A 228,974-nucleotide genomic window follows, 5' to 3' on the forward strand; every position below is an offset into this window, starting at 1 on the left:
CAGGGCCGGTGCCGACATCGGCCAGCGCCACGACCAGGTCGGCTTCACGGCGCGCCTGCTGAAAAGTGGGCAACAGTGATTGGTACCACTGTTTAAGGGAGGCTTTCTGGTCTTGGGCGTAGGGGTCGGTTACTCCGACCACGGCAATGCGCGCCCCGCCCCGCTCGAACACCCGCATGCCTTCGATGGCCAGTGCCTTGGCCTGGCTGACCGCGAGGCCGGCACCAACAGTGGTGGCCGGTGCCTGGCGATACAGGCCGGCGCAACGCTGCGGCCAGAGCACGCGTTCGTCGCTGCTGACCCGCACCTCGCTGCCCAGCAGCTGGCTGCCCTGCACACCGCTGTCGCCCTGGGTCAGGTAGGCCAGGCCGCTGCCGTTCCAGCATTGGCCGTTCTCCAGGGTCAGGCTGTTGTTCGCCCCCGCCTCGCCACGCAATTGCTCCAGCAACGCCGCCAGCACCGCATAGCCACCCAGGCGGGCATTGCCGGCCTGGGTGGCATCGAGCAAGGGGGCAAGCGCGGGATCGAACGCCAGGGCACTGGCGCCAGTCATCCAGGGTGCACGCCCCAGGTGGCTGACCGGCCCCAGCCGGGTCGCCGGTACCACGGGTGGGCCGGGCTGACGGGTGTCGAGGGTGTCGGCGAGGTAGAGTAGGTCTACCGCGGCGCTGTCGCGGCCCCGCCCCGGAAATGTGGAGCAGGCGCCGAGCAAGGGTGCCAGTGCTCCGACGCCCATCCAGCTGATGACTTCCCGCCTGCCTACACTGCTTGCCATCGACCCGCCATCCTCGCCCGTCTCCTTGTTGGGTCCCGGATATTGCGGCGCCTGGATGACAGTTTGATGGCAGATATCCGACAACGATTCCAAAAAAATCTTTGTAACGCGATGCTAAGAACGGCTTGTTTTAAAAAGCCCTTAACATTTCTGCCAACCAATCATCATCTTTGCGCTCTACAGTCGCGGTTTTCTTCAACTCAGCCAACCTAAGGACACCCTGATGAGTCGAGATACCGGCGACAACCTGGACCGCAACCCAAGCGGCAACCTGCCAATGGCCAGCGTCATGGACGCCTACCTGAGCCGTCGCAGCGTGATGCGCGGCAGCCTTGGCGCAGCGATCGCCATGATCGCCGGTACCGGTCTGACAGGCTGCTTCGACGGCGGCGGCTCCGACCACGACGATGCCACCGCGCCCGAGCCGGAAAAGCCGAAACTCAAGCTGGGCTTCCAGTCCATCCCTGGCTCGCGCACCGATGCCTGCGTGGTCGCCGCGGGCTACAGCGCCTATGTCCTGGCGCCCTGGGGCACGCCGCTGAACCGCAACGCCAACCCATGGAAAGCCGACGGCAGCAACACTTCCACCGACCAGGCCAATGCCATGGGCATGCACCATGACGGCATGCATTTCTTCCCCATCGACGGCCGCTCCGACGATGGCCTGTTGGCGATCAACTTCGAGTACATCGACGCCTCTGCCCTGCACCCCAACGGCCCGACCACCGACCTGGACGGCAAGCGCCCGGTCGAGGAAGTGCGCAAGGAGATCAATGCCCACGGCGCCGGTGTGGTGCGCCTGAGCAAGGTCAACGGCCGCTGGCAGGTGGTGGACAACGACCCGCTCAACCGCCGCTTCACCACCGCCTCGCTGATGGACATCGCCGGCCCGCTGCGTGGCACCGACCACGTCAAGACCAAGTTCTCGCCCACCGGCACCCAGTGCCGCGGCACCAACAACAACTGCGGCAACGGCTACACACCGTGGGGCACCTACCTGACCTGCGAAGAGAACTGGCCCGGCATCTTCGTCAACAAGGCCACCCGGCCAGAAGACCAGGTGCGTATCGGCGTGGCCACCGCCAACGGCCAGTACAAGTGGGAGAGCGCAGCCGGTGACAGCACCGAGGTGAACGACGAGTTCGCCCGCTTCGACATCACCCCGAGCGGTGCCAGCGCCACCGACGACTACCGCAACGAAGCCAGCACCTACGGCTACATCGTCGAGATCGACCCGTACAACAGCGCGACCCTCGCCACCAAGCGCACCGCCCTGGGGCGCTTCCGTCACGAAGGCTGCTGCCCGGGCCTGCCGGTGGCCGGCAAGCCCCTGGTCTGGTACATGGGCGACGACTCGAACAACGAGTACCTGTACAAGTTCGTCTCCGACGCCGTATGGAGCGAGGCCGATGCCAACCCGTCCGACCGCCTGGCGACCGGCGCCAAGTACATGGACAAAGGCAAGCTCTACGTGGCGCGCTTCAATGCCGACGGCACCGGCAAGTGGCTGCTGCTCGACGTGGCCACCCCGACCACCGGCGGCAGCACGCTGGGCGCGCTGTACGGCGACCTGCCCGGCATCATCCTCAACACCCGAGGTGCCGGCGACGCGGTGGGCGCCACGCCGATGGACCGCCCGGAGTGGACAGCGGTCAACCCGCTCAACGGCGACGTCTACCTGACCCTGACCAACAACAGCGCCCGCACGCCGGACAAGGTGGATGCCGCCAACCCTCGCGGGCCGAACCGCCACGGCCACATCATCCGTTGGCACGACAGCGACGATCACCTGAGCTTCACCTGGGACATCTTCGTGTTCGGCGCCAATGCCGATGGCACCGCGGACATCAACCGCTCCGGCCTTACCGAACTGAACCAGTTCGCCAGCCCCGACGGCATGAGCTTCGATAGCCGGGGCGTGCTGTGGTTCGAGACCGACAACGGTGAGAAGAGCGTGACCAGCTACACCAACGACCAGTTGCTGGCGGTCATCCCGACCGACCTGGTAGACGCCAACGGCAAGCAGGTGCCGGTCAACGCCAAGAACCAGGTGGACCTGCGCCGCTTCTTCGTCGGCCCGAACGGGTGCGAGGTGACCGGTATCGCCTTCACGCCGGACAACAAGACGTTGTTCGTCAACATCCAGCACCCGGAGAACTGGCCGTCGACCGACAAGGCGACCGACGTGACCCCGGCAGGCACCACGGTGCGGCCACGGGCTTCGACGGTGGTGATCCAGCGGAACGATGGCGGGGAGATCGGTACGGTCTGACCGACCTGCGCCGCCCCAATCGCGGGACAAGCCCGCTCCCACAGGCTCTACGCCATCCTGTGCGGGCTTGTCCCGCGATAGCGCCCGTCAGTAAAACCCCAATCCCCCTACCAGGGCACCGGCTCGCGACTGCTCACCCGCACCTGCTGCGCCGGCACCCTCGCATGCCATTGCACCACCCCCTGTGCCTGCACCTGGAACTCGCTGCGCAGGGTGCGCCCGTCCTGTTCGAATGACAGCTGCAACAGGAAGTACCCACTGTTGAGCAGCAACCCCTCGCTCAGCCGTTCGAAGGTCTCGTCGTCCACCGCCCCCAACGCCTGGCGCAGCGCCGTGGCATCCACATAACCCGACGCCGGCCTGCCGCTGACAATACGGCTGAGCAGCGAACGGGGAAAACGGCCCTCATAGATGGCATCGAGCAATGGCAGGTGCTCCAACCCCAGGGCGTTGGCATTCAAGCGCCAGCCACGGGTCTCGGGCAAGGCGCAGAGCATCGGGTAGCGCGCCTGGCGGCCGGCATCGGGCTCGAGCAGCAGGTTCAGCTCGCTCATGTCCAGCATCGGCTGGTTGGCCGCCAGCCGTGGTGGCCGCTGACGCAGGTACTGGGCGCTTTCGGCCCCTTGCAGGCGAGCATCGCTGTCAACATCGAGCCAGTCGGCCAGAGCCTGCACCAGCCGCTCGGCCGCCATGTCGTCGCCGAGCAGGTAGCGCAACTGGCGCTCGGCACGTTCGCCATCCTCACCGAGCAAGGCGTTGACGTTGAAGCAGGTGTGCTGGTCGCGCACCCGCAATCGGGCGGTGCCGGCGCCAAAGTCATAGTCCAGCGGTTGACCGCGCAAGGCCTGCCAGAACAATGGGCTGGCCCGCCATGCCGGGTCGCGCAGGGCCTGGCTGGCATAGGCCAGGCCGGCCTGCTCCATCGCCCGCACCTGCACCCGCTGCTGCAACAGCCGCACGTCGTCCACCTGATGGCGGCCATCTTCCACCAGCCAGGCCAAGCCACCGGCGAGCATCGCCAGGGCCACCAACACCATCAGCAATGCTGCCCCGCGTTGTCGCCTACCGCCCATCCTGCCCATCCCTGCGCCTGCCAAAAGCGCCAGTCAACACGGCGCGTGTTTCAGGCAGATGGCAGCACCGGCGTTCATGTGCACGTCATCTAAGGCAGGCAGGATCGTCGTTCCTTTTCATGACCTTACAGGAGTGGTCGCAATGGGTGGCATCGGAATCTGGCAATTGGTGATCGTGCTGTTGATCGTCTTCCTGCTGTTCGGCACCAAACGTCTGAAAGGCCTGGGCAGCGATGTGGGTGACGCGATCCAGGGCTTTCGCAAATCCATGGGCAGCGGCGCGGAAACGGAGCCGACCAACGCCCAGGTACAGCAACAGGCTCCGCTGACCGGCCAGGCCGCCCAGCAGCCGCAAGCGGATCGCCAGGCCTGATGTTCGAGGTAGGCTTCACCGAACTGTTGCTGGTAGGCATCGTCGCCCTGCTGGTACTGGGCCCTGAGCGTCTGCCCGTGGCGGCGCGTACCGTCGGCCGTGGCCTCGGCCAGGCGCGGCGGGCCATGCAGGCACTACGGGCGCAGGTGGAACGGGAAATCGACCTGCCGCCACTGGATAGCCAGCCCCTGCAACGCCTGGAACAGCAGATCCGCCAGGGCGTGAGCCTCGAGGCCACGCCTGCGACCACCACCCCAGCCAAGGAGCACGGCGCACGAGCACTGCCATGGAACACGAGGCGCGCATGCCCTTGACCGAACACCTGCGCGATGTGCGCAAACGCCTGGTACGCAGCCTGTTGGTGGTCGCTGTGGTGTTCGCCGGGCTGTTTCCCTTCGCCCAGACGCTCTACACCTTGATCTCCGAACCCTTGCGGCGCTTCCTGCCGCAAGGCGCCAGCATGATCGCCACCAGCGTCACTTCGCCCTTCCTGACACCGTTCAAGCTAACGGCGATGTGCGCGCTATTCGTGGCCATGCCGGTGCTGCTACACCAGGCCTGGGGCTTCATCGCGCCGGGGCTGTATCGCCGGGAGCGGCGCATCGCCCTGCCGTTGCTGGTGTCGAGCATCCTGCTGTTCTATGCCGGCATGGCGTTCGCGTTCTTCCTGGTGTTTCCGATGATGTTCGGGTTCTTTGCCAGCGTCACTCCGGACGGGGTGGCGATGATGACCGACATCAGCCAGTACCTGGATTTCATCATGGCGCTGTTCCTGGCCTTCGGCCTGGCGTTCGAGATCCCCGTGGCGACCTTCATCGTGGTCTGGGCGGGGCTTGCCGATGTGGCCACGCTGCGCCGCAGCCGGCCCTATGTGATCGTCGGGTGCTTCGTGGTGGGGATGATCCTGACGCCGCCGGACATGTTTTCACAGACCCTGCTGGCGGTGCCGATGTGGCTGCTGTTCGAGGTGGGGTTGCTGGCCTGTGCGGGGTTGCGGCGGCCTGAGGGCAGACACGATACAACGGTGCAAGACCTGCGTCTGTAGACGCGGGCTCGGTGTACGGCTGCTGCGCAGCCGATCGCGGGACAAGCTGAACTGGCCTAATGATTTTGGACACCTTCTTCGGGCGCTATGATGGCGCCCAATTGGAGGCAAAATCAGTGCGCAAGTCTTATTCGAGAGAACACAAAATCCGAGCAGCTGAAATGGTGCTGGATGCCGGCCAGTCGGTTCCTGAGGTATGCGAAATCCTCGGGATTGGCCGCACAGCTCTTCGTCGTTGGGTTGAGCAGGTAAGGCAGGAGAGAGAGGGCAAGGTGCCGGCTGGAGCCAAAGCCATCACTCCGGAGCAGCAACGTATTGAAGAGCTGGAAGCGCTGGTTCGTCAAAAGGATCGGGATATCGAAATCCTAAAAAAGGCCAGTGCTCTCCTGCTTCGGGACTCCAAAGATCGTTCTCGCTGATCAACGAGCTGAGTGAGCAATATGGTGTTGTCGACTGCTGTCGCGTGCTTGGGGTCAAACGCAGCAGTTTCTATGCATGGCGCAAACGCCAAGGGCGTGAGAATCCCGGCAGGGATGCTCTACGCTCGCGTGTAATCGATCGTTTTAAGGCGTCACGAAGCTCTGCCGGTTCACGCACGTTGATGCAGGAGCTGCGGCGTGAAGGCCATGAGATTGGGCGTTACAAAGTGCGTGCGCTTATGCGTGAAGCTGGCCTGAAATGCCGGCAGCGTAGACCGCACCGGTATCGGTCATCCGGCACGGAAGCATTGATTGCGGAAAACCAACTGAAGCGAAACTTCAAAGTTTCGACAATCAACGAGGTTTGGTGTGGCGATGTAACTTATATCCAGGTTGGCAGGCGTTGGCTGTATTTAGCCGCAGTAATCGACTTGTATGCACGCCGAGTCGTGGGCTGGGCGTTTTCAATGACTGCCGATGCCAGGCTGGCCTGTGACGCGCTGCGTATGGCGTCTGAGTCCAGGGGCAGGCCTGCGGGCGTGATGTTTCATTCAGATCAAGGCTGCCAGTACACCAGCCACAAATTCAGGTCTGTGCTTGAAGAGTGCAGCCTGAAGCAGAGCATGAGCCACCGTGGCCAATGCTGGGACAACGCCGCCATGGAGCGATTCTTTGGGGCATTGAAATCAGAATGGGTGCCACCAGGAGGCTATGAGTCCGAATCTGAAGCCAAGGCCGACATCATGGCTTATTTGGTGCGCTACAACCTCAAGCGCCTCCACAGCTACAACGGCTACGAGACCCCGGTAGCCATGGAGGAAAAGCTTAGGGCAGCGGCATGAACCTTAACCGGTGTCCAAAATTACTTGACCAGATCAAGCCCGCTCCTACAGGGACCGGTGTGGTCTAGAACTCGGCGAGGCGCCAGACCTCGTAGGCCGGCGTCTCGTACGGGTGGCTCGCCTTGAGCGCGGCGACGACCTGTGCGATCAGGTCGTCGGCCACCACCAGCTCCACCTTCCATTCCTGCACCTGCTCGACCTGGCCTGCCTGCCCGAGGAACGGCTGGCTGCCGTCCAACGGGCGGAACTGGCCCTGGCCGAGGGTTTGCCAGGCGCAGTGGTCGTAGTCACCGATGCGACCGCCGCCGGCGGCGAACACAGCGGCCTTGACCACATCCACATGGCTTGGCGGCACGAAGAAGGCGAGCTTGTACACCCTTAGTTCACCCAGACCCGCGCATTGCGGAACATGCGCATCCAGGCGCCGTCTTCCTGCCACTCATCCGGGCGCCAGGAGTTCTGCACGGCACGGAACACACGCTCAGGGTGCGGCATCATGATGGTCACGCGACCGTCGCGGCTGGTCAGGCCAGTGATGCCGCGCGGCGAGCCGTTCGGGTTGGCCGGGTAGGCCTCGGTGACCTTGCCGTGGTTGTCGACGAAGCGCAGGGCCACGCAACCGGACAGGTCCGCTTCCAGCAGGGCTTCTTCGCTGGCGAACTCGGCATGGCCTTCACCGTGGGCGATGGCGATCGGCATGTGCGAACCGGCCATGCCCTGCAGGAAGATCGAGTTGGACTTCTGCACCTCGACCATGGCCACACGCGCCTCGAACTGCTCCGAACGGTTGCGCACGAAGTGCGGCCAGTACTCGGTGCCCGGGATGAGTTCATGCAGGTTGGACATCATCTGGCAACCGTTGCACACGCCCAGGGCGAAGCTGTCGTTGCGCGCGAAGAACGCCTGGAAGGTGTCACGGGCACGGCTGTTGAACAGCGCCGACTTGGCCCAGCCCTCGCCGGCACCCAGCACGTCACCGTAGGAGAAGCCGCCGCAGGCCACCAGGCCCTTGAAGGCTTCGAGGTCGACACGGCCAGCGAGGATATCGCTCATGTGCACGTCGATGGCCGCGAAGCCGGCGCGGTCGAAGGCGGCCGCCATCTCGACCTGGCCGTTGACGCCCTGCTCGCGCAGGATCGCCACTTGCGGACGCACGCCCTTCTTGATGTACGGCGCGGCGATGTCGTCGTTGACGTCGAAGCCCAGCTTGACCGACAGGCCAGGGTTGTCTTCTTCCAGCAGGACGTCGAATTCCTGGTCGGCGCAGTCGGCGTTGTCGCGCAGGCGCTGGATCTGGTAGCTGGTCTCGGCCCACTGGCGCTGCAGCAGACGACGGTCGTCGTCGAACAGCACTTCGCCGTTCAGGCTGATGGAGACTTCGCCATTGTTGACCGGCTTGCCGATCACCGCGACGCATTCTTCGCCCAGGCCGGCGGCGCTGAACTGCGCGAGCACGTCCGGGGTGGCATCCTGGCGAACCTGGATGACCGCACCCAGCTCTTCGTTGAAGAGGATGGCCGCCACGTCGCGCTTGCTGTCGGTCAGCGGATCGAGTTGCAGATCGAGACCGCAGTGGCCGGCGAAGGCCATTTCCAGCACGGTGGTCAGCAGGCCGCCGTCGGACCGGTCGTGGTAGGCCAGCAGATGGCCATCGGCGTTCAGGCCCTGGATCACGGCGAAGAAGGCCTTGAGATCCTCGGCGTCGTCGACGTCCGGCGCCTGGGCACCGATCTTGCCGTAGGTCTGGGCCAGGATCGAGGCGCCCATGCGGTTCTTGCCACGGCCCAGGTCGACCAGGATCAGGTCGGTCTCGCCCTTGTCCATGCGCAGTTGCGGGGTCAGGGTGCCGCGAATGTCGACCACCGGGGCGAAGCCGCTGACGATCAGCGACATCGGCGCGGTGACGCTCTTCTGCACGCCATCCTCGCTCCACTGGGTCTTCATCGACATGGAGTCTTTGCCCACCGGAATGGTCAGGCCCAGTTCCGGGCACAGCTCCATGCCGACGGCCTTGACGGTGTCGTACAGACGGGCGTCTTCACCCGGGTGCCCGGCAGCGGACATCCAGTTGGCCGACAGCTTGATATCGGAAAGCTTCTCGATGCGGGCGCCGGCCAGGTTGGTGAGCACCTCACCGATGGCCATGCGGCCGGAGGCCGGGGCGTCGAGCAGGGCCAGCGGGGTGCGCTCGCCCATGGCCATGGCTTCACCGGTGTAGACGTCGAAGCTGGTGGCGGTGACCGCGCAGTCGGCCACCGGCACCTGCCACGGGCCGACCATCTGGTCACGGGCGACCAGGCCGGTGATGGTGCGGTCGCCGATGGTGATCAGGAAGCTCTTGCTGGCCACGGCCGGGTGACGCAAAACGCGCTCGACGGCCTGGTCCAGGTCCAGCTCGCTCGGGTCGAAGTCATCGCCCAGCTCGGCCTCGCGAGTGACCGAACGGTGCATGCGCGGCGGCTTGCCCAGCAGCACGTCCAGCGGCATGTCGACCGGGGTGTTGTCGAAGTGGCTGTCGGTGACGGTGAGGTGTTTTTCCTCGGTGGCTTCGCCGACCACGGCGAACGGGCAACGCTCGCGCTCGCAGATGGCCTTGAAGCGCTCGAAGTCCTCGGCGCTGACCGCCAGCACGTAGCGCTCCTGCGACTCGTTGCTCCAGATTTCGTGCGGGGCCATGCCCGGCTCGTCGTTGGGCACATTGCGCAGCTCGAAGCGGCCGCCGCGGCCACCGTCGTTGACCAGCTCGGGGAAGGCGTTGGAGATACCCCCGGCACCCACGTCATGGATGAAGGCGATCGGGTTCTTGTCGCCCAGCTGCCAGCAACGGTCGATGACCTCCTGGCAACGGCGCTCCATTTCCGGGTTTTCGCGCTGCACCGAGGCGAAGTCCAGGTCGGCCGAGCTGGCGCCGGTGGCCACCGACGAGGCGGCGCCGCCGCCCAGGCCGATCAGCATGGCTGGGCCGCCGAGCACGATCAGCTTGGCGCCGACGGTGATCTCGCCCTTCTGCACGTGGTCTTCACGGATGTTGCCCATGCCGCCGGCGAGCATGATCGGCTTGTGATAGCCACGCACTTCTTCGCCGCGCGGGGTGTTGACCGCCTGTTCGAAGGTACGGAAGTAGCCGGTCAGGGCCGGGCGGCCGAATTCATTGTTGAACGCAGCGCCGCCCAAGGGGCCTTCGACCATGATGTCGAGGGCGTCGACGATGCGGCCCGGCTTGCCATAGGCCTGCTCCCACGGCTGCTCGAAGCCCGGGATGCGCAGGTTGGAGACGGTGAAACCGGTGAGGCCGGCCTTGGGCTTGGCGCCACGGCCGGTGGCGCCTTCGTCGCGGATTTCGCCGCCGGAGCCGGTGGAGGCGCCGGAGAACGGGGCGATGGCGGTCGGGTGGTTGTGGGTCTCGACCTTCATCAGGATGTGCACCGGCTCCTGCACCGCGCCGTACTGGCGGGTCTCAGGGTTCGGGAAGAAGCGGCCGGCGACATTGCCGACGATGACCGAGGCGTTGTCCTTGTAGGCCGACAGCACGCCTTCGCTGTGCATCTGGTAGGTGTTCTTGATCATCCCGAACAGGCTTTTTTCCTGGGCCTGGCCGTCGATGTCCCAACTGGCGTTGAAGATCTTGTGGCGGCAGTGCTCGGAGTTGGCCTGGGCGAACATCATCAGCTCGATGTCGTTCGGGTTGCGCTTGAGGCCCTGGAAGGCATTGACCAGGTAGTCGATCTCGTCTTCGGCCAGGGCCAGGCCCAGGTCGATGTTGGCCTGGGCCAGGGCGGCGCGGCCACCGCCGAGGATGTCCACGGAGGTCATCGGCTTGGGCTGGGCATGGCTGAACAAGTCGGCGGCGTCTTCGAGGCGAGCCAGGACACGCTGGGTCATGCGGTCGTGTAGCTCGGCGGCGATAGCAGCCGCGTCGGCGTCGGACAGCTCGCCGGCGACGTAGTAGGCAATGCCGCGCTCCAGGCGCTGGATGCTCTGCAAGCCACAGTTATGGGCGATATCGCTGGCCTTGCTGGCCCAGGGCGAAATGGTGCCCAGGCGCGGCACCACCAGGAACAGGCGGCCGGTCGGCTCCTGGACCGGGACGCTCGGGCCGTACTTGAGCAGACGGCCCAGCACCTGCTGCTGGTCGGCGGTCAGCTCGCCATCGACATCGGCGAAGTGGGCGAATTCGGCATACAAACCAGTAACAGCGGGTACTTTCTGGCTCAGTTGCTCGAGTAACTTACCGTGGCGGAAGGCAGAAAGGGCAGGAGCGCCGCGCAGGATCAACATCGTCGGGACAGCCTCAGGAAGGGGTGTGCTTAGAGGCCGTGCATTCTAGCCTAATTCGTACGGTTTCGGCACCCGCTCTAAGCCACGGCTGCCGGGCGGCGGAACCGGACTTGCGGGTCAGAAATCGGCGGGCTTGGTGAGAGCATGCCCTACCCCAAATTCCACGCCCGATCACCTGCAGCACAGAACGCGCTACCAGACAAGCTAACCGTTGTCGAGATATGGCGGGGCCAGTCCTTTGCGTATACTGCAACCTATGTTCGCCCACACTGCTTTGCGCCAGCGCTGCGCCAGATGGCTCTTCGCAACCGGACTCTTCCTGATGCTCGGTGCCTGTGTTGAAAAACCCAGCACCCTAGAACGCGTCAAGGAAGACGGCGTGCTGCGCGTAATTACCCGCAACAGCCCGGCCACCTACTTTCAGGACCGCAACGGCGAAACCGGCTTCGAGTACGAACTTGTCAAGCGTTTCGCCGACGATCTCGGCGTGAAGCTGGAAATCGAGACAGCCGACAGCCTCGACGATCTGTTCGACCAGCTGGGCAAGCCCTCAGGCCCGGTGCTGGCCGCCGCAGGTCTGGTCAGCAGTGAGAAGCGCACCGCCCAGGCAAAGTTCTCCCATCCGTACCTCGAAGTGACCCCGCAGGTCATCTACCGCAACGGCCGCTCGCGCCCCACCAATGTGAAGGGGCTCATCGGCAAGAAAATCATGGTGCTCAAGGGCAGCAGCCATGCCGATCAGCTGGCTGAGCTGAAAAAGCAAAATCCTACGTTGGAATACGAAGAGTCTGATGCGGTCGAGGTCGTCGACCTCCTGCGCATGGTCGACGAAGGGCAAATCGACCTGACCTTGGTGGACTCCAACGAACTGGCCATGAACCAGGTCTATTTCCCCAATGTGCGCGTGGCCTTCGACCTGGGCGACTCCCGCGACCAACGCTGGGCACTGGCCCCCGGCGAAGACAACAGCCTGCTCAACGAGGTCAACGAGTTCCTCGACAAGGCACAGAAGAATGGCACCCTGCAACGCCTGAAGGAGCGCTATTACGGCCATGTCGACGTGCTCGGCTACGTTGGCGCCTATACCTTCGCCCAGCACCTGCAGCAACGTCTGCCCAAATATGAAAAGCACTTCCGCGCCTCCAGCAAGGTCGAGCAGGTGGACTGGCGCCTGCTGGCGGCGATCGGCTACCAGGAATCGATGTGGCAGCCGGAAGTCACCTCCAAGACGGGTGTGCGCGGCCTGATGATGCTGACCCAGCGCACTGCCCAGGCCATGGGCGTGTCCAACCGCCTGGACCCCAAGCAGAGCATCCAGGGTGGCGCCAAGTACTTCGTGCTGATCAAGAGCCAGCTCGACGACAGCATCAAGGAGCCTGACCGTACCTGGTTCGCCCTGGCCGCCTACAACGTCGGCAGCGGTCACCTGGAGGACGCGCGCATGCTGGCCAAGCGCGAAGGCCTGAACCCGAACAAATGGCTGGACGTGAAGAAGATGCTGCCGCGCCTGTCGCAGAAGCAGTGGTACCGCAAGACCCGCTACGGCTATGCCCGGGGTGGCGAACCCGTGCACTTCGTGGCCAACATTCGCCGCTACTACGACATCCTCACCTGGGTGACCCAACCGCAGCTCGAAGGCCAGGTGGCTGAAGGCAACCTGCATGTACCAGGGGTCAACAAGGACAAACCGGCGGAACAGTCGCCCCCGATGTAAGCCCCTCTGTAGGAGCGGCCTTGTGCCGCGAAAGGGCTGCGCAGCAGCCCCAGTTCCGGTGCAAGCGCATGAATCGCTGGGGCCGCTGCGCAGCCCTTTCGCGGCACAAGGCCGCTCTTACAGGGGCGTGCTAGCCTTTGACGCGCCGGGCCTTGAAGAACTCGCTCAGTATCTGCCCACACTCCTCAGCCAACACGCCTCCCTCGAACATCACCCGATGGTTCAGGAAACCCTGGGTAAAGAACTGCCCCTGGCTCTGCACGATCCCTGCCTTGGGCTCCAGCGCCCCATACACCACCCTGGCGATGCGCGAATGCACGATCAGCCCCGCGCACATGCTGCACGGCTCCAGGGTCACGTAGAGGGTGCTGCCCGGCAGCCGGTAGTTGCTGGCAGCCTTGGCCGCCGCGCGGATGGCCACCATCTCGGCATGGGCGCTGGGGTCGCTGTCGATGATTGGCCGGTTGAAACCCTGGCCGATCACCTGGCCGTGCTGCACCAGCACCGCGCCCACCGGCACCTCGCCCATGGCGGCACCCTGGGCGGCCAGGCCCAGAGCCAGGCGCATGAATTCCTGGTCGCGGCTGCGATCGATGATCTGCGGACGCATCAGACCACCGCGATCGCGGCCATCAGGCCGGTTTCCATGTGGTCGATCACGTGACAGTGGAACATCCAGGTGCCAGGGTTATCCGCCACCAGCGCGACCTGGGCCCGTTCGTTCTTGCCCAGCAGGTAGGTGTCGGTGAACCACGGCTCGACGATCTTGCGTCGATTGGAGGCGATCACCTTGAAGCTCATGCCATGCAGGTGGATGGGGTGTTGGTACTGAGTCATGTTCTTCAGTTCGAGAATGTAGCTCTTGCCCTTGGTCAAGGTGGCGATAGGACGGTCCGCACAGGTCTTGTCGGTGATGTCCCAGGCCTGGCCGTTGATCTGCCAGAGGCTAGGCGGCCGGCCGCTCTCGGTACCCACCGACACCTTGCCGGCCCACTCGAAATTGAAGTTGAGTTTCTCGGCGTTCTCCAGGTCCGGCTCGGCGATGGGGTTGGCAGGCAACGCCTCGGGCCAGTCGCCCGGCGCCTCGTTGCTGGCCACCGAGCGCAGGGTGCCCAGGCGCACGAAGCCGTCGCGCAGGGAAATTTCCTCGCCCGCTTCAGGGATGCGAATGGCCAGGCAGATCCGCATGCCCGGGCCGAGCCAGTAGTCGTCGTCCAGTGGCCGCGGGGTGACCGGGTTGCCATCGAGTGCGTAGATCCTGGCCTCGCAGTTGCCCTTGAGGTTGATGCGGTAGGTCCAGGTGTTGTCCAGGTTCAACAATCGCACCCGCACCACCTGCCCGGCCGGCAGCTCGGTGACCGCATCGGCCTGGCCATTGATGGTGATCAACCGTCCGGCGGTGCCGTTGCGCGCGGCCTCCCGGGGGATGCTGAAGGGCAGCCAGGCGCCCTGCTCGTCCACGTGCCAGTTCTTCAGGCTCAAGGTGCGCTCATGCCTGAACCCGGTAGGCTCGCGCTCCTCGACGATCAACGGCCCGACCAGGCCGCGCCCCAGTTCCTCGGAGCTGCTGACATGGGGGTGATACCAGTAGCTGCCGGCATCCGGCACGCGGAACTTGTAGTCGAAGAACTCGCCAGGCTTCACCGGCAACTGCGACACATAGGGCACGCCGTCCATTTCCAGCGGCAGGCGGATGCCGTGCCAATGGATGGTGGTTTCCACCGGCAGGTGGTTGATGAAGCGCACCCGCAACCAGGTGCCCTGGCGCACGCGCAGTTCGGTACCCGGCGCCGACGGGCCGAAGGCCCAGGCCTCGGTCTTGTAACCGGGTACCAGCTCGACCTCCAAGGGCGCGGCGATCAGTTCATAGTCGTGCCCGGCGTTCTCGTCCTCGACCTTACCCAGCCAGTAGCGCGCGGCGCCTCCCGCGCCCAGGCCTACCACAACCAGGCCGGTCAGGCCCTTGAGCATTTGTCGACGGGTAAAGGACATCGGTGCGGGTACCTCGTTTCTGCGCAATCAGTCTGCCAGCAGGGCTGGCATGAAGGGCGAATACGATACACCTGCAATTGAGAAAGATTAAGTGAAGAGTGCCTTTTATGGGCGCGGCCTTGTGTCGCGACGCCAGATACGACAAGGGCGCCTTGCGGCGCCCTTGTGGCTCAACTCATTCCCACTCGATGGTGGCCGGCGGCTTGCTCGACACGTCGTAGGTGACGCGCGAGATACCGTCGATTTCGTTGATGATGCGGCCGCTGACGGTCTCCAGCAGCTCGTACGGCAGGTGCGCCCAGCGCGCGGTCATGAAGTCCACGGTCTCGACGGCACGCAGGGCCACGACCCAGGCGTAGCGACGGCCATCGCCGACGACGCCGACGGATTTCACCGGCTGGAACACCACGAACGCCTGGCTGGTCTTATGGTACCAGTCAGCCTTGCGCAGTTCTTCGATGAAGATGTGGTCGGCGCGACGCAGGATGTCGGCGTATTCCTTCTTCACTTCACCGAGGATACGCACGCCCAGGCCCGGGCCCGGGAACGGGTGGCGGTAGACCATGTCGTACGGCAGGCCCAGCTCCAGGCCGATCTTGCGGACTTCGTCCTTGAACAGCTCGCGCAGCGGCTCGACCAGCTTGAGGTTCATTTCCTCCGGCAGGCCGCCGACGTTGTGGTGCGACTTGATCACGTGGGCCTTGCCGCTCTTGGCGCCGGCCGACTCGATCACGTCCGGGTAGATGGTGCCCTGGGCGAGGAACTGGATGTTCTCCAGCTTGCTGGCCTCGGCGTCGAACACGTCGATGAAGGTGCGGCCGATGATCTTGCGCTTCTTCTCTGGGTCGGTCTCGCCGGCCAGGTTGTCGAGGAACTGCTTTTCAGCGTCGGCGCGGATCACCTTGACGCCCATGTTCTCCTTGAACATGGCCATCACCTGGTCACCCTCGTGCAGGCGCAGCAGGCCGTTGTCGACGAAGACGCAGGTCAGCTGGTCGCCAATGGCACGGTGCAGCAGCGCGGCAACCACCGAGGAGTCGACACCGCCGGACAGGCCCAGCAGGACGTTGGCCGAACCGACCTGCTCGCGCACCTGGGCAATGGCGTCTTCGACGATGTTGGATGGGGTCCACAGGGCCTCGCAGCCGCAGATGTCCTGCACGAAGCGGGACAGGATGCGACCGCCCTGCTTGGTGTGGGTCACTTCCGGGTGGAACTGCACGCCGTAGTAGCCACGGGCATCGTCGAACATGCCGGCGATCGGGCAGCTCGGGGTGCTGGCCAGGATATTGAAGCTGCCCGGCATCTGGGTGACCTTGTCGCCGTGGCTCATCCACACGTCCAGGCCCAATACGCCGTCATCGTCGACATGGTCTTCGATGCCGTCGAGCAGGCGGCTCTTGCCGACCACGTCGACGCGGGCATAGCCGAACTCGCGCAGGTCGGAACCTTCGACCTTGCCGCCCAGCTGCTCGGCCATGGTCTGCATGCCGTAGCAGATACCCAGCAGCGGTACGTTCAGGTCGAAGACGGCCTGCGGCGCGCGCGGGCTGTTGGCTTCGTGAACGGACTCCGGGCCGCCGGCGAGGATGATGCCGCGCGGGTTGAAGGCACGGATCGCTTCATCGTCCATGTCGAACGGGTGCAGTTCGCAGTAGACACCGATCTCGCGCACGCGGCGGGCGATCAGCTGGGTGTACTGGGAACCGAAATCGAGGATCAGGATGCGGTGAGCGTGAATGTCGAGGGCCATGACTCAATCTCGTCAGTGGAAATCGGAAACGACGCGGGGCTGTCATGACAGCCCCGCTAACAGGTGTTGCTGGAAGCCTCAGCCTACGCGGTAGTTTGGCGCTTCCTTGGTGATCTGCACGTCATGCACGTGGGACTCGGCCATGCCGGCACCGGTGATGCGTACGAATTCCGGCTTGGTGCGCATCTCGTCGATGGTCGCGCTGCCGGTGTAGCCCATGGAGGAGCGCAGGCCGCCCATCAGCTGGTGGATGATCGCCGCCAGGGCGCCTTTGTAGGGTACGCGGCCTTCGATGCCTTCCGGAACCAGCTTCTCGGCACCGGCCGAGGAGTCCTGGAAGTAACGGTCCGAGGAGCCTTGGGCCTGCGCCATGGCGCCCAGCGAGCCCATGCCGCGATAGGCCTTGTAGGAACGGCCCTGGAACAGCTCGACCTCGCCCGGGGCCTCTTCGGTACCGGCGAACATCGAACCCATCATGACGCACGAGGCGCCCGCCACGATGGCCTTCGACAGGTCACCGGAGAAACGGATGCCACCGTCGGCGATCAGCGGCACGCCCGTGCCTTCCAATGCGGCGGCGACGTTGGCGATGGCGCTGATCTGCGGCACGCCGACACCGGCGACGATGCGGGTGGTGCAGATCGAGCCCGGGCCGATACCGACCTTGACCGCGTCGGCACCGGCCTCGGCCAGGGCCTTGGCAGCGGCGCCGGTGGCGATGTTGCCGCCAATCACCTGCACGTGCGGGTAGGTCTCTTTGACCCAGCGAACGCGGTCGATCACGCCCTTGGAGTGGCCGTGGGCGGTGTCGACCACCACCACGTCGACGCCGGCGGCAACCAGGGCGGCAACACGCTCGCCGGTGTCCTTGCCGGTGCCGACCGCGGCGCCGACGCGCAGGCGACCCTGGTCGTCCTTGCTGGCCAGCGGGTAGGCCTTGGCTTTTTCGATGTCCTTGACGGTCATCATGCCCTTGAGGTTGAACTTGTCGTCGACGATCAGGACTTTTTCCAGGCGGTGCTTGTGCAGCAGCTCGCGGACTTCGTTCTTGTCGGCGCCTTCGCGCACGGTGACCAGGCGCTCCTTGGGCGTCATCACCTCGCGCACCTTGGCGTCCAGGCGGCTTTCGAAGCGCACGTCACGGGAGGTGACGATACCGACCAGGTCGCCGTTCTCCAGCACCGGAACACCCGAGATGTTGTTCAGGCGGGTCAGGTCGAACAGGTCGCGCACGGTGGCGTCGGCGTCGATGGTGATCGGGTCTTTGACCACGCCGGCCTCGAACTTCTTGACCTTGCGGACTTCGGCAGCCTGCTGCTCGATGGTCATGTTCTTGTGGATGATGCCGATGCCGCCTTCCTGGGCCATGGCGATGGCCAGGCGCGCTTCGGTCACGGTATCCATGGCGGCGGAGACCAGCGGGATGTTCAGCTCGATGCCGCGGGTCAAACGGGTCTTGAGACTGACTTCATTGGGCAGTACCTCGGAATAGCCAGGTACAAGGAGGATATCGTCGAAGGTCAGGGCTTCTTGGCTGATACGCAGCATCGCGGGGGCTCCCGGGCGGGAAAAATGGAAGCGCGCCATTATACTCATCCATGGCGCGCCGCTCAATGCAAAATAAGGGCCTTCGGTCAGCCTTGCGGCAGTTTCACCTGCACCACCGCCACTGGCTGGTCCAGCCAGTCGGCGAAGCTGTCGAGAAAGGCCTGGGTGAACCCGGCCTCGCCCCAGTTGTTGAAGATGAAGCCCAGGTTGGAAAAGGCACACGGCTGCAGGAAAAGGAAGCCGTTGATGTCGTCCTCGAAGCCGCACAGCGGGCAGGTGAAGTTGTCCGTCACCCCGGGCATCCACTCCTCCAGGCTTTCGAACAGCGGCTCGCCGATTTCACGCCGGCATTCGGGGCAACCGGCCTCTTCGAGAAAGCCCTCGGTGGGTGTATAGATGCAGCGCTTGAGCATCACCTCCAGACCGTTGACCTGCTCGCCGAAGGGTAGCCGCTCGGGGTGCAGCGCCACCTTGCGGGCACCTTCGGCCAGGGCATGGCCCATGCGGTTGCCGGTGCGGCCACAGGTGCTGAGCGGCTCCTCGACGATCTTCTCGCGCACCAGCCAGCGCAGGATCGCCCGGGCGCGGGCTTCGTGGACCGGGACAGTGGAGAGTTTGGGAACGATGATGCTCTGGGTGTTCATGAACGAAACGGGCCTGCGGACTGCGGTAATGATGAGATTCTACCGCTCAGCCACCGAGGTAGCGACCGATCAACGTCAGCCCGCTGGCCAGCACCAGCCAGGTGATCACGCGCACGAAGGCCTCACGGGACAGCTTCGAGGTCAAGTACCGGCCTAGCCAGAGCCCGACAGCCATCACCGGCAGCAGGCACGCCGCGAGCCACAACAGGTGGGCATCGGCATACGCCCCGGCGATGACAAACAGCGACAGGCGCACCACCGTGCTGCAGCTGATCAGCGCACTCTGGGTCGCCCGCGCCTGCTCCGTGGAATCCAGCCGGGCATTGAGGTAGATCGCATAAAGAAAGCCCCCGCTGCCGAACAAGGCGCCGAACAACCCACCCACAGTGCCCATCGGCACTGCCCAGGCGCCTGCCAGCCGCGCGGGCCGCACCTTTATCGCCAAGCCATACACCGCATACCCCGTCACGAACAGCCCCATCAGCAACAAGAGAAGGTCCGACTTCAAGTGCAGCAGGAAGACCACGCCCAGGGTGCAGCCCACTGCCATGCACGGCAGCAACTTCAACAGCTCGCTGCGCGCCACCGCCCTGCGCGAGGGTAACCAGTTGCCGAACGCTGCCACGAAGTCCAGCAGCACCAGCAGCGGGATGATCTGCGACAACGGCATGAAATGAATCAGGATCGGCCCCGCCACCAAGGCGGTGCCGAAGCCGGCGATGCCAAACACAATGTAGGCGATGCCAACACCCAGCAGGATGGGCAACCAATCAAGACCGGAAAAGGGCAGCTGGACGAGCATGGACAGGCTTCCTGACAAGACGCAGACAGGTTAGCCAGCCATGAGCCATGCCGACTAATATGCTTTTTCACCATTAGCCATCTCGAAAAGGCATGCCATGACTTCCCTCCGCCAACTGCGCTACTTCGTGGAAATTGCCGAGAACGGCAGTTTCAGCGCGGCTGCCGAGCGGCTGTATGTTGCCCAATCGGCCTTGAGCCGACAGATCAAGGAGCTGGAGCAGCAGCTTGGCACGCCGCTGTTCGAACGCACCGCCCGCCAGCCACGCCTGACCGAGGCCGGGCTAGCGTTTCTCGACCGCGTCCGGCACTTGCTGGCGGACCTGGACAAGGCCGAACGCCTGGCCCAGGAGATTGGCCAAGGCTTGCGCGGTAGCCTGCGCCTGAATCACTCCAGCACCGTCCCCTTGACCGGACGGCTGCTCGAGCGTCTGGGCGGTTATCTGGAAGCCAACCCAGGGGTTTCCCTGGAGATCGCCCAGCAATCGTCGGAAGCGCAGTTGGAGGATATCGCCGAAGGACGTCTGGAGGTCGGCCTGCTTCGCCTGCCCGTATTGCGCCAGCACCAGGACGTGGAAACCCATACCTTGTTCAGCGAGCCATTGCTGCTGGCCGTGGCGGCAGGCCATCCACTGGCAAACGCCACGCAGGTGGGCCTGGACCGCTTGCGTGACGAGCGCTTTATCTCCATTCCCCACCGGCAGCGAGGGGGCTTGAGCTACCTGTCCGCTTCGTTGTGCATGGCGGCGGGGTTCTTTCCACGCGCCGCACAGGTCGTGTCGCGCAAGACCACCCAACTGCAACTGGTCCAGGCCGGTTTCGGGGTGGCACTGTTGCCGTCCTGCATGCGTGACATTGCGCCAGCCTCGGTGCACTTCGTACCGCTGGATGAGCCTTGCCAGAGCACCGTGGCCCTGGCGTGTCGACGAGATGCAGGAGACCTGGTGCGTCAGTTCATCTCGGCGATGCAAGGCGCGAGCACCAACACAGACAACCAGGCGTGATGTCCTTTATGATGCCCGCCATGATCAGAGACCCCTTCGAACGACTCGGCCTGGACCGCGAGGTCCTCACCGTCAGCCAGCTCAACGGCCGCGCGCGCGTGCTGCTCGAGGATGTGTTCCGCAGTGTCTGGGTGGAAGGCGAGATTTCCAACCTCGCCCGCCCGGCCTCCGGGCACATGTATTTCACCCTCAAGGACAGCGGCGCCCAGGTGCGTTGCGCACTGTTCCGGCAGAATGCCGCGCGTGTGCGCCAGGCCCTGCGCGACGGCCTAGCCGTGCGCGTGCGTGGCAAGGTCTCGCTGTTCGAGGGGCGTGGCGACTACCAGCTGATCCTCGACACCGTCGAGCCGGCCGGCGATGGCGCCTTGCGCCTGGCCTTCGAGGCGCTGAAGGAAAAGCTCGGTGCCGAAGGCCTGTTCAGTGCCGAACGCAAGAAGCCGCTGCCGGTCCACCCACAACGCATCGGCATCGTCACCTCGCCCACCGGCGCGGTGATCCGCGACATCATCAGTGTGTTCCGCCGCCGCGCGCCGCAGGTCGAACTGAACCTGATTCCCACCGCCGTACAGGGGCGCGAGGCCATCGGCCAGATCGTCCGTGCCCTGCGCCTGGCCGACAGCCAAGGCTACGACGCCGTGATCCTGGCCCGCGGCGGTGGTTCGCTGGAGGACCTCTGGTGCTTCAACGAGGAAGATGTGGCCCGCGCCGTGGCCGCCTGCGTGACGCCCATCGTCAGTGCGGTGGGCCATGAGACCGACGTATCGATCAGCGACTTCGTCGCCGATGTGCGCGCGCCGACGCCCTCGGCCGCCGCCGAGCTGCTGGCGCCTGACAGCAGCGGCCTGCAGCAACGCCTCGACAGCCTGCAGCGGCGCCTGCTGCTGCGCATGAAGAACCGCCTGGCCCACGACCACCTGCGCCTGGACGGCCTGGCCCGGCGCCTTCGCCACCCCGGCGAGCGTCTGCGCCAGCAGGCCCAGCGCCTGGATGACCTGGACATGCGCCTGCGCCGTGCCTTCATGCTCACCCTGAACCAGCGCCACGAACGCCTGGGCCGCCTCGACACGCGCCTGGCTGCCCAACATCCAGGCCGGGCGCTGAAGCTGCTCGGCCAGCGTCTGGACGCCCTCGCCGAGCGCCTGCCACGGGCCATGCGCGAGGTACTCAAGGACCGCCGCCAACGCTTCCAAGCCCAGCTGCAGACCTTGCAGGTGGTCAGCCCCCTGGCCACCCTCGCGCGCGGCTACAGCATCCTGCTCGATGAGCGCGGCCAGGCCATCCGCAGCGCCGCCCAGACCCACAACGGCCAACGCCTGACCGCACGCCTGAACGAAGGCGAGCTCAAGGTGCGGGTCGAGGACAACCACCAGACCCCGGTCACCCTTTCGCTACTGGACTGATACATGCCCCGCCTGCTCGCGCCCCTGCTCGCTCTTTCCCTGCTGCTGCTCGGCACCCATGCCCAGGCCAGCTACATCACCCGCCAGTTGAACAAGCCGGTGCCCGGCGGCGTGGCCGTGGTCGACCTCGGCCCCGCCGCCACCGCGCCCAGCGCACGTTTCGACGGCAAACCGGTGCTGGTGGTCCAGGAACAGGGCAACTGGCTGGCCATCGTCGGCATCCCGCTGACCCAGAAACCCGGCCCGGCCGTCGTCACCCAAGGCTCGCGCACCCTGCCCTTCACCATCGGCAGCAAGAAGTACCCCGAGCAGCACATCACCCTGAAGAACAAGCGCCAGGTCAACCCCAACCCTGCCGACCTCAAGCGCATCGACCGGGAACTGGCCGAACAGCTCAAGGCCTACCGCAGCTTCAGCCCCACCCTGCCGAGCAACCTGATCCTCGACAAACCAGTCTCAGGCCCCTTGTCGAGCAAGTTCGGCGTGCGCCGCTTCTTCAATGGCGAAGAACGCAACCCCCATGCTGGCCTGGATTTCGCCGTGCCCGCCGGCACGCCGATCAAGACCCCGGCCAATGGCAAGGTGATCCTGGTGGGCGACTATTTCTTCAATGGCCGCACCGTGTTCGTCGACCATGGCCAGGGCTTCATCAGCATGTTCTGCCACATGTCGAAGATCGACGTGAAGCCGGGCCAGGTACTGCGCCGCGGCGAGGTGGTCGGCCGCGTGGGCGCCACCGGGCGAGCGACCGGGCCGCACATGCACTGGAACGTCAGCCTCAACGACGCGCGGGTCGACCCGGCGATCTTCATTGGCGCTTTCCAGCCCTGAATACGGGGACGCAACCCTCGCCGCTCCCACAGGCTCACTGCAGGCCGTGAGCCAGCGCAACGCCTGTAGGAGCGGGCTTGCCCCGCGATTGGGCCGCCCTGGCGAACGCCGCTAGCGCCCCGTGCAAAGACCGCGCAAGTAACAAGGTACTTTCCAGATAAAACAGCGATAAAATCTCGAAACTATTGGTTTTTTGAGCTTTTCTATCAATTTTTTCTGAAGGCTTGCCATCCCTCACCCCACTGGTTAGGGTTGAGGCATGAAAACCTCCAACACCCTCATTCTGCTCCGCCAACACCGCAGCCTCTGCCTGGTCAGTGCACGACTACCAGGGTGAATCGCGTCGCCTCGCCTTTTCATCTCGTTACGTTCGGCAGGCCCGATCACGGCCGCACACTAAAGGATTGCTTCCATGACCATGCTCAAAGACCCTTCGAAGAAATACCGCGCGTTCCCGACCATCGACCTGCCTGACCGCACCTGGCCGTCGAAGACCATCACCCAGGCGCCGATCTGGTGCAGTTCCGACCTGCGTGACGGCAACCAGTCGCTGATCGAGCCAATGGACTCGGAGAAGAAGCTGCGTTTCTGGAAGACCCTGGTGCAGGTGGGCGTGAAGGAAATCGAAGCCGCGTTCCCGTCCGCCTCGCAGACCGACTTCGACTTCGTGCGCACCTTGATCGAAGATGGCCACATCCCGGACGACACCACCATCCAGGTGCTCACCCAGGCCCGTGAAGACCTCATTGCCCGTACCTTCGAGTCCCTGCGCGGGGCCAAGAAGGCCATCGTGCACCTGTACAACGCCACCTGCCCGTCGTTCCGCCGCATCGTCTTCAACCAGGACAAGCAAGGCGTGAAGGACATCGCGGCCAACGCGGCCAAGCTGTTCGTCAAGTACGCCGCCCAGCAGCCGGACACCCAGTGGACCTTCCAGTACTCGCCGGAAACCTTCAGCGCCACCGAGATGGAATTCGCCAAGGAAGTCTGCGACGCCGTGATCGAGGTGTGGAACCCAACGCCTGAGCACAAGATCATCCTCAACCTGCCAGCCACCGTCGAAGTGTCGACGCCGAACGTCTACGCCGACCAGATCGAGTGGTTCTGCCGCAACGTCAACCGCCGCGACAGCGTGATCATCAGCCTGCACACCCACAACGACCGTGGCACCGGCATCGCCGCCACCGAGCTGGGCCTGATGGCCGGCGCCGACCGCGCCGAAGGCTGCCTGTTCGGCAACGGCGAACGCACCGGCAACGTCGACCTGGTGACCTTGGCGCTGAACCTCTACACCCAGGGCATCGACCCACAACTGGACTTCTCCGACATCGACGGCGTGCGCAAGGTGGTCGAGGAATGCAACCAGCTGCCGGTACACCCGCGCCACCCGTATGTCGGTGACCTGGTCCATACCGCGTTCTCCGGCTCGCACCAGGACGCCATCCGCAAGGGCTTCGCCAAGCAGAAGGACGGCGAGCTGTGGGAAGTGCCGTACCTGCCGATCGACCCGGCCGACATCGGCCGCAGCTACGAGGCGGTGATCCGCGTCAACAGCCAGTCGGGCAAAGGCGGCATCACCTACCTGCTCGAGCAGGAATACGGCATCAGCCTGCCACGCCGCATGCAGATCGAGTTCAGCCAGGTGGTACAGGGCGAGACCGACCGCCTGGGCCTGGAAATGACCGCCCAGCAGATCTACAGCCTGTTGCACAAGGAATACCTCCAGGCCAACACGCCGTATGCGCTGGTCAGCCATCGCCTGCAGGAAGAGAACGGCCACAGCGCCGTGGAAGTGGAAGTCGCCGGTGAAGGCGAGACCACCCTGCACTGGCGCGGCAAAGGCAACGGCGCGCTGGAGGCACTGGTCGCCGGCCTGCCGATCGCGGTCGAGATCATGGACTACAACGAGCATGCCATCGGCGCCGGTACCAACGCCAAGGCCGCGGCCTACATCGAACTGCGCGTGGCCGGTGGCCGCCCGGTACACGGCGTGGGCATCGACGAGAACATCACCACTGCCAGCTTCAAGGCACTGTTCAGCGCCCTGAACCGCTCGCTGAGCCAGCAGGCTGCCAAGGCGGCGTAAGCTGTCACGCAGCGCTCGAGGCCCGCATCGTTCGATGCGGGCTTTTTTATTGGCCGGTACAGGCACTGCAAGAATTCCAGGCAAAAAAAGGGGCGCCGACCAAGCGCCCCACAAGCCGTAAAGCACACAACAAAATCAGTTGGCGTCCAACAGCGCCATTGCCTCCGCACTGCACGCTTCGATCCGCGCCCAATCGCCATTCTTCACCCAGCTGCTGTCGAGCATCCAGGTGCCGCCTACGCACATTACGTTTGGAAGGGCCATGTAATTGCGTACATTGGCCGGGTTGACGCCACCGGTGGGGCAGAAACGGATATCGCCGAACGGGCCGCCAAAGGCCTTGATCGCTGCCACGCCACCGCTGATCTCGGCGGGAAACAGTTTGAAGCGACGGTAGCCCAGGGCATAGCCCATCATGATTTCCGAGGGTGTGCTGATACCCGGCAACAGCGGGATATCGCTTTGCACGCCAGCCTCGAGGATGTCCGGGGTGATGCCCGGGGTGACGACGAACTGTGCACCGGCCGCTTCCACCGCGGCGAACATCTCGCGGTCGAGCACCGTGCCGGCACCGACGCACAGCTCCGGACGCTGCTCACGCAGCACGCGGATGGCCTTGAGGCCATGCTTGGAGCGCAAGGTCACCTCCAGGGTGCGAATGCCGCCGGCGGCCAGGGCGTCGGCCAAAGGCAGGATGTCCTCCTCACGGGCGATGGTGATCACCGGCAGGATGCGCGCCTGTTCGCAGATCGCGTCGATCCTCGCGGCTTTTTCAGCCATCGAGAGCAAAGGCTGTGGTCGTTCAAGGGTGGTCATGAAAGTGGGTCCTTGGCTCATGGGCACCAGTAGATGTCCAGGGGGTCGTGAAGAAAGGCGCGAATCGGCATTTCAGTAAAGTTTTCGCCCGCCGAGGCGGCGCGCAGGGTAGCGAGTTTGCCCTGGCTCTGCACCGCCAGCGCGGTGAAGGCGGCCTTGGCCAGCACGGCGCGGGTCATGCTCAGGCGCTGGCGCGGCACGCTCGGGGCCAGCATCGGCAGGCAGCGACGCTCGCTGGCCAGGTCCAGGCCGTCGTGCAGGTTGGGGCTGGCCGGGAACAGCGAGGCCGTATGGCCATCGTCGCCCATGCCCAGGACCAGCACATCGATTGGCGGGAGCTCGGCCAGTGCCTGGTCGGCCTGCTCAGCCGCGGCCTCGAGGTTTTCCGCATTGCGGTACAGCCCGATGAAGCGGGCCTTGGCCGCCGCGCCCTTGAACAGGTGACGCTTGAGCAGACCGGCATTGCTGTCGGCATGCTCGACCGGCACCCAGCGCTCGTCGGCCAGGCTGACCGTGACTTTTGCCCAATCCAGGGCCTCGGTGGCCAGCTTCTCGAGAAACGGTACCGGGCTACGCCCGCCCGACAGCACCACGCAGGCCTGGCCCTTGCTGGCGATGGCCTGACGCAGCCGCTCGGCCACGTCCCGGGCCAGCGAGGCCGCCAATGTATTGGAGTCCGCCAGCTGGTGTACCTTCACGGTCGCCGGCAATTGCAGGTCAGATATCGCCATACCAAGCCCTCCCATCGCGAGTGATCAGCGCGATCGAACTCATCGGCCCCCAGGAACCGGCCGCGTAGGGCTTGGGGGCGTCCCCGGCGTTCTTCCAGCCGGCGATCAGTTGGTCGCACCATGTCCAGGCGTATTCGATTTCGTCCTTGCGCACGAACAGGTTCTGGTTACCGCGCATCACTTCCAGCAACAGACGCTCGTAGGCATCCGGGATGCGCGCGCTGCGCCAGGTGTCGGAAAAATTCAACTGCAAGGGCCCGCTACGCAATTGCATGCCCTTGTCCAGCCCCTGCTCCTTGGTCATCACCCGCAAGGAAATACCTTCGTCCGGCTGCAGGCGGATGATCAGCTTGTTACCGATCTGCAAACGCTGTTCGGGAGCGAAGATGTAGTGCGGCGTCTCCTTGAAGTGGATGACGATCTGCGACAGCTTCTGCGGCATGCGCTTGCCGGTACGCAGGTAGAACGGCACGCCGGACCAGCGCCAGTTGCGGATGTCGGCACGCAGGGCGACGAAGGTCTCGGTGTCGCTCTGGGCGTTGGCGTTGTCTTCTTCCAGGTAGCCTGGCACCGGCTTGCCGTCGCTGTAGCCGGCGATGTACTGGCCACGCACCACACGGGTGGCCAGCGCTTCGCCAGTGATCGGCGCCAACGCCTTGAGCACCTTGACCTTCTCGTCGCGGATGCTGTCGGCGGACAGGTCGCTGGGCGGGTCCATGGCGATCAGGCACAGCAGCTGCAACAGGTGGTTCTGGATCATGTCGCGCAGTTGCCCGGCCTTGTCGAAGTAGCCCCAGCGGCCTTCGATGCCGACCTTCTCGGCCACGGTGATTTCCACGTGGGAGATGGAGTTCTGGTTCCACTGGGTTTCGAACAGACTGTTGGCAAAACGCAGGGCGATCAGGTTCTGTACCGTCTCCTTGCCCAGGTAATGGTCGATGCGGTAGACACGATTCTCCGGGAAGAAACGCGCCACGGCATCGTTGACCCGGCGCGAGGACTCCAGATCATGGCCGATGGGCTTTTCCAGCACCACGCGGGTGCGTTCGGCAAGGCCGGCCTTGTCCAGGTTTTCGCAGATCGCGCCATACACGGCCGCAGGCGTTGCGAAATAGGCGATCAGCGGCAGGTCCGCCGCCACCTGCCCGGCCAGGTCCTGGTAGCCCTCGGCCTGGAGGAAGTCCAGACGCAGGTAGCTCAGCCGGCCAAGGAAGCGCCCCAGTACGCCGGGCTCGATATCGCTATCGGGCACGAAGCGGCGCAGGTGGGCCTCGATGGTGGCCAGGTGCTGCTGGCCCTCGCCCGCTTCGCGAGCCAATGCCAGCAGGCGGGAATCGGGGTGCAGCAAGCCCGCCCGGTCGAGCTGGTAGAGCGCGGGAAACAGCTTGCGCAATGCCAGGTCGCCCATGGCGCCAAACAGGGCAAAGGTGCAAGGTTCTACACTGATCGCAGCCATGATGTTGGTTCTTTTCCAAAGTTGACCTAGGAATATCGCTTTCAAACGCAGTTTTCAAGGGCTAATGTAGTAAAAACTACAACATTACCGACAAATACCACAGACAAGTGGTGCGACACTGGCACCGACAGTACGATAGACACCGTGCAAACGGCCCGCTGTTCCATCAGCCGGCTGTCTTCCCGACCCAAGGACATACCATGGACCGCGTGCGAAACCTCCTGGAACAGATCCAGGGACGCCTCGACGAGCTGAACAAGGCCGAACGCAAAGTCGCCGAAGTCATCCTGCTCAACCCGCAACAAGCCACCCGCTTCAGCATCGCCGCCCTGGCCCAGGCCGCCAAGGTCAGCGAGCCGACGGTCAACCGCTTCTGCCGCTCCTTCGGCGTCAGCGGCTATCCCGAGCTCAAGCTGCAGCTGGCCCAGAGCCTGGCCAGCGGCGCCGCTTACGTCAGCCGCGCGGTGGAGGCCGACGATGATCCGGCCGCCTATACCCAGAAGATCTTCGGCAGCGCCATCGCCTCGCTGGACAGCGCCTGCCAGCAGCTCGACCCGCAACAGGTCAGCCGCGCCGTGGACATGATGATCCAGGCCCGGCAGATCCACTTCTTCGGCCTGGGCGCCTCGGCCCCGGTGGCCCTCGACGCCCAGCACAAGTTCTTCCGCTTCAACCTGGCCGTGTCGGCCCACGCCGACGTGCTGATGCAACGCATGCTGGCCTCGGTGGCCCATACGGGCGACCTGTTCGTGATCATTTCCTACACCGGGCGCACCCGCGAACTGGTCGAGGTGGCCCGCGTCGCCCGCGAGAACGGCGCCTCGGTGCTCGGCCTGACCGCCGCCGGCTCGCCCCTGGCCAAGGCCTGCAGCTTGAGCCTGCACATCCCGCTGCCCGAAGACACCGACATCTACATGCCGATGACCTCGCGGATCATCCAGCTCACCGTGCTCGACGTACTGGCCACCGGCATGACTTTGCGCCGGGGCGTGGACTTCCAGCCGCACCTGCGCAAGATCAAGGAAAGCCTCAACGCCAGCCGCTACCCCGTCGAGGACGACGAACTCAGCTGAGCCGATGCGCCTGCAGGCTCAGGTGGGCCTGCTGCCCGGGCGCCAGGCTCAGCCCCTCGCCACTGCCGCTGGCCGCTTCGACACAGACGAAACGCTGGCACTCGCGCCCGCTGACACCCACCAACGGCCGACGCCCCGGGTGCCAGACCACGGTATCGTCGCTGTCGCCGGTATCGATGCACAGTTCGCGCTGCCAGGCCGGGTCCTGCAATTGCACTCGAGGCGTGCCCGGGTAGACCTTCTGGCACCCGCCCTTGAGCTTCAGCGCGCCATCCTCGCGGCAGGCCTGGCGATTCAAACGGTCATAACCTTCGATGTCCTCGAGCCCGGACAGCGCTATCTGCGCAACGTCGCTGATCCGCCAATAGGCCAGCAGCGCATGGCTCAGCTGGCACGGCTCACTGTCCTGGTGCTCGGTGGTCAGGCTCAGCTCCATGCGCCGGCCCAACCGGGCATGCAGGTCGACCTGCCAGTCGCACAGCTGCAGGCGCCACGTGAGGGTCACGCCCTCCTCGTCCTCATGGCTGTCCATGAGCTTCCAGTCGAGCAACCGCGCCCAGCCATGGGCCGGCCACAGGTCTTCGCTCGGGTGACGCCCATACCAAGGCCAGCACACCGGCACGCCACCCCGAATGGCCCCCACCTGCGGCCATTGCTCGGCGCACCACAACCAGGGCCGTTCGCCCGTTGGCTGGAAGTGCAGGAGCTGCGCGCCCTGGCGGCTGAAAACCGCCTGGCAGCGGGGGTGGTCGATGATCAGTACATCGCGCTGCTGGTAACGCTCCCACTCGAACGTCGGCCGAGGCCTCTGCGCGCAAAAGAAGCGATGTAGCGGATGTTCGGGCATGGTTCCAAGCTCTTGTTGTTTGAGATAGCGCTATCTCGGCTCAGGCCTCGTTTCCACTGCGGACCAGTGGAAACGAGGAAGCCGGGAATGGATGGCGTAAATTTACAACAATTTTTCTCAGAATGACGACTGAATCTTCAAGCCAGCGACCAGCGCGTTATCCACCTCGTCCACGCCGCCCGGGCTCTTGATGTATTGCAAGTTGGGCCGCACGGTCAGCCAGTTGGTGACGTGGAAGCCGTAGTAGAGCTCGGCGTTGTACTCGGTGCGCTGCAGCGGCACGAAGCCTGGGTTGTCGTAGTCATCGATGCCACTGGCGGCGTTGAGCTGCTCGGCACGCTTCTTCACGTCGTCGTTGACGTGGATACGGGCGATGCCGAAGCCGATGTCATCCTTGGGCCGGGCGTCGAACGGCCCCTTGTAGACCATGCCGACCTGCTGGTAGTTGTCGATGACGTTGGTGGCCTTGTCATGCACCGTGAAGTTGGCGAACAGGCTCAGGCCCCGGTTGACATCGCCGTTGTGCGCCGTGACCTGCTGCTGGGCCACCACCCACCAGCCATGCTTGCTGGAATGGGACTTGAAGTCGTTGCCAGTGATGCCTTGAGGCTGGCCGTTGACGTCCTCGTAGACATCGTCGGCACTGGCGGTGCTGTAGTAGTAGCCCAGGCGGTACTCGCCCGGCAGGCCGTTGACCTTGGGCGACCAGACCATCTCCACCGGCAGGATGGCGCCCTTGGTGCCACTGCCGCTGAGCTTGAAGCCATTGCCGGTCTCCAGGTTCGAGGGGTTCTGTTCGAAGGCGCCCACCTGCACGAAGAATTCCGGGTTGATGTTGTACTTGACCCGCAGCGCCCACTGACTGACCGGCCAGTTGTACCAGATACCCCCCACCCAGTTGCCCACCTGGGAGCCGCAAAACGCCAGGTTCTGGAAGTCGCAGGGGAAGCTGTTGAAGTCCTCGCCTTCGCCGAAGCGGCCGAATTTTACATCCAGGGCGCCGTCGAAGTACTTCTGCTTGATCCACATCTGGGTCAGGCGCCAGGTCTGGCCACGGCCCCAGACCTCCTGCACGGAGCTGAGATGGCCGGCCCGCGGGTCGCCGATGCGGTCGTTGGACAGGTTGCGGCCGCTACGCTCGGTGATCGCCAGCTTGAACTCGGTGTCGTGCCAGCCGAGGATCTTCTCCAGGTCCAGGTGCGCGCCCAGGGCGAACTGGTCGCTGTAGCGTGCGGTCTTGTCGTCGTTGTAGCCACCATGCAGATTGCCGGCCACCTCGCCGACATAATCGAGGGTGAAGTCGTAGCCTTTTTCCAACAGCTCGGTGCGTGTCCCGCCCCAGTCGCCGGTCATCCATTTGGACTCCGCCGAGAAGGCCTCGGCCGCCTGTGCTCCATTGCTGCCGACGATGGCCAGCATGGCCAACGACCCCAGCGTCCTGATGCGTTTACGATGATCCATCCCTTGTTCCTCACTGTTCTTGTTATTGATGGTGTAGACGATTCAGCGCCCTTTGAAACGGGCCACATTGCCGGAAACCTCCGATACCGGCTCGGCATGGCCCAGGCGCTCGCCGCTTTGCGCGTCGAACAGCAGCACCCGTGCCGGGTCGAACTGCAGGTTCAAGGTATCGCCGACCCGGCAGGCGACGTCCGGCGCCAGCCGGCAGCACACCTTGACCTGATTGAGGGTGACGAACACCAGCAGGTCCGGCCCGGTGGGCTCGGTCACCTGCACCTGAGCGCGGATGCCAGGCAGGCCGGTACCCTCCCCCACGCCGATCTGCTCTGGGCGGATGCCCAGAACCACTTCACGCCCTTCCCACTCGCCCGCCATGCGCCCCAAGGGCAGCTCGCAACGCGCCTGGCCGCTGTCGAGCAACGCCAGCAGGCGCCCTTCCTGTTTCGTCAGGCGAGCGGGGATGAAGTTCATCGGCGGTGAGCCAATGAAGCTGGCGACGAATTGGTTGGCCGGGTCGTTGTAGATCTGCTGGGGCGTACCGAACTGCTGGATCACGCCATCCTTCATCACCGCGACCTTGTCGCCCAGGGTCATGGCCTCGATCTGGTCGTGGGTGACATACACGGTGGTGGTCTTCAGGCGCTGGTGCATCAGCTTGATCTCGGTGCGCATCTCCACCCGCAGCTTGGCGTCCAGGTTCGACAGCGGTTCATCGAACAGGTAGATCTTCGGCCGCCGCGCCAGCGCCCGGCCCATGGCCACCCGCTGCTGTTGGCCGCCTGAGAGCTGCCCGGGCTTGCGGCCGAGCAGGTGTTCGATCTGCAGCAGCTTGGCGACCCGCGCCACCTCTTCGTCGATGGCTGCCTGGGGCATCTTGCGAATCTTCAGGCCGAAGGCGATGTTGTCGCGCACGTTCATGGTCGGGTATAGCGCATAGGACTGGAACACCATGGCGATGTCCCGGTCCTTGGGGCTCATGGCACTGATATCGGTGCCGTCGACCAGGATCTGGCCACCGCTGATGTCCTCGAGCCCGGCGATGCAGTTCATCAAGGTCGACTTGCCGCAGCCGGAAGGCCCCACCAGGATCAGGAACTCACCCGACTCGATACCCAGGTCGATGGCCTTGAGGGTATCGGCCAGGCCACTGCCGTAGCGTTTGTTGACGTTGCGAAGTTCGAGCCGTGCCATGTGTCACCCCTTGACCGCGCCGGCGGTCAGGCCGCGCAGGAAATATTTGCCGGCCAGCACATAGACCAGCAGGGTCGGAAGCCCCGCGATCATCGCCGCCGCCATGTCGACGTTGTATTCCTTGACCCCGGTGCTGGTGTTGACCAGGTTGTTCAGGGCCACCGTGATGGGCTGGGCGTCGCCGCTGGCGAACACCACGCCGAAGAGGAAGTCGTTCCAGATCTGGGTGAACTGCCAGATCAGGCAGACCATGATGATCGGCACCGACATCGGCAGCAGGATGCGTCCGAAGATCGTGAAGAACCCCGCCCCATCCAGCCGTGCCGCCTGCACCAGGGCCTCGGGCACGCTGCAGTAGTAGTTGCGAAAGAACAGCGTGGTGAAGGCCAGGCCATAGACGATATGCATCAGCACCAAGCCCGTGGTGGTACTGGCCAGGCCCAGCTTGCCCAGGGTGAACGAGGCCGGCAGCAGGACGGTCTGGAACGGCAGGAAGCACCCGAACAGCAACAGGCCGAAGAACAACTGCGAACCGCGGAAGCGCCACATCGACAGCACATAGCCGTTGAGCGCGCCGATCAGCGTGGACAACACCACCGCCGGCACGGTGATCTTCACCGAGTTCCAGAAGTAGCCGCCCACGGCGTCCCAGGCCTTGACCCAGCCGATGCCGGTGACCACCTCCGGCCAGCTGAGCAGGTTGCCGGCACGAATATCCTCGGGGGTCTTGAAGCTGGTGAGCAGCATCACCACCAGCGGGATCAGGTACAGCGCGCAGGCGGCCAGCAAGGTGGCATGGATGGCCAGACGGCTGGGGGCGAACCAACGTGGGCTAGTCATGGCGCTTATTCCTCAGTTCCGAATACAGGTAGGGCACCAGGATCGCCAGGATGGCGCCGAGCATGAGGATCGCGCTGGCCGAGCCCATGCCCATCTGCCCACGGCTGAAGGTGAAGTTGTACATGAACATCGCCGGCAGGTCGGAGGCATAGCCAGGGCCACCTGCGGTCATGGCGGCGACCAGGTCGAAGCTCTTGATAGCGATGTGGGCAAGGATCATGAGGGCGCTGAAGAACACCGGCCGCAGGCTGGGCAGGACGATGCGCAGGTAGATCCTCGGCAGGCTGGCGCCGTCGACCTGGGCCGCCCGCACGATGGACGAGTCGACCCCGCGCAGCCCCGCCAGGAACAGCGCCATGACGAACCCGGACGCCTGCCATACCGCGGCGATCACCAGGCAGTACACCACCCGCTCGGGGTCTACCAGCCAGTCGAAGCGAAAGCCCTCCCAGCCCCAGTCGCGTAAGAGCTTGTCCAGGCCCAGGCCGGGGTTGAGCAGCCATTTCCAGGCCGTGCCGGTAACGATCATCGACAGCGCCATCGGGTAGAGGTAGATGGTGCGGATGACCCCTTCGCGGCGGATGCGCTGGTCCAGCAACACCGCCAGCAAGACACCGACCACCAGGCTGATGGCGATGAACAGCCCGCCGAATACCAGCAGATTCTTGCTGGCGACCCACCAGCGGTCGTTGTCCAGCAGCTTGAGGTACTGGGTCAGCCCGGCCCACTTGTAGTTGGGCATGAAGCTGGAGTGGGTGAAGGACAGCACGAAGGTCCAGAGGATGTAGCCGTAGAAGCCCACCAGGACGATCAGCATGCTCGGCGCCAGCACCAGTTTCGGGAGCCAGCGTTGCAGGGCGTCCAGGGGGGAGGCCCGCAGGGTTGCGGTTGCTGTGTTCATGAGTGATACCGAGTCAATGGCGGCGCTGCGCACCGCATCGCGGGGCAAGCCCGCTCTCACAGAGTGAGCGCTGCCCACAGGTCATGCGGCACCTGTGGGCGCAGGCCCGTTACTGGGCCGCCTTGATCGCCGCGCCCAACTGCTTGGCCGCCTTGGCCGGATCGGCCTTGGGGTCGTTGAGGAAGTTGGTGACCACGTCGAAGATGGCCCCCTGCACCGCCAGCGACGAGGCCATGTTGTGCGCCATGCTCGGCTGCAGGCCATCCCCCTGCTCGGCTTGCTGGAAGTCCTTCTGCGACTGCTGGGTGCAGGCATCGAACTGGCTCATGTCCATGCCCTGGCGCACCGGCAGCGAGCCCTTGGCCTGGTTGAAGGCCGTCTGGAAGGCCGGCTCCAGGGCGACCTTGGCCAGGTCGTTCTGGGCCTTGATGTCGTTGTCGTTCTTGAGCTTGAACATCGCCAGGGAGTCGATGTTGTAGGTGAAGCTGCCCTGGGTGCCGGGGAACGGCACGCATTGGTAGTCCTTGCCGGCCACCTTGTGCGCAGCGGTCCATTCGCTCTTGGCCCAGTCGCCCATGATCTGCATACCAGCCTTGCCGTTGATCACGTCGGCGGCAGCGATGTTCCAGTCTCGACCGGCGCGGTTGGCGTCCATGTAGGTGCCCAGGCGTTGCAGAGCCTTGAAGGCCTCGACCATCTGGGCGCCGGCCAGGGTGTCCTGGTCCAGCTCGACGAAGGCCTTGTGATAGCCCTGCGGCCCCAGGGTCGCCAGTACCAGGTTCTCGAACACGGTGCTGTCCTGCCAGGGCTGGCCACCATGGGCCAGGGGCTGGAAGCCTGCCGCCTTGAGCGTGTCGGCAGCGGCGAACAGTTCGTCCAGGGTGGTCGGCACCTTGGCCCCGGCCTTCTCGAACACCTGCGGGTTGATCCACAGCCAGTTGACCCGGTGGATGTTCACCGGCACGGCTACGTAATGGTCGTCGTATTTCCAGATGGGGGTGAGCTTGGCCGGCAGCAGTTGATCCCACTGGTTGGCCTGGGCCACGTCGTCGAGCTCGGTGAGCAGACCCAAGGCGCCCCACTCCTGGATATCCGGGCCCTTGATCTGCGCGGCGGCGGGTGGGTTGCCGGCGACGGCGCGGCTCTTGAGTACGGTCATGGCCGCGGCACCGCCACCGCCGGCCACGGCGTTGTCCTTCCAGGTGAAGCCGTCCTTCTCGACTTGTTGCTTGAGGGTATTCACGGCCGCGGCCTCGCCACCGGAGGTCCACCAGTGCAGGACTTCGACGGTGCCATTGTTGGCGGCGGAAACGGACAGCGGCATGAGTGAGGCGAGGGAAACGACAGCGGCGAGACGAGTGATCGCATTCATCGTGAGGGAACCTTTCTTGTTGTTATGCATAGGCAAGTCATGGTGCTTGCGCTTGCATTGGAGTCTAACCAGACGCCCATGGCGGGCAGGTAACGAAGGGATGCATGAATGTCACCAACTGGTGACATTCGGCGGCTCACTCGGCGCTGCGCGGGAGGCTCAAGGTCACCCGCAAGCCACCCTGGCGCAGGTTCAGCAGGCTCACCTCGCCACCGTGGCTGTGAGCGATGTTGCGCGCGATGCCGAGCCCCAGGCCGTAGCCCTGCTGCTGCCCGGCCAGACGGAAATGCGGCTCGAACACCTGCTCCAGGCGCTGTTCGGGAACACCAGGCCCCTGGTCGTCCACCTGCAGGACAAAGCCGGTGGCGCTATCGAGAATGCGCAGGTGCGCCCTTTCCCCATACTTGATGGCATTGTCGATCAGGTTGCCGATGCAGCGGCGCAAGGCCAACGGCTTACCCGGATACGGCGCCAGGGCACGGCCTTCGAGGGTGATGCGCCCATCACCCAGGTAGGGCTCGGCGAGGATCTCCAACACCTGGTTGAGGTCGATGGGCTCGATGTTCTCGTGGATATCCGTGTCCTTCACGCATTGCAGGGCCCCCTTGACCAGCAGCTCCAGCTCGTCGAGGTCACGGCTGAACTTGGCCTGCATCCGCTCGTCCTCGAGCAGCTCGACGCGCAGGCGCAGGCGGGTGATGGGCGTACGCAGGTCATGGGACACAGCGCTGAACAGCTGCGCACGCTCGGTCAGGTAGCGGCTGATGCGCTCACGCATGCTGTTGAACGCCCGCCCTACCTCGGCCACTTCGCTGCCGCCACCCTCCACGACCGGTGCCACGTCGGCCCCCAGGGACATCTCCCGCGCAGCCCGGGCCAGGCGTTTGAGCGGACGGCTCTGCCAATGCACCAGCAAACCGATGAACAGCAGCAGCAATGCGGTGGTCAGGGCGATGAAGCCGATCTGCTGACGCGGCAACCGCTCCGCCTCCAGGCTGGTGTAAGGCTCAGGCAGCAACGAGGCGATGTACAGCCACTCGCCTTCGCCCAGGCGAATCTGTGTCACCAACACCGGCGGGTTCAGCGGCTCCAGGGTCAGCGAGTAGTGCGCCCAGGAGCGCGGCAGCTCGTCGAGTTTCAAGCCGCTGTTGAAGATGCGCAGCTCCTGGGGGCTGACGAATTCCACCGAGATTTCCATCCGCTGGCCCAGACGCTCGTGCAGCACCTGCTCGAACACCTCGATCACCGCCCGCTTGCGCGGGGTGATCGGCAGCATCGGCATATCCAGGGGCTTGTCGTTGAGCGAGACGAAGAACCGCGTGCCCCCCATGCTGCGCAATTGGTCCAGCACCATGGGCCGATAGGCGACTGGCAATGAGCGAAAATAACTGACGCTGGCGCTCATCGAATGGGCCAGGCTACGAGCACTGGCCTGCAGGCCCTGGAGCTGGCTGGCACGCAGCTGGGAGACCCAGATCAAGCTCGACAGCCCTTGGGCCAGCAGCACCACCAGCAGCGTGAGCAGCAGCATGCGCCCCAGCAGCGAGCGTGGGAACAAGCGCCAGCGCCGCTCAGCAGGACGGGCAGACATGGGCCGCCAGCAGGTAGCCGCTGCCACGCACGGTGCGTATCAGCCGAGGCGGTTTGTCAGTGTCGCGCAGGCGCTGGCGCAGACGGCTGACTGCCATGTCGACGATACGGTCCAGCGGCATCGGCTCGCGCCCACGGGTGGCATTGCCGATGGTGTCGCGGTCGAGGATTTGCTGCGGGTGGTCGAGAAACAGCTTGAGCAAGGCGAAGTCGGCGCCAGAGAGGATCACCTCCTCGCCGTCGCGGTGGAACAGCCGATGGCTGATGGTGTCCAGGCGCCAGTCATCGAACATCAGCACAGCCTGGCTGGGCGCCGCCTGGCCGAATTCGGCGCGGCGTAGCAAGGCCTTGATCCGCGCCTGCAGCTCGCGCGGGCTGAACGGTTTGCCCAGGTAGTCGTCGGCACCCAGCTCCAGGCCAATGACCCGGTCGGCTTCGTCGGAGCTGGCGGTGAGCATGATGATCGGTACCCGTGCCAGGCGAGGATGCTGGCGCACCCAACGGCACAGGCTGAAACCGTCTTCGTCGGGCAGCATCACGTCGAGGATCACCAGGTCGCAGGGCTCACGCTCCAGCGCCTGACGAAAGCCCTGGCCATCGGCCTCGGCATGCACCTGGAAACCGGAGCGGCTCAGGTAGGTCTGCAACAGTTCGCGGATTTCCTGGTCGTCGTCGACCATCAGGATCGATTTGCCGGTGGAGCTCACGTTGGCCGTTCCTTCTATCGATAGGGGTGCCTTGCAGCCCATCGCGGTCCGACGTGTCCCGCGATGAAGCCTACGCTTGGTTCAATGATCCAACGCCTGCTGCAGTGCCACCCCGGCTCCCAGCAACCCGGAAAACTCCGCCGTCACCAGCCACACCGGCACCCCGTCGAAATACCCGCTCATGCAGCCTTTGTCGGCGAAGCTCGCAGCAAAGCCGCTGCTCAGGAACAGCTCGGCAAAACGTGGAATCACGCCGCCGACAATATAGACGCCGCCCCGCGCGCCCAGGGTCAGGACATTGTTACCAGCGACTCGCCCGAGGAAGCGGCAGAACTGCTCGACCACCGCCAAGGCCCGGGGTTCACCGCCCAGGGCGGCATCGGTGATCTGCGCCGGGGTTTTGTGTCTGGGTGTGTCGCCATCGAGCGCGCACATTGCCTGGTACAGGCGCACCAGGCCTGCGCCACTGAGCACCGTTTCAGCGCTGACATGGCCGATCTGTCCATGGATCTGCTGGTGGATCGCCGCCTCGCGTGCGTTGCCCACCGGCAAATCGACATGCCCGCCCTCCCCCGGCAAGGCCAGCCAGTGCTGGTTGTCCAGGCGCAACAGGCTGCCCACGCCCAACCCGGTACCAGGGCCGATGACCAGGGCCGGTCGGGCCGGGTCGGCCGTACCTGCGCAGACCTGGCGGTATTCACCGTCCTGCAGGCGCGTCATGCCCAGGGCCATGGCGCTGAAATCGTTGATCAACAGCAGGCGCTCGACCTGCAAGGCCTGGCAAAAGGCTCTGCGGCTCAGGCGCCAGTGGTTGTTGGTGAAGCGGAACTCGTCGCCGCTGACCGGCCCTGCCACCGCCAGGCACACCGCCGCCAGGCCGCCGCGCGCGATACCTTGCCCGGCGAGATAGGCCTCGATGGCCTGCTCGGGGTTGGTGTAGTCGGCGGTCGCCAGGACCTGCACCGCCTGCAGCTGGTTGTCGTGCCACAGGCCGAAGCGCGCATTGGTGCCTCCGATGTCGCCAACCAGCAAGGCCTTCATTTGAGCTGCTCCAATGCCGAGGTGAAGGCACTGGCGCCCTGCTCGGCCGAGCTGAACGCCACGCGCATGAAGCCGAACAGCTCGCGCCCCATGCCCAGGTCGTTGCCCTGGGGCGCCGTGGGCAGGTCACGGGTTGCCAGCTCTTCGGCCGACACCATGACCTGCAGCGTGCCTTCGACACCGTCGACCCGCACGATATCACCATCGCGCACCCGCGCCAGCGGGCCGCCATCGTAGGCCTCCGGACACACATGGATCGCCGCCGGGATCTTGCCCGAAGCGCCGGACATCCGCCCGTCGGTCACCAGTGCGACCTTGTAGCCGCGGTCCTGCAGCACGCCGAGGAACGGGGTCAGCTTGTGCAGCTCGGGCATGCCGTTGCAACGCGGGCCCTGGAAGCGCACCACGGCGACGAAGTCACGCTCCAGTTCACCGGCCTTGAAGGCATCGGCCAACGATTGCTGGTCATGGAACACCCGCGCTGGCGCTTCCACCACCTGATGCTCGGGCGCCACGGCCGAGACCTTCATGACGCCCCGCCCGAGATTGCCGTTCATCACCCGCAGACCGCCTTCGGCCGAGAATGGCCGCGCCACCGGGCGCAGGATGCTTTCGTCCAGGCTCTGGCGTGGGCCTTCACGCCAGACCAGCTTGCCCTCCTCCAGGAACGGCTCCTGGGTGTAGCGGCGCAAGCCGTGTCCGGCCACGGTATTGACGTCCTCGTGCAGCAGCCCGGCATCGAGCAGTTCGCGAATGAGGAAGGCCATGCCACCGGCGGCCTGGAAGTGGTTGATGTCGGCCTTGCCATTGGGATAGACGTGGGACAGGGTCGGCACCACTTCGGACAGGTCCGCCATGTCCTGCCAGGTCAGCTGGATGCCCGCAGCCTGGGCGATGGCCGGGATGTGCAGGGTATGGTTGGTGGAGCCCCCTGTGGAATGCAGGGCGACGATGGCGTTGACCAGGGCCTTTTCATCGACGATCTCGCCCAGCGGCATGAAGCTGCCGCTGGCCTTGGTCATGCGCGTGACCTGCTGCGCCGCCTCGGCGGTCAGGGCGTCGCGCAGCGGGGTGTAGGGGTTGACGAAGGAGGCCCCCGGCAAGTGCAGGCCCATCACTTCCATCACCAGCTGGTTGGTGTTGGCCGTGCCGTAGAAGGTACAGGTCCCGGGGCTGTGGTAGGACTTCATCTCCGACTCCAGCAGCTCCTCGCGGCTGGCCTTGCCTTCGGCGTAGCGCTGGCGCACGTCGGCCTTTTCCTTGTTGGAGATGCCCGACGGCATCGGCCCACCCGGCACGAAGATGGTCGGCAGGTGACCGAAGCGCAGGGCGCCCATCATCAGGCCGGGGACGATCTTGTCGCAGATACCCAGCATCAGCGCCGCATCGAACATGTTGTGCGACAGCGCGATGGCCGTGGACAGGGCGATCACCTCACGGCTGGCGATGGCCAGCTCCATGCCCGGCTCGCCCTGGGTGACACCGTCGCACATGGCCGGCACGCCACCGGCGAACTGCCCGACCGAGCCGATCTCGCGCAGGGCCTGCTTGATCTGTTCCGGGAAGTGCTGGTACGGCTGGTGGGCCGAGAGCATGTCGTTGTAGGCCGAGACGATGGCCACGTTGGCGGCGTTCATCAGGCGCAGGCTTTGCTTGTCCTGGGCGCCACAGCCGGCCACGCCATGGGCGAAGTTCGCACATTGCAGGCTGGCGCGCATGGGGCCGTCGCTGGCCGCGCCGCGAATCAGCTCCAGGTAGCGTTCACGGGTGGCACGGCTGCGTTCGACCAACCGTTCGGTGACCTCAAGGATGCGCGGATGCATGTACTGGACTCCAGGCTAACTGTGGGGTGGTGTCTTCGGGCATTTCCCCTCCAAACGATTGCGGCCTAGGCTCAAGGTAAGGGTGCCTGACGCGATCACGGGGTGGTCTGCCCGACCACTCGTTGTAGGTTTAACAAAATACTGCCATCAAAAAGGCTTGTTTTCTATCCTGCGAGGAATAATCTTGTAATTCCAATAACAAAACCGTTTCAGTGAAGTCCCCTTTTTGCCACAGGCTTCACCCGGACCGCCAGAGGTAATGCCATGACCCTTCGCATCGCCATCAATGGATTTGGCCGCATCGGACGCAACGTCCTGCGCGCACTCTATACCCAAGGCTACCGCCAGGACCTGCAGGTCGTCGCCATCAACGACCTGGGCGACAGTGCGATGAACGCCCACCTGCTCAAGTACGACAGCGTGCACGGCACGTTCGAGGCCAGCGTCGAAGCCGACCAGGAGAGCCTGACGGTCAACGGCGACCGCATCTCGGTCAGCGCCATCCGCAACCCGGCGGAGCTGCCGTGGAAAGCCGAGGGCGTGGATGTGGTGTTCGAATGCACTGGCCTGTTCACCGACCGGGCCAAGGCCGCCGCCCACCTGGCCGCCGGGGCACGCAAGGTGATCGTCTCGGCACCGGCCAAGGGCGCCGACGCGACGGTGGTCTACGGGGTCAACCATGACATCCTGCGGGCCTCGCACCAGGTCATTTCCAACGCCTCTTGCACCACCAACTGCCTGGCCCCGATCGCTCAGGTGCTGGAGCGCGAGTTCGGCATCGAGCAAGGGTTGATGACCACCATCCACGCCTACACCAACGACCAGGTGCTCACCGACGTGTACCACAGCGACCCTTACCGGGCGCGTTCGGCTACCCAGTCGATGATCCCGAGCAAGACCGGCGCCGCCGAAGCCGTGGGCCTGGTGCTGCCAGAGCTGGCCGGCAAGCTCACTGGCATGGCCGTGCGGGTACCGGTGATCAATGTGTCGCTGGTGGACCTGACCGTCAACCTCAAGCGCGAGGTGAGTGCCGAGCAGGTCAACCAGCTGTTCCTCGAGGCCAGCCGGCACTCTCGGGTACTGGGCTACAACGCCTTGCCGCTGGTGTCGTGCGACTTCAACCACAACCCGTTGTCGTCGATCTTCGATGCCAACCATACTCGGGCCAACGGGCGGATGCTCAAGGTACTGGCCTGGTACGACAACGAATGGGGCTTCTCCAACCGCATGCTGGATAACTGTCTGGCGTTGTGCAACGCCCGTTGACGTAACGCACTACGATGCCTAGGAGATCGCGCGCCGCCCGCGCGGCGCTCGATCTCACAGGCACCGCAGCCGTCAAGGCAAACATAAAAAATGCAGATTCGCGCCGATTGCATGTTGGACTTGACCAACAGGGCAGATGATAAGCATTATCATTCGCCTCTCGTTGGTCAGGTTTTCCCGTGAGTCAGTCCCGCTTCGATACCGTCTTCCTCACCCAGCGCCTTACCTTGCTGCGCACACTGCAGCGCATGGTCGGTAACCCCAGCACGGCCGAGGACCTGCTGCAGGAAACCTACCTGCGGGTCACCCGTGCCCTGGGCGAGCGACCGATCGAGCACCTCGAGCCCTTCGTGTTCCAGACAGCGCGCAACCTCGCCCTGGACCACCTACGTGCACGCAAGGTGCAGGCACGTACATTGGTCGACGATGTGCCCGACGACATCTTGTACAACGTCGCTGCCCCCACCACCAGCAACGAAGATGCCGCCCACGCCGAGCAGTTGCTCGAGCGCTTGAGCATCAGCCTCGGCCAATTGACCCCGCGCCAGCAACGTATCTTCATCCTCAGCCGCCTGCATGGCGCCAGCTACCTGGAAATCGCCGACCAACTGAAGGTTTCGGCCAGCACCGTGCAGAAGGAGCTCAAGCTGATCATGGCGATCTGCATGGGCGTGGCCGAGCGCCTCGAGTAACCGCCACTCGCCGGTCGGCCCGGGCAAGGCGCTTGCCATGGCTTCGCGCAGCCGTGATCATTTGCGAAAAGACCTACAGCAAGGATTCTTCGTGACAGACAGCCCAGCCCCTCGCCCATCACCTGCAGGGCCTGACGCCCGTGCCATGGACGAGGCGCTGGACTGGCTCGTGCGCCTGCAGTGCGCCAGCGACGAGGACACCCGGGCCTTCGAAGCCTGGCTGGGTGCGGCTGAGGAAAACGCCGCAGCCTATGTACGTGCCGAGGCCCTGTGGAACGGCGCTCCCTTGCGCCAGGCCGCCGCGCAACTGCACCAGGCCCAGCGCCGATCCCTGGTCGCACGTCTGCACACCCATCGCAAGCCCCTGGCTACCGCCGCGGTATTGCTGGTCGGGCTGCTCACCTTCGGCAACCTGCCGATGCGCCTGCAGGCCGACCACCTGACAGTGGTCGGCGAACGCCAGCGCCTGCAACTGGACGATGGCGCCAAGGTGCTGCTCAATACCGACTCGGCCTTCGCCAGTGACCTGCGCAACGGCCAGCAGGTCGCACGCCTGCTCAAGGGCGAGGCCTATTTCCAGGTGCCTGGCAATACCACATCGCCCCTGCACATCCAGGCCGGCCCTTTGCGCGCGCAGGCGAGCGACACCGATTTCGCCGTGCGCTACCTCGATGGCCAGGCCCAGGTCAGGGTGCAACGCGGCGATGTGGACGTGCAGGCGCCGAGCGATCAACGCATTCGCCTCAGTGCCGGCGACAGCATCAGCGTCGGGCCCCAGGGCTTCGGTGAACGCGAGCGCGCGGACCTGCGCAAGGACCTGGCCTGGATCGATGGGCGCCTGGTGTTCGAGAATTGCCCGCTGAGCCAGGTGCTCGCTGAGGTGCAGCGCTATTACCCAGGCTGGATCATCAACCGCAACGCACGCCTCGATCAGGTCGCGGTGACTGGCAACTACCGCCTCGACCAACCGCTGGAAACCCTGCGCGCCCTCGCCCACATCACGTCGGCACAACTGCATGAATACCCGGCGCTGGTGATCATCAACTGATCCACTGATTATTTTTACGCGATCAGCACCCTGCATCCGTCTCGTTATGGCCAATGCAACTGATTCTTGTTTGAAAACAAGAACAGTCATCACCTATAACAGTTCGCGCGTCAGGGAGCGCCTTCGATGTCCACAGGTCCAACTCGCCCGTCCAACCCGCCCCGCCGTATGGGGCAATTGTCCCTGCTGACCTTGGCCCTGCTCGCCAGCGGCACCTGCAGCCTGCCAGCGCTGGCTGCGGAGCCGGCCCAAGCCAGCAGCCCACGCATGGGCGACTACCGCTTCGCCATCGACCAGCAGCCTTTGGTTGCAGCAATCAATGCGTTCAGCCAGGTCACCGGCTGGCAGGTCGGCTTCAGCGCAGAGGTGGCCGAAGGTGTTTCCTCGCCAGGCGTGCAGGGCTCGCTGACGCCGCAAACAGCGCTGCGCCGCCTGCTGCAAGGTACCGGGCTCCAGTTCCGCACCATCAGCAACGGCAATGTCGTGCTGGAGCGCCAGGCGACCGGCAACACCATTGCCCTGCAACAACTGACGGTCAGCGCCACCCGCAGCGCACAGGACGTCAGCCAGGTGCCGAGCACGGTGACCGTGCAGACCCGCGAACAGCTCGACCGGCAGAACGTCAACACCATCCAGGACATGGTGCGCTACGAGCCCGGAGTATCGGTCGCCGGCACCGGCCAGCGCAGTGGCTTGAACGGCTTCAACATTCGCGGCATCGACCGCGAACGCATCCTGACCCAGGTCGACGGCGTCTCGATCCCCGACAGCTTCTTCTACGGCCCCTACGCGCAAACCCAACGCAACTATGTCGACCCCGAGATCGTCAAGCGCGTGGAAATCCTGCGCGGCCCGGCATCGGTGCTGTACGGCAGCAACGCCATCGGCGGTGCGGTGAGCTATTTCACCCTCGACCCGGACGACATCATCAAGCCCGGCAAGGACGTCGGTGCCCGCCTGAAGACCGGCTACAGCTCCGCCGATGAAAGCTGGTTGAACTCGGCCACCGTCGCCGGCCGCCAAGACGCCTTCGACGGCCTGCTGCACCTGAGCCAGCGCAACGGCCACGAGACCGAGAGCTACGGCAGGCATGGCGGCACCGGCCTGGACCGCACCGAAGCCAACCCGGTGGACGCGCGCACCACCAACGTGCTGGCCAAGCTGGGCTGGAACTACACCGACGACGCGCGCCTGGGCTTGACCTACGAGCGCTACAAGGATGACCGCGACCAGAACATGCTCAGTGCGGTAGGCGGCCCCTTCATCCCTGGCATGGGCGCGATGAACATGTACCGCGCCCGTACCGGCAACGACACCATCACCCGCGAGCGCTTCGGCATCAACCATGAGTTCGGGCTCGACAGCCTGCTGGCCGACCACGTGAAGTGGAGCCTGAACTACCAGATTGCCAAGACCGACCAAAGCACCGAGGAGATCTATGCCCCGAGAGTGCGTGAGGTACTGCGCACCCGCAGCACCACCTACAAGGATCGTCAATGGGTCTTCGATGCGCAGCTGGACAAGGCATTCAACCTGGGCGAAACCGAACACCTGCTGACCTACGGCACGACCTTCAAGCATGACAAGGTGACCGGTTCGCGCAGCGGTACCGGCACCTGCCTGTCGGTTGGCAGGGGCTGCCCGGCCCCAGGCGCGGACAGCCCGGCAGATGGCCAGGTACTGGTCAGTGATTTCCCGGACCCGACGGTCGATACCTACAGCCTGTTCGCCCAGGATGAAATCCGCTGGAACAACTGGACCTTCCTGCCCGGCGCCCGCTACGACTACACCCGCATGAAACCGAAAATGACCGACGCGTTCCTGCGTGGCCTGGAGAACGGCGACGGCAGCGCGCAGAACGTCGACGACTCGACCAAGCACTGGCATCGCCTGTCGCCCAAGCTGGGCGTCACCTATGCCTTCAACGACCATTACACCTGGTACGGCCAGTACGCCGAAGGCTTCCGCACGCCGACCGCCAAGGCCATGTACGGTCGTTTCGAAAACGCGGAGCTGGGCTACAGCGTCCAAGGCAACCCGAACCTGGAGCCTGAAAAGAGCAAGAGCTATGAAACCGGCCTGCGTGGCCACTTCGACGCGGGCAGCTTCGATGTCGCGGTGTTCTACAACAAGTACCGTGACTTCATCGACGAGGATGCGGTCAAGAGCCTGGACCTGCTGCCCACCTACCAGGCCAACAACATCAGGCATGCCACCATCAAGGGCGCCGAGGTCAAGGGCCGCCTTGACCTCGGCCACTTCGGCGCGCCGCAGGGCCTGTACACCCAAGGCTCGATCGCCTATGCCTATGGCCGCAACGACGACACCGGCCAGCCATTGAACGCCGTCAACCCGCTGACCGGCGTGTTCGGGCTGGGCTACGAGCAACCGGGCTACGGCGCACAGGTCAGCTGGACGCTGGTCAAGCGCAAGACCCGTGTCGATGACGACACCTTCTTCGCTCCGGATGGCCAGAGCACCAAGTTCCGTACCCCTGGCTACGGGGTACTGGACCTGACCGGTTTCTACAAGGTGACCGACGACCTCACGGTCAACGCCGGCCTGTACAACCTCACCGACAAGAAGTACTGGCAGTGGGACTCGGTACGCCGCTACGACGGCCAGGGCGAGGCCGCCGTGACCCAGCCGGCCAACCTCGACCGCCTGACGGCGCCAGGGCGTAACTTCGCGATCAACTTGGTGTGGGATATCTGAGCCGTTCGCCGCAGCGGCCTGGGTGTCTGTGAGATCGAGCGCCGCGCGGGCGGCGCTCGATCTCACAAACAACACCTACCCCAAGAGGTACGCCCTCCTAAACCAAACAGAATTTTTACGTCCAGCCACCACCTCGTTCGTCTTGTCACTAGAGCCCAATTTCCCAAGGACCCACCCCATGACCACCACTTCCCTGCGCTCCCAGCGCCTGAACCAGGTCACCCACGCCCCCCACAGCGAACTCGACGCCCTGGTCAAATCCCACACGCCATTCGACAGTCGCGAAAGCTTCGCCCGCTTCGTGGTTGCCCAGTACCTGTTCCAGTCCGAGCTCAAGGCCCTGTACAACGACCCGAAACTGATCGCCCTCTTCCCCGACCTGGCCGCCCGCTGCCGTGCCGAGCAAGCCCGTCTGGACCTGGCCGACCTGGATACCGAAGTGCCCGCCCCGGTGCCCGGTGCCCTGCACAACCCGAGCCTTGGCCAGGCCTTGGGCTGGATCTTCGTCTCCGAAGGCTCCAAACTGGGCGCTGCGTTCCTGATCAAGCGTGCCGTGGCCCTGGAGCTGTCCGAGCGTTTCGGTGCCCGTCACCTGGGTGAGCCGGAAGGTGGCCGCGCCGAAGGCTGGAAGCAGTTCACCCGGATCCTCGACAGCCTGGCACTGTCGCCCGAAGAGGATGCCGCCGCCGAGCGTGGCGCGGTCGAGGCCTTCGAGCGTTTCACCGAGTTGCTCAAGCACGCCTATGCCGCGGATGCCGCACTGGCCTGACACGCTTCACCCGGCCATCCGCTACGATGGCCGGGCCGTTCATTGCAGTGAGACCATGACCCGACCTGCCCGCTCGAAACTGTCCCGCCTGTTGTTCGCGCTCCTGGCCTACATCAGCCTGGGCATCGGCCTCGTGGCCATCGTTATCCCCGGCCTGCCGACCACCGAGTTCATCCTGCTCGCCGCCTGGGCCGCCACCCGCAGCTCCCCGCGCCTGAGCGCCTGGCTGGAGAGCCATCGCCTGTTCGGCCCGATCTTGTACAACTGGCGCCATGGCAAGGTGATCCAGCGCCGGGCCAAGGTCAGCGCCACCGTCAGCATGCTGCTGTGTGCCGGGTTGATGCTGATATTTCTGGAAGCGCGCTGGCCGGTGTTCCTGGCCATCGGCGGCATGACCCTGGGCAACCTGTGGATATGGTCGCGCCCGGAACGCCCCACTCCGCCCACCTCGGACGAAGGTTCACAAGCTCAGCACTCCTGAATAGAGCGCATAGGCGGCCAGGCCGGCCCCGGCCAGCACCGCCGCGAAGATCAGCTTCTCCCATCGGGTGAACAGCGCCTGCCCCTGCTCATGCTTGGCCCGGGCGAACAGGATCACCCCGGGCGCATACAGCAGCGCCGACAGCAGCAGGTACTTGAGCCCCCCGGCGTACAACAGCCAGACGGCATAGAGCAACGCGACCATGGCCACCAGCAGGTCTTTGCGTCGCAGCCCTTCCTGCCCGGCATAGCCCTCTGCGCGCAGCGCCAGCAGCACCGCATAGGCCGCCGACCAGAAGTACGGCACCAGGATCATCGAGGAGGCCAGGTAGATGAGGCTGGTGTAGGTGCCAGCCGAAAACAGGGTGATCAGCAGGAAGCCCTGGATCATGCAGTTGGTCAACCACAGCGCATTGGCCGGTACATGATTGGCGTTCTCCCGCGCCAGAAAACGCGGCATGGTCTTGTCCCTGGCTGTGGCGAAGAGGATCTCGGCGCACAGCAATGCCCACGACAGCAGTGCCCCGAGCAACGACACCGCCAGCCCGACGCTGATCAGCAACGCGCCCCAGGGCCCGACGATGTGCTCGAGCACCGATGCCAGCGACGGGTTCTGCAGGTTGGCCAGCTCAGGCTGGGTCATCACCCCCAGCGACAGCACGTTGACCAGCACCAGCAGGGCCAGCACCCCGAGGAACCCGATCACCGTGGCCTTGCCCACGTCCGAACGATGCAGGGCCCGGCCGGAATAGACGCTGGCGCCCTCGATGCCGATGAACACGAACACGGTCACCAGCATCATGTTGCGCACCTGCTCCAGCACGCTGCCGAACTTCGGGTTGCCCAGGCCCCAGATATCGCGGGTGAAGATATCGGCACGGAACGCGAAGGCTGCGATGACGATGAACATCAGCAGCGGCACCACCTTGGCGATGGTGGTCACCTGGTTGATGAACGCTGCCTCCTTGATGCCGCGCAGCACCAGGAAATGCACCGCCCACAGCAGCAGCGAGGCGCAGCCGATGGCCACGGGCGTATTGCCCTCGCCGAACACCGGGTAATAGAAGCCTAGGGTGCTGAACAGCAGCACGAAATAGCCGACGTTGCCCAGCCAGGCGCTGATCCAGTAGCCCCAGGCCGAGGAGAAGCCCATGTAGTCACCGAAACCGGCCTTGGCATAGGCATATACCCCGGAGTCGAGTTCAGGCTTGCGGTTGGCCAGGGTCTGGAACACGAATGCCAGCGCCAGCATGCCCACCGCGGTGATGCCCCAACCGATCAGCACCGCCCCGACATCGGCCCGCGCCGCCATGTTCTGCGGCAACGAAAAGATACCGCCGCCGATCATCGAGCCGACCACCAGTGCGATCAACGCACCCAGGCGCAGCTTTTGTCCCGGTTCGCTCATGAGGTCCGCTCCCTGGTCCGTTGCAATATCCGTGAAACAACCCGTGCGCTCAATATGAAAAACGAAACGTGTCCATAGTAGCCCAGGCGATCAGGACGGGAACTTTCATAACCCAGCATTCTAGGTGTCGAGCCGATATACCCTATAGGTCCATGCATCATGCCAATCCACCTTGCATTTAATAAGGAATATTCAGGAGAACTTGCAGATTAGCCAAAAGCGGCTAACGTCTATGCTCGCAGGCTAAACAGAGTGTTTGCTCTAGATGGACAGGGAGGTGCCAGCGCGCAAGGCCTGCAGCCGGGAAATCGGTACTCCCCAGGAAACGTGTGAAGGAATTTTCCTACTTCACATCACCATGAAGCTGACTTAGGTCAGCGAATGGCAAAGGCGTCGGACTTAATCTGAAGTCAACGTTCTCCTGGCATGGAGTTGTCAAATGTCTGATTCTCCCGGAAAACTCAAACTGGGTGCGCTCGTTGCACTTGTCGTCGGCTCGATGATTGGCGGCGGTATCTTTTCATTACCGCAAAACATGGCGGCCAGCGCCGGCGTCGGCGCCGTGCTGATCGGCTGGGCCATCACCGCCGTGGGTATGTTGACCCTGGCATTCGTGTTCCAGACCCTGGCCAACCGCAAGCCCGACCTCGACGGTGGGGTGTATGCCTATGCCAAAGCCGGTTTCGGTGACTACATGGGCTTCTCCTCGGCCTGGGGCTACTGGATCAGCGCCTGGCTGGGCAACGTCGGCTACTTCGTGCTGTTGTTCAGCACGCTGGGCTATTTCTTCCCGATCTTCGGCGAAGGCAATACCCCGGCCGCCGTGATCGGCGCCTCCATCCTGCTGTGGGCGGTGCATTTCCTGGTGCTGCGCGGCATCAAGGAAGCGGCGTTCATCAACCTGGTCACCACGGTGGCCAAGGTGGTGCCGCTGGCGCTGTTCGCCCTGATCTGCCTGTTCGCCTTCAAGCTCGACATCTTCACCGCCGACATCTGGGGCCAAGGCTCGCCCGACCTTGGCAGTGTGATGGACCAGGTGCGCAACATGATGCTGGTCACTGTCTGGGTATTCATCGGCATCGAGGGCGCGAGCATCTTCTCCTCGCGGGCGGAAAAACGCGCCGACGTGGGCAAGGCCACGGTCATCGGCTTCATCACCGTGCTGCTGTTCCTGGTACTGGTGAACGTGCTGTCGCTGGGCGTGATGACCCAGCCGGAGCTGGCCAAGCTGCAGAACCCGTCGATGGCCGCCGTGCTGGAACATGTGGTCGGTCACTGGGGGGCAGTGCTGATCAGCGTCGGCCTGATCATCTCGCTGCTCGGTGCCCTGCTGTCGTGGGTACTGCTGTGCGCCGAGATCATGTTCGCCGCAGCCAAAGACCACACCATGCCGGAGTTCCTGCGCCGCGAGAACGCCAACCATGTGCCGGCCAACGCCCTGTGGCTGACCAACGCCATGGTGCAGATCTTCCTGGTCATCACCTTGTTCTCCAACAGCACCTACCTGTCGCTGATCTACCTCGCCACCTCGATGATCCTGGTGCCCTACCTGTGGTCGGCGGCCTACGCGGTACTGCTGGCAGTGCGCAGCGAGACCTACGAGCAGGCCCTGGCCGAACGCAAGAAGGACCTGGTCATCGGTGGCATCGCCCTGCTGTACGCCATCTGGCTGCTGTACGCCGGCGGCGTGAAGTACCTGCTGCTCTCGGCCCTGCTCTATGCCCCCGGCGCGATCCTGTTCGCCAAGGCCAAGCGCGAGGTGGGCCAACCCATCTTCACCAGCGTGGAAAAACTGATCTTCGCAGCCGTCGTGGTTGGCGCCCTGGTGGCGGCCTACGGCCTGTACGACGGTTTCCTGACCCTTTGAATCACGTCTTCGCATTCTTGGAGGAATGAACCATGTCCACGGAAAAACAGAAGTACGGTGTCCACTCCGAAGCAGGCAAGCTGCGCAAGGTGATGGTCTGCGCCCCGGGACTGGCGCACAAGCGCCTGACCCCAAGCAACTGCGACGAGCTGCTGTTCGACGATGTGATCTGGGTCGACCAGGCCAAGCGCGACCACTTCGACTTCGTCACCAAGATGCGCGAGCGTGGCGTGGATGTGCTGGAAATGCATAACCTGCTCACCGACATCGTGCAGAACCCCGAGGCCCTGAAGTGGATCCTCGACCGCAAGATCACCCCCGACACCGTCGGGGTGGGCCTGACCAACGAAGTGCGCAGCTGGCTGGAAGGCCAGGAGCCACGTCACCTGGCCGAGTTCCTGATCGGCGGCGTGGCCGGCCAGGACCTGCCGGAGAGCGAAGGCGCCAGCGTGGTCAAGATGTACAACGACTACCTGGGCCACTCCAGCTTCATCCTGCCGCCGCTGCCCAACACCCAGTTCACCCGCGACACCACCTGCTGGATCTATGGCGGCGTGACCCTCAACCCGATGTACTGGCCGGCGCGACGCCAGGAAACCCTGCTGACCACCGCCATCTACAAGTTCCACCCCGAGTTCACCAAGGCCGACTTCCAGGTCTGGTACGGCGACCCGGACCAGGAGCACGGCCAGGCCACCCTCGAAGGCGGCGACGTCATGCCGATCGGCAAGGGCATCGTGCTGATCGGCATGGGTGAGCGCACCTCGCGCCAGGCCATCGGCCAACTGGCACAGAACCTCTTCGCCAAGGGTGCAGTGGAGAAAGTGATCGTCGCCGGGCTGCCGAAGTCCCGTGCGGCCATGCACCTGGACACTGTGTTCAGCTTCTGCGACCGCGACCTGGTCACGGTCTTCCCGGAAGTGGTGCGCGAGATCGTGCCGTTCATCATCCGCCCGGACGAAAGCAAGCCCTACGGCATGGACGTACGCCGCGAGAACAAGTCGTTCATCGAGGTGGTCGGCGAGCAGCTGGGCGTCAAGCTGCGCGTGGTCGAAACCGGCGGCAACAGCTTCGCCGCCGAGCGCGAGCAATGGGATGACGGTAACAACGTGGTGGCGCTGGAGCCAGGCGTGGTCATCGGCTACGACCGCAACACCTACACCAATACCTTGCTGCGCAAGGCCGGGATCGAGGTCATCACCATCAGTGCCGGCGAACTGGGCCGGGGCCGTGGCGGCGGCCACTGCATGACCTGCCCGATCGTGCGCGACCCCATCGACTACTAAGCCATCCCCCGGCTGCCCCCACAAGGTGGCAGCCGGGCCGACCCCGAATCCAAGGAGAACCGTCATGGCGTTCAATATCCACAACCGCAACCTGCTCAGCCTCGAACACCACACTACCCGCGAGCTGAAGTACCTGCTGGACCTGTCCCGCGATCTCAAGCGCGCCAAGTACACCGGCACCGAGCAGCAGCACCTCAAGGGCAACAACATCGCCCTGATCTTCGAGAAGACCTCGACCCGCACCCGCTGCGCCTTCGAAGTCGCCGCCTATGACCAGGGCGCCAACGTCACCTACATCGACCCCAACTCCTCGCAGATCGGCCACAAGGAAAGCATGAAGGACACCGCCCGGGTGCTCGGGCGCATGTACGATGCCATCGAATACCGTGGTTTCAAGCAAGAGATCGTCGAGGAATTGGCCAAGTTCGCCGGCGTTCCGGTGTTCAACGGCCTGACTGACGAGTACCACCCGACCCAGATGATCGCCGACGTGCTGACCATGCGCGAGCACAGCGACAAGCCGCTGCACGACATCAGCTACGCCTACCTGGGCGATGCCCGCAACAACATGGGCAACTCCCTGTTGCTGATCGGCGCCAAGCTCGGCATGGATGTGCGCATTGCCGCACCCCGGGAGCTGTGGCCCCATGACGACCTGGTACAACGCTGCAAGCAATACGCCGAGGAAAGCGGCGCGCGCATCACCCTCACCGAAGACCCGAAAGCCGCGGTCGCTGGCGTGGACTTCGTCCACACCGACGTGTGGGTCTCGATGGGCGAGCCGGTCGAAGCCTGGGGCGAACGCATCAAACTGCTGCTGCCCTACCAGGTGAATAAAGAACTGATGAAGGCCACCGGCAACCCGCGCACCAAGTTCATGCACTGCCTGCCGGCGTTCCATAACTCCGAGACCAAGGTCGGCAAGCAGATCGCCGAACAGTACCCGCACCTGGCCAACGGCATCGAAGTCACCGATGACGTGTTCGAGTCGCCGGCCTGCATCGCCTTCGAGCAGGCGGAGAACCGCATGCACACCATCAAGGCGATCCTGGTGTCGACCCTGGCTGACCTTTGACGGCCCCCCTCCTTGTAGGAGCGGGCTTGCCCCACGATCGCGCCCGACCAGGAAACCGTGTTGAACCTGCTGTCGCTATCGCGGGACAAGCCCGCTCCCACAAAGGGGGCGGTGCCTTCTCCCTCTTCGCAAAAGGACATTTTCCATGCGTATCGTTGTTGCTTTGGGCGGCAACGCCCTGCTGCGTCGCGGCGAGCCCATGACCGCCGACAACCAGCGCGCCAATATCCGTACCGCCACCGAGCAGATCGCCAAGATCCACCCGGGCAACGAACTGGTCATCGCCCACGGCAACGGCCCGCAGGTCGGCCTGCTGTCGCTCCAGGGCCTGGCCTATAAACCCGACGAGGCCTACCCGCTGGACGTGCTCGGCGCCGAGACCGAAGGCATGATCGGCTACATGATCGAACAGGAGCTGGGCAACCTGCTCGACTTCGAAGTGCCCTTCGCCACGCTGTTGACCCAGGTCGAAGTCGATGCCAACGACCCGGCCTTCAAGGACCCGACCAAGTTCATCGGCCCGGTCTACAGCAAAGAGGAGGCCGAGCGCCTGGCCAAGGAAAAGGGCTGGGTGGTCAAGGCCGATGGCGACAAGTACCGCCGCGTGGTCGCAAGCCCCAAGCCCAAGCGCATCTTCGAAATCCGCCCGATCAAGTGGCTGCTGGAAAAGAGCAGCATCGTGATCTGTGCCGGCGGCGGCGGCATTCCCACGATGTACGATGAAAACCGCAAGCTAAAGGGCATCGAGGCAGTGATCGACAAGGACCTGTGCTCGGCCCTGCTGGCCGAACAGCTGGAGGCGGACCTGCTGATCATCGCCACCGACGTCGACGCGGCCTACATCGACTGGGGCAAGCCCACGCAGAAGGCCATTGCCCAGGCCCACCCCGACGCCTTGGAAAAGCTCGGCTTCGCAGCCGGTTCCATGGGGCCGAAGGTGCAGGCCGCCTGCGACTTCGCCCGCCACACCGGCAAGGTGGCAGTGATCAGCTCGCTGGAAAACATCGAGGACATCGTCAAAGGCACCGCCGGCACCCGCGTGAGCACCGAAAAGCCGGGTATCAGCTACCGTTGAATGCAGTGGGCGGGCTCATCACAGCCCGCCGTTCCACCTTCCAGAGGAGCCTGCCATGGCCAAGTACGAGCCCGGACATGTACATATCGAGCGCACCGCGCTCAACAAGAACGACCACAGCTACGACCTCAACATCGAATACGAAGCGGCCCAGGACCCCAAGGAAGGCAGAGGCATCCAGTTCCACATGCATGGCAGCATCGAGGGCAAGGCGGTCGACGAGAAATTCTTCCTGGCCAAGGACCAGGTCCTGCCGAGCTTTCTCATGCAGCTCAGCCGCAAGGCCCAGTCGCACCTGCCGCCGCCGAAGAAGTTCGAGAACCTCGGCTCGCCGCACAAGCTCTACGACTATATGTTCGAGGACATTCGCCAGAAGCTGGACGTGAAGTCGGGCGACCCGATCAAGCCTGAGCATTTGGAGTGATTTGGGAAACCTGGGGCCGCTTTGCGACCCCTTCGCGGCACGCGGCCGCTCCTACAGAGGCGCGTACCCCCTTGTAGGAGCGGCCTCGTGCCGCGAAAGGGCCGCACAGCGGCCCGGGCGATGTTGAGGCATACTACCGCCCTCCCCCAGCCACAGCCCCATCGCCCCATGCGCATCCACGTCAGCTTCATCGACCGCGTCGGCATCACCCAGGAAGTCCTGGCCCTGCTCGGTGCCCGCAACCTCAACCTGGACGCCGTGGAGATGGTTCCGCCCAACGTCTACATCGACGCGCCGACCCTGAGCCCCGCCGTGCTGGAGGAGCTTCACGACGCGCTGTTCGAAGTCCAGGGCGTGCAATCGGTCGAAGTGGTCGACATCCTCCCCGGCCAGCGCCGCCACCTGCAGCTCGATGCGCTGCTGGCCGCGATGAGCGACCCTGTGCTGGCAGTGGACAGCGCAGGCCTGGTGCTGCTGGCCAACCCCGCGCTGATCGCCCTGTGCGGGCGCGAGTCCGCCGGCCGCTCGGTGGGCGACCTGTTCAACGACCCCGGGCTGCTCGAAGCCCTGCTGGAAAACAACTTCCACCTGCCGATGCGCGAGATGCAGCTCAACGGCCAGAGCCTGCTGCTCGATGCCACCCCGATCACCAACGCCGGCGGCCTGCTGACGCTCTACCCGCCGACGCGCATGGGCGAACGCCTCTCGGCGCTGCGTCACGACCACGCCGAAGGCTTCGACGCCCTGCTTGGCGACTCGCCGGCGATCCGCACCCTCAAGGCCCGCGCCCTGCGGGTAGCAGCCCTGGACGCGCCGCTGCTGGTGCATGGCGAGACCGGCACCGGCAAGGAGCTGGTGGCCCGTGCTTGCCATGCCATCAGCAGCCGCCATGCCGCCCCGTTCCTCGCCCTGAACTGCGCCGCCCTGCCCGAGAGCCTGGCCGAGAGCGAACTGTTCGGCTATGCCCCCGGCGCCTTCACCGGCGCGCAACGCGGTGGCAAGCCGGGGCTGATGGAGCTGGCCAACCAGGGCACGGTATTCCTCGACGAGATCGGCGAGATGTCGCCCTACCTGCAGGCCAAGCTGCTGCGCTTTCTCAGTGACGGCAGCTTCCGCCGGGTCGGCGGCGACCGTGAGGTCAAGGTCGATGTGCGCATCATCAGCGCCACTCACCGCGACCTGGAGCGCATGGTCGCCGAAGGCACCTTTCGCGAAGACCTGTTCTACCGCCTCAATGTGCTCAACCTGCAGGTGCCCCCGCTGCGCGAGCGAGGCCAGGACATCCTGTTGCTGGCGCGCTTCTTCATGCAGCAGGCCTGCACGCAGATCCAGCGCCCACCCTGCCGCCTGGCCCCGGCCACCCATTCGGCGCTGCTCGCCAACCCCTGGCCGGGCAATGTGCGCCAGTTGCAGAACGTGATCTTCCGCGCCGCGGCCATTTGCGAAGGCAGCCTGGTGGACATCGGCGACCTGGACATCGCCGGCACCTCCGTGGCGCGTGGCCAGGACGGCGAAGTGGCGAGCCTGGAGCAAGCGGTGCAGGCATTCGAGCGCGACCTGCTGCAGCGGCTGTACCTGAGCTACCCCTCGACCCGGCAATTGGCCGGGCGCCTGCAGACCTCGCACACCGCCATTGCCCAACGGCTGCGCAAATACGGTATTCCGAACAAGAATTGAATAGTGAAGAACTACGATGCGGCCAGGCTGTACCTCGTCCTGCCCATCTTCGCCGCCCTCTGATCGCGATGCGTGCCGCCCAAGCTGACAAAAATGTAACCATCGCCTCAGGCAGCTGACAGCCGTCGCTGCCTAGGCTGACACCATGAGCGAGCTGTGGCGCAAAGCCCAGCCCGACAGCCTGACCGCGCCGATGGATCGCGCAGGCTCCATTGACTCATGGGACAGACACGGCATGCATTGCAAAACCTCGAGGCGCACCTTCGTCAAGGGCCTGGCCGCAGGTGGCATCCTGGGCAGCCTGGGCCTATGGCGCAGCCCGGTCTGGGCGCTCACCAGCCCCGGGCAGCCCACGGTGCTGAGCGGTACCGAATTCGACCTGTTCATTGGCCAGACGCCAGTGAACATCACCGGCGCCCCGCGCACGGCCATGACCATCAACGGCACCCTGCCCGGCCCACTGCTGCGCTGGCGTGAAGGCGACACGGTCACCCTGCGCGTGCGCAACCGACTGCAGGAAGACACCTCGATCCATTGGCACGGCATCATCCTGCCGGCCAACATGGACGGCGTACCGGGCCTGAGCTTTCATGGCATCGCGCCGGACGGCCTGTACGAGTACCGCTTCCAGGTCAGGCAGAGCGGCACCTATTGGTACCACAGCCATTCCGGGCTGCAGGAGCAGGTGGGCGTGTACGGCCCGTTGGTGATCGACCCGAAGGAACCCGAGCCCTTCCAGTACGACCGCGACTATGTGGTGATGCTCAGCGACTGGACCGACGAGGACCCGGCTCGGGTCATGGCCAAGCTGAAGAAGCAGTCCGACTACTACAACTTCCACAAGCGCACCGTGGGCGACTTCATCAACGACGTGGGCGAGAAAGGCTGGTCGGCGACCCTGGCCGATCGCAAGATGTGGGCCGAGATGAAGATGAGCCCCACGGACCTCGCCGACGTCAGTGGGTATACCTATACCTACCTGATGAACGGCCAGGCGCCGGACGGCAACTGGACCGCCCTCTTCCAGCCGGGCGAGAAGATCCGTCTGCGCTTTATCAACGGCTCGGCCATGAGCTACTTCGATGTCCGCATTCCGGGCCTGAAGATGACCGTGGTCGCCGCCGACGGCCAGCCCGTCGAGCCGGTGAGCGTCGACGAGTTTCGCATCGCCGTCGCGGAAACCTACGATGTGCTCGTGGAGCCTGCTGCTGAGCAGGCCTACACGATCTTCGCCCAGTCCATGGACCGCACCGGTTATGCCCGCGGCACCCTGGCCGTGCAGCATGGCCTGAGCGCAGCGGTACCGGCGCTCGACCCACGCCCCCTTATCAGCATGGCCGACATGGGCATGGATCACAGCGCCATGGGCGGTATGGACCATGGCATGCAAGGCGACATGGCCGGCATGGACCACAGCCAGATGGCGGGCATGAACCCTGGCGCCGCCGGTGGCCAGATGCAGCAGCACCCGGCCTCGGAAAACAACAGTCCGCTGGTCGACATGCAGACCATGACCCCTACGCCCAAGCTGGACGACCCGGGCATCGGCCTGCGCGACAACGGCCGCAAGGTCCTGACCTACGCCGACCTGCGCAGCACCTTCATCGATCCGGACGGCCGCGAACCCGGCCGCACGGTCGAGCTGCACCTGACCGGCCACATGGAGAAGTTCTCCTGGTCATTCGACGGCATCAAGTTTTCCGACGCCGAGCCGTTGCGCCTGAAATACGGCGAACGCCTGCGCATCACCCTGGTCAACGACACCATGATGACCCACCCCATCCACCTCCATGGCATGTGGAGCGACCTCGAGGATGAGCACGGCAACTTCATGGTGCGCAAGCACACCATCGACATGCCCCCCGGCTCCAGGCGCAGCTATCGCGTCACTGCCGACGCGCTGGGCCGCTGGGCCTACCACTGCCATCTGCTGTTCCACATGGAAATGGGCATGTTCCGTGAAGTCCGTGTGGACGAATGAGAAGAGCCACGATGAACGAATCCAACCTGCGCAAGACCCTGTTCGGCAGCTTGCTGGCCTTCAGCCTGGCCGTGTTGTCGACGCCTGCGGCCCTGGCCGCTGATGCGCATGACGCGCACCAGAAAGGCTCGGCGAGCACGATGGAGAAAATGGACCATGGGCAGATGGACCACAGCAAGATGCCCATGGACCACGGCAGCATGGACCACGGCAAGATGCAGGGCATGGATCACAGTCAGATGAACCATGCCGCGCCAGGCACTTTGCCGACGACCGAAAGCCGCACCCCCATCCCGGTACTGACGGACGCCGACCGCAAGGCAGCCTTTCCTCCGCTCCCCGGCCATGGCGTCCATGACAGTGCGATCAACACCTTCTTCCTGCTCGACCAACTGGAATACCAGGACGCCGATGACGGCAGCACCCTGAGCTGGGATGCGTCGGGCTGGATCGGCGGCGATGTCGATCGCCTCTGGCTGCGCTCCGAAGGCGAACGCACCAATGGCGTGACCGAGGAAGCCGAGCTCCAGGCCCTCTGGGGCCATGCCATCGGGCCCTGGTGGGACGTGGTCACCGGTATTCGCCAGGACTTCAAGCCTGGCGCCCCGCAAACCTGGGCTGCGTTCGGGCTGCAAGGCATGGCGCTCTATGCCTTCGAGGCCGAAGCGACGGCGTTCATTGGCGAAAACGGCCAGAGCGCCCTGCGCCTGGAAGGTGACTATGACATCCTGCTCACCAATCGGCTAATCCTCCAGCCGACGGCAGAAATGAACATCTATGGCAAGAACGATCAAGCGCGAGGCGTAGGCTCCGGCCTGGCCAACACCGAAGTCGGGCTGCGCCTGCGTTATGAAATACGGCGCGAGTTCGCACCCTACATCGGCGTCACGTGGAGCCGCGCATACGGCAATACCGCCGACATACTGCGCGACGAGGGCGAGGATGTGGAAGAAGCCCGCTTCGTGGCCGGTATCCGTATGTGGTTCTGAGACCCTGACATGAAAAGAAATACCAGGCGTTGGTCGCCAGCAGCTCGGGGCACCAGCATGGCGGCGGAGAAACCCGGATGCACGATGCGCCCGGTGGCCACGGCGCCCATCATGGCACCACCCCGGTGCAGGAAGCGACCGCCCCCAACACCCACCACCATGCGGACGGCAAGCAACACGTCCACCCTTGAAGGCAGGGCAGTGCCTATCGTATCGATTTCGCTACAGCGTAACGAAATCACTCCAATGTTTTTTGGCCACCGATACGCAAGGGTTTGATCCACCATGGCTTTTCAATCGCCACCGATCTGTAGCGATTTCATTACAAACCGCTAGGGCAAACCGCCGCGTAAATCGCTGCCCGCCTTGATTTCCGGGGCCTCGCGCTGATTGGCCGCATTATTGCTAAGGGAATCGCGACCAAGAGCGCGGAACCACCGCGCCTACCTCCCCTGCTTCGAGGATTCCCCATGAGCGAGTTGCGTTTCACCGAAGATCACGAATGGCTGCGCGTCGAGGCTGACGGCAGTGTCACCGTGGGCATCACCGCCTATGCCCAGAACGCCCTGGGTGATGTGGTCTACGTGCAACTGCCAGAACTGCAGCAGTACGAAAAAGGCGCCGAAGCCTCCACCGTGGAGTCGGTGAAAGCCGCCAGCGGCGTGTACATGCCCCTGACCGGTGAAGTGGTCGCGGTCAACGAAAACCTCAACGACAGCCCTGAATTGGTCAACGAAGACCCACTGGGCGAAGGCTGGTTCTTCCGCTTCGTCCCCGCCGATGCCAGCGCCGTCGGCGAGCTGCTCGACCAGGCCGCCTACGACCGCCTGATCAACGAAAACGCCTGAGGAACCGCCAATGACCCTCAACCTCGGCACCGCCAACGAATTCATCGCCCGCCACATCGGCCCACGCAGCGCGGATGAGCAGGCCATGCTCGCCACCCTGGGCTTCGAGTCGCTCGATGCCATGACCGCCGCGGTCATCCCCGACACCATCAAGGGCACCAGCGTGCTCGGCAACGCCGACGGCCAGAGCGAGGCCGATGCCCTTGCCGACCTCAAGGCCATCGCCGGCAAGAACCAGCTGTTCAAGAACTACATCGGCCAGGGCTACTACAACACCCACACGCCGGCTCCGATCCTGCGCAACCTGCTGGAAAACCCGGCCTGGTACACCGCCTACACGCCCTACCAGCCGGAAATCTCCCAAGGCCGCCTGGAAGCGCTGCTCAACTTCCAGACCCTGATCAGCGACCTGACCGGCCTGCCGATCGCCAACGCCTCGCTGCTCGACGAAGCCACCGCCGCCGCCGAGGCCATGACCTTCTGCAAGCGCCTGTCGAAGAACAAGGCCGGTCACGCGTTCTTCGCCTCCATTCATTGCCACCCGCAGACCCTCGACGTGCTGCGCACCCGTGCCGAACCCCTGGGCATCGAAGTGGTCGTGGGCGACGAGCGTGAGCTGGGCGATCTCGGCAACTTCTTCGGCGCCCTGCTGCAATACCCGGCCAGCAATGGCGACGTATTCGACTACAGCGAGCTGGTACAGCGCTTCCACGCCAGCAACGCCCTGGTGGCGGTGGCCGCCGACCTGCTGGCCCTGACCCTGCTCACCCCGCCGGGCGAATTCGACGCCGACGTGGCCATCGGCAGCGCCCAGCGCTTCGGTGTACCGCTGGGCTTCGGCGGCCCGCACGCGGCCTATTTCGCCACCCGCGATGCGTTCAAGCGCGACATGCCCGGCCGCTTGGTCGGCGTGTCCATCGACCGCTTCGGCAAGACCGCCCTGCGCCTGGCCATGCAAACCCGCGAGCAGCACATCCGCCGCGAGAAAGCCACCAGCAACATCTGCACCGCGCAGGTGCTGCTGGCCAACATCGCCAGCATGTTCGCCGTGTACCACGGCCCGGCCGGCCTCAAGCGCATCGCCGAACGCACCCACGCCCTGACCGCCATCCTCGCCACCGGCCTGGAGCAGCTGGGCGTCAAGGTCGTTACCCGCGCGTACTTCGACACCCTGACCCTGGCCACCGGTGACGCCACCGCTCGCCTGCACGAGCAGGCCCGCGCCCAGGGCATCAACCTGCGCCAGATTGACAGCGCCCACCTGGGCCTGTCCCTGGACGAAACCTGCACCCAGGCCGATGTCGAGGCCCTGTGGCAGCTGTTCGCCGACGGCAAGGCCGTGCCGGCGTTCGCCAGCCTGGCCGCCAGCACCGCCTCGCGCCTGCCGGCCACCCTGCTGCGCCAGTCGGCGATCCTCCAGCACCCGGTGTTCAACCGCTACCACAGCGAAACCGAGCTGATGCGCTACCTGCGCCGCCTGGCCGACAAGGACCTGGCCCTGGACCGCAGCATGATCCCGCTGGGCTCGTGCACCATGAAGCTCAACGCCGCCAGCGAGATGATCCCGGTGACCTGGGCCGAGTTCGGCAACCTGCACCCGTTCGCCCCGGCCGAGCAGAGCCAGGGTTACCTGCAGATGACCCGCGAACTGGAAGCCATGCTCTGTGCCGCCACCGGCTACGACGCCGTGTCGTTGCAGCCCAACGCCGGCTCCCAGGGCGAGTACGCGGGCCTGCTGGCCATCCGCGCCTACCACCGCAGCCGCGGCGAAGGCCACCGCGACATCTGCCTGATCCCGTCCTCGGCCCACGGCACCAACCCTGCCACCGCACACATGGCCGGCATGCGCGTGGTGGTCACCGCCTGTGACGCACGTGGCAACGTCGATGTCGAAGACCTGCGCGCCAAGGCCGTCGAGCATCGTGATCGCCTGGCCGCGATCATGATCACCTACCCGTCGACCCACGGTGTGTTCGAGGAGGCGATCGGCGAGATCTGCGCGATCATCCACGACAATGGCGGCCAGGTGTACATCGACGGCGCCAACATGAACGCCATGGTCGGCCTGTGTGCCCCAGGCAAGTTCGGCGGCGATGTCTCGCACCTGAACCTGCACAAGACCTTCTGTATCCCCCACGGCGGTGGTGGCCCAGGCGTCGGCCCGATCGGCGTCAAGTCGCACCTGGCGCCGTTCCTGCCGGGCCATGCGGCCCTGGAGAACACCCAGGGCGCGGTCTGCGCCGCGCCGTTCGGCAGCGCCAGCATCCTGCCGATCACCTGGATGTACATCCGCATGATGGGCGGCGTGGGCCTCAAGCGCGCTTCGCAGATGGCTATCCTCAATGCCAACTACATCGCCCGCCGCCTGGAAGAGCACTATCCTGTCCTGTATACCGGCGGCAATGGCCTGGTGGCCCACGAGTGCATCCTCGACCTGCGTCCGCTCAAGGACAGCAGCGGCATCAGCGTCGACGACGTGGCCAAGCGCCTGATCGACTTCGGCTTCCACGCCCCGACCATGTCCTTCCCGGTGGCCGGCACCCTGATGATCGAACCGACCGAAAGCGAGTCCAAGGAGGAACTGGACCGTTTCTGCGACGCGATGATCCAGATCCGCGAGGAAATCCGCGCAGTCGAGAACGGCACCCTGGACAAGGACGACAACCCGCTGAAGAACGCCCCGCACACCGCGGCGGAGCTGGTCGGCGAATGGGCCCACGGCTATAGCCGCGAGCAGGCGGTGTACCCGCTGCCGAGCCTGGTGGAGGCCAAGTACTGGCCGCCAGTGGGCCGGGTCGACAACGTGTACGGCGACCGCAACCTGGTCTGCGCCTGCCCGTCGATCGAGAGCTACCAGGACGCCTGAGGTATCCGGTAGCCAAGGGGCCGCTTCGCGGCCCAATCGCGGGGCAAGCCCGCTCCCACAGGATAGTGTTGAACCTGAGACGTATGCCGGACCTGTGGGAGCGGGCTTGTCCCGCGATTGGGCTGCACAGCAGCCCCTACCAGTCCATCGATTCTGGAGGAAGCACCATGTCTTTAAGCGTCTTCGACCTGTTCAAGATCGGCATCGGCCCCTCCAGTTCCCATACCGTCGGCCCAATGCGCGCTGCCGCGCGCTTCGCCGAGGGGCTGCGCCGCGATGGCCTGCTCACCCGCACCGTAAGCGTCAAGGCCGAGCTGTATGGCTCGCTCGGCGCCACCGGCAAGGGCCATGGCAGCGATAAGGCCGTGCTGCTGGGCCTTGAAGGCGAGCACCCGGATACCGTCGACACCGAGGCCATCCCCGCCCGTCTGCAAGCGATCCGCGACAGCGGCCGCCTGCGCCTGTTGGGCGAGCATGAAATCGCCTTCGTCGAGAAACAGCACCTGGCGATGATCCGCAAGCCCCTGGCCTACCACCCCAACGGCATGATCTTTCGCGCCTTCGATGAAGCCGGGCTGCAAATCCGTAGCCGGGAGTACTACTCGGTGGGCGGTGGTTTCGTGGTCGACGAGGACGCTGCCGGTCACGACCGGATCGTCGAGGACACCACCGTGCTGGCCTACCCGTTTCGCACCGCCAAGGAACTGCTCGCCCACTGCAGCGAGCAGCACCTGTCGATCAGCCAGGTGATGCTGGCCAACGAAGCGGCCTGGCGGCCCGAAGCCGAGACCCGCTCGGGGCTGCTGCGCATCTGGCAGGTCATGCAGGACTGCGTCGAAGCCGGTTGCCGCCACGAAGGCATCCTGCCCGGCGGGCTCAAGGTCAAGCGACGGGCACCGGCGTTGTATCGCCAGCTCAGTCGCCACCCCGAGGCCAGCCTGCGCGATGCGCTGTCGGTGCTCGACTGGGTCAACCTCTATGCCCTGGCGGTGAACGAGGAAAACGCCTACGGCGGGCGGGTGGTCACCGCACCGACCAACGGCGCGGCAGGCATCGTCCCGGCGGTACTGCACTACTACATGCGCTTCATTCCCGGTGCCAACGAGGACGGGGTGGTGCGCTTCCTGCTCACAGCGGCTGCCATCGGCATCCTGTACAAGGAAAACGCTTCGATCTCCGGTGCCGAAGTCGGCTGCCAGGGCGAGGTGGGCGTGGCCTGCTCCATGGCGGCCGGCGCGTTGTGCGAAGTCATGGGCGGCAGCCCGCAACAAGTGGAGAACGCCGCCGAGATCGGCATGGAACACAATCTGGGCCTGACCTGCGACCCCATTGGCGGGTTGGTCCAGGTGCCTTGCATCGAGCGCAACGCCATGGGCTCGGTCAAGGCAATCAACGCGGTGCGCATGGCCCTGCGTGGCGACGGGCAACACTATGTCTCGCTCGACAAGGTCATCCGCACCATGCGCCAGACCGGCGCAGACATGAAAAGCAAATACAAGGAGACCGCCCGCGGCGGTCTGGCCGTCAACATCATCGAGTGTTGACCCGAATAACAACGAGGAATCATCGATGTCCGAAACACTGCACAAGACCCCGCTGCACGCCCTGCACCTGGAACTGGGCGCCCGCATGGTGCCGTTCGCCGGCTATGACATGCCGGTGCAGTATCCGCTGGGCGTGCTCAAGGAGCACCTGCACACCCGTGAGCAGGCGGGCCTGTTCGACGTCTCGCACATGGGCCAGATCCGCCTGCGTGGCAGCGATGCCGCGAAGGCCCTGGAAACCCTGGTGCCGGTGGACATCATCGACCTGCCGGTGGGCATGCAGCGCTACGCCATGTTCACCAACGAGCAAGGCGGCATCCTCGACGACCTGATGGTCGCCAACCTGGGCGACGACGAGCTGTTCCTGGTGGTCAACGCCGCCTGCAAGGACCAGGACCTGGCCCACCTGCAGAAACACATCGGCTCCCGCTGCGAGATCGAGCCGCTGTTCGAGGCGCGCGCCCTACTCGCCTTGCAAGGCCCGGCGGCGGTCAAGGTGCTCGAGCGCCTGGCGCCGGAAGTCGCCAGCATGACGTTCATGCAGTTCCGCCCTGTCACCCTGCTCGGCGCCGACTGCTATGTCAGCCGCTCGGGCTACACCGGTGAAGACGGTTACGAGATCTCGGTCCCGGTAGCCGATGCCGAAGCCTTGGCCCGCCGACTGTTGGCCGAGCCCGAGGTACAGCCGATCGGCCTGGGCGCACGCGACTCGCTGCGCCTGGAAGCCGGTCTTTGCCTGTACGGCCACGACATGAACACCAGCACCACGCCGGTGGAAGCCAGCCTGCTGTGGGCTATCTCCAAAGTACGCCGCGCCGACGGCGAACGTGCCGGTGGCTTCCCCGGCGCCCACGCCATCTTCGAGCAGCAACGGCAAAGTGTTGCGCGCAAGCGCGTTGGCCTGCTGCCGCAGGAACGCACCCCGGTTCGCGAAGGCGCACAGATCGTCGACGCAGACGGGCGCACGGTCGGTGAAGTCTGCAGCGGTGGTTTCGGCCCGACGCTCGGCGCACCGGTCGCCATGGGATATGTCGAGAGTGAACATGCCGCGCTCGATACAGCATTGTTTGCTGTAGTGCGTGGCAAGCAGGTGGCCTTGAAGGTCAGCAAAATGCCTTTCGTTGCGCAACGTTACTATCGTGGTTGATTGACGGTGGGCGGGTTCGTCATATTCGTTTTCGAACCTGCCCAATAACTTTTGAACATAGCGCCAGCCCAGGCGCCACGCCGTTTCCGACAATTTTGTCGGTTATAGGAAAAACCCTGAATTCCGGCGGTCCGCAGGGCTTGTTTTTGTCGACGGAGTTAGCGTAGAGTCACTGCACTGTGTTTGCATGGGTCGCAACAGTTCGTGACCTGGGCCAGTAGCTGAATCTGCTACAACCCGTTCGACGTCTCTTACTTTCCTGCAACCCAGCCCGGTACTCTTTCCTATCCGTTGATACGAAAGAAACTGTCATCAAAATTTAAGCTTCATAGGAAACAAGACAATGGCTGAGCGTCAGAACGGTACCGTCAAGTGGTTCAATGACGAGAAAGGTTACGGCTTCATCACCCCAGAAAGCGGTCCGGATCTGTTCGTGCACTTCCGTGCCATCGAAGGTAACGGCTTCAAGAGCCTGAAAGAAGGCCAGAAAGTCTCCTTCGAGGCCGTTCAAGGCCAGAAAGGCATGCAAGCCGACAAGGTTCAGGTCATCGCCTAAGCGAGATCCAGACTTCAAAAAGCCCCTGCCAAGTGCAGGGGCTTTTTTTTATCCGTAGAATACCGGCTTCGCCATCTGGAGCCGTCCTGCATGTCCAAGCCCTTGCTCACCCCTCAGGGTGATTTCCCTCCGGTCGGCCTGGGCCGACGCCTGGCCGCGATGTTCTATGACTTTCTCTTGTGCACCGCGCTGCTGATCGTCACCGCCGGCCTCTACAAGCTGGTACAGATGGCGATCATCGGCGAGGCGCGCATGCGCGAGCTGACCGATGCCGGCGCCCTGGATGGCGACCCGCTGCTGTCGACGATCCTGCTGTTCGCCCTGTTCGGCTTCTTCGCCAAGTTCTGGACCCACGGCGGCCAGACCCTGGGCATGCAGGTGTGGGGCGTACGGGTGCAGAACGCCGACGGCAGCGCCATCAGCCTGTGGCAGGCGTTGTTGCGCTTCGTGGTGGCCATCGCGTCATGGCTGTGCCTGGGCCTGGGGTTTCTCTGGGCGCTGGTCGACAAACGCAAGCGCGGCTGGCATGACATCTATTCGGAAAGCCAGCTGGTGCGGGTGCCCAAACGCAAGTGAAGCCTACCGACCTGTAGGAGCGGCCTTGCGCCGCGAAAGGGGCGCGAAGCGCCCCCAAGGATCGGCGCCCTGTCAGAATTCGTCGGGGCTGCTTTGCAGCCCTTTCGCGGCGCAAGGCCGCTCCTACGGGGATCGCGCAAGCATCGGCCGGTCGGCTTTTTTGCTTCAGTCAGGTACTACCCCGCCCGTCGCAACAACCATACGCCCGCCAGCGCACAGATCCCGGCCGGGATCACCACCGCCAGCAACGGCGGGAAGCCGAACACCTGGCTCGATGGCCCCAACAGGTCCTGGCCGATACGGAACACGAAGCCCACCAGCACACCGGTGAACACCCGCTGGCCGAGGGTCACCGAACGCAGTGGGCCGAAGATGAAGGAAATCGCCATCAGCACCAGGGCCGCAGTGACCACCGGCTGCAACACCTTGGTCCAGAACGCCAGCCAGTAACGTGCGTTGTTCAGGCCTTGCTCGGACAGGTAGTGGATGTAGTCCCACAGGCCGGTGATCGACAGCGACTCGGGCGCCAGGATCACAGTGTTGAGCAATTGCGGCGTCACCGAGACGTCCCAGCGCTCCTGGGGCGTCTTCACGACCTCGGTGTGGTCGCCACGGAAGTGGGTGGTGGCGACGTCGCTGAGGATCCAGTGGTCCTGGTTGTACTGCGCCCGGCGCGCGAAGCTCGAGGTGACGATGTGCCGCTCGGCGTCGAAGCGGTAGCGGGTCACGCCCAGCAGCAGGCCATTGGGCTGCACCGAGTTGATGTGCACGAACTCGTCGCCCTGGCGGTGCCACATGCCGCGCTTGGAACTCTGCGCATCGCCACCGCCCTGGGCCAGGGACCGGTCGGCCTGGGCCTTGTTCTCGGTGACCGGGGCCACGTACTCGCCGACCAGCAGGCCCACCAGCATGAGCACCAGCATCGGCTTCATCACCGCCCAGACAATGCGCCCGATGGACACACCGGCAGCACGCATGATGGTCAGCTCGCTGCTGCTGGCCAGGCTGCCCAGGCCGATCAGGCAGCCGATCAGCGCGGCCATCGGCAGCATCTCGTACAACCGGCGTGGCGCGGTCAGCAGCACGAAGCGGCCGGCGTCCATCACCGTGTAGGTGTTGCTCAGGTCGCCCATCTCGTCGATGAAGGCGAACAGCGAGGCCAGGCCGAGGATGATCCCCAGTACCGCCAGGATGGCCAGCAGCACGCTCTGGCCGATGTAGCGATCCAGCTTAACCATGGGCCACCTCCGAACGACGGGCGGCGAGTTTCAGACGCAGCGGCTCCCAGTACATCAGGCCCAGGCCGATCAGCAGGAACAGCCCATGCACCCACCACATGCCCAGGGCGATCGGGATCTTGCCCTTTTCCAGGGCGCCACGTACGGAAATCAGCATCGTCAGGTAGGCCATGTACAAAAGAATCGCCGGCAGCAGCTTGAGGAAACGGCCCTGGCGCGGATTGACGCGCGACAACGGCACGGCCAGCAGGGTCACCACGAAGACCAGCAGCGGCAGCGACAGGCGCCACTGCAGCTCGGCCTGCTCGCGCAGCGCCTTCTTGCCGAACAGTTCAGAGGTGGGGATGGCCTCGCGGTCGGTCACCTCCTCGCTGACTTCAGGCTTGGGCAACAGCACGCCATAGGTGTCGTACTTGATCGCGCGGTAGTCGGCCTGGCCCGGGTTGCCGTCGTAGCGGTAGCCGTTTTCCAGGATCAGGTAGCGATTGCCGTCGGCCTGCACTTCCTGGTGGCCTTTTTCGGCGACCAGCACCGAGGGTGCGCGGTCCTTGGTCTTGTCCTGGTTGAAGCGCTTCTCGGAGATGAACACACCGCTCAGGTTGATGCGATCGTCAGTCAGCTCCTCGGTGTAGGTCACCCGCGAGCCGTCGCGCAGGGTCTGGAAGCGCCCGGGCACCAGGGTATCGAACTCGGTCAGGGCATCCTGCTGGTTGATGATCTGCTGCACCTGGGCCACGCCTTGGGGCGCCAGGCTCAGGCTCAGCCAGGCCACCAGCAGAGCGACCAGCCCGGCCGGGGCCAGGGTCAGCAGCAGCAGGCGTTGCTGGCTCATGCCCGTGGCCGAGAGCACGGTCATCTCGCTTTCCAGGTAGAGCCGGCCGTAGGCCAGGAGAATGCCGAGGAACAGGCCCAGCGGCAGGATCAGCTGCAGGAAGCCCGGCAGGCGGAAGCCCATGATCAGGAACAGCACGCTCGGGTCGAGCACGCCCTGGGCGGCCTGGGCCAGGTACTTGATGAAGCGCCCGCTCATGATGATCACCAGCAGCACGGCGCTGACGGCGCTCAAGGTCACCAGGACCTCGCGGGACAGATAACGGAAGACGATCAAACCAGACACTCCTGGGTTGTCAGGGGCGCAAAGCCGTTCAAGGGCTTCGGACAGCCAAGACCTATGCCGGTTCGCCGAGGGCGAACCTCCATGTAAAGTGCGCGCATTATCCTGTGATTGGCAGTGCCTGTCACTTGGCCGCGCATGACGGCGCATGTCGGGGTTGTCATCGAGGTTGCCGCAGGCTCAAACTGGCAGCTTTTCCACTGGCACGCGAGCACGCGGCCAGGCCCGTTTCGAGCGTGTGCACGAGACCGCGCCAACTGACTGATCATTCGGGGACCCTGACATGGAACTGGTTGTAAAAAGTGTAGCCGCCGCCTCCTTGAAAACCGCCACCTTGGTACTGGCCGTGGGTGAAGGGCGCAAGCTCGGCGATATCGCCAAGGCCGTCGACCAGGCCAGCAACGGTGCCATCAGCGCCGTGCTCAAGCGTGGCGACCTCGCCGGCAAGCCCGGCCAGACCTTGCTGCTGCACAGCCTGCCAGGCCTCAAGGCCGAGCGCGTGCTGCTGGTCGGCAGTGGCAAGGAGGCCCTGGGCGATCGCGCCTGGCGCAAGCTGGTCGCCAGCGTCGCTGGCGTGCTCAAGGGCCTGAACGGCAGCGACGCGGTGCTGGCCCTGGATGATGTCGCCGTCACCGGCCGCGATGCCCACTACGGCAAGTACCGCCTGCTGGCCGAGACCCTGCTCGACGGCGAATACGTGTTCGACCGCTTCAAGAGCCAGAAGGCCGAGCCTCGCGCACTGAAGAAGATCACCCTGCTGGCCGACAAGGCCGGCCAGGGCGAAGTCGAACGCGCCGTGAAACACGCCAACGCCATCGCCGCGGGCATGGCCTTCACCCGCGACCTGGGCAACCTGCCACCGAACCTGTGCCACCCAAGCTTCCTGGCCGAGCAGGCCAAGGAGCTGGGCAAGGCGCACAAGAACCTCAAGGTCGAGGTCCTGGACGAGAAGAAGATCAAGGACCTGGGCATGGGCGCCTTCTATGCCGTGGGCCAGGGCAGCGACCAGCCACCACGCCTGATCGTGCTCAACTACCAGGGCGGCAAGAAGAGCGATAAGCCCTTCGTGCTGGTCGGCAAGGGCATCACCTTCGACACCGGCGGCATCAGCCTCAAGCCCGGTGCCGGCATGGACGAGATGAAGTACGACATGTGCGGTGCCGCCAGCGTGTTCGGCACCCTGCACGCCGTGCTGGAGCTGCAGTTGCCGATCAACCTGGTGTGCCTGCTGGCCTGCGCCGAGAACATGCCCAGCGGCGGAGCCACTCGCCCGGGTGACATCGTCACCACCATGAGCGGCCAGACCGTGGAGATCCTCAACACCGACGCCGAAGGCCGCCTGGTGCTGTGCGACACCCTGACCTACGCCGAGCGCTTCAAGCCCCAGGCAGTGATCGACATCGCCACCCTGACCGGCGCCTGCATCGTCGCCCTGGGCAGCCACACTTCGGGCCTGATGGGCAACAACGACGACCTGGTCGGCCAGTTGCTCGACGCCGGCAAGCGCGCCGACGACCGTGCCTGGCAGCTGCCGCTGTTCGACGAATACCAGGAGCAGCTGGACAGCCCGTTCGCCGACATCGCCAACATTGGCGGGCCGAAGGCCGGCACCATCACCGCCGGCTGCTTCCTGTCGCGCTTCGCCAAGGCCTACGACTGGGCGCACCTGGACGTTGCCGGCACCGCCTGGATCAGCGGCGGCAAGGACAAGGGCGCCTCGGGCCGCCCGGTCCCGTTGCTGACCCAGTACCTGCTCGACCGCGCCAACGCTTGATGCCAACAGGCCGGTGGCGCTCGCGCGCCACCGGTTGGCAGACCTGACCATGAGCAAAGTCGACTTCTACATCCTGCCCACCGACGACTTGGCGGCGCGCCTGGATTTCGCCTGCAAGCTGTGCGAGAAGGCCTGGCGCCTCGGCCACCGGGTCTACCTGCACTGCCAGGACGCCGAGCAGCGCGCCGCGCTGGACGAACGCCTGTGGCGCTTCAAGGGCGAAGCCTTCGTGCCCCACGACCTGGCCGAGGCCCATGCCGACGCCGTGGTGGCCCTGGGGCTGGGCGACGATGCCGGCACCCACCGTGACCTGCTGATCAACCTGGGGGCCGACGTGCCCGGGTTCGTCGGCCAGTTCGAACGGGTGGCCGAAATCGTCGTCGAGGCACCGGCCATCCGCCAGGCTGCCCGGGAGCGATTCCGTTTCTACCGCGAACGGGGCTATGCTCTGCAAGACCACCGCTTACAGCGACTTTGACGACGATGGACAAGCATTCCCCCCTACCTGATTCCGCGCACCTGCTCGACGACCTCGAGTCGATCCGCCAGCTGCTGGGCGACGCCGACCTGCAACCACCGCTGCTGACCGAAACGGTCGAGCAGATTCCGCTGCTGCTCGACGAACCCGCCGGCAACCCGGCGCCGCCCGCCCAACCCACCCCGGTGGCGCAAGAAGACGACCCGCAGACCCGCCGCCAGGACACCCTGCTGCACCTGGAAGCCGACCTGCGCGCCGCCGCCCAGCAGATCATGCAAGACGTGATCAACGACTTCACCCCGCACATCGAGAACGAGATCAAGCGCCGTCTGGATGCACGCATGGAACGGCTGATCAAACGCTCGGAGTAAATCCCGGGGCCGCTTGGCGGCCCTTTCGCGGCACAAGGCCGCTCCTACAGCGATCATGCTGCCTGTAGGAGCGGCCTTGTGCCGCGAAAGGGCTGCAAAGCAGCCCCTGTCCCTGTCGCCTCAACCCCCCAGCTTGGTTATACTTCCCGGCTTTCCCGAATTAATGCCATAGGGTCCCGCCGCGCATGGATAAGACCTACCAGCCGCACGCCATCGAAACTTCCTGGTACAACACCTGGGAGTCCGAGAACTATTTCGCCCCACAAGGTGCAGGCGAGTCCTACACCATCATGATCCCGCCGCCGAACGTGACCGGCAGCCTGCACATGGGCCACGGCTTCAACAACGCGATCATGGACGCCTTGATCCGCTTCCGCCGCATGCAAGGCCGCGACACCCTGTGGCAACCCGGCACCGACCACGCGGGCATCGCCACCCAGATGCTGGTGGAGCGCCAGCTCGAGGCCAAGGGCCAGAACCGTCATGACCTGGGCCGCGAAAAGTTCCTGGAGAAGGTCTGGGAGTGGAAGGAGCAGTCCGGTGGCAACATCAGCCGCCAGATCCGTCGCCTGGGCTCGTCGGTAGACTGGAGCCGCGAACGCTTCACCATGGACGACGGCCTCTCCGAGGCGGTCAAGGAAGCCTTCGTACGCCTGCATGAAGACGGCCTGATCTACCGCGGCAAGCGCCTGGTCAACTGGGACACCAAGCTGCACACCGCCATCTCCGACCTCGAAGTGGAAAACCACGACGAGAAAGGCCATTTGTGGAACCTGCGCTACCCGCTGGCCGATGGCGCCAAGACCGCCGAAGGCAAGGACCACCTGGTGGTCGCCACCACCCGTCCGGAAACCCTGCTCGGCGATGCGGCCGTTGCGGTCAACCCGAACGACGAGCGCTACCAGGCCCTGATCGGCAAGTTCGTCGAGCTGCCCCTGGTGGGCCGCCGCATCCCGATCATCGCCGACGACTACTGCGATCCGGAGTTCGGCACCGGCTGCGTGAAGATCACCCCAGCCCACGACTTCAACGACTATGAAGTCGGCAAGCGCCACAACCTGCCGCTGCTCAACATCTTCGACAAGAACGCCCTGGTGCTGGCAAGCGCCCAGGCCTTCAACCTCGACGGCAGTGTCAACGAAAGCATCGACACCACCCTGCCCGCCCAATATGCCGGCCTTGATCGTTTCGTCGCGCGCAAGCAGATCGTCGCCGACCTGGACGCCCAGGGCCTGCTGGTCAGCATCGACGACCACGCCCTGAAGGTTCCGAAGGGCGACCGCTCCGGCACCGTCATCGAGCCGTGGCTGACCGACCAGTGGTACGTCTCCACCAAGCCATTGGCCGAGCCTGCCATCGCCGCCGTGGAAGACGGTCGCATCCAGTTCGTGCCCAAGCAGTACGAGAACATGTACTTCTCCTGGATGCGTGACATCCAGGACTGGTGCATCAGCCGCCAGCTGTGGTGGGGCCACCGCATCCCGGCCTGGTACGACGAGGCCGGCCAGGTCTATGTCGGGCGCAACGAAGCCGAGGTGCGCGCCAAGCACAACCTGGGCGCCGACGTGGCCCTGCGCCAGGACGACGACGTGCTCGACACCTGGTTCAGCTCGGGCCTGTGGACCTTCTCCACCCTGGGCTGGCCAGAGCAGACCGAGTTCCTGAAGAAATTCCACTCCACCGACGTGCTGGTCACCGGCTTCGACATCATCTTCTTCTGGGTCGCCCGGATGATCATGCTGACGATGCACCTGATCAAGAACGAGGACGGCACCCCGCAGGTACCGTTCAAGACCGTCTATGTCCATGGCCTGGTGCGTGACGGCCAGGGCCAGAAGATGTCCAAGTCCAAGGGCAACGTGCTCGACCCGCTGGACATTGTCGATGGCATCACCCTCGAGGCCCTGCTGGAAAAACGCACCAGCGGCATGATGCAGCCAAAGCTTGCCGAGAAGATCGCCAAGCAGACCAAGGCCGAGTTCCCGGAAGGCATCGCCAGCTACGGCACCGACGCCCTGCGCTTCACCTTCTGCTCGCTGGCCTCCACCGGCCGCGACATCAAGTTCGACATGGGCCGCGTCGAAGGCTACCGCAATTTCTGCAACAAGATCTGGAACGCCGCCCGCTACGTGCTGGACAAGGGCGAGGACTGCGGCCAGAACGGCGAGGCCTACGAGCTGTCGCTGGCCGACCGCTGGATCATCTCGCAGCTGCAGCGCACCGAGGCCGAGGTCACCCGCCAGCTCGAGCAGTTCCGCTTCGACCTGGCCAGCCAGGCCCTGTACGAGTTCATCTGGAACCAGTACTGCGATTGGTACCTGGAGCTGTCCAAGCCGGTGCTGTGGGATGAGAATGCCCCGGTCGAGCGCGCCCGCGGTACCCGTCGCACCCTGGTACGCGTGCTGGAAGTGGCCCTGCGCCTGGCCCATCCGTTCATGCCGTTCATCACTGAAGAGATCTGGCAGCGCATCGCGCCGCTGGCCGGCATCGACGGCAAGACCATCATGCTGCAACCGTGGCCGGTGGCCAACGAGAGCCGCATCGACACCGCCGCCGAAGGCGACATCGAGTGGCTGCAACAGCTGATGGTCGGCCTGCGCAACATCCGCGCCGAGATGAACATCGGCCCTGGCAAGCCGCTGCCGCTGTTCCTCAAGAACGCCAATGCCGATGACCAGCGTCGCCTGCAGGAAAACGAGGCGCTGCTCAAGAAACTGGCCAAGGTCGAATCGTTCACCGTACTGGGCGAGCAGGACGAAGCGCCGCTGTCGGCCACCGCGCTGGTGGGCGACCTGCAGGTCCTGGTGCCGATGGCCGGTCTGATCGACAAGGATGCCGAGCTTGCGCGCCTGAACAAGGAAATCCAGCGCCTGCAAGGTGAAGTCCAGCGCGTGGGCGGCAAGCTGTCCAACGCCGCCTTCGTCGACAAGGCTCCGCCCGCCGTGATCGAGAAAGAGCGTGCCAAGCTGGCCGAGTCCGAACAGGCCCTGGCCAACCTGACCGAGCAGCATGTGCGGATTGCTGCGCTGTAATAGCCGCGGACCTCAGTGACGCCATCGCGGGACCAGCCCGCTCCTACAGGTCATCCAAGATCCTGTGGGAGCGGGCTGGTCCCGCGATGCTTTTGAGACTTCACCCATGAATCAAAAACCCACCCTGCACCCGCGCAACCGCCACAAGGGCCACTACGACTTCCCCAGCCTGATCAAGGCCCACCCGGACCTGGCCCGCTTCACCGTCACCAACCCCTACGGCAAACCCAGCATCGACTTCGCCAACCCCGAGGCCGTGCGGGTGTTCAACCGCGCCCTGCTCAAGGCCCAGTACGGCATCCAGCACTGGGACATCCCGGCCGACTACCTGTGCCCGCCGATCCCAGGCCGGGCCGACTACATCCACGTGCTGGCCGACCTGCTGGCCGAAGACTGCGGCGGCGCCATCCCCCGCGGGGCCCAGGTACACGCGCTGGACATCGGCGTTGGCGCCAACTGTATCTATCCGTTGCTCGGCTACAGCGACTATCGTTGGCGCTTCCTCGGTTCGGACATCGACCCGGTCGCCCTGGCCTCGGCCAAGGCCATCGTGCAGGCCAATGGCTTGGCCAAGGCGATCACCCTACGCCAGCAAGGTAACCCTCGACATATCCTCGACGGGCTGCTGCAAGGCGACGAGCGTTTCGATGTGACCCTGTGCAACCCGCCCTTCCATGCCTCGCGGGACGAAGCCACCCGCGGCAGCCAACGCAAGTGGAAGAACCTGGGCAAGCAGGACCCCAAGCGCAAGCTGCCTGTACTGAACTTCGGTGGGCAGAACAACGAGCTGTGGTGCGAAGGCGGCGAGATCCGCTTCGTGAGCCAGCTGGTGGCCGAAAGTGCGCAATACGGGGAGCAGGTGCTGTGGTTCAGCAGCCTGGTATCGAAGGCCAGTAACCTGCCAGGTATCGAGGCAGCGCTGAAAAAGGCGGGCGCGAAGGCGCAACGTGTCGTCGCCATGGGGCAGGGCCAGAAGCAGAGCCGCATGGTCGCCTGGAGCTTCCAGGACGATGCCGCCCGCCAGGCCTGGCATGCCCGGCGCGGGGGCAAACCACAGGCATGAAAAACCGCGCCCGGCTGGCCGGGCGCGGCTCGTTCAACGCATCAACGCATTACTTGTTGACGGCGTCGTTCAGGACCTTGGCAGGTACGAACTTGACGACTTTCTTGGCAGCGATTTCGATGGCAGCGCCGGTCGAAGGGTTGCGGCCGGTACGGGCAGGACGCTCGGAGACTTTCAGCTTGCCGATGCCTGGCAGGGTGATTTCAGCGCCGTTTTCCAGTTGGTCGGCGACGATCTGGCCCAGCTGCTCCAGGGCGTTGCGCGCGGTGGTCTTGGGCGCGTCGATGGCTTCGGCGATATCGGCAATCAGTTGGTCTTTGGTCAATGCCATGGTGGTGTTCCTTCCCTATCAAATTCAGTGATTATGCAGTGTGCCAGGTCGTAATCGGGCCAGCCCTGGGCGGCCAGGCGGGCCGCGCCAATCGCGTATGTAGATACGCAAATCGGCGTTTGGTTCGACACGGCCAAGCGATCTGCCAGCAATGCGCCACCCAAAGGGCGCAAGACCGCGCAAAGCTACCACAGGAATGGATAAATATCCGCTGCCGGCTTCGATTTAATGCAGGTTTTTCGGGGGTTTTAGCGGAAAACGCAAAAAATTGAACAAAAAACGAACAACCGGCATTTCCGCCAACATCTGGCCACTGCATCGCCCCTCCCCTGGGTTAAACTGGGCGACTTTGCAGCGCGGTCCGCTACCGCCCGAGACCTATTCGAGAGATCCATGCCAATCCGTCATTGCATCGTTCACCTGATCGACAAGAAGCCCGATGGCAGCCCGGCAGTACTGCATGCGCGCGACTCCGAACTCGCCGCCTCCGACGCCATCGAAAACCTGCTGGCCGACCTCAACGACAGCTACAACGCCAAACAGGGCAAGGCCTGGGGCTTCTTCCACGGCGAGTCCGGCGCCTACCCGCTCAGCGGCTGGCTGAAACAATACCTGGACGGAGAAAAGGACTTCACCGCCTTCAGCCGTGTCGCCGTCGAGCATCTGCAAAAGCTGATGGAGGAATCCAACCTGTCCACCGGCGGCCACATCCTCTTCGCCCATTACCAGCAAGGCATGACCGAGTACCTGGCCATCGCCTTGCTGCACCACAGCGAAGGCGTGGCGGTGAACGCCGAGCTCGACGTCACCCCGTCGCGCCACCTGGACCTCGGCCAACTGCACCTGGCGGCGCGTATCAACCTGTCGGAGTGGAAGAACAACCAGAACTCCAAACAGTACATCTCGTTCATCAAGGGCAAGAACGGCAAGAAGGTCTCGGACTACTTCCGCGACTTCATCGGTTGCCAGGAGGGCGTGGACGGCCCCGGTGAAACCCGCACGCTGCTCAAGGCCTTCAGCGACTTCGTCGAAAGCGAGGACCTGCCCGAGGACGCGGCCCGGGAAAAAACCCAGACCCTGGTCGACTACGCCACCACCCAGACCAAGCTGGGCGAGCCGGTGACCCTGGAGGAGCTGTCGAGCCTGATCGACGAGGACCGCCCGAAGGCGTTCTACGACCACATCCGCAACAAGGACTATGGCCTGTCGCCGGAGATCCCGGCGGACAAGCGCACCCTCAACCAGTTCCGCCGTTTCACCGGCCGGGCTGAAGGCCTGTCGATCAGCTTCGAGGCGCACCTGCTCGGCTCCAAGGTGGAGTACGACGAGGAAGCCGGCACCCTGATCATCAAGGGCCTGCCGACCCAGCTGGTCGACCAGCTCAAGCGCCGCAAGGATTGAGGCTGCGCCCTATCGCCGGCTTGCCGGCGATAGCTGACGCCCCCTAACCGTCTGCCCCCTTGGCGTAAGCCGCCACCAACGCCTCCTTGGCCGACTTGCGCAGCTTCTTCACCAGGCGCTCCTGGCGCAATGCCTCGGCCTTGTCCGGCCATCGCTCCACATACACCAGCGCCTGGGCCGGGCTGGTCTTGAAATAACGCGCCCCCTGCCCCTTCTGGTGTTTCAGAAAACGCCGCTGCGGGTCATCGCTGATACCGCAATACAGCGAACCATTGGCGGCACGCACCAGGTAGACGTACCACGGCTTGAGGTTGGGGGGAGGAAGTGTCTCGCTCACAGCGTCGTTCAGGGCCACCAGGAAAACTGCCAGCTTACTCGCTCATCGCGCTTGCTGAAACGCTCGAAGCCCCTTGAATGCCTGCAGGCGCACCTTGTTTTGCAACAGTGGCGACCAGCCCAATGCCAGGCCCGGAAAACCCAGTGCCTGGCGAGACCAGCGCCAGAAATCGAAACGGTCGTCATGCTGCAGGATCAGGCCATCGCGGATCACGAAGCGCGCCTGGATGTCGTTGACCACCGTGCGCCCGGTCTGGCTGAACAGGTAGCGCGCCACCCAATGGGCACTGGCGCTGTCCTGACTGGCCTGGACGTGGTCGAAGGTCAGGGAGAAGTCCTTGGCCCGTGTGGTCAGCATCCGCCACATGTCGCCGACATCCTGGCCACGCAGGGTGCCGAACACCGGATCGCTGAAGGTGATGTCTTCGCTGTAGCAAGCCACCATGGCCTCGGCGTCCAAGCGCTGGAAAGCCTGGTAGAAACGGGTGATCAATGCTTGGTTGGCGTCGCTCATGGCGCAATCCGTCGAGAAATGGAAGCCTGAACGATAATCCGTGATGCGCACGGGCGCCATGCCCCTTCGAGCCTTCGGCCTAAACCCGCTCGCTGCTCACCTGCACATGCAATGCCCGTCCAGCCCCCAGACCGAACACGATGGCCCCAATGCCCAGCGCGGCAAAGATCCACCCCACGGCAGCCCAACCGCCGGTCAGGTCATGCACCAGCCCCACCGCGAACGGCCCCATGGATGCCAAGGTGTAGCCGACCCCTTGCGCCATGCTCGACAGGTTGGCTGCGACATGGGCATCCCTGGAGCGCAGCACGATCAAGGTCAGTGCCAAGGCGAAGGTACCGCCCTGCCCCAACCCAAGCACCACCGCCCAACCCCAGAGGCCGGACAGCGGCGCGTACAGGCAACCGAACAACCCCGCCAGGGTGATCAGCATGACGATGACGATCGCCAGGCGCTGATCCTTGCCCCGGGTTGCCAACCAAGGCGCGCTGAGCGAACTGACCAGCTGCACGATCACCGAGCCGGACAGCACCAGGCCCGCTTCCGTCGGGCTCAGGCCACGGCCGATCAGGATCGAAGGCAGCCAGCCGAACACGATATAGGCCAACGACGACTGCAGGCCCATGTACAGGGTGACCTGCCAGGCCAGTGGATTGCGCCACAACCCACGCACCCGGTAGGCCACCTTGTGCTGGCCATGCCCCTGGCGCGCCTGGGGCAGCCATACCAGCATCGCCAGCAGCGCGGGAAGCAGCCAGAAGCCAAGCCCCACGGGCCAGCTGTCGGCGAAATGGCGGGTCAACGGCACGGTCGCACCGGCGGCCAGCGCCGCTCCCAGGCACAAGGCCATGGTGTAGACGCCGGTCAGGGTGCCGGCATGCCGGGGGAAGTCGCGCTTGACGATGCCCGGCAACAGCACGCCGATGATGCCGATACTCGCGCCGGCCATGACGCTCCCCAGGAATACCCCGGTCACGCCCAGGGCACTGCGCACGAGAATGCCCAACGCCAGGGTCAGCAAGATGCCGAGGATCACGCGCTCGCTGCCGAAGCGTCTGGCCAGCACCGGCGCCAACGGCGCGAACAGGCCCAGGCACAGCACCGGCAAGGTGGTCAACAAACCAGCCTGGGCGGCATTGAGCCCCAGGCTGTCGGAAACTTGCCCCAGCAGCGGGGCCAGGCTCGACAACGCCGGGCGCAGGTTCAGCGCCACCAGCACCAGCCCCAGCAGCAACAGCCATGGGCGGCGCAGGGCCACAGGCTGCTGTTGCACCTGTTCGTCGTCGGCCTCGGCGTCGATCAACAGTTCGTCGAGTTCCGTTCGCGCCTGAACCGCTTCCTTATCCAAGCGCATCGAGCAACGCCTGGTTCATCTCCGGCGTCCCGATGGTGATCCGCAAGAATTGCGCGATCCGCTCCTGCTTGAAGTGCCGGACGATCACCCCCTGCTCCCGCAACCGCGCCGCAATCCCCGCGGCATCCTGCTGCGGATGCCGGGCGAAGATGAAATTGGCCGCCGAAGGCAGTACTTCGAAACCACGGGCGCGCAGTTCAGCGACCAACGCCTCGCGGCTGTCGATCACCTTGCGGCACGTTTCATCGAAGTAGGCCTTGTCCTCGAACGCCGCCGCCGCCCCCACGATCGCCATGCGATCGAGTGGGTAGGAGTTGAAGCTGTTCTTGATCCGCTCCAGCGCCTCGATCAGGTCGGGGTGCCCCACTGCCAGGCCGACCCGCAGGCCGGCGAGGGAGCGCGACTTGGACAGCGTCTGGGTGACTAGCAGGTTGTCGTAGCGGTCCACCAGGCTGATGGCCGTTTCGCCACCGAAGTCGATGTAGGCCTCATCCACCACCACAACCGAATCAGGGTTGGCCTGCAGCAACTGCTCGACGGCCTGCAACGGCAGTAGGCAGCCGGTGGGTGCGTTAGGGTTGGGGAAGATGATCCCGGCGTTGGGCTTTTTGTAGTCCGCGATGCGGATCTGGAACTGCTCGTCCAGCGCCACCGGCTCGAACGGGATGCCGTACAGGCCGCAGTACACCGGGTAGAAGCTGTAGCTGATGTCCGGGAACAGCAGCGGACCGCGATCATGCTGGAACAGGCCGTGGAAGATGTGCGCCAGCACCTCGTCCGAGCCGTTGCCGACGAACACCTGCTGCGCCGTCACACCGTAGTACTCGGCCACCGCCTGCTTGAGGCGATCGCCGTTGGGGTCCGGGTACAGGCGCAGGTTGTCGTTCAGTTCACCTTGCATGGCCGCCAGCGCCTTGGGCGATGGGCCATAGGGGTTCTCGTTGGTGTTGAGCTTGACCAGGCGGGCCAGCTTGGGCTGCTCGCCCGGCACGTAGGGCACCAGGTCCTTGACGAAGGGGCTCCAGAATCGGCTCATGTTCAGTTCCCCTTGTTTTCGGTGAGGATGCGGTATTCGGCGCTGCGCGCGTGGGCGGTCAGCGATTCGCCACGGGCCAGGACCGACGCGGTGCGGCCCAGCTCGGAAGCGGCCTGTTCGGAGCAGAAGATGATCGACGAACGCTTCTGGAAGTCATACACCCCCAGTGGCGAAGAGAACCGTGCAGTGCCGGAAGTGGGCAGCACGTGGTTGGGGCCGGCGCAGTAGTCGCCCAGGGCTTCGCTGGTGTGGCGGCCCATGAAGATCGCGCCAGCATGGCGGATGTGCGGCAGCCAGGCCTGCGGATCGGCCACCGACAGCTCCAGGTGCTCCGGGGCGATGCGGTTGGCGACGTCCATCGCCTGCTGCATGTCGCGTACCTGGATCAACGCACCACGGCCGTTGATCGACTTTTCGATGATATCGGCACGCTCCATGGTCGGCAGCAGCTTGCCGATGCTGGCGGCGACGCGGTCCAGGAACGCCGCGTCCGGGCTGACCAGGATCGCCTGGGCGTCTTCGTCGTGCTCGGCCTGGGAGAACAGGTCCATGGCGATCCAGTCCGGGTCGGTCTGGCCGTCGCACACCACCAGAATTTCCGAAGGCCCAGCGATCATGTCGATGCCGACCTGGCCGAAGACGTGGCGCTTGGCGGTGGCCACATAGATGTTGCCCGGGCCGACGATCTTGTCCACCTGGGGCACGCTCTCGGTGCCATAGGCCAAGGCCGCGACCGCCTGGGCGCCACCGAGGGTGAAGACGCGGTCAACCCCGGCGATGCAGGCCGCGGCCAGTACCAGTTCGTTGATTTCGCCACGCGGGGTCGGCACCACCATCACCACCTCGGACACGCCGGCGACCTTCGCCGGGATGGCGTTCATCAGTACCGACGAAGGGTACGAGGCCTTGCCGCCCGGAACATACAGCCCAGCACGGTCCAGCGGCGTGACCTTCTGGCCGAGCACGGTGCCGTCGGCCTCGGTGTACTGCCAAGAGTCCTGCTTCTGCCGCTCATGGTAACTGCGCACACGGTGGGCGGCGGTCTCCAGGGCTTGGCGCTGGGCCTCGGTGATGCGGGTCAGCGCCAGTTCCAGGCGCTCGCGGCCGAGGATGAGGTCTTCGATGCCCTTGGCCTCGACGCCGTCGAAGCGCTGGGTGAACTCCACCAGAGCGGCGTCGCCGCGCTCGCGCACGGCCTTGATGATGTCGAGCACGCGTTGGTTGACCGCGTCATCGGACACGCTTTCCCAGCTCAGCAGATGATCCAGATGTCGGGCGAAATCCGGATCAGCAGCGTTGAGACGGGCAATTGCAGTGGACACGGTCATGGCGAGGGCCTCGTTTTATTGGCGAATGCTCAGGCGCCCTAGGCTACCAGTCCATCCGCGCGGGCACCCGAGAAAGTTGGCTATGACGCGGATAGACGGGCGCGACGAGAAGTCGCGCGCAAAGGTCAGCCGCGGTGTCGGGACTCGACGGCCTGGCGCAGGGTGTCGATCAGGCTCTGGATGCGGGCGTGCTGCATTTTCATGGAGGCCTTGTTGACCACCAGGCGCGAGCTGATCGTGGCGATCAGTTCCTGGGGCTCCAGGCCGTTGGCACGCAGGGTGTTGCCGGTGTCGACCACGTCGATGATCTTGTCGGCCAGGCCGATCAGCGGCGCCAGCTCCATCGAGCCGTACAGCTTGATGATATCGACCTGACGGCCCTGTTCGGCGTAGTAACGCTTGGCTACGTTGACGAACTTGGTGGCCACGCGCAGCCGGCCCTTGGGCTCCGGCGCCCCTACGGCACCTGCGGTCATCAGCTTGCAACGGGCGATCTGCAGGTCCAGGGGCTCGTAGAGGCCCTGGCCGCCGTACTCCATCAGCACGTCCTTGCCGGCCACCCCGAGGTCGGCCGCGCCATGCTCGACATAGGTCGGCACGTCGGTGGCACGCACGATCAGTAGGCGCACGTCGTCCTGGGTCGTGGGGATGATCAGCTTGCGGCTCTTGTCCGGATTCTCGGTCGGCACGATACCGGCCTCGGCCAGCAATGGCAGGGTATCGTCGAGGATTCGGCCCTTCGATAGCGCGATGGTCAACATGGGAAACGTCGGTCCTTAAGCGGCTACTGCCGGCCAGGTCATGGACCTGGCCGCATTTGATTCGTGTGTGGGAGCGGGCCTGGCCCGCTTCCACACCCAGCGCCAGTCAGATGACTAGCCCGGTACGCGGCGAATTTTCGCGCCCAGCATCTGCAGTTTTTCCTCGATGCACTCGTAACCACGGTCGATGTGGTAGATGCGATCGATCAGGGTATCGCCATCAGCGACCAGGGCCGACAGGACCAGGCTGGCCGAAGCCCGCAGGTCGGTGGCCATGACCGGTGCGCCCTTGAGTGCCTTGACCCCGGTGACGATGGCAGTGTTGCCCTCGACCTGGATCTGTGCGCCCATGCGGTGCATTTCGTAGACGTGCATGAAGCGGTTCTCGAAGATCGTCTCGATCACCGCGCCCGTGCCTTCGGCGATGGCGTTGAGCGAGATGAACTGCGCCTGCATGTCGGTCGGGAAGGCCGGGTACGGAGCGGTACGCAGGTTGACGGCCTTGGGCCGCTTGCCATGCATGTCCAGCTCGATCCAGTCTTCGCCGGCAGTGACTTCGGCACCGGCTTCCTTGAGCTTCTCCAACACCGCCTCGAGGATGGTCGGATCGGTGTCCTTGACCTTCACACGGCCACCGGTCACGGCAGCAGCGACCAGGTAGGTACCGGTCTCGATACGGTCGGGCATCACGCGATAGGTGGCCGAGTGCAGGCGCTCGACGCCATCGATGACGATGGTGTCGGTACCGGCGCCCTGGATCTTGCCGCCCATGGCGTTGATGAAGTTGGCCAAGTCGACCACTTCCGGCTCGCGCGCAGCGTTCTGCAGGACGCTGCGGCCCTTGGCCAGGGCAGCGGCCATCATGATGTTCTCTGTACCGGTCACGCTGACGGTGTCGAAGAAGAAGTGCGCGCCACGCAGGCCGCCCTCAGGAGCCTCGGCCTTGATATAGCCGCCTTCGACTTCGATCTTCGCACCCATGGCCTCCAGGCCGCGAATGTGCAGGTCGACCGGGCGCGAACCGATCGCGCAACCGCCGGGCAGGGCGACTTCGGCCTTGCCGAAACGGGCGACCATCGGGCCGAGCACCAGGATCGAGGCGCGCATGGTCTTGACCAGCTCGTAGGGTGCGACCAGGGTCTTGATGGTGCGCGGATCGATTTCCACCGAGAGCTTCTCGTCGATCACAGGCTCGATGCCCATGCGACCGAACAGCTCGATCATGGTGGTGATGTCGTGCAGGTGCGGCAGGTTGCCCACGGTGACCGGGCCGTCAGCCAGCAGGGTCGCCGAGAGAATCGGCAGGGCGGCGTTCTTCGCCCCGGAAATGCGGATCTCGCCATCGAGACGCGCGCCGCCAGTGATAATCAGTTTGTCCATTGCAATCTCGCCGCCAACGTTGGCTCAGGTGCGCTCAGCCCAGGCTGCGCTGCTGAAAAATTTCATGGTTACCGCATGGATGCTGCCATCGGCGATCCACGGATTCAGGTGAGCATAGATCGCCTGCTGGCGCTTGACCGGGCTCTGGCCGGCCAGCTCGTCGCTGATCACGTTCAACTGGAAGTTGCAGCCTTCGCCTTCAACTTCGACCCGGGTTCCCGGCAATTTCTCTTCAAGGAAGCTTTTAACTTCTACGGCCTGCATGCTCAACCTCAATCGGCGCCCAGTGCGCGCGGGTCGGCCATCATACAAAAAAGCCCCTCGCCTGCGAAGCCCATGGTGGGGCCTGCTGACCGAGGGGCCATCCCTTAACGGCGAGCCATCAGCCCGCCAGCACTTCATCGAGGTCGTAGACCTCGGCAATGTCGCGCATGTCGTCGGGCATGCCGCGCAGCTCCCAGCCCTTGCCGGCGGCCTGGGCGTCACGGATGAAGCCCAGCAGCAGCGAGAGGCCGACGCTGGTGGAGCGGGCCACGGACGAGCAGTCGAGTACCACCTTCGACTCGCGACAGGCGGCGATCAGTGCCTTGCCTTCCTTGCGCAGGGCCGGGCCACTGCGGTAGTCCAGCACACCGGCCAGGCGCAGGACGCCCGGCTCGGTCATGGTCACGCCGGTGTCGCTCATTTCACTTCCTTGTCGGGCGATTTGTCGGCAGCTTCCTTGGCCTTGGCCACTTCGCCGGCCCAGCCGTCGATGGTCTTGTCCAGGTCGTTGCCGTTGCGCTGCATGGCGTCGGCGAACTGGTCGCGGAACAGCTTGCCGATATTGATGCCGTTGACGATCACGTTGCGCACCTTCCACTCGCCACCGAGCTTGACCAGGGTGTACTGCACCGGATAGACAGCGCCGTTGTTGCCGGTGACCTTCATACCGACGCTGGTACGATCGCCTTCTTCACCCTTGGCCGGGTCGACGGTAATGCCCTGGTTGTTGTACTCGAGCAGCGCATTGCCATAGAACTGCATCAGGCTGCGCTTGAAGTTCTCCTGGAAGCGCTGCATCTGCTCAGGGGTGGCCTTGCGCGAGTACTTGACGGTCATGATGCTCTTGGAGATGCCATCGGCATCGACCACAGGGCCCAGGATGCGGTTGAGGGCATCGTAGAACGCCTGCGGGTTGCTCTTGTACTGCTCCTTGTTGGCCTTCAGGTCCGACAGCAGCTCGCTGGTGGTGCTCTGCACCACGTCACGGGCAGACTGGCCCGGCGCGGCCATGGCCAGCAGGGGGAAGGCCGCCAGGAGAACCAGCAGGCCGCGTCGCAGGATCGAAATCATGGAAACTCCTTAATTAGCGGGTTGGGCTTCTTTGGGTTCCTTGCCCACGGTATTGAGCAGGAACTTGCCAATCAGATCTTCCAGCACCAGCGCCGACTGGGTGTCATGGATAGTGGAACCATCCTTGAGCACGTCCTCTTCACCGCCCACGCTGATACCGATGTACTTCTCGCCGAGCAGCCCTGCGGTCAGGATCGAGGCAGTGGAGTCGGTCGGCAGGTTGTCGACGTTCTTGTCCAACTGCAAGGTCACCCGACCGGTATAGGAGTCGCGGTCCAGATCGATGGCTGTGACCTTGCCGATGGTCACACCGGCCATGGTCACTTTAGCTCTGACCGTCAAACCGGCGATATTGTCGAAGTACGCATAAACTTTATATGTGTCGCTGCTCGGGCTGGCGGACAGCCCGCTGACGCGCAGGGCCAGCAGCAGCAACGCCAGGATCCCGGCCAGGAGGAACAGGCCGACACCGATTTCCAGGGTGCGGTTTTGCATCAGAAATCTCCAAACATCAAGGCGGTCAGAATAAAGTCCAGACCCAGGACTGCCAACGAGGCGTAGACCACGGTCTTGGTGGTGGCACGGCTGATCCCTTCTGAGGTGGGCTCGCAGTCATACCCCTGGAATACGGCGATCCAGGTCACGACGAAGGCGAACACCAGGCTCTTGACCAGCCCGTTGAGCACGTCGTCGGTAAAGGAAACACTGTTCTGCATGTTGGCCCAGAACGAGCCTTCGTAGACCCCCAGCCAGTCCACCGCCACCCACGATCCGCCCCAGATGCCGACCACGCTGAAGATCAGCGCCAGCAGCGGCAGCGAGATGAACCCGGCCCACAGGCGCGGGGCGACGATGTACTTGAGCGGGTCGACGCCGATCATCTCCAGGCTCGAGAGCTGCTCGGTAGACTTCATGTTGCCGATCTCGGCGGTCAACGCCGAACCCGCGCGGCCTGCGAACAGCAAGGCGGTGACCACCGGCCCCAGCTCGCGCAGCAGGGTCAGGGCGATCATCTGCCCCACGGCCTGCTCGGAGCCGTACTTGGTGAGGATGCTGTAGCCCTGCAGCGACAGCACCATGCCGATGAAGATGCCGGAGACGACGATGATCGCCAGCGACAGCACGCCCACCGCATAGAGCTGCTTGACCAACAACTGGAAACTGCCGCCGATGCCGCCACGCCCGCCCAGGGCATGGACCAGGAACAGGCAGGAGCGGCCGAGCACGGCCAGGACATCGATGGCCGCGCGGCCGAACAGGCGGATACGTTCGAGTACGGATTTTCTGCGCATCACCGCGCTCCCAGCAGGTCGGCGCGATAGTCAGGCGCAGGGAAGTGGAAAGGCACCGGGCCGTCCGGGTCGCCCTTCATGAACTGGCGGATGCGCGGGTTGTCCGAGCCCATCAGCTCGTCGGGCGTGCCCTGCCCCAGCACCTGGCCATCCCCCACCACATAGATATAGTCGGCGATGCTCGCGGTCTCGGCCAGGTCGTGGGACACCACGATGCTGGTGATGCCCAGGGCATCGTTGAGCAGGCGGATCAGGCGCACGAGCACACCCATGGCGATCGGGTCCTGGCCGACGAACGGTTCGTCGTACATGAGAATCTGCGGGTCCAGCGCGATGGCGCGGGCCAACGCCACGCGGCGCTTCATGCCGCCGGACAGTTCGTCCGGCATCAGGTCGATGGCCCCGCGCAGGCCCACGGCCTGCAGCTTCATCAGGACGATGTCGCGGATCATCTCGTCCGACAGCTGGGTATGGACCCGCAGTGGGAAGGCGACGTTCTCGAACACATCGAGATCGGTGAACAGGGCGCCGCTCTGGAACAGCACGCCCATCTGCTTGCGCGCATCGAACAGGTCGCCCCGCGACAGGCTCGGCAGGTTCTGCCCAGCGACCCAGACTTCGCCGGCCGAAGGGCGCAACTGTGCGCCCATCAGGCGCAGCAGCGTGGTCTTGCCGCACCCGGAAGGCCCCATGATGCCAGTGACCTTGCCACGGGGGATGCGTATGTCCACATTGCTGAAAATGCTGCGCGAACCGCGCTTGAAGGTGACACCCTTCAACTCGACCGCGTAGGCGCTATCCACACTCATCTAGACTCCTTGCGATGCAGCCTCGTCTCAATGGACGCCTGCCCTCTTCGTGAAGGCACACGCGCCACCGGCGGGCCGAATAGCGGCGAACTATAGCACCGCTGCAACGCGCGCCCCAAGGCCATCACGCAGGCTGTTCAGGTCAACGACAGCCAGTACGACAATCGATGGATGAGCCTTTCGCACATTGCAGCTATAATCGGCGCCTTTTTATCAGACATTGCTTTTCGACATGAGCCAATCCAGCGAGCTGATCCAATCCGCCCAGCGCACCCTGCGCCTGGAACTCGAAGCCGTAGAGGGCCTGCTGCCGCGCATCGACGACAACTTCGTCAAGGCCTGCGAGCTGATCCTGGCCAGCACGGGCCGGGTCGTCGTGCTCGGCATGGGCAAGTCGGGCCACATCGGCAACAAGATCGCCGCGACCCTGGCCAGCACCGGCACGCCGGCGTTCTTCGTGCACCCGGCCGAAGCCAGCCACGGCGACATGGGCATGATCACCCGCGATGACGTCATCCTGGCCCTGTCCAACTCCGGCAGCACCGCCGAGATCGTCACCCTGTTGCCGCTGATCAAGCGCCTGGGCATCCAGATGATCAGCCTCACCGGCAACCCCGACTCGCCCCTGGCCCAGGCCGCCGAGGTCAACCTCGACGCCAGTGTCGCTCAGGAAGCCTGCCCGCTGAACTTGGCACCCACATCCTCCACCACCGCGGCTCTGGTCCTGGGCGACGCCCTGGCCATCGCACTGCTCGAGGCACGCGGCTTCACCGCCGAGGACTTCGCCTTCTCCCACCCCGGCGGTGCCCTGGGCCGTCGCCTGCTGCTGAAGGTGGAAAACGTCATGCACACCGGCGAGGCGCTGCCCATCGTGCAGCGTGGCACCCTGCTCAAGGACGCCCTGGTGGAGATGTCGCGCAAGAGCCTGGTCGGCATGACCGTGGTGCTGGAAGCCGACGGCCGCCTGGCCGGCGTGTTCACCGACGGCGACCTGCGCCGCGCCCTGGAGCGCAACATCGATGTGCACAAGACCATCATCGACCAGGTGATGACCGTGCACGGCAAGACCGCACGTGCCGAGATGCTCGCCGCCGAGGCCCTGCGCATCATGGAAGACAACAAGATCAACGCACTGGTGGTGGTCGACCAGAACGACCGCCCGACCGGCGCCCTGAACATGCACGACCTGCTGCGCGCAGGCGTGATGTGATGGAGGACAACACGATGAACCCGGATCTGCTGCAACGCGGCAAGGCCATCAAGCTGGCGGTCTTCGACGTCGACGGCGTGCTCACCGACGGGCGCCTGTACTTCCTCGAGGACGGCAGCGAGTTCAAGACCTTCAACACCCTCGACGGACATGGCATCAAGATGCTCATGGCCTCGGGCGTGACCACCGCGATCATCAGCGGGCGCAAGACCCCGGTGGTCGAACGCCGGGCGCGCAACCTCGGCATCCCGCACCTGTTCCAGGGCCGCGAGGACAAACTTGTGGTGCTCGACGGCCTGCTGGCCGAACTGGGCCTAAGCTATGAACAGGTCGCCTACCTGGGCGACGACCTGCCCGACCTGCCGGTGATCCGCCGCGTGGGCCTGGGCATGGCAGTGGCCAGCGCTGCACCGTTCGTTCGCCAGCATGCCCATGGCGTGACCCAGGCGCGCGGCGGCGAAGGCGCAGCGCGCGAATTCTGTGAATTGATCATGCAGGCCCAGGGCAACCTGGACGCTGCCAACGCCAACTACCTCTAAGGCCGCACATGTTCAGCAAGAAAGCCCGAAATATCGTGCTGCTCGGTGCGATCGCCGCACTGCTGGTGGCGGTCGGCTACTGGAACATCAGCCCCGAGAGCTTCCTCGACAAGCCCGTGGCCCAGGTCGACGAAAGCGCCATCGACTACTACGCGATCAACGCCCACAGCGTGCAGTTCATGCCAGACGGCAAGATGCAGTACGAGATGACCGCCGACAAGGTCGAGCACCTCAAGGCCAGCGAAGTCTCCCTGCTGACCAAGCCCGACCTGCACCTGTACCGCGGTACCCAGTACCCGTGGCACGTGCAGAGCGAGCGCGCCGAGGTCAACCCGGACGGTACCGAGGTCGAGCTCATCGAGAAGGTCCGCGTGGCCCGTACCGATGAAAAGCAGCGCGAAATGATCGTCACCACGTCCCGCATGACCGTGTTCCCGCAGAAGCAATATGCGCAGACCGAGCAAGCCGTTAGAATCGACGGCGCCGGTGGGACCACTACGGGCAAAGGAATGAAAGCGTATTTGAAAGACGGCAGGATGGACCTGCTGTCCAACGTAAGAGGACAGTATGAGGCTCGTTAAAACCCTCCCCTTTTTGCTCAGCCTGAGCGCGGCACTGGGAAGCGCGAGCGCCTTGGCCCTGCCCAACGATCGTGACCAGCCTATCCGCATCCAGGCCGACAACGCTCACCTGGACGACAAGCAAGGCGTAGCCACCTATACCGGCGACGTGATCATCACCCAGGGCTCGATGATGATCAAAGGCAACACCGTGACCATCACCCGCGCCGCCTCCGGCGATATCGACGTGGTCACCTCGGTGGGCAACCTGGCGTACTTCGAGCAGCAGCAGAGCGCTGCCAAGCCCGACAAGATGAAAGGCTGGGCCGTGACCATCCAGTACCAGGCGCAGAAGGACATGGTGATCCTCACCGACCGCGCCAAGGTCGAGAACGAAGGCAACACCACCGAAGGCGAGAAGATCGTCTACAACACCAAGACCCAGGTGGCTACCGCCGGTCGCGGTGGCAATGTGACCTCACCCCGTCAGCGCATCGACATGGTGATTCAGCCGAAGAAGAAGGCCGAGTAAATGGCAACCCTCAAAGCCCAGCACCTGGCCAAGAGCTACAAGGGCCGCCAGGTCGTCCGCGACGTCAGCCTGTCGATCGACAGCGGCCAGATCGTCGGCCTGCTCGGCCCCAACGGCGCCGGCAAGACCACCTGCTTCTACATGATCGTCGGCCTGGTCCGCGCCGACCAGGGCCGCGTGCTGATCGACAACCTGGACGTCAGCCACCAGCCCATGCACGGTCGCGCCCGCGCCGGCATCGGCTACCTGCCCCAGGAAGCGTCGATCTTCCGCAAACTGTCGGTGGCCGACAACATCATGGCCATCCTCGAGACCCGCAAGGACCTCGACCGCGACGGCCGCCGCAAGGAGCTGGAAAGCCTGCTGCAGGAGTTCCACATCAGCCACATCCGTGACAACCTCGGCATGAGCCTCTCCGGTGGCGAACGCCGCCGCGTCGAGATCGCACGGGCATTGGCCACCGCGCCGAAGTTCATCCTGCTGGACGAACCCTTCGCCGGTGTCGACCCGATTTCCGTGGGCGATATCAAGCAGATCATCCATCACCTCAAGGCCAAGGGCATCGGTGTGCTGATCACCGACCACAACGTCCGCGAGACGCTCGATATCTGCGAGACCGCCTACATCGTCAACGATGGACAACTGATCGCCGAAGGCGATGCCGAGACTATCCTGGCCAATGACCTGGTCAAGGAGGTCTACCTGGGCCACGAGTTCCGACTCTGAGCCCGGAGTCTGCCCGGGGCACTGCCGCAAAGGTTGCAGTGCTCTAGGCAAACGCTACAATTTCAGGCATATAACTTGCTTAAAATTGGCGCCCCGGCGCCCTTCGTGTAGTGGATGGCGCATGCGCGCCGGCGAACAAGGTATTAAGCCCCAGCCATGAAACCATCGCTCGTCCTAAAAATGGGCCAGCAACTGACGATGACACCGCAGTTGCAACAGGCCATCCGTCTGCTCCAGCTCTCTACCCTGGACCTTCAACAGGAAATTCAGGAAGCGCTGGAATCCAACCCGATGCTCGAACGTCAGGAAGACGGCGACGACTTCGACAACAGCGACCCCATGGCCGACAACGCCGAGAGCAAGCCGGTCGCCGAAGCCCAGGACAACAGCTTCCAGGAAAGCACGGCCAGCGCCGAAACCCTGGAAGAAGGCGAATGGAACGAGCGCATCCCCAACGAACTGCCCGTCGACACGGCCTGGGAAGACATCTACCAGACCAGCGCCAGCAGCCTGCCGGCCAGCGATGACGACGAGTGGGACTTCACTACCCGTACCTCCACCGGCGAGAGCCTGCAAAGCCACCTGCTGTGGCAGTTGAACCTGGCACCGATGTCCGACACCGACCGGCTCATTGCCGTGACCCTGATCGACAGCATCAACGGCCAGGGCTACCTGGAGGACAGCCTCGAGGAAATCTGCGCAGGCTTCGACCCCGAGCTGGATATCGAGCTGGATGAAGTGGAAGCCGTACTGCACCGCATCCAGCAGTTCGAGCCTGCCGGCATCGGCGCACGCAACCTCGGCGAATGCCTGCTGCTGCAGCTGCGCCAGCTGCCGGCCGACACCCCATGGATGGCCGAAGCCCAGCGCCTGGTCAGCGACTTCATCGACCTGCTCGGCAGCCGCGACTACAGCCAGCTGATGCGGCGCATGAAGCTCAAGGAAGATGAGCTGCGCCAGGTCATCGAGCTGGTACAGAGCCTCAACCCGCGCCCGGGCTCGCAGATCGAATCCAGCGAACCGGAATACGTGGTACCCGACGTCATCGTGCGCAAGGACAACGACCGCTGGCTGGTGGAGCTCAACCAGGAAGCGATCCCGCGCCTGCGGGTCAACCCGCAATACGCAGGTTTCGTCCGCCGCGCCGACACCAGCGCCGACAACACCTTCATGCGCAACCAGTTGCAGGAGGCACGCTGGTTCATCAAGAGCCTGCAGAGCCGCAACGAGACGCTGATGAAGGTCGCCACCCAGATCGTCGAGCACCAGCGCGGCTTCCTCGACCAGGGCGACGAGGCGATGAAGCCGTTGGTGCTACACGACATCGCCGAGGCGGTCGGCATGCACGAATCGACCATTTCCCGGGTCACCACGCAGAAATACATGCATACCCCGCGTGGCATCTATGAATTGAAATACTTTTTCTCGAGCCATGTGAGCACCTCCGAAGGCGGTGAATGCTCGTCTACGGCGATCCGCGCGATCATCAAGAAACTGGTTGCGGCGGAAAATCAGAAAAAGCCATTGAGTGACAGCAAGATCGCTGGTTTACTGGAGGCACAAGGCATCCAGGTAGCCCGTCGCACCGTCGCCAAGTACCGCGAGTCCCTCGGCATCGCACCGTCGAGCGAGCGCAAGCGACTGATGTAGCCCCTGGCTGTGCCATAGCGTTTCAGTGGCAGGTGCAATACCTGCCCTTTATGCACGGGCAACAAAGGAGAAGCTGTATGCAAGTCAACATCAGTGGACAGCATGTAGAAGTCACCCAACCACTGCGTGAGTACGTACTCGAGAAGCTCGCCCGGGTGGAAGGACATTTCGACAAGATCACCAATGTCACGGTGATCATGAAAGTCGAGAAACTGCAGCAGAAGGTCGAGGCCACGCTCCAGATTCCCGGCGGAGAAGTGGTTGCCAACGCCGAACACCAAGACATGTATGCAGCGATCGATGCCCTGGCTGACAAGCTCGACCGCCAACTGAAAAAACACAAGGAAAAACAGCAAAGCCTGCTGCAAGGTGCAGCCGCCCGCTGATCCCTCTCATCCATGATCCGACTTGAAACCATCCTGACCCCCGGCCGTTCCCTCGTGAACGTGCCGGGCGGCAGTAAGAAGCGCGCCCTGGAAAAGGTCGCCAACCTGATCGCCGAGCAAATTCCCGAACTGGAGATGCAGGACGTCTTCGAAAAGTTGGTTGCCCGCGAGAAACTGGGCTCCACCGGCTTCGGCAATGGCATCGCCATCCCCCACTGCCGGCTCGAAGGCTGCACGGCGCCCGTCAGCGCCCTGCTGCACCTGGATGCTCCCATCGACTACGACGCCATCGATGGCGCGCCCGTGGACCTGCTGTTCGTCCTGCTGGTACCCGAGGCGGCCACCGATGCCCACCTTGAACTGCTGCGCCAGATCGCCAGCATGCTCGATCGCAAGGAGGTCCGCGATCGCCTGCGTGCCGCCGGCAGCAGCGAGGCCCTGTACCAGGTAGTCCTAGACGCACAGAACGAGCACTGAACATGCGCCTGATCATCGTCAGCGGCCGGTCCGGCTCCGGCAAAAGTACCGCCCTCGATGTCCTGGAAGACAACGGCTACTACTGCATCGACAACCTGCCCGCCGGGTTGTTGCCGCAACTGGCCGAAAATGCACTGATCAATACCGAGCTGTTGCAACCGAAGGTGGCCGTCTCCATCGACGCGCGCAACCTGCCCAGCCACCTGACCCGTTTTCCCGACCTGCTCGAAGAGGCCCGGAGCCGGCATATCCAGTGCGACGTGCTGTACCTGGACGCCGACGAGGAGACACTGCTCAAGCGCTTCTCCGAGACCCGCCGGCGCCACCCGCTGACCAACGCCAATCGCTCCCTGGCAGAGGCGATCCGGGTCGAAAGCGAGCTGCTCGGCCCGATCTCCGATCTGGCCGACCTGAAGATCGACACCACCAACCTGAACCTCTACCAGTTGCGCGATTCGATCAAGCTGCGCCTGCTCAACCAGCCCGAGCCCGGCACCGCGTTCCTGGTCGAGTCCTTCGGTTTCAAGCGCGGCATGCCCGTGGACGCCGACCTGGTGTTCGACGTACGCTGCCTGCCCAACCCGTACTGGAAGCCGGAGTTGCGCGAGCATTCCGGGCTGGACCAGCCGGTGATCGACTACCTGGCCGCCCAGCCGGATGTCGAGGAGATGTTCCAGGATATCTCCAGCTACCTGCTCAAATGGCTGCCCCGCTTCGCCGCCAGCAACCGTGCGTATGTCACCATCGCCATCGGCTGCACCGGCGGGCACCATCGTTCCGTGTACCTGACCGAGCGCTTGGGCCAGTTGCTGCAACAATCCCTGAAAAACGTCCAGGTTCGCCACCGCGACCTCTAGCCCAAGGATATCCGCCCCACGATGCCCGCCCGCGAAATCACCATCATCAACAAGCTTGGCCTGCATGCCCGGGCGGCGGCCAAGTTCGTCGGCGTGGCCGGCCGCTTCCCCTGCCAGGTCAGGGTCGGGCGCGCGCCGGACAAGCTGGTGGATGGCAAGAGCATCATGGCGGTGATGATGCTCGCCGCAGGCAAAGGTACCCAGGTGCACCTGATGACCGAGGGCGAGCAGGACACCGAGGCCATGGATGCCCTGGTCGAATTGATCAACAACTACTTCGACGAAGGCGAGTAGCCCTCGGGGCGCACGACGTGCGCGTCGCGTAACGTTCAACCCTATCGCCAGCAAGCCGGCGCCAGGTTGTGAACATGGCCTTCAAGACATCGTCGTATCCATCACCATCATCACGCAGAACCCAACGCAAAGCCCCAGGCTGGCCAGACGGTGATGCCCATTGCTGCGCGACTCCGGAATGACCTCCTGGGTAACGACCAACAACATCGCCCCTGCCGCACAGGCCAGCCCTAACGGCAACAGCAGCTCGGCAATGTTGACCAGCCAGGCGCAGATCACCGCTGCTAGAGGTTCGACCAAGCCAGAGGCCGCACCTATCAGGAATGCCTTGAAGCGCGACATCCCCGCCCCGGCCAACACCAACGCGATCACCAACCCCTCGGGCACATCCTGTAAAGCGATACCCAGGGCCAGGCTGTCAGCCTCGGCCATGTCACCTGCGGCCGATACGCCAATAGCCATGCCTTCTGGAATGTTGTGGGCGATGATAGCGAACACGAACAACCGGATACGCGCGGGAATTGCCAGCTGACTCCCCGCTTCAACCAAGACCTCGGGCGCCCCACCAGAGGTCTTCAGGCCCACCATGAACAGGCATAAGGCACCTAACAGCAGCCCGAAGCTGACCAGAGCACCAGCCGTCCAAGGGCCGAAACCCATAACTCGGCCCGCCTCCAGCCCGGGTACGACCAGCGAAAACGCGGTCGCCGCGAGCATCACCCCCGCGCCGAAGCCCAATAACGTATCGGTCAGTGCAGCCGGCATATTACGGATCACCAACACCGGTATCGCGCCCAGTGCCGTGCCCAGGGCAGCCCAGCCGCCGCCCACCAAGGCTTGATGCATGGAGGGCTCCAGATCGAGCCAGGCGACACCCCGCGCGACCAACAATACAGCCCCCAACACCAGCAGCAGGGTACCCAATGTCAACCGGAGAAGGCGCAGCCCTCTGCCAATTACCCACATCGTCTGTTCTCGGCACATGTCAGATGTCTACGCGTGGTGAAAAAACAGACACAGCCATCCCGCCTCGACGACGCTCGTACAGCAACGATGGCACACTCATTACGTCTCGCATATGTAGTCCTTTATGGATTCACGACCGTCAGATAATCAAACCGCCACGGCCTGTGCACAACTATGAGAGGTACTAGCCAACAACCGGGCATTGGCGATCAACTTGAGTTTTTTATCTGAGGCTTTCTGCACCAGGGTAGAGTTACACAGCAGTTCAACACCCCATGAGAAGACCGAGTTACAAACACTTCCCCACGCGATGAATACTCCGATCACCGCCAACGCACAGCCACGTGGCGGTTTACCGATAGGATATTTATGAACACCTTAGCGCATCACCTGAATACCACGACCTCATCCGAACTCCATGCGGCTTCGCCTTTGTGCTGGGTAATCACATCCGACCCACAATACCCTCGCACCCTTGAGTACGGGTACGACGAAAGCAAAGAAGGAAAGCAACTGTCGTCCGCTCAGATTTCCGAGCAATATCGTAAAATCAATACATTCAGACAACACCATCCTCTGGGCTTCGATAACGTACCGGTATTCATCAATGGCGATATCACCGAGTACTATAGAGGCTATCAGGTTTCCGAGATGAACAGGCAGATAGACACGCTTGGCAGCGCAGTCTATGTAGGGCTCGGCAATCATGATTACGACAACAACGTGAACGATTGTTATAGGAACGGCTGTGCACGGGATGCCGTCACGGACATGGTCGAGCGCGCCGGGAATCTAGCGCCAGACGCCTTTGACTTCAAGAATGAAATCTGGGACAGCTACACGGGCTACAAGCTCTTCAGAGGCAGCCTGGCCTACTCGAAGACCCTAGGCGACTTCACGTTCATCCAGCTTCAGAACCACCCTGCGTATGCGGTCAGATTCGAGACAACCGAAGACCCCAAGTGGACAGTGGTGTACGACATCACAAAATCCTTGGACTGGCTGCAACAGCAATTAGTCGCTGCCCAACTCAAGCGCAAACACATCATCATCAATGTCCATCGCCCTCCTACAGACAGCAATTATTCTGCTGAGGATATAGAGCGCTTCCGACGCCTGGTCGATTTTTATAAAGTAAAAGCCATTTTCCATGGCCACACGCATGTCGCCCAAAAGGAAAGCAATTTTGGCACGGTCCCGGTCTTCAACAGCGGCGCTGCATTCATCAAAACATTCTTGGTGGCCGAAACCAATACGCGTCATGCCGAGGTATACGTCACGCGCGCCACAGATAATAAGCTCGAAAGCAAGCCTCTCGGTTCTTTCCGCATCGGCACCCCCGTCACCGCTCAACGGGTACATGCGACGTATCGGATTGCTGCCAACGAAGTGTATGTCACCCTGCACCAGACCCCGCCCCATCAGTTGGCCTGGGTACGGGCCGAATATACGTTTAATGGAAAGACACAGACCGTAAACTTCTCAACAGACCAAAACCCCGACGAAGAAATCTACCTGAACTTCGACGGGCTCAGCCATAGCACCACCTACCCCATCAAAGTAACCGGTTATACCGACAAAGGAACATCCGCCACCTATGAAGGCACGGTCACCACACCCGGTACATTCAAGCAACCTATAGATCTTTGTGCCCGTCGCTACCCCGACTGGCAAAAGGACGGGTTCAACGTACTGTGGAAGCGCCCCCCCAACGACAATTGGCAAGGCAAGGCCATGTTCGAAGTCGGGATCTTCAATGAAGACAACCTCTTGGTCGAAACCATTACTACAACGCCCGACTATAACTGCCAAGTCCCTATCAGCTTCTATAATGGCTATGACAAGAAGAAGTACTATTTGGGCGTTCGCGCATTCAACATGACCTCGCCAGGCGACAAGAGCCTGCCCACGAAAAGCCAGCTGTACTTCCTGCCCCACATGAATTGCTAAATGCCCGCCAGGGCATCTTCCGCTAGCCTGAGTGAGCTTCGGCAGGGTCGCCACCGCCCACTCGGGCTTCTTGCAGGTTTATCCGAACCGCAAACAAGCGCCAAGAGCAGAGGTATAGCTGCCCCAGGCCCTGTCACTGCTGGCAGGAGCATCAGCTCCCTGCCACGGTCATCCGCTCGATCAGCACCGAGCCACTGTGGATGTTGCTGCGGGTTTCGATATCGCTGCCGATGGCCACGATCTGCTGGAACATGTCCTTCATGTTGCCAGCGATGGTCACTTCCTGGACCGGGAACTGGATCTCGCCGTTCTCTACCCAAAAGCCCGCCGCACCGCGGGAATAGTCGCCGGTCACCATGTTCAGGCCATGGCCCATCAGTTCGGTTACCAACAAACCGCGCCCCATGCGACGGATCAAGGCTGCCTGGTCTTCCACCCCGTGGGTGACGAAGAGGTTATGCACACCGCCGGCGTTGGCGGTACTCGGCAGGCCCAGCTTGCGCCCCGAATAGGTCCCCAGCAGATAGGAAACCAGCTCGCCCTTGTCGACGAACGGCTTGGCATAGGTGGCCAGGCCATCGCCATCGAAGGCGGCACTGCCCAAGGCGCGCGGCAGGTGTGGGCGCTCGTCGAGGGTCAGCCAGGTGGGGAACAGACGCTGGCCGATGGCACCATCGAGGAACGATGACTTGCGGTACAGGTTGCCGCCGGAGATCGCCGACAGGAAGCTGCCGAACAGGCCACCGGCCAGTTCGGCAGAGAACAGCACCGGCACTTCACAGGTAGGCACCGGGCGCGCGCCCAGGCGGCTGGCTGCGCGCTGTGCGGCCCGCTGGCCGATGCTGCGCGGGTCGGCCAGCAAGTTGCCCTGGCGATTGACGTCGTACCAGTAGTCGCGCTGCATCTGCCCTTCGCCTTCGGCGATCATCACGCAACTCAAGCTATGACGCGTAGAGGCATAGCTGCCGATGAAGCCATGGCTGTTGCCATAGACCCGGCAGCCTTGGTGAGTGTTCAGGGTCGTGCCGTCGGCATTGAGGATGCGCGGGTCAGCATCGAAAGCCGCTGCCTCGCAGGCCAATGCCATCTCGACGGCCTTTTCCGGCTCCAGGGCCCAGTCATGATAAAGATCGAGGTCCGGGATCTCGCGGGCCATCAACGCCGCGTCGGCCAAGCCAGCACATTCATCTTCAGAGGTATGCTGGGCGATGGCCAGCGCGGCCGCGACGGTCTCGCGAATGGCCTCCGGGCCGCTGGCCGAGGTGCTGGCCGAGCCCTTGCGCTGGCCGACGTAGAGGGTGATGCCGAAGCCCTGGTCGCGGTTGAACTCGACCGTCTCGACCTCACGCTGGCGCACCGTGGTGGACAGGCCCTGCTCCAGCGACACCGCGACCTCGCAGGCGCTGGCGCCTTGGCGGCGCGCCTCTGCGATGATCGCCTCGACCTGCTCCTGCAAAGCCGGCAGGTCCTTGGGGCCTACGCTCTGGACTGCACTCATGGTTTTCTCCACTCAAAATTCTGCGTTCGGCTTGGGTCATTGTACGACCGGGCCGGACAAGCGGCCCCCGACTGGTTATCATGGCGGCGATTTCCAGCGGACTGCCACCATGGTTGATTCTTACGACGACGCCTTCGACGGCGAAAAAAGCAAAACCCAGATCAAGCGCGAGCTGCATGCGCTGGTCGAACTCGGCGAGCGCCTCACCACGCTCAAGGCCGAAACCCTGGCGCGCCTGCCCTTGACCGACGAACTGCGCAAGGCGCTGGCCGAGGCCTCCAAGCACACGGCTCATGGCGCCCGCAAACGCCACATGTCGTTCGTCGGCAAGCTGATGCGTGTACAGGACATCGACGCGATCCACGCCGTGCTCGAGCAGATGGACAGCTCGACCCGCCAGTACAACGAGCGCTTCCATAACCTGGAACGTTGGCGCGATCGCCTGATCGATGGCAACGACGACGACCTCGAACGTTTCGTCAACGAGTACCCCGACACCGATCGCCAGCACCTGCGTTCGCTGATCCGCCATGCCCAGCACGAGAAGGCACGGAACAAGCCACCCGCCGCCGCGCGCAAGGTCTTCAAATACATCCGTGACCTCGACGAGCTGCAGCGCGGGTTGCGCTGAGCCCTGCCAAGGGGGCCCGCTCCTGCCTCGGCCCCCGTTGGCATCACGCGCCGGTACCACCCACGGTGATCGCATCGAGCTTCAGGGTCGGCTGGCCAACGCCCACCGGCACCGATTGTCCATCCTTCCCGCACGTTCCCACGCCGCTGTCCAGGGCCAGGTCGTTACCGACCATCGACACCCGACTCATCGCCTCCGGACCATTGCCGATCAGGGTGGCGCCCTTGACCGGCGCGGTGATCTTGCCGTCTTCGATCAAATACGCCTCGCTGGTGGAGAACACGAACTTGCCGCTGGTGATATCCACCTGGCCACCGCCAAGGTTCGCGCAATAGATGCCCTTTTTCACCGAGGCGATGATTTCCTGCGGGTCGCTCTCGCCCGCGCGCATATAGGTGTTGGTCATGCGCGGCATCGGCAGGTGCGCATAGGACTCACGACGACCGTTACCGGTGACCGCCATGCCCATGAGCCGCGCATTGAGCTTGTCCTGCATGTAGCCTTTGAGGATGCCGTTCTCGATCAGGGTGGTGCATTCGGTCGGGGTGCCCTCGTCATCGACGCTCAGGGAACCGCGGCGGCCCTCCAGGGTGCCATCGTCGACGATGGTGCACAGCTTGGACGCCACCTGTTCACCGATACGCCCGCTGTAGGCCGAACTGCCCTTGCGGTTGAAATCGCCTTCCAGGCCGTGGCCCACAGCTTCGTGCAACAGCACGCCGGACCAGCCTGGGCCCAACACCACTGGCAAGGTACCGGCCGGTGCCGGCTTGGCCTCGAGGTTGACCAACGCCTGGCGCAGAGCCTCGCGGGCGTAGCCCATGACGCGCTCCTCGGTGAAGTAGCGGTAGTCGGTGCGCCCGCCACCGCCCTGCCCGCCACGTTCGCGGCGGCCGTTCTGCTCGACGATCACGCTGACATTGAAGCGCACCAACGGCCGCACGTCAGCCGCCAGGCTGCCATCGACCGCAGCCACCAGGATGCGCTCCCAGACCCCGGCCATGCTCACGGTAACCTGCTGGATACGGGGGTCCAGGGCACGGGTCGCGGCGTCCACACGCTTGAGCAGCTCGACCTTCTCGGCACGGCTGAGCACGTCCAGTGGGTTGTCCTGGGCGTACAGCGCGGTCACCTGCTGGCTGCGGAAGGCCTGTACACGGCCTTCCTGGCCGGCGCGGGAAATCGAACGGGCGGCACGGGCCGCCGAGGTCAGGGCCTCGAGGTTGATCGCGTTGCTGTAGGCGAAACCGGTCTTCTCACCGGACTGGGCACGCACGCCCACGCCCTGGTCGAGGTTGAAGCTACCCTCCTTGACGATGCCGTCCTCCAGCGCCCAGGTTTCCGAGATCTGGCCCTGGAAATACAGGTCGGCGGCATCGATGCCTGGGCCTGCCAACTCGCCCAGCACAGCCTGCAGGCTGTCCAGGGTCAGTCCGCCCGGGGCCAGGAGCTGTTCGCTGACGGTGGATAACATCTGGCTCATAGTCACTCCGAGGTGTGCGCAGGCCGCAAGGCGTCCTGCGAGAAAAAGCGCCGGTGCTGGGCAACCGGCATTCGCGCCCTGATGGACGCCTGTTCAATGCTGTCGCGCTCGGCCAGCAATACTGCTTCGCCGCGCGCCTGTTCGGCGACGATCCGCCCCCAAGGGTCGACGATCGCCGCATGGCCATGGGTTTCCCGTGGCCCCGGGTGGGTACCGCCCTGGGCGGCGGCGAGCACGTAGCACTGGGTCTCGATGGCACGCGCACGAATGAGCACCTCCCAATGCGCGGCCCCCGTCACCGCTGTGAAAGCCGATGGTGCGCTGATCAGTTCGGCCCCGGCGGCGCGCAGTGCGCTGTACAGCTCGGGGAACCGCAAGTCGTAGCACACCGAAAGCCCGAGGCGCCCCACCGGGGTATCGGCTACCACCACCTGGGCACCATGGGCGTAGTCATCGGACTCGCGGTAGCGGCCCCGGTTGTCGGCCACGTCCACGTCGAACAGGTGCAGCTTGTCGTAGCGCGCCGCCACTTCACCGTGCTCGTCGATCAGCAGCGAACAGGCATGGGCCTTCGCGTCAGGCTGAGCGACCGGCGGCAGGGGCAAGGTGCCGGCGACAATCCATAACCTGAGGTCGCGGGCGGCACGTTTCAACCAGGGCAGGATCGGCCCCTGACCAAGGGCTTCGGCACGACCGATCGCCGCTGCATCGCGCCGCCCCATGGCGGCGAAGTTCTCGGGCAATACCGCCAGCCGGGCACCGCCACTGGCAGCCTGCTCCAGCAGGGCCCTGGCGCGTTGCAGGTTGGCCAGTACATCGTCCTGGCTGACCATCTGGATGACCGCAGACTTCATTGGCGTTTCTCGAAAGGTTTCACAAAGGTGATTCTAGGCTCTTTCCAGGGCCCCTCGACGCGGTAGTGCACGCTGGCGAAACGCGACACCCGATCACCGATCAGACGATCAACCAGGAACAACGCACCGCCGACGGCCGGCGCACCGACGATCAGGGCAGCCAGCGGCAGGTTGTTGGTGACCGGCAGGCTGACCTGCAGGTTGGCATCGACGCGGTCGCGGACCAGGTCGAGGGTGCCATCGAGCTCGAAATTGCTCGATGGCCCGGTGATGGTGATCGGCTCGCGGGTCACGTAGACCCCTTCGCTGGCGACCAGCAGGCCTTTGACCCGGTCGTAGGCCAGGCCTTTGTCGAACAGGTCGGAGAAGTCCAGGCGCAGGCGGCGGCCGATGGAGTTGAAATTGAGCAGGCCGAACACCCGCAGTGCCTGGGCCCCGCCCTCCACCTCGACGAACTGGCCGGAACGCAAGGCGGCATCGAGGCTGCCGGAAAAGCGCTTGAGCCCGACCCAGGCCGGCGAACCTGGCCAGCGGCCATCCACGTCCAGGCGGAAGTCGCGGCTGGTGGCGGTGGGCGCAAAGCCCCAGGCCTTGAGCACATCGGCGAGATTCTTGCCTTCCAGGCGGCCTTTGTACCAACTGCCCGTGCTCCCCGGCTCCCTTTCCCAGCCACCGCTGCCATCGATGCGCAGGCCCTTGAGATCCAGATCGACATCATCGAATTTCATGCCGCGCGGGGTAGGCCGCAGCTTGACCGCGAAACTGCCGAACAGGTCATCACCGCGGTACAGCTTGTCGACGGTCAGATCCAGGGCTGGCACCTTGCGTGGGTCGAAATTGCCCAAGGGGTCCGGTGCATCTTCGGGTTGCTGGCCGGTAGGTTCACCGGGGGGTAGGCGCAGGGTCTGCAACCTGACGACCATGGGCGCGGCCTTGGCATCGGGGATGCGCGCATTACCGATGACTTCGCGGCTGTCCAGGCGCAGGTCCCAGGTACCCGCCCCACGCACCAGGCGCACGACAGCCTGGTTCAAGTCCATGTCGAACGCCTTGAGCCGGCCGATGCTCAGGTCCACGCCCTGCAGACGCTGCCTGGCGTTACCGCCTGGGTCCTGGCCTGCCAAGCGCTCCATCTGTGCTTGCCAGGGCGCCAGGTCCAAGGCTTCCAGGCGCCCACGAACCCGCACGCCCTGGCCTGCCGGAACCTGTGCGCGACCGCTGCCCAGCAGCAACTCGCCTCGCCCCTGGGCCAGGTTCTCGACGGGCGCGGCATAGGCCAGGTGCGCAAGGTCGCCGTAGCTGGCCTCCAGGCGTCGCTCGGGCCCTTGCAGGGTCATGCTGAAGCGGCTGTCCAGGGTATCCTGCGCAGCCTTGGTGAAAGGCGCAGGCAGGTCGATGGCCAGCCCCTTGAGCGAGGAGTTCACGGTCAAGCGGTTGTCGCGGCCTCCCAGGCTCACCTGCAACTGGTAGGGCAGCTCGCCCGCAGCCGGCAGGGGTTGATCGAACTTCAACCAATCGGTCAGCGCCTTCAGGGCCACGGTTCCCTTGGCATCGATGCGGGTCTGGATCTGCCCGGGCTGGCCTTCGGCGAAGATCTGCGCCGTGACGGGTTTGCCGAATGCCTGGAAGGCGATGCCCTTGCCGCTCAGGCCTTTATCCAGGTCGAAGCTGAAATCACCCTTGAGCCGGCTCAGATCCAGGGTCGGCGGCGCCACCTTCAGGCGCGCGTCGGCCGTGGCGAAATCGACCACGACCTTGGGCCGCTCGCCACGGGCCAGGGGAATGTCGAGCTTGACCTTGCCCTTGAGCGGCCCCTCGCCTTCCCAGCCGGCGAAGATCTCGCCCGTGCCGATGGGCGCTTGCTGCAGGATCTTCAAACCGTCGCCCAGACGCCCGTCGAAATCGCCGTTCAGGTACAGGTGGCTGTGCTGGCCCTCGTCGACGTGGGGAATGTCGACGCTGACATCGCGTACCTGGGTATCGAGCAACAGCCCGCGCCGGGCCTTGATGCGCACGCCGCTGTCCTCGATGTAGACATCACCGTCGACCTGCTGCACCTGGGGCCAGCCAGGCTGGAAGTCCAGGGCGGCGTCATGGACTTTGAAGAACAGGCTGATGCTGCGGGCCTCAGGGGCAACCCCATGGTTCAGCGAGCCCTGGTACTGGAAATAGCCCTCGTCCACGGCGCCCTTGACGATGGCACTGCGCAGCCATTCATCCAGCGCAGGGCTGAGCACCTCGGGCAGGTACTTGGCGGTATAGCGGCCATCGCCCTCGGTCAGGCCCACCCGTAGATCCATGTAGTCCTCACGACCCTCCTCGAACAGCAGACGGATGAGGAAGTCGGCGGCGATCTTGCCTTCCTCGCCGAGCACCTTGATATAAGGCGCAACGAGGGTGAAGCCTTCCTTGTCCAGACGCCAGGTAAGCCGTGCGTTGGCTTTCTGGTAGTGCCAAGGTTTGGCGAAGATCGGGTACAGGTGCAGCATGAAGGCGTCGGTATCCAGGCGCAGCTCACCTTGGCCAAGATCGCCGCTGATGCTGCCGTTGACGTTTCCGGCCGCCGGGGCGTTGTGGTAGGCATCGAAGCCGACCTTCTCCAGGTTGGCAGCGAACGCCAGGCGCTGGTCGCCTTCGGCCTTGGGGCGGATATCCAGGCGCAGGTTGCGCAGCGAGCCGGTGACCTTGAGCCCATCGACCACGGCCATGAGTTTGTCCGGCAGCGGCGCCAGCGCATCGACCAGGGGCGTCAACGGAGTCAGGTCCAGGCGGTCGGCCTGTACCTGCCAGCGGTCCTGGGTCGGGTCCTGCCTGACCTGCAGATGGGTCTCCCAGCGGGTGTCGCCCAGGCTCATGGCGAGCGAATCGACCACACCCTCGACCCCATTCTCGCCCCGCTGGAACCACGCCGACACCGCCAGGTTATCCACGGTGACCGCCTTGCGCCCGGTGTAGGCCCCGCGCAACTGCGGCGCGTTGAGACGTACCACAGCGCGCTGCAGCTGGCCGTTGCGCCAGTCGACCCAGAATTCACCGCCGGCCCGCAGTGTCTCGGCCTGCCATTGCCCAAGCAAGCGCGGAGGCAGCCAGCGGGCCCAGTCGCTTTGCGGCAGGCTCAGGTAGGCCTGCACCTGGCCATCGCGCCAGGCCTTGGCAGTGGCACGGCTGCGCAGATTGACCGCCAGGGGTTGGCCGTCGGGCAAGGTGCCACGCAGGTCCAGGGCCTGGCGCGACGGGCCGGCTTCGAGGCCAAGGCTGACATAGGTAAGGGTAAGCGGATCGCGCTGCCAGGGATGAAGGGTGACCTGGCTGTCGAAGACATCGACCCTGCCCAGCTGCTGCAGGCGCTGCAGGACCTGCGCGGGGTTCAACGGAGCATCGTCCTGGCGCGGCAAGCCTTCGAGCGCCCAGGCGCCCTGCTCGTCCTCGCGCAGGATAAGTTGCAGCCCGCCGAGCTGGATACGCGCCAGGCGCAGTTCGCGAGCCTTGAGGCTGGCCCACAGGTCGGGGACCACCTTGACTTCATCCAGGCGCAACGCCGCAGCCCCTTCGCCCACCTGCAGGTCACGCACGTGCAACACAGGCGCCAGGCCGCTCCAGCGCCCCTCCAGGGCTCCCACGTGCACCGGCAGGCCCAGCGCCTGCTCGGCCTTGCTCTGGACATCGGCACGGTACTCGGCCACCAGCGGCACCAGTTCCCGACCGAGGCTGACATACAGCGCCACCAGCACCGCCAGCAGGGCGCAGACTCCCAGCCCCCAGCGGGTCAAGGCGCCTAGAACGTGGGTCAGACGTCCCATGGCCATGGCCCTCCAAGTCGTGCCTTAACTATGGCTCGGTGCCGTGGTTTTACCAGTGCCGCCGAACGCAGAAGGGTTTCAGAACGCGTCAGAGCAGCACCACATCGTATTGTTCCTGGGAATACATGGACTCGACCTGGAAGCGAATGGTTCGGCCGATGAATGCCTCGAGTTCGGCCACGTTGCCGGACTCTTCATCCAGCAGGCGGTCGACCACCTTCTGGTTGGCCAGCACCCGATAGCCCTCGGCCTGGTAGGCCCGGGCCTCGCGGAGGATTTCACGGAAGATTTCGTAGCACACGGTTTCAGGGGTCTTCAGCTTGCCGCGCCCCTGGCAGGCGATGCACGGCTCGCACAGCACCTGCTCGAGGCTCTCGCGGGTACGCTTGCGAGTCATCTGCACCAACCCAAGCTCGGTGATGCCGATGATGTTGGTCTTGGCATGGTCACGCTCGAGCTGCTTCTCGAGGGTACGCAGGACCTGGCGCTGGTGATCCTCATCCTCCATGTCGATGAAGTCGATGATGATGATGCCGCCGATGTTGCGCAGGCGCAGTTGCCGGGCGATGGCGGTGGCGGCCTCGAGGTTGGTCTTGAAGATGGTTTCCTCGAGGTTGCGGTGGCCGACGAAGGCGCCGGTATTGACGTCGATGGTGGTCATCGCCTCGGCCGGGTCGACCACCAGGTAGCCACCGGACTTGAGCGGCACCTTGCGCTCCAGGGCACGCTGGATCTCGTCCTCGACGCCATACAGGTCGAAGATCGGCCGCTCGCCTGGGTAGTGCTCGAGACGGTCGGCGATTTCCGGCATGAGTTCGGCGACGAACTGCGTGGTCTTCTGGAAGGTTTCCCGCGAGTCGATGCGGATCTTCTCGATCTTGGGGTTGACCAGGTCGCGCAACGTGCGCAGGGCCAGCCCCAGGTCTTCGTAGATCACCAAGGGGGCACCGCAGGTCTTGATCTGGCTGCCGATCTGCTCCCACAGCCTGCGCAGGTAGCGGATGTCCTGCAGGATATCGTCGGCACGGGCGCCTTCGGCAGCGGTGCGCAGGATGAAGCCGCCGGCGTCCTTGATGTCTTCCTTTTCGACACAATCGCTGACCACCTGCTTGAGCCGCTCGCGCTCGGCCTCGTCCTCGATCTTCAGGGAAATACCCACATGGCTGCTGCGTGGCATGTAGACCAGGTAGCGCGACGGGATCGACAGCTGGGTAGTCAGGCGAGCGCCCTTGGTGCCGATCGGGTCTTTCGTGACCTGCACCACCAGGGCCTGGCCTTCGTGGACCAGCGCGGTGATGTTTTCCACCGCCGAGCCTTCGCGCTGGGAGATCTCCGATGCATGGATGAACGCAGCACGCTCCAGGCCGATATCGACGAAAGCCGCCTGCATGCCTGGCAGCACGCGCACCACCTTGCCTTTGTAGATATTGCCAACGATGCCCCGGCGCTGGGTGCGCTCGACATGCACCTCCTGCAACACGCCGTTCTCCACCACTGCCACGCGTGATTCCATCGGGGTGATGTTGATCAGGATCTCTTCACTCATGGCAGGCTCTCGTAAAAGGTCTTGGGTAATGATGGATCGCCGTCAGGTCGCTGGCTAGCGCGAAGCTGGAACCTCATGTTGCTGCCAGCACGGGATGGAGAACTGCTCCAACAACTGGGCGGTCTCGAACAGGGGCAGGCCGACGACGGTCGAATAGCTGCCCATCAGTTCCCTGACGAACACCGCGCCCAGGCCCTGGATGGCATAGCCTCCGGCCTTGTCCTGTGGCTCGCCGGTGGCCCAGTAGCGCTCGGCCTCTTCAGGGCTGATCGCGCGGAAATACACATGGGTCCCGACGCAGACATCCAGGCAACGCTGGCCGTCGGTCACGGCCACGGCGGTGATGACCTGATGGTGGTCATTGGACAGTTTGGCCAGCATGGCCAAGGCATGCTCGCGATCACGGGGCTTGCCAAGGATCTGGCACGCGTGGGAAACGATCGTGTCCGCCCCGAGCACCACGCCCGGGCCGTCCAACTGGGCAAAACCCGCTGCGGCCTTGGCCCGGGCCAGGCGCACCGCGTAGGCCGAGACACCCTCGTCGGGCAGCGGGGTTTCGTCGATGTCGGCCTTGATGATGGTGAACGGTACGCCGATCTGGGTAAGCAGCTCACGGCGACGTGGCGAGGCGGAGGCCAGGTACAGCGGCTTCATGTCGACATCTCCCTGTCAGTCGGCGGTGCCGTCAGTTGATATGCAAGCGTCGGCGCAGGTCGCGCAGGGCGAAACTGATCCAGGGCCAGAGCAAGGCACTGATCACTGCCGACCAGACCAGCGCCAGCGTTGGCAGGCGGTTGCCGGTCAGGGCGCTAAGCCACAGCTGGATCAACTGGGCGATACCGAAGATCACCAGGATCACCAGGCTCTGCTGCCACATCGGATACATGCGCAGGCGCTGTTGCAGGGACAGCACCAGGAAGGTGATCAAGGTCAGTACCAGGGCGTTTTGCCCAAGTAGCGTGCCGTACAGGACGTCTTCGGCCAGACCCAGGACGAAAGCGGTGGTCATGCCGACCTTGTTGGGCACCGCGAGGGTCCAGAAGGATACCAGCATCGCCAGCCACATAGGGCGGAACACTTCCATGAACTGGGGCATCGGCGAGACGCTGAGCAACAGGCCGATCGCGAAGGTCAGCCAGATGGCCCAGCCGTTCTTGCTGCGGGAACGCGCCATCATTCTCTCCGGGGTGGGTTCGGGGCCGCAGGGGCCGATGCCGGGCTGGCAGGTGCCGCCGCAGGCGCCACGGGCGCGGTGGGAGCAGGTGCGGCAGCAGGCGCCGCAGGTACAGGCGTTGCCGGTGCAGCGCCAGGTGCAGCGGGCGCCGGCGCGGGCGCGGTCTGCCCGTTTCCACCGGTGGCCTGGCCTTGTTCCGGTGCGCCCTTGCGGTCGGCCTCTTCCTGGGCGAGTGCAGCGTCCGTGGCCCGCTCCTCTGGCGTACGCCGGTCGCTGAACACCAGCAGCATGTAGCGGCTGCGGTTGAGCGCGGCCGTGGGAATGGCACGGACGATGGCGAACGGCTGGCCGGAGTCGTGGATCACTTCGTTGACCGTGGCCACTGGGTAACCCGCCGGGAAACGCTGGCCCATACCGGAGCTGACCAGCAGGTCACCTTCCTTGATGTCGGCGGTATCCGCCACATGGCGCAGCTCCAGGCGCTCCGGGTTGCCGGTGCCGCTGGCGATGGCGCGCAGGCCGTTACGGTTGACCTGCACCGGGATGCTGTGGGTGGTGTCGGTCAGCAGCAACACCCGGGCGGTGTAAGGCATCAGCTCCACCACCTGCCCCATCAGGCCCCGGGCGTCGAGCACCGGCTGGCCGAGGAACACGCCGTCGCGCTCGCCCTTGTTGATCAGGATGCGGTGGGTGAACGGGTTGGGGTCGACGCCGATGAGTTCGGCCACTTCGACCTTCTCGTTGACCAGCGCCGAGGAATTGAGCAGCTCGCGCAGCCGCACGTTCTGCTCGGTCAGGGCCGCCAGCTTCTGCAGGCGCCCCTGCAGCAGCAGGGCTTCGGTCTTGAGTTTCTCGTTTTCCGCGATCAGCTCGGTACGGCTGCCGAACTGGCTGGCCACACCCTGCCACAGGCGCTGCGGCAGGTCGGTGATCCAATAGGACTCCATCAGCACCAGCCCCATCTGGCTGCGCACGGGCTTGAGCACGGCGAAACGCGAGTCGACCACCATCAGCGCGACCGACAGCACCACCAGTACCAGGAGACGAACGCCCAGCGAAGGGCCCTTGGAGAAAAGCGGTTTAATGGGCCGTTCCTCGTGGACGACGATTCAGGAGGTCATTGGACATGAAGCAATGCACCGGCCTGCTTGCGGGTTGACGGAAACGGCGCCCGGACGGACGCCAGCCCAGCGCATACAGGTAGCACTGTGTGCGCTACCTGTAAACCGGGGCGAACACCATCCATGCAGGCATGGATGGCGCAGGATCACTCGCTGGAGAGCAGGTCCATGGCGTGTTTGTCCATCATTTCCAGCGCACGGCCACCACCACGGGCGACGCAGGTCAGGGGATCTTCGGCGACGATCACCGGCAGGCCGGTTTCCTGGGCCAGCAGTTTGTCCAGGTCGCGCAACAGCGCACCACCACCGGTCAGCACCAGGCCACGTTCGGCGATGTCCGACGCCAGCTCCGGCGGCGACTGCTCCAGGGCGCTCTTGACCGCCTGGACGATGGTCGCCAGGGACTCCTGCAGCGCTTCGAGCACTTCGTTGGAATTCAGGGTGAAGGCACGCGGTACGCCTTCGGCCAGGTTGCGACCACGGACATCGACTTCGCGCACTTCGCCGCCTGGGTAGGCGGTGCCGATTTCCTGCTTGATGCGCTCGGCGGTGGATTCGCCGATCAGGCTGCCGTAGTTGCGGCGCACGTAGGTGACGATGGCTTCGTCGAAGCGGTCGCCACCCACCCGTACGGATTCGGCATAGACCACGCCATTGAGGGAGATCAGGGCGATTTCGGTGGTACCACCACCGATGTCCACGACCATCGAACCACGAGCCTCTTCGACCGGCAGGCCGGCACCGATGGCAGCGGCCATCGGCTCTTCGATCAGGAACACCTCGCGGGCGCCGGCGCCCAGGGCGGATTCGCGAATGGCGCGACGCTCCACCTGGGTCGACTTGCACGGCACACAGATCAGCACGCGCGGGCTGGGCTGCAGGAAGCTGTTCTCGTGAACCTTGTTGATGAAGTACTGCAGCATTTTTTCACAAACGCTGAAATCGGCGATCACGCCGTCCTTCATCGGACGAATGGCAGCGATGTTGCCAGGCGTACGGCCCAGCATGCGCTTGGCCTCGGTGCCGACCGCGACGACGCTTTTCTGGTTGCCGTGGGTACGAATGGCAACAACCGAGGGTTCATTCAGGACGATACCGCGCTCACGCACGTAAATAAGGGTGTTGGCAGTACCCAGGTCGATGGACAGATCGCTGGAAAACATGCCACGCAGTTTCTTGAACATGGGAAAGTGACCCTAGGCAAAGCGTGGGTAAAAAAGTGCGGCAAACTCTAACAATGGCAGGGATTTTGGGCAAGGAGCCAATATGTTAAATTGGCAGTTTTTCCGAGCACGCCAGCCGATGATCGTCGTCGTATGACCATCAAAATGCTGGCATGTTCCTCACTTCGGACCCCATCCGTTCCGTTTCTCCTGGAGATCCCCATGGCGCTTCAACGCTGCGACGTGGAAAAGATCGCCCATCTGGCCCGCCTGGGCCTGAATGAAGGCGAACTGCCACGCATTACCGATGCCTTGAACAGTATTCTCGGGCTGGTCGACCAGATGCAAGCCGTCGACACCAGCGGCATCGAGCCCCTGGCCCACCCCCTGGAGGCCAGCCAGCGCCTGCGCCCCGACCAGGTCACCGAAAGCAACCAGCGCGACCGCTACCAGGCCATCGCCCCGGCGACCGAAAACGGCCTGTACCTGGTTCCGAAAGTCATCGAGTAAGGGAAAGAGCCTGCCATGCATCAATTGACCCTGGCCGAGATCGCCCGCGGACTCGCCGACAAGTCGTTTTCTTCCGAAGAGCTGACCGGCGCCCTGCTGGCGCGTATCAAGCAGCTCGACCCACAGATCAACAGCTTCATCAGCATCACCGAGGAACAAGCCCTGCAACAGGCCCGCGCCGCCGACGCCCGCCGCGCCAACGGCGAAGCCGGTGCCCTGCTCGGTGCGCCGATCGCCCACAAGGACCTGTTCTGCACCAGCGGCATCCGCACCAGCTGCGGCTCGAAGATGCTCGACAACTTCAAGGCACCCTATGACGCCACCGTGGTCGCCAAGCTGGCCGAAGCCGGCATGGTCACCCTGGGCAAAACCAACATGGACGAGTTCGCCATGGGCTCGGCCAACGAGTCCAGCCACTATGGCGCGGTGAAGAACCCGTGGAACCTCGAGCACGTGCCTGGCGGCTCCTCGGGCGGTTCGGCCGCCGCCGTCGCCGCGCGCCTGCTGCCGGTGGCCACCGGCACCGATACCGGCGGTTCGATCCGCCAGCCGGCGGCCCTGACCAACCTCACTGGCCTCAAGCCCACCTACGGCCGCGTCTCGCGCTGGGGCATGATCGCCTATGCCTCGAGCCTCGACCAGGGCGGCCCGATGGCCCGCACCGCCGAAGACTGCGCCCTGCTGCTGCAAGGCATGGCCGGGTTCGACGCCAAGGACTCCACCAGCATCGACGAGCCGGTGCCGGACTACAGCGCCAACCTGAACGCGCCGCTCGAAGGCCTGCGCATCGGCCTGCCGAAGGAATACTTCGGCGCCGGCCTCGACCCGCGCATCGCCGACCTGGTCCAGACCAGCGTCAAAGAGCTGCAGAAGCTCGGCGCGGTGATCAAGGAAATCAGCCTGCCGAACATGCAGCACGCCATCCCCGCGTACTACGTGATCGCACCGGCAGAAGCTTCCTCCAACCTGTCGCGCTTCGACGGCGTACGTTTCGGTTACCGCTGCGAGGAGCCCAAGGACCTCACCGACCTGTACAAGCGCTCCCGTGGCGAAGGCTTCGGCGTCGAAGTGCAGCGCCGTATCATGGTCGGCACCTACGCCCTGTCGGCCGGCTACTACGACGCCTACTACGTGAAGGCGCAGCAGATCCGCCGCCTGATCAAGAACGACTTCATGGCCGCCTTCAACGACGTCGACCTGATCCTTGGCCCGACCACGCCGAACCCGGCCTGGAAGCTCGGCGCCAAGAGCAGCGACCCGGTCGCCGCCTACCTCGAGGACGTCTACACCATCACCGCCAACCTGGCGGGCCTGCCGGGCCTGTCGATGCCGGCCGGTTTCGTCGATGGCCTGCCGGTCGGCGTGCAGCTGCTGGCCCCGTACTTCCAGGAAGGCCGCCTGCTCAACGTCGCGCACCGCTACCAGCAAGTCACCGACTGGCACACCCGCGCTCCTAACGGCTTCTGAGGAATTCACACATGCAATGGGAAGTTGTGATCGGGCTGGAGATTCATACCCAGCTCGCCACCCAGTCGAAGATCTTCTCCGGCAGCGCCACCACCTTCGGCTCCGAGCCGAACACCCAGGCCAGCCTGGTCGACCTCGGCATGCCTGGCGTCCTGCCGGTGCTGAACCAGGAAGCCGTGCGCATGGCCTGCATGTTCGGCCTGGCCATCGATGCCCAGATCGGCAAGCGCAACGTGTTCGCGCGCAAGAACTACTTCTACCCGGACCTGCCCAAGGGCTACCAGATCAGCCAGATGGACCTGCCGATCGTCGGCAAGGGCCACCTGGACATCGCCTTGGAAGACGGTACCATCAAGCGCATCGGCATCACCCGTGCGCACCTGGAGGAAGACGCCGGCAAGAGCCTGCACGAAGACTTCAGCGGCTCCACCGGCATCGACCTGAACCGCGCCGGCACCCCGCTGCTGGAGATCGTCTCCGAACCTGACATGCGCAGTGCCAAGGAAGCGGTGGCCTACGTCAAGGCGATCCACGCCTTGGTGCGCTACCTGGGTATCTGCGACGGCAACATGGCCGAAGGCTCGCTGCGCTGCGACTGCAACGTCTCGGTACGGCCGAAGGGCCAGGCCGAGTTCGGCACGCGCTGCGAGATCAAGAACGTCAACTCCTTCCGCTTCATCGAGCGCGCCATCAACAGCGAGATCCAGCGCCAGATCGACCTGATCGAGGACGGCGGCAAAGTGGTCCAGGAAACCCGCCTGTACGATCCGAACAAGGACGAGACCCGCTCCATGCGCAGCAAGGAGGAAGCCAACGACTACCGTTACTTCCCCGACCCGGACCTGCTGCCGGTGGTCATCGAGGACAGCTTCCTCGAAACCGTCCGCGCCGGCCTGCCGGAGCTGCCGCAGCAGAAGGTCGAGCGCTTCCAGAGCCAGTATGGCCTGTCGGCCTATGACGCCAACGTGCTGGCCGCCAGCCGTGAACAGGCCGACTACTTCGAGGAAGTCGCCCGTATCGGTGGTGACGCCAAGCTGGCCGCCAACTGGGTGATGGTCGAACTGGGCAGCCTGCTCAACAAGCTGGGCGTGGAGATCGACCAGGCACCGGTGAGCGCCGAACAGCTCGGCGGCATGCTGCTGCGTATCCGTGACAACACCATCAGCGGCAAGATCGCCAAGACCGTGTTCGAGGCCATGGCCGCCGGTGAAGGCGATGCCGACAGCATCATCGAAAGCCGTGGCCTCAAGCAGGTCACCGACACCGGCGCGATCGACAAGATGCTCGACGAAGTGCTCGCCGCCAATGCCGAACAGGTCGAACAGTACCGCGCCGCCGACGAGGCCAAGCGCGGCAAGATGTTCGGCTTCTTCGTCGGCCAGGCGATGAAGGCGTCCAAAGGCAAGGCCAACCCGGGGCAAGTGAACCAATTGCTCAAGGCCAAGCTCGAAGGGTAACGCGGTATTGGGGCCGCTTGGCGGCCCATCGCGGCACAAGGCCGCTCCTACAAAGCCCTGTAGGAGCGGCCTTGTGCCGCGATCGAGGGCAATGCCCTCGCCTGCTGCTTCCTTATAACGGAGCACCTGAATTGATACGCCGTTCTTTCAGCGCCCTCGCGCTCTTCTCCCTGCTGGCCGGTTGCGCCAGCCATGACATCGATTCCCGCGACATCGATTCCCGAGGTTACGACCGGACCGGTGTCGCCTCCTATTATGGCGCCCGCCATCACGGCAAACGCACTGCCAGCGGCGAGCGCTTCAACCAACATGGCCTGACCGCCGCCCACCGCAGCCTGCCCTTCGGCAGCCGGGTGCTGGTCACCAACCTGGCCAACAAACGCAGCGTCGTGGTACGCATCAACGACCGAGGCCCGCATACCCGCGGCCGGTTGATCGACCTGTCACGGGCCGCAGCGGAAAAAATCGGCATGATCCGTAGCGGAACGGCGCGCGTCCGGGTACAAGGGCTAAGCGACTGACCTGACAGGAGTCCCGACCATTTTCGACCTGGCTACCCTCCCCACCTTCAGCCTCCTGCAACTGGGCTTCGGCCTGGTGTTGCTGGTGATCGGTGCCGAGCTGCTGGTGCGCGCCGCGCTTCGCCTGGCCCTGCGCCTGCACGTGCGCCCGCTGATCATCGGTCTGAGCCTGGTGGCCTTCGGCAGCACCGCGCCACAATTGACCGTGAGCCTGCAGGCGGCCTTCCAGGGCGCCCCTGACGTCGCGGTGGGCAGCGTGATCGGCAGCAACATTTTCAATGTGCTGGTGATTCTCGGGTTGGCGGCGCTGGTCATTCCCCTGCGTGTTTCCCGGCAGTTGGTGCGCCTGGATATCCCACTGATGATCGCCGCCAGCGGCCTGGTCTACCTGCTGGCCGGCAATGGCCTGCTGGGCCGGCTCGAAGGCCTGCTGCTGGTCCTCGGCTTGCTGGGCTACCTGGGCATGCTGTGGCACCAGTCACGGCATTACGCCCGTACCTACCCTGCCCCGGAAACCGTGCACACCAGTGCCGGGCGCTTCTGGAGCGGCGCAATACTGCAGGTGCTGCTGGGCCTGGGCCTGCTGAGCCTCGCCGGGCATCTGCTGCTCGAAGCTGCCGTAGAAGTGGCCACCGACCTGGGGCTCTCCGAACGCATCATCGGTCTCACCGTGGTTGCCGTCTGCACGTCCTTGCCGGAGCTGGCCGCCGCCCTGATCGCAGCGCTGCGTGGTGAACGGGAGATCGCGGTGGGCACGGTGATCGGCAGCAACCTGTTCAACCTACTGGCCGTGCTGGGCCTGACCGCAGTGGTCGCGCCAGAGCCGCTGTCGATTTCGCCCAACGCCCTGGACTTCGACCTGCCCGTGATGTTGGGTGTCGCGGTGTTGAGCCTGCCGGTGTTCTATTCCGGCTACCGCGTCACCCGTGCCGAAGGGCTGGTGTTTCTCTGCCTCTACCTGGCCTACGGCCTACATGTGGTGGCCTTCACCACAGGCATGCCCTTGGCCGGGCGACTGGAACACCTGATGTTGTTCTACGTCTTGCCGGTGCTGGCTGCGGTATTGATGTACACCACAGTGCGGGCCTGGCGGCGACAGCACTGATTGATGTAGGGCTTAGGCGGGTCGTTGTGCTCGAGATCGAGCGCCGCGCGGGCGGCGCTCGATCTCACAGGCGCAGACAACCTAACGGCGAACCTGCCGAGCCTTCTTCATCCGGAACGCCACCCACAGCACCGCGATCCACAACGGGATCAACATCACCGAGATGCGAATCGGCGGCGTCAGGTACATCACCACCAGGATCAGCACGATGAACGCCAGGCACAGGTAGTTGCTCACCGGGTGCCACAAGCTGCGGTAGAACGGGGTGATCCCAACGGCCAGCTTGGCCTTGCGGAACTTCAGGTGGGTGATGCTGATGCTTGCCCAGTTGATCACCAGTGCCGACACCGCCAGGGCCATGAGCAGGCCGAAGGCTTCGCCCGGCATCAGGTAGTTGATCAGCACGCACAGGCCAGTGGCGAATGCCGAAACGCCCAGCGCCGTCAACGGTACGCCACGGCGGCTGACCTTGAGCAGCTGGCGTGGTGCATCGCCCTGGCTGGCCAGGCCGAACAGCATGCGGCTGTTGGCATAGACACAGCTGTTGTACACCGACAGTGCAGCCGTGAGCACCACGATATTGAGGACGGTCGCCACCAAGTCGCTGTCCAGTTCATGGAAGATCATCACGAACGGGCTACCGCCCTGCACCACTTTCTGCCACGGGTACAGCGACAGCAGCACGGCCAGCGCGCCGATGTAGAAGATCAGGATGCGGTAGACCACCTGGTTGGTGGCCTTGGGGATGCTCTCGCGTGGGTTGTCCGCCTCGGCCGCGGTGATGCCCACCAGCTCCAGCCCGCCAAAGGAGAACATGATCACCGCCAGGGCCATGATCAGGCCGGTGACGCCGTTGGGGAAGAACCCGCCGAACTGCCACAAGTTCGCCACGCTGGCATCCGGCCCACCATGGCCGCTGCCCAGCAACCAGGCGCCGAAGCCGATCATGCTGACGATCGCCACCACCTTGACCAGGGCGAACCAGAACTCCAGCTCGCCGTAGACCTTCACCTGGGTCAGGTTGATGGCATTGATCACCACGAAGAAGATCGCCGCCGTGGCCCAGGTGGGGAAGTCCGGCCACCAGTACTGGACATAGATGCCTACCGCGGTCAGCTCGGCCATGCCCACCAGCACGTACACCACCCAGTAGTTCCAACCAGAGACGAAGCCTGCGAACTCGCTCCAGTACTGGTGGGCGAAGTGGCTGAAGCTGCCGGCGACCGGCTCCTCGACCACCATCTCGCCCAGCTGGCGCATGATCAAGAAGGCCATCAGGCCGGCAATGGCGTAGCCCAGCAGCACGGACGGACCGGCCAGCTGGATGGTCTGGGCGATGCCCAGGAACAGCCCGGTGCCGATGGCCCCGCCCAGCGCGATGAGCTGGATATGGCGATTCTTCAACCCGCGCTGTAACCGCTCGGGCGTGCTCTGGTCTTGCATGAAGTGTCCTCAGGTCGGGAGGCGTGTTGTTGTAGGTGTCATGTGCAGCGAAGGATCTAGATCCATCCTCCCCACTGCAAGATGAAAATGCCGATATTGGTGGTGATCGCGGCGAGCAAGGTGGTGATCACGATGATCGAGGCCGCCAGTTCGTGGTTGCCGTTCGCCGCCCGCGCCATCACATAGCTGGCCGCCGCGGTCGGGCTACCGATATAGAGGAACAGAATGCCCAGCTCGGCACCACGGAACCCACAGAGCCAGGCGCCCAACGTGCCGATCAGGGGCAGCCAGACCATCTTGGCCAGGCTGGCATCGATGGCCAGCCTGCCACTGTCGCGCAACGCGGCCATGGACAAGGTCCCGCCGATGCAGATCAAGGCCAGTGGCAAGGTCATCTGGGCAAGGTAGTCGCTGGAAGTCAGCAACCAGTTGGGCAGTGGCACCTGGCCGTAGGCCATGGGCGCGGCGAGCAGCACGCTGATGATCAGCGGGTTGCTGAAGATGCTTTTGCACAGGCTCCAGGGGTCTGATTTCAGGTCCGGGCTGTAGACGGCGAGCACGATGCTGGACAGGGAGTTGTACAACAGGATCACCAGGCCGGCGAGCACCGCGCCCAGGGAGATGCCGTAGTCGCCGTACAGGCTGGCCGCCAGAGCCAGGCCGATCACCCCGTTGTTGCCACGAAAGGCGCCCTGGGTGTAGATGCCGCGGTCGGGTCTGGGGCTGCGCCAGATGGCCAGGCCCCAGGACAGCGCGAAACTCGCCAGGGTAGCGATGATGAAATAGAGCAGGACGCCGGGTTTGACGGCAGTGGTAAGGTCAGCGTGGTAGATGCCGAGGAACAGCAGCGCCGGCATGCAGATGTTGAACACCAGCGACGAAGCGACCTTGATGAAGTTGTCGTCGATCAGGCGGATACGCTTGAGGAGCACGCCCAGGAACAGCATGGCGAACACCGGGGCCGTGATGTTCAGCGTCTGGATGAGAAGGGCGAGCATTGCGAGTCCTGAGGGGTTGCCGTTAGGGGGCTGATGATACGCGAACTGGGGGGATTTGCGGGGAACGGAGGCGTTCAGCGAAATTTCACCGGCAACGGTGGCCGCTGCTGGCAGGCTCAGGCCGGTGGGCTGGCTGCCCTGGCCCTATCGCGGGGCAAGCCCGCTCCTACAGGTTCGGCGCTGCAGCCTGTGGAGCGGGCTTCCTGTGGTCGAAGTGGTATCAGCGCCGCACAGGCCGCTTCTGCAACTTGCGCTGCAGCGTACGCCGGTGCATCCCCAGCGCACGCGCCGTAGCCGAGATATTTCCATCATGCTCGGCCAGCACCCGCTGGATGTGCTCCCACTGCAACCGGTCCACCGACATCGGGTTCTCCGGCACCAGCGAATCCAAGTCCGCATGCTCGGACAACAATGCTGCCAGCACATCATCGGCATCCGCCGGTTTGCACAGGTAGTTGCACGCCCCACGCTTGATCGCCTCGACCGCCGTGGCGATGCTGGAATACCCCGTCAGGATCAGCACACGCATCTCCGGGTCCAGCTCCAGCAGCTTGGGCAGCAGCACCAGCCCCGAATCGCCATCCATCTTCAGGTCCAGGGTGGCGTAGTCAGGCACATCCTGCTTGGCCAGCACCAAGCCCTCCTCGGCACTGGAAGCGGTACTCACACGAAAGCCGCGACGGCTCATGGCCCGCGCCATGACACGGGTGAAGGTGGCATCGTCGTCCACCAGCAACAGGTGCGGCAGCTCTTCGCCTTCGACCAGGTTTTCTTCGCTCATCGTTCATCTCCTCGCTTGCCATGGGGCAGGCGCAGCTCGGTGAGGGTGCCGCCCTGTTCATGACTATAGAGTTTCACCGAGCCGCCAGCACGGGTCACGCTGGCCTTGCTCAGGAACAGGCCCAGGCCGAAGCCTTTGCCCTTGGTGGTAAAGAAGGGTTTGCCGATCGCCTCGGCGATCGCCACGGGAATGCCTGGCCCGTGGTCACGAATGCTGATGATGATGTCCTGCTCGTCCCAGTCCAGCTGTACTTCCAGGTCGTCAGGGCAGGCATCGGCGGCATTGTTCAGCAGGTTCAACAGTGCCTGGGTCAGGTCCGGTGGGGGGGTCAGTCGCGGTACCGCGCCATCGCGCAGCCGCTGGAAGCGGTACGTGGTCTCCGGGCGCATCAGGTGCCAGCGGTTGAGCGCCTCGTCCAACCAGGCGCTCACCTCCTGCTCCACCACGCTCATCCGGCGGTTGGCTTCGGCCGCGCGCACCAGCTGCTGCAAGGTCTCCTTGCACAGCTTGACCTGGTCCTGGAGCACCTCCAGGTCTTCCTGCAATTGCGGGTCGGTATGGTCCTGGCGCATCTCGTTGAGCAGCACGCTCATGGTCGCCAGCGGCGTACCCAGCTCGTGGGCGGCGCCTGCGGCCTGGGTGGCCACCGCCAATAGTTGTTCGTCGCGCAGGCTCTCTTCGCGCCGGTCGGCACGCAGCTTCTCCTGACGGCGCAGCTCCTCGGCCATGCGCGCGGCGAAGAAGGTGATTACCCCGGCGGCCAGGGCGATGCTCAGCCACATGCCGTAGACCTGCATCTTGTCCCGCGCCATGGGCAGGGTCTCGAGCGGATAGAACTGCACCAGCAGCAGGCTGTAGGCCACCAGCGCGATGCCCGACAGCACCAGCGAGTAGATCCATGGCAAGGTCACCGCGGCAATCGCCAGCGGCACCAGGTAATAGGAAACGAAGGGGTTGGTCGAGCCCCCCGAGTAATACAGCAAGGCGCTGTGGATCAGCAGGTCGCAGGCCAGCTGGAAGGCATACTCCAGCTCGGTGACCGGCAACGACAGGCGCAGGCGCAAGGCCGTGAACGCGCACAGCAGCGACGAAAGCGCCAGCGTCGCCGCCAGCGACAGCCAGGGCAACGGCAGCAGCTCGGTCCAGTAGGCCACGCCTACGGAGCCGGCCTGGGCGGCCAGGACCAGAATGCGGATGAAGGTCAGGCGCCAGAGGTTCTGGCGGGTAGCGGACAGCGGGTGAACGGCAGCGAGCATGAGCTCTCCTGATGAGTGCTCCAGGACAATCGCCTGGAGTATACCGAAGCCAGGCACCGCACAGCAGCAATGCGGCAAAGCGCCACACTTTGTCACAGGTTCATGATGGCACTTAGGAACCCACTACACTGTTGCCGGTCTGATGGGCCATGCGTGGCAAGGACATCGCCCCCACGCTTTCTTTTTGCCAAGGAGTCAACCATGCAACTACCTCGTCGCAGCACTGCGCTGATCCTGTCCTGTGGCCTGTTGGCCAGCCTGCCGGCGCTGGCAGCCGAAGCGCCCCGCTACAACCAGGTATCGCTGCGCGCCGAAGTCAGCAAGGAAGTGGCACGCGACCTGATGGTCGTGACCCTCTACAGCGAAGCCCAGAACAGCGACCCCGGCAAGCTGGCCAAGGAAATCACCGAAACCATGAACAAGGCCGTGCAGCAGGCGCGCCAGGTCAAGGACGTGAAGATCAGCCAGGGCAGCCGCAACAGCTACCCGGTGTATGACAGCAAGGGCCAGAAGATCACCGGCTGGCGCGAGCGCGCGGAGCTGCGCCTGGAAAGCGCCGACTTCCCTGCCCTGTCCAAGCTCACCGGCGAACTGCTGCAGGACCTGAAGATGGGCGGCATGGACTTCTCCATCGCCCCGGCCACCCGCAAGGCCAGTGAAGACGCCTTGCTCAAGGACGCCGTCGATGCCTTCAAGGCCCGCGCCCAGCTGGCCACCGAGGCATTGGGCGGCAAAGGCTACAAAGTGGTCAGCCTGAACCTCAACAGCAGCGGTTACCCACGCCCGTACCTGCGTAGCGCGCCGATGGCCATGAAAGCCATGGCGGCCGACGAAGCAGCCCCGGCGCCGGACATCGAGGCCGGCACCAGCGAAGTCAGCATGAATGCCGATGGCCTGATCGAAGTACAGATGCCCTGATCGGCCTATGGGCGAAGCGACAGGTGCAACGCTTGTCGCTTCTCTGTTTGCCCACATTGTTGGAACTGTCAGTTCCAAAAGACCTTTCCCACAGCGTTTAAAGCACTTTCCTATTGACTTGCAGATCAACAAATAAACGGCAAATTGCTGGCAAAAAACCATCGCAAACGTACAACTTGCGGCAAAGTTACATGGATGCGACATCCATGTACGTTGGTCCCACTATTTTGACGCCAACTATCCTTCTGCCTGTTGCATTGGCAATCTCGCCTGCATAAGTATCCGCAAGTCGGCTCACGAGGCCACCTCAATCGAAAAAGAACAATGAGGTCACCATGCTAAAACACGCAGTCATTCCGTTTCTGGTCGGCGCAGGCTTGCTCGCCGGCGCACCTTCCGCACTCGCAGCCACCAACCTGGTGTTCTGCTCCGAAGGCAGCCCTGCCGGCTTCGACCCCGGCCAATACACCACCGGAACCGACTTCGATGCCTCGGCTGAGACCGTCTTCAACCGCCTGACCCAGTTCGAACGCGGCGGTACCGCCGTCATCCCGGGCCTGGCCACCAAATGGGACGTTTCCGAGGATGGCAAGACCTACACCTTCCACCTACGGGAAGGGGTCAAGTTCCACAGCACCGACTTCTTCAAGCCGACCCGCGAATTCAACGCCGACGACGTGCTGTTCACCTTCAACCGCATGCTCGACAAGAACCACCCCTTCCGTAAGGCCTACCCCACCGAATTCCCCTACTTCACCGACATGGGCATGGACAAGAACATCGCCAAGGTGGAGAAAATCGACGATCACACCGTCAAGTTCAGCCTCAACCAGGTCGACGCCGCGTTCATCCAGAACCTGGCCATGAGCTTCGCCTCGATCCAGTCCGCCGAATACGCCGATCAGTTGCTCAAGCAGGGCAAGGCCGCCGACATTAACCAGAAGCCGATCGGCACCGGCCCGTTCGTGTTCAGCAAGTACCAGAAAGACGCCCAGATCCGCTTCAAGGGCAACAAGGACTACTGGAACCCCGACGACGTGAAGATCGACAACCTGATCTTCGCCATCAGCACCGACGCCTCGGTGCGCATGCAAAAGCTCAAGAAGAACGAGTGCCAGGTCACCCTCTTCCCACGCCCGGCGGACATCGAGCCGCTGAAGAAGGACCCGAAGCTGCAGATGCCTGAACAGGCCGGCTTCAACCTCGGCTACATCGCCTACAACGTGATGGACAAGGTCAAGGGCAGCAACGAGCCCAACCCCCTGGCCCAGCTGAAGGTGCGCCAGGCCCTGGACATGGCGGTGAACAAGCAGCAGATCATCGAGTCGGTGTACCAGGGCGCAGGCCAGCTGGCGGTCAATGCCATGCCACCGACCCAGTGGTCCTACGACACCACCATCAAGGACGCCCAGTACGACCCGGAAAAGGCCAAGCAGCTGCTCAAGGAAGCCGGCATCAAGGAAGGCACCGAGATCACTCTGTGGGCCATGCCGGTGCAGCGCCCCTACAACCCCAACGCCAAGCTGATGGCCGAAATGCTCCAGTCCGACTGGGCCAAGGTCGGCATCAAGGCCAAGATCGTCAGCTACGAGTGGGGTGAGTACATCAAGCGCTCCAAAGGTGGCGAGCAAGGCGCCATGCTGATCGGCTGGAGCGGTGACAACGGCGACCCGGACAACTGGCTGGGCACCCTCTATGGCTGCGATGCCATGGACGGCAACAACTTCTCCAAATGGTGCTACAAGCCCTACGACGACCTGATCAAGCAAGCCAAGGCCACCCCCGACCAGGCCAAGCGCACCGAGCTGTACAAGCAGGCACAGCACATCCTCAAGGAACAAGTGCCGATCACGCCTATCGCGCACTCCACCGTGTACCAGCCGATGAGCGCCAAGGTGAAGGACTTCAAGATCAGCCCCTTCGGCCTGAACTCATTCTACGGCGTGAGCGTGGAGAAATAGCGCCAGCTCCTGCGCCGCAGGCCTGACGGCCTGCGGCGATACCCAGCGCCACGAACGCAATCTGCAACCCGCGCCCTCCTGATGCCACCCGCATCGGGACAGGACCCCTGTTGCCGCGATTCAACCCATTGCGGCGAAAACAGACGGAAAAAGGACTCGCCATGCGCCACGCCACACTCCTCAGCACCCTGCTCGGCCTCGGCCTGATGACCCAAGCCCCTGCCCTGCTCGCCAAGAACCTGGTGTTCTGCTCCGAAGGCAGCCCCGCCGGCTTCGACACCGCCCAGTACACCAGCGCCACCGACAACGATGCCGCCGAACCGATCTACAACCGCCTGGTCGAGTTCGAACGCGGCGGCACCGCTGTCCAGCCCGCCCTGGCGACCCGCTGGGAGGTCTCCGAAGACGGCCTGCGCTACACCTTCCACCTGCGCGAAGGGGTGAAGTTCCACGGCAACAAGACCTTCACCCCAAGCCGCGACTTCAACGCCGATGATGTGTTGTTCACCTTCAACCGCATGCTCGACAAGCACCACCCGTTCCGCACGGCCTACCCGACCGAGTTTCCCTACTTCATCAGCATGGGCCTGGACAAGAACATCGCCAAGGTCGAGAAGACCGACCCGCTGACTGTGGTATTCACCCTCAACAGCGTCGATGCCGCGTTCATCCAGAACCTGGCCATGAGCTTCGCCTCCATCCTTTCCGCCGAATACGCCGACCACCTGCTGGCCCAGGGCCGCCCCAGCGACATCAACCAGAAGCCGATCGGCACCGGCCCGTTCGTGTTCCAGCGCTACCAGAAGGACTCGCAGATCCGCTACAAGGGCAACAAGGACTACTGGGCGCCGGAGGACGTGAAGCTCGACAACCTGGTGTTCTCCATCAACATCGACCCGTCGGTGCGCATCCAGAAGCTGCGCCGCAACGAATGCCAGGTCACCCTGCATCCGCGCCCGGCGGACCTGCCGTCGGTCAAGGCCGACGACAAGCTGCAGGTGTTGCAAAAGCCTGGTTTCAACCTCGGCTACATCGCCTACAACACCCAGCATCCGCCCTTCGACCGGCTTGAGGTGCGCCAGGCCATGGACATGGCGGTGAACAAGCAGGCGATCATCCAGGCGGTGTACCAGGAGGCCGGCCAAACGGCAGTCAATGCCATGCCGCCGACCCAATGGTCCTACGACACCAGCATCAAGGACGCCAAGTACGACCCGGAAAAAGCCAAGCAGCTGCTCAAGCAGGCCGGGGTCCAGGAAGGCACCGAGCTCACCCTGTGGGCCATGCCCGTGCAGCGCCCCTACAACCCCAATGCCAAGCTGATGGCCGAAATGCTCCAGGCCGACTGGAGCAAGCTCGGCTTCAAGGTGCGCATCGTCAGCTACGAATGGGGCGAATACCTCAAGCGCATGAAGAACGGCGAGCACGACATCGCCCTGATCGGCTGGACCGGCGACAACGGTGACCCGGACAACTGGCTGGGCACCCTGTACAGCTGCGATGCCATTGGCAGCAACAACTATTCCTTCTGGTGCGACCCGCAGTACGACACGCTGGTCAAGAAAGCCAAGCAGGTCACCGACCGCGAGCAGCGCACCCAGCTCTACCAGCAAGCCCAGCAACGTCTCAAGCAACAGGTACCGATCACTCCGGTGGCCCACTCCACGGTCAACCAGCCGATCAGCGCCAAGGTCAACGACTTCAAGGTCAGCCCCTTCGGGCGCAATGACTTTTCCGGTGTGAGTGTCGACTGACCGGACCGCGACCCGCGAACCGGCCGAACCCATCAAAGCGTCGGCCTGGCGAGGGCTTCGCCCTCGATCGCGGGGCAAGCCCGCTCCTACACGGTCTGCGCCAGCAGCCTGTTCTACCGGTTCCCCGAATTTGCCCGGCGATCCCGCGGCGAACCTGGCAGTACCGCTGTACCGCAACATGCCCGGCCCACAAGGCACGGGAATAACTAGAAAACAGAAAGGGAGCTTCACCTTGAGACGTACAACCATCACCGCACTGGCCCTGGCCATAAGCGCAGTTTCCACCGCGGCACAGGCCGACCCCGTCAGCCAGGATTTCGTGCCCATCACCCTGAAGACCAGCAGTGAACAGGCCGAGGCCAGCGGCTTTCTCGAAGGCCAGAGCCTGACCGGCAGCACGCGCAACTGGTACGCCCGGGAACGCGCCACCCGCGCGCCGCTGTTCAAGTACTACAAGAGCGACGGCACCCGCCACGCCACCCACAGCCGCGACAACTGGGTACAGGGCACCATCCTCAACTACAGCTCGGGCTTCACCCAGGGCACCGTGGGCTTCGCCGTGGAAGCCGCCGGCTACAACGCCATCGCCCTGGAACGTGGCCGCGCTGCCGTGGCCGGGCCGAACAACCGTACGCTCACCCACAGCGACGGCGACGTGATCGGCCAATGGAGCAAGATGGGCTTGGCCAACGTCAAAGCGCGGGTGTCCAACACCACCCTGACCGTCGGCCGCCAAACGGTCGATACCCCAATGATGGCCTACATCGGCAACCGTGCGCTGCCGTCGAGCTTCCAGGGTGCCTTCCTGCACAGCGCCGAATTCGACAACCTGTCGTTCGACCTGGGCACCTTCGACCGCGTCTCGCCGCGTACCGAACAGAGCCTGAGCAAGTTCCGCAGTGAGTACAGCGCCACTGGCGTCGAAACCGACCGTGCCAGCACCATCGGGGTCAACTACCAGCCGTTCAAGAGCCTGAACACCAGCCTCTACGCCACCAAGGTCGAGGATTTCTGGAACCAGTACTACTTCGGTGCCAACCATGTGCTGGGCGACAGCGCGGTGCTGAGCCTGACCACGGGCCTGAACTACTACAAGACCGTGGACGCCGGCAGCCGGAAGATGGGCCAGATCGACAACGACACCTACAGCCTGTCGTTCGGCCTCACCCACCAGGCCCACACGCTGTCCGCCTCCTGGCAGCAGGTCAACGGCAATGAGTACTTCGACTACCTGCACGAGACCAACGGCATCTACCTGGCCAACTCGCTGCTGTCGGACTTCAACGGCCCCAACGAGAAATCCCTGCAGATCTCCTATGTACTGAACATGGCGCCCTATGGCGTGCCGGGGCTCAAGTTCAACGTGTACAACGCGCGCGGCTGGGGTATCGACGGCACCCACTACCGAGGCACTGCGTATGACGTCAACGGCATGGACGGCGAGACCCATTATGAATGGGGCATCGGCACCAGCTACGCGGTGCAGAGCGGGCCGCTGAAAGACACCAGTATCCGCGCCACCTACACCGCGCACCGTGCCAGCAAGGCCCAGGCCGATGGCAGCCTGGACGAGCTGCGTATCGTCACCACCATTCCGTTCAACATTCTCTGAGCCGCCTGCCTCGGCCCGCCTTGCGCGGGCCGAGGCAGCTACGCTGGAACAATCTGCAGGGAGGTTCCATGAAATCGCTACCGCTACGTGCCGCCCTGGCGGCCGTCATTCTCGGTGCCGCGACTCACCTGGCGGCCAAGCCGCTGGTGGTGTGCACCGAGGCAGCCCCGGAAGGCTTCGACATCGTCCAATACACCACCGCGGTCACCGCCGATGCCGCGGCCGAGACGATCTTCAACCGCCTGGTCGACTTCAGGCCCGGCACCACCGACGTCCAGCCGGCCCTGGCCGAACGTTGGGACATCAGCCCGGACGGGCTGGTCTACACCTTCCACCTGCGCAAAGGCGTCAAGTTCCATACCACGCCCTACTTCACGCCGACCCGCGACTTCAACGCCGACGACGTGCTGTGGAGCCTCAACCGCCAGCTGGACCCGAAGCACCCCTGGCACGACAAGACCAGCGTCGGCTTCCCCTACTTCGAGAGCATGGCCTTCAAGGACCTGCTCAAGTCGGTGGAAAAAACCGACGACCACACCGTGGTGATCACCCTGACCCGCCCGGAAGCGCCCTTCCTGCGCGACATGGCCATGGCCTTCACTTCAATCTATTCGGCCGAATACGGCGACCAATTGCTCAAGGCCGGCAAGACCGGCGAGCTCAACAGCAAGCCGGTGGGCACCGGGCCGTACATCTTCCAGCGCTACAACAAGGATGCCCAGGTTCGCTACAAGCCCAACCCGGACTACTTCCGTGGCAAGCCACCAGCCGATGCCCTGATCTTCGCCATTGCCACAGACAGCAACGTGCGCCTGCAGAAACTGCGCGCCAACGAATGCCAGATCGCCCTGTACCCCAAGCCTGAAGACGTGCCCACGATCAAGGCCGACCCTAACCTCAAGGTCGCCGAGATCGAGGCGCTGGTCACCGGCTACATCTCGATGAACACCGAGCACACGTACCTGAGCGACGTGCGCGTGCGCAAGGCGATCAACATGGCCTTCGACCGCCAGACCCACGTCGACCAGCTGTTCGGCAAAGGCAACGCCCTGGTCGGAGTCAACCCCTACCCGCCGACCATGATCGGCTACAACACCCAGAACCAGAACCCACCCCGCGACCTGGACAAGGCCCGCGCCTTGCTCAAGGAAGCCGGCGTACCAGAGGGCACGGTCATCACCCTGTTCACCCGCAACGGCGGAGGCCCGACCAACCCCAACCCGCGCCTGTCGGCGGAAATGCTCCAGGCCGACCTGGCCAAGATCGGCCTCAAGCTCGACATCCGCGTGATGGAATGGGCCGAGATGCTGCGTCGTGCCAAGAAGGGCGAGGCCGACCTGGTCTCCACCGGCTGGGCGGGCGACAACGGCGACCCGGACAACTTCCTCAGCCCTCTGCTCAGCTGCGACGCGGTCAAGAGCGGCGAGAACTACGCCCGTTGGTGCAATCCCAAATTCCAGGAGCTGATCACCCGTGCCCGCGAAGTGATCGACAACGCTGAGCGTGCCAAGCTCTATGCCGAGGCATTGAAGGTGTACGATGACGACCAACCCTGGATCAGCATGGCCCACCCGAAGATGTTCACGGCCATGCGCGAGAATGTGGAGGGCTACGTGATCAACCCTCTGACCAACAACAACTTCGCCACCACCAAGGTGAAGTAGAACAACAACGACCGCCGGCGCCCCACGAGGGACCCGGCGGCACCGCCTGACCGGCCGATGAGGTACACCCGACGATGTTGAGTTTTATTGCCCGGCGCCTGGGCCTGCTGATTCCGACCTTCTTCGGCATCACCTTGCTGACCTTCGCGCTCATACGCCTGATCCCCGGCGACCCGGTGGAAGTGATGATGGGCGAACGCAGGGTCGATCCCGAGATGCACGCCCAGGCCATGGAGCGCCTGGGCCTGAACAAACCACTGCCGGTCCAGTACCTGGACTACATCGGCAAGCTCGCCCAGGGTGACCTGGGCGAGTCGTTGCGCACCCGCGAGAGCGTGTGGAACGAATTCCTCACCCTGTTCCCCGCCACCCTGGAATTGGCCTTCGCCGCCCTGCTGTTCGCCGGCATCGTCGGCCTGCTGGCCGGGGTGATCGCCGCGCTCAAGCGAGGTTCGCTGTTCGACCATGGGGTCATGGGCATCTCCCTGGCCGGCTATTCCATGCCGATCTTCTGGTGGGGTCTGATCCTGATCATGTTCTTCTCCGTGAGCCTGAGCTGGACGCCGGTCTCCGGGCGCATCGACCTGCTCTACGACATCGAGCCGAAGACCGGCTTCATGCTCATCGACACCCTGCTCAGCGAAGAAGAAGGCGCATTCAAGGATGCGGTCATGCACCTGATCCTGCCGGCCATCGTGCTGGGTACCATCCCGCTGGCGGTGATCGCCCGCATGACCCGCTCCTCGATGCTCGAGGTGCTGCGCGAGGACTACATCCGTACCGCCCGGGCCAAGGGCCTGTCGCCTTCGCGCGTGGTGTTCATCCATGGCCTGCGCAATGCACTGATCCCGGTGCTGACCGTGTTCGGCCTGCAGGTCGGCACCCTGCTCGCCGGCGCCGTGCTCACCGAAACCATCTTCTCTTGGCCGGGCATCGGCAAATGGCTGATCGAAGCCATCGGTGCCCGTGACTACCCCGTGGTCCAGAACGGCATCCTGTTGATCGCCTGCCTGGTGATCCTGGTCAACTTCGTCGTGGACATCCTCTACGGCCTGGCCAATCCACGCATCCGTCATCAGCGCTGAGGCCCAAGCCATGACTAGCTCGATTCCAAAATCCGTCACCCCGGCCAACCCAGTGGACCAGAGCCTGCTCTACCCCTCTCCGTACAAGGAGTTCTGGCAGGCCTTCTCGCGCAACAAAGGCGCGGTCGCAGGCCTGGCCTTCATGTGCCTGGTCGTGTTCTGCGCCGTGTTCGCCCCATGGGTCGCCCCGCACAACCCGAGCGAGCAGTACCGCGACTTCCTGCTGACCCCGCCGGTCTGGCTCGAAGGCGGCACCTGGCAATTCATCCTCGGCACCGACGAGCTCGGGCGCGACCTGCTCTCACGGCTGATCCAGGGGGCGCGGCTGTCGCTGCTGATCGGCCTGTCGTCGGTGGTGATGTCGCTGATCCCCGGCATCCTGCTGGGCCTGCTGGCCGGGTTCTTCCCGCAGATTCTCGGCCCGTCGATCATGCGCCTGATGGACGTGATGCTGGCCCTGCCTTCGCTGCTGCTGGCCGTCGCCATCGTCGCCATCCTCGGCCCTGGCCTGATCAACACCGTGATCGCCATTGCCATCGTCTCGCTGCCGTCCTACGTGCGCCTGACCCGCGCCGCGGTGATGGGCGAGCTGAACCGCGACTACGTCACCGCCGCGCGCCTGGCCGGCGCCGGCCTGCCACGCCTGATGTTCGTCACCGTGCTGCCCAACTGCATGGCGCCGCTGATCGTCCAGGCCACCCTGAGCTTCTCCTCGGCGATCCTCGACGCCGCCGCCCTGGGCTTCCTGGGCCTTGGCGTCCAGCCGCCCACCCCTGAGTGGGGCACCATGCTGGCCTCGGCCCGCGACTACATCGAACGCGCCTGGTGGGTGGTCAGCCTGCCGGGCCTGACCATCCTGCTCAGCGTGCTGGCGATCAACCTGATGGGCGACGGGCTGCGTGATGCGCTGGACCCGAAACTCAAGAACGCCGCCTGAGGAGAACGCCATGTCACTGTTGCAGATCAACAACCTGAACGTGCGCTTCGGCGACGCCAACGCCGTGCCCGTGGTGGACGGCCTGGACCTTACCGTGGAGGCTGGCGAGATTCTCGCCATCGTCGGCGAGTCCGGCTCCGGCAAGTCGGTCACCATGATGGCCCTGATGGGCCTGATCGACGCCCCCGGGCGCATCACCGCCGACGTGCTCAACTTCGACGGTACCGATATGCTCAAGCTCAGCGGCCGGCAACGTCGCAAAGTGGTGGGCAAGGATATCGCCATGGTCTTCCAGGACCCGATGACCGCCCTGAACCCCAGCTACACCGTGGGCTACCAGATCGAAGAAGTGCTGCGCCAGCACCTCGGGCTCAAGGGCAAGGCTGCCCGCCAGCGTGCACTGGAGCTGCTCAAGAAGGTCGAGATCCCGGCCGCCGAAAGCCGCCTGGACGCCTACCCCCACCAGCTCTCCGGCGGCATGAGCCAGCGCGTGGCGATCGCCATGGCCATCGCCGGCGAACCCAAGCTGCTGATCGCCGACGAGCCGACCACCGCCCTGGACGTGACCATCCAGGCGCAGATCATGGAGCTGCTGGTGAACCTGCAGAAGGAGCGCAACATGGCGCTCATTCTCATCACCCACGACCTGGCCGTGGTCGCCGAGACGGCCAGACGGGTCTGCGTGATGTACGCAGGGCAGGCGGTGGAAGTGGGCCAGGTACCGGAACTGTTCGACATCCCCGCCCACCCCTACAGCGAGGCCTTGCTGGCGGCCATCCCCGAGCACAGCATCGGCGCCGAACGCCTGGCCACCCTGCCCGGTATCGTCCCCGGTCGCTACGACCGGCCCAAAGGCTGCCTGCTGTCACCGCGCTGCCCCTACGTGCAGGAAAACTGCCGCCAGCAGCGTCCGCCCCTCGATCCCCAGGCGCACAGCCTGGTGCGTTGCTTCTATCCGCTGAACCAGGAGGTGGCGTGATGACCGTCGTCCTATCCGCCCGTGAACTGACTCGTCACTACGAAGTTTCCCGCGGCCTGTTCAAGGGCCATGCGCTGGTGCGCGCACTCAATGGCGTGTCGTTCGAGCTGGAGGCCGGCAAGACGCTGGCCGTGGTCGGCGAGTCCGGCTGTGGCAAGTCGACCCTGGCCCGCGCGCTCACCCTGATCGAGGAGCCGTCCTCCGGCTCCCTGCAGATCGCGGGCACCGAAGTGAAGGGGGCCAGCAAGGCCGAGCGCAAGCAGCTGCGCCGCGACGTGCAGATGGTCTTCCAGAGCCCCTATGCCTCGCTCAACCCGCGCCAGAAGATCGGCGACCAGCTGGCCGAGCCACTGCTGATCAACACCGCCCTGGGCAAGGCTGAGCGCCGAGAGAAGGTGCAGAAGATGATGGAGCAGGTCGGCCTGCGTCCCGAGCACTACCAGCGCTACCCGCACATGTTTTCCGGCGGCCAGCGCCAGCGCATCGCCCTGGCCCGGGCGATGATGCTGCAGCCGAAAGTGCTGGTCGCCGACGAGCCGACCTCGGCCCTGGACGTGTCGATCCAGGCCCAGGTGCTGAACCTGTTCATGGACCTGCAGAAGGAGTTCAACACCGCCTACGTGTTCATCTCCCACAACCTCGCGGTGGTGCGCCACGTGGCCGACCAGGTGTTGGTGATGTACCTGGGCCGCCCCGCGGAGATGGGCCCGAAGGAGGATATCTACGACAAGCCCCTACACCCGTACACCCAGGCCTTGCTGTCGGCGACCCCGGCCATCCACCCGGACCCGCTCAAGCCGAAGATCCGCATCGCCGGTGAACTGCCCAACCCGCTCAACCCACCGGATGGCTGCGCCTTCCACAAACGCTGCCCCTATGCCACCGAGCGCTGTGCCAAGGAAGTGCCGGCGCTGCGCCAGGTGGGGACACGGCAGGTGGCGTGCCATTATGCCGAGCAGTTCCTCTAACCCCTGGATAGCTGGGGCTGCTTTGCAGCCCTTTCGCGGCGCAAGGCCGCTCCTACACCCGCGATAGCGCCAGCTCCGGCAGCGCCTGCCCTGGCCTTGTCACCCATGCCCGGCCAGGGCACTATCGCGTCATGAGCCTCCCCGACACCCCCGAGCACACCCCGCTCACCGCCGACACCGTGCTGCGCTACCACTTGTGCTGGAAGCACCGCGACCTCGACGGCGTCATGGCGCTCTACCACCCGGACATCCAGTACCACGACTTCTTCCAGAACCGCGTGCTCGGCTTCGATGAGCTGCGTGACTATGTCCGCGCCTCGCTGCCCCATCAGGCGGGCGAGGACATTGTCCACAGCGACCGTATCCGCGTGGACGGCTGCACCGCGTTCATCCAGTACCAGGTGACGGTCCAGGGCGGCGACGGGCTGGTGGCGTTCCAGTCCAGCGAGGCGATCACCGTCAAGGATGGCTTGATCTGGCGCATCAACGAGTACGCCACCCTGGTACGCCGCGACGCCAAGGGCACCGACCGCGCCAGCCCACGGCCGGCCACCAGCCGCCTGGGCCTGTCGCCCCGCCAGCTATCCACCATGGCCCAGGACCTTGAACACTACTTCCAGCGCCAGCGCCCCTACCTCGACCCGGAACTGGACCTGCAGCAGGTCGCCGAGGCCAGCGGCTACAGCCGCAACCAGATCTCCTACCTGCTCAACCAGGTGCTGGGGCAAAGCTTCTACCGCTACGTCAACCAGGCGCGCCTGCAGCACCTGCTGGCCAGCCTGGACGACAGCTGTACACACATGTCGGTCGATGACCTGGCCTTCGCCGCCGGCTTCAACTCGCTCTCGGCCTTCTACAAGTGCTTTCGCGAACACACAGGGCTGTCGCCCAAGGCCTATGTGAAGCAAATTTCCCTGCGTGCACGCACGTAGGACAGCCATCGCCCCGTCCCACTAGGATCGCCACAGACCTTTACGGATGTGGAGCCGCAGTACCATGCAACCCTGGCGCACGATCAGCCTCTGGATGGACCAGCTCGACGAGCCCCTTTGCAGCCGCCCGGCCCTGGGCCAGGACCTGACGGTGGACGTTTGCATCATCGGTGCCGGCTACACCGGGCTGTGGACGGCCTACTACCTCAAGCGCCAGGCGCCGCACCTGAGCATCGCGGTGATCGACGCCCATACCGCAGGCTTCGGCGCCTCCGGGCGCAACGGCGGCTGGTTGATGGGCAACCTGCTGGGCGAGGACCGGATGCTCGCCAGCCTTTCGCCGCAACAACGCCGCGCCAGCATCGAGCTGCTGCACGGTATTCCCGATGAAGTCCACGGCATCCTGCAACGCGAAGGCATCGACTGCGACTATCGCAAAGGCGGCGTACTCTATTGCGCGGCCCGCTACCCCGAACAGGAGCGCAGCCTGCGCGCCTACCTGGACGACCTCTACCGCCAAGGCATGACCGAGGACGACTACCGCTGGCTGGGCCCAGAACAACTCGACGGCCAGCTGCGGGTGAGCAACGCCTATGGCGCGATCTACAGCCCACACACCGCGACCATCCAGCCAGCCAAGCTCGTCCGAGGCCTGGCCCGTACGGTGCAGAACCTCGACGTTGCTCTCTACGAGAACACCCCCGCCATCGACTGGCGCCCCGGCGAGGTACGCACACCACAGGCCACGATCCGCAGCCATTGGGTGGTGCCGGCGGTGGAAGGCTACGCCGCCAGCCTGCCCCCACTGGGCCGCCACCAGCTACCGGTACAAAGCCTGCTGGTGGCGACCGAACCGTTGCCGCAATCGACCTGGGCCCGGATCGGCCTGGCCCAGGGCCAAGCGTTCAGCGAAAGCAGCCGCCAGGTCACCTATGGCCAGCGCACCGCCGACGACCGCCTGGTGTTCGGTGCCCGTGGCGGCTACCGCTTCGGCGGGCGACTGCGGGAAGACTTCAGCCTCACCGATGCCGAGATCGCCCTGCGCCGCTACCTGTTCAGCGAGCTGTTCCCACAGCTCAAGGACGTGCGCATCACCCACTCATGGGGCGGCAACCTGGGCATGGCTCGACGCTTCCACCCGCACATGCTGTGCGACCGCCAGCGTGGCATCGCCCTGGCCGGCGGCTACGGCGGCGAAGGCGTCGGTGCCACCAACCTGGGCGGGCGTACCCTCGCGGCGTTGATCCTCGACCAGCACAACGCCCTCACCGCACAGCCCTGGGTGTACGACAACCGCCCGCTGTCGAGCCTGGCGACCTGGCCCCCCGAACCCTGCCGCTGGCTGGGCTACAACGCGATCATCCAAAGCTTCGTGCACGAAGACCAGACCCTCGCCAACCCCGGCAGCGCCCCCTGGAGACGGCGCCTGGCCATCGCCCTTGCCGACTTCATGGAAGGTTTCATGCGCTGATTTCCCAAAACCGCCACACAGGATCCACGGTATGAGCATCACCCAGTTCAAACACACCGCCAGCGTCCCCCTGGCACACAGCAACCCTGTCGCCGCCCCGCTCGGTGAACCGGTCGCGGTCACCTCGGTCACCTGGGTCGAACGCAGCGATGGGGTCGAGACCGGCATCTGGGAGTGCACGCCAGGTCGCTGGCGTCGGCAGATCGTGCAGCAGGAGTTCTGCCACTTCGTCAAAGGCCGCTGCACCTTCACCCCCGATGGGGGCGAGCCTTTGCACATCGAAGCTGGCGACGCCCTGATGCTACCGGCCAACAGCACCGGCACCTGGGATATCCAGGAGACGGTGCGCAAGACCTACGTGCTGATTTTCTGATTCACCACTCGCCTGCCGCCCTTCGATAACAACAAACCAAGCAAGGTATACCGGACATGCGCACGCTTCTTCTCGCCCCCCTGATGCTCGCCGCCTGCGCGGCCAATGCCACCGACTCGGTGAAGATCTACAACTGGTCCAGCTACATCGCCCCCGATACCCTCAAGCAGTTCCAGCACGCCACCGGCATCGTCCCCACCTACGATGTGTTCGACAGCAACGAAACCCTCGACGGCAAGTTGATGACCGGTAATTCCGGCTACGACGTGGTGTTTCCCTCCAACCATTTCATGGCCCGGCAGATCCAGGGCAAGGCGCTGAAGAAGCTCGACAGAAGCCAGCTGCCCAACTGGCACAACCTCAACCCGGTGTTGCTCAAGGCCCTGGAAGTGAACGACCCGGGCAACCAGTACGGCTTCCCGTACCTGTGGGGCAGCACCGGCATCGGCTACAACATCGACAAGGTCAAGGCCGTGCTTGGCGACCACGCGCCGATCGACTCCTGGGACCTGATCTTCAAGCCCGAATACATTGCCAAGCTCAAAAGCTGCGGCGTCGCCGTGCTCGACAACGGCCCCGAACTGCTGCCGATCGCACTGCACTACCTGGGCCTGCCGCACCACAGCCGCAACCCGGCCGACTACGACAAGGCCAAGGCGCTGTTGATGCAGGTACGCCCCTACATCAGCTACTTCCATTCGTCCAAGTACACAGGCGACCTGGCCAATGGCGATGTGTGCGTGGTGGTGGGGTTCTCGGGGGATGTGCTGCAGGCGAAGAACCGTGCCGAAGAGGCACAGAACGGGGTGAAAGTGGGTTATTCGATACCCAAGGAAGGTGCACCGCTGTGGTTCGACATGGTGGCCATGCCAGCCGATGCCCCGGACGAGAAAGCCGGCTATGCCTACATGAACTACCTACTGCAACCAGAGGTGATGGCCGCGATCAGCGACCATGTGCAGTACGCCAACGGCAACCTCAAGGCTGACGCCTTGGTGGCCCCGCAGCTCAAGGCCAATGAAATGATCTACCCCAGTGACGAGGTGCTGGGCAAGCTCTATGCCCTGGAGGCGATGCCGGCGAAGATCGACCGGATCAGGACGCGGATCTGGACCAGTATCAAAGCGGGGAATTGAATCAGAAGGGGCCGCTTTGCGGCCCATTCGCGGCACAAGGCCGCTCCTACAAGGGCATGCGATCTCCTGTAGGAGCGGCCTTGTGCCGCGAATGGAGGGCAATGCCCTCCCCTGCAATCAATGATGCTCGCGGGTAGCGCGGAAGGTCACATCCGGCCAGCGCTCTTCCATCAGCGACAGGTTGACCCGGGTCGGGGCCAGGTAGGTCAGGTGACCGCCACCGTCGATGGCCAGGTTCTCCATGGCCTTGTTCTGGAATTCCTCGAGCTTCTTCTTGTCATCGCAGCTGATCCAGCGTGCCGACCACACGGTGATCGGCTCGTAGGCGCACTCGACCTTGTACTCTTCCTTCAGGCGGCTGGCGACCACGTCGAACTGCAGCACACCGACCGCACCGAGGATGATGTCGTTGCTGCGCTCGGGGAAGAACACCTGGGTCGCGCCTTCTTCGGCCAACTGTTGCAGGCCCTGGCGCAGCTGCTTGGACTTGAGCGGGTCCTTCAGGCGCACGCGGCGGAACAGCTCCGGGGCGAAGTGCGGGATACCGGTGAAGCCCAGCGCCTCGCCTTCGGTGAAGGTGTCACCGATCTGGATGGTGCCGTGGTTGTGCAGTCCGATGATATCGCCGGCATAGGCTTCCTCGAGCTGTTCACGCTCGGAGGAGAAGAAGGTCAGGGCGTCGCCGATGCGCAGGTCCTTGCCCAGGCGCACATGGCGCATCTTCATGCCCTTCTCGTACTTGCCCGAGCAGATGCGCATGAAGGCGATACGGTCGCGGTGCTTGGGGTCCATGTTCGCCTGGATCTTGAACACGAAGCCGGTGAATTTTTCTTCCACGGGCTCGACGGTCCGCTCGTGGGCGACACGGCCCAACGGGCGCGGCGCCCAGTCGACGACAGCATCGAGCACATGGTCGACACCGAAGTTGCCAAGCGCGGTACCGAAGAACACCGGGGTCAGCTGGCCGTTGATGAACTCTTCCTGGTTGAATTCATGGCAGGCGCCCTGCACCAGCTCCAGTTGCTCGACGAACGATTCGTACTGGTCGCCCAGGTGCGCGCGAGCTTCGTCGGAGTCGAGCTTCTGGATGATCTTGGCTTCGGTGCGCTCGTGGCCGTGGCCCGGGGTGTAGACCACGATGTAGTCGCCGGTCAGGTGGTACACGCCCTTGAAGTCGCGGTAGCAACCGATCGGCCAAGTGATCGGCGCGGCCTTGATCTTCAGCACCGCCTCGATCTCGTCGAGCAGTTCGATAGGGTCGCGGATGTCCCGGTCGAGTTTGTTGATGAAGCTGACGATAGGCGTGTCACGCAGGCGGCACACGTCCATCAGGGCGATGGTACGCGGCTCTACGCCCTTACCGCCGTCGAGCACCATCAGCGCCGAGTCCACCGCGGTCAGGGTGCGGTAGGTGTCTTCGGAGAAGTCCTCGTGGCCGGGGGTGTCGAGCAGGTTGATCATGTGCTCGCGATAGGGGAACTGCATCACCGAGGTGGTGATGGAGATGCCGCGCTGCTTCTCCATTTCCATCCAGTCGGAGGTGGCGTGGCGGTCGGACTTGCGCGACTTCACGGTACCGGCAACGGCAATCGCCTTGCCCATCAGCAAGAGCTTCTCAGTGATGGTCGTCTTACCGGCGTCGGGGTGGGAAATGATTGCGAAAGTGCGGCGCTTCGCGACTTCGGCGGCCTGGTTGGTCATGGGAAATCGCCTGACTGGGGATCAAAAAGGGGCAGTATCATACCTGAAGTCGAGCCGCCGGCCAAAATCCGGCGAATGAGCGGCAGCCCTGGACAGGCACTGCCGGCCCAATCTCGGGACAAGCCCCCCACAGGGATCGGTCAGGGGCCGTGCAGGCCTGTAGGAGCGGCCTTGTGCCGCGAAAGGGCCGCAAAGCGGCCCCGCTCGACATCAGAACCCTACACTGGCCTGCACATAGAACGTACGCGGCTCGCCCACATAGAGCCCGGCGTTGTTGTCGCTGGAGCGGGTGTAGTACTGCTTGTCGAAGAGGTTCTTCACCCCCGCGGCTGGGCCTGGATCTGGATGGCCGCCGGGGCTTGTTCGGCGTCTGCATTGGCAGTGGCGGCGCTGACCGCCAGGGCCATGGCGAGAATGCGAAAACGCAGGAAAGGCTTGTTGTTGTTCACGTCGTCGAAAGATCCTGAAAACCGGGATAAACGCCAACCGCACGCAAATGGAAATGCTTGGCAGTTGCAGCTGGCGAGGAAGACGAACGAGCGGAAAAAAACCTGAATCTATTTCGAAATAATTTCGCTGGAGCCGTCAGGGTGGGCCTTGATCGCCACCGGCAGGATGCTTGGCAGGGCCCGCAGCAAGGCGTCGGTGTCATCGATATTGAAGGTGCTGGAAAGCCTGAGCCCAGCCACCTTGCCCGGAGCCACGCGCAACGGCCGGGCCCGGTAGCGGGACACTTCGGCGACCACCTCGGCCAGGGTGGCATCGTCGAACACCAGCTTGCCCTGGCGCCAGGCGGTCAGGGCCGCCGCATTCACCGGATAGGGTTCGGCCACCTGCCCCTGCGCGCCGATGTGCGAGCCCAGGCCCGCCGTCAGTTGCGCCAACGAACCCGAAGTACCCTGCACCCGCACGGCACCCTGCTCGACCGCCACCCGGGTCTGGCCAGGGTCCAGGCGTACATCGAAGCGGGTACCGGTCACGGTGACCGTGCCCTGGGCAGTTTCGACCACGAATGGCCGCGTGCTGTCGTGGGCGACGTTGAACATCACCTCACCAGCCTCGAGCACGACCTGACGCTGGCCCGCGCCGAAACGCACGCCCAGGCGGGTACCGCCATTGAGTTCGAGCCGCGAACCATCCGGCAGCTCGAGCTGGCGGCGCTCGCCCTGTGCCGTCTGCAGGTCCTGCCGGTGATACTCACGCTGGTAGTGCCAGCGCCAGCCCAGCCCCAGGGCGGCAACGCCCACACGTAACCGTCCACTGCGATATTGCGAGCTGTCTGGTGCAGGTAGGCGCGCGGCTGCTCGACGGCCTGGTGTGGGTTTTCCAGCACCCGCACGAAGGCATCATGGGCGAGGTCCTCGGCCTGGGGGCGACTGCGCAGCTTGCGCGTCCAGGTGCCGATCAGCTCATGGTAGTGGTCGAGGAAGCCTTTGGGTCCGGACACAGTCGGGGTCATCAGGGAGGCGGAGAAGGCTGCGAATAGTAATGTTTCTCATCAAGCACAGCAAATCCGTCAGTCGGTAACAAAAATTTTATGCGTCGCTACAGGCACCGACGTACCAGATGGATGTGGCCATAAATATGAACACCTCTGGCTTTTTCGCGGGTGAACCCGCTCCCACAGGGAACTTGAAAACCTTGTGAGATCGGGCTTATCCGCGAACAGGCCATCGCCGTCCATTCCACAATTTTTTACGCCTTCCAACCCCTGGGGAACATCAGCCGGTCACATGAGTCGGTTATTCCATGAGCTGGTCGTCGATCCGCGGCCAACACGCCGGGATTGCCTGTTGATCTTGCTTTGTTCACGCCCTAAAGTGCGCGCCGAACGTCCATGCTGGAAACGATCCATCCGGCTCAAGTACTGACGACGAGACAGCAAGGTCACCCGCCGCTCCGCTTCACGGGCACGGTTGACCTTTTTGCTTTCGGCGACATGCCTTGGGAAGTAGGCGAACCAAAGTGGGGATACGGAGGACGTTCAGTTTGCTGCCACTTACCTTTTCAGTTTGCCCATGGAGTCCCTCAGCATGTCGATCCAGGTCGAAGACTATTTCGCGCGCGAAACCTTCCAGAAAATGAAGGCGTTCGCCGACAAGCAGGAAACCCCGTTCGTACTCATCGATACCCAGATCATCAGCCAGGCCTACGATGACCTGCGCGCCGGTTTCGAATTCGCCAAGGTGTACTACGCCGTCAAGGCCAACCCGGCGGTCGAGATCATCGACCTGCTCAAGGACAAGGGCTCGAACTTCGACATCGCCTCGATCTACGAACTGGACAAGGTGATGAACCAGGGTGTCAGCGCCGACCGCATCAGCTACGGCAACACCATCAAGAAGTCCAAGGACATCCGCTACTTCTACGAGAAGGGCGTGCGCCTGTACGCCACCGACTCCGAAGCGGACCTGCGCAACATCGCCAAGGCTGCCCCGGGCTCGAAGGTCTACGTCCGTATCCTGACCGAAGGCTCGACCACCGCCGACTGGCCGCTGTCGCGCAAGTTCGGCTGCCAGACCGACATGGCCATGGACCTGTTGATCCTCGCCCGCGACCTGGGCCTGGTGCCTTACGGCGTGTCGTTCCACGTGGGCTCCCAGCAGCGCGACATCAGCGTCTGGGACGCGGCCATCGCCAAGGTGAAGGTGATCTTCGAGCGCCTTAAGGATGAAGACGGCATCGAGCTGAAGATGATCAACATGGGAGGCGGCTTCCCGGCCAACTACATCACCCGCACCAACAGCCTGGAAACCTACGCCGAGGAAATCATCCGCTTCCTCAAGGAAGACTTCGGCGATGACCTGCCGGAAATCATCCTCGAGCCAGGCCGCTCGCTGATCGCCAACGCCGGCATCCTGGTCAGCGAAGTGGTGCTGGTGGCGCGCAAGTCGCGTACTGCGGTGGAGCGCTGGGTCTACACCGACGTGGGCAAATTCTCCGGCCTGATCGAAACCATGGACGAAGCCATCAAGTTCCCGATCTGGACCGAGAAGAAAGGCGAGATGGAAGAAGTGGTCATCGCCGGCCCCACCTGCGACAGTGCCGACATCATGTACGAGCACTACAAGTACGGCCTGCCGCTGAACCTGGCCATCGGCGACCGCCTGTATTGGCTGTCGACCGGCGCCTACACCACCAGCTACAGCGCGGTGGAGTTCAACGGCTTCCCGCCGCTGAAGGCGTACTACCTGTAACGCAGAACGGGGCCGCGAGGCCCCGTTCTTCATTGTGCCGCTTAACGGCGTCGATATTGGTCGAAGCTGACGAACTCCGGCACGTTCGTTTCCTGGATGTCCATCCGGAAGTACAGCGTGTTCGGCCTGCCGATCCCGACATAGTGTTCCTCCCACGGCGCCCGGGTGGCCACGCTCATCATCGCTTGCCCGGGTATGGCCAGCGTGACGTCTTCATAGATGCGGGCTTCGGGCATCTTCAGCTTCGCGCCCTCCACTCGCACCCGCCAGAGGATCGGCTTGTCGCTCTTGGTGTAGTACCCCACTGACTTGTTGAAGTTCAGGCCCCAGATATCGTGGTGGGAGTCGTTCGCTCCCGACATCACCGTGCGCACCTGGTAACCTGCGTCCTGCCCCTCGAAATACCCGAACCAGAAACGCTGCGGGTCCTGGACCTTGCCTGGCGGCGCAATGGTCAGCCAGGCATTCTTGCGCTCCCCGGGAAGCCCCTCGACCGAGTCGAGGACGCCGAGATAGCCTGGTGTCACGGAGGTGAAGGTTGCGATGAAGGAACGTTCTTGTATGAAGCGCATGGTCGCTTTCCTCAGTTGCCATGTAGGAGCGGCAACGATCCATGCTTCCCGGCAGCGGATTAAGCCTGAGCGGCTTCCCTGCATGGCAAGGGCGGCCGCGGAACAGATCTATGGAGCGGGCTTGTCCCGCGATTGGGCCAGCCAGTCAGGCTTCGCGCGTTTCCAGCTCAGCGGCATAGGCTGCCGCATGCTCAGCCAGTAAGGGTCCGGCACCGCGCAAGGTGGCCACTGCGCTGCGCAAAAAGTTGTGATTGCCCTCGACACGCGCACGCTCCAGCCAAGGGCCGGCTTCATGCATCTGCCCTCGCTCGATGAGGACCATCGCCAGGCTGAACATGCCCCGGAAATCCCCCGCCTCGGCCGAACGGCGATACCAGCGCACCGCCCGTGCCGGGCTGGCTGCGGTGGCAATGCCCTGTTCCAGGTAGCGACCATAGAGGTTCATCGACTTGGCATGCCCCAGCTGCGCGGCCTTCTCGTAACAGACCAATGCCTGGGCCTGGTCAGCCGGCACCCCGCGCCCGGTGGCCAGCAGGTTGCCCAGGTTGTAGAGGCCCCAGTCCAACCCGGCATCGGCTGCCCGGGCATAATGAATGGCCGCCTGCGCCAGGTTGCTCGCCCCACCCCAGCCATGCTCCAGGCATCGCCCCAGCATGTTGTGCGCCATGGCACTGCCGGCCTGGGCGGCGATACCAAACCATTGACGAGCCAGGGCAGGGTCACGCTCGATGCCCCGCCCATCGAGCAGGATCTGCCCCAATAACAATTGCGCCTGCACCACGCCCTGCCCTGCTGCCGCCAGGATCGCCTGGGCAGCCTTGCCGGGGCTGTCTTCGAGCATGGCCTGCAGGCTCGCGACATCCACCACTTCCTCACGACGCAACGGGTAGGACACGGCTCAGACCTCGGCCCAGCGGCGCAGCAGGTTATGGTAGGTGCCTGTCAGTTGAAGCAACGAGGGGTGGTCGGGCACGTCGACGGTCAATTGCTGGATGGCGTTGTCCATCTCGAACAGCAGCGCCCGCTGGCTGTCCTCGCGTACCAGGCTCTGGGTCCAGAAGAACGCCGCGTAGCGCACGCCACGGGTCACCGGGTTGACCTTGTGCAGGCTGGTGCCGGGGTACAGCACCAGATCGCCGGCCGCCAGCTTGACCTGGTGCACGCCGTAGGTGTCCTGGATCACCAGCTCACCGCCGTCGTAGCTGTCGGGGTCGCTCAGGAACAGGGTCGAAGACAGGTCGGTACGCACCCGCTCCGGGCTGCCCTTGGGCTGGCGCAGGGCGTTGTCGATGTGGAAATCGAAATTGCCGCCTTCGCGGTAACAATTGATCAACGGCGGGAAGACCTTGTGCGGCAAGGCCGCGGACATGAACCGCGGGTTGCGCCACAGGCGATCGATCAAGGCGCTGCCGATCTCCTTGGCCAGCGCATGCCCCTCGGGCAACTGCAGGTTGTGCTTGGCCTTGGCCGACTGGTAGCCCGCCGTGACCTTGCCATCGGCCCAGTCGGCCTGCTCCAGCGCCTCGCGGATACGAGACAGCTCGTCGGCGTCGAACAGACCGGGGATGTGAAGCAGCATGGCGGCGGCACCTGGTAGGAGGAGGTCGCCAATGATATTGATTACCTTTTACTCCCCACAAGCCCCACTCGCCGCTTCAGACGTTCCAGTCGTGAAAAACCGTAAAGAGAAATTGTAAAGATTGTAAATTCCTCACCAATGTTAACGGTTCTCAATTGTTAGTCACAATTGCTTACATTAAGATCCGCGCAGTTCATACCTTGGGGAAGGTTCATCGAAATGCGTCACGTGCCATCTGCTGTGAGTTCACCTCGTCTGCTTGCCTCTGCCATTGGCGTGGCGATCAGCGCCACTTCCGCCTATGCGGCAGACCCTGCTGCCAGCAATGCCATCACCCTGGACGCCACCAGCATCAACGGCAAGGCAGAACAGGCCAATACCGAGTACAAGGTCGACAAAGCCTCCTCGCAGAAGTACACCGCTCCGCTGGTGGACACTCCCCGCTCGATCACCGTGATTCCGCAGCAAGTCATCAAGGACACCAATGCCCTGACCTTGCAAGATGCCCTGCGTACGGTCCCAGGCATCACCTTCGGCGCAGGTGAAGGCGGTAACCCCCAGGGCGACCGCCCGTTCATCCGTGGTTTCGATGCCCAGGGTGATACCTACCTGGACGGTGTACGCGACACCGGTGCACAAACCCGCGAGATCTTTGCCATCGAATCGGTGGAAGTGGCCAAGGGCCCGAATTCGGCCATCGGCGGCCGTGGTGCTGCAGGCGGCACGATCAACCTGGTCAGCAAGCGCGCGCACCTGGGCAACTCGCTCGACGGCGCCTGGACATGGGGCAGCGACCAGACCCAGCGCTACACCTTCGATGGCAATTACCAGTTCAGCGACACCGTCGCCGGTCGTCTCAACCTGATGACCCACGAAAGCAACGTCGCCGGTCGCGACAAGGTCAACTATGACCGCTGGGGTATCGCACCTTCGCTGGCCTTCGGCCTCGGCACACCGACCCGGTTGAACCTCGACTACTACCACCTGGAAAGCGACGACCTGCCGGATTCTGGCATCCCATACAGCATTCCACGCGCAGGCAGCAACGCACGCACATCGGCGCACCCAAGCAAGCCCACCGACGGCGGTGACAGCGATAATTTCTACGGCCTGACCGACCGCGACTTCCGCAAGACCCGCACTGATATCGCCACCATCGCCATCGAGCACGACCTGACCGACTCGCTGACGATCAAGAACACCCTGCGCCATGGCAATAGCATGCAGGACTATGTCCTGACCCAGCCTGACGACAGCGCGGGTAACGTCAACAACAACGGTGTCTGGCGCCGCGCCAATACCCGGGTAGGCAATACCGCTACCACAACCAACCAGACCGACCTGTTCGGCGAGTTCTACGTCGGCGGCTTCAAGAACAGTTTCTCTACTGGTGTCGAGTTCACCAAGGAAGAATCCGACCGCCAAAGCTACACGGTTTCGCCGAACAGCAAGATCACCGACTGCACCGGGCCGAGCCATGGTGGCAGCTGCACATCGCTGAGCGATCCGAACCCGGACGATGCCTGGGACGGCACTGTCACGCGCAACTATGCAGGTACCAAGACCAGCAGCAAGACCCGTGCGATTTATGTATTCGACACCCTGGAGCTGACACCCCAATGGTTGCTGAACATGGGCTTGCGCTACGACCACTTCGACACCAAGTTCCGCAGCTATGACGCCTCCGGCGCCACTGCCGTGAACAAGGACGGTACGCTCAACAAAGGCCGGGACACGAGCGAATTCTTCACCGGCCAGCTGGGCCTGGTCTGGAAACCGGCCGAAAACGGCAGCATCTATGTCTCCTACGCCACCTCCGCGACCCCGCCGGGCGCCATGCTGGGCGAAGGTACCGAAGCCAACCCGTTGCCGGGCACCCCAGACCGTGGCGGTAACATTTTGAGCAGCGACCTGGAACCGGAAGAGACCACCAACTACGAGATCGGCACCAAATGGGACCTGCTTGACGAGCGCCTGTCCCTGGCAGCAGCCCTGTTCCGAACCGAAAAGGAAAACGCCCGCGTCCAGGTCGACACCACCAGTTACGAGAACGTTGGCGAAACCCGCGTCGAGGGTATCGAGCTGTCGGCCAGCGGCAAGCTCACCGACAAGTGGCAAGTATTCGCCGGCTACACCTACATGGAAGCCCGACAGATCGATGGTGGCCCACGTGGCAAGGCCAATGATGGCAACCAGTTGCCAAACACCCCGAACAACAGCGCCAGCCTGTGGACCACCTACGCGGTCACGCCAAAGCTGACGATCGGTGGCGGTGCCTTCTATGTGGATGACGTGTACGGCAGCGTTGCCAACACCACCATGGTCGACAGCTATGTGCGCTACGACGCGATGGCGGCCTACAAGCTGACCAAGAACATCGACCTGCAATTGAACGTGCAGAACCTCACCAACGAGGTCTACTACGACAAGGCGTACTCCACCCACTTCGCCAACCAGGCTGCAGGCCGCACTGCCCTGCTGACCACCAGCGTCCACTTCTGAGGAAGCTGACCGAAAGCCCCGCCCATTCCGGTGTGCGGGGCTTTCGCGTACCAAGGCATAATGCACGCCGCGCCCTGCCCGGCGCCAAGACAAGGTGATCGATGTGGTGAAGAAGTCGCTGTTCCAATTGCACTGGTTCTTTGGCATCACCGCCGGCCTCGTGCTGGCACTGATGGGCATCACCGGCGCGCTCTATTCGTTCCAGGACGAACTGCTGCGCCTGCTCAACCCGCACGCGTTGAAGGTAGAGGTGCGCAAGGAAGGCGTGCTGCCGCCGGCCGAGCTGGTACGCCGGGTCGAGGCGACCCAGGGCGACAAGGTGGCGATGCTGTGGGTCGATACCCGCGACGGCAATGCCGCACGCCTCTTCTTCACGCCCCCGCCAGGGGAGCGCCGCGGCGAGCTGCGCTATGCCGACCCATACACAGGTGAGCTCAAGGGCGAAGTGACCGGGCTGGGCTTCTTCAACCTGATGTTGCAGCTGCACCGTTTCCTGGCCATGGGTGACACCGGGCGGCAGATCACCGGCGCCTGCACCTTGATGCTGATCTTCTTCTGCCTCTCCGGCCTGTACCTGCGCTGGCCGCGCCAGGCTTTGAACTGGCGCACCTGGCTGACCTTCGACTGGGCCAAGAAAGGCCGCGCCTTCAACTGGGACCTGCACGCAGTGGCAGGCACCTGGTGCTTGCTGTTCTACCTGCTGTTCGCCCTCACCGGCCTGTTCTGGTCCTACGAGTGGTACCGCGAGGGCCTGAACAAGCTGCTGGCCGATGCGCCGGCCGCCGGGCAGCAGCAAAAACGTGGCGAAGGCCGCGGGCGTCACGGCCCACCAAAGGTGGACAAGAACGCTCCGCCATTGGTGGTCGACTACGACGCGATCTGGGCCAACCTCAAGGACGCCGCAGGCCCCGGCCTGGCCATGTACAACCTGCGCCTGCCCCCGGCGGGCGGCCAGCCGGCCAATCTGTTCTACCTGCTGGAGGATGCCGACCACCCGCGTGCGTTCAACACGCTGGTGCTGGACCCGGCCACCGGCCAGGTGAAGCGCCACGACCGCTACACCGACAAATCCTTCAAGGCCCAGCTGCTGCAGAGTGTCTATGCCTTGCATGTCGGCGAATACTTCGGCCTGCCAGGGCGCATCATCGCCACCCTTGCCAGCCTCACCATGCCGCTGTTCTTCGTCACCGGCTGGCTGTTGTACCTCGACCGTCGCCGCAAGAAACGCCAGGTCCTGGCCGCACGCGGCAGCGTCACGCCCACTGCCACGACCCCTGACAGCTGGCTGATCGGCTTCGCCAGCCAAAGCGGTTTCGCCGAGCAGTTGGCCTGGCAGAGCGCCGGGCAACTGCAGGCGGCCGGCCTGCCGGTGCAGGTGCGCCCGCTGGCCGAGCTGGGCGAGGCCGAGCTACGCCAGGCCAGGCGAGCGTTGTTCGTGGTCAGCACCTTCGGCGACGGCGAAGCGCCCGACAGCGCGCGCGCCTTCGAGCGCAAGGCCCTGGGCCAGCCGTGGGCGCTGGACAACCTCAGCTATGCGGTACTCGCCCTGGGCGACCGCCAGTATCCGCACTTCTGCGGCTTCGGTCGCAGGCTCCAGGCCTGGCTGGCCGAACGCGGCGCCACCCGCGCCTTCAGCCCGGTGGAAGTGGACAACGCCGATCAAGGCGCACTGCAACAATGGCAGCGAGAGCTGGCACAACTGACCGGCGCCCAGCCGATCGATGCCTGGCAACCGCCGAGCTTCAGCAACTGGACTCTGCACCACCGAACGTTGCTCAACCCTGGCAGCCAGGGCGCGCCGGTCTACCTGCTCGGCCTGCAACCACAGGTACCTCAGCCCTGGGAAGCCGGCGACCTGGTAGAAGTGCTGCCACGCAATGGCCAGCCACGCGTTGATGCCCTGCTCGCCGGCCTGGGCCTGGATGCCGCTACCCCCGTCCAACTCGACGGCCTGACCGAACCCCTCGGGCAGGCCCTGGCCAGCCGGCAATTGCCCAGAAGCCGCGAACACCTGGTAGGCCTGCATGCCCAGGCCTTGGTCGATGCCCTGATCCCTATCACGGCCCGGGAATACTCCATTGCCTCGATTGCCAGCGATGGCGTGCTGGAACTGATCGTACGCCAGGAACTGCACCCTGACGGCACCCTGGGCCTGGGCTCGGGGTGGCTGACCGAGTACCTGCCCGTGCAGGGCAACGTCAGCGCGCGCCTGCGGCGCAACAGTGGCTTCCGTCTGCCTGATGCGCCAGCGCCGATGATCCTGATCGGCAACGGCACTGGCCTGGCCGGCCTGCGCAGCTTGCTCAAGGCACGCATCGCCGAGGGCGAACAACGCAACTGGCTGCTGTTCGGCGAGCGCAACCGGGCCTACGACCTGTTGTGCGGTGACCAGCTGCAAGCGTGGCTGGCCAAGGGTGACCTGCAGCGGCTGGACCTGGCGTTCTCGCGGGACCAGGCGCAGAAGGTGTATGTGCAGGATGTATTGCTGCAGCAGGCCGAGACGCTCAAGCGCTGGGTGGCCGATGGGGCATGCATTTATGTCTGCGGCAGCTTGAAGGGCATGGCGGCCGGTGTGGATACGGCGCTCAACGGCATGCTCGGGAGTGAAGTGGTACAGCAGCTGATTGAGGATGGGCGGTATCGGCGGGATGTGTATTGATGTAGGCCGTACTGGCCCTGTCGCGGGACAAGCCCGCTCCTACAGGTACAGCGTAGTCCATGGGGGCAGCGCGATACCTGTAGGAGCGGGCTTGTCCCGCGATAGGGCCGGTATTGTCGGTCAATGCAACTCGAAGGTATCGGCATCCAGGTTGGCCGGGAACCGCGCCCGGTAGGCGGCCAGCTCCGCCGCTCGCAACACCACGGTGAACACCCCATCGGCCTCGCCCGCACTGAGCAAGCTCTCGCCCTGGAAGTCCAGCACCTGGCTGTCGCCCGAATAGGCAAAGCCCTTGCCATCGGTGCCCACCCGGTTCACCGCCGCCACGAAGCACAGGTTCTCGATGCCCCGCGCCGGCAACAGCCGGTTCCAGTGCTGGCGACGCGCGGCCGGCCAGTTGGCGGTATACAGCAGCAGGTCGGTATCCTGGGCGTCGCGGCTCCACACCGGGAAGCGCAGGTCGTAGCAGATCAACGGGCGCACCCGCCAGCCCTTGAGCTCGAACTGCACTTGGCGCTCGCCCGGGGTGTAGTGCTTGTGCTCGCCGGCCATGCGGAACAGGTGGCGCTTGTCGTAGTGCAGGATCTCGCCATCGGGCCGGGCCCAGAGCAGGCGGTTGCGGTGGCTGCCGTCGGCCGCCTGGATGATCACACTCCCGGTGATCACGGTATCGTGCTTCTTGGCCTGGGCCTTGAGCCATTTGTAGGTCGGCCCGTTCTCCGGCTCGGCGAGACGCTCGGACTCCATGGAAAAGCCGGTGGTGAACATTTCAGGGAGGATCACCAGGTCCGCATCGCCGGCCTGCGCCAGCAGTTCCTCGAAATGGGCATAGTTGGCCTCGCGGTCGTGCCAGACCAAGGTCGTCTGCACCAGGGCGATTTTCAGGTTGGGCAGTGCACTCAGATCGCGCATAGTCTTTCCGCTGCCTGACGCAGCGTCTCCTCGCGTTTGGCAAAGCACAGGCGTACCAGGCGTTGCTCGGGAATGGGTTGCTGGTAGAACACCGAGACCGGGATGGCGGCTACGCCATGCTCACGGGTCAGCCACAGGGACATCTCGACGTCGCCCAGGTCCGGGCGGATCTGCGAATAGTCCACCAATTGGAAATAGGTGCCCGGCGTGCGGGTGAAGTTGAAACGCGAGCCCTGCAACAAATCGCAGAACAGGTCGCGCTTGGCTTGGTAGAAGCCTGGCAGTTCATCGATGTGCGCCGGGTGCTCGGCCATGAAGTCGGCCAGGGCACACTGCAAAGGCGTCACACCACAGAAGTTGACGTACTGGTGGACCTTGCGCAGCTCGGCGCTCAACGCCGGGGGCGCCACCACGTAGCCGGTCTTCCAGCCGGTGACATGGTAGGTCTTGCCGAACGAGCTGATCACGAACGCCCGCGAGTACAGCTGCTCGTGGGCCAGCACGCTGGCATGGCGCACCCCGTCATAGACCAGGTGCTCGTAGACCTCGTCGCTGACCAGGTAGATATCCCGGCCTTCGATCAGCCGCGCCAGCTGGTCCAGGTCCTCGCGGCTGATCAGCGCACCGCTGGGGTTGTGTGGCGAGTTGAGGATGACCATACGCGTGCGCGGGGTCAGGGCATCGCTGAATGTCTGCCAATCGATGCGGAAATCGCCGTCGGTGAGCTGCACATGCACGCAGCGGCCACCAGCCAGCTCCACGGACGGCTCGTAACTGTCATAGGACGGGTCGAAGACGATCACCTCGTCGCCAGCTTGGATCACCGCTTGGATGGCGCAGAAGATCGCCTCGGTGGCACCTGGGGTGATGGTCACTTCCTGGTCGGCATCGACCTTGGCGCCATAGAGCCGGGCGATCTTGGCCGCCACCTGCTGGCGCAACGCCGGCAGGCCGGTCATCGGCGAATACTGGTTGTGCCCTGCCAGCACATGGCGACAGACGGCATCGAGCAACGCCTGGGGCGCGTCGAAGTCGGGGAAGCCCTGGGAGAGGTTGAGCGCACCGGTCTGTACGGCCAACTGCGACATAGTGGTGAAGATGGTCGTGCCGACGTTCGGCAATTTGCTGCGGATCATGACGCCCTCTTTCCTCGACACTGCATTCGGCACGGGGTAGAGGCCGAGCATAGCGGATCGGGCGGTCAGGAAAAAGGTTGAAACAAGATGGGCTGCTACGCAGCCCAATCGCGGGACAAGCCCGCTCCTACAGACTTACCGCGGCCGGTGAACCTGTGGGAGCGGGCTTGTCCCGCGATGGGGCTGTAGCAGAGCGCGGGGCTTACTTGCGCTTGTCCTTGCGCTTCTTCTCGGCCTTCTTGTGGTGCGACATCAGGCGGCGCTTCTTGTTGACCTGGCGGTCGGTGAGGGTGTTCTTCTTGCCCTCGAACGGGTTGTCGCTGCCCTTGTACTCGATGCGGATCGGCGTGCCGACCAGCTTGAGTACCCGGCGGTAGGTGTTTTCCAGGTAGCGCGAGTAGGAGCGCGGGATCTTGTCGGTCTGGTTGCCGTGGATCACGATCAGCGGCGGGTTCGCGCCACCGAGGTGGGCATAGCGCAGCTTGATCCGGCGACCGTTGACCATCGGCGGCTGGTGCTCGCTGATGGCATCCTCGAGGATCTGGGTCAGGCGGCTGGTCGGCCAGCGGGTGACGGCAGATTTGAATGCAGCCTGCACCGACTTGTACAGGTGACCTACGCCCGTGCCGTGCAGGGCGGAGATGAAGTGGATGTCGGCGAAGTCGACGAAGAACAGCCGGCGCTCCAGCTCGGTCTTGACGTAGTCGCGCTCGCTCGGCTCCATGCCGTCCCACTTGTTCAAGGCGATGACGATGGCACGGCCGGCTTCCAGGGCAAAGCCCAGCAGGTTCAGGTCATGGTCGACCACGCCTTCGCGGGCATCCATGACGAAGATCACCACGTTGGCGTCCTTGATCGCCTGCAGCGTCTTGACCACCGAGAACTTCTCGACTTCCTCGTGGATCTTGCCGCGCTTGCGCACCCCAGCGGTGTCGATGAAGGTGTACTTCTCGTCGTCGCGCTCGAACGGGATGTAGATACTGTCGCGGGTGGTACCCGGCTGGTCGTATACCACCACGCGCTCTTCGCCGAGCATGCGGTTGACCAGGGTCGACTTGCCGACGTTGGGGCGGCCGATGATGGCGATCTTGATGCCATCCTTCTCGCTCGGGCCCGGGATGCGCGTGGCCTCCTCGCCTTCGGCGACTTCCTCGTCGAGGGCTTCCTCGACCTTGTCGCGCGGGATATGGCCGAGCACGGCTTCCATCAGCGCGTTGATGCCACGGCCCTGGGAGCCGGCCACCGGAATGGCGTTGCCCATGCCCAAGGGCGAGAACTCGGCGCGGGCGACGTCCGCATCGATGTTGTCGATCTTGTTGGCGACCAGGATGGCTTCCTTGTTCCGCTTGCGCAGGTGCTCGGCGATCATCTGGTCGGCAGCGGTCATGCCGGCGCGGGCGTCTACCAGGAACAGGACATAGTCGGCTTCCTCGATAGCCATCAGCGACTGCTCGGCCATCTTCTCGTCCATGCCCACTTCGTCGCCGGTGATACCGCCGGTGTCGATCAGGATGTAGGAGCGACCCTGCCAGGTGGCATCGCCATACTGGCGGTCACGGGTCAGGCCCGACAGGTCGCCGACGATGGCATCGCGGGTCTTGGTCAGGCGGTTGAACATGGTGGATTTGCCGACGTTCGGCCGTCCCACCAGGGCGATTACGGGAACCATGCGGCTCTCCACTCTTGAATTCTTGAAAATGCAAAGGCCGCTGCAAGGCAGCGGCCGGAGTTCGTGCGGCGCATCATGCGCCGCCGCTCGGGACCGAATGCGACCCCAAGCTTAGCTTCAGCGCAGGGTCAGTGCCTCGAGCTTGCCGCTGTTGCCGAAGACGTAGATGGTGTCGCCGACCACCAGGGGCCGGGCGCGCAGGCCATCGCTGTCGATCTTCTCACGGCCGACGAAGCGACCATCGACCTGGCTGAGCAGGTGCAGGTAGCCTTCGAAGTCGCCCACGGCCACATAGCTGGAAAACACCTCCGGGGCCGACAACTGGCGGCGCGCCATGCTGTCGTTGCTCCACAGCGCGGTGGACGAACGCTCGTCGATGCTCTCGACGGTGCCCGACGCCTCGCTGACGTAGACGTTGCCGAAGCCCTGGGCGACACCCACGTAGCTCGACGCATCGCGTTGCCACAGCACGCGGCCGCTTTCCAGGTCCAGACCGGCGACGCGGCCCTGGTAGGTGCTCACGTAGAGGGTGCCGCCGGACAACAGCAGGCCGCCGTCGATATCGACCACGCGGTCCAACTCGGAACGGCCCTGGGGGATGGCCACACGGCTTTCCCACACCGGCACACCGTTGCGGATGTCCACGGCGATCACCTTGCCGGTGGACAGGCCGGCAACGGCCAGGCGGTTGGTCACGACCGGCGCGCCGGTGCCACGCAGGGTCAGTACGGCCGGGGTGTTCTCGTAGATCCACAGGCGGTCGCCGGTCGCGGCATCCAGGCCGATCAGGCGATCGTCCTGGGTCTGCACCACGACCACATCGCCATTGTTGGCCGGCGGAGCCAGCACTTCGCTGGTCACCCGCGAACGCCAACGCTCTTCACCGGTGCTGGCATCCAGGGCGATCACCTCACCCTTGAGGGTACCGAGCATGACCAGGCCGTAGCCAACGCCCACAGCGCCGGAAACCGGCAGGTCCAGGTCCTGCTTCCACACCACGTCGCCGTTGATGCGGTCCAAGGCCATGACCCGGCCGTTGACGTCCGAGGCGTAGATGCGGTCGTTCTCGATGGCCGGTACCAGGGTGTTGTAAGTCTTGCCCTGGCCGTCACCGATCGAGCGGCTCCATTGCTTCTTGAGCACCACTTCCTCGGTGAACTTGGTCAGTTCGGCCGGGGGCAGTTCCTTCTTGCTGTTGCTGCTGCAACCTGCCGCCAGCACGGCCAGGGTCAACACTGCTGCTTGTTTCCAACCGATCACGTCAGGCGTCCCCTTTGGCCAGGTCATCCAGCTTCAGTTGCAGGCCACCGATCGCGGCGTCGTCAGACAGCGCGGCCTTGGCTTTTTCATAGGCACCGTGGGCATCGTCGGCGCGGCCCAGCTGGACCAGCAGGTCGCCTTTGAGCTCTTCGCGGCTGGCCTGGAAGGCTTTGTCGGTATCGCCATCGAGCAGCTTCAGGGCTTCCTCGGCCTTGTCCTGGGCAGCCAGAACGCGGGCCAGGCGCTGACGCGAGATCTCGCCCAGGGTGGCATCGGCCGGCTTGTCCATCACGCCCTTGAGCTCGGCAGCGGCGTCGTCCAGCTTGCCGCTCTCGACCGCGACCTTGGCCACGAAGAGGCTGCCGTACTGGGCGTAGGCCGAACCACCGAACTCGCTCTTGAGCTTGCCGGACAGCTCGGCGACCTTGGCCGCGTCGGGCTGGCCGTTCGGCGTCAGGCTGGTTTCCAACAAGGCCTGGTACAAGGCCGAGGCACCCTGGGACTGGTTGGTCTGGTATTTCTGCCAGGTCTGCCAGCCCATCACCACCGCGGCGGCCAGCAGGGCACCGGTCAGCAGCGGCTTGCCGTTGCGGTTCCACCAGTCCTTGGCTGCGGCCAGGCCTTCATCATCGGTACTCGACACCCCAATACTCCTTTTCAGCAATTCGGCTGGTTGGTCCGCTTCACGCCGGGGCGAAAGCGGCTTGCAGATGCTCGGCCAGAGCATCCCAGGCAATGTTCTGTTGTTCGCCCTGGCCACGCAGGGGCTTGACGCCGATCACGCGCTGCGCGAGCTCGTCGTCGCCGAGGATCAGGGCGAACAGCGCCCCGCTCTTGTCGGCTTTCTTGAATTGGCTCTTGAAGCTGCCGCCACCGGCGTTGACCGCCAGGCGCAGGCCCGGCAGGCGATCGCGCAGGGTCTCGGACAGGCGCAGGCCGGCGAGCTCGGCCTGCTCGCCGAAGGCGCACAGGTACACGTCGATCTGGCGGCTGATGGACTCAGGCACCTTGCCCAGGGTCTCGAGCAGCAGGATCAGGCGCTCGATGCCCATGGCGAAGCCCACGCCCGGGGTCGGCTTGCCGCCCATCTGCTCGACCAGGCCATCGTAGCGGCCACCGGCGCAAACGGTGCCCTGGGCCCCGAGCTTGTCGGTGACCCACTCGAACACGGTCTTGCTGTAGTAGTCCAGGCCACGAACCAGCTTGGTGTTGATCACGAACGGAATGCCGGCGGCGTCCAGGCGGGCCTTGAGGCCCTCGAAGTGCACGCGGGATTCTTCGTCCAGGTAGTCCTCGAGCTTCGGTGCGTCGACCAGTACCGCCTGGGTGCCCTGGTCCTTGCTGTCGAGGATGCGCAGCGGGTTGCTCTTGAGGCGGCGCTGGCTGTCTTCGTCCAGTTGCTCGAGGCGAGCCGACAGGAACTCGACCAGTGCGTCACGGTAGCGCGCGCGGGCTTCGCTGGTACCCAGGCTGTTGAGCTCGAGCTTGACCGCGTCCTGGATGCCGAGCAGGCCCCACAGACGCCAGGTCAGCATGATCAGCTCGGCATCGACATCGGGGCCTTCCAGGTTGAACACTTCCACACCGATCTGGTGGAACTGGCGGTAGCGGCCCTTCTGTGGGCGCTCGTGGCGGAACATCTGGCCGATGTACCAGAGCTTCTGCACCTGGCCGTTGCCGGTGATGCCATGCTCGAGCACGGCGCGCACGCAGGCGGCGGTGCCTTCGGGGCGCAGGGTCAGCGAGTCGCCGTTGCGGTCCTCGAAGGTGTACATCTCTTTTTCGACGATGTCGGTGACTTCACCGATGGAGCGTTTGAACAGCTCGGTGAACTCGACGATCGGCGTGCGGATCTGGCTGTAGCCGTAGGTGTCCAGCAGGCCGGCCACGGTGCCCTCGAAGTAGCGCCACAGGGGCGACTGCTCGGGCAGGATGTCGTTCATGCCACGGATGGCTTGCAGCGATTTGCTCACGAAAAATCCTTACGAATCTGGGTATCAGCCGCGGGCGATCAGCGCCGCGTCGGCCTCGGCCTTTTCGGCCGCTTTCTGGCGGATGAGTTTTTCCAGCTCATCGACCAAGTTGTCATTGGTCAGCTTCTGCGACGGCTTGCCATCGATGTAGACCAGGTTCGGCGTACCGCCGGTCAGCCCCACGTGGGACTCCTTGGCTTCGCCCGGGCCGTTGACCACGCAGCCGATCACGGCCACGTCCATCGGCACCAGCAGGTCTTCCAGGCGCCCTTCCAGCTCGTTCATGGTCTTGACCACATCGAAGTTCTGCCGCGAGCAGCTGGGGCAGGCGATGAAGTTGATGCCACGCGAGCGCAGGTGCAGCGACTTGAGAATGTCGTAGCCGACCTTCACTTCCTCGACCGGGTCGGCGGCCAGGGAAATGCGGATGGTATCGCCGATGCCTTCGGCCAGCAGCATACCGAGGCCGACGGCGGATTTCACCGTCCCCGAGCGCAGGCCACCGGCTTCGGTGATGCCCAGGTGCAACGGCTGGACGATCTCTTTGGCCAACAGGCGGTAGGCTTCGACAGCCATGAATACGTCGGAGGCCTTGACGCTGACCTTGAAGTCCTGGAAGTCCAGGCGGTCGAGGTGCTCCACATGGCGCAAGGCCGACTCGACCAGTGCGGCCGGGGTCGGCTCGCCGTATTTCTTCTGCAGGTCCTTTTCCAGGGAGCCGGCGTTGACGCCGATGCGGATCGGGATGCCGCGGTCACGGGCGGCATCGACCACTGCGCGCACACGGTCTTCACGACCGATGTTGCCCGGGTTGATGCGCAGGCAGTCGACCCCCAGCTCGGCCACGCGCAGGGCGATGCGGTAGTCGAAATGGATGTCGGCGACCAGCGGCACGCTGACCTGCTGCTTGATGCGGCCGAACGCCTCGGCGGCGTCCATGTCCGGCACCGAGACACGGACGATATCGACGCCGGCATCGACCAGGCGCTGGATCTGCGCCACGGTGGCCGCGACATCGTTGGTGTCGGTGTTGGTCATGCTCTGCACTGCGATGGGCGCATCACCGCCCACCGGTACATTGCCGACCCAGATCTTCCGGGATTCGCGACGTTTGATCGGAGATTCGCCGTGCATGACTTACTGTCCCAACTTCAGGCGAGCGGTCTCGCCACTGGTGAACGGAGCTACATCGACCGCCTGGCCGTTGTAGCTGACCTGTGCGCCACGGGCGAAGCCCAGGCGCACTGCGAACGGAGGCTTGCCGCTCAGGTCGAGGCTGTCGCCCTTGCGCTTGATCGCGCTGAAGAGCACCTTGCCGTTGCCGTCGGTGACCTGGGTCCAGCAATCGGCGGTGAACTGGATCTGTACCTTGCCGCTGCCGGCCGGGATTTCGGCCGGAGCAGCCTGGGACGTGGTTGCAGCCGCAACAACGGGGGCAACCGGAGTGGCCGGGGCAGCTGGCGCGGCGGCAGCAGCGGGAGTACTGGGGGCCGGCGCGACCGGGGTGGCCGGTGGCGTCGAGGCCGCCGGGGCTGCAGCTTCGGCCGGTGCCGGGGCTACCGCCGGGGCAGCGGGCGCAGGCGTGGCAGCCGGCTCGGCCGGCGTCGCGCTGGCGCTGCCTGCCTCTGGCGCTGCAGCGCTTTCGGCTTGCTCCAGCGGCAGCGGTGCAGCTTCAGGCTGTTGGCCCGCGGTCACCGCCTGGTCTTCAGGCTCGTCCAGCGGGTGGATCTGGGTGGTGCCGTCGGCGCTTTCGACTTCGACGTGCTCCAGGGCCATCTTGGCCAGGTCCTTGCCGCGCAGGCTGCTTTGGTCCTGCCACCAGAAGAAGCCACCGCCGACCACGACCACCAGCAGCAACAGGCTGACACCGCGCAGGATATTGTGCGAAAGGCGCACCGGCTCTTCGATACGGCCCAGCGAATGAACCTCGCTGCCCTTGGCATGGGTGCCGGTGTATTGGTCGAAAGCCTCGACCAGCGGCGCCTGGTCCATGTCCATCAGCTTGGCATAGGCACGGATATAGCCGCGGGCGAAGGTATGCCCCGGCAGCTTGTCGAAGGCGCCGTTTTCCAGGTTGTTCAACGAACTGACCGTGAGGTTGAGCTTGCGGGCCACCTCGGCTTGCGACCACGCCCGGTTCTCGCGGGCCTGGCGCAAGACCTCACCGGGATTCTGGCGAGTCGCTGCTGCTACTTCGGGGTGCGCGGCTTTCATCGTTGCTCCGACAGGTATTGCTGATATTCCGGCGTACCGGGATAAAGTCGTTGTAATTGCTGGCCCAGCTCTGCCACGGTGCCCGGCTCATCGAAGGCCCTGGCAAGGCGGCTGCCCAACAGCAGGCTTCGGGCATTCGCGTCGCTCAGCTGGCTGAAACGATCGTAGTAGTCCCGGGCCGGCACATAATGCCTGTTTTCGTAGGACAACTCAGCCATTTCCAGCAACGCTTTCGGTTGCCGAGGGTCGAGTTGCAGGGCCTTGCCCAGGTATTCGCGTGCCTGGTCACGACGTCCCAGCGTCAAGGCGACCAGGCCGAGGTTCTCGTAGACCCGCGAGCGCTCAGGATACAGGGTATCGGCCGCGGCTTGGCGAAACATCTGCTGGGCCTGGCGAAATTGCCCCTGAGCATAAAGGAAACTGCCGTAGTTGTTGCGAATTCGTGTGTCGCCCGGGCGGGCCGACAGGGCCTTGCGAAAGTGCGTCTCGGCCAGGGCCGGCTCGCCTTCGACCTGGAACACCAGGGCCAGGGCGGCGTGGGCATCGGCGTCGTTGCCGTCGAGGGCCAGGGCCTTGACCAGCGGCGCCTTGGCCTGCCCGGTCAAACCTTGTTGCAAATAACCCAGGCCCAACTGCACGTAGGCCCGCCCTGCTTCCTCCCGCCCCTGGCGACTGGCCAGGGGGTCGCCCGCGCCACCGGACACGCAGCCGGCCAGCAGCGAAAGCGTCAGGATCGACAGCGCGGCGCGCAAGGTCATGGCCGGGTCCTGTCAGTGGCGCACGGCGTTGTCTTGGAGCTCCGCGTCGGCGCTCAGCTGGCGCACGGCGATGTAGCGCTCGCTACGACGGGTGCGGTCCATGACCTGGCCCACCAGCTGGCCACAGGCAGCGTCGATGTCCTCGCCGCGGGTGGTACGGGTGGTGACGTTGAAGCCGCCGTGGTGCAGCAGGTCCTGGAAGCGGCGGATGGCGTTGTTGCTCGGCCGCTCGTAGCCCGAATGCGGGAACGGGTTGAACGGGATCAGGTTGATCTTGCACGGCACGTCGCGCAGCAGCTCGATCATCTGCGCCGCATGCTCGGGCTGGTCGTTGACGTCCTTGAGCAAGGTGTACTCGACGGTCAACACGCGCTTGCCACCCAGGGTGGACATGTAGCGCATGCACGAGTCCAGCAGGACCTTGAGCGGGTACTTCTTGTTGATCGGAACCAGCTGGTTGCGCAGTTCGTCGTTCGGCGCGTGCAGCGACAGCGCCAGCGACACGTCGATGTGCTTGGCCAGTTCGTCGATCATCGGCACCACGCCCGAGGTGGACAGCGTGACGCGGCGCTTGGAAATGCCATAGCCCAGATCTTCCATCATGATCTTCATGGCGGCGATGACATTGTCGAAATTCAAAAGCGGTTCGCCCATGCCCATCATGACCACGTTGGTGATGGCGCGGTCGATCTTGGCCGGGACGGTACCGAAGGATTTGTTGGCAAGCCACACCTGGCCGATCACTTCGGCGGCGGTGAGGTTGCTGTTGAAGCCCTGCTTGCCGGTGGAGCAGAAACTGCAGTCCAAGGCGCAGCCGGCTTGCGACGAGACGCACAGGGTGCCGCGGTCGTCGGTGGGGATGTAGACGGTCTCGACGCAGCTGCCGGAGGCAACGCGGACCACCCACTTGCGGGTACCGTCGGCGGAAATGTCTTCGCTGACCACCTCTGGGCCCCGAATCTCGGCAACGGCCTCGAGCTTTTCGCGCAAGGCCTTGCCGACATTGGTCATGGCGGCGAAATCATCGACGCCGAAGTGGTGAATCCATTTCATGACCTGACCGGCACGAAAACGCTTCTCTCCGATGGACTCGAAGAATTTTTCCATTTCCTGCAGGGTCAGGCCCAACAGGTTGATCTTGCCAGTCATGTCACTCATGGAATCACCCAAGACCTGCTTCGCTTAGCGAATGCGGTCGCACAGCTCGGTAGCGGAGAAGAAGTAAGCGATTTCGCGGGCAGCCGAAGCTTCCGAGTCGGAACCGTGAACAGCGTTCTCGTCGATGGAAACGGCGAAGTCGGCGCGGATGGTGCCGGCAGCAGCTTCTTTCGGGTTGGTGGCGCCCATCAGTTCGCGGTTGGCCAGAACGGCGTTTTCGCCTTCCAGAACCTGAACGATGACCGGGCCCGAAGTCATGAAGGCAACCAGGTCGGCGAAGAAGCCGCGCTCTTTGTGCTCAGCGTAGAAGCCTTCAGCCTCGGCCTTGGACAGTTGCTTCATCTTCGAAGCGACGACGCGCAGGCCGGCTTTTTCGAAGCGAGTGGTGATCTCGCCGATGACGTTCTTGGCGACGGCGTCAGGCTTGATGATGGAGAAGGTACGTTGAACAGCCATGGATAACTCCAAAATTGAGTGTTGCGAAAAATTAAACCCGCGAATTATACGCGGGTTCCAGGGGATTGCCTAACCTGCAGGTGACGCTCAGTCGGCTTCTTCGATCCAGGCCGCCTGGATGGCCTCGAGCACTTTCTCACCGCCGCGTGACGGATCGTCGCTGAATTCTGGCAAGGCCAGCACCCAGCGGTGCAGATCGACGAAATTCACATAACGAGGATCGACGTCCGGCTTGCTTTCCGCAAGCTGGATGGCGATTTCAAGTACATCAATCCATTTCAGGCTCATGCTGGAACCTCAGTGCGGCGCTTCGGCGGCGTGGTTGAGGGAGTATTTGGGGATTTCGATCGTCAGGTCTTCGTCGCCGACGATCACCTGGCAGGCCAGGCGCGATTGCGCTTCCAGGCCCCAGGCCTTGTCCAGCATATCCTCTTCCAGCTCATCGGCTTCTTCCAGCGAGTCGAAACCCTCGCGGACGATGCAGTGGCAGGTGGTGCAGGCGCAAACGCCACCACAGGCGCTTTCCATCTCGATGTGATGCTCGTGGGCCAGCTCCAGGATGTTGGTGCCTGGCTCCACCTCTACCACCAGCCCCTCCGGGCAGAACTTCTCGTGCGGCAGGAAAATCACCTGGGGCATCGGTTACTCCTCGATCTCATTCAGGTTGCGCCCGGCCAGTGCGGCTTTGACCGTCGAATCAAGGCGACGGGCGGCAAAAGCATCGGTCACCTGCGACAGACGCTTGGTCTGCTGCTCGATGGCCGCGCCATCGGTGCCGGTGAGCAAATCACGCAATTCTTGCATCTGGTACTCGATCGCTTCGCGCTCCTCGGCGCTGAGCAACCGCTCGCCGTCGGCATCCAGGGCGCCCTGCACCGCCTCGAGCAGGCGCTCGCCGTCGACCTGGTGCTCGCGCAGCTGGCGCGCCTGCTTGTCGGAGCCGGCGTGCTCGAACGAATCCTTGAGCATGCGGGCGATCTCGCCATCGGTCAGGCCATAGGACGGCTTGACCTGGATGCTCGATTCCACGCCAGAACCCAGCTCGCGGGCCGAGACGCTGAGCAGGCCGTCGGCGTCGACCTGGAAGGTGACACGGATCTTCGCCGCGCCGGCGACCATGGCCGGAATGCCGCGCAGTTCGAAGCGTGCCAGGGAGCGGCAGTCGCTGATCAGCTCGCGCTCGCCCTGCAGGACGTGGATCATCATGGCCGACTGGCCATCTTTATAGGTGGTGAACTCCTGGGCGCGGGCCACCGGGATGGTGGTATTGCGCGGAATCACCTTTTCCATCAGCCCGCCCATGGTCTCCAGGCCCAGGGACAGCGGGATGACGTCCAGCAGCAACAGCTCGCCACCCTCGCGGCGGTTGCCGGCCAGGGTGTCGGCCTGGATGGCGGCGCCGATGGCCACCACCTGGTCCGGGTCGATCGACGTCAGCGGGGTACGGCCGAACAGCCCACCTACGGCCTCGCGCACACGCGGGACGCGGGTCGAACCGCCCACCATCACCACGGCCCCCACCTCTTCGAGCTCGACACCGCTGTCGCGCACGGCGCGGCGGCAGGCCTTGAGGCTGCGGGCGACCAGTGGTTCGATCAGGGCTTCGAAAGCGGCGCGGGTCAGCTCACCCTGCCAGGTACCGTGGCGTACGCTGACCACGTCGGCGTCGGTCAAGGCTTCCTTGGCGGCGCAGGCAGCCTGGAGCAGCTGGCGTTGGGCGCTGGGGTCGAGGTCGGACGACAGCCCGGCCTGCTCGACGATCCAGCCGGCGATGGCATGGTCGAAGTCATCGCCCCCCAGGGCGCTGTCGCCACCGGTGGCCAGCACTTCGAACACGCCCGCCGTCAGGCGCAGGATGGAAATGTCGAAGGTACCGCCACCCAGGTCATAGATGGCTACCACGCCTTCGGCCTTCTCATCCAGGCCATAGGCCACGGCAGCGGCGGTCGGCTCGTTGAGCAGGCGCAGCACGTTGAGGCCGGCCAAGCGTGCGGCATCCTTGGTGGCCTGACGCTGGGCGTCGTCGAAATAGGCCGGCACGGTGATCACTGCGCCCACCAGTTCGCCGCCGAGGGTTTGCTCGGCACGCTGGCGCAGCACCTTGAGAATGTCGGCGGACACCTCCACCGGGCTCTTCGCCCCCTGGACAGTGTCGATGAACGGCATGTGCGACTCGCCACCGACGAAGCGGTACGGCAGCTGTTCGCCCAGCTGCTTGACGTCGGCCAGGCCGCGCCCCATCAGGCGCTTGACCGACAAGATGGTGTTCAGCGGGTCGCTGGAAGCCGCTTCGCGGGCCGCCAGGCCTACGTCGATGCCGCCGTCGAGGTAACGTACCGCCGAGGGCAGGATGACATTGCCCTGCGCATCGGGCAGCGGTTCGCTGCGACCGCTGCGTACGGCGGCGACCAGGGAATTGGTGGTGCCCAGGTCAATCCCCACCGCCAGGCGGCGCTGGTGCGGTTGGGGGCTTTGACCGGGTTCGGCGATCTGCAGTAGGGCCATGCTTATCTGAGTACCTTAGGCGTCGTCACGTGCAACGCCGGGGTTAATCGTCGAGGCGCTCTTCGAGTTGGCGCACTTCCTGGGCGAGCTTGTCGAGGAACTGCATGCGGCGCATCAGGCGCTCTGCCCTGTCACGCTCGGCAGCCACATCCCAGCAGGCGGCGAAATCCTCGTTCAACGTCTCCTGGGCGGCTTTCAGGCGTTTCTTGAAGACAGCGACACCGTCGAGGTCGGCTTCGTCCTGCAGCTCTTCGAGCTCTTCGCGCCACTGCATCTGCTGCAGCAGGAAGTCCGGGTCGTGGACCGTGACTTCCTGGGGCACTTCGTGGCCGCCGATGGCCAGCAGGTAGCGGGCACGCCGTGGGGCGCTGCGCAGGGTCTGGTAGGCCTCGTTGAGGGCCGCGGATTTCTCCAGCGCGACGCGCTGCTCGCGCTCGGAGGCATCGGCGAAGCGGTCCGGGTGGACCTCGCGGGCCAGCTCGCGATAGCGCGTGGCCAGCTTGTCGAGGTCCAGACGGAAGCCGGGCTGCAGGTCAAACAGGGCGAAATGGCAAGGAGTACCCACGTCAAGCCTCAGACATTGAAGCTTTCGCCGCAGCCACACTCACCGCGCACGTTGGGGTTGTTGAACTTGAAGCCTTCGTTCAACCCTTCCTTGACGAAGTCCAGCTCGGTGCCGTCGAGGTAGACCAGGCTCTTGGGGTCGATGATGACCTTCACGCCATGGTTCTCGAAGACCTGGTCTTCGGCCGCCACTTCATCGACGAACTCCAGCACATAGGCCAGGCCCGAGCAGCCGGTGGTGCGCACGCCCAGGCGGATGCCCTCGCCCTTGCCGCGCCCTTCGAGGGAACGCCGCACGTGGTTGGCGGCGGCTTCTGTCATGCTGATAGCCATCGGAACTCTTTCCTCAACTTCAGTTAGCGCACACGCGTCTTAGACCAAGCCTTTCTTCTGCTTGTAGTCGCGAACAGCGGCCTTGATGGCGTCTTCCGCGAGCACCGAGCAGTGGATCTTGACCGGCGGCAGCGCCAGTTCTTCGGCCAACTGGGTGTTCTTGATGGTCTCGGCTTCGTCCAGGGTCTTGCCCTTCATCCACTCGGTGGCCAGGGAGCTGGAGGCGATGGCCGAGCCACAGCCGTAGGTCTTGAACTTGGCGTCTTCGATGATGCCCTGCTCGTTGACCTTGATCTGCAGGCGCATGACGTCGCCGCAGGCCGGCGCGCCGACCATGCCGGTACCGACATCAGGGTCGTCGGCGTTCATCTTGCCGACGTTGCGCGGGTTTTCGTAGTGGTCGATGACCTTTTCACTGTATGCCATGGTGCAATTCCTTCCTCATCAGGGAGCCGCTCTTGCCGGCGACTGCTTAGTGGGCGGCCCACTCGATCTTGGAGATGTCGACGCCGTCTTTGTACATGTCCCACAGCGGCGACAATTCGCGCAGTTTGTTCACTGCCTCGCAGACTTTCTGCGCGGCGTAGTCGACTTCTTCCTCGGTGGTGAAGCGGCCGAAGGAGAAGCGGATCGAGCTGTGCGCCAGCTCGTCGTTGCGGCCCAGGGCGCGCAGCACGTAGGACGGCTCGAGCGAAGCGGAGGTGCAGGCCGAGCCGGACGATACGGCGATGTCCTTGAGCGACATCAGCAGCGACTCGCCTTCGACGTAGTTGAAGCTCAGGTTCAGGTTGTGCGGCACGCGAGCCGTACGGCTACCGTTGACGTACAGTTCCTCGAGGTTGGATACCTGCTCGAAGAAGCGGTCGCTCAGGGCTTTGATGCGCACGTTCTCGGCGGCCATCTCCTGCTTGGCGATGGCGAAGGCCTCGCCCATGCCGACGATCTGGTGGGTCGGCAGGGTACCCGAGCGCATGCCGCGCTCATGGCCACCGCCATGGATGATGGCTTCCAGGCGTACGCGCGGCTTGCGGCTGACGTACAGCGCGCCGATACCTTTCGGGCCGTAGACCTTGTGCGCCGAGAACGACATCAGGTCGACCTTCAGCTTCTGCAGGTCGATCTCGACCTTGCCGGCGGACTGGGCGGCATCGACGTGGAACAACACACCGCGCGAGCGGGTCAGTTCACCGATGGCGGCGATGTCGTTGATCGAGCCGACTTCGTTGTTCACGTGCATCAGCGAGACCAGGATGGTGTCTTCGCGCAGGGCCGCCTCGACCATGGCCGGGGTGACGATGCCGTCTTCACCGGGCTCGAGGTAGGTGACTTCGAAACCTTCGCGCTCGAGCTGGCGAGCGGTGTCCAGGACCGCCTTGTGCTCGATCTTGGAGGTGATGATGTGCTTGCCCTTGGTCTGATAGAAGTGCGCCACGCCCTTGAGGGCGAGGTTGTCGGACTCGGTGGCACCACTGGTCCAGACGATCTCGCGCGGGTCGGCGTTGATCAGCTCGGCAACCTGGCGACGGCCGTTCTCGACGGCTTCCTCGGCCTTCCAGCCGAACACGTGGGAACGCGAGGCCGGGTTACCGAAGTTCCCGTCGACCAGCAGGCAGTCGGCCATCTTCTGGGCGACGCGCGGATCGACCGGAGTGGTCGCGGAGTAATCGAGGTAGATCGGCAACTTCATTGGGTATCTCCTATCAGGCGGTGGCGTCGCTCGTCGCTGCGATCAGTCGACGGCGGACGTCTCAATCTTGTCCATCCGGGCGGTACGGCCCGAGACGCGGCGCAGGTCCTGGCGATGGGCGACTTCCTGCACCTCGCGGCGCTCGACCAGGTCGGCCAGGCTGATGCCGCTGAGGAACTCATGGATCTGCTGGCTGAGGTCGCACCACAGGTGGTGGGTCAGGCAGGTGTCGCCGGCGTGACAGTCCCCCAGGCCCTGGCAACGGGTGGCATCGACCGATTCGTTGACCGCGTCGATGACCTGGGCCACCTGGATGGTTTCCATGCCCCGCGACAGCTGGTAGCCGCCGCCCGGGCCGCGCACGCTGGAAACCAGGCTGCCGCGGCGCAGCTTGGCGAACAGCTGTTCCAGATAAGAAAGGGAAATGCCCTGGCGCTCGGAAATGTCGGCCAAAGACACCGGCCCATGCTGCGCATGCAACGCCAGGTCAAGCATGGCGGTCACGGCATATCGGCCTTTGGTAGTCAGTCGCATGGCTAATGGGTACCACGGGAGTTACAGGATGTGTGCGAGTATGCGATTCCCGAGCATTTAAGTCAACTATTAGACCTAGTGCTTTAGTCGGGTATGCATCGGGGAGGCGGGCGCGAGTCTAACAGACCAGGGGCGTGAGCACACGCCCCATATCTCATCGCGCCGCAATCAATGCGCCTGGGTGTCGCTCTGCGCGGTCTGCTTGACCTCGACGAAGTCGTCCTCGGGCAGCGCGGGCAGTTCCTTGCCGCAATAGTCGCTGCCCAGCTTGGTCAACGCACCGCACATGCCTTCGAGCCGTTCGTCGACCGCCTGCAGGTGATCGAGCATCTGGCCGATGGCGCGGGCCACTGGGTCGGGCATATCACCACTGACACCGTAGGCATCGAAGCCGATCTTCTCGGCCATGGCCTTGCGCTTGGCCTCGACCTCGCTGTCCTCGGCCTTGACGATGATCCGCCCCGGGATACCCACGGCCGTGGCACCGGCAGGCACCGCCTTGGTCACCACGGCATTGGAGCCGATCTTGGCCCCGGCACCGACGGTGAACGGGCCGAGCACCTTGGCCCCCGCCCCGACCACCACGCCGTTCTCCAGGGTCGGGTGGCGCTTGCCCTTGTTCCAGCTGGTGCCGCCCAAGGTCACACCCTGGTACAGGGTGACATCGTCACCGATCTCGGCGGTCTCGCCGATGACGATGCCCATGCCGTGGTCGATGAAGAAACGCCGGCCGATGGTAGCGCCGGGATGGATCTCGATGCCGGTCAGCCAGCGACCGAAGTTCGACACCAGGCGTGCCAGCCACTTGAACTCGCGTACCCACAGGGCATGGCCCAGACGGTGCAGCCAGATGGCATGCATGCCCGGGTAGCAGGTCAGCACCTCGAAGGCATTGCGCGCCGCCGGGTCACGATGGAATACGCTCTGGATATCTTCGCGCAGACGTTCGAACATCTTTTTCTAGTCCTTCCGCTTATGCGGCTCGCCCCGTGCGACTTTCTGGGTCTCGGTGAGGATGCCGCGCAAAATGCTCATTTCCGAACGATTGACCGAACTGCGCCCATAGAGCCGGCGCAGGCGCGGCATCAGGTGCTTGGGCTTCTCCGGGTCAAGGAAGCCGATCTGCACCAGGGTTTTTTCCAGGTGCTCGTAGAACAGCTCCATCTCGTCCATGGTCGCCAGCTCGCCGCTGCGCAGCGAGTTGGCTTCGAACTTCTCGACCTTCGTCGGCGCGCCCTGGGCCGCCAGCCAGGCCATGCGCACCTCGTAGGAGAGCACCTGGACCGCCGCGGCGAGGTTGAGCGAGCTGAAGTCGGGGTTCGAGGGAATGTGCACGTGGAAGTGACATCGCTGCAGCTCTTCGTTGGTCAGGCCGGCGTGCTCGCGACCGAACACAAGGGCGATTTCCTCACCGACGCCGGCATGCTCGACGACCTTGGCACCGCATTCGCGGGGGTCGAGCAACGGCCAGGGGATGCTGCGCTCGCGGGCACTGGTGCCGATCGCCAGGCTGCAGCCGACCAATGCTTCTTCGAGGCTGTTGACGACTTGGGCGTTGTCCAGCACATCGTCGGCGCCGGACGCGCGCGCCGTGGCATCCACGGCAGGGAAATCCAGAGGCTGGACCAGCACCAGGCGCGACAGGCCCATGTTTTTCATGGCACGTGCAGCGCCGCCGATATTGCCGGGGTGGCTGGTATTGACCAGAACAACACGAATATTCTGCAACAAGGTGTTGAGCTCACGGATGTGGATAACAGGGCAAACGATCTTACAGAAGCGACGGACGTAACGCCACGAAAGCACATGTCACCCTTCTGCCGAAGCAGATTTCTGATAGACTATGCGGCTTTCCTCTTTAACATCCCAGGTGAAACGCCCATGCAGCCTATGCTGAATATCGCCCTGCGCGCCGCTCGCAGCGCCAGTGAATTGATTTTCCGCTCCATCGAACGCCTGGACAGCATCAAAGTCGACGAGAAAGAAGCCAAGGACTACGTGTCCGAGGTTGACCGCGCCGCCGAGCAGACCATCGTCAACGCCCTGCGCAAGGCCTACCCGAACCACTCCATCCAAGGTGAAGAAACCGGCCTGCACGCCGGTACCGGTGAAGAAGGCAAGGACTACCTGTGGATCATCGATCCACTGGACGGCACCACCAACTTCCTGCGTGGCGTTCCTCACTTTGCGGTCAGCATCGCCTGCAAATACCGCGGCCGCCTCGAGCATGCCGTCATCGTCGACCCGGTTCGCCAGGAAGAATTCACCGCCAGCCGCGGTCGCGGCGCCCAGCTCAACGGTCGTCGCCTGCGCGTCAGCTCGCGCACCAGCCTGGAAGGCGCCCTGCTGGGTACCGGCTTCCCGTTCCGTGACAACCAGATGGCCGACCTGGACAACTACCTGGGCATGTTCCGCGCGCTGACCGGCCAGACCGCTGGCATCCGCCGCGCCGGTTCCGCCAGCCTGGACCTGGCCTACGTGGCCGCCGGCCGCTTCGACGCCTTCTGGGAGTCGGGCCTGTCCGAGTGGGACATGGCCGCAGGCGTGCTGCTGATCCAGGAAGCCGGTGGCCTGGTGAGCGACTTCAATGGTGGCCACGACTTCCTCGAGAAGGGCCACATCGTCGCGGGCAACATCAAGTGCTTCAAGGCCGTGCTGACGGCCATCCAGCCGCACCTGCCCGAGTACATGAAGCGCTAAGCGCTGCGTACATGCCACAAAAAAGCCCGCATCGCTGCGGGCTTTTTTGTGGCCGTTGTCCAAGGCGTAGCGCAACTCCCTGTAGGAGCGGCCTTGTGCCGCGAAAGGGCTGCAGAGCAGCCCCGGCAATTTCTGCCAAAGCTCAAACCCTAGGGGCGCTTCGCACCCCTTTCGCGGCGCAAGGCCGCTCCTACAAAAAAGCAGATCGCGGTTTACTGCCCAGCCTGGTTCTCGCTCAACACCAGGTTGCCGTTCTTGTCCAACGGAATGGTAGAACCCGGCTCATGATTCATCTTCACTCGGCCAACCTTATCGCCGATGGAGTAGGTCACGTTATAGCCGACCACCTTCTCGCTCAGGTCATTGACGGTGTTGCAGCGGGTTTGCGTAGTGGTATAGGTGTCACGCTCCTGCATGCCCTCCTGCACCTTGTTGCCCGCGTAACCACCGCCCACGGCACCGGCCACGGTAGCGATCTTCTTGCCCGAACCACCACCGATCTGGTTGCCCAGCAGGCCGCCAGCAATGGCACCGACCACGGTACCGGCGATCTGGTGCTGGTCCTTCACCGGTGCCTGGCGCGTCACGGTGACGTCCTTGCACACCTGGCGCGGCGTCTTGATGGTTTCCTTGATGGGCTGCACGTCCGTAACCTGGGCGTACTCCGGCCCCTTGTTCACCAAGCTGTAGGTGGCGACAGCACCTCCGGCGGTCACACCGACAGCACCCAGTACCGCACCCACAAGCATTGATTTATTCACGTGAACCTCCTGATATACCGGCGGGGTTAGCCGCCTTCTCCCAGCCTTGGAGCATAAAAAAAGGCGCGAGTTCAATACCCGCGCCTTTCTTTGCGCCAGACGGTGGCCTGGAACAGCTTACGGACGGTCGTCCTCGCCCTCGGCCTTGACCGGCGGGATCAGGTCTTCGCTGCTCAGGTTCAGCCAGATCAGCACCACGTTGGCGATGTAGATCGACGAGTAGGTACCGGCCATGACGCCAATGAACAGCGCCAGGGAGAAGCCGAACAGGTTGTCGCCACCGAAGAACAGCAGCGCAGCGATGGCCAGCAAGGTCGACACCGAGGTGGCCACGGTACGCAGCAGGGTCTGGGTGGTCGAGACGTTGATGTTCTCGATCAGCGACGCCTTGCGCATCACACGGAAGTTCTCACGCACCCGGTCGAACACCACGATGGTGTCGTTGAGCGAGTAGCCGATGATCGCCAGCACCGCCGCCAACACCGTCAGATCGAAAGTGATCTGGAAGAACGACAGGATACCCAGGGTCACCACCACGTCGTGGATCAGCGAAACGATGGCGCCGACGGCGAACTTCCACTGGAAGCGGAAGGCCAGGTAGACCAGGATGCCGCCCAGGGCCAGCAGCATGCCCAGGCCACCCTGGTCACGCAGTTCCTCACCCACCTGCGGGCCGACGAACTCGACGCGCTTGACCGTGGCCGGGTTGTCGCCCCCGGCCTTCTGCAACGCCGCGGCAACGCGGTTGCCCAACTGCGGGTCGTCGCCAGGCATGCGCACCAGCAGGTCGGTGGTGGCGCCGAAGCTCTGCACCACGGCCTCGTCGAAACCGGACTGGACCAGCTCGGCACGCACCGCCTTGAGGTCGGCCGGGCGCTCGTAGGTCAGCTCGATGAGCGTACCGCCGGTGAAGTCCAGGCCGAAGTTCAGGCCCTTGTGCCACCAGCTGAACAGCGCCAGGACGGTGAGGAGCACGGTGATGGCGAACGCGACATTGCGCACGCCCATGAAGTTGATGGTTTTCATCGCAGCTCCCTCAAACCCACAGCTTCTTGATGTCACGCCCGCCACAGGTCAGGTTGACCAGTGCACGGGTCACCATGACGGCGGTGAACATCGAGGTGAAAATCCCGAGGGACATGGTGACCGCGAAGCCCTTGACCGGGCCGGTACCCATGGCGAAGAGGATGCCGCCGACCAGCAGGGTGGTCAGGTTGGCATCGACGATCGCCGAGTAGGCGCGGTTGAAGCCCTCGTGGATGGCGCGCTGCACCGACATGCCGGCGGCGATCTCTTCGCGGATACGCGAGAAGATCAGCACGTTGGCGTCCACCGCCATACCCATGGTCAACACGATACCGGCGATGCCCGGCAGGGTCAGGGTGGCGCCCAGCAGCGACATCAGCGCCAGCAGCAGGACCATGTTGCCCGCCAGGGCGATGGTGGCCAGCACGCCGAAGGCGCGGTAGATGGCGATGATGAACAGCGAGACGAACAGCATGCCCCACAGGGACGCGTCGATACCCTTGGTGATGTTGTCGGCACCCAGGCTCGGGCCGATGGTGCGTTCTTCGGCGAAGTACATCGGTGCGGCCAGGCCACCGGCGCGCAGCAGCAAGGCAAGCTCGGACGACTCGCCCTGGCCGTTCAGGCCGGTGATGCGGAACTGGCTGCCCAGCGGCGACTGGATGGTCGCCAGGCTGATGATCTTCTTCTCTTCCTTGAAGGTCTGGATCGCCACGTCCTTCTCGACGCCATCGACCACTTGCTTCTCGTAGCGGGTCATCGGCTTCTGCTCGATGAAGATCACCGCCATGCTGCGGCCGACGTTGCTGCGGGTGGCGCGGCTCATCAGCTCGCCACCGTGGCCGTCCAGGCGAATATTGACCTGCGGACGGCCATGCTCGTCGAAGCTGGCCTGGGCGTCGGTCACCTGGTCACCGGTGATGATCAGGCCACGCTCGACCGCGGCGGAACGGCCGCCTTCGCGGAACTCGAAGACCTCGGTGGTGGCCTTGGAGGCACCCGGCTCGGCACCGAAACGGAACTCCAGGTTGGCGGTCTTGCCCAGGATACGCTTGGCTTCGGCGGTGTCCTGCACGCCTGGCAGCTCGACCACGATACGGTTGGCGCCCTGGCGCTGGACCAGCGGCTCGGCCACGCCCAGCTCGTTGACCCGGTTGCGCACGGTGGTCAGGTTCTGCTTGATCGAGTATTCGCGGATCTCGGTCACTTTCGCCGGGGTCAGCGCCAGACGCAGCACGGCGAGCTCGTTGCGCTCGGTGGTGGTCAGGTCGAAATCATTGAAATTCTTGCGGATCAGGCTACGGGCCTGCTCGCGGGTGGCATCGTCGGCGAAGCCCAGCATGATGCCGCCATCCTGCTGGGGCAGGCTGCGGTAGCGGACGCGCTCTTTGCGCAGCAAGGTCTTGACCTCGCCTTCGTAGACTTTCATGCGGGCACTCATGGCCTTGTCCATGTCCACTTCCAGCAGGAAGTGCACACCACCGGACAGGTCCAGGCCCAGTTTCATCGGGCTTGCGCCCAGGTTGCGCAGCCATTGCGGGGTGGTCTGGGCCAGGTTCAGGGCCACGACGTAATCATCGCCCAGTGCCTTGCGCACCACATCCTTGGCCGGGAGCTGGTCTTCCTGGTTGGTCAGGCGCACCAGCGCACTGCCCTTCTCGCCCAGGCTGCCGCCCTTGACGGCGATACCGGCATCGGTCAGCGCCTTGGTGGCGCGGTCCAGGTCGGCCTGGCTCACGTGCAGCGCGGAGCTCGCACCGCTGATCTGCACCGCCGGGTCATCCGGGTAGAGGTTGGGAGCGGAATAAATAAAGCCGATCGCCAGTACCACCAGGATCAGCAGGTATTTCCACAGAGGGTATTTGTTCAGCATCACGCCGCCCGTTCAAGACGCGGGGCGCGTTGCGCGCCCCGACTGGAAAAGAAAACCGGTAACTCAGATAGCCTTGAGCGTACCTTTTGGCAGGGTCGCAGCCACGGCGCCCTTCTGGAACTTCAGCTCGACGTTGTCGGACACTTCCAGGACCACGAAGTCGTCGGCCACTTTGACGATCTTGCCAGCGATGCCGCCGTTGGTGACAACTTCGTCACCTTTTTGCAAGTTGCTCAGCAGGTTCTTCTGCTCCTTGGCACGCTTGGCCTGCGGGCGCCAGATCATCAGGTAGAAGATGACCAGGAAACCGACCAGGAAGATCCATTCGAAGCCGGTACCGGCTGGGCCGGCGGCAGGGGCAGCAGCGTCCGCGTAGGCGGCGGGAATCAGAAAGCTCATTGGGCACTCCAGTTGCTATAAGTTTATAAGTGCAAACAGTCAGTCCAAGGGCGGCACGGGCAGCCCGCGCTTGGCGTAGAAGGCGTCGACAAAGGCGGCCAATTTACCTTGTTGAATAGCCTCGCGTAAACCGGCCATCAAGCGCTGGTAATGGCGCAAGTTGTGGATGGTATTCAGCATGCTGCTCAACATTTCGCCACATTTATCCAGGTGATGGAGATAGGCGCGGGAGAAGTTGGTGCAGGTATAGCAGTCACAGGTCGGATCCAGCGGCGAATCATCATGGCGATGGAACGCGTTGCGGATCTTGATCACCCCGGTATCGACGAACAGATGGCCGTTGCGCGCATTGCGCGTGGGCATCACGCAGTCGAACATGTCGACGCCGCGGCGCACACCCTCTACAAGATCCTCGGGTTTGCCTACCCCCATAAGGTAACGAGGTTTGTCAGCGGGCATCTGGCCGGGCAGGTAATCCAGCACCTTGATCATCTCGTGCTTGGGCTCACCCACCGACAGGCCACCGATGGCCAGGCCGTCGAAGCCGATATTCTCCAGCGCTTCCAGCGAGCGCATGCGCAGGTCCTGGTACATACCGCCCTGGACGATACCGAACAGCGCCGCAGTGTTGTCGGCGTGGGCGTTCTTCGAGCGCTGGGCCCAGCGCAGCGACAGCTCCATCGAGGCGCGCGCCACGTCGTGCTCGGCCGGGTACGGCGTGCATTCGTCGAAGATCATCACGATGTCCGAGCCCAGGTCGCGCTGGACCTGCATGGACTCCTCCGGCCCCATGAACACCTTGGAACCGTCGACCGGCGAGGCGAAAGTCACGCCCTCTTCCTTGATCTTGCGCATGGCGCCCAGGCTGAACACCTGGAAGCCGCCGGAATCGGTGAGGATCGGGCCCTTCCACTGCATGAAATCATGCAGGCTGCCGTGCTTCTTGATCACCTCGGTGCCTGGGCGCAGCCACAGGTGGAAGGTGTTACCCAGGATGATCTCGGCGCCGATGGCCTCGATGTCGCGAGGCAGCATGCCCTTGACCGTGCCGTAGGTACCCACCGGCATGAACGCCGGGGTTTCCACCGTGCCACGGGGGAAGGTCAGGCGACCGCGACGGGCCTTGCCGTCGGTGGCCAGCAGTTCGAACGACATTCGACAGGTGCGACTCATGCTTGATCCTCGGGGCCGCGTGGCGCCGGATTGCGGGTGATGAACATGGCATCACCGTAACTGAAGAAGCGGTACCGCTGCTCGACCGCCGCCGCGTAGGCAGCCATGGTCTCGGGGTAGCCGGCGAAGGCCGAGACCAGCATCAGCAGCGTGGACTCCGGCAGGTGGAAGTTGGTGACCAGGGCATCGACTACATGGAACGGCCGGCCCGGGTAGATGAAGATGTCGGTGTCACCGCTGAAGGCCTTCAGCTGGCCGTCACGAGCGGCACTTTCCAGCGAACGCACGCTGGTGGTGCCCACCGCGATCACCCGGCCCCCTCGGGCACGGCACGCCTGGACGGCGTCGACCACGTCCTGGCTGACCTCCAGCCATTCTTTATGCATGTGGTGGTCTTCGATCTTGTCGACTCGTACCGGTTGGAAGGTACCGGCGCCCACATGCAGAGTGACGAAGGCCCGCTCGACGCCCTTGGCAGCGATCTTCTGCAGCAGCGCTTCGTCGAAGTGCAGGCCGGCGGTCGGCGCGGCCACGGCACCGGCGCGCTCGGCGTAGACAGTCTGGTAGCGCTCGCGGTCGGCGCCTTCGTCCGGGCGGTCGATGTAGGGCGGCAGCGGCATATGGCCGACACGCTCGAGCAGCGGCAGCACTTCTTCGCTGAAGCGCAGCTCGAACAGAGTCTCATGGCGCGCCACCATCTCGGCTTCGCCGCCGCCGTCGATGAGGATCTGCATGCCCGGCTTGGGCGCCTTGCTGGCGCGCACATGGGCAAGTACCCGATAGGTGTCGAGCACGCGCTCGACCAGCACTTCCAGCTTGCCGCCGGAGGCCTTCTGGCCAAACAGCCGCGCCGGAATCACCCGGGTATTGTTGAATACCATCAGATCACCGGGGCGCAGGTAATCGAGCAGGTCGGTGAACTGACGGTGCGCCAGCTCCCCGCTCGGCCCATCGAGGACCAGCAGACGGCTGCCATGGCGCTCGGCCAGGGGGTGGCGGGCGATCAGGGAATCGGGGAGTTCGAAGGAAAAATCGGCGACGCGCATGATGGTGTTCGGTTCGACAGGGTCGGAAAGTTTAGCCCAAAGAGCGAAAATTGACCATGAAACCCGATTGACCGACCCACGGAGGCTCTCTATACTGCGCCCCCACAAGCCCTGATGGCGGAATTGGTAGACGCGGCGGATTCAAAATCCGTTTTCGAAAGGAGTGGGAGTTCGAGTCTCCCTCGGGGCACCAAGATCCGAAAGAAACCGACCTTATGGTCGGTTTTTTTATGCCTGGGATTTGAAAGGCCATGGCGCCGTCTCTGTAGGAGCGGGCTTGCCCCGCGATTGGCCAGGCCTGGAAACGTGCCGGCATGGCAAGGGCTTCGCCCTTGATCGCGGGACAAGCCCGCTCCTACAGGGTATGCGCGACTACTTCAAATTTTCAGATTTTCCGTATTCCCGCATCAATTCGCTTTTATGGCGGTTGTACGTGGGGCGCCTTCGGGCGCGCCGAGTGCCTAGCTTCCTCGGTCTGTCAACCCGCGTACTGCCGCCACCCTCTTGTTTGACAGCAAATGGTGGTGGCGCCTTCTCGAAGCTAGGAGACCACCATGTTAAAGATCGTCCCCGACCCACCCTACCCCACCGAACTCGCCCATTCGCTCGAAGACATTCTGATGCAGACCTCCGAATACCTGGTTTGCGCTCTCTCCATCGCCCAGCAGAACACCCTCTCCCATCAGGCCTCATCCGCTCAGGCACTGACCCTGGCCACGATGCACGAGATCGAGGCGGCTCGCGGCATGGTGGAAATGGCGCTGAGCAAGGTTCAGGTACGCCACTGACAAGGAGCATGACGATGACAAGCAAGACAGTAGGCGTGACCTGCTTTGGCTACGGCACGGGTGATGCGCCTTTGTTTCGGGTGGAACCGGGACAGGACGCGATCCTCGCGTTGGACCAGGCCTCGGCGATGCTGCAGTGCGTGCGGCGAATGACGCTGCTGGCGGCGACCGATGGCGAGGCGGACCTCGGCTGGGCGGCGCATCTGCTCAGCGACATGGCCAAGGCGATCATGGATGACGTGGAGGTTGGGCGCCAGCGCGCACAGCCATAGGCCCATCACCGGATAAGCCCGCTCTGATTGAACGATGCATAGCCCTTTGATCCGCAGAGCCTTTGGGGCGGGCTTATCCCGCGATTGGCCAGGCCTGGAAACGCGCCGGCATGGCAAGGGCTTCGCCCTTGATCGCGGGGCAAGCCCGCTCCTACAGGGGGACAGTGCAAGGGCACGCATTCGCCTTCGATCAAGCTGATCTTCTCAACACGGGATAACGGCACACAGGCACTCAAGTTCAACGATGTATCCTTGAAGTGAGCCCCACTGATCCAAGGCATACCCCATGAAGCTGACACACCGCCCCGTGCGCCACGACGATATCGCCGCCATCTGCTGTTTCCCGCAAGGTGCGGATGAGCTGTTCTATATGTTCCCCAAGGCCACCTACCCACTCACGCCGGACCAACTGAGCGATGCCATTGCCCAGCGCAGCGGGTCGACGGTGATCGAAGGGGATGGCGTAGTGCTGGGCTTTGCCAATTTCTACAAGGCCGACCACGGTGGCGTATGTGCATTGGGCAACGTGGTGGTCGCTCCGGCCGCCCGTGGCCATGGCGTAGCACGCTACCTGGTGCAGTGCATGATCGACTTGGCCCGCGAACAGTTCGCCGCGCGCGAGGTGTGGGTGTCGTGCTTCAACCACAACACGGCGGGGCTGCTGCTTTATCCGCAGTTGGGGTTCGTCCCGTTTGGTATCGAGGAACGGCAGGCACCGGACGGCAGCCGGGTCGCGCTGGTACAGATGAGTCAAACGCTCATATGAGCACCTACGTCAGCGCGATACGAAATGGGGTCGTGCCAAAAGGTCGATTCCCAACGCACGGACCACCCTCAGAACAGTATCGAAGCGAGGCTTAGCACCTGGCGTTAGCGCCTTGTAAAGGCTTTCACGACCCAGGCCGCTGTCTGCTGCGATCTTGGACATTCCCCGCGCCCTGGCGATATGCCCGAGTGCACGAATGATCTCATCGCTGTCACCATCGGCCAGCACCTGGCTCAGGTATTCACTGATGGCCTCATCGCTGTCCAGCAATGTAGCCATGTCAAACGGGATCAGCTTCTCTTTCATTTCATCTCCTTCGCGAGCTGCCTGGCTTTGAGGATATCGGAGGCCTGAGAGGACTTGTCTCCACCTGCCAGCAGGAGAATCGTATCCTTATGGATACAACGCAACAAGATTTGGAAGTGGTTCACTCTGACAAGCGCTCCAGCGATGAGATAGCCAGTGCGGTCTCACGATTGGGTGAGCTTTATCGTCGCTACTCGAGAGACATCAGGTAACGGGCGCTACGCTCGATCGCGGGGCAAGCCCGCTCCCACAGGGGCACTGCCGCCCTCGAGACCAGCGCCATATCTGTGGGAGATTGTATGGGCTGGACACGCCTTCGGTGGGTTCAATACTTCTCAGCCGTGCCAATACGGCCCAGGCTCCGCTTGCGTCGTGGGAGCTGGCGACAGCCCACCGAGATCGTGCCGCTCTCAAGACTTGCGAAATCCATGTGGGGCCGCAAGGCGGCCCCAGGGATGGCTCAGGCGCGCACGTACCGCTGGCGCAGCACGTCGCTGAAGGCATCCACCAGCAGCACCAACACCAGCATGCCGATGATCACGGTGCTGGCCTGGGCTTCCTGGAACAGGCTCAGGGTGGTGTAGAGCATCTGCCCCAACCCACCGGCACCGACGAAGCCCAGCACGCTGGCCATGCGGATGTTGTTCTCCCAGCGGTAGAGGCTGTAGGCAAGCAATTGCGGCCAGAGGTTGGGCAAGGTGCCGAAGCAGAACGCCGCAGCCTGGCTGCCACCTTGCAGACGGATGGCGGCGGCAGGCTCGGCGGGTGCGTTTTCCAGGGCCTCGGCGAACAGCCGGCCCAACACGCCAGCGGTATGCAGGGCCAGGGCCAGGGTGCCGGCGTTGGGGCCCAGGCCTGCGGCGAGCACGGTCAGCGCGGCCCAGACCAGCTCAGGGATTGCACGCAAGGCATTGAGCAGCAGCCGCGCAGCGCCCTGCAGCGGCCAGCCGAAGCGGCCGGCGGCCGGCAACGCCAGTAACAGGCCGAGCACCATGGCCAGCAGCGTACCCAGGCCAGACATGGCCAGGGTCTCCAATGCACCCTTGCCTACGGCCCGCAGGTGCTCGGCGGACAGGTCCGGGCTCAGGAAGCGGTGTGCATATTCGCCCATCTGCGCCAGCCCGCCGTTGCCGACCACCGACGCCATGTCCAGCTCGAGGTAGCCGAACGACGCCACCACGGCGGCGAGAATCGCGACCACCACCAGCAGGTTGATCACCCGGTTCATGCCAGCCTCCCCCGCAGCACGCGGCTGAGCAGATCGGCGAGCATCACCAGCACCAGGAATGCCAGCAGCATGCTCGCCACCTCGGCCCCGGCGAACATGCGCATCGACAGGTCGATCTGCTGCCCCAACCCACCGGCACCGACGAAGCCCATCACCACCGAGGCGCGCACGGCACATTCCCAGCGGTAGACGGTATAGGAGACCACCTCCGCCGCCGCCCCCGGCAGGATGCCGTAGAAGAATGCCGTAAGCCGCCCACTGCCCGCCTGCAACAAGGCATGGGCCGGGCGCTGGTCCACCGATTCGAAGATTTCCGCATAGACCTTGCCCAGCATGCCGGCATAGGTGATGGCGATGGCCAGCACCCCGGCGGTCGGCCCCAGCCCCACGGCGCGGACGAACAGCAACGCCCAGACGATCTCGGGCACGCTGCGCAGGAATACCAGCAACCCGCGCACCGGCAGACGCAGCAGCCGCGACCACAGTCCCGGTCGCCCGCCGCGGGAGGCCGCACGCAGCGACAGTGCACGGCTGGCCAGCAAACTGGTCGGTACCGCCAACAGCAAGGCCAGGGCCATGCCGGCCGTGGCCACGGCCAGGGTTTGCAAGGTCGCCTCGAACAGCAGCGAGAGGAAATCGGCATCATGGGCCGGTGGCCAGAATCCGCTGGCGAAGCTGGCCATCTGTTGGCGGTTTTCGGCTTGCAGCAGCACGCCGGGGTTCAGTTCGCTCAGACGCAGCCCAGGCCACAACAGGGCCAGGGCGAGCAGGGTCAGCAACAGCCGGGGCCAGGCCGCCGGGTCACGGGAGTCAGCCCTCAGCATCGTGGGATCTGTACCGTCAGGGTCGGCCCCGGCGTGGGCGGCGAGCCCAACTGCTCGTTGGCGTACAACGCGTCGAGCAGGCTCTCGGTCACCGCCTGGGCCGGGCAGTCGAACGCCACCTGGCCATTGCGGATACCCACCACCCGAGGAAAATGCGCCAACGCCAGCTCCACTGCATGCAGGCTGGCCACCAGCGTTACGCCGTTGGCCTGGGCGTGGCGGTTGAGCAGCGCCAGGCTGTGGTCGGCGAGCACCGGGTCCATGGCTGACACCGGCTCGTCGGCCAGCAAGACGTCAGGGCGCTGGTACAACGCGCGGGCAATGCCGACGCGCTGCAACTGGCCACCGGAGAGCTGGCCGCACTGGACGAACAGTTTGTCGGCCAGGCCCAGTTCCGCCAGGGCCTGACGCGCGCCCGGCACGTCGGTTGGGTAGACCAGGTTGAGCAGGCCCCGCAACGTGCCCCACTGCCCCAGTCGCCCGGCCAGCACTGCGGTCACCACACGCTGGCGTGGCGGCAAAGGCGGCGCCTGATGCACCAGCCCCACCCGCGCGCGCAGGCGCTGCCGGGCCCTGGCCGACAGCGCCCAGGGTTGCTCGCCGAGCAGTTCCAGGCGCCCGGCGCTGGGCTGTACAGCCGTGGCCATCACATGCAGCAGGCTGGACTTGCCGGCCCCCGAAGGGCCGATGATCGCAACCCGCTCACCCTTGTCGATACGCAGGCTCACCGCATCGAGCGCGCGGACCTGGCCATGGCGCAGGCCCGCACCGTGCAGATGGATAGTCACTTGAGCAGACCGGCCTCGCGTGCAGCTTGCTCGGTGCCTACGTAGTTCTCAGGCTTGGTTTCGATGAAGCGGCTGGCAGCCTGCAAGTCGAGGATCGCCTTGTGCTCGGGGTTGGCCGGGTCCAGGGCGAGGAAGGCGGCCTTGATCTTTTCCTTCAGGGCCGGGTCCATGTTGCCGCGCACGGTCCAGTTGTAGTCGAAGTAGGTCGGGGTGGTGGCGAAGACCTTGACCTTGCTGGTATCGACTTTGCCGGCGTCGACCAGCTTCTGCCAGACGCTGGCGTTCAGTACACCGCCGTCGACCTTGCCCGCCTGAACCCAGGCGACCGTGGCATCGTGGGCACCGGAATAGGCCACACGGCTGAAGTAGCCTTCAGGCTTGATGTTGTCCTGCTTGAGCATGAAGTAGCGCGGCATCAGGCTGCCGGAGGTGGACGAGATCGAGCCGAAGGCGAACGACTTGCCCTTGAGGTCGGCCAGGCTCTTCACATCCGGGTTGGCGGTGATGAACTTGGAGGTGAACTGAGCGTCCTGTTCACGCTGCACCAGTGGCGTGGCGGTCGGGTCCTTCAGGTGCACCTGGACGAAGGTGAAGCCACCCAGCCAGGCCATGTCCAGGCGGTTGGACGCCAACGACTCGACCACGGCCGGGTAGTCGGCCACCGGTACGAACTTCACATCCATGCCCAATTGCTTGGAAAGGTATTCACCCAGTGGCTTGAACTTGCGCAGCAGTTCGGTCGGTGCCTCATCGGGGATGGCACTCACCCGCAGGGTATCAGCAGCCTGGGCAATGACGGCACAGCAAGACAGCACGAGGCCGGCGGCGACCGCCAGGGGACGTTTGAGCATGGGATTCTCCGGTTCAATAGCGGGGAAAGGGCCGGCGACGCGCCGACGGAGGGGAATTATAAGAGTCGCTGGCGCAAAGGCCAGCTTTGCTACAATCGCGCATCACGAAAATTCGAGGTGCGTATGAGCGAACCGATTCGTCTGACCCAGTACAGCCATGGCGCTGGCTGCGGCTGCAAGATTTCCCCCAAGGTGCTGGATGTGATCCTCGCCGAGAGCGGCACCCAGGCCCTGGACCCGAAACTCTGGGTCGGCAACGCCTCGCGCGACGACGCGGCGGTCTATGCGCTGGACGATGAACGCGGCGTGGTCTCGACCACCGATTTCTTCATGCCCATCGTCGACGACCCGTACGACTTCGGCCGCATCGCCGCCACCAACGCCATCAGCGACATCTACGCCATGGGCGGTGACCCGCTAATGGCCATCGCCATCCTCGGCTGGCCGGTCAACGTGCTGCCACCCGAGGTGGCCCGCGAAGTGATCCGTGGCGGTCGTGCCGTGTGCGCCGAAGCGGGCATCCCGCTGGCTGGCGGCCACTCCATCGATGCCCCTGAGCCGATCTTCGGCCTGGCCGTCACCGGCGTGGTCGGCAAGCGCCACCTCAAGCGCAACGACACCGCCAGCGCCGGCTGCCGCCTGTACCTGACCAAACCACTGGGCATCGGCATCCTCACCACCGCCGAGAAGAAGGCCAAGCTGCGCGAGCAGGACCAGGGCCTGGCCCGCGACTGGATGTGCACCCTAAACACCCCCGGCAGCCGCTTCGGCAAGCTCGACGGGGTCAAGGCCATGACCGACGTCACCGGCTTCGGCCTGCTCGGCCATCTGGTGGAGCTGGCCGAAGGCAGCGGCCTGACCGCGCACCTGCGCTACGACGCCGTGCCGCGCCTGCCCAGCGTCGATCACTACCTGGCCGAGGGCTGCATCCCTGGCGGCACCCTGCGAAACTTCGACAGCTATGGCCACAAGATCGGCGCCCTGAGCGATGACCAGAAACACCTGCTGTGCGACCCGCAGACCAGCGGTGGGCTGCTGGTGGCGGTCAGCCCCGAGGGCGAGGCCGAGTTCCTCGCCGTGGCGGCAGAGCTGAACCTGGCGCTCTCGCCGATCGGCGAGCTGGTCGAGCGACAGACCCACGCGGTCGAGGTGCTTTGATGCGCAACGACTGCACCGATTACCGCCAGCTGTTCCTCGACGACGTGCCGATGATGGACATGCGCGCACCGGTCGAATTCGCCAAGGGCGCCTTCCCCGGCGCGGTCAACCTGCCGCTGATGAACGACCAGGAGCGGCAGAAGGTCGGCACCTGCTACAAGCAACAAGGCCAGGCCGCCGCCATCGCCCTGGGCCATCAACTGGTCAGCGGCGCGACCAAGCAGGCGCGCCTGGAGGCTTGGGCGGCGTTCGCCAAGGCCCACCCCGACGGCTACCTGTACTGCTTCCGCGGCGGCCTGCGCTCGCAGATCGTCCAAGGCTGGCTGAAGGATGAAGCCGGCATCCAGTACCCGAAGGTCAAGGGTGGCTACAAGGCCATGCGCAACTTCCTGCTGGACACCACCTTGCAGGCGGTCGAGCAGTGCGATTTCGTGCTGGTGGGCGGGCTCACCGGCACGGGCAAGACCGATGTGCTGGTCCAGCTGGACAACGTCCTGGACCTGGAAGGTCATGCCAACCACCGCGGCTCCAGTTTCGGCAAGCGCGCCACCGCGCAGCCGGCGCAGATCGACTTCGAGAACCAGCTGGCCATCGACATCCTCAAGAAGCGCGCCCGCGGCATGCAGCAGTTCGTGCTGGAGGACGAAGGGCGCATCGTCGGCAGCTGCTCGGTACCTCTGGAGCTGTACCAGGGTATGCAGCACTATCCGCTGGTGTGGCTCGAGGACAGCTTCGAGAACCGCGTGGAGCGCATCCTGCGCGACTACGTGATCAACCTGTGCGCCGAGTTCGTCGTGGTCCATGGCGAAGAACAAGGGCCGACGCTGTTCGCCCAGCGTATGCGCCAGAGCATGGCCAATATCCACAAGCGCCTCGGTGGCGAACGCTTCCAGCGGTTGTCCGCATTGCTGGAACAGGCCCTCGAGGAACAACTGCGTAGCGGCGATGTGAGCCTGCACCGGGGCTGGATCGAAGGCTTGCTCAACGAATACTACGACCCGATGTACGCCTACCAGCGCGAGGCCAAGGCCGAGCGCATCGAGTTCGCTGGCGATGGCGTGGAAGTGCGCGAATACCTGAAGGCCCGGGCCAGGCGGGAACCCCGCTAGCGCTCCAGCGGATGCACGAACTTCCTGATGTTGCGCAGAACCTGTAGGAGCGGCGGTCCGATTTGCCCCCCGATTGGGCCGACCCTGTCGTCGCGACTGTATGGCAAGGGCTTCGCCCTTGATCGCGGAGCAAGCCCGCTCCCACAGGACTGGCTTGTCATTGCGCGGGGCTTAGCACCCGTTCCAGCTCCGCCGCCCGCTCCCGGGTCAGGTCCATCATGCACATGCCGCTTTCGAGTTGGCGGGCGGTACCGCCGCTCACCTGCCCATGAAACGCGCAGTTTTCATCACGGTACTTGATCCACGTGCGCTGCACATCGCGCAGCGCCCTCTGCTGGCTTGGCTCCAGCTTGGCCATCAATTGCTTGTAGACGCGATTCAGGCGCTCATCCTGCACCTGGGTCTCGGCTACGATGCAGTTGCTCATGGCCAGGGTGCTCATGGCCTTGTCCATGCACTGCGAGTAGGACGACGACGGCGCCTCCGCCTGGGCCTGAGTGGCACAGCAGGCCAAGACGATGGCAGCCAGGGAATATCGGGTCATGTGCGCTCCTTGTACGTTGGCATAGGGGCCAGAGCCTAGCACTCCCACCCGCCGGATCAGCCGCGTCTTGGAAAAATCGGATACGTCCTACTCTTGCGCCTGATCCGCTTCGCACAAGGCGCGGATGCGCTCGCGCAACCATCGATGGCCGGCATCGCCTTCGCGTCGCGAATGCCAGGCCTGGGTAAAACCAAAGGGCGCAATGGCCAGCGGTGGCTCGAAACTACGCAAGCCCGGCGCCAGACGGGCGCCTGCCAGGCTACGACGGGCCACGGTAAGCACCAGGTCAGTACCGATGATCAGCCCCTGGGCCACGCCCCAGTGCGGCAAGGTCAAGGCAATGCGACGTCGCTCGCCCAACGCCTGGAGTGCCAGGTCGATCTCGTTGTCGATGCCCGGCCGTACGGCCACCAATACATGAGGGCGAGCCAACCAGCGATCCAGCGGCAGCCCACCTCGGGGTGGCAAGGTCTGGCGGTCGGCCAGGCACACGAAAGACTCTTCGAACAGTACCTGCACCTGGATCTCGGACGGCAATTCGGGGAACACCCCCAGGGCGAGGTCCACCTCGCCATCGATCAGTTGCCCAAGCATCGCTTCCCGGCTGCCTTGGGAAACCACCAGATCGATCCCCGGCGCCTCGGCCCTGAGCAGAGGCATCAGCCCAGGCAATACGACCCGCGCGCCATAGTCCGACATGGCCAGGCGAAAGGTTCGCCGCGCCCGGCTCGGCTCGAAGCGTGGGCTGCCCAGCAAGCCGTCCAACTGCTCCAGCGCCTGTTCGAGCGGCTCGCGCAAAGCCTGCGCCCGGCTGCTCAGGTGCAGGCGGCCGCCTCGGCGCACCAGCAGGGGATCGGAGAAGATTTCACGCAGCTGCGCCAACGCATGGCTGACTGCGGGCTGGCTGCGGTGCAGGCGCACCGCGGCGCGGGAGACATGCTGTTCGCTGAGCAAGGCATGCAGGGTCAGGAGCAGATTGAGGTCGATGCGGCGAAGATCATCCATGGTACGAATAGAGCCTGTGCAACGTTCGAATTTCCATCATTGAAATGGATAAACAACACTGCGCCTAGCGTTTTTCCAAAGGAGTTCCCGATGCCACAGGCCTTCACGCTGTCCGCCCTCCTCCCCTTGCTCGTTGCCCTGCTGGCCGGCGCGGCGGTGCCCTTCCAGGCCGGCAGCAACGCTGCCCTGGGCCGCCTGCTGGGTCACCCGCTGTGGGCGGCCGGGGTATCGCTGATGGTCAGCCTGTTGATGCTGGTACCGGCCTTGCTGGTCATGCGCGCGCCTGCGCCGCAGTTGCAGAATCTCGCCCAGGCCCCTTGGTGGGCCTGGTTCGGTGGCGTAGCGGGCGTGCTCTACATCACCGCTGCGCTGGTACTGACGCCCCGGCTGGGGGCGGCGGGGTTCATCGTCTGCGTGATCGCCGGGCAGGTGCTGTCGTCGCTGCTGATCGACCAGTGGGGGTTGATGGGGCTGCCGGAGCGGCCGGTCAATGCGATTCGCCTGGCCGGGGTGGGCATGATCGTGATCGGCATGCTGGTCGTGCAATGGGGTACGTCGCGTGCCTGCTAGCGCTGCGCGCGAACGCTACAAGGCCTGCGGCTGTTCTGGCGGCATCAGCACCTTGTCCACATCGAAATGCAATGCAGGCATCTGGGTGCCGGCATACATCACCACGGCCAGCGCCGCGATCAGCCCGACATCGAGCCAGTGCCAGGCCGGCATGTCGTCGGCGCGCCTGGCCTTCCAGCACCACCAGGCCTGGCCCAGGCAGAACGAGGCGATCGCCAGCAACCACAGGTAGAAGCCGGCACCAAAGCCGGTGACATCCTGGAACGCGTAGCTCTGGTTGTCCGGCAGCCGTTCGATACCCAGGCTGCTGGCGGCCAGGTAAAGGGCCCCCAGCCCCAACAGCAGCGCCAGGCGGCGAAAGCGCCGGTGCGCCAGGACCGCCAGCGCCAGCAATGGGTTGGCGAACCACTGGTACAGCCCGAAGGGTACGCCCCAAGGCCCGTAGAGCAGCATTTGCAGTGCGGGCATGTGCCGGCCGGCGCTGGTCAAGGCGCCGTCGAAACACAGGCCCAGCAGGTAGAGCGCCAGGCTGAAGGTGAGGTAATAGGCAGGCAACCGCGAGCTCCATCGGATAACGACAAGCCCATGACCATACCGCACCCAGCCGTCAGGTGACAGGCAGAACCAAGGCCACGACCTGTCTCACCTATGGCTCAGGCGACTTCGGCGCCGTCATCCTCCGGCCAATGCGGCTCATTGGCTTCCAGCGGCGGCAGCCCATAGTGAGCGCGCGCGGCATCGCAGCTGGGGTTGTGCACGCCATTGACCCAGGAGGCCTCGAACTCACGGCATGGGGAAGCGCGGTTTTCATAGATGGTGCAAGCGACCTGCTTGCCGACCTCGCCATCCAGGGCGGTACAGCGGCAGGGCTTGGCATCGGTGCCGATCATCGCGACGCGGGTCGGGTTGATCTGCACCACCAGGTCATCGGGCACCAGGCCACCGGCGGACTGGCATTCGCCCCAGAAGAAAGACACACGGAAGTACCCGCAGCAGGCGCCGCAGTCAAGGCAAGGGTTGTATTCGGACATGATGGCACGGAGGGAAAGTTGTTGTTTTCGGGGCTGGGCCCGCGCGCCATTTTCAATCCAAGCCGGGTGGCTGAGAAGAGGGGTAAAGCAAAAATAGTTTGCCACTTATCCGGGAAGAACGGGGCCGTTTCGAGACCCCGTTTTCGCCGTCACTTGCGGGTCAGGCCATCGGCCCGGAACATCTGGCGAATGCCCCGGATCGCCTGACGGATACGGTCTTGGTTCTCGATCAGGGCGAAGCGCACATGGTCGTCACCATAGTCGCCGAAGCCGATGCCGGGTGATACGCAAACCTTGGCCTCGGCCAGCAGCTTCTTGGAGAACTCCAACGACCCCAGGTGAGCATAGGCCTCGGGGATCTTCGCCCAGACGTACATCGAGGCCTTGGGGTTCTCGACTATCCAGCCGATCTCGTGCAGCCCCTTGACCAGCAGGTTGCGCCGCTGGCGGTACTGCTCGGCGATATCGCGCACGCATTGCTGGTCACCTTCCAGGGCCGCGATGGCCGCGACCTGCAGCGGGGTGAAGGTGCCGTAGTCGTGGTAGCTCTTGATTCGCGCCAGGGCGCTGACCAGCTCCGGATTGCCGACCATGAAGCCGATGCGCCAGCCGGCCATGTTGTAGCTCTTGGACAGGGTGAAGAACTCCACGGCGATGTCCTTGGCGCCCGGCACCTGCATGATCGACGGGGCCTTCCAGCCATCGTAGACGATGTCGGCGTAGGCCAAGTCATGGACCACCAGCACATCGTACTGCTTGGCCAAGGCCACCACGCGCTCGAAGAAATCCAGCTCCACGCATTGGGCAGTGGGGTTGGACGGAAAGCCCAGGATCATCATCTTCGGCTTGGGGATCGACTCGCGAATCGCCCGCTCCAGCTCGTTGAAGAAGTCCACACCCGGAACCAGCGGCACCGAACGCACCTGGGCGCCTGCGATCACCGCACCATAGATATGGATCGGGTAGCTGGGGTTGGGCACCAGCACCGTGTCGCCATGGTCGAGGGTGCCGAGCATCAGGTGTGCCAGGCCTTCCTTGGAGCCGATGGTGACGATGGCTTCGCTTTCCGGGTCGATCTCGACGTCATAGCGGTCCTTGTACCAATGCGAGATGGCCCGGCGCAGGCGTGGAATACCACGGGAGGTGGAGTAGCCGTGGGTATCTTCGCGCTGGGCGACCTGCACCAGTTTCTCGACGATGTGCGGCGGGGTGGCGCCGTCGGGGTTGCCCATGCTCAGGTCGATGATGTCCTCGCCACGACGGCGGGCCGCCATCTTGAGCTCGGCGGTGATGTTGAAGACGTAAGGGGGGAGACGATCGATGCGCGCAAAACGGCGCGGCGAACCTGGGTTGGCCATGGCTTCCTCTGAGTACGTAAGCGCCCGGAACCGTCCGAGCGACGCTGGCCGCTGCGGCGGCCTGGAACAGAAGATAGTGCCGAAACCTGGACTCTGTAAAGGGCAATTTCCTGTTTTATCAGATATTTTTAGATCTATTTTTTGTAAATATTGAATAGAGAGTTTCAGGGGCGCCCTATCGCCGGCAAGCCGGCTCCCACCTGCCATGCGCTGTTTTCAGGGACACCGCCATACCTGTGGGCTGGCTTGCCAGCGATGGGCCCGAACAGATAAAAAAAACCCCGGCAACATTGGCCGGGGCTTTTCGTGTAACAGGCGACTGTCAGCGTGCGTAGGTCATGAGCACGTCGGTAGCGGTCTGGCTGTCCACCGACATCATCACGCTCAGGGCGGTGACGGTGAGAATGGAGAAACCGAATACCTTGCGTGCCCACTTGCTGTCGTCCTCAGCCTTGTAGCCACCCCAGGCCATATACAGCCAGTACAGGCCCATGGCGGCGGCAACGGCCAGGTAGCCAAGCCCTGCATAGCCACCCAGGGTGAGCATGAGGGTGGCCAGCACGAAGGCCAGCACGTACAGCACGATTTGCTTCTTCGCCGCCAGGATACCGCGCGCCACCGGCAGGACCGGGATGTTGGCGGCACTGTAGTCCTTGAAACGGAAGATGGCGATGGCGAAGCTGTGCGGCATCTGCCACAGGCTGAACATCACCAGCAGGGTCACTGCAGCCAGGTCGAAGCTGTTGCTCACGGCGCAATAGCCGATCACCGGAGGCATGGCACCGGACAGGCTGCCGACCAAGGTGCCGTGCACCGACTTGCGCTTGAGCCAAAGGCTGTAGAAGCCCACGTAGACGACGAAGCCGACCAGCGCGCAGAACGCCGACAGCGGGTTGGCCTGGACATACAGCAAGCTGAAGCCCGCCACCCCGAGCAGGGTGGCATAGGCCAGCGCGAAGGGCAGCGACATGCCGCCCTGGACCATGACGCGGTTCTTGGTGCGCTCCATCTTCTGGTCGATATCGCGGTCGATGCAGTTGTTGAACACGCATCCGGACGCGACGACCAGGGAGGTACCTACCACCACCGCCAGGAACAGGGCGAAGTCCACATGGCCCTTCGCGGCAAGGAAGAAACCGCCTGCCACGGAAAGCACGTTACCGAAAATGATCCCCGGTTTGGTGATTTGGATAAAGTGCTTCACGGACATGCAGTCTTACCTCACTTGGCCATCATTTCGATGTGGATGCTGAACATGATCCACAGCGACAGGCCGACCAGCAGAGCGATTACGAGAGTGGTGAACAGGAACGTCGACACATTGGAACGCTGCTCTTTCGAGCGGTCCATGTGCAGGAAGTACACCAGGTGTACCACCACCTGGATGACGGCCATGGCCACCACGATCAGGACGGTCAGGTTCTTCGGCAGGCTCGGGTACATCACCAGACCGAACGGGATCGCGGTCAGGATGATCGACAGGATGAAGCCGATCGCGTACGACTTGACGCTGCCGTGGTTGCCTTCGTGATGAGTGTCGTGTGCGCTAGCCATTACAGAACTCCCAGCAGGTAGACGACGGTGAAGACGCAGATCCAGACCACGTCCAGGAAGTGCCAGAACAGGCTCAGGCAGCTCATACGGGTCTTGGCGGTCGGGGTGATGCCCTTGGTGCTGATCTGGTACATCAGGACAGCCATCCAGATCAGGCCGGCAGTCACGTGCAGACCGTGGGTCCCTACCAGGGCGAAGAAGCCCGACAGGAAGCCGCTGCGGTTCGGGCCGTAGCCTTCGCCGATCAGGTGATGGAATTCATAGACTTCCATCGCGATGAAGCCGGCACCGAACAGGAAGGTGATGGCCAACCAGCCCAGCACGCCACCCTTGTTGCCTTTGAACATCTGCAGCATGGCGAAGCCGAAGGTGATCGACGACAGCAGCAGCAGTGCGGTTTCAACAGCTACGAAATCGAGCTGGAAGATGTCATGACCCGACGGGCCGCCGGCAAAACTGCCGGACAGCACCGCGTAGGTGGCGAAGAGCGACGCAAACAGGATGCAGTCGGTCATCAGGTACAGCCAGAAACCCAGTACGGTCATCTGGCCCGAGTCGTGGTGGTGGTCGTCATGCCCATGGTCGTGACCATGAGCAGCACCGTGCATTACTTGACTGGACATTGATTACACCCGCTCAAACGATTCGACACGTGCGCCGGCAGGCAGAGCACCTGCTTTGGCCAGCGCTTTCATGCGCTCGCCTTCGATGCGCGCCACTTCTTCGGCCGGAACCATGTAGCCCTGGTCGTCACGGGCAGCGTGGCGAACGAAGACAGCGATGGTTGCAACCAGGCTCGCACCAACCAGCCACCAGATGTGCCAGATGAAGGCGAAGCCGAAGACGGTCAGGAACAGGCCCATGAACAGACCGGTAGCAGTGTTGCTCGGCATGTGGATAGGCTCGTACTTGGCCGGAACCTTGTAGGCGACACCGGCTTCCTTGGCTTCATGCCAGGCGTCCAGGCCAACCTTCTCAGGCATGTGGGCGAAGTTGTAGAACGGAGGTGGCGACGAAGTCGACCATTCCAGGGTACGGCCGCCCCACGGGTCGCCAGTGACGTCCAGGTTCTGGTTGCGGTCGCGAACCGATACGTACAGCTGGATCAGCTGGCAGGCGATACCGAACAGGATCAGCACGGCGCCGACGACGGCAACGTACAGGTACGGTTCCCAAGCCGGGTTGTCCGAGTGGTTCAGACGACGGGTCATGCCCATGAAGCCCAGGGCGTACAGCGGCATGAACGCTACGTAGAAGCCGGAGATCCAGAACCAGAAGGCAGCCTTGCCCCACTTCTCGTTCAGGGTGAAACCGAAGGCTTTCGGGAACCAGTAGGCGAAGCCGGCGATGTAGCCGAATACCGCACCACCGATGATCACGTTGTGGAAGTGGGCGATCACGAACAGGCTGTTGTGCAGAACGAAGTCAGCACCTGGAACAGCCAGCAGGACGCCGGTCATGCCACCGATGGAGAAGGTGACCATGAAGCCCAGGGTCCACATGATCGGCGCGGTGAAGCGCAGACGGCCCTGGTAGATGGTGAACAGCCAGTTGAACAGCTTCACACCGGTCGGAATGGAGATCAGCATCGTCGCCAGGCCGAAGAAGGTGTTGACGCTGGCGCCGGCACCCATGGTGAAGAAGTGGTGCAGCCAGACCGCGAAGCCGAGAACGGCGATCGCGCCCGATGCGTAGATCATCGAGTGGTGACCGAACAGGCGCTTGCCTGCGAAGGTCGAGGTGACTTCCGAGAACACGCCGAAGGCCGGCAGGATCAGGATGTAGACCTCAGGGTGGCCCCATGCCCAGAACAGGTTGACGTACATCATCGGGTTCCCACCAAGCTCGTTGGTGAAGATGTGGAAGTCCAGATAACGGTCAACGGTCAGCAGGGCCAGCGCAGCAGTCAGGATCGGGAACGAAGCGACGATCAGCACGTTGGCCCAGGTGCAGGTCCAGGTGAAGATCGGCATGTCCATCAGCTTCATGCCAGGCGCGCGCATCTTCATCACGGTGACGAGGAAGTTCACGCCGGTAAGCGTCGTACCCAAGCCGGATAGCTGTAGCGCCCAGATGTAGTAGTCGACACCCACGCCCGGGCTGTACTGGATGCCCGCCAGCGGCGGATAGGCAACCCAACCGGTCTTGGCGAATTCGCCAACGCCCAGGGAGATGTTGACCAGCAGCACGCCTGCCAGCAGCAGGTAGAAGCTCAGGGAGTTCAGGAACGGGAAGGCAACGTCACGTGCACCGATCTGCAGAGGAACCGCCAGGTTCATCAGGCCGGTGAAGAACGGCATCGCCATGAAGATGATCATGATCACACCGTGGGCGGTGAAGATCTGGTCATAGTGTTCAGGCGGCAGGTAGCCTTCGGCGCCACCGGTAGCGGCAGCGAGCTGGGTACGCATCATGATGGCGTCGGCGAAGCCGCGCAGCAGCATGACCATCGCGACGATGATGTACATCACCCCGATCTTCTTGTGGTCGACCGTGGTCAGCCACTCGCTCCACAAGTAGGTCCACTTGCGGAAATAGGTGATAGCACCGACGAGAGCGATACCACCGAGCGCAATCATGGCAAGCGTCACCATGACTATCGGCTCGTGATAGGGTATCGCCTCCAGACTTAGTTTACCGAACATCTCTTACTCCTCTGCCCCGGCAGCTGGTTGCATACTCGACTCCACACCCTTGGTAGTGGCCAGTTCCTTGCTGCCTACTTCTTCGTGGCTCGGGCGACCGCGGTTCATGCCTTCGTACTTGTCGACGATGATCTGGAACTGGTCAGCCGAAGCCTCGCTGTACAGCGTGACTGGGTTGTTTTCGCTAGGTTTGGCCAAGGCTTCGTATTCAGCCTTATCCAGCTTCTTCGGCGACTGCTTGACTTCGGCGACCCACTTCTCGAAGTCTGCCTGGGAGGTTGCAGTAGCCTTGAACTTCATGCCGGTGAAACCGGCGCCGCTGTAGTTGGCGGAGATACCGTCGAACTCGCCGTTCTCGTTGGCGATCAGGTGCAGCTTGGTGGTCATGCCGGCCATGGCGTAGATCTGGCCGCCCAGGCCCGGGATGAAGAACGAGTTCATCACGGCATCGGAGGTCACGCGGAAGTTGACCGGGGTGTTGGCCGGGAAGACGATCTTGTTGACCGTGGCGATGCCCTGTTCCGGGTAGATGAACAGCCACTTCCAGTCCAGCGCGACCACGTCGATCTGCACCGGCTTCACGTCGGAATCCAGTGGACGGTACGGGTCCAGCTTGTGGGTAGAGTGGTAGGTGACATAGCCCAGGGCGATGATGATCAGGATCGGGATGATCCAGACAGCCGCTTCGATCTTGGTCGAGTGCGACCAGTCGGGGGTGTAGGTGGCAGCCTTGTTGGAAGCACGGTACTTCCAGGCGAACGCGATGGTCATGATGATGACCGGGACGACGACCAGCAGCATCAGGCCGGTGGCGATCAGGATCAGGTTCTTTTGCTCAATGCCCACCTGGCCCTTTGGATCGAGCAGGGTCCAGTTGCACCCACTGAGTAAAAGCATGCCTAAAAAGGGCAATATGCCAAACAGTCTGGGGTAACGCTTTTTACTCATCTCACGACCTCTAGATCAGCTTGCTTCAATGCAATTTGTGTTTTGGTCGCCAACACTTCGTCCTGCCAAGCGTCAGCATTTCGGGCTCGAATTCGCTCCTGCCTGTGGTCCGACTGCTGGACCTGGGCGCGAGCGGGTTTACGGTGCTTTATGGTTCGTAGGCTAACGGCCTGTACTTCAGACCAAGTCCATTTGGTGCGGGAAAACGCGGAGGGGGGTCCGCCCGGTATCGCCGTTGGGCGAAACTTGTCGAAGTCAGCAAAAGAAAGCGCTGCGGCTTCCTCCAATCCTGCGACTCGCAAGCAGTGCCGAACGGAAATTGGGGGCGATTGTAGATAGGTCGCCCCCCCTTGACTATGACTTATTGAGCAACAGTCTTTTACAGTATCGGTAACAATACTGCTCAAAAAATCAACTTCGCGACAGTTTGTCGCACCCCGCTTGATAGCCCTGGAGCCCGCATACTGCAAGGCTTTGTCGTTGATCTGGATCAAGCGTGAGGCGAGGTAAAGATGTTATCTCACCATGCAACAGAGGGGCCTCGAAGGGGGACTTTTGTCTAACCCCGGCGACGGTTGCGGTAGATGCCCAGTGGCACCAGAACTGCGGTGAGGACGAACGCCAGAAGTGCCCATTGCGCCAGGGACAACCCCAGGATCGGCGGGTAGGGCGTGGAGCAGAAACCATCGACCTGGAATGCCAGCGGCCACACGTGCGCCAGCGGCAGGTCGTCGACGATCGGCTGCAGGGTGTCGATACCGCAACTGACCATCGGGTGGGCGAGTATATACACATGGTTGCCAGCCGCAACGATTCCGCCGATTGCGCTGAGCACTACCAATACTTCGAAGAAGGTCAGGCTGCGACGCCCGGGCATGGCCGCGGCGAGGAAGGCGAACACCGCGATCAGCAGCAGTGCATAGCGCTGCAGGATGCACAGCGGGCATGGCGCCTCGCCGAGCACCACCTGCATGTAGAGGGCGCCGCAGATCAGCGACAGGCAGATCACGCCCAGCAACACCAGGAAGCGCCGTTCGCGGTTCAGGTGCGAGGTTTGTTCGTTCATTACCGGTTCCTTCGATGGATAGTGGCAGTGCCTGGTGGGCGTTGGCCTGCCCGGCGACAGTCTACACGTGCGTCGAGGAGCGGCGTGCTGGCACTGCGCAGGGGCTATCCGATGACGATTTCTGACCAGACGGAGCGACGTCGGTTCAACGACGACCGCCAAAAGCGACAGCCCGGATGTCAGGCAGGGGCAAGCCCCTCGACACCCGGGAGTGAAGGATACCGTGATTAATGGAAGATTAAAGATGAAATTGCGCCTGCTTATTTCATCTCCTTCTATATAAAGGAAGGCCAACAAGGCCCAATCGCTGGCAAGCCAGCCCCCGTACGTGCGATGTCACGTTCGTTTCGTCTCGATTACCCACGTTCGGGAGCACCGCGTACGAGAGCTGGCTTGCCAGCGATTGGGGGTAAGCATTCGACCGGGTGACCGCTATCGCGGGACAAGCCCGCTCCCACAAGTAGCTTGTGGGAGCGGGCTTGTCCCGCGATGGAGCCAGCACTGCCGGCCGATTACTCCAGCGCCGCCGCCGGCCCGAAGAACTCGTAGCGGCTCTGCTGCTCCGGCACACCCAAGCCCTTCAGGTGGCGCTTGACCGCTGCCATGAAGCCTTTCGGACCCAGGAAGTAGGCATCCAGGTCACGCTCGCCGGGCAGCCACTGGCCCAGTTGTTCCTGGCTCAGCAGGCCCACGGCATCGGCCTCGCCATGGCCGGCCTGCTCGTAGCAGTAGAAGCGCTTGAGCTGCGGGTGACGCGCGGCCAGGCCATCGATCCAGTCGCGGAAGGCATGCACCGCGCCGTTGCGCGCACAATGAATGAAATGCACCGGACGCTGGGTCTGCAGGGCAGCCTGGAGCATGGCCAGGGTCGGGGTGATGCCCACGCCGCCGCTGATGAGCACCAGCGGCTTGTCGCTGGCGGCCAGGGTGAAGTCCCCGGACGGCGGGAACAGCTGCAGGGTCTGGCCGACCATCAACTGGTCATGCAGGTAGTTCGAGACCTTGCCGCCCTCTTCGCGCTTGACGCTGATGCGGTACTGCTCGCCATCGCACAGGGCCGACAGGGAATAGTTGCGGCGTTGCTCGGTGCCGTCGACGAACAGCTGCAGGCCGATGTACTGGCCAGGCTCGGCCTTGAGCACTGGCTTGCCGTCCACCGGGGCGAAATAGAACGAGGTGATTTCGCTGCTTTCCTGCTCGCGACGCACCAAGCGGAATTCACGGGTACCGCGCCAGCCGCCGACGGCCTCTTCCTTCTGCTTATAGAGGTTTTCCTCGGCGCCGATGAGGATGTCGGCCAGTTGACCATAGGCTGCGCCCCAGGCGTCGATCACTTGCGGGGTGGCAATGTCCTTGCCCAGCACTTCTTCGATGGCGCGCAGCAGGCAGCTGCCGACGATCGGGTAGTGCTCGGGCAGGATCTGCAGGGCGACATGCTTGTTGATGATCTGGCCGACCAGGCCACCAAGCTGTTCCAACTGGTCGATGTGGCGGGCATACATCAACACGCCGTTGGCCAGGGCACGCGGCTGGTCACCGCTGGCCTGGTGGGCCTGGTTGAACAGCGGGCGTACTTCGGGGTACTCGCTGAGCATCATCTTGTAGAAATGGGTGGTCAGGGCTTCGCCGCCGCTTTCGAGCAGCGGAACGGTGGCCTTGATGATTGCACGTTGTTCGGCATTGAGCATTGCAATGACTCCTGAGCCTGTGGCTTGAACTTGACTGCCTTGGCTCTATCACCAATCGTGCCAACTTTTCCGGCCAATGAATCCGGGGGTTCCATGCACGGGGGAGTCAAAACGACACCGATGCGCGTATAGTCATATCGACCAACAGGAGTCCTTATGACTGCAAAGCCCTTACTCACCAGCCTGCTGCCCCTGGTCAGCGACCTGTCCCGCGACCTGCCCGACCAGGAACGCTACCGCCGCCTGCTTGAAGCCATGCGCGGTCTGCTGCCATGCGATGCCGCCGCATTGCTGCGCCTGGATGGCGAATGGCTGGTGCCGTTGGCCGTCGATGGCTTGTCGGCCGACACCCTCGGGCGACGCTTCAAGGTCAGCGAACACCCCCGCTTCCAGATCCTGCTCAGCCGCAGCGAACCGACCCGCTTCGCCAGCGACAGCGAACTGCCCGACCCCTACGATGGCCTGGTCAATGCGCCCCATGCCGACCTGCACGTGCACGACTGCATGGGTTGCCCCTTGATGGTCGATGAACGACCCTGGGGCCTGGTGACCCTCGACGCCCTCACTCCCGGGCAGTTCCAGAGCCTGGAACTGGACGCGCTGCAGGCATTCGCCAGCCTCGCCGCCGCCACCGTCACCGTGGCCGAACGCATCGAGGACCTGGCGCTGCGCGCCGAGGACGAACACCAGCGCGCCGAGGTGTACCGCCAGGCCAGTGGCCTGGACAAGGAGCTGATCGGCCAGAGCAAGGCACACAAGCGCCTGCTGGAGGAAATCCGCCTGGTCGGCGGCAGCGACCTGACCGTGCTGATCACCGGCGAGACCGGCGTGGGCAAGGAGCTGGTGGCCCAGGCCCTGCACCGCGCCAGCGCTCGCGCCGACAAACCGCTGATCAGCCTGAACTGTGCGGCCCTGCCCGACACCCTGGTGGAAAGCGAGCTGTTCGGTCATGTGCGCGGCGCCTTCACCGGCGCCCATGGCGAACGCCGGGGCAAGTTCGAGCTGGCCAATGGCGGCACGCTGTTCCTCGACGAGGTCGGCGAATTGCCCTTGGCCGTGCAGGCCAAGCTGCTGCGGGTGCTGCAGAGCGGCCAACTGCAGCGCCTGGGCTCGGACCGGGAGCACCGGGTCGACGTTCGCCTGATCGCCGCCACCAACCGCGACCTGGCCGAAGAGGTGCGCAACGGCAACTACCGCGCAGACTTCTATCATCGCCTGAGCGTCTATCCACTGCTGGTCCCGCCGCTGCGTGAGCGCAGTCGCGACGTGCTGCTGATCGCCGGCTATTTCCTCGAACAGAACCGTTCGCGCCTGGGCCTGAACAGCCTGCGCCTGAGTGCTGACGCCCAGGCTGCCCTGCTGGCCTACGACTGGCCGGGCAACGTGCGCGAGCTCGAACACCTGATTGGCCGCTCGGCACTCAAGGCGCTCGGCCAGCATGCCCAGCGCCCGCGTATCCTGACCCTGGAGGCCAGCGACCTGGACCTGCGCCCTGCCCTGCCGGCCGCCGAGCCGGCACCGGCCCCCGCCGCCCCCTTCGCCAGCCTGCCCGAGGGTGGCTTGCGCGAGGCAGTGGACGATTACCAGCGCCGCTTGATCGAAGCTTGCCTGGTCAAGCACCAGGACAATTGGGCCTCGGCGGCGCGGGAGCTTGGCCTGGATAGAGCGAACCTCAGCCGGCTGGCCAAGCGCCTAGGGTTGCGTTGACAAAAAGCAGGGCCGCGCGATTGGCCCGCCACCTAAAGCCTGGCCAGAACAAGCCGATAACCCGGCAACCTCCTTTATTCCCGACAGACTCGAAGGTTGCCCATGGCCACGCAAAACGCCCGTGCGGACTCGTTGTCCCTGCTGCTGTTCACCCTGCGCAGCGGCAAGCTGATGGCGATCAACCTGCTCAAGGTCAGCGAAATCATCCCCTGCCCTGCGCTGACCAAGCTGCCGGAGTCGCACCCTCACGTCAAAGGCGTGGCCACCCTGCGTGGCAACCCGCTGTCGGTGATCGACCTGTCGCGCGCCATCGGCGAACAGCCCCTGGCCGCCCCGGACGGCGGCTGCCTGATCGTCACCGAGATCAGTCGATCGCGCCAAGGCCTGCACGTGCAGGCGGTGAGCCGCATCGTGCACTGCCTGAGCACTGACATAAAACCGCCACCCTTCGGCTCCGGCACCCGTTCGTTCATCACCGGCGTCACCCGCGTGGACAACACCTTGGTGCAGGTGCTGGACATCGAGAAGGTGATCCACGCCATCGCACCGCCGGCGCCCGAGCCTCATCCAGGCGAGCTCAGCGAAGAAGATGCGAGCCTCCTGGCCGCCGCCAACATCCTGGTGGTGGACGACAGCCAGGTCGCGCTGCAGCAATCGGTCCATACCCTGCGCAACCTGGGCATCGAATGCCACACCGCGCGCAGCGCCAAGGACGCGATCAACGTGTTGCTGGAGCTGCAAGGCACCGAACGTGAAATCAATATCATCGTCTCGGACATCGAGATGTCCGAGATGGACGGCTATGCCTTTACCCGTACCCTGCGCGAAAGCCCGGATTTCCAGCACCTCTATGTGCTGTTGCACACCTCGCTGGACAGCACCATGAGCGCCGAGAAGGCCAGGCTGGCCGGCGCCAATGCCATCCTCACCAAATTCTCCTCGCCGGAGCTCACCGACTGCCTGGTGGTGGCGGCGCGCACGGTAGTGTTTGCCGAACACTGATAGATCCGGTGAAAAGCGCCCTGGGTCGTGCACGGCGAGTCGGGCATACTTTGCGTTCCCATGGAGCCCAGGTACACCGTGAACGACACCATCCGTTTCGCCTGCACCGGTTGCGGTAAGTGCTGCACCGGCCACCACGTTCCGCTGACCCTGAGCGAAGCTCGCCAGTGGGCCGCCAGCGGCGGCCAAGTGGTGGTGCTGATCGAAGGCTTCGTCGAAGACGGCCCAGGCATGCCTGCCGAACAGCGCGACCACGTGCTACGCCGCTCCCATCCAGTAGTCTGTGGCGTGGCCGAACTGCGCGTCTCGGTGACCTTCGCCGCCTTCAACCCCGGCCGCTGTCGCAACCTCGACGACAACGACCTGTGCACCATCTATGAAAGCCGCCCGCTGGTGTGCCGCATCTACCCGGCGGAGATCAACCCGCACCTGCCCCTGCGCCCGGAAACCAAGGACTGCCCGCCCGAGGCCTGGGCACAGGGCCCCGAGCTGATCCATGGCCAGCTGCCGGTGGACCCACAGTTGGCCACCCTGATCGAGGCCTCGCGCCAGGCCGACCGCGACGACATCGCGGCCAAGGTCGCCATCTGCCAGGCCCTGGGCATGACCACCAGTGCCCTCAAGGGCAACGGCTTCACCGCCTACCTACCGGCGATGGAGCCGTTTGCCCAGGCCTTGGCCCAAGTGCCGGATGACAACCATGCGCCATGGACGCTTCACGTCGAAGCCCATGCCCTCGCGCAAACGCTGGCCAGCCATGGGCTGCAGACCACCGCCGAAGCACCGGTGTACTACGCCTTCATCGGATTCTGACATCCCCTGCCATCGGAGCTGCATGCCAAGCGCTCAACGACGCGGGTTTGCGATGAAATCAGGTTATTTCCTGGCTTGATCATTACTTTTTGCGCAACAGTGCTTATCCAACTCAAGCCTGTTTCCGAGCCTGTATTGGGACTAACTTACGCCTGTCCCAATTAACACTTGCCTTGCAAGAAGGTTGTTTCAAATGTCCAACAGTATGGGTATTGCCAGCGTTTTCGTCCTGTCGTCCCTGTTGCTGTCGCCCCTGGCCATGGCTGAAGAATCGCCGGCCTTCGTAGCCCGTAACGCCGAACTTTCCGCTGTTCACCAAACCGCGCGCGACGCCTATGCCGCTCAGCAAGCAGATGCGGCGAAAGACGTGCAGCAGACTGCTTCCAAGGTGGTTGCCGACGATCAGACCGAGAGTTGATCGACGATTCCGTAGCGCCTGTATTTTCCCTCGGCTAGCCCGTGGGCGCCTGGTGCGTCGATATGTTAGCCTTTTAAAGCCGCTGCCGATCAGCGGCTTTTTTTATGTGCCCGAATTATCAGCCACGCTGTTACGTATTCATAAAGAAACTTGCAAAACCCGAAAACAACAACGCCTCACCGCCAGACCAAAGGAGCTCGTACCGGTGTCTTCCGCGTTTCGCTTTACCCCGTTGTTCATTGCACTTGCCGCAACGATGCCTGTAGCAGCACATGCCGATGAAGCCAAGGCTGATGGCTTCATCGAAGGCGCTACCCTGAACCTGCATTTTCGCAATGCCTACTTCAACCGCAACAACCTCAACCCAGGCGTGCGTGACCTGCGCGAATGGGGCCAGGGTGCCGTGGCGCGCTTCGAATCGGGCTACACCCCAGGCGTGGTCGGCTTCGGTCTCGATGCCCATGGCATCCTGGGCTTGAAGCTCGATGGCGGTGGCGGCCATGCCGGTACCAGCATCCTGCCTGAACACATCAAGGACAACGGCGAACTGGGCGCAGCCCCGCACTCATTCTCCACCGCGGGCGCGGCGCTCAAGTTCAAGGCCTTCGACACCGAACTCAAGGCCGGCGACCTGTTCCTCACCAACCCGGTGATCGCCGGCGGCGAAACCCGCATGCTGCCGCAGACCTTCCGCGGCGTGAGCCTGACCAACACCAGCATCGACGGCCTGCTGCTCGAAGGCGGCCAGGTCAGCTTCACCAAGCCCTACAACCAAAGCGGCCATCGCCGCATCGACACCTACTACGGGCAACTGGCGGACGGCACCAAGAGCGACCACCTGAGCTGGGCCGGCCTGTCCTGGAGCGGCACCGAGAACATCACCACCAACTTGTATGCCGCTGAACTGAAGGACATCTGGAACCAGTACTACTTCGACTTCGACTACACCTATGTGGTCAACGACCTGGTCAGCCTCAACCCCGGCCTGCACTTCTACCACACCCAGGACACCGGCCAGGCGCTGCTGGGCAACATCGACAACAACACCTACAGCCTGCACTTCACCGTCAACGCCGGCTACCACAGCATCACCGCCGCCTACCAGCGCGTGAACGGCAATACGCCGTTCGACTACATCAACCTGGGCGACAGCGTGTACCTGGACAACTCGCGCATGTACTCAGACTTCAACGCCCCCAACGAGCGCTCCTGGAAGCTGCAGTACGACTATGACTTCACAGGCGTCGGCATCCCCGGCCTGAGCACCTCGTTCTCCTATTCGCGCGGCGAAGCCGACCTGACCAAGGCTGCCCAGAACGACTACTACGGCTACTACAACGCCGATGGCAAGAACGCCATGCACTGGGAGCGCGACCTGGACATCAAGTACGTGTTCCAGCAAGGCAACCTCAAGGACTTGTCGGTGCTGCTGCGCTACGCCACCCACCGCGGCAGCCAGGGCTATGCCGATATCGACGACAACAGCGACAACGATGAAGTGCGGGTGATCGTCGATTACCCCTTGAACATCTTCTGACCTAAAGCCCAATGAGGTAATCCTGTAGGAGCGGGCTTGTCCCGCGATTGGGCCGGCCCAGCCGCCGCGGCTGTATGGCAAGGGCTTCGCCCTTGATCGCGGGACAAGTCGGACCGCCGCTCCTACAGGCCTTGTCAAATCAATGAATTATGCGTTGTTCTATGAGAGCGGGCTTGCCCCGCGATTGGCCGGTACTGTCAGCGCCGCTGCCGAACAAAGGCTTCGCCAGCGATCGAGGGCAAGCACGCCCCCACGTTTTCCGTCGAACGAACCTTGTTCGCCCCTGCGCACTTCCCTAGAATACCGCCGCCGCGTAATCGCCCCGCCCGTGCAGTAGCGAGCATGCCCACTCGATCATCGCGTTCTCCCCTGTACAGGTCGCACCCCGAACTGATCCTCAACCTGGGCAGTTGCCTCGCCGTGCTCGCCATCGTGGCCATCGTCAGCTACCTGCTGGCCCGCGAGCGCGACAGCGTCGAGCAGTCGGCCAAACGCTCATCGGGCAATATCGTTCAGCTCATCGAAAGCGACATCCTGCGCAACGTCGAACTCTACGACCAGTCCCTGCATGGGGTGATCTGGGCCGTGAAGCATCCCGAGCTGCTCAACAGCTCGCCGGAACTGCGCCAGCAGATCCTCTTCAACCAGACCTTCGCCGCCCCGGTGCGCGGGGATATCCTCTGGCTCGGCGCCCACGGTGATGTATTGGGCGACTCGCTGCATGCGCGCCCGCGCCAGGCCAATTTCGCCGATTCGGTGGCCTTCCAGGCCCACCGCGACCGACCGGACCTGGGCCTGTTCATCAGCCCACCGTTCAAGGCCAGGCTGGGCGACCTCGACTGGTGCATCAGCTTCAGCCGCCGCATTTCCGGCCCCAACGGCGAATTTGCCGGGATCGCCGCTGGCGCATTACGCCTGTCGTATTTCACCGAACTGTTCGAACGCCTCGATATCGGCAGAGACAGCAGCATCAACCTGCTCAACACCGACGGCCAGTTGCTGGCCCGACAACCCTCGCGCCCGCAAGACCCGATGATCGGCAGCGACTACAGCGAGCGGCCCAACTTCCAACGCATCCTCAAAGCGCGCAGCGGCAGTTTCACTGCCAGGTCCGAGCACGCCGGGGTGCAGCGCATCTATACCTTCGCCCGGGTCGCCGACCTGCCGTTGATCGTGCTGGTGGTGGACGCCTCCGACGAGGTGTTCCAATCCTGGCGCCGTACCGCGATCCTGGTCGGCGTCGCCACGGGCCTGTTGTGCATCGGTATCCTCTGGCTGACCTTGCTGCTGGGGCGCGAATTGCGTCGACGCCAGGAAGCCGAGCAAGGCCTGGCAGCGCTGGCGGCCACCGATAGCCTCACCGGGCTCGCCAACCGCCGACGGCTGGATCAGGTACTGCGCCAGGAATGGGCCCGCGCCCAGCGCAACCGCCAGCCGCTGGCCATCCTCATGGTGGATGTGGACCACTTCAAGTCGTTCAACCAGCGTCACGGCCATGCCGGCGGCGACCATGCCCTGCGCGAGGTCGCCAAGACCATAGAGCGCTGCATCCGCCGCCCTGCCGACATGGCTGCGCGCTATGGCGGGGAAGAATTCCAGGTGGTGTTGCCCGACACCGATCTGCCCGGCGCCAGGCTGCTGGCCGAACGCATACGCGCCAGCGTGGAGGCGCTGCCGACGTTCGGCAATGACGAGCGGCCGGTGACCGTGAGCATCGGCATCAGCCTGCACGTCCCCGGCACCCAGCAAAACCTCACAGGCTTGCTGGGTTCGGCGGACGAGGCGCTCTACCGGGCCAAGGCCAACGGCCGCAACCGTGTGGAAGGCCCGTCAGACTAGGAGCGGGCGCGCGCGGCGTCGCGCAGCGCTTTTACCTGGTCATGGTTGCGCTGCACGCCCTGCAGCTGTTTTTCCACCAAGGCATAGGTCTCGTCGCTGGCGGTGCGGCCAAGCTTGACCAGCTTCTCCCGCGCATCCTTGTAGGCCTTCAGGGCGAAGTCCTCACCGCGCTCGACCTCGTTGAGCACCGCCTCCTCGCTCTTGCCGGTGAGCATCGACTTGAAGTTGACCCAGCCCCGGTGCAGATCGCCGCTCAGGCTGGTGGAGGTTTCCGGGTCGCCACCCAGGCGACGCACCTCGCCCTGCAGCTCGGCGGCAGCACTGGCGCACTCGCCGGCACGTTGGACGAAGAACGCCTTGAGCTCGGTGTTCTTCACATCTTCGGCCGACTCCTTGAAGCCTTTTTCGCCGTCTTTGCTGTACTCGATCAGGTCGTTGAGTACGTCGATCACGTCTTTATTGGGATGACTCATGGCGAGAACTCCTTGGCAGGTGATAGTCCCTTGTAGAAGAGCAGGCATCGTGCCAAGCCAGGAGATAAGATAATTTCGTTTTAAAACAATAGATTACGCCCAACAAGCGCAACCTGTGACGAGGCGTTCTGCATGATTGCCGCTTGGGCGTTCGTGCACTTTGCAGTATGGTCGGCGCTTTGCACTGCCAGGCTGTCCGATGAAACCCGAATCCCTGCAACTGCTGGTTACCCGCACCATGCCCTTCGGCAAGTACCAGGGGCGCCTGATCGCCGACCTGCCGGGCGACTACCTGGCGTGGTTCGCGCGCAAGGGGTTCCCGGCCGGGGAGCTGGGTGGATTGCTGGCCCTGATGCACGAGATCGATCACAACGGGCTGGGGGAACTGCTGGTCCCGTTGCGGCGAACGATACGCCGGTAGAGATTCAGCGCCTGTTGGATCCAGCGCCGCCCGCGCGGCGCTGGATTTGTGCCCCTTCGTACATCCCAAGCCAGGCCTCACATAATCCAGGCTTCAGCCTTTTACCGGCGCCACCGCCAGCTCCACCCGCTCGCCCTTCTTGATCACTGCGTACACCACCGCCGTCAGCAAACTTCCGGCCAGGATCGCCACCAAGTACAGCAACGCGTGGTTGATCGCATTGGGAATCAGCAACACGAACAAGCCGCCATGGGGCGCCATCAGCTTGCAGCCGAAGTACATCGACAAGGCACCGGTCAATGCGCCACCGGCGATGCTCGCCGGGATCACCCGCAGCGGGTCCTTGGCCGCGAACGGAATCGCGCCCTCGGAAATGAAGCACAGCCCCAGCGCCAACGCCGCCTTGCCTGCCTCGCGCTCGCTCTGGGCGAACTTGCGCCGGGCCAGGAAGCTGGCGATGCCCAGGCCGATCGGTGGCACCATACCGGCGGCCATGGTCGCAGCCATCGGCGCGTAGCTCGACGACGCCAGCAGCCCCACCGAGAACGCATACGCCGCCTTGTTGATCGGCCCGCCCAGGTCGACGCACATCATCCCGCCCAGCAGCAGCCCGAGCAGGACCGCGTTGGTCGTGCCCATGCTGTCGAGAAAGTGCGTCAGGCCCTCGAGCATGGCCGCCACGGGCTGACCGACCACATAGATCATCACCAGGCCCGTGAACAGGCTGGCCAGCAGCGGAATGATCAGGATCGGTTTGAGCGCATCGAGGCTGCTCGGCAGGCGCGCCCAGCGGCTGATGGCCTTGGCGCTGTAGCCCGCCAGGAACCCTGCGACGATGCCGCCGATGAAGCCGGCCCCAAGGGTGCTGGCCAACAGCCCGCCGATCATGCCGGGGGCGAGCCCGGGCCGGTCGGCGATGGACCAGGCGATATAGCCGGCGAGCAACGGCACCATCAGCTTGAAGGCCGCCTCGCCACCGATTTGCATCAACGCCGCCGGCAAGGTGCCGGGCTCCTTGTAGGCTTCGATGCCGAAGACGAACGACAGAGCGATCAGCAAGCCGCCAGCCACCACCATCGGCAACATGAACGAGACGCCCGTGAGCAAATGCTTGTAGACGCCGGTCTTCTCGCCCTTTTTCACGGCCTCGCCGGTCGCCTCACCCGCCGCCTCCACCTTGCCCTGGGCCAAGGCCTTGTCGAGGGTGGCGCGGGCCTGCTTGAGGGCGATGCCGGTGCCGCAGCGGTAGATGCGCTTGCCGGCGAAGCGCGCAGTCGGCACCTCGATGTCGGCGGCCAATAGCACCACATCGGCCTCGGCGATGGCTTCGGCAGGCAATGGATTACGCGCGCCCACCGAGCCCTGGGTTTCCACGGTGAGCTGGTAACCCAGCTCCTTGGCGGCCTGCTGCAACGCCTCGGCTGCCATGAACGTATGGGCCACGCCCGTGGGGCAGGCGGTGACTGCGACGAGCTTGGGCACGGCAGCAGGCGGCGGCGCCTGCTCGGCGTCGTCCAGCGGCTGCAGCACCTGGGCTTTGGCTGCGGCTTCGTCGAGGAAACTGCCACGGTCGGCCAGGGCCTGGGCCGGCGTGCTCTGGTAGACGCGCTTGCCGACGAAGCGTGCAAGGTCCACGGCACCGGTGCTGACCACCAGCACCCAGTCGGCCTCGGCGATCTGCGCCGGGCTCAGGCAGCGTTCGGGGTGCTCGGCGTCCTGCACCTCGACGCTGGTGCTCCAGCCCCGCTGCTGGGCGGCCGCCGACAGCAGGCGCGCGCTCAGCACACTGGATACCTGGCCGTTGGGGCAGGCAGTGATGATGGCGATGTTCATCGGCAACCCTCTTGTTGTTCTGTCAGTTGCACGGCGCTTTCCAGGCGCGCCAGCTGTTCCCGGTCACGGATACCGAAGCCGACCTGGCTCACCGCCTGGGCGGCGATGGCCGTGGCGCGGCGCAGCGTCTGCCCGGCCGGCTCGCCTTGCAGCAGGCCATGGACCATGCCGGCGACCAGCGAATCGCCGGCGCCGACCGTGCTGGCCACCCGCACCTTGGGCGGTTGCCCATGCAAGGCCAGGCCTTGGGCGAACCAGCTGACGCCCTGCTCGCCCTGGGACACCACCACGTGCTCGATGCCCGACGCCAACAGGCGCTGGGCGGCCACACGCTGCTCGGCCGGACTGTGCATGGCGATACCCAGCGCCTCACCCAGTTCCTCGGTGTTGGGCTTGACCAGCCAAGGCTCAGCCTTGAGACCTGCACGCAACGCTTCGCCGCTGGTATCCAGGGCCACTTTCAGGCCTTTGCCCTTGAGCATCAGCAACAGCGCCTGGAACCACTGGGCATCGACACCCCTTGGCAAGCTGCCGGCCACCACCACCGCATCGTGCCCCGCCACCACCTGTTCAAGGCGCCGCATCAGGGCGGACTGGGCGGCCTCGTCGACTTCCGGCCCCTGGCCGTTGATATCGGTGACGCGGCCATCGGCCTCGACCAGCTTGATGTTGTTGCGGGTTTCGCCAGGCACCCGGACAAAGCAGTCGGCAAAGCCGCGCCAGGCGATGAGCGCTTCGAACGGCGCCAGGTTGTCGCAGCCGAGAAAGCCACCCACGGTCACGCGATGGCCCAGGTCGGCCAGCACCTGCGCCACGTTCAGGCCTTTGCCGGCGGCGTGGCTGTGCTGGGCCTGGCTACGGTTGACCAGGCCCGGGTGCAGGGTTTGCAGGCTGACGGTGATGTCCAGCGCCGGGTTGAGGGTGAGGGTGAGGATCTTGGCCATTTCAGTAACGCTCCACCAGCGCCCGTACCGCGGCGGCGCTGTCTTGTTGCAGGGCCTCGCGCGCCAGGGCGCGGGCCGTCTGGTGATCGGCCTGGCGAACCAGTGCCTTGACTTCGGCGATGCTGCGGGCGGCGACGCTGAGCTCGTCCACGTCCAGGCCGAGCAGCACCGCGACCGCCTGCGGGTCGGCCGCCAACTCGCCGCACACGCCGACCCACTTGCCCTGGGCATGAGCGGCGCGCACGGTCATGTCGATCAGCTGCAGCACGGCCGGGTGCAGGCCGTCGGCCTGGGCCGAGAGGCTGGGGTGGCCACGGTCGATGGCCAGGGTGTACTGGGTCAGGTCGTTGGTGCCGATGCTGAAGAAGTCCACCTCGCGGGCCAGCTGTGGTGCCAGCAGGGCCGCCGAAGGCACCTCGACCATGATGCCGACCTGCAGGTCGGCGACCGGGATTTCCTCGCGCAGGCGATCGACCATGGCCTTGGCCTCGCGCCACTCGTGCACCTGGCCGACCATCGGGAACATGATACGCAACGGGCGATCGTCAGCGGCGCGCAACAAGGCGCGCAGCTGGTCTTCCATCACCTGTGGGCGCTGCAGCGTCAAGCGCACGCCACGCACACCGAGGAAGGGGTTTTCCTCGGCGGCGATCGGCCAGTAGGGCAACGGTTTGTCGCCGCCCACGTCGAGGGTACGCACCACCAGCGGGCGCCCGGCCAGGCCGTCGAGCACGCGGCGGTACTCGGCTTCCTGGGTGGCCACATCCGGTGCCTGGGGGTGGGCCATGAAGATCAGTTCGGTACGCAGCAGGCCCACGCCTTCGGCGCCCTGCTCCACCACCTTGTCGATGCCGGTGCTCTCACCGATGTTGGCGCACACCTCCATGGCGCGGCCGTCGCGGCTCACCGCGGGTTCGTGGCGCTTGGCCCAGGCCGCCTGCAGGCGCTGCTCGCGCAGGTCGCGTTCGGCGAGGGCACGTTGCAGCTCCTCGGCAGGCGGCGCCACGCTGACCCGGCCACGCTGACCGTCTAGCAGCAACGGCGTGCCGGGCTCCAGCAGCAAGATCGCCGCCCCTGCGCCGACCACCGCCGGGATGCCCAGGGCACGGGCGACGATGGCGCTGTGGGCGGTGGCACCGCCTTGTGCGGTGACGATACCGGCCACCCGTGCCGGGTCCAGGCGGGCCACGTCGGACGGGCCGACCTCGGTCATCACCAGCACATAAGGCTGCTGGGGCTCGGGCACGGCCTGGACACCGCACAGTTGCGCCAGCACGCGCCGGCCTATGTCACGCAGGTCGGCGGCACGCTCGGCGAGCAGGGCGTCATGCAGCGCCTCCTGCTGGCGCGCGGCGCTGTCGATGACGGTCATCCAGGCGGCCGCGGCGCTTTCGCCCTGGGCCAGGCGCTGTTCGACCTCATCGCCCAGGCCGGGGTCGGCGAGCATTTCCTGGTGGGTGACGAAGATTTCGCCGATGGCCTTGTCGCTGCGTTGCACCAAGGCCTGCAGTTCGGCATTCACCACCTCCAGGGCCTGGCTTAGCTTCTGGCGCTCCTGAGCAGGCGACTCGCCACGCAGGGGGTAGTCGATTTCGCGCTCGACATGGACATGGGCCGGGCCACTGGCGATGCCCGGCGCGGCACCGATGCCCTGGACCAGGCTGCCGGCAGCAGGGGCTTGCAGCGCTTCGACGACAACCGGTGCAACAAGCACGGCCTGCTCGGGCAGGGGTTCCACGTCTTCGCCCAGGCCCTGCTCGATGGCGGCCAGCAGCACCGGCAACGCATTGCTGGCAATGTTCGGTTCGGCGATCAGTTCCAACGCCTGGCCACGCTGGGCACCGAGGCCCAGCAGCTTGCTCAGGCTCTTGGCCGACACCGCCGGCTGGCCGCTGTCGAGCAGACGCACGCGGATCTCGCCCTCGAAGCCCTTGGCCAGTTGCGCCAGCACTTTCGCCGGCCGGGCATGCAAGCCGTGGGGGTTGGCCAGGACGATGCGCGCACTGGGCCAGTCGCTCGGCGCCTCGCCGCCCAGTACCTCGAGCACGTCGCGGCTGTTGGTGGCTTGGTAGAGCATCTGCCCACGGCCTTCGATCAACACCTCGCACAGGCGCTCGAGCAAGGCCTGGTGGGCAACACCCAGACTGGCCAGGCAGAACAGGCCGTTGAGCGGCTGGTCTCGATAGCGCAGCGGCTGCTGTGGCGTAACGAAGGCCAAGCCTGGCTGGCGCACCTGGCGCTCGCTGTGCAGCCACCACAGGCCTTCGCCCAAGGGCAACGGCTCGGCCTGCTGCAGCACACTGGCAAAGCCTGCCTCGACGCACCCGGCGCGCTGCAGCAGGCGCGCACCACGCCAGGCCAGCTCGTCGAAATCCTCGGCCGCCAGGTTCAGGCCCACCAGCTGCGCATCGAGCGCCAGCTCTTGGGGGGCGCCCTGCAGTAGCTTGAGCAGGGCCTCGGCGGAGCTGGCCCGGCGCAAGGCCTCGGCCAGGTCGGTCTCGCCCAGGGCGCGGGTCAGCAACTGCAACAGGCGCAGGTGCTCATCCGAGCGGGCCGCGATGCCGATGGCCAGGTAGACGACCTGGCCATCGCCCCAGTCGACCCCCTCGGGAAACTGCAGCAGTCGCACACCGGTGGCGAACACCTGATCGCGGGTCTGCGGGGTGCCATGAGGGATGGCAATACCCTGGCCGAGGAAGGTCGAGCCTTGCATCTCGCGGGCCTCGAGCCCTTGCAGGTAACCTTCGGCGACCAGGCCGTCAGCGACCAGCCGATCGGCCAGCAGGCGCAACGCCTGGGCCTTGTCGGCGGCCACCTGGCCCATGGCGATCTGCTCCTGAGCGAGCTCCAGCATGACCTTCTCCTTTTGCAGCCCCGGGGTCGGGTACTGAGGTATTGTTGTGAAATTCACGAAAAGGGCCAGTTCGACGACCTTGCGCGGGTGGCAAGCCGCGGCAGGAAAATCGCCTGCTGAATCGTTTAATCTGACCAGGAGGCCACGTTACTCGATAATCTTGCGACGAAAAAGCCCCATCCCGTCGGACAATTGCGACAATGGTCGCCTGCGCACGGCCTGGCCCTTGGGTCACACTACCCGGTCAAGCTCCGCAGCAGCCCCGGTAATAACAAGGAAAATTCGGTGAAACTCAGCGATATCGCCCGTCTGGCCGGTGTGTCCGTGACCACCGCCAGCTACGTCATCAATGGCAAGGCCGAACAGCAGCGCATCAGCAACAGCACGGTCGAGCGCGTGCGCGCGGTGGTCGAGGCCCACGGCTTCACGCCCAACCCGCAGGCTGCTGGCCTGCGCAGCCGGCACACCCGGACCCTGGGCTTCATTCTCCCGGATCTGGAGAACCCCAGCTATGCCCGTATCGCCAAGCAGCTCGAGCAAGGGGCCCGCGCTCGTGGCTACCAGCTGCTGATCGCCAGTAGCGACGACCAGCCGGACAGCGAACGGCAGTTGCAGCAACTGTTCCGCGCCCGCCGCTGCGATGCCCTGTTCGTTGCCAGCTGCCTGCCGCCGGACGACGACAGCTACCGCGAACTACAGGACAAGGGCCTGCCGGTGATCGCCATCGACCGGCGCATGGACCCGTCGTACTTCTGCTCGGTGATCAGCGACGATCGCGATGCCAGCCGCCAATTGGCCCAGAGCCTGCTGGACACGCACCCGCGCACCATCGCCCTGATCGGTGCGCGCCCGGAGCTGTCGGTCAGCCAGGCCCGCGCCGGCGGTTTCGATGAAGCGCTGCAACCGTTCGCGGGCCAGGTACGCCGCTATCAGGGCGAGGCCTTCAGCCGTGAATGCGGCCAGCGTCTGATGCAGCAATTGATCGAAGATTTCGGCGGCCTGCCCGATGCCTTGGTCACCACCTCCTATGTACTGCTGCAAGGCGTGTTCGACACCCTGCAGGCACGCCCGGCCGATTCGCGCCAGTTGCAGCTGGGTACCTTCGGTGACAACCAGTTGCTGGACTTCCTGCCTCTGCCGGTCAACGCCATGGCCCAGCAGCACGGACAGATCGCCGTCACCGCCCTGGAACTGGCCCTGGCCGCTATCGAAGACAAACGCTACGAGCCCGGCGTGCATGCCGTGGCGCGTACGTTCAAACAACGCATCAGCGCAGGTTGACCATGCGCCTGATCGACACCCACACCCACCTGGACTTCCCCGACTTCGACGCTGACCGCCAACGCCTGCTGGCCAATGCGGCGGCCCTCGGCGTGGAACGCATGGTGGTGCTGGGTGTGTATCAGGACAACTGGCAACGCGTGTGGGACCTGGCCTGCAGCACGCCCAACCTGCATGCCGCGCTCGGGCTGCACCCGGTGTACCTTGACCAGCACCGCCCCGAGCACCTGGCCCAGCTGCGCGACTGGTTAGAGCGCCTGCAAGGCGACCCGCGCCTGTGCGCGGTGGGCGAGTTCGGCCTGGACTTCTACCTGCCGGAACTGGACAAAGGCCGCCAACAAGCACTGTTCGAGGCGCAACTGCAACTGGCCTGCGACTTTGCCCTACCCGCCCTGCTGCATGTGCGCCGCAGCCACGCCCAGGTGATCGCCACCCTCAAGCGCTACAAACCCGCCCGCGCCGGCATCATCCATGCCTTCGCCGGCAGCTACGAAGAGGCCCGCGAGTACATCCGGCTGGGTTTCAAGCTGGGCCTGGGCGGTGCCGCCACCTGGCCCCAGGCGCTGCGCCTGCGCAAGACGCTGCCACGCCTGCCGCTGGAAAGCGTGGTGCTGGAGACCGATGCGCCGGACATGGCGCCGTCGATGTTCCCAGGGGTGCGCAACAGCCCGGAGCACCTGCCGCAGATCGCCGGCGCGCTGGCCGAGGTGATGGGCATCGAGGCCGACCGGTTGGCCGAGGCCAGTACCCACAATGCCTGTGAGTTGTTCGGCTGGTAGCACCGGCCCATTGCTTAGATACGAAACGCCCCGATCAGCCGCTTGAGCTCCAGTACCTGGGCTGACAGATTCCGGCTGGCATCCTCGGTCTGGTTGGCCCCTTGGGTCGTATCCTGGGCGGCGCGGTTGATCGCCACGATGTTCTGATCGATATCGTGGGCCACCGCCGTCTGCTGCTCGACGGCGGCGGCGATCTGCTGGTTCTGCTCGACGATGCCACCCACCGCCCCAAGGATATTGCCCAGCGCCTGTTGCACCTGGCGAGCCTCGTCCACCGTGCCGGCGGCCATCTGGTGGCTGCTGCCCATCGCCCTGACCGCCGCCCCCACGCCTTCCTGCAGGCGTTGGATCATCTGGGCGATCTCCTCGGTGGAGTCCTGGGTGCGCCTGGCCAGGGTCCGCACCTCGTCGGCGACCACGGCGAACCCCCTGCCCTGTTCGCCGGCCCGAGCGGCCTCGATGGCCGCGTTCAGGGCCAGCAGGTTGGTCTGCTCGGCAATGCTGCGAATCACTTCCAGCACCCGGCCGATGGCCTGGCTGTCGCCGGCCAGCTGGTTGACCGCGGCCACCGTGTGGTCGATCTCGCTGGCCAGGCGGGCGATGCTGCCCTGCTGGCTCTCCACCAGGCCACGGCCCGTGGCACTTTCACGATTGACCTGTTGCGCACCTTCAGCGGCCAGGGCTGCGCTGCGCGCGACTTCCTGGGACGTGGCACTCATCTGGTTCATGGCCGCAGCCACCTGCTCGATCTGCTCACGCTGGCCGCCGATGGCTTGGCTGCTGTGTACCGACACGGCCAGCACCTGCCCGGCCTGCACCTCGACCTGGCCGACCGTGCGGCTGACCTGGCCGATCAGCTCGCGCATGCGTTGCACGGTCTGGTTGAACCCCTGGCCCAGTTCGCCCAGCTCGTCCTGGCTGCGGGAGCAAAAACTGACGGTCATGTCTCCGGCGGCGACCTTGTCCATGGCCGAGCCGAGGTTGCCCAGCGTCTGGCGGATGGAAACGTAGAAGCCGCCGGCAAGGTAGATGATCAAGGCGAATACCACGGCCAGAGCACCGACCAGGGCAATCATGCGCAACCGGTGCTCGCCCAGGCGCTCCTGCAACTGCACCTGCAAGTGAGTGAGAATGGCGTCGTTGAGCCGGTAGGTCTGTGCCATCAGCCCGCTGACCTGCTGGTAGAACCCGGCCCAGGGCGCATCCAGGGTCTCGGCCATCACCACCTGTTCTTCGAACAGGCCGGCCGCCTGCTTGATGGTCGCCTGGCTGGCCTGGGCCAGCTCGGCCAGGGCGGCCTTGGCCTGCGGGTCGGCGGCCAAGGTTTCGTCCAGTCGAATGCCGTAGTCGGCGGCCAGCCGCTCCAGCCGTTGCAGCAAGTCTTCGAAACGGGCACTGCCAGAGGAGTCGATGAAGCCTCGACCCAGGGCCGTGGCGCCCATCGCCCGGCCCTCGCCCAGCGCCTGGGTCACCTGGCCCGTGGCGACACCCAGCACCTCGCTTAAATGGCGCACCGAGGCCTGGCTGTCCTGGTCCAGGCCCACATGGCTGGCCACCTGCTTGGCCAGCACCTGGGCCTGCACCAGCAGTTTGTCCACCAGGGCCGCCTTGCTTTGCAGGGAAGACTCGTTGCGGGCCCGATCAAACGCTTCGCTCACTTCGTCGCGCCGGGCCTGCAGTTGCGGGTCGTCGAATAGTAGTGCCTGCAGCTTCGCTGCGACCTGCTCCTGACTGTGCCCGATACGTTGCTCCAGATCGCCGGCCTGCCCCGACTGGCCGAGCATCACGTTGATCTGCAAGAGATTGCCCAGGGTTTCCAGCTCCCCGCGCAAGGCCAGGGCGCTCGCCAGAGGAGCCAGCCCCTGAAGTTCGACGCGAGTGGCATGGAACTGGTCATGGACGCCGCGTACCAGGTAGAAGCTGGTGACCAGCATCGGCACGAAGAACAGGGCGCTGATCAGGCTGAACTTCAGGCCGAAGCTCAGCCGGTCCATCAGGGCGATGGCCGGATAGAGCAAACGCTGCATGCGCATCTCCTTGGATTCTTTTTATTCTCTGAGGTAGCACAAGGCCATTAACGGCCAGGCGACCTGTATAGCGCAGAACGAATCCAAGGTTTGTAATTTAAGGTTAAGCAGGAGTCGAGGCTGTCTGGCAGGGCGTCACCAGCCTGTGGATATCTCGTTCGTGCAGGAGCGGCCTTGTGCCGCGAAAGGGCTGCAAAGCAGCCCCAACACCTGCACGCCCCGTCAGACCAACACGGTCCACAGCGCAAAGCACGCGTACCACAACACCGCACAACGCAGCAGCAGCTCCCAGAGGCTGTCTAGCCGCCCCAGCCCACGCTGGTTGTCTTCTTCCTCGGGCACCGTATCGGCCACCCGCCCGACCCGCGCCACCAGGTGCCCGGCGCTGATGTGCCAGTTGAGCAGCTCGTGCAGCATCACCCGCACCACGGCGACGAAGTTGCCGACCAAGGCAAAGCTCAACGCCAGTACCCGCACCGGCAGCCAGTCCATGGCATGGCGCAGCTGCTCGGCCCGCTCCTTGAGCGCCGGTTGCCGGCTGTTGCCCGCGCACAGGGCCAGCAGGCGATAGGCCAGGGCGGCGCCAGGCCCCAGCAGGAAGTACCAGAAGATCACCGCGAAAAAGCTCTGGTACGCCTGCCACAGCAAGTGGCCCTGCACGCGGATCAACAAGCTTTGCGCATCGTCGGCGGCCAACCCCAGGTCACGCTCGGCCACATGCAGCGCGGCTTGGTCATCTCCTCGGCGCCAGGCATCGCGGAACGGCCCCAGGGCCGCCTTGGCATCGCCACGGCCGAGGCTGTAGATCAGCACCAGCACATGCACCGGCAATGCCAGCAACCCGTAGGCCACCGGCTCCAGTACATGCAACAGCAAAACCAGCAACGCCACCGGCGCCAGCACCAGAATGGCCAGCGTCCACCAGGGGTGTACCTTGCCGCTGCGCTCCAGGCGCACCAGCTCGCCCAGGAAGAAGCCATCACGTTGCAGCCGCTGGCGCAGGGCAGAGAATTTCTCGACCCAAAGCACCAGCACCAACACCAGGAAACTCATGCATTGTCCTCATTGCACTGCAGCGCCGCGCGATAGCGGCACCAGTCGAAGGCCGGGCCCGGGTCGGTCTTGCGTACCGGGGCGATGTCGCTGTGGCCACAGATGCGCTGCGGGCCGATCACCGGCCAGGCGCGACGAATCTCGCGGGTCAGCTGCTCCAAGGTGGCGTACTGGGCGTCGGTGTAGGGCAGCTCGTCGGTGCCTTCAAGCTCGATGCCAATGGAAAAATCGTTGCAACCCTCGCGCCCGTCGAAGCTCGAGACACCCGCATGCCAGGCCCGGTCGAGCAAAGACACGAACTGGGTCACCGCACCGTCACGCTCGATGAACAGGTGCGCCGATACGGTGAGGTGGCAGATGTCTTGGAAATAAGGGTGCTCGCCTGGGTCGAGCTGGTTCTGGAAGAACTGCTGCACCTTGCCGGTACCGAAGCACGCTGGCGGCAGGCTGATGTTGTGGATGACCAGCAGGGAAATGGCTTCGCCTTCAGGGCGCGCATTGAAGTTGGGCGAGGGGCAATGGGTAACGCCGGAGAACCAGCCTGTCGCACGGTCCAATTGCATGAAGCAGTTCCTGAAAATCGCCGGGGAGGTTGCCAGTATGCCCCGCACCCGATGCGCTTGCATGTAAATGATTGTTCAGCGATCCGCCTGGCGGCGCAAGCGCCCGAGCACTGCCTCCAGGGCCCGCTCGAACAACAGCCCGTCGTCCAGCAGGCGCAGTTCGCCGCGGCGCAGGGCCTGGGCCAGCCCCGCACGGTTCCACTCGCGCACCTTCATGCCGGTGCGGTTGGCGAAGACGAAGCGGTCATGGCTGTCGATCCTGGCGACCAGCTTGCAGCGCAGCAGCTCGTCGCCATCCATTACCTCGACCCATGCACCGACCTTCAGCCGCTGCACCTGGGCCAGCTCCGGCCCTTGCATGTCCGGCTGCAGCAAAGGGCCGCACGCGGGCTCGTCGGCCACCGCCAGGATGACTTCCTCGGCCACCAGCACGTGCTCCACGGCACAGGCGCTGCCCGGCGCACCCACGCAGGCAGCCAAGTGCAATTGCTCCAGCTGCTGGAAGAATTCGCGGGTCGCGACCGCGTCCATGACCACGCCCGCCAGGCCCTCGCGCAGGGCTTTGAGCAGGCTGGGCACCTGTTGCAGCAAGCGCTCGCGCGCCTGGGGCTCGTGGTGCGGGGCGATGCTCGCCAGCAGCGCGTCCATGGTCGCCAGCCCTTCGGCCCAGGCTGCGGAACCTTCGCCGTGCTTGAGCCAGGCCAGCAGCAGGACCTGGCTCCAGCTTTGGACCAGCATGTGCACCACCGCCTGCGGCAGAACCCGGCCATGCAGGCGCACGTTCAGCTCTCGCTGCACCTGCAGGCGAGCCTGCAAGGCACGCGCCCTTCCCTCTTCGGCATCACGGGTGCGTTGCTCGAGCAGTTCGTTGCGGCGGCGTTCCTGCTGGCTGAAGGCAAGAAAGTCCTCGAGCAGCTCGCTGAACAGCCGTGGATCATCGGTGAACTCGTTGAGCAAACGCTGGACGATACGCTCCACCCGCAGTTGCAGGCTGTCGCGCAGCCCCTCGTTGCCGGTTTCCCAGCCAATGGCAGCCGCTGCGATCTCGTTGAGCAGGCGCCGGGCCGGGTGGCTGGCACGGCTGAACACGGCCTTGTCGAGCAACGCCACCTTGAGCAACGGAATGTGCAGCCGTTCGATCAGCTCGCGCACGGCCGCAGGTAGGTTGTTATCTTTCCGGGTGAACGCGAACAGCAGGCCGACCAGGTTGAATGTGTCCTCGTCGGCGGTGGCGATGCAACGGCGCGTACCGCTGCGCACGCTCACCCGCAGCAGCAGCTGCTCCAACTGCTGGCCCAGATCGAAATCATCGGCCTCACAGGTGGCAGGCACGTAGTGCTGCAGGTGGGAGAGCAGCCGCAACAGGTCGGCGGTGCTGACCGGCTGTGCGCCGGGCACCTGCTGCACCCGCGGTGCAACGCGGCCTCGTAGTGGCGCCAGCAACGGCGTCAGCGCGTCGAAGAATACCTGGCTGGCATCGTCGGCCTGGGGCTCGTCGGCCTTGGCCAGGCCAGTGGCCAGTCGTTCCAGATGCCGTTGGTCCTCGGTGCGGCGGCGCGGCGCAGCCTTGAGTTCAGGCAATATGCCAGCGTTGGCCAGCAACTGGTTGGCCTGTTCGTACAGTTGGTCGATCTCGCGCAACACATAGCGCTCGAACAGTTTCAGCAAGACCAGCTTGACCTTCGGCCCTACCCCCAGGTCGCGCCCGGCTTGCAGGAAGTGGTCGCACAATGACTCAGGCCCCAGCGCAAGCCGTTGGGCCAGAGGGGTTTCGAGCAGGGCCTGGAAGCGTAACGTCAGTTGCTTGAGTGCCTGCCCCTCCCGGGACAATACTCGCGCGACCATCGCCTCGACGGCCGCGGAGCGCTCCAGTTGCGCAGTGCTGCGTGGGCGGTCGGCTACGCCAGATTGCCGCTCATCGGCCTGGTTGAGCCGGGCGAAGGCGTCGTGAAACCGGTCAAGGAACCCGCGTTCGATGCTCTTGCGCTTGAGCCGCAGGTCGCGCATCGCCTCGAAGTACAGGTTCTGCTCGAACCGTTCGCTGGCCTTGTCGGCCATTTCGAAGAGGGTGTCGTCGGCATTGTCGAACAGCGTCTGCAGGCCCTGGCGCAAGTGCAGCGCCGCCAGGTCGCGCACCTGCAGGAGCGGGAGCGGCAGGCAAGGCAAGGAAGCACGCGCCCCTCGATCGATGGCCGCCGCCAGCGGCACGACCTTGCCTTCTATCTGCATCCCGGACTCCTTGATAGGGGTGATCTGTTCGAATGGCCTGAAACAGTCAAAACCATGACGCCAAATACTGGTCGCATTATCGGTAAAAAATCTGACAGCTTCTAGCGCGATCTGCTTACGCTCCCAACTGACCATGGGTTCGGCGAAATGCTCACTCGTCCTGACCAAAGGTCACCGGTGTGGTTGGCGCTGTACACGTCGGCCCCCTGCCCTATAATCGCCGGCACCTAGCTTGTGGAGCCAACCATGCCGAACCTACGCCTCGCCGACCTGACCGCCGAAATCGAAGCTAACGTGCGCCGTGCGCTGCTGGAAGACATCGGCAGCGGCGACATCACCGCCCAGTTGATTCCGGCCGAGCGCCTGGCCAAGGCGACCATCATCACCCGCGAAGATTGCACCATCGCCGGTACCGCCTGGGTCGATGCGGTGTTCCGCCAGCTCGACCCACGGGTGGCCGTACACTGGCAGGTGGCCGACGGGGAGCGGGCCAAGGCCAACCAGGCGCTGTTCCACCTCGAAGGCCCGGCGCGCTCGTTGCTCAGTGGCGAACGCACGGCGCTGAACTTCCTGCAGATGTTGTCCGGCGTGGCTACCCGGGCGCGTTTTCTCGCCGACTTGGTGCAGGGCACCCAGGTGCGCCTGCTCGACACCCGCAAGACGCTGCCGGGCCTGCGCCTGGCGCAGAAATATGCCGTGACCTGTGGCGGTTGCGACAACCATCGCATCGGCTTGTATGACGCCTTCCTGATCAAGGAAAACCATATCGCGGCCAGTGGCGGGGTAGCCGAGGCGGTTGCTGCGGCGCACAAGATCGCGCCGGGCAAACCGGTGGAAATCGAAGTGGAAAGCCTGGACGAGCTGCGCCAGGCGCTAACGGCCGGTGCCGATATCGTCATGCTCGACGAATTGACGCTCGATGAAATGCGCGAGGCCGTGCGCATCACCGCCGGCAAGGCCAAGCTGGAGGCCAGTGGCGGCGTGAATGAAAGCACCCTGCGGGTGATTGCCGAGACGGGGGTGGACTACATCTCCATTGGTGCCATGACCAAGGATGTGAAGGCGGTGGATCTGTCGATGCGCCTTAGCCTGTAAACGACTGGGGCCGCTTCGCGGTCCTTTCGCGGCACAAGGACACTCCTACAGGGCCCATCATCTTATTCTTTCGATATAAATCCAAAGTACTTGCATGCACAGTGCAGACTGGCTACTTGCATATACCTATTAAATCTAAGCGTCGCTCGTTTCATAACCCCCGAATACCATGAGGCCTCCGGAATGGTTCCGGTATCCACAGGAATTCATACTATGAAGCAAGAGACGCATTCCCTCTCACTGACGATCAGTTCGGTCACACGCCACAGTTTCTACACAAACGCCCAGAGCGAAGCATGGGATATCAGGGGCACGCTTCAAGGCCTGCCAGCAGGTAGTTCTGTAGATTTGTTCGCCCAAAACGAACGACTGGCATCCGACACCTTCCGAATTCGCCAAGATGGCGATTTCTTCGTCAATGCTTGGATGGGCAAGCATCAGGCCCAGGGCGACGGCACCATCCAGATTGTCGCCAAGACCTTCGACCGTGAGACTGTCAGCAACACGGTAACGGCAAAGCTCACACCCAACCCTCTGCCCACACCGACCATCAAGACCACTACCGCGCACATCAGCACCGTCACGGTCCAGGGCACGACCGAACTCAAGCAGCCCAATATCGAAATCATGCTCGCCGGCCAGACGCAGGTCACGCGCCCCACCTCGCAGAACACCTGGGAAGCCACCTTCAACAATGTGCCGGAAGGCACTCACACCCTTTCCGCCATTGCGAAAGACCCCCTGGACATCCTCAAGGGTTCTACGCCTGCCACCGTGAGCGTCGAGGTTTCGCACAAACCCGCCGACCCACTGCGCATCAATGCCCCTGCCGAAGGTGCAACCGTTGGGCGCATCATGAACGTGAGCGGCAATGCAGCCAACGGCACCGGCCCAATCAAGGTATCCGTCGGCGGTGGTGCAGAGAACACCGCACTCCTGCAAGGCAATTACTGGGCAGCGGATGTCATCAGCGCGGGTACGGGCCAACAGACCATCCGGGCAGAAAATGAAATGACCGGGGAAGTGGTGACGCGGACGGTAGAAGTAGCGAGCACGGTCTTCGGTATTACACGAGCCGTAAGGTCATCTAAGGTAATGCTCCATTTGGAAGGCTATGGCGTGCCCAGCACCCCTATCATGTACAGAAACATACAGGGCGGTTCAGAGTTTGCACTAGACGTCAAGTGGGTTGGCAACAGTTGGAGTTACCATGGCCAACCGGAGGGCATCCGCCCCGTTCACTTTTCATTGAGAGCCCAGAACGAAACGACCATATATCAGTACGATTTCATAAGGATGCCGGCTCGTCGTGCAGACCTGATTAGCCCACAGGATGAAGAGCAGGTCGGCACGTCGTTCAAGATCAGTGCACTGACCTATCCGGACACGCATTCAGACTTGATCGTCATCGACAAGAACGATGAAGACCGTGAACTGGCAAGAGCACCAAACCAGCTTACTACCCTCGACCCAATACCTTGGGAAGTGACCGTAGGGCCATTAAAGCCGGGCACGTACACGCTAGAACTAAAAAAGGATGATAAGTCTATCTTTCCTCCAGAACCCTTGGTATTCACCGTTCACGTGAAGTGAACATTATCGAGCCCCCCCTAACGCAAGTACCGGCCCACTAACGGACCGGTACTCTTCCACGGGCTCGCCGGGCGGTCTGTAGGCAGACGCCTTAGAACGAAGCGTTCGCCAGCCCGTCCAGGTAACGCTCGACATCCAGCGCCGCCATGCAGCCGGCACCGGCGGAGGTGATCGCCTGGCGATAGACGTGGTCAGCCACGTCGCCTGCAGCGAACACGCCTTCGACGTTGGTGGCGGTGGCGTTGCCTTCACGGCCACCGTTGACCACCAGGTAGCCGTCCTTGAGGGTCAGCTGGCCTTCGAACAGCGAGGTGTTCGGGGTATGGCCGATGGCGATGAACACGCCGTCGACCTTGATTTCGTCGCTGCTGCCATCGTTGTTCTTCAGGCGGGCACCGGTCACGCCCATGTCGTCACCCAGCACTTCGTCCAAGGTGGCATTGAGCTTGAGCTCGATCTTGCCTTCGGCCACACGGGCGTGCAGCTTGTCGACCAGGATCTTCTCGGCGCGGAAGGTATCGCGACGGTGTACCAGGGTCACCTTGCTGGCGATATTGGCCAGGTACAGCGCCTCTTCCACCGCGGTGTTGCCACCGCCCACCACGGCGACCGGCTTGTTGCGATAGAAGAAGCCGTCGCAGGTGGCGCAGGCCGAAACGCCCTTGCCCATGAAAGTCTCTTCCGACGGCAGGCCCAGGTAGCGGGCGCTGGCACCGGTGGCGATGATCAGGGCATCGCAGGTGTAGGTGCCGCTGTCGCCCTTGAGGGTGAACGGCTTGTTGGCCAGGTCCACGGCATTGATGTGGTCGAAGACGATTTCGGTTTCGAAGCGCTCGGCATGCTCCTGCATGCGCTGCATCAGCGCAGGACCGGTCAGGCCGTGGGGGTCGCCCGGCCAGTTGTCGACTTCGGTAGTGGTGGTCAGCTGGCCGCCAGCCTGCATGCCGGTGATCAGCAGCGGCTTGAGGTTGGCGCGGGCGGCATAGACCGCGGCGCTGTAACCGGCAGGGCCGGAACCGAGAATGATGACGCGCGAATGACGTACTTCAGACATGTCGAACTCCTGTCGAGGCGGCCGCGGGCCGGCATCGGTGTGCCGGCAGCGCCGGCTGGAATTAAAAGGGATCTACGCAGCACTTGGGGAAGGCTACAACGCGTAGATCCGAAACCAAAAGTTGAGCGCACTGTAGCGAGGTCGCAGAGATTAAGGAAATATCCTTCGACAATCCACCTTATAGAGTGCTTCTATCCAAGCTGAAAACCGATAGAAAATCTTCACTCGCTTTTGTTACAGCCCGTTGCTTCAAGGATTGGCGCCTTTCGTCGCGCGGGCAAACTCGGGTAAGGTCAGCGCGTTTTCCCTTTGATCCGGAGCGTCTCGATGCAAGCCCCCGTCCTCTCTGGCCCCCAGTACCTGCGCGAAGGGCTGAAACTGGTCATGAGCCCGAACCTGCGGCTGTTCGTCCTGCTGCCGCTGGCGGTCAACCTACTGCTGTTCGGCGGCCTCATCTATTTTGCCGGGCACCAGTTCAGCCTGTGGGTCGACGCCTTGATGCCCACCCTGCCGAGCTGGCTGAGCTTTCTCACCTACATTCTCTGGCCGCTGTTCGTCGCCTTGGTGATACTGATGGTGTTCTTCACCTTCACCCTGGTGGCCAACATCATCGCCGCGCCGTTCAACGGCTTCCTGGCGGAAAAGGTCGAGGTGGTGGTGCGCGGCGAGGACACCTTCCCCGCCTTCAGCTGGGGCGAGCTGATCGCCATGGTGCCACGTACCCTGGGCCGCGAAATGCGCAAGCTGGGCTACTTCCTGCCGCGGGCCATCGGCCTGTTCATTCTCTCGTTGATCCCGGTGGTCAACGTCGTGGCCGCACCGCTGTGGCTGATCTTCGGGGTATGGATGATGGCCATCCAGTACATCGACTACCCGGCGGACAACAACAAGATGAGCTGGCAGGACATGCTCGCCTGGCTGCGCGAAAAGCGCTGGCAGAGTCTGGGCTTTGGCGGCATCACCTACCTGGCATTGATGATTCCGCTGGTGAACGTGGTGATGATGCCGGCGGCGGTGGCAGGTGCCACGTTGTTCTGGGTGCGGGAGCGGAACTGAAGGAGCGAGGGGCTGCAGAGCAGCCCTTTTTGGTGGATTACTTTTTTAGAAGAAGGGGCGGCGATTGGGCACCGCCGAGAGGTCCCAAATGATGTCCATTAGATTTAATTATTAAGCTGACGTTCCACCTCTTTATCAGCCGCGCTCAATATACCCTCTACGAGATCTGAATCAATCTTCCAAAGAGACAACTGAATGTTTCCTGCGTATTGCTGGCCATAGGGAATTTCGTAATAGGATGCGACGACCCCGCCCTCAATTAGCGTTGCAATTACTGCACGAATTAATGCTGCGCGCTCTTGGTAATCCCCATCGAATATCTCCAGCTCTAAAATTGGATTGCGCGACTGGACAGCTGATCTTAGCTGTTGCAGAGAAGCACCAATTATGCGGTGTAGCTTCATAAGAACCGAAGGTGGAACATCCCCCTCAATAACTATTGCGATGACAGACATTAGAACTCCTCAGGGTAATTTAGATTGACAGGCTTTCCAAATGAGTCATTCCGCCAGCTACCACCATGCCACCTTTCAAAATGCTCTGTGCGTGTCGCAGGGTATATGTTTTTGGGGTCACTTGCAAGCTGCGGATGATCAAGCGCATTATATTTATGGTGCCCTTGTATAGGCTCCCCATTAAATTTTGGAGTTTTATTAGCTAATATATCTGCACGCTGTTCGGCAGTCCAAGCTCTGGTTCCAGGCTCCCCCATCTTCAGCCTCGCTCTCTCATCAGCCCAGAACCTAGAGACGCCTTTAGCCCTCTTATTTGCGAACCTTCTATCCCAATCAAGGCGCTTATATTCCTCTTTGGTCATTGTTCGCTGATCCATTTTTCCCTTCAGGATCGCACGCTGACTCTTTGTGACAGGGGAATAGGGAACTTTATAAGTGGGAACTTTCTCAGCTTCAGAATTCGAAGCTTTCACCGCGCGCGAAAGTGGAGACGCCGAACGTCTAACGACGCTCGTATTTCCGAAGTTAGAACCAAGCCCACCGTTAGGCTGTAACCTATAACGAGCAGCCAACCCTCCAACGATAAGGGAGCCACCGAAAGCCATTAGCTTCTGGCCATTGGAGCCCTCACCCCATAAGTCCCCGCCTAGTCTGTACCCTGCGACACCGCCAACCGTTCCTCCGAATAACCCCCAAAGCGCCATCGCAGGACCTACTAAAATCACCGCACTAGCGAGCCCAATACCTAGCACTGTACCTTCAAGCCAACCTGGCACTTCAGGATCAATTTCGTCCGTGGTTTCAGTCTCTCCGCCGATAATAACGTTCGATGAACCAGAGCTAATCTTGGCATCACAAACAGTACGGTCCCCTACCCTAGCCGCGGGCAGGCCATTTATATATACGGTGCTACTGCCTTGCGCTAATATTTTCGGAGTCCCTGAGTGATCCGTGCATTCAGCATAGTCTTCATGGGCTCTTGCAGCAGGCCTACTATTTATGTGCACATTAGGAGAGCCTGATTTGATACTGCCTGTTTGTCGCTGAGCAAAAGAGAGACTTCCAAGTAACTGGCCAATACCTCCGCCTGCTGCTGCCCCGGCACCTATCATGGCTGCAATCGCTAGACCGCCTAACCCGCCGGTTCCAACTACGGCAATGCCGATGAGAACAGCCCCCGCGCCTATGGCAAGGCCTGCTAACAACCCGCCCAAAGCACTGGAATGTTCTATGGAATCGTCGCACCGAGCAGCCGCCGCACTCATGCTAACGTGGCCTCTTTGGCATCCCCTTGACTTGAGATTTTTTCACGTAGCGCCATGCTTTCTACCATTGCATCAAAGGTGGCCCGCTCTACAGCGGTCATACCTTTAGGATTGTTGCTCGTCCCTGTGATCTGAATCAGCAATGGGCGCTCATACTCGTCTTTATGAAGGAAAAGTAATTGAATCTGATGGACTGGCTGTCCCTGCTGGCGCCAACGAAACTCAGTACGATAAGCTGAGAAACCGGCGACAGTGACAGGCGCAATGGGTTCAAGCCACTGGATATGCGAGAGCGTTTTCTCCAATTCCTTAAGCAACTGCTGCGACTGCGCTTCAAGGTCCGCATCAAGCGCGACGATGGAACGGCCCACCACGAATGAAAAAGGACTTGGCCCGGTGTCAGTCAAAGTGAAAACATGGAAGGTTTTATCCTTGAGATTCTCCGGTCGCACGAAACTTAATTCATTCGTGTAAAAACGAGGCGGTGGCGAGGGCTCTGCACTCAGTGCCTCCTGCTCTAGACGCTCACGCTCAAGGCGCTCTTCGCGTTCACGCCGTTCAGATAATCGGTCGTAGATGTTTCTACGCATGGGACTTTTCCTTGTCGTTAATCAAGACTTGTTCAAATTAATTATTTTGCTACCTGCAACGTCTACGGAGACGCCTGACAGGGTAATGGTGCCATCCGAGTTCATGACAAGCGTGCTCTTCCCCACCTCCAAGGTGATGGATTTAGCAGCTTTTATCTTCACGTCGCCCTGGTCCACCGTCACAAAATATGACCCCTCCTCCACCGCAATGCTGGTTTCCAGCTTGATGGTTTCGGAATGTTTTCCCTCGACCTTGATTGTTCGATTGCCCCCCACCTGGAGACTGTCGTCTGCCTCGACCTCGGTATCCAAGTTGCGCTCAGCATGCATAATGATCTGCTCAGCACCCGCCTTGTCTTCAAAGCGGAAGAAGTTCGCGTTTGATCCTTTACCCTTAGTAGAGCGCGTCAGGAAGCCGCTCTGGGTCTTGTTCGCCGGCAGCGACCACGGCGGTGTATTGGTGCTGTTGTACAGGCTGCCCATGACCAGCGGGCGGTCCGGGTTGCCGTCGAGGAATACCACCACCACTTCGTCGCCGACGCGTGGGATCTGGATACTGCCGAACCCGCCGCTGGCGCCGGTTTGGGCGACGCGTACCCAGCAGGAGCTGTGGTCGTTGTACTTGCCGTTACGGTCCCAATGGAACTGGATCTTCACCCGGCCCAGCTCGTCGGTGAAGATCTCTTCTCCCGGTGGGCCGACGATGATGGCGGTTTGCGGGCCGGCGATGGTCGGCCTGGGCGTACTCAGTTGCGGGCGGAACGGGATCTTCTTGCGTACGCAACTGAAGGTGTTGAAGTAGCTGGCCTGCTGGCCGCTGAGGTAGTTGTTGTGGCCTTCGCTTTCCACGCTCATGATCAGGAACTGGCGGTCTTCCACCGGACCCTGGTCGTGGGCGTAATGCTGCAACAGCTCGAACGTGTAGCCGGGCCTCATGGCGCGACAGTTGCTGGCGCCTTCGAATTTCTTGCCACGCAGTTCCAGGGCCTCGATGCGCAGGCGCAGCAGGGTTTCGCCTTCATCGTAGGTGCCGTGGGTGTATTGGCCGGGGAAGTCGTAGATCTCGAAGCTCTCTACTTCGCCCTGCTTGTTCTTGCTGTTCATCGCCACCGGCAGGCGGTTGTTGGGCTGGCGGTAGTCGAAGGTCTGCGTGGCCATCTTGCTGGACTGCAGCTGGCGGTTACCGCTCCACTGGGTGATGGAGTCGGCGGTCTCGGTGACCGAGGCGCTGTGGAAGCGGATCCGCGGTTGCTCGGGGATGTCGACCAGCGTGCTGGAGTCATCGCAGATGATCATGGTGTGGCCTTCGGCGGTATGCTCGAAGTAGTAGAACATCCCCTCTTCCTCCAGCAGGCGCTGGACGAAGTTGAAGTCGGTCTCACGGTACTGGGTGATGTAGGTGTAGCGCTTCTGCGGGCGGGTCAGGCGGAACTCATGGCGGGAGAACGCCGGGCACAGGGCGAATACGGCCGTGACCACTTCTTCGACCGTGTTGCCCTGGAAGATCCGCGTGTCGAAGCGGTTCTTGAGCATCGAAAACCAGGGGTTGAGCGTGGCGGTATAGCGCGCCATGCCGCCGTCGCTGCCGATGCTGGCGAAGCGTGTGAGATAACCGGTGATGTAGCGTGGGCCACCTTCAGCGAGTTCGATCTCGATGCTGACGTGCTGGCCCATCATCGACTTGAGCGGCACGCCGGAGTCTTCGCAGACCAGCAGCAGTTCGTAGTTGAACGCCTTCGACAGGCCTTCGACGCCCTTGAAGGTTTCCAGCAACAGTTCCTGTTCGGGGTTGGCCAGGTTGTGAAACTTGAACAGGCGGCGGTTCTGCGGCGACAGCAGCGCTGCGGCCAGGTCCATGGTCATGCGAGATCTCCTTGAAAACGCGGCCAGCACGCTTATGCGATGCGCAGCTGCAACTCTGATCCAGTATGCGCGCATCATGCGCGCGCTCTGCGAGGCCATGCATAACGGAAAATGCCATCACGCAGGCGACCTGGTTCACATACCGAACGACAGGCAAGCAGAGAGGCCCAAAGGAAACACCGGTAAAAACTGCCCTGTCAATTCGCCACAGCCTACAAGACATCGATGATGAAGCGTGTCAAGCAATGACATGTTGCCATCATCCGTGCGCTTGACCGCGTTCCGGGAACGGCACGGTTTTTGACGAAAAGCCTGTCGTAGACGGGTTTCAAGGTGCGTGCCATGACAAGGAAAAAGAAGATTCCGATCTGCTCTATCGTCTTTCGCCATTGCTTAAGCGCTCCCGACGCATAAGCGGAGAAAAATGTTTCATAACATGGACGGGGTTAGATGAAGGTAGGTGTGATCGCCTGACGCCTGAAATACCCTGGGCCTGCGCGCAGTTTGCGGCGCAGGCCTTTTTCAGCGTTCGCTCAAAGGCTCAACTGGCTGGAAAATCGCCCTACCGCATCCACCACCTTCTGCGCACCTTCCTGGATCTCGACGATCACCCCACCAGTATCGGCGGCCAACGCCAACCCCTGCTCGGCCTGGCGCTTGCTGGTGTCGATGATATCCACAGCCGCCTGGGCCAGTTGCTCGTTCTGCAGAACTACCTTGGCAATCTCGTCGGTGGCTGTGCTGGTACGCGAGGCCAGCTGGCGAACCTCGTCGGCCACCACCGCGAAGCCTCTACCCTGCTCGCCTGCCCGCGCCGCCTCGATAGCCGCATTGAGCGCCAGCAAGTTGGTCTGCCCGGCGATGTCGCTGATGGTCTTGATGATCGAACCGATCACCCGGGACTGTGTATCCAGCGCCTGGATGCCTTGGGCCGCGTCCTGCATGGAGCGCTCCAGGCCACGCATCACATCGACGGTCTGGGTCACCACACCGGTGGCCTTGCGCGCGCTGGCATCGGTGCCCAACGACGTGTTGTAGGCGATGTCCGCAGCCTCGGCAACAGCCAGCTCCTGGTTGACCTGGTCAGTGATCACGGTTGCGAACTTGACCACTTTGTAGAGCACGTCATGGGCATCGATGATCGGGTTGTAGGATGCCTCCAGCCACACCACCCGGCCATGGGCATCGATGCGCTTGAACCGGTCGGCGACGAACTCGCCACGGCGCAGCTTGTCCCAGAAAGCCTGGTAGGCCGGCGAATTGGCTTCCTCAGGTTCACAGAAAATACGGTGATGCTTGCCGCGCACCTGCTCCAGGGAATACCCCATGGCCTGCAGGAAACGGTCATTGGCGGTCAGCACCTCGCCTTGCAGGTTGAACTCGATCAGCGCGGTCGAACGCATCAAAGCTTTGATCAGGCTTTCGTGCTCGCGAGAGGTCTCGATGGTGCGCGTGAGGTCGCTCGAATGCAGGCTGAAATAGCGGATTCGCCCGTCGCTGCTCTTGACCGGTTGCAAGATCGAACGCAGCCAGGCTTCCTGGCCATTGCCACGCAGCAGGCGGAAGGCGCCGTTGAGGTGCTCGCCGCGAGTAATGGCGCCTTTCATGCGCTGGTAGAAGTCCAGCTGCTTCACATGGGCGGGGACGATGTCCTCGATACTGCGCCCGATCAGTTGTTCGGCGCGGTAAAGCATCTCCTGCTCGAAGTTGCTGTTGACCGACTCGATACGACCGTCGGGGCCAAGCTGCAAGACCAGCATCTCACTGTCGAGGCTACTCTTGACCTGCTCGACGGACATCAGGTCCTCGCGCAGTTGCTGGATTTCTTTCTTGAGTTTGCTGTTGAACATGACCGCTCCCGGGAGCGCACCCCGACCGTTGGATACTTCTGCATCGGCTGGCCCTGAAGGATTCTTGAGTGCCCCGCAAGGAAATGTTCACACGGGCAAAACCCGCGTCACTGGCCAGCCACGAATCTGTCACATGAACGCAACAGCTCAGGCGGACACTTTTTGTCATGAACATACCGCCCCTGCGCATCACCCTGGTCACCGAAACCTTTCCACCCGAAATCAATGGCGTGGCCAATACCCTTGGCCGCCTCAGCGATGGCCTGCGCCAACGCGGGCATCAGGTGGAACTGGTACGCCCTCGCCAGGCCAGCGACAACGCCAGCCGCGACACCGACGACCTGTTGCTCTGCCGTGGTTGGCCGTTGCCTGGCTACCCAGGTTTGCAATGGGGTGAAATCGCCAAGCGCACCTTGGTACGACGCTGGCGTCGGCAACGCCCGGATGTGCTCTACATCGCTACCGAAGGCCCGTTGGGGCTGAGCGCCCTGCGTGCCGCGCGGCACCTGGGCATCGCCGTGGTCAGCGGCTTCCATACCAACTTTCCCCAGTACTCGGGGCAATATGGGCTGGGCCTGCTGACCCGCCTGCTCACCCATTACCTGCGATGGTTTCACCGGCGCACCGCGGTCACCCTGGTGCCCAGTGCCAGCCAGCGCCTGGAGCTCGAGCGCCGGGGCTTCGAACGCCTGGGGCTGATGGCACGGGGGGTCGATGCCTGCCTGTTCAACCCGGCCCGGCGTAGCCAAGCGTTACGCCAGGCATGGGGCCTGGGGCCGGACGATATCGCCGTGATCCATGTCGGCCGCCTGGCTGCGGAGAAAAACCTGGGGCTGTTGCAGCCCTGCCTGGAC

208 protein-coding genes, 1 tRNA gene and 6 pseudogenes (2 of these 215 running past the window's edge) are annotated in these 228,974 nt (G+C 63.9%); 92 read left to right on the top strand and 123 right to left on the bottom strand.

Going from position 1 to position 228,974, the window contains the following annotated elements; genetic code table 11:
• Positions 1-775, bottom strand: the start of a protein-coding gene (locus K8374_RS18830; protein ID WP_224456752.1) for a lipoprotein UxpA. The gene continues 866 nt to the left of window position 1, outside the view; 775 of the gene's 1,641 nt are visible here — the first part of the coding sequence; it begins with the start codon at positions 773-775; the stop codon falls past the left edge of the window.
• Positions 776-998: 223 nt separating this feature from the next.
• Here K8374_RS18830 and K8374_RS18835 point away from each other — a divergent pair, with 223 nt between their 5' ends.
• Positions 999-3,047: a PhoX family protein gene (locus K8374_RS18835; RefSeq protein WP_224456753.1), complete on the top strand. Its 2,049-nt coding sequence runs from the start codon at positions 999-1,001 to the stop codon at positions 3,045-3,047.
• Between the two features lie 107 nt (positions 3,048-3,154).
• Here the strand turns inward: K8374_RS18835 and gspK are convergent, their stop codons facing one another.
• Positions 3,155-4,120, bottom strand: coding sequence for a type II secretion system minor pseudopilin GspK (gspK, locus tag K8374_RS18840; RefSeq protein WP_224456754.1), 966 nt, complete (start codon positions 4,118-4,120; stop codon positions 3,155-3,157).
• A 142-nt stretch (positions 4,121-4,262) separates the two neighbouring features.
• On the opposite strand from gspK, the gene tatA reads away from it, so the two are divergent.
• The 5 genes from tatA to K8374_RS18865 are packed head-to-tail and all read left to right on the top strand — an operon-like array spanning position 4,263 to position 6,799.
• Positions 4,263-4,493 (top strand): twin-arginine translocase TatA/TatE family subunit, encoded by a 231-nt coding sequence (tatA, locus tag K8374_RS18845; protein WP_084856720.1) that lies wholly within the window; start codon positions 4,263-4,265, stop codon positions 4,491-4,493.
• Positions 4,493-4,807 carry a Sec-independent protein translocase protein TatB gene (gene tatB / locus K8374_RS18850; RefSeq protein WP_224456755.1) on the top strand — a complete coding sequence of 105 codons (315 nt, stop codon included), beginning with the start codon at positions 4,493-4,495 and terminating at the stop codon, positions 4,805-4,807. Before tatA ends, tatB begins: the two co-directional genes overlap by 1 nt.
• A complete protein-coding gene (gene tatC / locus K8374_RS18855) occupies positions 4,798-5,538 on the top strand; it encodes a twin-arginine translocase subunit TatC (RefSeq protein ID WP_224456756.1) in 741 nt (246 codons plus the stop codon). Before tatB ends, tatC begins: the two co-directional genes overlap by 10 nt.
• A 59-nt stretch (positions 5,539-5,597) precedes the next feature.
• The gene (locus tag K8374_RS18860; RefSeq protein WP_224456644.1) at positions 5,598-5,957 is read left to right on the top strand and encodes a transposase; all 360 of its coding nucleotides are present in this window, start codon (positions 5,598-5,600) and stop codon (positions 5,955-5,957) included.
• Positions 5,958-5,965: 8 nt separating this feature from the next.
• Positions 5,966-6,799 (top strand): IS3 family transposase, encoded by an 834-nt coding sequence (locus K8374_RS18865; RefSeq protein ID WP_263498532.1) that lies wholly within the window; start codon positions 5,966-5,968, stop codon positions 6,797-6,799.
• A 64-nt stretch (positions 6,800-6,863) separates the two neighbouring features.
• Here the strand turns inward: K8374_RS18865 and K8374_RS18870 are convergent, their stop codons facing one another.
• Entirely contained in the window at positions 6,864-7,175 is a 312-nt protein-coding gene (locus tag K8374_RS18870; protein WP_224456757.1) for a YqfO family protein, read from the bottom strand.
• Between the two features lie 2 nt (positions 7,176-7,177).
• Positions 7,178-11,077: a phosphoribosylformylglycinamidine synthase gene (gene purL / locus K8374_RS18875; protein WP_224456758.1), complete on the bottom strand. Its 3,900-nt coding sequence runs from the start codon at positions 11,075-11,077 to the stop codon at positions 7,178-7,180.
• A 256-nt stretch (positions 11,078-11,333) separates the two neighbouring features.
• Here purL and mltF point away from each other — a divergent pair, with 256 nt between their 5' ends.
• Entirely contained in the window at positions 11,334-12,791 is a 1,458-nt protein-coding gene (gene mltF / locus K8374_RS18880; protein WP_224456759.1) for a membrane-bound lytic murein transglycosylase MltF, read from the top strand.
• 130 nt (positions 12,792-12,921) lie between these two features.
• On the opposite strand, the gene tadA is transcribed toward mltF, so the two are convergent.
• The 6 genes from tadA to K8374_RS18910 all read right to left on the bottom strand — a co-directional run bounded on the left by tadA (position 12,922) and on the right by K8374_RS18910 (position 19,530).
• On the bottom strand, positions 12,922-13,401 hold the full coding sequence (tadA, locus tag K8374_RS18885; RefSeq protein WP_224456760.1) for a tRNA adenosine(34) deaminase TadA: 480 nt from the start codon (positions 13,399-13,401) through the stop codon (positions 12,922-12,924).
• Positions 13,401-14,783: a multicopper oxidase family protein gene (locus K8374_RS18890; protein ID WP_224456761.1), complete on the bottom strand. Its 1,383-nt coding sequence runs from the start codon at positions 14,781-14,783 to the stop codon at positions 13,401-13,403. The genes tadA and K8374_RS18890 overlap by 1 nt, the downstream gene beginning before the upstream one ends.
• Before the next feature lie 175 nt (positions 14,784-14,958).
• On the bottom strand, positions 14,959-16,536 hold the full coding sequence (gene guaA, locus K8374_RS18895) for a glutamine-hydrolyzing GMP synthase (protein ID WP_084856706.1): 1,578 nt from the start codon (positions 16,534-16,536) through the stop codon (positions 14,959-14,961).
• Positions 16,537-16,614: 78 nt separating this feature from the next.
• Complete coding sequence (guaB, locus tag K8374_RS18900; RefSeq protein WP_224456762.1) at positions 16,615-18,084, bottom strand: IMP dehydrogenase; 1,470 nt, start codon at positions 18,082-18,084, stop codon at positions 16,615-16,617.
• Between the two features lie 86 nt (positions 18,085-18,170).
• A complete protein-coding gene (locus tag K8374_RS18905; protein WP_084856702.1) occupies positions 18,171-18,728 on the bottom strand; it encodes a sugar ABC transporter ATPase in 558 nt (185 codons plus the stop codon).
• A 46-nt stretch (positions 18,729-18,774) separates the two neighbouring features.
• Positions 18,775-19,530 (bottom strand): sulfite exporter TauE/SafE family protein, encoded by a 756-nt coding sequence (locus K8374_RS18910; RefSeq protein ID WP_224456763.1) that lies wholly within the window; start codon positions 19,528-19,530, stop codon positions 18,775-18,777.
• 97 nt (positions 19,531-19,627) lie between these two features.
• Here K8374_RS18910 and K8374_RS18915 point away from each other — a divergent pair, with 97 nt between their 5' ends.
• The 4 genes from K8374_RS18915 (at position 19,628) to leuA (ending at position 24,850) form a co-directional block, all read left to right on the top strand.
• On the top strand, positions 19,628-20,533 hold the full coding sequence (locus K8374_RS18915) for a LysR family transcriptional regulator (protein ID WP_224456764.1): 906 nt from the start codon (positions 19,628-19,630) through the stop codon (positions 20,531-20,533).
• Positions 20,534-20,553: 20 nt separating this feature from the next.
• Entirely contained in the window at positions 20,554-21,933 is a 1,380-nt protein-coding gene (gene xseA, locus K8374_RS18920) for an exodeoxyribonuclease VII large subunit (RefSeq protein WP_224456765.1), read from the top strand.
• A 3-nt stretch (positions 21,934-21,936) separates the two neighbouring features.
• A complete protein-coding gene (locus K8374_RS18925; RefSeq protein ID WP_224456766.1) occupies positions 21,937-22,764 on the top strand; it encodes a M23 family metallopeptidase in 828 nt (275 codons plus the stop codon).
• Between the two features lie 412 nt (positions 22,765-23,176).
• On the top strand, positions 23,177-24,850 hold the full coding sequence (gene leuA, locus K8374_RS18930) for a 2-isopropylmalate synthase (protein WP_224456767.1): 1,674 nt from the start codon (positions 23,177-23,179) through the stop codon (positions 24,848-24,850).
• Between the two features lie 135 nt (positions 24,851-24,985).
• Here the strand turns inward: leuA and K8374_RS18935 are convergent, their stop codons facing one another.
• Genes K8374_RS18935 through zwf form a run of 3 tightly spaced genes read right to left on the bottom strand, consistent with a single transcriptional unit; the run spans position 24,986 to position 27,853 of the window.
• The gene (locus tag K8374_RS18935) at positions 24,986-25,666 is read right to left on the bottom strand and encodes a bifunctional 4-hydroxy-2-oxoglutarate aldolase/2-dehydro-3-deoxy-phosphogluconate aldolase (RefSeq protein ID WP_224456768.1); all 681 of its coding nucleotides are present in this window, start codon (positions 25,664-25,666) and stop codon (positions 24,986-24,988) included.
• 17 nt (positions 25,667-25,683) lie between these two features.
• Positions 25,684-26,397 carry a 6-phosphogluconolactonase gene (gene pgl / locus K8374_RS18940; protein WP_224456769.1) on the bottom strand — a complete coding sequence of 238 codons (714 nt, stop codon included), beginning with the start codon at positions 26,395-26,397 and terminating at the stop codon, positions 25,684-25,686.
• Positions 26,384-27,853: a glucose-6-phosphate dehydrogenase gene (zwf, locus tag K8374_RS18945; protein ID WP_224456770.1), complete on the bottom strand. Its 1,470-nt coding sequence runs from the start codon at positions 27,851-27,853 to the stop codon at positions 26,384-26,386. Before zwf ends, pgl begins: the two co-directional genes overlap by 14 nt.
• A gap of 209 nt (positions 27,854-28,062) precedes the next feature.
• Here zwf and hexR point away from each other — a divergent pair, with 209 nt between their 5' ends.
• Positions 28,063-28,926, top strand: coding sequence for a DNA-binding transcriptional regulator HexR (hexR, locus tag K8374_RS18950; RefSeq protein ID WP_224459361.1), 864 nt, complete (start codon positions 28,063-28,065; stop codon positions 28,924-28,926).
• On the opposite strand, the gene K8374_RS18955 is transcribed toward hexR, so the two are convergent.
• The 10 genes from K8374_RS18955 to edd form a co-directional block, all read right to left on the bottom strand.
• A complete protein-coding gene (locus K8374_RS18955) occupies positions 28,919-29,773 on the bottom strand; it encodes a D-hexose-6-phosphate mutarotase (RefSeq protein ID WP_224456771.1) in 855 nt (284 codons plus the stop codon). The two genes, hexR and K8374_RS18955, sit on opposite strands and share 8 nt — an antisense overlap.
• Before the next feature lie 117 nt (positions 29,774-29,890).
• On the bottom strand, positions 29,891-31,192 hold the full coding sequence (locus tag K8374_RS18960) for a carbohydrate porin (protein WP_224459362.1): 1,302 nt from the start codon (positions 31,190-31,192) through the stop codon (positions 29,891-29,893).
• A gap of 84 nt (positions 31,193-31,276) precedes the next feature.
• Complete coding sequence (locus K8374_RS18965; RefSeq protein WP_224456772.1) at positions 31,277-32,425, bottom strand: ABC transporter ATP-binding protein; 1,149 nt, start codon at positions 32,423-32,425, stop codon at positions 31,277-31,279.
• 3 nt (positions 32,426-32,428) lie between these two features.
• Positions 32,429-33,265, bottom strand: a complete 837-nt coding sequence (locus K8374_RS18970; RefSeq protein WP_224456773.1) for a carbohydrate ABC transporter permease — start codon at positions 33,263-33,265, stop codon at positions 32,429-32,431.
• Positions 33,258-34,166 carry a carbohydrate ABC transporter permease gene (locus K8374_RS18975; protein WP_224456774.1) on the bottom strand — a complete coding sequence of 303 codons (909 nt, stop codon included), beginning with the start codon at positions 34,164-34,166 and terminating at the stop codon, positions 33,258-33,260. The genes K8374_RS18970 and K8374_RS18975 overlap by 8 nt, the downstream gene beginning before the upstream one ends.
• A gap of 109 nt (positions 34,167-34,275) precedes the next feature.
• Entirely contained in the window at positions 34,276-35,538 is a 1,263-nt protein-coding gene (locus K8374_RS18980; RefSeq protein ID WP_224456775.1) for an ABC transporter substrate-binding protein, read from the bottom strand.
• A gap of 136 nt (positions 35,539-35,674) precedes the next feature.
• The gene (locus K8374_RS18985; RefSeq protein WP_224456776.1) at positions 35,675-37,129 is read right to left on the bottom strand and encodes an ATP-binding protein; all 1,455 of its coding nucleotides are present in this window, start codon (positions 37,127-37,129) and stop codon (positions 35,675-35,677) included.
• Entirely contained in the window at positions 37,110-37,835 is a 726-nt protein-coding gene (gene gltR, locus K8374_RS18990) for a two-component system response regulator GltR (RefSeq protein WP_224456777.1), read from the bottom strand. Before gltR ends, K8374_RS18985 begins: the two co-directional genes overlap by 20 nt.
• 81 nt (positions 37,836-37,916) lie before the next feature.
• A complete protein-coding gene (locus tag K8374_RS18995; protein WP_224456778.1) occupies positions 37,917-38,876 on the bottom strand; it encodes a glucokinase in 960 nt (319 codons plus the stop codon).
• Complete coding sequence (gene edd / locus K8374_RS19000) at positions 38,873-40,699, bottom strand: phosphogluconate dehydratase (RefSeq protein ID WP_224456779.1); 1,827 nt, start codon at positions 40,697-40,699, stop codon at positions 38,873-38,875. Before edd ends, K8374_RS18995 begins: the two co-directional genes overlap by 4 nt.
• 264 nt (positions 40,700-40,963) lie before the next feature.
• On the opposite strand from edd, the gene gap reads away from it, so the two are divergent.
• The 6 genes from gap (at position 40,964) to K8374_RS19030 (ending at position 47,670) form a co-directional block, all read left to right on the top strand.
• Entirely contained in the window at positions 40,964-41,965 is a 1,002-nt protein-coding gene (gap, locus tag K8374_RS19005; RefSeq protein ID WP_224456780.1) for a type I glyceraldehyde-3-phosphate dehydrogenase, read from the top strand.
• Positions 41,966-42,144: 179 nt separating this feature from the next.
• The gene (locus K8374_RS19010; RefSeq protein WP_084856667.1) at positions 42,145-42,657 is read left to right on the top strand and encodes an RNA polymerase sigma factor; all 513 of its coding nucleotides are present in this window, start codon (positions 42,145-42,147) and stop codon (positions 42,655-42,657) included.
• 91 nt (positions 42,658-42,748) lie between these two features.
• A complete protein-coding gene (locus K8374_RS19015) occupies positions 42,749-43,705 on the top strand; it encodes a FecR family protein (protein WP_224456781.1) in 957 nt (318 codons plus the stop codon).
• Between the two features lie 126 nt (positions 43,706-43,831).
• Positions 43,832-46,420 carry a TonB-dependent receptor gene (locus tag K8374_RS19020; RefSeq protein WP_224456782.1) on the top strand — a complete coding sequence of 863 codons (2,589 nt, stop codon included), beginning with the start codon at positions 43,832-43,834 and terminating at the stop codon, positions 46,418-46,420.
• 178 nt (positions 46,421-46,598) lie between these two features.
• The gene (locus K8374_RS19025) at positions 46,599-47,189 is read left to right on the top strand and encodes a biliverdin-producing heme oxygenase (protein WP_224456783.1); all 591 of its coding nucleotides are present in this window, start codon (positions 46,599-46,601) and stop codon (positions 47,187-47,189) included.
• Positions 47,190-47,244: 55 nt separating this feature from the next.
• Positions 47,245-47,670, top strand: a complete 426-nt coding sequence (locus K8374_RS19030) for a YbaN family protein (protein WP_224456784.1) — start codon at positions 47,245-47,247, stop codon at positions 47,668-47,670.
• Here the strand turns inward: K8374_RS19030 and arcD (K8374_RS19035) are convergent.
• On the bottom strand, positions 47,650-49,077 hold the full coding sequence (arcD, locus tag K8374_RS19035; RefSeq protein ID WP_224456785.1) for an arginine-ornithine antiporter: 1,428 nt from the start codon (positions 49,075-49,077) through the stop codon (positions 47,650-47,652). The genes K8374_RS19030 and arcD (K8374_RS19035) overlap by 21 nt on opposite strands.
• 439 nt (positions 49,078-49,516) lie before the next feature.
• Here arcD (K8374_RS19035) and arcD (K8374_RS19040) point away from each other — a divergent pair, with 439 nt between their 5' ends.
• The 14 genes from arcD (K8374_RS19040) (at position 49,517) to K8374_RS19105 (ending at position 66,988) form a co-directional block, all read left to right on the top strand.
• Entirely contained in the window at positions 49,517-50,944 is a 1,428-nt protein-coding gene (arcD, locus tag K8374_RS19040; RefSeq protein WP_224456786.1) for an arginine-ornithine antiporter, read from the top strand.
• Between the two features lie 32 nt (positions 50,945-50,976).
• Complete coding sequence (gene arcA, locus K8374_RS19045) at positions 50,977-52,230, top strand: arginine deiminase (protein WP_224456787.1); 1,254 nt, start codon at positions 50,977-50,979, stop codon at positions 52,228-52,230.
• Between the two features lie 64 nt (positions 52,231-52,294).
• Positions 52,295-53,305 carry an ornithine carbamoyltransferase gene (locus tag K8374_RS19050; protein ID WP_084856658.1) on the top strand — a complete coding sequence of 337 codons (1,011 nt, stop codon included), beginning with the start codon at positions 52,295-52,297 and terminating at the stop codon, positions 53,303-53,305.
• Positions 53,306-53,450: 145 nt separating this feature from the next.
• Positions 53,451-54,380 (top strand): carbamate kinase, encoded by a 930-nt coding sequence (gene arcC / locus K8374_RS19055; RefSeq protein WP_084856656.1) that lies wholly within the window; start codon positions 53,451-53,453, stop codon positions 54,378-54,380.
• Positions 54,381-54,435: 55 nt separating this feature from the next.
• Complete coding sequence (locus K8374_RS19060; protein WP_224456788.1) at positions 54,436-54,804, top strand: DUF5064 family protein; 369 nt, start codon at positions 54,436-54,438, stop codon at positions 54,802-54,804.
• A gap of 168 nt (positions 54,805-54,972) precedes the next feature.
• Positions 54,973-56,481 carry a sigma-54-dependent transcriptional regulator gene (locus K8374_RS19065; RefSeq protein ID WP_224456789.1) on the top strand — a complete coding sequence of 503 codons (1,509 nt, stop codon included), beginning with the start codon at positions 54,973-54,975 and terminating at the stop codon, positions 56,479-56,481.
• Positions 56,482-56,716: 235 nt separating this feature from the next.
• Positions 56,717-58,462, top strand: a complete 1,746-nt coding sequence (locus tag K8374_RS19070) for a copper resistance system multicopper oxidase (RefSeq protein ID WP_224456790.1) — start codon at positions 56,717-56,719, stop codon at positions 58,460-58,462.
• A 140-nt stretch (positions 58,463-58,602) separates the two neighbouring features.
• A complete protein-coding gene (locus tag K8374_RS19075; protein WP_224459363.1) occupies positions 58,603-59,451 on the top strand; it encodes a copper resistance protein B in 849 nt (282 codons plus the stop codon).
• A gap of 470 nt (positions 59,452-59,921) precedes the next feature.
• Complete coding sequence (gcvH, locus tag K8374_RS19080; protein ID WP_224456791.1) at positions 59,922-60,299, top strand: glycine cleavage system protein GcvH; 378 nt, start codon at positions 59,922-59,924, stop codon at positions 60,297-60,299.
• Between the two features lie 10 nt (positions 60,300-60,309).
• Entirely contained in the window at positions 60,310-63,165 is a 2,856-nt protein-coding gene (gene gcvP, locus K8374_RS19085; protein ID WP_224456792.1) for an aminomethyl-transferring glycine dehydrogenase, read from the top strand.
• Positions 63,166-63,332: 167 nt separating this feature from the next.
• Complete coding sequence (locus K8374_RS19090; RefSeq protein ID WP_224456793.1) at positions 63,333-64,709, top strand: L-serine ammonia-lyase; 1,377 nt, start codon at positions 63,333-63,335, stop codon at positions 64,707-64,709.
• 25 nt (positions 64,710-64,734) lie between these two features.
• Complete coding sequence (gcvT, locus tag K8374_RS19095) at positions 64,735-65,856, top strand: glycine cleavage system aminomethyltransferase GcvT (RefSeq protein WP_224456794.1); 1,122 nt, start codon at positions 64,735-64,737, stop codon at positions 65,854-65,856.
• A gap of 343 nt (positions 65,857-66,199) precedes the next feature.
• A complete protein-coding gene (locus tag K8374_RS19100) occupies positions 66,200-66,412 on the top strand; it encodes a cold-shock protein (protein WP_043210709.1) in 213 nt (70 codons plus the stop codon).
• A 90-nt stretch (positions 66,413-66,502) separates the two neighbouring features.
• A complete protein-coding gene (locus K8374_RS19105) occupies positions 66,503-66,988 on the top strand; it encodes an RDD family protein (RefSeq protein ID WP_224456795.1) in 486 nt (161 codons plus the stop codon).
• A 176-nt stretch (positions 66,989-67,164) separates the two neighbouring features.
• Here the strand turns inward: K8374_RS19105 and lptG are convergent, their stop codons facing one another.
• Positions 67,165-68,226: an LPS export ABC transporter permease LptG gene (gene lptG, locus K8374_RS19110; protein WP_224456796.1), complete on the bottom strand. Its 1,062-nt coding sequence runs from the start codon at positions 68,224-68,226 to the stop codon at positions 67,165-67,167.
• Entirely contained in the window at positions 68,219-69,334 is a 1,116-nt protein-coding gene (lptF, locus tag K8374_RS19115) for an LPS export ABC transporter permease LptF (RefSeq protein ID WP_196146447.1), read from the bottom strand. The genes lptG and lptF overlap by 8 nt, the downstream gene beginning before the upstream one ends.
• A 289-nt stretch (positions 69,335-69,623) precedes the next feature.
• Between lptF and K8374_RS19120 the strand changes: the two genes are divergently transcribed.
• The 5 genes from K8374_RS19120 to rlmF all read left to right on the top strand — a co-directional run bounded on the left by K8374_RS19120 (position 69,624) and on the right by rlmF (position 76,058).
• Positions 69,624-71,114 (top strand): leucyl aminopeptidase, encoded by a 1,491-nt coding sequence (locus K8374_RS19120; protein WP_224456797.1) that lies wholly within the window; start codon positions 69,624-69,626, stop codon positions 71,112-71,114.
• 49 nt (positions 71,115-71,163) lie between these two features.
• Positions 71,164-71,592, top strand: coding sequence for a DNA polymerase III subunit chi (locus K8374_RS19125; protein ID WP_224456798.1), 429 nt, complete (start codon positions 71,164-71,166; stop codon positions 71,590-71,592).
• Positions 71,593-71,597: 5 nt separating this feature from the next.
• Positions 71,598-71,963, top strand: a complete 366-nt coding sequence (locus K8374_RS19130) for a DNA polymerase III subunit chi (protein WP_224456799.1) — start codon at positions 71,598-71,600, stop codon at positions 71,961-71,963.
• 185 nt (positions 71,964-72,148) lie between these two features.
• Positions 72,149-74,995 (top strand): valine--tRNA ligase, encoded by a 2,847-nt coding sequence (locus K8374_RS19135; RefSeq protein ID WP_224456800.1) that lies wholly within the window; start codon positions 72,149-72,151, stop codon positions 74,993-74,995.
• A gap of 106 nt (positions 74,996-75,101) precedes the next feature.
• Complete coding sequence (rlmF, locus tag K8374_RS19140; RefSeq protein ID WP_224456801.1) at positions 75,102-76,058, top strand: 23S rRNA (adenine(1618)-N(6))-methyltransferase RlmF; 957 nt, start codon at positions 75,102-75,104, stop codon at positions 76,056-76,058.
• Positions 76,059-76,107: 49 nt separating this feature from the next.
• Here the strand turns inward: rlmF and K8374_RS19145 are convergent, their stop codons facing one another.
• Positions 76,108-76,389 (bottom strand): HU family DNA-binding protein, encoded by a 282-nt coding sequence (locus K8374_RS19145; RefSeq protein WP_043210728.1) that lies wholly within the window; start codon positions 76,387-76,389, stop codon positions 76,108-76,110.
• A gap of 393 nt (positions 76,390-76,782) precedes the next feature.
• On the opposite strand from K8374_RS19145, the gene yejK reads away from it, so the two are divergent.
• Positions 76,783-77,790, top strand: a complete 1,008-nt coding sequence (gene yejK / locus K8374_RS19150; RefSeq protein ID WP_224456802.1) for a nucleoid-associated protein YejK — start codon at positions 76,783-76,785, stop codon at positions 77,788-77,790.
• Positions 77,791-77,833: 43 nt separating this feature from the next.
• Here the strand turns inward: yejK and K8374_RS19155 are convergent, their stop codons facing one another.
• From K8374_RS19155 to K8374_RS19215, 13 genes are all read right to left on the bottom strand, one after another.
• Positions 77,834-78,127 carry a GIY-YIG nuclease family protein gene (locus K8374_RS19155; protein ID WP_224456803.1) on the bottom strand — a complete coding sequence of 98 codons (294 nt, stop codon included), beginning with the start codon at positions 78,125-78,127 and terminating at the stop codon, positions 77,834-77,836.
• A 42-nt stretch (positions 78,128-78,169) separates the two neighbouring features.
• A complete protein-coding gene (locus K8374_RS19160) occupies positions 78,170-78,640 on the bottom strand; it encodes a nuclear transport factor 2 family protein (protein ID WP_224456804.1) in 471 nt (156 codons plus the stop codon).
• Between the two features lie 79 nt (positions 78,641-78,719).
• Positions 78,720-79,994, bottom strand: coding sequence for a CynX/NimT family MFS transporter (locus K8374_RS19165; RefSeq protein WP_224456805.1), 1,275 nt, complete (start codon positions 79,992-79,994; stop codon positions 78,720-78,722).
• Positions 79,981-81,030: a histidinol-phosphate transaminase gene (gene hisC, locus K8374_RS19170; RefSeq protein WP_224456806.1), complete on the bottom strand. Its 1,050-nt coding sequence runs from the start codon at positions 81,028-81,030 to the stop codon at positions 79,981-79,983. The genes K8374_RS19165 and hisC overlap by 14 nt, the downstream gene beginning before the upstream one ends.
• Before the next feature lie 2 nt (positions 81,031-81,032).
• The gene (gene hisD, locus K8374_RS19175) at positions 81,033-82,358 is read right to left on the bottom strand and encodes a histidinol dehydrogenase (protein WP_224456807.1); all 1,326 of its coding nucleotides are present in this window, start codon (positions 82,356-82,358) and stop codon (positions 81,033-81,035) included.
• Positions 82,359-82,483: 125 nt separating this feature from the next.
• Positions 82,484-83,119, bottom strand: a complete 636-nt coding sequence (gene hisG / locus K8374_RS19180; RefSeq protein WP_043213301.1) for an ATP phosphoribosyltransferase — start codon at positions 83,117-83,119, stop codon at positions 82,484-82,486.
• 114 nt (positions 83,120-83,233) lie between these two features.
• Positions 83,234-84,499, bottom strand: a complete 1,266-nt coding sequence (gene murA / locus K8374_RS19185) for a UDP-N-acetylglucosamine 1-carboxyvinyltransferase (RefSeq protein ID WP_084854530.1) — start codon at positions 84,497-84,499, stop codon at positions 83,234-83,236.
• A 24-nt stretch (positions 84,500-84,523) separates the two neighbouring features.
• Complete coding sequence (locus K8374_RS19190) at positions 84,524-84,763, bottom strand: BolA family protein (protein ID WP_029613593.1); 240 nt, start codon at positions 84,761-84,763, stop codon at positions 84,524-84,526.
• 118 nt (positions 84,764-84,881) lie between these two features.
• The gene (locus K8374_RS19195; protein ID WP_224456808.1) at positions 84,882-85,184 is read right to left on the bottom strand and encodes a lipid asymmetry maintenance protein MlaB; all 303 of its coding nucleotides are present in this window, start codon (positions 85,182-85,184) and stop codon (positions 84,882-84,884) included.
• Positions 85,181-85,834, bottom strand: a complete 654-nt coding sequence (locus tag K8374_RS19200) for a phospholipid-binding protein MlaC (protein WP_224456809.1) — start codon at positions 85,832-85,834, stop codon at positions 85,181-85,183. Before K8374_RS19200 ends, K8374_RS19195 begins: the two co-directional genes overlap by 4 nt.
• A gap of 9 nt (positions 85,835-85,843) precedes the next feature.
• Complete coding sequence (mlaD, locus tag K8374_RS19205; RefSeq protein WP_084854533.1) at positions 85,844-86,329, bottom strand: outer membrane lipid asymmetry maintenance protein MlaD; 486 nt, start codon at positions 86,327-86,329, stop codon at positions 85,844-85,846.
• Positions 86,329-87,126, bottom strand: a complete 798-nt coding sequence (gene mlaE / locus K8374_RS19210) for a lipid asymmetry maintenance ABC transporter permease subunit MlaE (RefSeq protein ID WP_084854534.1) — start codon at positions 87,124-87,126, stop codon at positions 86,329-86,331. Before mlaE ends, mlaD begins: the two co-directional genes overlap by 1 nt.
• Positions 87,126-87,935, bottom strand: a complete 810-nt coding sequence (locus tag K8374_RS19215) for an ATP-binding cassette domain-containing protein (RefSeq protein ID WP_084854535.1) — start codon at positions 87,933-87,935, stop codon at positions 87,126-87,128. The genes mlaE and K8374_RS19215 overlap by 1 nt, the downstream gene beginning before the upstream one ends.
• Before the next feature lie 232 nt (positions 87,936-88,167).
• Here K8374_RS19215 and K8374_RS19220 point away from each other — a divergent pair, with 232 nt between their 5' ends.
• From K8374_RS19220 to K8374_RS19265, 10 genes are all read left to right on the top strand, one after another.
• Complete coding sequence (locus K8374_RS19220; RefSeq protein ID WP_084854536.1) at positions 88,168-89,145, top strand: SIS domain-containing protein; 978 nt, start codon at positions 88,168-88,170, stop codon at positions 89,143-89,145.
• A 14-nt stretch (positions 89,146-89,159) separates the two neighbouring features.
• Positions 89,160-89,684, top strand: a complete 525-nt coding sequence (locus K8374_RS19225; RefSeq protein ID WP_084854596.1) for a KdsC family phosphatase — start codon at positions 89,160-89,162, stop codon at positions 89,682-89,684.
• A gap of 8 nt (positions 89,685-89,692) precedes the next feature.
• A complete protein-coding gene (lptC, locus tag K8374_RS19230; protein ID WP_084854537.1) occupies positions 89,693-90,265 on the top strand; it encodes an LPS export ABC transporter periplasmic protein LptC in 573 nt (190 codons plus the stop codon).
• Positions 90,252-90,776, top strand: coding sequence for a lipopolysaccharide transport periplasmic protein LptA (gene lptA, locus K8374_RS19235; RefSeq protein WP_084854538.1), 525 nt, complete (start codon positions 90,252-90,254; stop codon positions 90,774-90,776). The genes lptC and lptA overlap by 14 nt, the downstream gene beginning before the upstream one ends.
• Positions 90,777-91,502 carry an LPS export ABC transporter ATP-binding protein gene (lptB, locus tag K8374_RS19240; RefSeq protein WP_084854539.1) on the top strand — a complete coding sequence of 242 codons (726 nt, stop codon included), beginning with the start codon at positions 90,777-90,779 and terminating at the stop codon, positions 91,500-91,502. It begins immediately after the preceding gene.
• Between the two features lie 156 nt (positions 91,503-91,658).
• The gene (locus K8374_RS19245) at positions 91,659-93,152 is read left to right on the top strand and encodes an RNA polymerase factor sigma-54 (protein WP_224456810.1); all 1,494 of its coding nucleotides are present in this window, start codon (positions 91,659-91,661) and stop codon (positions 93,150-93,152) included.
• Between the two features lie 77 nt (positions 93,153-93,229).
• Complete coding sequence (gene hpf / locus K8374_RS19250) at positions 93,230-93,538, top strand: ribosome hibernation-promoting factor, HPF/YfiA family (RefSeq protein WP_043213265.1); 309 nt, start codon at positions 93,230-93,232, stop codon at positions 93,536-93,538.
• Between the two features lie 12 nt (positions 93,539-93,550).
• On the top strand, positions 93,551-94,015 hold the full coding sequence (ptsN, locus tag K8374_RS19255; RefSeq protein WP_224456811.1) for a PTS IIA-like nitrogen regulatory protein PtsN: 465 nt from the start codon (positions 93,551-93,553) through the stop codon (positions 94,013-94,015).
• 2 nt (positions 94,016-94,017) lie between these two features.
• Positions 94,018-94,872, top strand: coding sequence for an RNase adapter RapZ (rapZ, locus tag K8374_RS19260; protein ID WP_084854542.1), 855 nt, complete (start codon positions 94,018-94,020; stop codon positions 94,870-94,872).
• A 21-nt stretch (positions 94,873-94,893) separates the two neighbouring features.
• Complete coding sequence (locus K8374_RS19265) at positions 94,894-95,166, top strand: HPr family phosphocarrier protein (RefSeq protein WP_084854543.1); 273 nt, start codon at positions 94,894-94,896, stop codon at positions 95,164-95,166.
• An 81-nt stretch (positions 95,167-95,247) separates the two neighbouring features.
• Here the strand turns inward: K8374_RS19265 and K8374_RS19270 are convergent, their stop codons facing one another.
• Positions 95,248-96,132, bottom strand: coding sequence for a ZIP family metal transporter (locus K8374_RS19270; protein ID WP_224459364.1), 885 nt, complete (start codon positions 96,130-96,132; stop codon positions 95,248-95,250).
• Between the two features lie 369 nt (positions 96,133-96,501).
• On the opposite strand from K8374_RS19270, the gene K8374_RS19275 reads away from it, so the two are divergent.
• Complete coding sequence (locus K8374_RS19275) at positions 96,502-98,082, top strand: metallophosphoesterase (RefSeq protein ID WP_224456812.1); 1,581 nt, start codon at positions 96,502-96,504, stop codon at positions 98,080-98,082.
• A 151-nt stretch (positions 98,083-98,233) separates the two neighbouring features.
• Here K8374_RS19275 and pmbA read toward each other — a convergent pair whose 3' ends face one another.
• Positions 98,234-99,580 (bottom strand): metalloprotease PmbA, encoded by a 1,347-nt coding sequence (gene pmbA, locus K8374_RS19280; RefSeq protein WP_084854544.1) that lies wholly within the window; start codon positions 99,578-99,580, stop codon positions 98,234-98,236.
• 109 nt (positions 99,581-99,689) lie between these two features.
• Between pmbA and yjgA the strand changes: the two genes are divergently transcribed.
• Positions 99,690-100,211, top strand: coding sequence for a ribosome biogenesis factor YjgA (gene yjgA / locus K8374_RS19285; RefSeq protein ID WP_084854545.1), 522 nt, complete (start codon positions 99,690-99,692; stop codon positions 100,209-100,211).
• Between the two features lie 43 nt (positions 100,212-100,254).
• On the opposite strand, the gene tldD is transcribed toward yjgA, so the two are convergent.
• The 8 genes from tldD to mreB form a co-directional block, all read right to left on the bottom strand.
• A complete protein-coding gene (gene tldD, locus K8374_RS19290; RefSeq protein WP_084854546.1) occupies positions 100,255-101,694 on the bottom strand; it encodes a metalloprotease TldD in 1,440 nt (479 codons plus the stop codon).
• A gap of 2 nt (positions 101,695-101,696) precedes the next feature.
• Complete coding sequence (locus K8374_RS19295) at positions 101,697-102,548, bottom strand: carbon-nitrogen hydrolase family protein (RefSeq protein WP_224456813.1); 852 nt, start codon at positions 102,546-102,548, stop codon at positions 101,697-101,699.
• Positions 102,545-106,354, bottom strand: a complete 3,810-nt coding sequence (locus K8374_RS19300) for a YhdP family protein (protein ID WP_224456814.1) — start codon at positions 106,352-106,354, stop codon at positions 102,545-102,547. Before K8374_RS19300 ends, K8374_RS19295 begins: the two co-directional genes overlap by 4 nt.
• An 82-nt stretch (positions 106,355-106,436) precedes the next feature.
• Positions 106,437-107,894, bottom strand: coding sequence for a ribonuclease G (gene rng / locus K8374_RS19305; protein ID WP_084854549.1), 1,458 nt, complete (start codon positions 107,892-107,894; stop codon positions 106,437-106,439).
• A gap of 54 nt (positions 107,895-107,948) precedes the next feature.
• Entirely contained in the window at positions 107,949-108,548 is a 600-nt protein-coding gene (locus K8374_RS19310) for a Maf family protein (RefSeq protein ID WP_224456815.1), read from the bottom strand.
• 31 nt (positions 108,549-108,579) lie between these two features.
• A complete protein-coding gene (gene mreD / locus K8374_RS19315) occupies positions 108,580-109,068 on the bottom strand; it encodes a rod shape-determining protein MreD (protein ID WP_084854551.1) in 489 nt (162 codons plus the stop codon).
• On the bottom strand, positions 109,068-110,123 hold the full coding sequence (gene mreC, locus K8374_RS19320) for a rod shape-determining protein MreC (protein WP_263498542.1): 1,056 nt from the start codon (positions 110,121-110,123) through the stop codon (positions 109,068-109,070). The genes mreD and mreC overlap by 1 nt, the downstream gene beginning before the upstream one ends.
• A 212-nt stretch (positions 110,124-110,335) precedes the next feature.
• Entirely contained in the window at positions 110,336-111,373 is a 1,038-nt protein-coding gene (gene mreB / locus K8374_RS19325) for a rod shape-determining protein MreB (protein WP_003255163.1), read from the bottom strand.
• A gap of 201 nt (positions 111,374-111,574) precedes the next feature.
• Between mreB and gatC the strand changes: the two genes are divergently transcribed.
• From gatC to K8374_RS19350, 5 genes are all read left to right on the top strand, one after another.
• Complete coding sequence (gene gatC / locus K8374_RS19330; RefSeq protein WP_084854553.1) at positions 111,575-111,862, top strand: Asp-tRNA(Asn)/Glu-tRNA(Gln) amidotransferase subunit GatC; 288 nt, start codon at positions 111,575-111,577, stop codon at positions 111,860-111,862.
• A 15-nt stretch (positions 111,863-111,877) separates the two neighbouring features.
• Positions 111,878-113,329, top strand: coding sequence for an Asp-tRNA(Asn)/Glu-tRNA(Gln) amidotransferase subunit GatA (gatA, locus tag K8374_RS19335; RefSeq protein ID WP_224456816.1), 1,452 nt, complete (start codon positions 111,878-111,880; stop codon positions 113,327-113,329).
• Positions 113,330-113,340: 11 nt separating this feature from the next.
• Positions 113,341-114,786, top strand: a complete 1,446-nt coding sequence (gene gatB / locus K8374_RS19340; protein ID WP_084854555.1) for an Asp-tRNA(Asn)/Glu-tRNA(Gln) amidotransferase subunit GatB — start codon at positions 113,341-113,343, stop codon at positions 114,784-114,786.
• A gap of 134 nt (positions 114,787-114,920) precedes the next feature.
• Complete coding sequence (locus K8374_RS19345; protein WP_411969657.1) at positions 114,921-115,307, top strand: septal ring lytic transglycosylase RlpA family protein; 387 nt, start codon at positions 114,921-114,923, stop codon at positions 115,305-115,307.
• A 61-nt stretch (positions 115,308-115,368) separates the two neighbouring features.
• Positions 115,369-116,412 (top strand): calcium/sodium antiporter, encoded by a 1,044-nt coding sequence (locus K8374_RS19350; protein ID WP_224459366.1) that lies wholly within the window; start codon positions 115,369-115,371, stop codon positions 116,410-116,412.
• Positions 116,413-116,493: 81 nt separating this feature from the next.
• Here the strand turns inward: K8374_RS19350 and K8374_RS19355 are convergent, their stop codons facing one another.
• The 4 genes from K8374_RS19355 to K8374_RS19370 form a co-directional block, all read right to left on the bottom strand.
• Positions 116,494-117,855: an amino acid permease gene (locus K8374_RS19355; protein ID WP_224456818.1), complete on the bottom strand. Its 1,362-nt coding sequence runs from the start codon at positions 117,853-117,855 to the stop codon at positions 116,494-116,496.
• A 56-nt stretch (positions 117,856-117,911) separates the two neighbouring features.
• On the bottom strand, positions 117,912-118,853 hold the full coding sequence (locus K8374_RS19360) for an AEC family transporter (protein ID WP_224456819.1): 942 nt from the start codon (positions 118,851-118,853) through the stop codon (positions 117,912-117,914).
• A 220-nt stretch (positions 118,854-119,073) separates the two neighbouring features.
• Positions 119,074-119,634 (bottom strand): response regulator transcription factor, encoded by a 561-nt coding sequence (locus tag K8374_RS19365; protein WP_084854559.1) that lies wholly within the window; start codon positions 119,632-119,634, stop codon positions 119,074-119,076.
• Positions 119,631-120,890, bottom strand: coding sequence for an ATP-binding protein (locus K8374_RS19370; protein ID WP_224456820.1), 1,260 nt, complete (start codon positions 120,888-120,890; stop codon positions 119,631-119,633). Before K8374_RS19370 ends, K8374_RS19365 begins: the two co-directional genes overlap by 4 nt.
• Before the next feature lie 201 nt (positions 120,891-121,091).
• On the opposite strand from K8374_RS19370, the gene K8374_RS19375 reads away from it, so the two are divergent.
• The 13 genes from K8374_RS19375 (at position 121,092) to K8374_RS19435 (ending at position 136,680) form a co-directional block, all read left to right on the top strand.
• Entirely contained in the window at positions 121,092-121,808 is a 717-nt protein-coding gene (locus tag K8374_RS19375; RefSeq protein ID WP_224456821.1) for an SIMPL domain-containing protein, read from the top strand.
• 335 nt (positions 121,809-122,143) lie between these two features.
• The gene (locus K8374_RS19380; RefSeq protein ID WP_224456822.1) at positions 122,144-123,769 is read left to right on the top strand and encodes an ABC transporter substrate-binding protein; all 1,626 of its coding nucleotides are present in this window, start codon (positions 122,144-122,146) and stop codon (positions 123,767-123,769) included.
• A 161-nt stretch (positions 123,770-123,930) separates the two neighbouring features.
• Positions 123,931-125,523, top strand: a complete 1,593-nt coding sequence (locus K8374_RS19385; protein ID WP_224456823.1) for an ABC transporter substrate-binding protein — start codon at positions 123,931-123,933, stop codon at positions 125,521-125,523.
• A 232-nt stretch (positions 125,524-125,755) separates the two neighbouring features.
• The gene (locus tag K8374_RS19390) at positions 125,756-127,135 is read left to right on the top strand and encodes an OprD family porin (protein ID WP_224456824.1); all 1,380 of its coding nucleotides are present in this window, start codon (positions 125,756-125,758) and stop codon (positions 127,133-127,135) included.
• Between the two features lie 68 nt (positions 127,136-127,203).
• Positions 127,204-128,799 carry an ABC transporter substrate-binding protein gene (locus K8374_RS19395; RefSeq protein ID WP_224456825.1) on the top strand — a complete coding sequence of 532 codons (1,596 nt, stop codon included), beginning with the start codon at positions 127,204-127,206 and terminating at the stop codon, positions 128,797-128,799.
• A gap of 74 nt (positions 128,800-128,873) precedes the next feature.
• A complete protein-coding gene (locus K8374_RS19400; protein WP_224456826.1) occupies positions 128,874-129,884 on the top strand; it encodes an ABC transporter permease subunit in 1,011 nt (336 codons plus the stop codon).
• 10 nt (positions 129,885-129,894) lie between these two features.
• A complete protein-coding gene (locus tag K8374_RS19405) occupies positions 129,895-130,821 on the top strand; it encodes an ABC transporter permease subunit (RefSeq protein WP_224456827.1) in 927 nt (308 codons plus the stop codon).
• A gap of 10 nt (positions 130,822-130,831) precedes the next feature.
• On the top strand, positions 130,832-131,800 hold the full coding sequence (locus K8374_RS19410; protein WP_084854568.1) for an ABC transporter ATP-binding protein: 969 nt from the start codon (positions 130,832-130,834) through the stop codon (positions 131,798-131,800).
• Positions 131,800-132,768 (top strand): peptide ABC transporter ATP-binding protein, encoded by a 969-nt coding sequence (locus tag K8374_RS19415; protein ID WP_224456828.1) that lies wholly within the window; start codon positions 131,800-131,802, stop codon positions 132,766-132,768. The genes K8374_RS19410 and K8374_RS19415 overlap by 1 nt, the downstream gene beginning before the upstream one ends.
• A gap of 131 nt (positions 132,769-132,899) precedes the next feature.
• Positions 132,900-133,700: an AraC family transcriptional regulator gene (locus K8374_RS19420; RefSeq protein WP_224456829.1), complete on the top strand. Its 801-nt coding sequence runs from the start codon at positions 132,900-132,902 to the stop codon at positions 133,698-133,700.
• 64 nt (positions 133,701-133,764) lie between these two features.
• The gene (locus K8374_RS19425; protein WP_224456830.1) at positions 133,765-135,171 is read left to right on the top strand and encodes an NAD(P)/FAD-dependent oxidoreductase; all 1,407 of its coding nucleotides are present in this window, start codon (positions 133,765-133,767) and stop codon (positions 135,169-135,171) included.
• Between the two features lie 31 nt (positions 135,172-135,202).
• A complete protein-coding gene (locus tag K8374_RS19430) occupies positions 135,203-135,544 on the top strand; it encodes a cupin domain-containing protein (RefSeq protein WP_224456831.1) in 342 nt (113 codons plus the stop codon).
• A 56-nt stretch (positions 135,545-135,600) separates the two neighbouring features.
• Complete coding sequence (locus K8374_RS19435) at positions 135,601-136,680, top strand: polyamine ABC transporter substrate-binding protein (RefSeq protein ID WP_224456832.1); 1,080 nt, start codon at positions 135,601-135,603, stop codon at positions 136,678-136,680.
• A gap of 117 nt (positions 136,681-136,797) precedes the next feature.
• Here K8374_RS19435 and K8374_RS19440 read toward each other — a convergent pair whose 3' ends face one another.
• The 5 genes and pseudogenes from K8374_RS19440 to K8374_RS19455 all read right to left on the bottom strand — a co-directional run.
• Positions 136,798-138,381: a peptide chain release factor 3 gene (locus tag K8374_RS19440; protein WP_084854574.1), complete on the bottom strand. Its 1,584-nt coding sequence runs from the start codon at positions 138,379-138,381 to the stop codon at positions 136,798-136,800.
• Positions 138,382-138,591: 210 nt separating this feature from the next.
• Positions 138,592-138,705: pseudogene (locus K8374_RS19445) on the bottom strand (hypothetical protein); the annotation flags it as partial.
• Positions 138,699-138,830 (bottom strand): hypothetical protein, encoded by a 132-nt coding sequence (locus K8374_RS26270; protein WP_263498545.1) that lies wholly within the window; start codon positions 138,828-138,830, stop codon positions 138,699-138,701. The gene K8374_RS26270 and the pseudogene K8374_RS19445, both read right to left, overlap by 7 nt.
• 108 nt (positions 138,831-138,938) lie before the next feature.
• A pseudogene (locus tag K8374_RS19450) lies at positions 138,939-139,628 on the bottom strand (FecR family protein); the annotation flags it as partial.
• Between the two features lie 2 nt (positions 139,629-139,630).
• Positions 139,631-139,840: pseudogene (locus tag K8374_RS19455) on the bottom strand (sigma factor); the annotation flags it as partial.
• 574 nt (positions 139,841-140,414) lie between these two features.
• On the opposite strand from K8374_RS19455, the gene K8374_RS19460 reads away from it, so the two are divergent.
• Complete coding sequence (locus K8374_RS19460; RefSeq protein ID WP_084854583.1) at positions 140,415-141,578, top strand: type III PLP-dependent enzyme; 1,164 nt, start codon at positions 140,415-140,417, stop codon at positions 141,576-141,578.
• A 41-nt stretch (positions 141,579-141,619) separates the two neighbouring features.
• On the opposite strand, the gene K8374_RS19465 is transcribed toward K8374_RS19460, so the two are convergent.
• From K8374_RS19465 to K8374_RS19475, 3 genes are all read right to left on the bottom strand, one after another.
• Positions 141,620-142,150, bottom strand: a complete 531-nt coding sequence (locus K8374_RS19465) for a hypothetical protein (protein ID WP_224456833.1) — start codon at positions 142,148-142,150, stop codon at positions 141,620-141,622.
• Between the two features lie 145 nt (positions 142,151-142,295).
• Positions 142,296-143,045: a tetratricopeptide repeat protein gene (locus K8374_RS19470; RefSeq protein ID WP_224456834.1), complete on the bottom strand. Its 750-nt coding sequence runs from the start codon at positions 143,043-143,045 to the stop codon at positions 142,296-142,298.
• A gap of 3 nt (positions 143,046-143,048) precedes the next feature.
• Positions 143,049-143,729: a Fe2+-dependent dioxygenase gene (locus tag K8374_RS19475; RefSeq protein ID WP_224456835.1), complete on the bottom strand. Its 681-nt coding sequence runs from the start codon at positions 143,727-143,729 to the stop codon at positions 143,049-143,051.
• A 219-nt stretch (positions 143,730-143,948) separates the two neighbouring features.
• Between K8374_RS19475 and K8374_RS19480 the strand changes: the two genes are divergently transcribed.
• Both K8374_RS19480 and K8374_RS19485 read left to right on the top strand, forming a co-directional pair.
• Positions 143,949-146,231 carry a TonB-dependent receptor gene (locus K8374_RS19480; protein ID WP_224456836.1) on the top strand — a complete coding sequence of 761 codons (2,283 nt, stop codon included), beginning with the start codon at positions 143,949-143,951 and terminating at the stop codon, positions 146,229-146,231.
• 103 nt (positions 146,232-146,334) lie between these two features.
• The gene (locus K8374_RS19485; protein ID WP_224456837.1) at positions 146,335-148,890 is read left to right on the top strand and encodes a sulfite reductase flavoprotein subunit alpha; all 2,556 of its coding nucleotides are present in this window, start codon (positions 146,335-146,337) and stop codon (positions 148,888-148,890) included.
• Between the two features lie 120 nt (positions 148,891-149,010).
• Here the strand turns inward: K8374_RS19485 and K8374_RS19490 are convergent, their stop codons facing one another.
• From K8374_RS19490 to trmJ, 21 genes are all read right to left on the bottom strand, one after another.
• The gene (locus K8374_RS19490; protein WP_224456838.1) at positions 149,011-149,802 is read right to left on the bottom strand and encodes an amidohydrolase; all 792 of its coding nucleotides are present in this window, start codon (positions 149,800-149,802) and stop codon (positions 149,011-149,013) included.
• Positions 149,790-150,938, bottom strand: a complete 1,149-nt coding sequence (locus tag K8374_RS19495; protein ID WP_224456839.1) for a pyridoxal phosphate-dependent aminotransferase — start codon at positions 150,936-150,938, stop codon at positions 149,790-149,792. The genes K8374_RS19490 and K8374_RS19495 overlap by 13 nt, the downstream gene beginning before the upstream one ends.
• Before the next feature lie 202 nt (positions 150,939-151,140).
• Positions 151,141-152,607 (bottom strand): ribosome biogenesis GTPase Der, encoded by a 1,467-nt coding sequence (gene der / locus K8374_RS19500; protein WP_084854591.1) that lies wholly within the window; start codon positions 152,605-152,607, stop codon positions 151,141-151,143.
• A gap of 117 nt (positions 152,608-152,724) precedes the next feature.
• Complete coding sequence (gene bamB / locus K8374_RS19505) at positions 152,725-153,867, bottom strand: outer membrane protein assembly factor BamB (protein WP_224459367.1); 1,143 nt, start codon at positions 153,865-153,867, stop codon at positions 152,725-152,727.
• Between the two features lies 1 nt (position 153,868).
• Positions 153,869-154,510 (bottom strand): tetratricopeptide repeat protein, encoded by a 642-nt coding sequence (locus K8374_RS19510; protein WP_084854593.1) that lies wholly within the window; start codon positions 154,508-154,510, stop codon positions 153,869-153,871.
• Between the two features lie 40 nt (positions 154,511-154,550).
• Positions 154,551-155,840, bottom strand: a complete 1,290-nt coding sequence (gene hisS / locus K8374_RS19515) for a histidine--tRNA ligase (protein ID WP_084854594.1) — start codon at positions 155,838-155,840, stop codon at positions 154,551-154,553.
• A 24-nt stretch (positions 155,841-155,864) separates the two neighbouring features.
• Entirely contained in the window at positions 155,865-156,974 is a 1,110-nt protein-coding gene (ispG, locus tag K8374_RS19520) for a flavodoxin-dependent (E)-4-hydroxy-3-methylbut-2-enyl-diphosphate synthase (protein ID WP_224456840.1), read from the bottom strand.
• A gap of 3 nt (positions 156,975-156,977) precedes the next feature.
• A complete protein-coding gene (locus tag K8374_RS19525; RefSeq protein WP_224456841.1) occupies positions 156,978-158,054 on the bottom strand; it encodes a helix-turn-helix domain-containing protein in 1,077 nt (358 codons plus the stop codon).
• Positions 158,051-158,812, bottom strand: coding sequence for a type IV pilus biogenesis/stability protein PilW (gene pilW / locus K8374_RS19530; RefSeq protein ID WP_224456842.1), 762 nt, complete (start codon positions 158,810-158,812; stop codon positions 158,051-158,053). Before pilW ends, K8374_RS19525 begins: the two co-directional genes overlap by 4 nt.
• A gap of 12 nt (positions 158,813-158,824) precedes the next feature.
• Complete coding sequence (gene rlmN / locus K8374_RS19535; protein ID WP_084858484.1) at positions 158,825-159,970, bottom strand: 23S rRNA (adenine(2503)-C(2))-methyltransferase RlmN; 1,146 nt, start codon at positions 159,968-159,970, stop codon at positions 158,825-158,827.
• Positions 159,971-159,994: 24 nt separating this feature from the next.
• Positions 159,995-160,426, bottom strand: a complete 432-nt coding sequence (ndk, locus tag K8374_RS19540) for a nucleoside-diphosphate kinase (RefSeq protein WP_023382208.1) — start codon at positions 160,424-160,426, stop codon at positions 159,995-159,997.
• Between the two features lie 87 nt (positions 160,427-160,513).
• Positions 160,514-160,714: a Fe-S cluster assembly protein IscX gene (iscX, locus tag K8374_RS19545; protein ID WP_023382209.1), complete on the bottom strand. Its 201-nt coding sequence runs from the start codon at positions 160,712-160,714 to the stop codon at positions 160,514-160,516.
• 9 nt (positions 160,715-160,723) lie between these two features.
• Positions 160,724-161,065 (bottom strand): ISC system 2Fe-2S type ferredoxin, encoded by a 342-nt coding sequence (gene fdx / locus K8374_RS19550; protein WP_084858485.1) that lies wholly within the window; start codon positions 161,063-161,065, stop codon positions 160,724-160,726.
• A 3-nt stretch (positions 161,066-161,068) separates the two neighbouring features.
• Entirely contained in the window at positions 161,069-162,931 is a 1,863-nt protein-coding gene (gene hscA, locus K8374_RS19555; protein WP_224456843.1) for a Fe-S protein assembly chaperone HscA, read from the bottom strand.
• A 43-nt stretch (positions 162,932-162,974) separates the two neighbouring features.
• The gene (gene hscB, locus K8374_RS19560; protein ID WP_224456844.1) at positions 162,975-163,496 is read right to left on the bottom strand and encodes a co-chaperone HscB; all 522 of its coding nucleotides are present in this window, start codon (positions 163,494-163,496) and stop codon (positions 162,975-162,977) included.
• A gap of 8 nt (positions 163,497-163,504) precedes the next feature.
• A complete protein-coding gene (iscA, locus tag K8374_RS19565; RefSeq protein ID WP_084858488.1) occupies positions 163,505-163,828 on the bottom strand; it encodes an iron-sulfur cluster assembly protein IscA in 324 nt (107 codons plus the stop codon).
• A gap of 39 nt (positions 163,829-163,867) precedes the next feature.
• Positions 163,868-164,254, bottom strand: a complete 387-nt coding sequence (gene iscU / locus K8374_RS19570; RefSeq protein ID WP_084858489.1) for a Fe-S cluster assembly scaffold IscU — start codon at positions 164,252-164,254, stop codon at positions 163,868-163,870.
• A 46-nt stretch (positions 164,255-164,300) separates the two neighbouring features.
• Positions 164,301-165,515, bottom strand: a complete 1,215-nt coding sequence (locus K8374_RS19575) for an IscS subfamily cysteine desulfurase (RefSeq protein ID WP_084858490.1) — start codon at positions 165,513-165,515, stop codon at positions 164,301-164,303.
• A gap of 42 nt (positions 165,516-165,557) precedes the next feature.
• Positions 165,558-166,049, bottom strand: a complete 492-nt coding sequence (gene iscR, locus K8374_RS19580) for a Fe-S cluster assembly transcriptional regulator IscR (protein ID WP_084858491.1) — start codon at positions 166,047-166,049, stop codon at positions 165,558-165,560.
• 168 nt (positions 166,050-166,217) lie between these two features.
• Positions 166,218-167,003 (bottom strand): serine O-acetyltransferase, encoded by a 786-nt coding sequence (gene cysE, locus K8374_RS19585; protein WP_224456845.1) that lies wholly within the window; start codon positions 167,001-167,003, stop codon positions 166,218-166,220.
• A gap of 6 nt (positions 167,004-167,009) precedes the next feature.
• On the bottom strand, positions 167,010-167,780 hold the full coding sequence (gene trmJ / locus K8374_RS19590; RefSeq protein WP_224456846.1) for a tRNA (cytosine(32)/uridine(32)-2'-O)-methyltransferase TrmJ: 771 nt from the start codon (positions 167,778-167,780) through the stop codon (positions 167,010-167,012).
• Between the two features lie 150 nt (positions 167,781-167,930).
• On the opposite strand from trmJ, the gene suhB reads away from it, so the two are divergent.
• Positions 167,931-168,749: an inositol-phosphate phosphatase gene (gene suhB, locus K8374_RS19595; protein ID WP_084858494.1), complete on the top strand. Its 819-nt coding sequence runs from the start codon at positions 167,931-167,933 to the stop codon at positions 168,747-168,749.
• Positions 168,750-168,961: 212 nt separating this feature from the next.
• Here suhB and K8374_RS19600 read toward each other — a convergent pair whose 3' ends face one another.
• From K8374_RS19600 to queA, 6 genes are all read right to left on the bottom strand, one after another.
• Complete coding sequence (locus tag K8374_RS19600; protein ID WP_084858495.1) at positions 168,962-169,510, bottom strand: glycine zipper 2TM domain-containing protein; 549 nt, start codon at positions 169,508-169,510, stop codon at positions 168,962-168,964.
• 117 nt (positions 169,511-169,627) lie between these two features.
• Positions 169,628-170,536 (bottom strand): protein translocase subunit SecF, encoded by a 909-nt coding sequence (gene secF / locus K8374_RS19605; protein WP_224456847.1) that lies wholly within the window; start codon positions 170,534-170,536, stop codon positions 169,628-169,630.
• A 10-nt stretch (positions 170,537-170,546) separates the two neighbouring features.
• A complete protein-coding gene (gene secD / locus K8374_RS19610; protein ID WP_084858497.1) occupies positions 170,547-172,409 on the bottom strand; it encodes a protein translocase subunit SecD in 1,863 nt (620 codons plus the stop codon).
• A gap of 63 nt (positions 172,410-172,472) precedes the next feature.
• Positions 172,473-172,808, bottom strand: coding sequence for a preprotein translocase subunit YajC (gene yajC, locus K8374_RS19615; protein WP_010223473.1), 336 nt, complete (start codon positions 172,806-172,808; stop codon positions 172,473-172,475).
• Positions 172,809-172,847: 39 nt separating this feature from the next.
• A complete protein-coding gene (tgt, locus tag K8374_RS19620) occupies positions 172,848-173,963 on the bottom strand; it encodes a tRNA guanosine(34) transglycosylase Tgt (protein ID WP_172403058.1) in 1,116 nt (371 codons plus the stop codon).
• Between the two features lie 14 nt (positions 173,964-173,977).
• Positions 173,978-175,027: a tRNA preQ1(34) S-adenosylmethionine ribosyltransferase-isomerase QueA gene (gene queA / locus K8374_RS19625; RefSeq protein ID WP_224456848.1), complete on the bottom strand. Its 1,050-nt coding sequence runs from the start codon at positions 175,025-175,027 to the stop codon at positions 173,978-173,980.
• A gap of 108 nt (positions 175,028-175,135) precedes the next feature.
• On the opposite strand from queA, the gene K8374_RS19630 reads away from it, so the two are divergent.
• The 4 genes from K8374_RS19630 to K8374_RS19645 all read left to right on the top strand — a co-directional run bounded on the left by K8374_RS19630 (position 175,136) and on the right by K8374_RS19645 (position 176,853).
• Positions 175,136-175,220: transfer RNA gene (locus K8374_RS19630), tRNA-Leu, on the top strand.
• A gap of 361 nt (positions 175,221-175,581) precedes the next feature.
• On the top strand, positions 175,582-175,815 hold the full coding sequence (locus tag K8374_RS19635) for a hypothetical protein (RefSeq protein ID WP_224456849.1): 234 nt from the start codon (positions 175,582-175,584) through the stop codon (positions 175,813-175,815).
• 14 nt (positions 175,816-175,829) lie between these two features.
• Positions 175,830-176,087 (top strand): DUF3077 domain-containing protein, encoded by a 258-nt coding sequence (locus K8374_RS19640; RefSeq protein WP_172403054.1) that lies wholly within the window; start codon positions 175,830-175,832, stop codon positions 176,085-176,087.
• Positions 176,088-176,373: 286 nt separating this feature from the next.
• Positions 176,374-176,853, top strand: a complete 480-nt coding sequence (locus K8374_RS19645) for a GNAT family N-acetyltransferase (RefSeq protein ID WP_224456850.1) — start codon at positions 176,374-176,376, stop codon at positions 176,851-176,853.
• Between the two features lie 9 nt (positions 176,854-176,862).
• Here K8374_RS19645 and K8374_RS19650 read toward each other — a convergent pair whose 3' ends face one another.
• The 5 genes from K8374_RS19650 to K8374_RS19670 all read right to left on the bottom strand — a co-directional run bounded on the left by K8374_RS19650 (position 176,863) and on the right by K8374_RS19670 (position 180,850).
• Positions 176,863-177,159 carry an addiction module antidote protein gene (locus K8374_RS19650; RefSeq protein WP_224456851.1) on the bottom strand — a complete coding sequence of 99 codons (297 nt, stop codon included), beginning with the start codon at positions 177,157-177,159 and terminating at the stop codon, positions 176,863-176,865.
• 460 nt (positions 177,160-177,619) lie between these two features.
• Positions 177,620-178,387 (bottom strand): phosphonate ABC transporter, permease protein PhnE, encoded by a 768-nt coding sequence (gene phnE / locus K8374_RS19655; RefSeq protein WP_224456852.1) that lies wholly within the window; start codon positions 178,385-178,387, stop codon positions 177,620-177,622.
• The gene (locus tag K8374_RS19660) at positions 178,384-179,211 is read right to left on the bottom strand and encodes a PhnE/PtxC family ABC transporter permease (RefSeq protein WP_224456853.1); all 828 of its coding nucleotides are present in this window, start codon (positions 179,209-179,211) and stop codon (positions 178,384-178,386) included. Before K8374_RS19660 ends, phnE begins: the two co-directional genes overlap by 4 nt.
• Positions 179,205-179,999 (bottom strand): phosphonate ABC transporter ATP-binding protein, encoded by a 795-nt coding sequence (locus K8374_RS19665; RefSeq protein WP_224456854.1) that lies wholly within the window; start codon positions 179,997-179,999, stop codon positions 179,205-179,207. The genes K8374_RS19660 and K8374_RS19665 overlap by 7 nt, the downstream gene beginning before the upstream one ends.
• Positions 179,996-180,850, bottom strand: coding sequence for a putative selenate ABC transporter substrate-binding protein (locus K8374_RS19670; protein WP_224456855.1), 855 nt, complete (start codon positions 180,848-180,850; stop codon positions 179,996-179,998). Before K8374_RS19670 ends, K8374_RS19665 begins: the two co-directional genes overlap by 4 nt.
• A 123-nt stretch (positions 180,851-180,973) precedes the next feature.
• On the opposite strand from K8374_RS19670, the gene selD reads away from it, so the two are divergent.
• Together selD and mnmH are read left to right on the top strand one after the other, a co-directional pair.
• Complete coding sequence (selD, locus tag K8374_RS19675; RefSeq protein WP_224456856.1) at positions 180,974-182,008, top strand: selenide, water dikinase SelD; 1,035 nt, start codon at positions 180,974-180,976, stop codon at positions 182,006-182,008.
• Positions 182,008-183,117: a tRNA 2-selenouridine(34) synthase MnmH gene (mnmH, locus tag K8374_RS19680; RefSeq protein ID WP_224456857.1), complete on the top strand. Its 1,110-nt coding sequence runs from the start codon at positions 182,008-182,010 to the stop codon at positions 183,115-183,117. The genes selD and mnmH overlap by 1 nt, the downstream gene beginning before the upstream one ends.
• A gap of 157 nt (positions 183,118-183,274) precedes the next feature.
• Here mnmH and K8374_RS19685 read toward each other — a convergent pair whose 3' ends face one another.
• Positions 183,275-183,661 (bottom strand): lysozyme inhibitor LprI family protein, encoded by a 387-nt coding sequence (locus K8374_RS19685; RefSeq protein WP_224456858.1) that lies wholly within the window; start codon positions 183,659-183,661, stop codon positions 183,275-183,277.
• A gap of 87 nt (positions 183,662-183,748) precedes the next feature.
• Positions 183,749-184,666: a LysR family transcriptional regulator gene (locus tag K8374_RS19690; protein ID WP_224456859.1), complete on the bottom strand. Its 918-nt coding sequence runs from the start codon at positions 184,664-184,666 to the stop codon at positions 183,749-183,751.
• 90 nt (positions 184,667-184,756) lie between these two features.
• Here K8374_RS19690 and K8374_RS19695 point away from each other — a divergent pair, with 90 nt between their 5' ends.
• Positions 184,757-185,236 carry a DMT family transporter gene (locus K8374_RS19695; RefSeq protein ID WP_224456860.1) on the top strand — a complete coding sequence of 160 codons (480 nt, stop codon included), beginning with the start codon at positions 184,757-184,759 and terminating at the stop codon, positions 185,234-185,236.
• 15 nt (positions 185,237-185,251) lie between these two features.
• Here the strand turns inward: K8374_RS19695 and K8374_RS19700 are convergent, their stop codons facing one another.
• The 10 genes from K8374_RS19700 to hmpA form a co-directional block, all read right to left on the bottom strand.
• The gene (locus tag K8374_RS19700; RefSeq protein ID WP_224456861.1) at positions 185,252-185,791 is read right to left on the bottom strand and encodes a hypothetical protein; all 540 of its coding nucleotides are present in this window, start codon (positions 185,789-185,791) and stop codon (positions 185,252-185,254) included.
• Between the two features lie 98 nt (positions 185,792-185,889).
• Positions 185,890-186,267 (bottom strand): YkgJ family cysteine cluster protein, encoded by a 378-nt coding sequence (locus K8374_RS19705; RefSeq protein ID WP_084858516.1) that lies wholly within the window; start codon positions 186,265-186,267, stop codon positions 185,890-185,892.
• 149 nt (positions 186,268-186,416) lie between these two features.
• Positions 186,417-187,625, bottom strand: a complete 1,209-nt coding sequence (gene alaC / locus K8374_RS19710; RefSeq protein WP_224456862.1) for an alanine transaminase — start codon at positions 187,623-187,625, stop codon at positions 186,417-186,419.
• 322 nt (positions 187,626-187,947) lie between these two features.
• Positions 187,948-188,835, bottom strand: coding sequence for a heme o synthase (gene cyoE, locus K8374_RS19715; protein WP_224456863.1), 888 nt, complete (start codon positions 188,833-188,835; stop codon positions 187,948-187,950).
• A gap of 11 nt (positions 188,836-188,846) precedes the next feature.
• Positions 188,847-189,179: a cytochrome o ubiquinol oxidase subunit IV gene (cyoD, locus tag K8374_RS19720; RefSeq protein WP_043208038.1), complete on the bottom strand. Its 333-nt coding sequence runs from the start codon at positions 189,177-189,179 to the stop codon at positions 188,847-188,849.
• Entirely contained in the window at positions 189,179-189,802 is a 624-nt protein-coding gene (gene cyoC, locus K8374_RS19725; RefSeq protein WP_224456864.1) for a cytochrome o ubiquinol oxidase subunit III, read from the bottom strand. Before cyoC ends, cyoD begins: the two co-directional genes overlap by 1 nt.
• Positions 189,803-189,805: 3 nt before the next feature.
• On the bottom strand, positions 189,806-191,824 hold the full coding sequence (cyoB, locus tag K8374_RS19730; RefSeq protein WP_224456865.1) for a cytochrome o ubiquinol oxidase subunit I: 2,019 nt from the start codon (positions 191,822-191,824) through the stop codon (positions 189,806-189,808).
• 3 nt (positions 191,825-191,827) lie between these two features.
• A complete protein-coding gene (cyoA, locus tag K8374_RS19735; RefSeq protein ID WP_224456866.1) occupies positions 191,828-192,772 on the bottom strand; it encodes a ubiquinol oxidase subunit II in 945 nt (314 codons plus the stop codon).
• A gap of 559 nt (positions 192,773-193,331) precedes the next feature.
• Positions 193,332-193,838 carry a disulfide bond formation protein B gene (locus tag K8374_RS19740; RefSeq protein WP_224456867.1) on the bottom strand — a complete coding sequence of 169 codons (507 nt, stop codon included), beginning with the start codon at positions 193,836-193,838 and terminating at the stop codon, positions 193,332-193,334.
• 512 nt (positions 193,839-194,350) lie between these two features.
• Positions 194,351-195,526, bottom strand: a complete 1,176-nt coding sequence (gene hmpA, locus K8374_RS19745) for an NO-inducible flavohemoprotein (protein ID WP_224456868.1) — start codon at positions 195,524-195,526, stop codon at positions 194,351-194,353.
• Positions 195,527-195,682: 156 nt separating this feature from the next.
• Here hmpA and norR point away from each other — a divergent pair, with 156 nt between their 5' ends.
• The 6 genes from norR to K8374_RS19775 all read left to right on the top strand — a co-directional run bounded on the left by norR (position 195,683) and on the right by K8374_RS19775 (position 202,842).
• On the top strand, positions 195,683-197,233 hold the full coding sequence (gene norR / locus K8374_RS19750) for a nitric oxide reductase transcriptional regulator NorR (protein WP_224456869.1): 1,551 nt from the start codon (positions 195,683-195,685) through the stop codon (positions 197,231-197,233).
• 102 nt (positions 197,234-197,335) lie between these two features.
• On the top strand, positions 197,336-198,235 hold the full coding sequence (locus tag K8374_RS19755) for a chemotaxis protein (RefSeq protein WP_224456870.1): 900 nt from the start codon (positions 197,336-197,338) through the stop codon (positions 198,233-198,235).
• A 78-nt stretch (positions 198,236-198,313) separates the two neighbouring features.
• Positions 198,314-199,048, top strand: coding sequence for a YkgJ family cysteine cluster protein (locus tag K8374_RS19760; protein WP_224456871.1), 735 nt, complete (start codon positions 198,314-198,316; stop codon positions 199,046-199,048).
• 193 nt (positions 199,049-199,241) lie between these two features.
• Positions 199,242-199,466: a hypothetical protein gene (locus K8374_RS19765; protein ID WP_224456872.1), complete on the top strand. Its 225-nt coding sequence runs from the start codon at positions 199,242-199,244 to the stop codon at positions 199,464-199,466.
• A gap of 205 nt (positions 199,467-199,671) precedes the next feature.
• Positions 199,672-201,003, top strand: coding sequence for an OprD family porin (locus tag K8374_RS19770; RefSeq protein ID WP_224456873.1), 1,332 nt, complete (start codon positions 199,672-199,674; stop codon positions 201,001-201,003).
• 342 nt (positions 201,004-201,345) lie between these two features.
• Positions 201,346-202,842: a sensor domain-containing diguanylate cyclase gene (locus K8374_RS19775; protein WP_224456874.1), complete on the top strand. Its 1,497-nt coding sequence runs from the start codon at positions 201,346-201,348 to the stop codon at positions 202,840-202,842.
• Here K8374_RS19775 and K8374_RS19780 read toward each other — a convergent pair.
• On the bottom strand, positions 202,839-203,315 hold the full coding sequence (locus K8374_RS19780; RefSeq protein WP_084858530.1) for a ferritin-like domain-containing protein: 477 nt from the start codon (positions 203,313-203,315) through the stop codon (positions 202,839-202,841). The two genes, K8374_RS19775 and K8374_RS19780, sit on opposite strands and share 4 nt — an antisense overlap.
• A 199-nt stretch (positions 203,316-203,514) precedes the next feature.
• Here K8374_RS19780 and K8374_RS19785 point away from each other — a divergent pair, with 199 nt between their 5' ends.
• On the top strand, positions 203,515-203,736 hold the full coding sequence (locus K8374_RS19785; RefSeq protein WP_224456875.1) for a DUF3820 family protein: 222 nt from the start codon (positions 203,515-203,517) through the stop codon (positions 203,734-203,736).
• Positions 203,737-203,829: 93 nt separating this feature from the next.
• Here K8374_RS19785 and K8374_RS19790 read toward each other — a convergent pair whose 3' ends face one another.
• Genes K8374_RS19790 through ptsP form a run of 3 tightly spaced genes read right to left on the bottom strand, consistent with a single transcriptional unit; the run spans position 203,830 to position 209,367 of the window.
• Positions 203,830-205,569 carry a PTS fructose-like transporter subunit IIB gene (locus K8374_RS19790; protein ID WP_224456876.1) on the bottom strand — a complete coding sequence of 580 codons (1,740 nt, stop codon included), beginning with the start codon at positions 205,567-205,569 and terminating at the stop codon, positions 203,830-203,832.
• Positions 205,566-206,513, bottom strand: a complete 948-nt coding sequence (pfkB, locus tag K8374_RS19795; RefSeq protein ID WP_224456877.1) for a 1-phosphofructokinase — start codon at positions 206,511-206,513, stop codon at positions 205,566-205,568. Before pfkB ends, K8374_RS19790 begins: the two co-directional genes overlap by 4 nt.
• Position 206,514: 1 nt before the next feature.
• Positions 206,515-209,367, bottom strand: a complete 2,853-nt coding sequence (gene ptsP / locus K8374_RS19800; protein WP_224456878.1) for a phosphoenolpyruvate--protein phosphotransferase — start codon at positions 209,365-209,367, stop codon at positions 206,515-206,517.
• Between the two features lie 285 nt (positions 209,368-209,652).
• On the opposite strand from ptsP, the gene cra reads away from it, so the two are divergent.
• Together cra and K8374_RS19810 are read left to right on the top strand one after the other, a co-directional pair.
• On the top strand, positions 209,653-210,648 hold the full coding sequence (gene cra / locus K8374_RS19805) for a catabolite repressor/activator (protein WP_224456879.1): 996 nt from the start codon (positions 209,653-209,655) through the stop codon (positions 210,646-210,648).
• 2 nt (positions 210,649-210,650) lie between these two features.
• A complete protein-coding gene (locus K8374_RS19810; RefSeq protein WP_224456880.1) occupies positions 210,651-211,427 on the top strand; it encodes a TatD family hydrolase in 777 nt (258 codons plus the stop codon).
• A gap of 14 nt (positions 211,428-211,441) precedes the next feature.
• Here the strand turns inward: K8374_RS19810 and K8374_RS26555 are convergent, their stop codons facing one another.
• The 5 genes and pseudogenes from K8374_RS26555 to K8374_RS19830 form a co-directional block, all read right to left on the bottom strand.
• Positions 211,442-212,371 carry a methyl-accepting chemotaxis protein gene (locus K8374_RS26555; protein WP_411969658.1) on the bottom strand — a complete coding sequence of 310 codons (930 nt, stop codon included), beginning with the start codon at positions 212,369-212,371 and terminating at the stop codon, positions 211,442-211,444.
• Positions 212,345-213,460 (bottom strand): annotated as a pseudogene (locus tag K8374_RS26560) (methyl-accepting chemotaxis protein); the annotation flags it as partial. The pseudogene K8374_RS26560 and the gene K8374_RS26555, both read right to left, overlap by 27 nt.
• 216 nt (positions 213,461-213,676) lie before the next feature.
• Positions 213,677-214,507: a regulatory signaling modulator protein AmpE gene (gene ampE, locus K8374_RS19820; RefSeq protein WP_224456882.1), complete on the bottom strand. Its 831-nt coding sequence runs from the start codon at positions 214,505-214,507 to the stop codon at positions 213,677-213,679.
• Positions 214,504-215,070: a 1,6-anhydro-N-acetylmuramyl-L-alanine amidase AmpD gene (ampD, locus tag K8374_RS19825; RefSeq protein WP_084858539.1), complete on the bottom strand. Its 567-nt coding sequence runs from the start codon at positions 215,068-215,070 to the stop codon at positions 214,504-214,506. The genes ampE and ampD overlap by 4 nt, the downstream gene beginning before the upstream one ends.
• Positions 215,071-215,145: 75 nt before the next feature.
• The gene (locus K8374_RS19830; protein WP_224456883.1) at positions 215,146-217,299 is read right to left on the bottom strand and encodes a DUF1631 domain-containing protein; all 2,154 of its coding nucleotides are present in this window, start codon (positions 217,297-217,299) and stop codon (positions 215,146-215,148) included.
• A 246-nt stretch (positions 217,300-217,545) separates the two neighbouring features.
• On the opposite strand from K8374_RS19830, the gene nadC reads away from it, so the two are divergent.
• Both nadC and K8374_RS19840 read left to right on the top strand, forming a co-directional pair.
• The gene (gene nadC, locus K8374_RS19835; RefSeq protein WP_224456884.1) at positions 217,546-218,394 is read left to right on the top strand and encodes a carboxylating nicotinate-nucleotide diphosphorylase; all 849 of its coding nucleotides are present in this window, start codon (positions 217,546-217,548) and stop codon (positions 218,392-218,394) included.
• A 213-nt stretch (positions 218,395-218,607) separates the two neighbouring features.
• Positions 218,608-219,987 (top strand): hypothetical protein, encoded by a 1,380-nt coding sequence (locus tag K8374_RS19840; protein ID WP_224456885.1) that lies wholly within the window; start codon positions 218,608-218,610, stop codon positions 219,985-219,987.
• Positions 219,988-220,078: 91 nt separating this feature from the next.
• Here K8374_RS19840 and trxB read toward each other — a convergent pair whose 3' ends face one another.
• Positions 220,079-221,041: a thioredoxin-disulfide reductase gene (gene trxB / locus K8374_RS19845; RefSeq protein ID WP_224456886.1), complete on the bottom strand. Its 963-nt coding sequence runs from the start codon at positions 221,039-221,041 to the stop codon at positions 220,079-220,081.
• Positions 221,042-221,368: 327 nt separating this feature from the next.
• On the opposite strand from trxB, the gene cysZ reads away from it, so the two are divergent.
• Entirely contained in the window at positions 221,369-222,097 is a 729-nt protein-coding gene (gene cysZ / locus K8374_RS19850; protein ID WP_224456887.1) for a sulfate transporter CysZ, read from the top strand.
• A 104-nt stretch (positions 222,098-222,201) separates the two neighbouring features.
• On the opposite strand, the gene K8374_RS19855 is transcribed toward cysZ, so the two are convergent.
• From K8374_RS19855 to K8374_RS26570, 7 genes and pseudogenes are all read right to left on the bottom strand, one after another.
• Complete coding sequence (locus tag K8374_RS19855; protein ID WP_224456888.1) at positions 222,202-222,552, bottom strand: hypothetical protein; 351 nt, start codon at positions 222,550-222,552, stop codon at positions 222,202-222,204.
• On the bottom strand, positions 222,552-222,914 hold the full coding sequence (locus tag K8374_RS19860) for a hypothetical protein (RefSeq protein ID WP_224459368.1): 363 nt from the start codon (positions 222,912-222,914) through the stop codon (positions 222,552-222,554). The genes K8374_RS19855 and K8374_RS19860 overlap by 1 nt, the downstream gene beginning before the upstream one ends.
• Before the next feature lie 498 nt (positions 222,915-223,412).
• A pseudogene (locus K8374_RS26345) lies at positions 223,413-223,817 on the bottom strand (PAAR domain-containing protein); the annotation flags it as partial.
• Positions 223,814-224,407, bottom strand: a complete 594-nt coding sequence (locus tag K8374_RS19870; RefSeq protein ID WP_224456889.1) for a DcrB-related protein — start codon at positions 224,405-224,407, stop codon at positions 223,814-223,816. The pseudogene K8374_RS26345 and the gene K8374_RS19870, both read right to left, overlap by 4 nt.
• Before the next feature lie 21 nt (positions 224,408-224,428).
• Positions 224,429-226,270 (bottom strand): type VI secretion system tip protein VgrG, encoded by a 1,842-nt coding sequence (gene tssI / locus K8374_RS19875; RefSeq protein ID WP_224456890.1) that lies wholly within the window; start codon positions 226,268-226,270, stop codon positions 224,429-224,431.
• A 533-nt stretch (positions 226,271-226,803) separates the two neighbouring features.
• Positions 226,804-227,235 carry a methyl-accepting chemotaxis protein gene (locus tag K8374_RS26565; RefSeq protein WP_411969659.1) on the bottom strand — a complete coding sequence of 144 codons (432 nt, stop codon included), beginning with the start codon at positions 227,233-227,235 and terminating at the stop codon, positions 226,804-226,806.
• Between the two features lie 162 nt (positions 227,236-227,397).
• A pseudogene (locus tag K8374_RS26570) lies at positions 227,398-228,120 on the bottom strand (PAS domain-containing protein); the annotation flags it as partial.
• 167 nt (positions 228,121-228,287) lie between these two features.
• On the opposite strand from K8374_RS26570, the gene K8374_RS19885 reads away from it, so the two are divergent.
• On the top strand, positions 228,288-228,974 hold the 5' portion of the coding sequence (locus tag K8374_RS19885; protein WP_224456892.1) for a glycosyltransferase family 4 protein. The gene runs 531 nt beyond the window's last position; only the first 687 of its 1,218 coding nucleotides appear in the window; the start codon lies at positions 228,288-228,290; its stop codon lies beyond the right edge, outside the window.

Origin of the sequence: Pseudomonas sp. p1(2021b) (assembly GCF_020151015.1) — a bacterium.
Taxonomy (GTDB): domain Bacteria; phylum Pseudomonadota; class Gammaproteobacteria; order Pseudomonadales; family Pseudomonadaceae; genus Aquipseudomonas; species Aquipseudomonas putida_K.

Excerpts from the sequence above, each read along its gene's own strand:
- K8374_RS19740 (WP_224456867.1), bottom strand. The coding sequence starts at position 193,838 with ATGAACGAACAAACCTCGCACCTGAACCGCGAACGGCGCTTCCTGGTG.
- cyoE (WP_224456863.1), bottom strand. The coding sequence starts at position 188,835 with ATGTCCGTGAAGCACTTTATCCAAATCACCAAACCGGGGATCATTTTC.
- K8374_RS19070 (WP_224456790.1), top strand. The coding sequence starts at position 56,717 with ATGCATTGCAAAACCTCGAGGCGCACCTTCGTCAAGGGCCTGGCCGCA.
- leuA (WP_224456767.1), top strand. The coding sequence starts at position 23,177 with ATGACCATGCTCAAAGACCCTTCGAAGAAATACCGCGCGTTCCCGACC.
- guaB (WP_224456762.1), bottom strand. The coding sequence starts at position 18,084 with ATGCTGCGTATCAGCCAAGAAGCCCTGACCTTCGACGATATCCTCCTT.
- K8374_RS19755 (WP_224456870.1), top strand. The coding sequence starts at position 197,336 with ATGGCCACGCAAAACGCCCGTGCGGACTCGTTGTCCCTGCTGCTGTTC.
- tatC (WP_224456756.1), top strand. The coding sequence starts at position 4,798 with ATGCCCTTGACCGAACACCTGCGCGATGTGCGCAAACGCCTGGTACGC.
- K8374_RS19365 (WP_084854559.1), bottom strand. The coding sequence starts at position 119,634 with ATGAGCGAAGAAAACCTGGTCGAAGGCGAAGAGCTGCCGCACCTGTTG.
- der (WP_084854591.1), bottom strand. The coding sequence starts at position 152,607 with ATGGTTCCCGTAATCGCCCTGGTGGGACGGCCGAACGTCGGCAAATCC.
- guaA (WP_084856706.1), bottom strand. The coding sequence starts at position 16,536 with ATGGCCCTCGACATTCACGCTCACCGCATCCTGATCCTCGATTTCGGT.
- norR (WP_224456869.1), top strand. The coding sequence starts at position 195,683 with ATGACTGCAAAGCCCTTACTCACCAGCCTGCTGCCCCTGGTCAGCGAC.
- K8374_RS19065 (WP_224456789.1), top strand. The coding sequence starts at position 54,973 with ATGCGCATCCACGTCAGCTTCATCGACCGCGTCGGCATCACCCAGGAA.
- K8374_RS19435 (WP_224456832.1), top strand. The coding sequence starts at position 135,601 with ATGCGCACGCTTCTTCTCGCCCCCCTGATGCTCGCCGCCTGCGCGGCC.
- K8374_RS19475 (WP_224456835.1), bottom strand. The coding sequence starts at position 143,729 with ATGCTGCTTCACATCCCCGGTCTGTTCGACGCCGACGAGCTGTCTCGT.
- K8374_RS19030 (WP_224456784.1), top strand. The coding sequence starts at position 47,245 with ATGACCCGACCTGCCCGCTCGAAACTGTCCCGCCTGTTGTTCGCGCTC.
- K8374_RS19220 (WP_084854536.1), top strand. The coding sequence starts at position 88,168 with ATGAGCCAATCCAGCGAGCTGATCCAATCCGCCCAGCGCACCCTGCGC.
- fdx (WP_084858485.1), bottom strand. The coding sequence starts at position 161,065 with ATGCCCCAGGTGATTTTCCTGCCGCACGAGAAGTTCTGCCCGGAGGGG.
- tatA (WP_084856720.1), top strand. The coding sequence starts at position 4,263 with ATGGGTGGCATCGGAATCTGGCAATTGGTGATCGTGCTGTTGATCGTC.
- yejK (WP_224456802.1), top strand. The coding sequence starts at position 76,783 with ATGCCAATCCGTCATTGCATCGTTCACCTGATCGACAAGAAGCCCGAT.
- K8374_RS18960 (WP_224459362.1), bottom strand. The coding sequence starts at position 31,192 with ATGCTGGCCATCGTCGGCAGCAATGGAGCACAGGCGGCCGAGGCCTTC.
- K8374_RS19780 (WP_084858530.1), bottom strand. The coding sequence starts at position 203,315 with ATGAGTCATCCCAATAAAGACGTGATCGACGTACTCAACGACCTGATC.
- K8374_RS19145 (WP_043210728.1), bottom strand. The coding sequence starts at position 76,389 with ATGGCATTGACCAAAGACCAACTGATTGCCGATATCGCCGAAGCCATC.
- ampD (WP_084858539.1), bottom strand. The coding sequence starts at position 215,070 with ATGCAATTGGACCGTGCGACAGGCTGGTTCTCCGGCGTTACCCATTGC.
- arcD (WP_224456786.1), top strand. The coding sequence starts at position 49,517 with ATGTCTGATTCTCCCGGAAAACTCAAACTGGGTGCGCTCGTTGCACTT.
- K8374_RS18925 (WP_224456766.1), top strand. The coding sequence starts at position 21,937 with ATGCCCCGCCTGCTCGCGCCCCTGCTCGCTCTTTCCCTGCTGCTGCTC.
- yajC (WP_010223473.1), bottom strand. The coding sequence starts at position 172,808 with ATGAGCTTTCTGATTCCCGCCGCCTACGCGGACGCTGCTGCCCCTGCC.
- K8374_RS18935 (WP_224456768.1), bottom strand. The coding sequence starts at position 25,666 with ATGACCACCCTTGAACGACCACAGCCTTTGCTCTCGATGGCTGAAAAA.
- lptG (WP_224456796.1), bottom strand. The coding sequence starts at position 68,226 with ATGGTTAAGCTGGATCGCTACATCGGCCAGAGCGTGCTGCTGGCCATC.
- K8374_RS18970 (WP_224456773.1), bottom strand. The coding sequence starts at position 33,265 with ATGACTAGCCCACGTTGGTTCGCCCCCAGCCGTCTGGCCATCCATGCC.
- K8374_RS19090 (WP_224456793.1), top strand. The coding sequence starts at position 63,333 with ATGTCTTTAAGCGTCTTCGACCTGTTCAAGATCGGCATCGGCCCCTCC.
- K8374_RS19415 (WP_224456828.1), top strand. The coding sequence starts at position 131,800 with ATGACCGTCGTCCTATCCGCCCGTGAACTGACTCGTCACTACGAAGTT.
- K8374_RS18965 (WP_224456772.1), bottom strand. The coding sequence starts at position 32,425 with ATGGCACGGCTCGAACTTCGCAACGTCAACAAACGCTACGGCAGTGGC.
- K8374_RS19105 (WP_224456795.1), top strand. The coding sequence starts at position 66,503 with ATGTCCAAGCCCTTGCTCACCCCTCAGGGTGATTTCCCTCCGGTCGGC.
- K8374_RS18955 (WP_224456771.1), bottom strand. The coding sequence starts at position 29,773 with ATGCCCGAACATCCGCTACATCGCTTCTTTTGCGCGCAGAGGCCTCGG.
- cyoB (WP_224456865.1), bottom strand. The coding sequence starts at position 191,824 with ATGTTCGGTAAACTAAGTCTGGAGGCGATACCCTATCACGAGCCGATA.
- mreB (WP_003255163.1), bottom strand. The coding sequence starts at position 111,373 with ATGTTCAAGAAACTGCGTGGCATGTTTTCCAGCGATCTGTCCATCGAC.
- K8374_RS18975 (WP_224456774.1), bottom strand. The coding sequence starts at position 34,166 with ATGAACACAGCAACCGCAACCCTGCGGGCCTCCCCCCTGGACGCCCTG.
- K8374_RS19490 (WP_224456838.1), bottom strand. The coding sequence starts at position 149,802 with ATGCGCGATCTGAGTGCACTGCCCAACCTGAAAATCGCCCTGGTGCAG.
- K8374_RS19130 (WP_224456799.1), top strand. The coding sequence starts at position 71,598 with ATGGACAAGCATTCCCCCCTACCTGATTCCGCGCACCTGCTCGACGAC.
- K8374_RS19380 (WP_224456822.1), top strand. The coding sequence starts at position 122,144 with ATGCTAAAACACGCAGTCATTCCGTTTCTGGTCGGCGCAGGCTTGCTC.
- queA (WP_224456848.1), bottom strand. The coding sequence starts at position 175,027 with ATGCGCGTCGCCGATTTTTCCTTCGAACTCCCCGATTCCCTGATCGCC.
- iscA (WP_084858488.1), bottom strand. The coding sequence starts at position 163,828 with ATGGCTATCAGCATGACAGAAGCCGCCGCCAACCACGTGCGGCGTTCC.
- K8374_RS18835 (WP_224456753.1), top strand. The coding sequence starts at position 999 with ATGAGTCGAGATACCGGCGACAACCTGGACCGCAACCCAAGCGGCAAC.
- arcD (WP_224456785.1), bottom strand. The coding sequence starts at position 49,077 with ATGAGCGAACCGGGACAAAAGCTGCGCCTGGGTGCGTTGATCGCACTG.
- K8374_RS19790 (WP_224456876.1), bottom strand. The coding sequence starts at position 205,569 with ATGAACATCGCCATCATCACTGCCTGCCCCAACGGCCAGGTATCCAGT.
- gspK (WP_224456754.1), bottom strand. The coding sequence starts at position 4,120 with ATGGGCGGTAGGCGACAACGCGGGGCAGCATTGCTGATGGTGTTGGTG.
- K8374_RS19020 (WP_224456782.1), top strand. The coding sequence starts at position 43,832 with ATGTCCACAGGTCCAACTCGCCCGTCCAACCCGCCCCGCCGTATGGGG.
- nadC (WP_224456884.1), top strand. The coding sequence starts at position 217,546 with ATGCCGAACCTACGCCTCGCCGACCTGACCGCCGAAATCGAAGCTAAC.
- K8374_RS19225 (WP_084854596.1), top strand. The coding sequence starts at position 89,160 with ATGAACCCGGATCTGCTGCAACGCGGCAAGGCCATCAAGCTGGCGGTC.
- K8374_RS19660 (WP_224456853.1), bottom strand. The coding sequence starts at position 179,211 with ATGCTGAGGGCTGACTCCCGTGACCCGGCGGCCTGGCCCCGGCTGTTG.
- phnE (WP_224456852.1), bottom strand. The coding sequence starts at position 178,387 with ATGAACCGGGTGATCAACCTGCTGGTGGTGGTCGCGATTCTCGCCGCC.
- ampE (WP_224456882.1), bottom strand. The coding sequence starts at position 214,507 with ATGAGTTTCCTGGTGTTGGTGCTGGTGCTTTGGGTCGAGAAATTCTCT.
- gcvT (WP_224456794.1), top strand. The coding sequence starts at position 64,735 with ATGTCCGAAACACTGCACAAGACCCCGCTGCACGCCCTGCACCTGGAA.
- cyoD (WP_043208038.1), bottom strand. The coding sequence starts at position 189,179 with ATGGCTAGCGCACACGACACTCATCACGAAGGCAACCACGGCAGCGTC.
- K8374_RS19640 (WP_172403054.1), top strand. The coding sequence starts at position 175,830 with ATGACAAGCAAGACAGTAGGCGTGACCTGCTTTGGCTACGGCACGGGT.
- K8374_RS19050 (WP_084856658.1), top strand. The coding sequence starts at position 52,295 with ATGGCGTTCAATATCCACAACCGCAACCTGCTCAGCCTCGAACACCAC.
- K8374_RS19245 (WP_224456810.1), top strand. The coding sequence starts at position 91,659 with ATGAAACCATCGCTCGTCCTAAAAATGGGCCAGCAACTGACGATGACA.
- ptsP (WP_224456878.1), bottom strand. The coding sequence starts at position 209,367 with ATGCTGGAGCTCGCTCAGGAGCAGATCGCCATGGGCCAGGTGGCCGCC.
- K8374_RS19215 (WP_084854535.1), bottom strand. The coding sequence starts at position 87,935 with ATGAGTGTGGATAGCGCCTACGCGGTCGAGTTGAAGGGTGTCACCTTC.
- K8374_RS19695 (WP_224456860.1), top strand. The coding sequence starts at position 184,757 with ATGCCACAGGCCTTCACGCTGTCCGCCCTCCTCCCCTTGCTCGTTGCC.
- K8374_RS19690 (WP_224456859.1), bottom strand. The coding sequence starts at position 184,666 with ATGGATGATCTTCGCCGCATCGACCTCAATCTGCTCCTGACCCTGCAT.
- K8374_RS19480 (WP_224456836.1), top strand. The coding sequence starts at position 143,949 with ATGCGTCACGTGCCATCTGCTGTGAGTTCACCTCGTCTGCTTGCCTCT.
- tatB (WP_224456755.1), top strand. The coding sequence starts at position 4,493 with ATGTTCGAGGTAGGCTTCACCGAACTGTTGCTGGTAGGCATCGTCGCC.
- K8374_RS19495 (WP_224456839.1), bottom strand. The coding sequence starts at position 150,938 with ATGATCCGCAGCAAATTGCCGAACGTCGGCACGACCATCTTCACCACT.
- K8374_RS18910 (WP_224456763.1), bottom strand. The coding sequence starts at position 19,530 with ATGCTCGTCCAGCTGCCCTTTTCCGGTCTTGATTGGTTGCCCATCCTG.
- K8374_RS19460 (WP_084854583.1), top strand. The coding sequence starts at position 140,415 with ATGTCGATCCAGGTCGAAGACTATTTCGCGCGCGAAACCTTCCAGAAA.
- gatA (WP_224456816.1), top strand. The coding sequence starts at position 111,878 with ATGCATCAATTGACCCTGGCCGAGATCGCCCGCGGACTCGCCGACAAG.
- K8374_RS19420 (WP_224456829.1), top strand. The coding sequence starts at position 132,900 with ATGAGCCTCCCCGACACCCCCGAGCACACCCCGCTCACCGCCGACACC.
- secF (WP_224456847.1), bottom strand. The coding sequence starts at position 170,536 with ATGAAAACCATCAACTTCATGGGCGTGCGCAATGTCGCGTTCGCCATC.
- alaC (WP_224456862.1), bottom strand. The coding sequence starts at position 187,625 with ATGGCCAACCCAGGTTCGCCGCGCCGTTTTGCGCGCATCGATCGTCTC.
- K8374_RS19635 (WP_224456849.1), top strand. The coding sequence starts at position 175,582 with ATGTTAAAGATCGTCCCCGACCCACCCTACCCCACCGAACTCGCCCAT.
- purL (WP_224456758.1), bottom strand. The coding sequence starts at position 11,077 with ATGTTGATCCTGCGCGGCGCTCCTGCCCTTTCTGCCTTCCGCCACGGT.
- K8374_RS19650 (WP_224456851.1), bottom strand. The coding sequence starts at position 177,159 with ATGAAAGAGAAGCTGATCCCGTTTGACATGGCTACATTGCTGGACAGC.
- cysZ (WP_224456887.1), top strand. The coding sequence starts at position 221,369 with ATGCAAGCCCCCGTCCTCTCTGGCCCCCAGTACCTGCGCGAAGGGCTG.
- iscU (WP_084858489.1), bottom strand. The coding sequence starts at position 164,254 with ATGGCATACAGTGAAAAGGTCATCGACCACTACGAAAACCCGCGCAAC.
- K8374_RS19100 (WP_043210709.1), top strand. The coding sequence starts at position 66,200 with ATGGCTGAGCGTCAGAACGGTACCGTCAAGTGGTTCAATGACGAGAAA.
- K8374_RS26555 (WP_411969658.1), bottom strand. The coding sequence starts at position 212,371 with ATGACCGTCAGTTTTTGCTCCCGCAGCCAGGACGAGCTGGGCGAACTG.
- K8374_RS26565 (WP_411969659.1), bottom strand. The coding sequence starts at position 227,235 with ATGCGTGGCCTGGAGCGCTCCATGCAGGACGCGGCCCAAGGCATCCAG.
- K8374_RS18905 (WP_084856702.1), bottom strand. The coding sequence starts at position 18,728 with ATGAACACCCAGAGCATCATCGTTCCCAAACTCTCCACTGTCCCGGTC.
- gcvH (WP_224456791.1), top strand. The coding sequence starts at position 59,922 with ATGAGCGAGTTGCGTTTCACCGAAGATCACGAATGGCTGCGCGTCGAG.
- K8374_RS19385 (WP_224456823.1), top strand. The coding sequence starts at position 123,931 with ATGCGCCACGCCACACTCCTCAGCACCCTGCTCGGCCTCGGCCTGATG.
- lptA (WP_084854538.1), top strand. The coding sequence starts at position 90,252 with ATGAGGCTCGTTAAAACCCTCCCCTTTTTGCTCAGCCTGAGCGCGGCA.
- K8374_RS19270 (WP_224459364.1), bottom strand. The coding sequence starts at position 96,132 with ATGTGGGTAATTGGCAGAGGGCTGCGCCTTCTCCGGTTGACATTGGGT.
- ndk (WP_023382208.1), bottom strand. The coding sequence starts at position 160,426 with ATGGCTGTTCAACGTACCTTCTCCATCATCAAGCCTGACGCCGTCGCC.
- K8374_RS19195 (WP_224456808.1), bottom strand. The coding sequence starts at position 85,184 with ATGAGCGACACCGGCGTGACCATGACCGAGCCGGGCGTCCTGCGCCTG.
- K8374_RS19410 (WP_084854568.1), top strand. The coding sequence starts at position 130,832 with ATGTCACTGTTGCAGATCAACAACCTGAACGTGCGCTTCGGCGACGCC.
- K8374_RS19575 (WP_084858490.1), bottom strand. The coding sequence starts at position 165,515 with ATGAAGTTGCCGATCTACCTCGATTACTCCGCGACCACTCCGGTCGAT.
- yjgA (WP_084854545.1), top strand. The coding sequence starts at position 99,690 with ATGGTTGATTCTTACGACGACGCCTTCGACGGCGAAAAAAGCAAAACC.
- K8374_RS19400 (WP_224456826.1), top strand. The coding sequence starts at position 128,874 with ATGTTGAGTTTTATTGCCCGGCGCCTGGGCCTGCTGATTCCGACCTTC.
- mlaE (WP_084854534.1), bottom strand. The coding sequence starts at position 87,126 with ATGCGCAGAAAATCCGTACTCGAACGTATCCGCCTGTTCGGCCGCGCG.
- hmpA (WP_224456868.1), bottom strand. The coding sequence starts at position 195,526 with ATGCTCAATGCCGAACAACGTGCAATCATCAAGGCCACCGTTCCGCTG.
- hisD (WP_224456807.1), bottom strand. The coding sequence starts at position 82,358 with ATGACCGTGTCCACTGCAATTGCCCGTCTCAACGCTGCTGATCCGGAT.
- gap (WP_224456780.1), top strand. The coding sequence starts at position 40,964 with ATGACCCTTCGCATCGCCATCAATGGATTTGGCCGCATCGGACGCAAC.
- iscR (WP_084858491.1), bottom strand. The coding sequence starts at position 166,049 with ATGCGACTGACTACCAAAGGCCGATATGCCGTGACCGCCATGCTTGAC.
- K8374_RS19870 (WP_224456889.1), bottom strand. The coding sequence starts at position 224,407 with ATGCGTAGAAACATCTACGACCGATTATCTGAACGGCGTGAACGCGAA.
- gcvP (WP_224456792.1), top strand. The coding sequence starts at position 60,310 with ATGACCCTCAACCTCGGCACCGCCAACGAATTCATCGCCCGCCACATC.
- trxB (WP_224456886.1), bottom strand. The coding sequence starts at position 221,041 with ATGTCTGAAGTACGTCATTCGCGCGTCATCATTCTCGGTTCCGGCCCT.
- hscA (WP_224456843.1), bottom strand. The coding sequence starts at position 162,931 with ATGGCCCTACTGCAGATCGCCGAACCCGGTCAAAGCCCCCAACCGCAC.
- K8374_RS19465 (WP_224456833.1), bottom strand. The coding sequence starts at position 142,150 with ATGCGCTTCATACAAGAACGTTCCTTCATCGCAACCTTCACCTCCGTG.
- mnmH (WP_224456857.1), top strand. The coding sequence starts at position 182,008 with ATGCGCAACGACTGCACCGATTACCGCCAGCTGTTCCTCGACGACGTG.
- K8374_RS19430 (WP_224456831.1), top strand. The coding sequence starts at position 135,203 with ATGAGCATCACCCAGTTCAAACACACCGCCAGCGTCCCCCTGGCACAC.
- K8374_RS18995 (WP_224456778.1), bottom strand. The coding sequence starts at position 38,876 with ATGAAGGCCTTGCTGGTTGGCGACATCGGAGGCACCAATGCGCGCTTC.
- K8374_RS19360 (WP_224456819.1), bottom strand. The coding sequence starts at position 118,853 with ATGCTCGCCCTTCTCATCCAGACGCTGAACATCACGGCCCCGGTGTTC.
- K8374_RS19810 (WP_224456880.1), top strand. The coding sequence starts at position 210,651 with ATGCGCCTGATCGACACCCACACCCACCTGGACTTCCCCGACTTCGAC.
- K8374_RS18915 (WP_224456764.1), top strand. The coding sequence starts at position 19,628 with ATGACTTCCCTCCGCCAACTGCGCTACTTCGTGGAAATTGCCGAGAAC.
- K8374_RS19355 (WP_224456818.1), bottom strand. The coding sequence starts at position 117,855 with ATGCAAGACCAGAGCACGCCCGAGCGGTTACAGCGCGGGTTGAAGAAT.
- K8374_RS18860 (WP_224456644.1), top strand. The coding sequence starts at position 5,598 with ATGATTTTGGACACCTTCTTCGGGCGCTATGATGGCGCCCAATTGGAG.
- tldD (WP_084854546.1), bottom strand. The coding sequence starts at position 101,694 with ATGAGCCAGATGTTATCCACCGTCAGCGAACAGCTCCTGGCCCCGGGC.
- ispG (WP_224456840.1), bottom strand. The coding sequence starts at position 156,974 with ATGCACGGCGAATCTCCGATCAAACGTCGCGAATCCCGGAAGATCTGG.
- K8374_RS19135 (WP_224456800.1), top strand. The coding sequence starts at position 72,149 with ATGGATAAGACCTACCAGCCGCACGCCATCGAAACTTCCTGGTACAAC.
- K8374_RS19860 (WP_224459368.1), bottom strand. The coding sequence starts at position 222,914 with ATGACCAAAGAGGAATATAAGCGCCTTGATTGGGATAGAAGGTTCGCA.
- K8374_RS19190 (WP_029613593.1), bottom strand. The coding sequence starts at position 84,763 with ATGCAGGCCGTAGAAGTTAAAAGCTTCCTTGAAGAGAAATTGCCGGGA.
- K8374_RS18890 (WP_224456761.1), bottom strand. The coding sequence starts at position 14,783 with ATGTCCTTTACCCGTCGACAAATGCTCAAGGGCCTGACCGGCCTGGTT.
- mreD (WP_084854551.1), bottom strand. The coding sequence starts at position 109,068 with ATGGCGCGTTCCCGCAGCAAGAACGGCTGGGCCATCTGGCTGACCTTC.
- K8374_RS19670 (WP_224456855.1), bottom strand. The coding sequence starts at position 180,850 with ATGCTCAAACGTCCCCTGGCGGTCGCCGCCGGCCTCGTGCTGTCTTGC.
- K8374_RS19200 (WP_224456809.1), bottom strand. The coding sequence starts at position 85,834 with ATGATTTCGATCCTGCGACGCGGCCTGCTGGTTCTCCTGGCGGCCTTC.
- cyoA (WP_224456866.1), bottom strand. The coding sequence starts at position 192,772 with ATGAGTAAAAAGCGTTACCCCAGACTGTTTGGCATATTGCCCTTTTTA.
- mlaD (WP_084854533.1), bottom strand. The coding sequence starts at position 86,329 with ATGCAAAACCGCACCCTGGAAATCGGTGTCGGCCTGTTCCTCCTGGCC.
- murA (WP_084854530.1), bottom strand. The coding sequence starts at position 84,499 with ATGGACAAACTGATTATCACTGGCGGCGCGCGTCTCGATGGCGAGATC.
- arcA (WP_224456787.1), top strand. The coding sequence starts at position 50,977 with ATGTCCACGGAAAAACAGAAGTACGGTGTCCACTCCGAAGCAGGCAAG.
- K8374_RS18985 (WP_224456776.1), bottom strand. The coding sequence starts at position 37,129 with ATGTCTGCCCGTCCTGCTGAGCGGCGCTGGCGCTTGTTCCCACGCTCG.
- K8374_RS19525 (WP_224456841.1), bottom strand. The coding sequence starts at position 158,054 with ATGAAAGCCGCGCACCCCGAAGTAGCAGCAGCGACTCGCCAGAATCCC.
- K8374_RS19265 (WP_084854543.1), top strand. The coding sequence starts at position 94,894 with ATGCCCGCCCGCGAAATCACCATCATCAACAAGCTTGGCCTGCATGCC.
- pilW (WP_224456842.1), bottom strand. The coding sequence starts at position 158,812 with ATGACCTTGCGCGCCGCGCTGTCGATCCTGACGCTTTCGCTGCTGGCC.
- K8374_RS19120 (WP_224456797.1), top strand. The coding sequence starts at position 69,624 with ATGGAACTGGTTGTAAAAAGTGTAGCCGCCGCCTCCTTGAAAACCGCC.
- rlmF (WP_224456801.1), top strand. The coding sequence starts at position 75,102 with ATGAATCAAAAACCCACCCTGCACCCGCGCAACCGCCACAAGGGCCAC.
- K8374_RS19855 (WP_224456888.1), bottom strand. The coding sequence starts at position 222,552 with ATGTCTGTCATCGCAATAGTTATTGAGGGGGATGTTCCACCTTCGGTT.
- hisG (WP_043213301.1), bottom strand. The coding sequence starts at position 83,119 with ATGTTGACCATCGCGCTATCGAAGGGCCGAATCCTCGACGATACCCTG.
- hpf (WP_043213265.1), top strand. The coding sequence starts at position 93,230 with ATGCAAGTCAACATCAGTGGACAGCATGTAGAAGTCACCCAACCACTG.
- K8374_RS19300 (WP_224456814.1), bottom strand. The coding sequence starts at position 106,354 with ATGGCCATGGGACGTCTGACCCACGTTCTAGGCGCCTTGACCCGCTGG.
- K8374_RS19295 (WP_224456813.1), bottom strand. The coding sequence starts at position 102,548 with ATGAAGTCTGCGGTCATCCAGATGGTCAGCCAGGACGATGTACTGGCC.
- pgl (WP_224456769.1), bottom strand. The coding sequence starts at position 26,397 with ATGGCGATATCTGACCTGCAATTGCCGGCGACCGTGAAGGTACACCAG.
- xseA (WP_224456765.1), top strand. The coding sequence starts at position 20,554 with ATGATCAGAGACCCCTTCGAACGACTCGGCCTGGACCGCGAGGTCCTC.
- K8374_RS19775 (WP_224456874.1), top strand. The coding sequence starts at position 201,346 with ATGCCCACTCGATCATCGCGTTCTCCCCTGTACAGGTCGCACCCCGAA.
- cyoC (WP_224456864.1), bottom strand. The coding sequence starts at position 189,802 with ATGTCCAGTCAAGTAATGCACGGTGCTGCTCATGGTCACGACCATGGG.
- lptC (WP_084854537.1), top strand. The coding sequence starts at position 89,693 with ATGTTCAGCAAGAAAGCCCGAAATATCGTGCTGCTCGGTGCGATCGCC.
- K8374_RS19440 (WP_084854574.1), bottom strand. The coding sequence starts at position 138,381 with ATGACCAACCAGGCCGCCGAAGTCGCGAAGCGCCGCACTTTCGCAATC.
- ptsN (WP_224456811.1), top strand. The coding sequence starts at position 93,551 with ATGATCCGACTTGAAACCATCCTGACCCCCGGCCGTTCCCTCGTGAAC.
- K8374_RS19160 (WP_224456804.1), bottom strand. The coding sequence starts at position 78,640 with ATGAGCGACGCCAACCAAGCATTGATCACCCGTTTCTACCAGGCTTTC.
- tgt (WP_172403058.1), bottom strand. The coding sequence starts at position 173,963 with ATGTCGTTCGAACTGCTGGCCACCGACGGCAAGGCCCGTCGCGGTCGC.
- K8374_RS19275 (WP_224456812.1), top strand. The coding sequence starts at position 96,502 with ATGAACACCTTAGCGCATCACCTGAATACCACGACCTCATCCGAACTC.
- K8374_RS19375 (WP_224456821.1), top strand. The coding sequence starts at position 121,092 with ATGCAACTACCTCGTCGCAGCACTGCGCTGATCCTGTCCTGTGGCCTG.
- mltF (WP_224456759.1), top strand. The coding sequence starts at position 11,334 with ATGTTCGCCCACACTGCTTTGCGCCAGCGCTGCGCCAGATGGCTCTTC.
- K8374_RS19125 (WP_224456798.1), top strand. The coding sequence starts at position 71,164 with ATGAGCAAAGTCGACTTCTACATCCTGCCCACCGACGACTTGGCGGCG.
- K8374_RS19395 (WP_224456825.1), top strand. The coding sequence starts at position 127,204 with ATGAAATCGCTACCGCTACGTGCCGCCCTGGCGGCCGTCATTCTCGGT.
- K8374_RS19840 (WP_224456885.1), top strand. The coding sequence starts at position 218,608 with ATGAAGCAAGAGACGCATTCCCTCTCACTGACGATCAGTTCGGTCACA.
- K8374_RS19765 (WP_224456872.1), top strand. The coding sequence starts at position 199,242 with ATGTCCAACAGTATGGGTATTGCCAGCGTTTTCGTCCTGTCGTCCCTG.
- K8374_RS19025 (WP_224456783.1), top strand. The coding sequence starts at position 46,599 with ATGACCACCACTTCCCTGCGCTCCCAGCGCCTGAACCAGGTCACCCAC.
- lptB (WP_084854539.1), top strand. The coding sequence starts at position 90,777 with ATGGCAACCCTCAAAGCCCAGCACCTGGCCAAGAGCTACAAGGGCCGC.
- K8374_RS19830 (WP_224456883.1), bottom strand. The coding sequence starts at position 217,299 with ATGCAGATAGAAGGCAAGGTCGTGCCGCTGGCGGCGGCCATCGATCGA.
- suhB (WP_084858494.1), top strand. The coding sequence starts at position 167,931 with ATGCAGCCTATGCTGAATATCGCCCTGCGCGCCGCTCGCAGCGCCAGT.
- secD (WP_084858497.1), bottom strand. The coding sequence starts at position 172,409 with ATGCTGAACAAATACCCTCTGTGGAAATACCTGCTGATCCTGGTGGTA.
- cysE (WP_224456845.1), bottom strand. The coding sequence starts at position 167,003 with ATGTTCGAACGTCTGCGCGAAGATATCCAGAGCGTATTCCATCGTGAC.
- K8374_RS19405 (WP_224456827.1), top strand. The coding sequence starts at position 129,895 with ATGACTAGCTCGATTCCAAAATCCGTCACCCCGGCCAACCCAGTGGAC.
- tadA (WP_224456760.1), bottom strand. The coding sequence starts at position 13,401 with ATGCGTCCGCAGATCATCGATCGCAGCCGCGACCAGGAATTCATGCGC.
- K8374_RS19370 (WP_224456820.1), bottom strand. The coding sequence starts at position 120,890 with ATGCTCGCTGCCGTTCACCCGCTGTCCGCTACCCGCCAGAACCTCTGG.
- K8374_RS19425 (WP_224456830.1), top strand. The coding sequence starts at position 133,765 with ATGCAACCCTGGCGCACGATCAGCCTCTGGATGGACCAGCTCGACGAG.
- K8374_RS19685 (WP_224456858.1), bottom strand. The coding sequence starts at position 183,661 with ATGACCCGATATTCCCTGGCTGCCATCGTCTTGGCCTGCTGTGCCACT.
- K8374_RS19310 (WP_224456815.1), bottom strand. The coding sequence starts at position 108,548 with ATGAAGCCGCTGTACCTGGCCTCCGCCTCGCCACGTCGCCGTGAGCTG.
- tssI (WP_224456890.1), bottom strand. The coding sequence starts at position 226,270 with ATGACCATGGACCTGGCCGCAGCGCTGCTGTCGCCGCAGAACCGCCGC.
- K8374_RS19060 (WP_224456788.1), top strand. The coding sequence starts at position 54,436 with ATGGCCAAGTACGAGCCCGGACATGTACATATCGAGCGCACCGCGCTC.
- rng (WP_084854549.1), bottom strand. The coding sequence starts at position 107,894 with ATGAGTGAAGAGATCCTGATCAACATCACCCCGATGGAATCACGCGTG.
- K8374_RS19075 (WP_224459363.1), top strand. The coding sequence starts at position 58,603 with ATGGAGAAAATGGACCATGGGCAGATGGACCACAGCAAGATGCCCATG.
- hisC (WP_224456806.1), bottom strand. The coding sequence starts at position 81,030 with ATGAGCCGATTCTGGAGCCCCTTCGTCAAGGACCTGGTGCCCTACGTG.
- zwf (WP_224456770.1), bottom strand. The coding sequence starts at position 27,853 with ATGGCTGCGATCAGTGTAGAACCTTGCACCTTTGCCCTGTTTGGCGCC.
- K8374_RS18980 (WP_224456775.1), bottom strand. The coding sequence starts at position 35,538 with ATGAATGCGATCACTCGTCTCGCCGCTGTCGTTTCCCTCGCCTCACTC.
- pfkB (WP_224456877.1), bottom strand. The coding sequence starts at position 206,513 with ATGGCCAAGATCCTCACCCTCACCCTCAACCCGGCGCTGGACATCACC.
- rapZ (WP_084854542.1), top strand. The coding sequence starts at position 94,018 with ATGCGCCTGATCATCGTCAGCGGCCGGTCCGGCTCCGGCAAAAGTACC.
- selD (WP_224456856.1), top strand. The coding sequence starts at position 180,974 with ATGAGCGAACCGATTCGTCTGACCCAGTACAGCCATGGCGCTGGCTGC.
- K8374_RS19645 (WP_224456850.1), top strand. The coding sequence starts at position 176,374 with ATGAAGCTGACACACCGCCCCGTGCGCCACGACGATATCGCCGCCATC.
- gatB (WP_084854555.1), top strand. The coding sequence starts at position 113,341 with ATGCAATGGGAAGTTGTGATCGGGCTGGAGATTCATACCCAGCTCGCC.
- edd (WP_224456779.1), bottom strand. The coding sequence starts at position 40,699 with ATGCATCCGCGCATCCTTGAGGTCACCGAACGGTTGGTCGAACGCAGC.
- rlmN (WP_084858484.1), bottom strand. The coding sequence starts at position 159,970 with ATGAGTGACATGACTGGCAAGATCAACCTGTTGGGCCTGACCCTGCAG.
- arcC (WP_084856656.1), top strand. The coding sequence starts at position 53,451 with ATGCGTATCGTTGTTGCTTTGGGCGGCAACGCCCTGCTGCGTCGCGGC.
- pmbA (WP_084854544.1), bottom strand. The coding sequence starts at position 99,580 with ATGAGTGCAGTCCAGAGCGTAGGCCCCAAGGACCTGCCGGCTTTGCAG.
- iscX (WP_023382209.1), bottom strand. The coding sequence starts at position 160,714 with ATGAGCCTGAAATGGATTGATGTACTTGAAATCGCCATCCAGCTTGCG.
- gatC (WP_084854553.1), top strand. The coding sequence starts at position 111,575 with ATGGCGCTTCAACGCTGCGACGTGGAAAAGATCGCCCATCTGGCCCGC.
- K8374_RS19165 (WP_224456805.1), bottom strand. The coding sequence starts at position 79,994 with ATGCGCTTGGATAAGGAAGCGGTTCAGGCGCGAACGGAACTCGACGAA.
- K8374_RS19785 (WP_224456875.1), top strand. The coding sequence starts at position 203,515 with ATGAAACCCGAATCCCTGCAACTGCTGGTTACCCGCACCATGCCCTTC.
- K8374_RS19705 (WP_084858516.1), bottom strand. The coding sequence starts at position 186,267 with ATGTCCGAATACAACCCTTGCCTTGACTGCGGCGCCTGCTGCGGGTAC.